Below are 230,686 nucleotides of genomic sequence, written 5' to 3'. Positions count from 1 at the left end.
CCAGATCTCTGGTATCAGTTTCGCGACCAGTACCGAAGGTGGTGCATCGATCTCCGGTGAAATCAGCTACAAACCAGATATGCCACTGCAGTGGAACGCTTTCGAGCTGATTCTGGCGGGTAACGGTGCACCATACAGTCGCCTGTATCAGCAGCGTGCTGAAGAAGCGGGCAATGCCTCGGCTCTGTATGGTGAAATTGCTGAAGGCTACGATCATTTTGATATGTGGCAGGCACAGATGACCTTTATCAAGTTCTTTGACCGTGTACTGGGCGCAGACCGCCTGGCGCTGGTTTCTGAAATTGGTATGACTTACGTTGATGGCTTACCGAATACTGATGACGCACGCTACGGCCGTTCCGGTGCTTATGGTATCGGTAATAACGATGGCGTATGGAATGCGAACGCACTCACTTCTGCCACCAACTTCTGTTCGGCAGACACCTTTAATGGCAACCCTAACAGTGCTAAGAACGTCCAGACTAAAAACTGTACCGATGATGGCTATGTAACCGAGCTCTCCGGCGGTATCCGTCTGCGTGCAGCCATGGACTTTAACAACGCCTTTGCAGGTGTGAACGTAACGCCAACGCTGTCTGTTGCTTATGACAAAGGTAATGGTCCTGAGCCAGGTGCTCAGTTCCTGGATGATCGTCTGACTACTGGTCTGGGTGTGTCTTTTGTTTATCTGAACAGAACATCCGTTGATGTGTCGTACACCAATTTCTCTGGTGGTGACTACAATCAGATGGTTGATCGTGACAACGTCAGTCTGTCTGCAAAATATTCATTCTAATTTACTGGCTCAGACAAGAATTACAGAGGTCTATGAACCATGTTGAAAAAACACTATAAAACCTGGGGCGGCGCCATTGCGCTGTCCCTGATGGTAAGCGCAGCGAATGCGGCTGTATCTCCGGCTGAAGCTGCAAAACTGGGCAAAGAACTGACACCAATGGGTGCAGAGATGGCTGGCAAGGGAGAGATCCCTGCCTGGACCGGTGGTCTGACTACTCCTCCGGCAGGCTATGTTGCTGGTGGTAAGCCGGTGGATCCTTATGCTGCCGACAAGGTGAAGTTTGTTATCACTGCTGCTAACTACAAACAGTACGCTGCTAACCTGACCGAAGGTCAGAAAGCGATGTTTGAAAAGTATCCTGATACTTACAGAATGCCGGTTTACCAGACCCGTCGTTCATCTGCCTACCCTCAGGCGATTTACGACAAGACCAAAGAAAACGCTACCAAAACCAAGCTGCTGGAAGGTGGTAACGGTCTGGAAAACTACGTAGAAGGTGCGCCTTTCCCAGTGCCACAAAATGGTATGGAAGCAATCTGGAACCATATCGTGCGTTACCGTGGTGGTAGTGTGCGTCGTGTGGTTGGTCAGGTAACTCCACAGGTAAACGGTGACTTTACTCTGGTACGTTTCCAGGATGAGTTCACCTTCCGTGACAAGCTGAAAGACTATGATCCTGATGCAGATAAGAACGTACTGTTCTACTTCAAACAGGACGTACTGTCTCCGGCACGTCTGGCTGGTAACGTTCTGCTGGTTCACGAAACTCTGGATCAGGTAAAAGAACCACGTAAAGCCTGGGTATATAACGCTGGTCAGCGTCGTGTACGTCGTGCTCCACAGGTTGCATACGATGGTCCGGGTACTGCAGCGGATGGTCTGCGTACCTCTGATAACTTCGATATGTTCAACGGTGCTCCGGATCGTTACGACTGGAAACTGGAAGGCAAGCAGGAAGTTTATATTCCATATAACTCTTACAAGCTGAAAAGTGCTGATATCAAATACACCGATATCGTTAAGCCGGGCCATATCAACCAGGATTTGGCACGCTATGAACTGCACCGTGTGTGGAAGGTAACCGCAACCCTGAAAGAAGGTAAGCGTCATATCTACGGCAAGCGTGTGTTCTACATCGATGAAGATACCTGGCAGGCAACTGAGATCGATCACTACGACGGTCGCGGTGAACTGTGGCGCGTTGCTGAAGCTCATAACCTGATGTACTACGATACACTGGTACCTTGGTATGCCATCGAAACTCTGTACGATCTGAACTCTGGCCGTTACCTGGCTCTGGGTCTGGATAACGAAGAGCAGGGCTCTTACGAGTTCGGCTTCGAGCGCAGCCAGCAGGATTACACTCCGGCCGCTCTGCGTCGCGAAGGTAAGCGTTAATCCGGGTAACAGCGGATAAATAAAAAAGGGGCTTCGGCCCCTTTTTTATTTTCTTTTTTGAATGCCGCCGGCAACTGCAGCGGCAATATTTCAGCGGAATATCAGAAGTTCAGTACAAAGCTGGCCTGATACACCGACGAAGCGTCTTTATTAATATACTCGCCACGGATATCCAGTTTCGGTGTCAGATGAAAGCCAGCACCGGCACCGAGCAGGATGCCATCATCATCACCGAGGTCCAGACCCAGGCGTGCCAGTGCGAACAGGTTCGGATTGATTTCCGGCAGCTGTTTCTCGACAACCCCCGCAACCCATAAACCCGAGATCTCACTGTGCGGGCCTTTGAAAAAATCATCGGTCTGGCTGTAGCCGATTTCGACGGTTGTTTTTACCTGGTCGATGTCATTATCAAGTTCGTAGCCGGCAAAAATACTCACCCCCATTGCGTCAACATTACCTCCGCCAAAAGGGCTGTCGACAACGTTATGTGACAGGCTGCCACCCAGTTGCAGGCGCTCGGGCTGAAAACCCTGTGCGGTATTTTCGGCAAATGCAGCGGCAGGCAGTGCGCAGAATGCGAGTATTAAAGGCAGATTTTTTTTCATTATCATCATCCTGTTGGTTATAGATTTATGCGTGTCAGGTTCAGAACCGGGGCAGTACCAGCGGACCTTCCTGTAAGGCCGCCAGTTGTTCGCGCAGCAGAATAATATGCTCTGACCAGAAGCGGTGGCTGTCGAGCCATGGAAACGCTGCAGGAAACGCCGGGTCATCCCAGCGAGAACACAGCCAGGCGGCATATTTCATGACCCGCAGGCTGCGCAGCACTTCCATCAGTGCAAGTTCATGTTGCGGAAAAGGCCGGAACATCTCGTAGCCTTCCTTAATGACCAGTAACTGCTGACGTTGTTCCTGTTCGGAGCCGCTGAGCAGCATCCAGATATCCTGCATCGCCGGGCCCTGCACACAATCATCAAAGTCGACCATGTACAGTGTTTCATCGCGCAGCAGCAGATTACCGGGATGCAGATCGCCGTGCAGGCGCAGCGTCTGAATTTCATCCGGACGGTATAGCTTTCCCGCCCAATCGGTCAGCGCCGTAGCCAGGCTTTCATAGCTGGCGTGGTAATCGACCGGCATCAGACCGGAGCGCAGAACCTGCTCACAGGCCAAAGCCATGTCCGCAGCCCCCTGGATTTGTGGCCGGTGTTTGAACGCTGAATTAGCTCCGACCTGATGCAGGCGCCCCAGCCAGCGGCCCAGAAGTTCGAGATCGTCGTCGCTGCTCAGCTCCGGCGCCTGACCGCCACGCCGGGGAAACAGGGCAAAGAAAAACGGATCGCTGAAAAACAGCGTCTGGTCATTAACGGCGATAGGAGCAACAACCGGCAGGTCTTCGGCCTGCAGTTCAAGCAGAAAGTCGTGTTCTTCCTGAATAGCTTCGCGACTCCAGCGCCCGGGGCGGTAGAACTTAGCAATCAGAGGTTGCTGATCTTCGATGCCAACCTGATAGACGCGATTTTCATAGCTGTTGAGCGGGAAGATCCGTGCGTCGCAGATAAATCCCTGCGCCTCGATCGCATCCATCACGCATTCCGGGGTCAGCTGGGTATATGGGTGTGTGGATATCATGGCCGCTCTCCTTAAAGAGGCGGCATTATGCCCGTATCCTGATGACCAACCAATGGCAGTAGCTAATCAGGGAGAGCTGTCTGGAGTTTGGGTGTTGTGCCACTGCGGTGGCGGTGTGCGAGCCAGGGCCCATATGCCAACGATGTCAGCACCTTGCCGCTTCAGTGCTTTGGCTGCTGCACTGGCGGTAGCGCCGGTTGTTATCACATCCTCAATAATCAGGATGTGCATGCCACGCAGATTCTGTTTGCCGGGTTGCAGGGAATCGCGCAGGTTTTTCTGGCGCTGTTGAGCGCTCAGGCCGCGCTGATCATGGCCCGGTGCTTTAAGTAATGCATTACGGATAAGTGGAATACCCAGTTGTTTTGCCAGGCGGCGTGCCATGATTTCCGTGATGTTAAAGCCCCGGCGAAACAGCTTCCGCCGGCTGCTGGGAATAAAGGTTATGGCATCGGCCTGCTGCACTGTGTCGGGTGGCTGAGTCAGCATCAGGCCGCTCAGGCGCGGCAGCCATATGACCTGTTGCTGATCTTTGCAGCGTTTTATCCACAGGCTGACAGGTGGCTGATACAGAAAGCTGCAATAGCTGTAATCAAAGGCAGGCGGTTGCTGCTGGCAGCGCCCGCAGCGTCCCGGGCTGGTCATCGGTTCTGAGCATTGTGAGCAGGCAAATACAGTATGTGGCAGTTCCTGCAGACAGCGTTCACAAAGGAAAAACGGTCCACCTGTGTTCTGCAGGCAGAGCTCACACTCCCCCTGCGGGGTTAACGTTCGTATTGATTTTGACCAGTAGTCCACTGTTTTTTTAGCAATGGTTGACCACATGGCGCCGCCTTCTATGATCGCATCGGTTGCATTGATGTTATCAGTATCCGGGAATACCACTATGAGTCTGTCGGCTGAAAAAGCTCAGGATATCCGTCACAACTGGACGGTAGATGAAGCTCAGGCATTGCTGAGCTTACCTTTTAATGACCTTCTGTTTCGTGCACAGACCATGCACCGGCGCTATTTCAACCCCAATGAAGTTCAGGTCAGCACTTTGCTGTCGATCAAAACCGGCGCCTGCCCGGAAGATTGTGCCTATTGTCCGCAAAGTGCGCGCTACGATACCGGCCTTGAAAAAGAGAAACTGCTGGAAGTTCAGGCGGTTATTGAAAAAGCCAAAGCAGCAAAGGCAGCCGGCTCTGACCGCTTTTGTATGGGAGCTGCCTGGCGTTCGCCGCGTAAGAAAGATATGCCCTATGTATTGGCGATGGTCAAAGGAGTCAAAGAGCTTGGATTGGAAACCTGCATGACCCTGGGCATGCTGGATGAAGAGCAATCACAGCAGCTGGCGGCGGCAGGGCTCGATTACTACAACCATAACCTGGATACCTCGCCGGAGTACTATGGCGAGATCATCACCACCCGTACCTACAGTGATCGTCTCGGTACACTCGCGAACGTGCGTAATGCCGGAATGAAAGTCTGCTCCGGCGGAATTCTGGGAATGGGGGAGAGTACTCAGGACCGTGCCGGATTGCTGGTGCAATTAGCAAATCTGCCAACGCAGCCGGATTCTGTGCCCATCAACCAGCTGGTGAAAGTCGCCGGTACTCCGCTTGAAAGTGAGCAGGATCTCGATCCGCTGGACTTTGTCCGGGTTATCGCCGCAGCACGGATCATGATGCCGGCGTCACACGTCCGTCTCAGTGCGGGCCGCGAACAGATGAGTGAAGAGATGCAGACAATGTGCTTCTTCGCCGGCGCCAATTCAATCTTCTACGGTGAGTGTCTGCTTACTACGCCAAATCCGGCGGCAAATAAAGATCAGGCGTTGTTCCGTAAGCTGGGCATTAACAGCGAACATCGGGTAACTCGTGAGCCGGAGTCTCTTGAAACCTTATTGGCGGTACCTGAAAATGATGAACGATCGTTATTTTATAATGCCGTTCAGGTCTGAATATAACGAATCCGTCTAATGGTCTGGTGCCATCGTGCTGGTAAAAAGCGTGGTTTTTGATTAAATTATGACCAATAGCCCTAAAACCATCGCGAGGTGCTTATGAACATTGGATCAACTACCGGCTCAGCCTTTACATCCGGCGCTTATGCCGTCGATCAGGGTAATGCCCAGGTCAAGCGTGCCGCTCAGGATGTCGTGGATGCAACGACCAGTCGCCCGGTTGAAGGTGTTGGCAATCTGTCCTCCGCGATGACCGACCTGAAGCAGGGCGAACAAGCGGTTGCTGCCGGCAGCAAAGTTCTCGAAGCGGCCGACAAGCAGCTTGGCACCCTGATTGATACTCAGGCCTGAGAACTGAGATCGCGGCTATGCAGGTTTCTCCAGCTTCTTCACCCACACTGAGCAGTGCGCTTCCCAGCGGAGGCGCGGCTGTACAGTTATTGGCGAAAGAAGGAGAGAATGCAGCTTCTGCAGTGTTTGCTCCGGTTGAAGAGGTGTCCCTCAGTGCAGCCGCAACCGATGCGGGAATGCGCAAGCTGCAAACGTCAGCCGAAACATATTCCCGTCCACGCCGCAGCGCAGAAAGTAATACACCTCCGTTAAATCAGGACTCCGCAGAGGACGCAGCACCAGCGGCGGAGGATGCACAACAGCGCCGTTCGGCGGAAGAACAGATTATCGCCAGAAGGGCGCAGCGCAACGAGCAGAACCAGGCGTCGGCCGATGCTGAGTTACAGCAGATCCGTGAGCTGAAGCAGCGTGATCAGGAAGTGCGCGCCCACGAGCAGGCTCATGCCAGTACCGGCGGCAGTTATGCCGGCAGTGCTAACTTCACCTATCAGCAAGGCCCGGATGGCGTACGTTATGCCGTTGGCGGCGAAGTCCCGGTTGATGTCAGTAAAGTGGCCAATGATCCGGCGGCAACGATCAGCAAAATGGAGCAGGTGCAGCGTGCTGCATTGGCGCCGGCTGAGCCTTCTTCTCAGGATCGCCAGGTGGCTGCTCAGGCTGGCCAGCTTGCAGCACAGGCTCTGAATGAGTTGTCTGAGCAGCAGCGTGACCTTCGGGCGGCTGAATTGGAAAAAGTGAAGAATGAGCAGGAACAATCCCGCGCGGAAATGGATGAGGCGCGCAAAGAGCAGGAAAAGGCCGATAAAAAGCTGAACGATGACGAGCAGATTTCAGCAGCAGAGCGCTTTGCTGAGCAAAACGCCCGCCTGCGCAAAATCAATGAAGTGTTGTTGCAGATCAGTCTCCCTCAGCCTGTCAGCGCAGGACAGCTGCTGAACGACGTGGTCTGACCCCTGTTCTGATCGTCAAGCCGGCATCAGCCGGTTTTTTTTCGCCTCGCAGGTGGCCTGACGAACTAAGCTTTTACCTGCCATTTCTTGGGGAAGCGTACCCATGGGGTTGACATTAACCGGTGGCGAACGTATGTTTCAAACACTTGTTTGAATTGGTAGTGTGATACTGCCCTAAACTCAACAGCAGCATTGCTGCAAGAACATAACAGGCTACGAGGTCTTTCCTATGCCAGATTACAAGGCTCCCCTGCGTGAAATTAAGTTCGTTATGGACGAACTGTTGGATATGCCAAGCCACTATGCCAGCCTGCCGGCTTACGCTGAAGTTGCTACTCCTGACATGGTTGATGCCATCATCAGCGAAGGTGCTAAATTCTGCGAACAGGAACTGGCTCCGCTGAACCGCGTTGGTGACCTCGAAGGCTGTACCCGTCATGACGACGGTTCTGTTACTACTCCGACCGGCTTCAAAGAAGCTTACGCCAAGTACGTTGAAGGCGGCTGGCCTTCACTGGCTCATGAAGAAGAGCACGGCGGTCAGGGCCTGCCAGAGTCTCTGGGCATTGTAATGTCTGAGATGGTTGGTTCTTCTAACTGGTCTTGGGGTATGTACCCGGGTCTGTCTCATGGTGCGATGAACACCATCGAACTGCACGGTACTCCTGAACAGAAAGAAACTTACCTGACCAAGCTGGTTTCTGGTGAGTGGACCGGTACCATGTGTCTGACCGAATCCCACTGTGGTTCTGACCTGGGTATCCTGAAAACCAAAGCTGAGCCAAATGCTGACGGTTCTTACGCCATCACTGGTAGCAAGATCTTTATCTCTGCCGGTGAGCACGACATGGCGGGCAATATTGTCCACATCGTTCTGGCTCGTCTGCCAGGTGCACCAGAAGGTACCAAAGGTATCTCTCTGTTCATCGTTCCTAAGTTCCTGCCAAACGCTGACGGTACTCCGGGCGAGCGTAACAGCCTGATCTGTGGTTCTATCGAACACAAAATGGGTATCCACGGTAACGCTACCTGTGTGATGAACTTCGACGGTGCCAAAGGCTGGCTGATCGGACCTGAGAACAAAGGTCTGAACTGCATGTTCACCTTCATGAACACTGCCCGTATCGGTACTGCTCTGCAGGGTTCTACCGCTGCTGAAGCTTCTTTCCAGGGCGCTCTGGCTTATGCCAAAGACCGTCTGGCGATGCGTTCCCTGACTGGTCCTAAAGCACCTGAAAAAGCGGCTGACCCGATCATCGTTCACCCTGACGTTCGCCGCATGCTGCTGACTCAGAAAGCCTTCGCTGAAGGTGGCCGTGCACTGGTATACCTGACTGCACAGCAGAACGACATCGTTAAGAAAGGTGAGAGCGAAGAAGCACGTAAAGCTGCTGATGAGCTGCTGGGCTTCCTGACTCCGATCGCTAAAGCATTCCTGACCGAAGCCGGTTCTGAAGCGGCTAACCTGGGTATGCAGGTATTCGGTGGTCACGGCTTTATCGCTGAGTGGGGCATGGAACAGATCGTTCGTGATACCCGTATCTCTACCATCTATGAAGGTACTACCGGTATTCAGGCTCTGGACCTGCTGGGTCGTAAGGTTCTGATGACTCAGGGTGCTTCTCTGCGTAACTTCACCAAGCAGATTCACAAGTTCTGTCAGGCTGAAGAAGGTAACGCTGAACTGGCGCCGATGGTTGCTGCTCTGACTGAAGTCAACAAAGAGTGGGGCGATCTGACCATGAAGATCGGTATGTCTGCGATGAAGAACCGCGACGAAGTTGGTGCTGCATCCGTTGATTACCTGATGTACTCCGGTTACGCAGTTCTGGGCTTCCTGTGGGCCCGCATGGCGAAAATCGCTCAGGATGCTCTGGCTAACGGCACTTCTGAAGAAGAGTTCTACAAAGCCAAGCTGACTACTGCGCGCTTCTACTTCGCCCGCATTCTGCCACGCACCAAAGCTCACGCAGCTACCATGGTTGCTGGTGCAGACACCCTGATGGATCTGGCTGAAGAACACTTCGCGTTCTGAGTCTGAGCGCCTGTTCGTAAAAGGCACATCAGTAAAAACCGCGCCTCGGCGCGGTTTTTTCGTATTCTGGGCTGGGCAAGCGGGTCAGAGTAAGTACAATAGCGGCATTTTGTTATCCGGTGGCTGGTTGTAAGCGTGGGTAACAGTAAGCCACAGCTAACATGAGGTGAAACATGGCTGATTACAAAGCACCATTGCGCGACATGCGCTTTGTTCTGAATGAAGTTTTTGAAGCAGAAAAACTGTGGGCTTCTCTGGCTGGTCTGCAGGGCGCAGTTGATGCAGAAACGGCTGATGCCATCCTGCAGGAATGCGGCAAGATTGCCAGTGAAGTGCTGGCACCACTGAACCGTAATGGTGATGAAGTCGGTTCTACCTGGAAAGATGGTGCTGTGACTGCGGCCCCTGGCTTTAAAGAAGCGTACCAGACCTACGTTGAAGCCGGCCTGAACGGCTTGGGTGGTAACCCGGATTTCGGCGGCATGGGTATGCCTAAGACTCTGGTTGGTCAGGTAGAAGAAATGGTGCAGGGTGCGAACATGTCGTTCGGCTTAGCGCCAATGCTGACAGCCGGTGCCTGTTTGTCTCTGAATGCTCACGGTTCTCAGGAGCTGAAAGAAAAGTACCTGCCTAACATGTACTCCGGCGTTTGGGCTGGTGCCATGGATCTGACCGAGCCTCACGCCGGTACCGATCTGGGCATTATCCGTACCAAAGCTGAGCCACAGGCTGACGGTTCTTATGCTGTTTCCGGCACCAAGATCTTCATCACCTGGGGTGAGCATGATATGGCCGAAAACATCATCCACCTGGTGCTGGCTAAACTGCCTGACGCGCCGGCTGGCCCTAAGGGTATCTCCCTGTTCCTGGTGCCTAAGTTCCTGGTGAACGAAGATGGTTCTCTGGGTGAGCGCAACACCATGTCCTGTGGTTCTATCGAGCACAAGATGGGTATTAAAGGTTCTGCTACCTGTGTAATGAACTTCGACGGCGCCAAAGGCTGGCTGGTCGGTGAAGAAAACAAAGGTCTGGCCTGTATGTTCACCATGATGAACTACGAGCGTCTGGGGGTGGGTATCCAGGGTATCGGTGCAGCCGAAGCCTCTTATCAGAGCGCTGTTGAATACGCCCGTGACCGTATCCAGAGCCGTGCTCCGACCGGTGCTGTGGCTAAAGACAAAGCCGCTGATCCGATCATCGTTCACCCTGATGTTCGCCGTATGCTGATGACCATGCGTGCTTTCAACGAAGGTGGCCGTGCATTCTCCACCTACGTTGCCAAGTGGCTGGATATTGCCAAGTTCTCTGACAACGCCGAAGAGAAGCAGCACGCTGATGCGATGCTGGCTCTGCTGACTCCGGTTGCCAAAGCTTTCCTGACTGATAACGCACTGGAATCTGCCATTGCTGGTCAGCAGGTATTCGGTGGTCACGGCTTTATCCGTGAATGGGGTCAGGAGCAGTATGTGCGTGATATCCGTATCACTCAGATCTACGAAGGCACCAACGGTATTCAGTCTCTGGACCTGATCGGCCGTAAGATCGCTGCCAACAATGGTGCGTTCTACAAGCTGTTCGAAGCCGACATCAATGCGTTCATCGCCTCTCAGGCTGATAACGAAGCGATGGCCGAGTTCATCGAGCCACTGAAGGCGGCTCTGGAAAACCTGAACGACCTGACTCAGTGGGTTATGGACGCAGCGGCTAACAATCCGAACGAGATTGGTGCGGCTTCTGTTGAATACCTGCACGTGTTTGGTTACACCGCGCTGGCTTACATGTGGGCGAAGATGTCTGCAGTGGCCTTGCCAAAAGCAGATGACGCTTCCGGCTTCTACAAAGCCAAACTGGCAACTTCACGTTTCTACATGAAGCGTCTGCTGCCACGTTACATTGGCCTGAGCGCTGCTGTAAAAGGTGGCTCTGAGCCGCTGTTCGAACTGGACGAAGAACTGTTCGCAACTGCGTAAGTTCTGCTTCCACAAAAAGCCGCCTTCGGGCGGCTTTTTCGTTTTTGCGGTCAGGCCCGGGCGCTGTTAGCATGATCCGCCCCCGGGAGCTGTTTATGACCTTATCCGTTTCTGCTGTTTCTGTTGTTGCTGCTGAATCTCCTACCCGTGCTCAACTGCTGCAGGCATTGTTGACGCTGATGACTGACCAGCCTTTCTCTTCTATTACCGTGCAGCAGATCAGTCGCCATGCAGGGCTGGCGCGGCAGACTTTTTATCAGCATTACCGCAGCCGTGAGGAATTGTTGCTGGACTATGTTGATACGGTGTTCTCTGAATTCTATGAGGATATCGCCGGTATGGTGGGGGAATCGCCGGAACTTAACCGTGACATCAGCCAGCGTCTGTTTGCCCAATGGGACCGTCACCGTGACTTCAGTCGTCTGATCTTTAATGCGGGGCTTGAATCCTTGCTGATCAAGCGCTTTCAGAACTACATCGCCCGGGTTCTGGGTTTATATGTGCGCCAGCATCAGATTGTCGTCAGTGACGCCGAACAGCTGGGATTTATGATTGATTATCTGGCTGGTGCTTCCTGGATGATGCTGGATCGCTGGGTGCGTAATGATTTCCGCTATCCGGCGGATAAGCTGGCGGATCTGTTCAGCGAACTGAGCCGGCCCGGATTCCTGAATGTGATGCTGCAGCGTCAGCCGTGACCGTGTCTGGCACAGATAGACGATTGTCTATAAAATTTAATGGCGTATGCTGAATTACAAATACAATAATAAATCCGGGTAATGGCCTTGCCCGTGGCGACCATATTATGAGTAAAGATCTCGACAAGCGTGTTGAACGTTCACGGCGTTTATTGATGAATACGCTGCTGGAGCTGATGGCGGAAGAGCCTTATAGCAAAATTTCCGTGGCTCATATCTGTGAGCGTTCCGGTGTGGCACGTCCCACTTTTTATCTGCATTACCGTTCGAAAGACGACTTGCTTAAAGGGTATATCGAAAGCATGTTCATGCAGTTCTATGAGCAGATTGACAGCTACCTGACAAAGTCTCCCAATGCCGATCCGATTATTGCCGAAATTATGTTCCGGCAATGGTCTGATAACGCAACCTTTGCAAGGTTGTTGGTTGAAGCTGATATCGAAGCGCTGATGCTGGCAGAGTTCAAACGTTACGTCGGACGTATTATGGAGCGTTATATCGGTGCCCACTCTTTGCCGATAAAAGACACCAGCCTGATGAATTATGTCATCGACTTTCTTGCCGGTGCATCCTTTATGGTCATTGTGCGCTGGGTTAAAGATGGTTTTCCGGTGGAGGCCAGGGATATGGGGGCTTTGTATGCCAATCTGGTAAGGCCGGGATTATTACAGGTTTTACTGAGTGGTAAGCTGTAATTCTGCGATTGAAAAACAGCATAAAAAAAAGAGCCCGCCGGGCTCTTTTTTTTATGCGTTGCTGTTGTTACTTTCAGCGTTTATTCCGCCGGCGCCATGGTGGTGACACGACGGTTTTTGTCACTGCGTTTATCGTGAATCTTTTTCACCTTACGCTGTGCTTTGTCGAACGCATCACTGACCGCAAGATACATATCTTCATGCTCAGGGTTATCGTGATGGTCGCGGGTAATGGCAACGGTCTGGCCGGGCAGGCCTACCTCCAGAGATACGTGGGCAAGCTTACCTTTGCTGCTGTGATTATGGGGCATGGCGACAACTGCGCGGATGCCAATAATATCATCAAATGTGGAGGTTAATTTTCCGGCTTTTTCGCGGATGTGTTGTTCGATGGCGTCAGAATGACCGATGTCGCGGAAGCTGATTTCCAAACCTTTCATAGTCGCTCCTTTTGTTGATTGACTCAGGAACCCAGACGCTTTTCCGTCGGGAAGCTCCTTCAGGATGGTTAATTCAGACTACATCAGCGGCAGGCAACGTCAAACGATTTCGCACAAATTTCGTAACCTTATGGCAGGATCACGCCGGATCCTGACTTAGGGCTATACTGAGGCGTATCGCTATTGTTTTTCGTAACAGGCAGGTGTATGCATCCGATTATTGCGTTCTATTCAGGCCAGGGAACAGACCACCGCGGACGCACGCTGAGCGGCATTCTGGCGTTCTCCAATAACGAGCTGGAAAGCTGTCATGATTATATTCAGTGGCTTTTTCCTCTGCGTGATCCAAGCCCTTACAACCCGGAAGCTCCTGTCATTAATGCAGAAGTGATCGACGCTTTTCACTCATCCCATGAGCTGCAAAGCCGTTTGCACCAGTCGTTATTACGCATGCTGCAGTTTTATGGGATTGTTATGCGTGAAACTCCACAGGGATTTGAATTACTGATTCCTGCCGATGTGGACAATTACCACTGGATGACACCCGACAACCACAATCACAGACGCATCAGCCGTATGCTGGCATCCCTGAAAATACTGGGGTTGGATGCCCATGTGACCGCATTCTGGCAGGGGCTGCAGAAGCTGGCGGTGGCGCATCCTGCTGCAATCTCATCGGCCACGGTCACTCACTGGCGTCTGGCCGCTATGGGGCTGGATAGTCCCTTGTGATAATCTGACGCCAGTTAAGCGCCGAAGCGGAATGCCCCATGCAGGTATACGATGTTCCTGTTGTATTTTTCGATCTGGACGACTCCCTGATCAATAAAGACGCCAACAGTCTGTGGATTAAGTGGCGTTTTCGTCGTGAGCGCTGGGCGGTTGTTGAAGCCATGCTGGCCCTGGCATCTCTGTACCGGGCTTACAAAAAAGGTCGGGTCACCCATTGGCGCCTGTCCAATTACTACCGTACCCGTACCCGCGGTATGAGTCTGGCTGAGTATCAGAACCGGGTGGAGCGCTTTTTTAATGAGCGTGGCCAGTTGCACATCTATCCGCAGGCGGCATCACTGCTGTTTGCTTATCAGCGCAAGGGCGCGCAGCTGGTGATGATTACCGGTTCTGATGATGTGATTGCCCGAGCTTATGGTCAGGCACTGGGGTTTGCCCATGTGATCAGTAACCGCCTGAGTACCGATGGTGAACGAATTACCGGACTGGAACGGCCCATGTGCTATGGTCCGGGAAAAGTCGAGCTGGCACGGCGTTTTCTTACGGAACGAGGCCTGAGTTTCACCGATGCTGCGTTTTACACTGACAGCCATTCCGATATGCCGCTGCTGGAAATGGTTGCGCAACCGGTGGTGCTGAATCCTAATCCGCAGCTGCGTCAGGCTGCACAGCAGCGCGGTTGGCCCTGTCTGGACTGGCGGGCGGAATAGTCCCCCAGCAATGGGCATCTGCTTCTTGCTGCCCGTCCTGCATGTCGTTATAGTTCGTGCTTACCTCTTCTCTGATCATTCAACGGAGCCCAGCGGTGTTTTTTCAATATAACCGCCCCCTGCAACAGGGTCAGCATCTGACCTGTCGATGGTGTTAAGCGCAGCTGCCAACCTTTCCGGCCGCATGGCCATGTATTTTTGCGCTTATTAATCTTGAAGGTTCTTTATGACTCCGCATCAATTTGCTGCTCTGGCTGAGCAGGGTTTTAACCGTATTCCGGTATCACGCCAGGTTTTGGCTGACCTCGACACACCTCTGAGTACTTATCTGAAGCTGGCTGCTGCGCCTTATACCTATCTGCTGGAATCCGTACAGGGCGGCGAAAAGTGGGGCCGTTACTCCATGATTGGCCTGCCTTGCCGTGATGTGCTGATCGTGCGCGGACAACAGGTTGTGCTGCAGCGTGATGGTGAAGTGATCGAAGAGCATGACGTGGCAGATCCGCTGGAGTTTATCAGCGAATTCCAGCAGCGTTTCCGGGTTCCCCAGCTTGATGGCCTGCCTAAGTTTGATGGTGGACTGGTTGGCTATTTCGGTTATGACACCGTGCGCTATATTGAACCGCGCCTGCAGAAATCCTGCCCGGCGGATGAGCTGAATACACCGGATATTCTGCTGATGATTTCTGAAGAGGTTGTGGTATTTGATAACCTCAGCGGTAAACTGCATCTGATCGTCATGGCTGACCCGGCTGTTGATGATGCTCTGGCGAAGGCTGAAGCCCGGCTGGATGAGTTGCGTCAGCAGCTGCGTCAACCATACAGCGGCACGGTTGGCCGGCCACTGGAAAATACCGTCGAAGTAAAAGAAGAAGATTTCCGTTCATTATTCGGCGAACAGGCCTTTATGGATGCGGTTGAAAATATCCGCGAATACATTCTGGCCGGCGATATTATGCAGTGTGTAATTTCCCAGCGCATGCAGGTGCCTTATAACGGCGATCCGGTCAATATCTATCGTGCGCTGCGTACGCTGAATCCATCGCCTTATATGTACTGTATGAACCTTGGCGATTTTCATGTTGTCGGCTCGTCACCGGAAATTCTGGCGCGTCTGGAAGATGGCGAGGTGACCGTACGTCCGATTGCCGGAACCCGTTATCGCGGTGAAACGGTGGAAGAAGATCAGGCACTGGAGCGGGAGTTATTATCCGACCCGAAAGAAATAGCCGAACATTTAATGCTGATTGACCTGGGTCGTAACGATGTTGGCCGGGTTGCCAAAACCGGTGAAGTAAAGGTTACCGATCAGATGGTGGTCGAGCGTTATTCCCACGTGATGCATATCGTTTCCAATGTGACCGGCCAGGTTAAAGATGGTGTAACCGCTATGGATGTTCTGCGCGCGGTACATCCGGCCGGCACACTGAGCGGTGCGCCTAAAATACGTGCGATGGAAATTATCGATGAATATGAATCGACCAAGCGCGGCGTCTATGGTGGTGCGGTGGGTTATTTAAGCTGGAATGGCAATATGGATACGGCAATTGCCATCCGTACCGCAGTGATTAAAGACGGCATGCTGAATATTCAGGCAGGTGCCGGGGTGGTAGCGGACTCTGTTCCGCGACTGGAATGGAAAGAAACCATGAATAAAGGCCGGGCGATGTTCCGTGCCGTTGCCATGGCAGAAGCCGGACTGGACCAGTAACCACAGCATCATTACGGCGTGTAAAAAACGCGTCGCAGGAGTCACAGCAATGTTAGTCATGATTGATAATTACGATTCGTTTACCTACAACGTCGTACAGTATTTTGCCGAACTGGGTGCCGATGTGCGCGTGTTCCGCAACGATGAAATTACCATTGAAGAAATTGAAGCATTAAAGCCGGATCATCTGGTGATTTCTCCAGGGCCGTGTACACCAAACGAAGCCGGTATCTCCATGGAAGCTATCCGCTACTTCGCGGGTAAATTACCGATTCTGGGAATTTGTTTAGGCCATCAGAGTATTGGTCAGGTTTTCGGTGGCAATATCATCCGTGCCGGTCAGGTGATGCACGGAAAAATTTCTCAGATTCATCACGCTGACAGCGGCGTTTTCCGTGGCCTGAAAAATCCGTATAACGCTACCCGTTACCACTCTCTGGTCATTGATAAACAAAATCTTCCGGAATGTCTGGAAATTACCGCCTGGACAGAAAATCCGGACGGCAGCATGGAAGAAATTATGGGGGTGCGTCATCGCGAATTACCGATCGAGGGCGTGCAGTTTCATCCGGAGTCTATTCTCACTGAGCATGGACATGATCTGCTGAAAAACTTCCTGCAGACCACTCTGAACTGACAACGGCAAGTGCCACTGACTGGAGATGAATAATGGATATCCGTACCGCCCTGGCCCGCGTTGTCGAACGTCAGGATTTAACCACCGATGAGATGACCGATGTTATGCGCCAGATTATGACCGGCCAGTGTGATGAAGCACAAATCGGTGGTTTTCTGGTTGCTTTACGCATGAAGAGCGAAAGCATTGATGAAATTGTCGGTGCTGTTACGGTGATGCGCGAACTGGCCAGTGGTGTAAACATCAACGCCAGACACGCAGTTGATATTGTCGGCACCGGTGGTGATGGCGCGAATTTATTTAATGTTTCAACTGCCTCATCTTTTATTGTCGCTGCAGCAGGCGGTACTGTTGCCAAGCATGGTAACCGCGGGGTGTCATCCAAGTCGGGCAGTGCTGATCTGCTGGAAGCTGCAGGTGTTAATCTCAATTTAACGTCTGCACAGGTGGCACGCTGTATTGATGAGCTGGGCGTAGGCTTTATGTTTGCACCTTCTCACCACAGTGCGATGAAGCATGCGATTGGCCCGCGCAAGTCGCTGGGTATGCGTACCATTTTTAATATTCTGGGGCCAATGACCAATCCGGCGGGTGTCGCCAATCAGGTTATTGGTGTGTTTTCCAAAGCACTGGTGCGCCCGGTGGCAGAAGTGCTGCAGCGTATGAATGGTGGCCATGTGCTGGTGGTGCACTCCAAGGATGGGCTGGATGAAATCAGTCTGGCGACGGAAACTTATGCCTGCGAATTGAAAAATGGCGAGCTGCGCGAATTTGTTATCCGCCCCGAAGATTTAGGCATTGAGCCGCAGGTGCTGTCTGGTCTTGATGTCGACAGTCCGGCGGCAAGTCTGGCTTTAATTAAAGATGCACTCGGTAAACGTGAAACTGCAGCCGGTAATAAAGCGGCAGATATTCTTGCATTAAATGCTGGGGCTGCAATTTATGTGGCAGGTCTTTCACAGAGCATGAAAGACGGTGTAGCCATGGCGCAGGATGCTATCTACACCGGCCTGGCGCTGGAAAAATTGAATGAACTGGTCAGCTTCTCCAAGTATCTGGCCGAAGATGAAGCGAAATAAATCATGAATACTCCAACCATTCTGAAAAAAATTCTGGCAACCAAGGCAGAAGAAGTCCGTAGCCGCAGTAAAACATTACCGCTGAATGAACTGAAAGCGCAGGCTCTGGATATGGATGCTGCAGAGTTACGCGGCTTTTATCGCGCTATGCAGGCCAAGGTCGATGCGGGCTTGCCTGCGGTTATTGCCGAAATTAAAAAAACTTCACCGTCTAAAGGCGTGTTGCGGGAGAATTTTATTCCGCAGGCTATTGCTGAGTCCTATGAGCGGGCCGGAGCGGCTTGTTTGTCGGTACTGACCGATCGTGATTATTTTCAGGGACATGAGGATTTTCTTAAAGCAGCGCGCAGTGCCTGTTCTTTACCGGTTATCCGTAAAGATTTTCTGGTCGATCCTTATCAGATTTATGAAGCGCGCAGCATTAATGCTGACTGCGTACTGCTGATCGTGTCAGCGCTGAGCAAAATGCAGTTACAGGATCTGGAAGGCATTGCCCATGAGCTGGGTATGGATGTACTGGTCGAGGTGCATGATGAAGAAGAATTGCAGACGGCTCTTACCATGCAGACTCCGCTGCTGGGTATTAATAACCGCAATCTGCATACCTTTGAGCTGACGCTGGATACGACATTCGGGCTGCTGGACAAGATACCGGACGGTAAATTACTGGTAACCGAAAGCGGCATTCTGACGCCGGATGATGTGGCGCTGATGCGTGCGCGTAATGTGAATGCATTTCTGGTCGGCGAAGCCTTTATGCGCGCTGATGAGCCGGGTGATGCATTGCAGGCTTTGTTTTTCTGACAGTCTTGCTGGCGCTGTAATTAATGAAGATATAAAAAAACCGGCAGTTGCCGGTTTTTTTATATCGTTTCGCAGACATTAATCCGGATGGTTAGCGCGAATTTCCAGAACTTCATCAAGATTGGCCAGCAGCAGCTCAACCAGTTTCGGGTCAAACTGATGCCCTGATTCTTTTGTTATAAGATCGATTATATCTTTATCGTCCCAGGGCTCTTTGTAGCAACGTTTGCTGCCAAGGGCGTCAAATACGTCGGCCAGCGCGGTAATGCGTCCGGCAATATGAATCTGCTCGCCTTTTAAACCGCGCGGGTAGCCGGTACCGTCCCAGCGCTCATGGTGCTGACCAGCAATAATAGCGGCAAGCTGCAGAATGCGGCGGTCGGATTTGCTGAGAATATCAGCGCCGATCTGGGCATGGGTCTGCATGGTGTTCCATTCCGCGGCATCGTGTTTTCCGGGTTTATTCAGAATACTGTCGGGGATGGCAATTTTGCCGACATCGTGCAGTGGTGCCGCCATCTTGATCAGTTCTGCTTCCTGCTCCGGCAGGCCATAAGCAACGGCCAGCAAACGTGAAATCTGAGCAACGCGTTTAACGTGGGCGCCGGTTTCTTTTGAACGTTTCTCAACCGCCTCGCCCAGCATGTATACCAGCTCGCGCTGGGTCTCGATAATTTCGTCGCGCATTAACAGGTTTTCGTAAGTGATGGCGACATTGGTGGCGTAAATTTCCAGCAGCTGTTTATCCAGCTCTGAAGGCTCACGATGATAGGTCACATACAGCAGGCTTTCGCTGCCACGTTCGGAAGCAAAGTAGCCAATATAGTAGTTTTCGTAATACTGGCTTTCACGGCTGTTCATGGCTTTTTCAAAGCCTTCGCGCACATGCTCGGGAATGCTGTCGAAGGATTCCAGATCGGTCAGCTTCTGCATTTCTCCGGTGGCGGCGAGTACGCGGAAGCGGCGCACACCGAGCAGCTGATCCTGATGGTTGCTGCTGGAACAGTACAGGGCGCTTTGTTCCAGACCAAGCAGGTTGGTGACCTGAGATAAAACCGCCGATGCAAACTGGCTGATAGCGCCGGTGCTGAATACCTGAGCGGAGGCTTTGATAACCCGCTCCAGACCGCGGCGGTGTTCATTCAGTGTGCAGATATCACGATAGCTGCGCAGGGTGGCGTACATCAGGGTATTGAGCTTGGTGGTGGTCAGCTCGGTTTTGTCTTTGTAGTCATTGATGTCGTAGGTGCGGATAACTTCGTGTTCCGGAGCCTGACCCGGTTGTCCGGTACGCAGCACAATACGGGTGTAGCGGTTACGCAATTCTTCGCGGATGTAGCGGGCAACGTTAAGACCCGCGTGGTCTTCTTCCATCACCACATCAAGCAGAACCATGGCGATATCATCGTTTTCGGACATGATCTGGCGGGTTTCTTCACCGCTGTAGGCGCTGAGCAGTTCTACCCGACGGCCATCAAACTGAAAGCCGGACAGAACCATGCGGGTAATACGGTGAACGTCCGGTTCATCATCGGCCACCAGTACGCGCCAGGTTTGTTCCGGAGTGCTGACGGTGCTGTCCTCGCTGAAGAGGTCGTCGTCGGCAAAAAGGGAATCGTCGGCCATAACCGGCTCCGTAACATGAGTATTCAACTGAGTTTAGAACAGGGTGGCAGGATTCGCTGCTGTGGGTGGTTTTTTCTTTATCCGCTGGTCAATCAGCGGGTGCCGAACACCACCATGGTTTTACCTTTAACGGAAACCAGTCCCTGCTCTTCAAGATCTTTAAGAACCCGGCCAACCATTTCACGCGAGCAGCCAACAATGCGGCCGATTTCCTGACGGGTGATTTTAATCTGCATGCCATCCGGATGAGTCATGGCGTCCGGTTGTTTGCACAGGTCGAGTAATGTGCCTGCTACCCGGCCGGTAACGTCGAGGAAGGCCAGATCGCCGGCTTTGCGCGTTGTGCGGCTGAGGCGATTGGCCATCTGACGGAAAATATGGAACATCAGTTGTGGGTCCTGTTTGACCAGCTCCTGAAATTTGGCGTAACTGATCTCAGCGACTTCACACTCGGTCTTGGCTTTTACCCAGGCGGTGCGGGGGGGTTGCTGATCGTCAAACAGGCCCATCTCGCCAAAAAAGTCGCCTTCGTTCAGGTAGGCCATGATCATTTCGCGACCGTCACTATCTTCAATAATGACGGTGACAGAGCCTTTCATCAGGTAAAACAGCGTATCGCTCTCTTCCCCGGCATAAATCAGTGTCGAACGGGCAGGGTAACGCCTCTTGTGACAATGCGACAGGAAGTCGAGGAGATGTTGATGTTTTGATTGCGCGTGGGGCAGGCTCATGCTTGGCATCCGATTCCGGGTAATCGACCTCCGATTATCACTCATTAGCCGCCGAAGGTGAACTGTTATACCGCAACAGGATCTTTGGCTGTCTATCCGGCTTTTTTGGCCACTTACGATTTATCCCCGCCCCCCGGGTATGGTAATCTCCGCGTTTTTTCCAGTCAGACCTCAGGGGCCAGAATGAAAGCAACGGTTAAATGGGTTGATAACGCCATGTTTCTCGGTGAATCCGGCAGCGGTCATGCCGTTGTAATGGATGGTCCTGCCGATCATGGTGGCCGCAACATGGGTATCCGCCCGATGGAAATGTTGCTGCTGGGACTGGGTGGCTGTACCAGCTTTGATGTGATGAGCATTCTGACCAAGCAGCGTCTGGCGGTCAGTGATTGTGTGGCGGAAATTGAAGCCGAACGCGCTGATGCTGTGCCCAGTGTGTTCACTAAAATTCATGTGCATTTCAAAGTGACCGGCCGCGCTCTTAAAGAGTCGGCGGTAGAGCGGGCAGTGAAGCTGTCTGCAGAAAAGTATTGCTCGGCTTCCATTATGCTGGAGCAGGGTGGTGTGGAAATTACTCACAGTTTCGCTGTGATTGAATCTGAGTAAAAAAACCGTTCGCGCGGTAGTGTGAGGATGAACTATTGAACAATAAATTGCGGTTGCATGGTTTCAACAATCTGACCAAATCCCTGAGCTTTAATATTTACGATATCTGTTACACCAAAACAGAAAAAGAGCGTCAGGAATATATTGAGTACATCGATGAGTTGTACAGTGCAGATCGTCTGACGAAAATTCTGACAGACGTTGTTGATATCATCGGCGCGAATATCCTTAACATCGCGCGTCAGGATTATGATCCGCAGGGCGCCAGTGTGACCATTCTGGTAGCCGAACATGAAGTACCGCCCAGCGAAGACCTGATGCAGGAAAAACCGGGTCCGCTGCGTGATACTGTCGTCGCTCATCTGGATAAGAGTCATGTAACGGTACACACTTATCCGGAAAGCCATCCGCATGGTGGTATCTCGACTTTCCGTGCCGATATCGACGTTTCTACCTGTGGTCTGATTTCACCGCTGAAAGCGCTGAATTATCTGATTCACAGCTTTGATTCTGACATCGTGACCGTCGACTACCGTGTGCGTGGCTTTACCCGTGATGTTGATGGTGTGAAGCATTATATCGACCACAACATTAACTCTATCCAGAAGTATCTGACCGAAGATACCCGTAACGCCTATCAGATGATTGACGTGAACGTATATCAGGAAAATACCTTCCACACCAAAATGCTGCTGAAGGATTTTGAACTGGATAATTATCTGTTTGGCGAAGGTGTAAAAACCATGGACGCCGACGAGCGCGCCGAGGTGGAAGCCAAGCTGCGCAAAGAAATGCTGGAAATTTTCTACTCCCGCAATATGCCCTAAGGAGGTCGCTGTGCCGGCTTTAATCTGGGGATTGATGCTGGCACAGGCGCTGGCACTGAGTGCCGCCCCGCTGATGGTCTTTGCCGGTGGCATCATCGGCAGTCAGCTACACCCCGACCCGCGTTTTTCCACACTGCCGGTAGCCGCCATGATTATTGGTACGGCTCTGGCCGTGCTGCCCGCGTCACAGCTGGCTGGCCGCTTTGGCCGCCGCCCTCTGTTTTTAACTGCGATGTTGTTTGGTGCTGTCGCGGCTGTTGCTGCGGCCTGGGCGGTGCATGCTCAGTCGTTCTGGGCATTTACCTTCAGTGCTCTCAGCTTCGGGGCGGTTGGCGCTGTCGTACAGCAATTCCGTTTTGTGGCGATGGCAGCAGTACCTGCGGCACAGACACCGCTGGTCGCTGCGCGCCTGCTGTTGGCGGGTATAGCTTCTGCATTTCTCGGCCCTGAGCTTACCCGGCTGGCAACGTGGTTACCTGGATGGGGCTTTGCGGCGTCCTTCTCCGGTCTGGCAGTCTTTTTTGTACTGGCCGGCGTGGTGCTCTGGTGCTTTATGCCGCGCCAGCAGGCAGAAAGCTGTCAGCAACATGACGATGCCCGTCCGTTGCAGGCGTTGCTGCAGCAGCCACTGTTATGGCTGGCAATGCTGTCGGCGGCCTGCGCTTACGGCGTTATGGCTTACATTATGACGGCAACGCCACTGAGTATGACGCAGGGAATGGGCTATGCCCTGAGCGATGCCAAGTGGGTTATTCAGAGTCATATTGCGGCGATGTTTCTGCCGTCGCTGATCTCCGGCCACCTGATCCGCTGGGCAGGTCACTGGTGGATGATTATGACCGGGCTGATGGTGATGGTGGTGTGTCTGCTGGTTGCCTGGTTTGATCAGACCTTACTGCATTACTGGCTGGGACTGGTGTTGCTGGGGCTTGGCTGGAACCTGCTGTTTGTTGCCGGCACCTCGTTGCTGAGTCAGTGTTACCGGCCAGCGGAAGCCACACGGGTACAGGGCATTAATGATCTGGCGGTGTTTGGTGCTCAGGCGGTGGGGGCTCTGGCGTCGGGAGCGGTGGTGCTGCTGATCGGCTGGCAGGGGTTATTGCTGACCACGGTGCCGGCCTTGCTGCTGTTGCTGGTGGTGCTGTTACGGATGCCGCGGACGTCCTTGTCCGCATAGCCAGAAGCTGTTCTGGTCAGTGTCTGCGCTGATGACGTTCTGCCGGATCGATGGCAATTTCCTGTGGGATGGGTGAGCGTCCAATCCGCTGCAGGCAGGCGTACAGTGAACCGGCAAGCAGTAAACCGGCGAGCAGGCTGTATGTGATCATGGCGGTGTCCTCGTGGTGATGGCGTGTGAATAGGTTCGTCGCGAGACAATAGCTTCAGCCTAGTCCTGTGCCACGGATACTGAGCGCCGGATGTTTGCCGGTCGCCGCTCCGTCATCACGTGTTCTTTCTAATACTTTGTTTTCAATAATAAATTTTTTTTGTAACCGGCAAGGCTTCAGCGTGCCGGGTCAGAATTGTCCCTGAATGGTCAGGTACCACAAAGGCTCCAGATCCTGATACTGACGGATACCATCCTGGCGCACAAAAGGGCTGGCGCCCGGAGTAAGGTTCAGGGTTGCAAGTCCGCGCCAACGCCGGTTCCACTGATACTCGGTGTAGATATCGAGATTCTGTGCGGCGCTGGTGCTCTGCGAGGTATAACCATCGGTACTGAGCGGTGCTGGCAGTATCTGCTTACTGCCGCCCTGTACGCGCCAGCAGATACCGTGCCGCCAGGTGTCGTTGATACGTTGTTGCAGGCCGATACGGGCCATGTAATCAGGCTGATTGGGCAGGCGGTGGCGATAGGGCAGTTCGGTGCTGGCCTGTACGTCAGAGCGGTATACGCCTGCGCCCAGTTCGAGACTGAAGCGGCGGTCATCCAGCGGCAGTTCTATATCCAGTTCTGCCCCTCTGAGAATGGCATTACCACTGCTGTTTTGCGGTTGTAATACATTCAGTTCGGTAATGCCGTCAGTATCTTTTTCACGGCGGCTTGTTTGCAGAATGGCCTGATTGATAATGCGCTGGAAGGCACGCAGGTAAAGTCCGCTGTGCCGGTCGGCGCGGCTGCTGCTGCTGGCGCGGAAGTTATGTTCGTAGCCGATATCAATATTGCTTACCAGTTCAGCTTCCAGTTCACCGTTGCCCCGCCAGATGGTATTGCCCTCACGGAACTCATGGGGAATGCGATCGGTAATTTCCGGTTCGCGGGTGTTCTGACTCATGCTCAGTCGCACACGGCGTTTGCTGTCGAGGTGGTGCAGTAAATGAAAGCTGGGCAGCCAGTGGGTGTCGGTGGAAATACCGGAGTCGCCTTCAGCAACATAGGAATCCTGGCTGAGTTCGTAGGTACTCATATGCACGCCAGCCTCAAACAACGTGTTTGGGGTGAGCTGCCAGCGGTCGAGAACAAAGGCACTGAGGCGGTTTTCTTTATAGTCAAAGTTGTAAGGCAGACCGCTGCGGTCGCTGTTGCTGGTCAGGATGGCATTGCTGAGACTGTTATTAATCCGTTTCATCTGTTGCATGCTGAGGCCAATGCTCCAGCGGTGTTCGTTCAGTGTTTCGTTGAGCTGCCAGCCGAGGCGGTAGCGGCTGTCGTCGATCTGATTGGTTTGGGTCGTGGTCAATGGCTGGTCATGGCTCAGGCGGATGTCCTGATCGAACTGCTCGGCAACAAAAAAAGCATCAAGAGACAGATGTTGCCAGTTAAGGCGCAGGTTACCGCCTGAACGCAGGGTAACACGCTCACTGTCACGTTCCGTTCTGCTGTCTGTTAATTGTGGCGTTTGCTGACTGCTTGGGCTGTTCAGCGGATGCAGTCCCTGCAGCTGATCATCGTTATCGGCCTGCAGATACAGTGCGTACAGATGCAGGGGGTGGCGGTTATTAAGCAGAGTATCGAAGCTCAGCAGCAGACTGCGGCTCAGTTCGCGCTTATGCTCGCGCCAGTCGCCGCTATCATCGGCAGTGCGGCTGAATCCGCTGCTGTCCTGACGGGCAAGCCGGCGTTCGGCACTGAGACGTAACGGTGATTCTCCGCTGAGCAGTTGTGCCGATGCAGCCAGCTGTGCATTCAGTGCACCACCACCGCCGCTGAGCTGGAGGCGGTTATCACCATAGGCGTTGTGCAATACGACATTGATGGTGCCGGCTGCACCACCGCCGGCGTCCAGGTCTGCACGGGAGTTGCGGTCAATTTCGATATGGTGAATGAGGCTGGCCGGTATCTGGCGGGTATTCAGACTGCTGTTGCCGGCTCCGCCAAGCAGCGGATGGCCATTAATCAGCAGCGTCAGGTACTGCGATGACAGCCCGTGCAGCTGAATTTCCAGTTCGCCATCTGGCTGCCAGCCCAGACTGACCCCGGGCAGACGCTGCAGCAGATCGAACAGGGTTTGTGGTGCGTAGTAGCGGAAATCCTCGGCCAGATAGACTTCCTGTGGATAGGCAACGCTGTTCAGTGGTTGTGGCAGTGCCTGAATATCAAGACTGCCCAGCAGGCTGCTGATCAGCAACAGCGTTTTCAGGCGCCGGTTTATCGTGCACTTTCCCTGCATTCTGCGCCCTCCCGGTGTCAGCCTAGCCGTTCTGTACGCAGAGCAATTTAAAGCCTTTATCCTGCACCATAATTTCAACCTGGCGGAATTGCTCGGCCGCCCAGTCTTCGTAAGGCAGATGGCGGTTGGCTACTATCCACATCTGACCATCGCGGGTCAGATGCTGGCGGGCTTCGCTGAACAGCCGGCGGGCAAACTCGTAGTCGGTTTCTTTGCCCAGATGAAAGGGTGGGTTGCTGAACAGGTAATCGAACTTACCTTCAATATTACTCAGACCATCGCTGGCCAGAATAGTCGCCGGCAGATTCAGGCGCATGCTGTTCAGCTGGCTGCTGCGGATGGCAAAGGCATCAATATCGGCGAGGGTGATATCCAGTGCCGGTTCAGCAGCTTTCATGCTCAGGCCGATGACACCGGAGCCGCAACCAAGATCCAGCAGCTTACCGTGAGCCGGTGCAGGCACATGTTCAAGCAGCAGCGCGGTGCCGGTATCCAGTTTGCCGTGGCTGAACACACCGGGCAGGGTCATATAGGCCTGTTGCTGCCAGTTAAAAGACTGTGCCAGCTTCAGCCAGTTGAAGTCATTACCGCTTTTCAGCTGTAGTTGCCAGAGGCTGCAATGGCGGGCGGAATCGGTTTTTTCGCTGTTTTCGCTCAGTGCAGCGCAGGCTTTACCTATGCTTTTGCCGCCGGCATCGTTGGCGCCGACGACCCAGCATTCCTGCACCTGAGTGGCGACCAGCTGAATCAGCGCCAGCGCCTGTTGCTTGGCTTTTGGCCACAGCAGGATAACCTGCTTATCTGCTATATCCTGCGGTTGCGGAATGGCAAAACGTACCTGAGGTTCGCTCAGTGGCCGGTGTGCCTGGGCGGTCATCCAATCCCAGGTCAGAATCTGGGCGCCCGTCGTTTTCAGCAGTGTCTGCCAGCCGGCGGGTAAATCGGCTTCAGCCCCCAGAATCAGGGTGTTGGCGGTGATCAGGTCGGGGTGGCGTAACAGTAATTCGTATACAGCGGTGCTCATTCGGGCAGGCTCGTCAGTAAGTCGCGGACAGTCAGGGCTGCCTGGTGGATGTCGTCGTCAAGGGTAATCAGACCGTGGGCGAGCAGGGTGCTTTGCTGGTTGCTGTTATAGCCGGCAACAAAGAGCGGCAGTCCGCCTTCGCGCGCCAGACGCTGAAGCTGGCTGAGCTGCATGTCATTCTGGTCACTGCCGATATGCAGGACGACGGCCTGCCAGTTTCTGGCGGGTAGCAGTTCTGTCAGCTGTTCCGGGGTCAGCATGCCGCTGAACCAGACCGGATGCAGGCCGAGCTGCTTGAGCAATATGGCTGACTGTAACTGTTGGATATCGTCGTCCCAGGTACAGTTGGCCATCAGGATCAGCGGTGCTTCCTCTCCGCTCTGTTCGCTGTCTTCGCTCAGGCGTGCAGCCAGCCGCGCCTGAAGGATGGCGGAATAAAACCGCAATCTGGCCATGCCCAGAGTTTGCCGGCTGTTATCACGCAGGTGGTTGTACAGCGGGATAAAGAGGAAACGCATAGCGACATCAACCGGGAAGAACTGACTGACTTCCTGAAACAGAGCGGCTACCTGCTGATCGTCAAAAGTCTGTACGGACTTATGCAGACGCTCACGGTAATGCTGCCACTGTGATGGTCTGGATGGTGAGATACTGGTTGGTGCCTCAGGCAGCTCTTCGCCATTGTTGATCATGGCCTGAGCCTGAGAGATCGGGATGCCACGATTCAGCAGTGCAACCACCTGACGGACCAGGCGGATATCCTGTTCAGTATAGAGACGGTGGCCTTTGGCGGTGCGTTTCGGTGTAATCAGCCCATAACGCCGCTCCCAGGCCCGCAGGGTGATAGCATTGACGCCGGTTTCACTGGAGACAACCCGGATCGGGAAGTAGGCCATTTGTGGATCGCTTGCGGGGTTTGACATCGCCGGTGGTTCTCCGCTGGCTCTGGTGTTGCTGATCCCGGAGTGAAAAATACCGGGGTTTTACAGGTACCGAAGTATGGCTGTGCAAAGTTGTTCAGATTCTATAAGTAGTTATACACAAAGTAAAAAAGAGTGACGTTATAAATCGGGCATACTTGACCGCAGGCGGCCTGGAAATTACCTTGGGCGAACTAAATAGCGGAGGCAACCATGGTCAATGACCTGAACGACGAGCAAGGCCCTATCAGTCTGGAATTGTTGAAGAAGGCCGTTGATGCGTCTAACGACGGTATTGTGATTGCAGAGCAGGAAGGCGATGACAATATTCTGATTTATGTAAATAAAGCGTTTGAGCGCCTTACCGGCTACCGTGCGGATGAAATTCTTTATCAGGATTGCCGTTTTCTGCAGGCCGGTGACCGTGATCAGGAGGGGCTTACGGCTATCCGCAGCGCAATCAGTGATGGTAAAAGTTCGCGTGTTGTTCTGCGCAACTACCGCAAGGATGGCAGCCTGTTCTGGAACGAGCTGAGTATCTCTCCGGTTTATAACAGCGAAGATCAGCTGACCTATTACATCGGTATTCAGAAAGATGTAACGGCTCAGGTAGAGTTTGAAGAGCGTGCTCTTAAAGCGGAGCAGGCACTTGCTGAGCTGCGTGCCCAGGGCGATTGAGCCGTCAGTACTCAGTAAGACGCGAGCAAAAATATAAAAAAGGGAGCCTTGGCTCCCTTTTTTATGGCTGTGAATAAGTGCAGCAGCGCTTATTTGGCAGCTTCGGCGGCTTTAACGATCATGCCACGGGCTTCTTCAGCATTGCCCCAGCCCTGAACCTTAACCCACTTGCCTTTTTCCAGGTCTTTGTAGTTCTCGAAGAAGTGAGCGATCTGGTCGCGCAGCAGCTGCGGAACATCGTCGATATCGTTTACATCGTTGTAGATCTGGGTCAGCTTCTGGTGTGGAACAGCAACCAGCTTGGCGTCGCCACCGGCTTCGTCTTCCATGTTCAGTACGCCAACCGCACGGGCGCGGATAACAGAACCTGGCTGCACCGGGTAAGGAGTTACCACCAGTACGTCCAGTGGGTCGCCGTCATCGGCCAGAGTGTTCGGGATGTAACCGTAGTTGGCCGGATAAAACATAGGGGTGGCCATAAAACGGTCAACCAGCAGGCAGTCCATGTCTTTGTCGATTTCGTATTTGATCGGCGCGTGGTTGGCCGGAATTTCGATAACAACGTAGAAATCGTTAGGCAGGTCTTTACCAGCCGGAATGGAGTTGTAGCTCATAGGAGTTTCCCAGGGGTTAATGAACAGAATGCGCGGATTATATCGGCTGGGCCTTGCTCTGTCAGTCTGCCATAAGTATAAAGCGCGTCCGACGTTTACCGATGGGGCTCTGGCGCCTAAACTCCCTTACATCATCTGAACTGAGCCGGCGTTTGCGGATAGCGGCTCAGATACGCTGTCCGCAACCGGCCTGATCGCCGGCAGGACCTGCTGATGTATTGATTACCGGGGCTTCTGGTGTGTGGAATGACCAAATTTACCATGTTGAAAATTTCAAAAACTCTCAGTCTGTGTAGTGCTCTGCTGCTGTCGGGTGCGCTCATGGCGGACGAGTATGACGATTTTGAGCTGGATGCGCCTTTTGTCCTGGATGACGATATACCGGTGGTGCTGACCGCATCCCGCCTGAAACAGCCACGTGCCGAAGTTCCGGCCAGTGTGACGGTGATTGAGGCGGCACAGATTGCCGCCTGGGGTGTCCGTACTCTGCCGGAACTGATGCGCTTTGTGCCGGGCATGAGTATGGGCCATGGCGATGACGAGAATAACTCCTCCATTGCCTACCATGCTTCCAACCCCAATATCATGCGCCGTTTGCAGGTGCTGGTGGATGGTCGTTCGGTCTTCAAAGCGGGGATTGCTTCGGTGGTCTGGGATGATATTCCGGTGGCCATGGAGGATATTCTGCGTATTGAGGTCACCCGCGGACCAAATGCCGCTACTTATGGCGCTAATTCTTTCCTTGGTGTGATTAATATCGTTACCAAACATCCCGGCGATACACTGGGAACGCGAATCCGTTACCGCAACGGTAATAACGGCGTGGATGATGCATTCGTCAGTTACTCCGGAGAACATAACCAGAACAGCTACCGTATTTCCGCACAGATTCGTGCTGATGATGGCTTTGACGGCCGTGATGCCCGCAATGGTGATGATGAATATCGTGACAGCAAACGTCACGGTTTTGTTACGGCTTACTTCAGCCGCCCGGTCGACAATGCAACCCAGCTGAATGTTCAGGCGTCACTGAAGCAGGGGCACACCGATATCCGCAGAGAATCTTATGAGCTTGACGCTCCGGATCAGGAAACCCGCCAGGGGTATCTGTGGACCCGGTTGCGCAAAGAATTCAGCACCGATCACAGCTCTCACCTGCAGGCTTACTGGCAGTTCGATAACAGGCAGCAGCTGAGTTCGGCCTGTCTGCCGGTCGTGTCGCTTGACCCCGGATTGTTCGCTCTGTACCAGGAGAATCCGCAATGGGCGAATGCGGTCTACGGAATCTCGACACTGGTTGGCACGACCGAGGGTAACCAGCTGATTGGCGGGATTGCCACGGGTGTTGTTACGCCGGATCAGGTGGAGGCTGCGGTGCTGGCTTCCCGTGGTCTGGTTCTGGATATTACTCAGGAGCAGCTGGACAGCGCGGGAGCCATTTATCAGCGTGCTTTTAATGGCAGCGATTTCTCTCAGCTGCAGGACATGACCTGCGGTGATACCCGGCGGGAAATGCGCGAAGAACGCTACGATATTGAATGGCAGGACACGGTACAGTGGAGTGACACCTTCCGTACCGTTTCCGGCGTCAGTTTCCGCCGCGATCAGGTCGACTCTGAAACCTATTTCAACGGTAAGGTACATAACGATACCTATCGTTTATTTGCCAATGCGGAATGGCGGATGGCCTCATTTCTGTTACTGAATGCCGGCGGCATGTACGAAATAGAAGATACCAATGACAATGCATTTTCGCCGCGAATAGCCCTTAACTGGTTGCTGGCGCCACAGCACAGTATCCGACTGGTGTATTCCGAAGCGGTACGTTCACCTGACCTGCTGGAACAGGACCCGGAATATTCCGTTCGTGTAAGGAATCTGGAGGGTAATTACCTTAACCTGAGTGACAGCAGAATTTTCGTCAATCAGACCCCTGATTCACGCGATCTTGAGCATGAAAAAATTGCCAGCACAGAGTTAGGTTATTACGGAAAATTCTCCGATCTGAACCTTGAACTGGATGTAAAAGTCTATCAGGACAGGCTGACGCAATTAATTTCTGATCATATTGCGCTGAATTCTTTATCGGTTGAATCGGATACTAAGATGAATATCAATGGTGCGGAAATGCAGCTACAATGGCAGGCTGGCAGCCATGACTGGCTCTGGCTGACAGCCGCTTATATTGATGCGGATGTAACCCTTGGTGATACCTCCGAACTGACCGACAAACAGCGCCGTTCGCTGTCGGTGGTTGAGCTGCGTCAGACCGCGAAAGATAATCTGGTGGTAAGCTGGCATCATCAGGGGGAAAGCTGGAGCATTACAGCCTCACATTTCTGGCTGGATGCCTACAACGATTCCAATCGTTACCGGCGGTATGAAATTAATGCCAGAAAAAACTGGAAAATTCAGGGTTATAACCCCTGGGCTGGTTTTTTTGTGCAGCATCTGATCGACGATGACTCACTGGCTTATGCCGATCAGCGTTACTCAACCCGTGACTTGTATTACTTTCAGGTAGGGCTCGATTTTTAATGGATTTCTGTTGCAAGGATGCACACAACCTTTATCGCTGGCTCGCGGTATGTCTTTTGACGTACCTGCTGGCGTTTTCATTTCCTGCGCACAGTGAAAATCCCCGCGTTGTTTTTGCCGTTCATGAAAAACTTCCCTCTGTTGAACAGCTGGCAGAAAAAACAGCGGCATGCCTTGGAAGTGAGACCGAACTGCGACTGGTTGATCAGACATCCTCTCCGGCATGGAGTTCTTATAATGCCGTTGTGCTGGTTGGCCCGCAGGCCCTGAAGGGGTGGACTTTTGCCGAAAAAACACCGGCAGTGGCCGTCTTTGTCAGCCGTGATGCTGCTGCAGAACAGCTTCCGCGTCTGGCATCTGCACTGTATCTTGAACCGCCGCTGAAACGTCAGATCGCTCTGGCAAGAAAGATTATGGGGGAGGATCGCCCGCTGGGCGTTCTGGTGCAGGATAAAGCGCACTGGAAAAACGCTGGTTTATCTTCAGTGCCTTTACAGCCATCGCTTGTGACTCCGTATTTTGTTGATCAGTACGATAATCTTAACCGTGCCTTGCTGGATTTACTGAAAAGTAACCACGCGCTGATTGGTACCTATGATACCGAACTGTACAGCTCGACCAATATTAAAAATATCCTGATTACCGCTTACCGTCAGAATAAGCCATTAATAGGCCCTTCCAGTGCTTATATCAAAGCCGGTGCTCTGGCCACGACGTACAGTGATATTGATGACGTTTCCCGCCGCCTCTGTGAAGTTTTGCTTACCGGTATTAAAGAAAAAGTCTGGCCTGAAGCTGACTATAATCCCTACTTTAAGGTCCGCTATAATCAGCAGGTTGGTCGCTCCCTGAACCTGTTGCTGCCTGATGCTTCAGAGCTGGCAGAACAGCTGGCAAAAGAAGAAGGGGAGTACTGATGAATTTGCGGCAGTGGTCAATCCGGCGGAGAATTCTGCTGGTTGGTACGGTGCCGGCTCTGATTGCAGTCCTGCTGCTGACGACTTACCACATGGTTAACCGCTGGTCTGATATCCGTAAAGAGAATCAGAGCATTGCCCGTATTGTTCTGGAAAATATCGGCGTGTCAGCGGAATACCCTATTATTTCCGGTAACTACGAATTACTTTCTCCTCTTATTAAAGCTGCTTTATCTCAGCCTGCGATTGTTTCTATTCAGATACATGATGCGGCCGGTCGCGTGTTACTGAATGATCAGACTCAGCACTTTGCTGAGGTGCCTGCTAAAGATATCCGTTATCTGCGTTATGACATTATCCGTCAGGTACACAGTCTGGATGAATTTTCCGAATTTGGTGATGGTTCTACGCAGGCGTCGGTGCTGGGCTATATCCGTCTGGGAATGGCTGACACTTTCACCCGCGATCGTGAATTATCCATTCTGCGTCAGTCATTGCTCGTCGGGCTTGGCGTAGTATTGCTGGCTTTTTTTATTGGCCGTGCTGCATCTCTGTCGATTATTCCGTCGCTGGAAAAGCTGGCGCAGTTTATTGCCAGGCTGGCCAATGGTAATACCGGTGAACGCATCAGGGTAGATGATGGAGCGGAGATTGGTCACCTGCAGGTGAATGCTAATCAGCTGGCACAGTCGCTGCAACAGGCGGAAAAAGATCAGCAGAGCTATACCCGGCAGCTGATGAATGAACAGCAGAAAACCCAGCAGGCGAGCCGGGCGAAAAGTGAATTTCTGGCGATGATGAGCCACGAATTACGCACACCGTTAAATGGTGCTATTGGCATGCTGCAGTTGCTTGATCAGGATATCAGTCGGGCAGAGTTCAACGATTATAAACGTACGGCCGATCAGTCGCTGACACATCTGACGCAACTGCTGGAAGATGTTCTGGTTGTGGTTGATACCGAGAAAAATAAATTACCGGTTGTATTTAAAGAGCAGAAATTGCCCGATGTACTGAATAATCTGATTCAGGATTTCTCCCGCCGGGCACTGGATAAAGAATTATCGTTGGTGGTGGATTACGACACCGAGCTGCAGCGCCATGCCATTCGCTTTGATCCTTCACTGGTACGTCAGGTCGTACGCCACCTGGTCGATAATGCTATTAAATTTACCGATAGCGGTATGGTTGTGGTGCAGCTGCAGGTTATTAAACGAGAACATAATGACTGGCTCATTATTGATGTAACGGATACCGGTATTGGTATCCCGGAAAGCCATAAACAGCAGGTTCTGGAGGCTTTCGCTCAGGTGAATTCTTCCTTTAACCGCCGCCATGCAGGGGTTGGTCTGGGCTTAACCATTACCCACCATATCAGCCGGATTCTCGGTGGTTCTATAGAAATCAGTGATGGCATTAACGGTGGCACCCGGGTGCTCGTTGAATTTCCTCTCGGGTCGATGACGGAAAGTGAAATGGCCGCGCCTGTAATGGTGAGTCAGGGGGTGCGTACACTGATCGTGGAAGATAATCCGGTTAATTCCAAAGTGGCGGAAAAAATGCTGCTGAAAGTATGCCCGCAAATGCAGATCAATATTGTCAGCTCCGGAGAAGAGTCGCTGGAACGGGTTAAAGCCCAACAATTTGATCTGATTCTGATGGACTGCCAGATGCCCGGGCTGGATGGTTTTGAAACCACACGGCGCCTGCGTGAATCCGGTCTGACCACGCCGATTGTTGCCTGTACCGCCAATACTACGGATCAGATTCAGGATAAATGCCGGGCGGCGGGAATGGACGATTATCTGGCTAAACCGCTGAAGGTTTCTACGGTGGCCACGATGGTGGATAAATGGCTGCGGCGCGCAAGTCCGGAATGCTGATATCTTCTTTAAGGTATAAAAAAGCCCGCAATCGCGGGCTTTTTTGTTTTTATGCCGTTCAGATTCAGGCGTGGTAGCGAACCACGGTTTCCACTTCGTCGGCGGAACCCATCACCACGGAGACGCGCTGGTGAATGCTGGTTGGTTCAACTGCCGTAATATCTTCGAACGCTGTCGATGCTTTACCGCCGGCCTGTTCAACCAGCATGCTCATCGGATTGCCTTCGTACATCAGACGCAGCTTGCCGGGTTTTTGCGGCTCGCGGTTATCGTAGGGGTACATAAAGATTCCGCCACGGGTCAGGATGCGGTGAATCTCAGCAACCATCGAGGCGATCCAGCGCATATTGTAGCGCTTGCCCAGCGGGCCTTCTTCACCAGCCAGCAGGTCGGCAACATAGTTCTGCATCTGTGGCAGCCAGAAACGCTGGTTGGACATATTGATCGCAAATTCTTTTGTGGTCGCCGGAATGCGCACGTTCTCACGCTGCAGGAAGAACTCACCGACACGCGGGTCCAGGGTAAAGGTATGGGTGCCGTTCCCTGTCGTCAGTACCAGCAGGGTGGATGGGCCGTACAGAACATAGCCTGCAGCAACCTGTTGTTTACCGCTTTGCAGGTAAGTGGCTTCATGGGTCGCGTCATCGTTAGCGGATGCTTTCAGAATAGAGAAAATAGTACCGACGGTGACGTTCACATCGATATTGGATGAACCATCCAGCGGGTCGAACAGCACCAGCAGCTCACCGTCCGGGTTGCAGGCCACCGGGTCGGCTTCTTCTTCACTGGCCATGCCTTTAACTTCCGGCATGCCTTTCAGGCAGAACTTGATCAGATCATTGGAGATAACGTCGAGCTTCTTCTGACACTCACCCTGAACGTTTTCCTGTTCAGCGCTGCCGAGTACACCGGCCAGAGAGCCCATATGTAAACGGTAGGCGATATCTTTACAGGCCACCATCAGTCCGTCGATGACGGCTACCAGAGCCTGATCATCGCAGTGGTGGTCTAAAAAAGTCCGTAAGCGCTGCATCTTGTCTTCCCCAAAGGTCGGAATCTGTTCAAATTGCGGCGCATACTACCTTAATTACCAGCGGATTTCAGCGCTGCTGTCAGGAAAAGCCGGCCAGAGTTGGAGGAACTGCAGGTAAATCATGGCCACTGCCGGATGCTTTAGCGCAGAACAGCCCTTGGTGCTTGGGTACAGAGAGCGTTATCAGTACACTAGCTGCCTGACTGATTGATCTGGACACAACAGAAACTATGCGTCTGCACATTCTCGGTATTTGCGGCACCTTTATGGGCTCTCTGGCACAGCTGGCCAAACAGCTCGGACACGAGGTTTCCGGCAGTGATGCCGGCGTTTACCCGCCGATGAGCGATCAGCTCGAAGCCGCCGGTATTGTGCTGAGTGAAGGCTTTGATCCGGCCAATATTCCCGCCGATATCGATCTGGTGATTATCGGCAACGCCATGTCGCGCGGTAATCCCTCGGTTGAGTATGTGCTGGATCGCGGCTTGCCTTATATGTCCGGCCCGCAATGGTTAGGGCAGTATGTATTGCGCGGCCGCTGGGTCGCGGCGGTGTCCGGTACTCACGGCAAGACCACGACCAGCAGTATGCTGGCCTGGATTCTCGAATACGCCGGGATGAAACCGGGCTTCCTGATCGGCGGTGTGCCGCAGAATTTTTCGGTGTCAGCCCGCCTCGGCGAGTCACCGTTTTTTGTCATCGAAGCCGACGAATACGACACCGCGTTTTTCGATAAACGCTCCAAATTTGTTCATTACCAGCCGCGCACGCTGATTATGAACAACCTCGAATTTGACCACGCCGATATATTCCCGGATCTGGCCGCCATTGAGCGCCAGTTCCATCATCTGGTGCGTACCGTGCCGGCCAATGGCCAGATTGTGCTGCCTGCCGGTGAAGAAGCTCTGGAACGGGTGCTGGCGCAGGGCTGCTGGACGCCGGTAGTACGCTTCAGTGAGCAGGACGACGCCGACTGGCAATGGCGTCTGGATGCGGCGGATGCCTCGGTGTTCAGTCTGCGCAATATTGCTGCTGGGAGCGGAGAGAGCGGGGCCGGCGAGCAGGCGGCTCAGGTGCGCTGGAATCTCACCGGTTTACACAATGTCAGCAATGCCATCGCCGCCATGCTCGCCGCCCGTCATATGGGCGTTACACCGCCAATCGCTGCCGCTGCACTGAGTGAGTTCGCCTCGGTGAAGCGCCGTATGGAGCTGGTGGGCGAGACTGCCGGCATTCAGGTTTACGACGATTTTGCTCACCATCCGACGGCCATAACCACAACGCTCGAAGGCGCCCGTGCGCGTCTGCAGCAGGAGAATCCGCAGGGTCGCATTCTGGCGGTGCTGGAGCCACGTTCCAACACCATGAAACTGGGTGTGCATAAATCCGAGCTGGCTGCGTCGGTTGATGCGGCGGATCTGGCGTTCTGGTTTCAGCCGGACAACATTGACTGGTCACTGGCCGAGGTGGCTGCCGCCAGCCGCATTGCCGGCCAGAATTTTGCCGACCATCAGGCACTGATTGATGCGGTTGTCGCCACGGCCCGTCCCGGTGACCGTATTGTGGTGATGTCGAACGGCAGCTTCGCCGGTATGCCGCGTAAATTACTGGCCGTGCTGCAGCAGCGCGAGGGCAGGGTATGAGTTCACGTATTTGTGTCGCCATTACCGGAGCCTCCGGCAGCCTGTATGCGTTGCGGCTGATTGAGGTCTTGCTGGCTGCGGGTGGGCAGGTGGATGTGATTGTGTCAAAAGCCGCGCAGCTGGTATTCGCCACCGAAACGCCTCTGGCCCTGCCGGGCAATCCCGCTGCACAGGCCACTTTTTTACAGCAGTATTTTCAGGTGGACGATTCGCGGTTGCGGGTGTTTGGCCGCGAAGACTGGATGGCCCCCTGGGCTTCAGGCTCCGGCCAGCCTGGCCCGCTGGTGATCTGTCCGTGCTCCACCGGGACGTTGTCGGCCATTGCTACCGGTGCCAGTAATAACCTGATTGAACGTGCCGCCGATGTGGCGCTGAAGGAACGGCGCAAGCTGATTCTGGTGCCACGCGAGACGCCGTATTCAGAAATTCACCTGCAGAATATGCTGACCCTGACGCGCATGGGTGCGGTAATCCTGCCGGCCAGTCCGGGTTTTTATCATGAGCCACAGAGCATTCAGGATCTGATCGATTTTATTGTCGCGCGTATTCTTAATCAGCTGGGCATCGAACAACAGCTGATGCCGGCCTGGGGCAAGGATAATCTGCCCGGCTGATGGCATGATGGCGTCTGTGGGCACGGCGGCTGGTCGTGAAAAGTACATTGAATAAGCAAACATTGGGGAAACAGCAGTATGAATGAGCAACAACCAGCGGCACAGGATGTGGATTACACGAAATGGATTGGTCTGGGTTTTATCGCCGGTATCATTATTGCGGTGCTGGCTTTGGAATATTACGGTTACATCAAGCATCCGTCCGAGCAGGACAGTTCGGTGGTGGATGAATTCCGCTTACTGGCGATAACGCCGGAAAATGATCTGAAAATCTCCCCGAAAAATTCCGGCAAAACCGCCTTCTGCGTTGGCGGTTATCTGCTCCTGCGTCCGGATAACGGCAAAGAAGTGGCCGGCATTCTGGTGGATCAGAAAAACCGTGGTATTCATTGTCGCCACGATATGAGTATTCAGGCTGACAGCAGCACTGCAAACGACGGTGCGCAACAGCAGTAAAACAATAAAAACAATAATCAGCAGACACATTATGCATTCTCTTTTCTCACCTTCTTTCGTGCGGGCCTGCTCGTCTGTACAGGCCTGTGCCCGTCATATGCTGTACGCATCGTTCATTGCTGGCAGCGTGCTGGTCAGTCACAGCGCTCTGGCAGCACTGAATGATATTGATAATGACGGCATTGCCGATCATCTCGATACCGACCGCGATGGCGATGGCGTATCCAACTTCCTTGAACAGGCCGCCGGTACCAATCCTGACATTGCCGATCAGACCGATGTGGATAATGACGGTATCCCTGACGCCATTGATGATGATTGGGATAACGATGGCGTAGTGAACCGTAAGGATGACTTCCCGCTGGACGGCAGTGAATGGCTCGACACCGACCGCGATGGTGTTGGCGATAATGCCGACCGCGATATAGACAACGATGGCATCCGCAACGACCTCGAAGTGCAGCTGAATTACGATCCGCGCGACAATCGCTCAACTCCGGTTGACCGCGATGGTGATGGCTGGCCGGACCTGCTCGATACCGATATGGATAACGACGGTGTCGATAACGCCGACGATGCCTTTCCGCTGAATGCTGAAGAATGGGCCGATCTTGACGGCGATGGTATCGGTGATAACGCCGACCCCGATCTGGATAACGATGGTGTTAACAATGAGCTGGAATTACAGGCAGGCACCGATCCGCGTGACCGTGCTTCAGTACCGGCGGATCTCGACCGTGATGGCATTCCGGATGCGCTTGACGATGATATGGACGGCGATGGCGTTGCCAATGCGCAGGATCTGTACCCGCGTGATGCGCGCGAATCCGCCGACACCGATGGCGATGGTGTACCGGATAATCAGGACGTAGACGCCGATGGCGACGGCATTCCCAATGTGTTTGAGATGCACCTGGGCACCGATCCACTCGACGCTTCAAGCAAGCCGGCGGATGCCGATAATGACTCCATGCCGGATACCTTCGATACCGACCGCGACGGCGACGGCACCGAAAACCGTTTTGACGCCTTTCCCGATGATAAAAACGAATGGCGCGACACCGATGGCGATGGCATAGGCGATAACGCCGACCCGGATCGCGATAACGATGGTTTCAGTAATGATATTGAACAACAGGCCGGCAGCGACGATCTTGATCCGCTGAACAAACCCGCGGATATGGATCAGGACGGCATCGCCGATGTGGTGGATAACGATATCGACGGCGATGCCATTGCCAATGAGCTGGATGCTTTTCCGCTGGACCGCAGCGAGTGGGCTGACTTTGATGGCGACGGTATCGGCGATAACAGCGATACCGATCAGGATAACGACGGCATTGGCAACGAATACGAACGCACGCTGGGCTTTAACCCGCAGGATGCCGGCAGCGTGCCGCCGGATCTCGATGGTGACGGTATTCCTGATGCCCTCGACAGTGATCTTGACGGCGATACCCTTGGCAATGCAATCGACCGTTTTCCGGCAGATCCGCTGGAATGGAATGACCTCGACAATGACGGCATCGGCGATAACAGTGATCCGGACCGCGATGGCGACGGCATCCGCAACGACCATGAACTGCTGGCCGGCACCGATCCGGCGAATGCCGCCTCAGTCCCCGCCGATCTGGATGGCGATCGCCTGCCGGATGTGATCGATGACGATATCGACGGTGATGGCCATCGGAACGAGGCCGACGCCTTTCCGCGCAATCCGCGCGAGTGGGCCGATCTGGATGGTGATGGTACCGGCGACAACAGCGACCAGGATATCGACGGTGACGGCATCCGTAATGACTGGGAAGTGCAGTTAGGCTTTGATCCGCGTGATGCGCAAAGCAAACCGGCTGATCTGGACGATGATGGTATTCCGGATGTGCTCGACAGCGATATGGATGGCGATGACGTGGCTAACGCCGAGGATGCTTTCCCACGTGATGTCAGCGAGTGGGCCGATATGGACGGTGATGGTATCGGTGATAACAGCGACGACGATATCGACGGCGACGGTATCAGCAACGACTACGAAGTAGCGATGAATACCGACCCGCGTAATGCGCAAAGCACGCCGGCCGATCTTGACCGGGATGGCATTCCCGATGCACTGGATGACGACCGCGATGGTGATGGCCATCTTAACGATGCCGATGTTTTCCCGGATGATCGCCGTGAATGGGCGGATCTGGACGGTGATGGTATTGGTGATAACCGCGATCCGGACCGCGACGGTGATGGCTATGCCAACAGCGTCGAGCAGCAGGAAGGTACAGACGAATGGTCTGCAACCAGCTTCCCTGACCATGAGCCGCCGGTGCTTGACTATGTGCGCTGGTCTGCGGCGGAGCCGACGCTGGCGCAGGGCATGGTGTATGACGACGGCATGGGGCTGGCGCGCATCTGGCTGCAAAGCCCGGCCGGAGATATCTGCGAAGGTGAAGTTATTTACACCGGTCATTTCCGTGTGCCCTGCGCGCAGAAAAACAGCAGTGAGCGCTGGCAGCTGATGGCGGAAGATAAAGCGGGGAACAGCACGCGTTTTGCTATGCCGGCGGAATAAAACTTCCCGCATTACGCGGATTGGCTAACAGAAACGGCTGCTCAGGCAGCCGTTTTTGTTTCTCGCTGTTCACATTGGTCGCCGGTAATGCTTTTCCATAAAACATGTCAATTCTTATACATTGATGTAGTTAAGCAATTAAAGACAGTTTAGTCATAATGTTTGATCGTCAAAAAACTTATACAAAAGATGATTAATGTATAACTTTCAATAAAATAGAGCGCACTATCAAGGAAATTGTTATGTCGCTCAATTGTGTATTTTGCAGTAAGCCGGTATTCGGCCATAGCGGCCTCACGGTTCCGCTCAAAGGGCCGGCTCATCAGCAGTGTTTCCATGCTTATAACGTGCTGAAGCGCACTTTCCGCAAGCTGGATATTACCGAACTGAATGATGATGAATTACGTGATCTGAAGGATCTGGTGCTGGCAGAAGAAAATGATCGTCACCGCCAGAACGAGCCTGGCGGCGAAATCGAGTTGTTCTGATTTACAGGCGGAATTTTAACAGCAGTGAGTTCAGCTGTTCGGCCAGCCGCGCCAGCTCCTGGCTGGATGCATTGGTCTGGTTAGCCCCGGCGGATGTCTGGAAAGACAGATCGCGAATGGCGACCAGATTTTTATCCACTTCACGGGCAACCATTGCCTGTTCTTCGGCAGCACTGGCGATGTTCAGGTTCTGCTCGTTGATATGACCGATCAGACCGGTAATTTCACTCAGTGCAGTACCTGCTTCATTTGCCATTTTCAGAGTGCTCATGGCCCAGCGGTTGCTGTTTTCCATATTAACGACCGCACCATCGGTGGCCGTCTGAACGGTCTGGATCATGCGCTCAATTTCTTTGGTGGACTCCTGGGTACGGTGTGCCAGTGCCCGGACTTCATCGGCGACCACAGCAAAGCCCCGGCCTGACTCTCCGGCACGGGCCGCTTCAATGGCGGCATTCAGTGCCAGCAAATTAGTCTGTTCAGCGATGGCACGGATAACATCAATCACCTGGCCAATGTCTTTTACGTTACCTGCCAGTGCCGAAATGCCATCAGCGGTATTGCTGATCTCACCCGCCAGCTGGTCGATAGTGCGGATGGTTTCGTCCAGTTTATTCTGACCCTGGCGGGCCTTGTCATTGACCTGTTCGGAATTGGATGACGTGGTACTGGCACTGTTGGCCACTTCATCCACGGCGACAGTCAGCTCGTTGACTGCTGTTGCCGCCTGTTCCAGTTGCTCACTTTGCTGATGGACAATTTCACTGGATTCACTGGTTACCACGCTGAGTTCTTCCGAGGTGGTGGACAGTTGCTGTGATGAGTCCGCAATGCGGTTAATGGTTTCGCGCAGCTGCAGCTGCATTGTGTGCAGCGCCGCCATCATATCCGCGGCTTCGTCTTTACCCTGGTCTTCAATTGGCTGGCTGAGATCGCCGGTTGCTACCCGCTGGGCAACGCTAACAGCTTTTTGCAGTGGCATAACAATGCTGCGGCTGAAAATAACAGCGAGGCCGATTACCGCGGCAACGGCTACGACAATAGCAATCACAATACTGATAACCGACTGTTTGCTGGTTGCTTCTGTTTCTGTAACGGTGAGTCTGGCGGCATTGCCTTCATAGGTTGCCAGCTCGTCCAGCTGGCGGGTGATTTTCAGGGCCAGAGGAGAAACTTTCTTATCGCGCAGTGCTTCGGCAGCACTGATATCGTTACGGGCGTAGAGGTTAAGCCATTCACGCATCAGGCGATCATATTCAGACTTCTCCTGGGCAATGTCCTGCAGCAGAGCTTTGGCTTTGGCAGCAACGGCAATCTGCTGCATATGAGTCTGGGATTCACTGTAGGAACGGGTCACTTTTTCCAGTGCGGCTTCAGCGTTATTGCGCCCGGTCTGATCGCTGGCCAGAACATAGCTGAGCGCATACATACGGGTATAAAGAAAATCCCGGTTCATATTGCCAATGGTGGCAACCTGCGGCAGACGCTGGGTTCCGAGTTCGTTTACACGGGTATTCAGGTTGTTCAGCTGACTGATGGCAAATAAACCGAGTAACAGGGTGATCAGGCCGAGCAGCCCGAAAAAGAGTACAGAACGGCGGGCAATGCGGATACTTCGCAGCATTAAAAGGCTTCCTGAGTAATTTAGTCGGATAAGGCGCAGTATAGACGGCGCCTGATAATCGTCTGATTAGAAATGTTTCTTTTTGCAATCCTTTAGTCCGACTGGGTTACACTGCGGGCTCTGCAACGAGGTAGGTTACATGCTGATAGAAAATTCCTCTGATCTGATCACATCTGTTGTGCCCGCACAGCTGAATAATGCTGTTGCTGTGGATGTAATCAGCCTGATTAATGGCGCCGCTCTGGTGATAGCCACGGATTGCCTGAGTTTGTACCGTACGCCGCAGCAGGTCGGTGATGCGCTGGGTAATGGCCTGATTGCCAGCGTGGCGCTGCCATTGAGTTTGCCGTCAGAAGAAGGGCGGTTCGTGCTTGAATACCGTGCCGGTTATGTCGGGCTGGCGGGCGGCTTTGTGCTGTTAATTACCCTGAACGATGTGCAGCTGTTCAGCAGCAAAGAGGATGCTTTGCGTAACCGCAATGAAATCGCCCGTTTATCGCTGGCTCATTGAAAACAGCTGTGAACCTGCCGCCGCTCAGCGGCAGGTTGTGTGCGCTTACGGACGCTGGTACAGCGCTTCCAGCGTGGTCTTGGCCAGCGCATGGCCATTAAGGTAATAACCAACCAGTGCACCGGAGCTGTCCGGGGCCAGATCCAGCTTGTCTGTGTTTAAAGCAAATACGGTAAATTGATAACGGTGAGCTTTATCGCCTTTGGGCGGGCAGGCTCCACCAAAACCAGGGACGCCGTAATCGGTACGGCTTTCGGTGCTGCCTTCTGGCATGGTATTGCCACTGGCACCGGTTTTCAGACTGGTGACATCCGCCGGAATATTAAACGCCAGCCAGTGCCACCAGCCGCTGCCGGTCGGGGCATCCGGATCATAGGCGGTAATGGCAAAACTTTTGGTGCCCTCTGGGGCTCCGCTCCAGCTCAGCTGTGGTGACAGATTGCTGCCTTCACAGCCAAAACCATTGAATTCCTGTGCTTTGGGCATCGGCTTGCCGTTGCTGATGTCGCTGCTCTGTACCCGGAATTCGGCCAGAGCGCCCTGGCTCCAGAGGGTGGCGGCGGACAGCAGTATTAATATCGGCTTCATCGTTATCTCCTTTGAGTCTGTTTGGATGCTTCACAGCTTACGTCAGAGGTGAGGCTGTGGTTCGCCTCAAACGGTCAAGGTTGAGCCTGAAACCGTCGTTTGCCGGATTATAGTGTCAGCCGTCTGGCTGTGGCGCAACTCGGCCGGGCTGGTACCAAAGCGTTCACGGAAACGCTCACTGAAACGCGATGCTGAACGGTAGCCACAGGCGTCAGCGACCTGCTGGACACTGAGGCTGCTGGTTTGCAGCAGATTCAGGCCCTGCACCAGCCGCAGCTGGCTGAGCAGGTCGCGGAAGCTGTGCTGCTCGTCGGACAGCTTACGTCTGAGGGTCGATTCACTGACCGCCAGACGCTGGCACACATCGCTTATTTGCCAGTCGTGGCTCAGGTCTTCACTGACCACCGCCTGTACGCGGCGGCTGAAATGTTGCTGCAGACCACTGCGCAGTTCTGCGCTGTAGCCCAGCTCAAGCAAACGCAGAGTGATTTCACGCCGCCGCGCCTGCAGCAGTTGTTGTGGGTCCGACAGTTGCGGCTGTATCTGCAGCCACTGTTGCATCAGGGTCAGCAGCAGCGGGTCTGAGCTGAAATGCTGCAATTCACGGCGCACCGGGCCGCGTCCCAGTGGCAGTAGGTCATCCGCCGGCAGACTGATCACCCAGGCCAGATACCGGCAATGCTCATCGGGCTGATTGGTAAAGGTAAGCTCACAGCCAGCCGGAATCAGCAGCATTTGTCCGGCAGGCAGATTCAGCGGCTGGCCGGGAGCCGGTTGCAGCTGTTTTTCGCCCTGCAGTATCAGCATCAGACAAGGCTCGGCAAAAGGCACCCGGCGCAGGCTTTGTGGCATGCGGGTGCGGAAGGGCAGGATCAGACCATTGTTATTGGCAACGGGCTGCAGCAGCAGGCTGTGTAACAGAGCAGGGAGTGACATGATGGTTTCGCTGTCGGCGGGTAGTGATGAAGGCTCAGCATAACCAAGGATGGTGTCCGGCCCAAGCGGGTGACGTTCAGGCAGGCATAAAAAACGGGCGCCAGGCGCCCGTTTCAGATTGCAGCAGCTCAGGCTTACAGTGCCCAGCGCAGACCGGCAGCGAAGGAGTTCACTTCGGTTGTGACCTCACCGTGCAGACGGGCACCGGCGGTCAGCAGATCGTTCTGATCAATATCACGCTTCTGCGTCATGGTGTGCTGATAGCCTACATCCAGAGTCATGGCTTCGGTCAGTACGTAGCTCATACCCAGAGAGATGGCTTTGTAGTCGTCAAAGGCAAAGTCGATCTTGGTTTTGTCTTTGTCGATCGGCGTCATGTCCAGAGCAAAACCACCACGCAGTGTCAGCTGTGGGCTCAGTTTGTAGTTCGCCCCCAGAGCAAAGCGCTGGGACTCGCTCCAGTCGTAAACCTGTGGCTCAGCGGCCAGGGCAGCGACGGTGCTGTTATTACTTTCCACCTGCAGCTTGTCAAAGCGCGACCATTTGGTCCAGGAGGCATCCGCCTGCAGCGACAGGTCGCCGAGCTGATGGAAGTAACTGATATTGGCACTTTCCGGCGTGACAAACTGCACACGGCCATCGGCTTTGGTGTTATCAAGACCTGCCAGACCGGTGAATCCTGAAGCGGCGGCCGGGAATTCCACCGTTGCACTACCGGTCAGCTCATGGGCGATACGGGTGCGGTAGTTCAGGCCCAGACGGCTGCTGGGGGTGAACTCAACCAGCGTACCCAGACTGAAACCGAAGGCGGTGTTGTGACCTTCCATCACGAAGCTGCCGTCGTAGGTGTTGTTGCCCAGCTCTGCAGGGTCAATGCCCAGGCCACTGCAGGTGTAAGGACCCAGATCACCGGCTGCTTCAGCACCTAAACACAGTGCTGCCGTATTTATCGCAACCGCGGTTTTGGCATTCATATACTGGGCGATGATGCTGCCGCCAATGCTGACTTTTTCGTGTACCCGGAAAGCCAGTGACAGGCCGGCATCGATACCGGTGATCTCGCTCTCGGTGGTCTGATAACGGGCGATGGAGTCATCACCAAAATCGGTGCCGGTGGCGTACGGCGCGTTAATAAAAGCACCGGCAGAAAAGCCTTCGCTCAGATTACGGACAAAATACAGCGTTGGCAGGAAGTCGAAATTGTCGGCTTCGGCGTCGTCACCGTTGATCGGAACACTGCCATCACCGGTCTCGGCGCTGCCGTTCAGTTCGGAGCGGACAGAGATGGCGGCCAGGTTAATGGCCAGCTCATCACGCACCAGCAGCATCGCCGCCGGGCTGTAGTAAGCGGCAGAAGCATCACTGGCCGAGGCCGCACCACCGGAGAAAGCATCCCCCAGACGCAGGGCAGATTGTTCATCGACATAGTAACCCTGGGCGGATACCGGGCTGTTGATCAGCAGGGCACTCAGGCCGGCGCTGACAGCCGCGATGGTTTTGGCAAGGGGTTGGCGTTTCATGTTGGTCTCCATCCTGTATTTTTATTAACACCTAATATCGGGACTAAGGTACATAAATGAGGAGGGATTGCCAAACTGAAATTGAGTTTAGCGGGTGCAGCAGAAGGAAAAGCCAGACAATTCAGCCGCTTTTGTGCAGGTTGTCGCTGTGTGCGAAACGGAAGGAAAGGCCTGGCTATTCAGCCATTTTTTCCGGTTGTGTTTGTGTGATACTGAAGGAAAGGCCCGCCATTCAGCCATTTTTTTCTGGTTGTGTTTGTGTGATAAGGAAGGAAAGGCCCGCCATTCAGCCATTTTTTTTCTGGTTGTGTTGTCGTGGGAATGGCATGGCGCAGCAGCGGTTCCGGCCTTGCTCTTTGGCCTGATAGAGTGCTGTGTCGGCCAGCTTGTACAGTTCATTTTCCTGATCACGGGCAAAGGGAATCGCTGCACAAAGACCAATACTGACCGTAACACTTAACGACTCACCTTCGTGTTCGATGCTCAGCTGGCGGATCTTCAGGCATATCTGTTCGGCGATCATCATCGCCCCTGCTTCGGCTGTATTGGGCAGCAGAATGGCAAACTCTTCGCCACCATAACGGTAAACACTATCCTGTGGACGTTTTACGGTTGACTGCATGGTTTGGGCGACATTGTGCAGAACGGTATCACCGAGCTGATGGCCATAGTTGTCATTGAATTGTTTGAAGTGATCAATATCCACCAGTAACAGAGCCAGTGGGGTCTGTTGGCGAAAGGCTTCCTGGCAAAGGGTATAAAAGTGCTGATCAAAGCAGCGCCGGTTACGCACCCGGGTCAGGGCGTCGGTGGTGGACTCTTCCCTAAGGCGCTGGTTCAGCAGCTCCAGATCTTCTGTACGTTCACGAACCTTCTGATCCAGCACGGCATTGGCTTCGCGCTGCATATTGATGATGACATCCTGAGCCGCTAACCGTGCCTGACGTTCGCGGTTATGGCGCTCGGCCATACTCAGTGCCAGCAGCACAACCAATATAATGCTGCCCAGTTCGGCGGCATGCTCGGTGACCACATTGACCGGAATCAAGCCAAATTTTTGCATCGCATACAGGAAGAGCCCGACCAGAAGTGAGAAGGCGGCAAGAAAAAACAGAAACACATCCCGTGAACGGGTTTGCCACCAGAGCAGCTGGCCCAGAGCCAGCGCTGACAGGCTCATCAGTACAGCCTGGCCTGTAAGCAGACGGATCATGGTGTGGTACGGCAGATAGAAAGCCAGTACGGCAAAGATAAGGGCACTGACCACGTAGCTGCTGTACAGCATGAAAGCACGGGGATGCAGTTTGCGCAGACGCAGGAATGACACCCCGAACAGTGCAAGAAAAGCCTCAGACAGAGCGAGGCTGAGCAAAATCGCCAGATCATTCAGCTGTGGATACTCTGGCCACAGCAGTGCATAAGTCCAGCCATGCAGAGCGGCCATCATCATCGAAAAGGCACCGATGCTGAGCGAATAAAGGAAGAAAATCAGATCACGGCTCAGTAAAAAAATCAGCAGGTTATAAGCCAGCATACTGAACAGAATTGCGTGAAATGCCGCGTCAAAGGTAACTTCGCCGACCCGTTGCTGCCAGTAGCTCTGTTCAGTAAATGCGCGGATGGGGATCTGCACCGATGATTCTGAATGCACGTACAGATACAGCCATTGTGCCTGACTGAGCGGCGGCACGGGGAAGGCAAATTCAGGAACGGCGAGGGGGCGGGCGGAATAGGGCAGGTTGTTGCCGGCATCGGTGTGCAGCAGCACAACATCACCATGCATAATATAAAGCTCGATATGGTCGAGCAGCGGATATCCCAGCTCCAGAATCCAAGGGTGTTGCTGATAATTAAAGGGCAGCTGATTCAGTGGCATGCGCACCCATATGTGCTCATCGGTGAAACCAAGGTTGATACCGGCAGCCGGCATGTCCTGCCACAGATCGGCGTTTATGCCCGTAACCTGTTGCAGGCTGGAGAATTCTGAGGCCTGGTAAACCTGAGCCATCAGCTGAACCTGAGTGTCAGGCTCATGGAACGAATAGCTGGCTGTGACAGCGGCCGCACAGGAGAGGAGTAGTGTGAGAACAATGAACCGGTAAGATAAAGACATAAGCGCAACAGACAATAATATCCTCTGAGTATAGACAGACTGTGCAAATGCACGTCGTGATTAGCCCGGCTGCAGGGTATTATGCAGGCTGTAATGTCAGCAGAGGCTGGCCAGCACACAGGAGACACGGCATTTTGGCAATCAGCAGTTTTCACAGCTTTATCATTGGCGCTAACCGCCCGGTCGGGCATTTTCTTACCCGTCTTCTGGCCTCTCAGGATCTGATGTACAAAGGTATTGGTCTGGAAAACCGCGAGCGGCTGGCACTGGCAGCCGTTGGCAAGCCGTTCTTTGTTCTGGTGCCATCACTGTTTCATCCCGATGATTACGCCCATATCCCGTTCTGGCTGGAGCAGGCAGAAGAGCAGGATGTTCCGGTGGTATTACTGTCGTCCACGGCGATCTTCCGTGCCCGCCAGGATGTAGCCTTTAAGGAAGATGAAGAGGAGTATGCCGATCATCCGCTGGCGCTGGATTTACTGGCGCTGGAGGCCCTGACCCGCAATAACCGCCGTCATCTGATTCTGCGCATTGGTCAGGGCTTTTCACTGATGGCCGATGACTTCGCCAATCGTTTGCTGACGGCTATCCGTGACGAGCATACCCTCAGTCTTGATATGCAGCGTAAATTCAGCCCGACACCGGCTGATGATATTGCCGACGTGATTCTGGCGATGCTGAAACAGGCGGCTTGCTGCGATGACCTGTGGGGCACTTATCATTTCTGCGGTGTGGAACCGATTTCTTCTTATGCGTTTGCCGAGGCGCTGCTGGCTGAAGCCGGACAGTATGAAGACCTGAGTGGGGTGGAGCTGAAGTCACAGGAAGGCGGTTTAATGCCGGCAGTATGGACGCCGGTATCCGATAATACCCGGCTGTTTCACACCTTTGGCATCAAGCCAAAAGCCTGGCGCAAAGGGCTGAGCCGTTTGATTCGTCGCTACTACCGTGCAGAGGGCTAGCAGGAAGGCTTACAGATAATATTGAGAGTCGGAAGCGGCCTGATTATCAGGCCAGATTCAGGGCTGATGATTCCTGATACAGTTTCATCAGCTTGTCGGTAATGATGGTGCGGATACTTTCGCGCTCAAGGCCTGACAGCGAAGTCAGCTCTTTCAGGCGCAGACGGTTCAGGTGCAGGCAAGGCATCTGATCGTTGAATTCGCGCAGATCGCCTTTCATCAGTACCGGCAGGAACGGATCTTCGGTATTGGAACGGCGCAGAATCTGGCGGATGCCCTCCTGAAAAGGAATCGGTACCGAGCGCACGTTTTTATCTTTATGCGAAATCACCAGATACAGTCCGGTTTTGCCGATCAGATTGCCGGGAATAACATGCAGACCGGTTGATTGCACAGCATCCGGATTCAGATGACTGAAGGTATCGTGAAAGGCGTAAGGGTCGGGCAGAATAACCATCTGACGGTTGGCTTCTTCGGGGAAGAAGATACTGTAGTTGGTGTACAGCTGACGTACGGAGCCGGAAAACACACAAAAGCGGTTTTCAAACTGTTTAACGAAATCCATGGCGCGCCGGTGCTGGTGGATTTTCTCCAGGTCCCAGACCAGATCTGAATTTTGTTGTTGGTTTACGGCGCTCATAATGAACATCCTCTTTAGTCTGCGTACTCAGCTTAGCATCAGGTCATATTATTATATTTTAACGCTTTTACCACCGTACTTAACGTTAAAAGTCATAATGTGACAAAAATTGTCATCTGCTTTCGACAGTTGCCGCCATTACCTCTGCAGTATCTCAGTTAAATGACATTGTTTCTGTGACAGCTGTGGTGCTGAAACTGTTAACCAGTCGTCAGCCTTACACCTGTTAACAGTACAGTTAACTCACTTAACAGAAGCCAGGGGTCATCACCGCTGCCTTTGATGGCAGCATCGATTTTTTCGGCTTTGCGCAGGGCGGCATGGAGTTGTGGGGCGCGCAGATTCTGCAGGGCTTTTTTGTAGGGAGGTTGTTGTTTGGGCCAGATATTCTGTGCCTTAAAGGCTTCACTCAGCTGTTGTCCGCCGAGATCCTGCATGGCAATCAGCTGGCGGATCTTGCGCGTCAGGGCGCCGAGAATCATTAAGGCATCGACGCCTTCACCTTTTAAGTGCGACAGAATGCGGCTGGCTTCGGCCAGATTACCGAGCAGGCAGGTATCGGCCAGACCAAAGGCGTCAAAGCGGGAGCTGTCGCCAATGGCTTCGTTAATCATCTCTTCGTTGATGGTGGTCGTGCCCAGCAGGCGCAGCTTCTCGATCTCCTGCACAGCAGCGAGCAGGTTACCTTCGGTCTGATGCGCCAGAGCGGCGAGGGCGGCCGGCTCAATCTGCAGGCCGGCAATCTGCAGGCGGCGTTTCAGCCAGCCCGGATACTGTGAGCGCTCAATCGGCCAGATTGGCAAAAACACACCGGCTTTATCCACGGCTTTAAACCAGGCGCTGCGCTGAATGGTGCTGTCGAGACGCGGGCAGATTATCAGCAGCAGGTTATCCGGGTTGGGATTATCAAGAATCTGCTGAATAGCCGCGCCTTTATCGGAAGGCTTGCCGTTACCAATCCGTACTTCAAGAATACGGCGGCTGGCAAATAACGACATGGCGTTGGCTTCTTCCAGCAAATGGCGCCAGTCAAAGCCGGCTTCAGCGTGGAACAGTTCGCGATCTTCTACACCGGCCTTACGTGCAGCAGCACGGATCTCGTCGCAGGCTTCCATCACCAGTAAAGGGTCGTCACCTGACACCAGATAGCAGGGTGCCAGTCCTTTGGCCAGCAGGCCGCTGAGCTGGTCCTGGCGGATTTTCACGGCTGGGTGCCTGTTGCTGCGGGAGTACTTTGGGTTGTGGCAGCGCTTTGGCTGCTCTTGCCGAGACTTTGCAGGCGGCGCAGCAGTTTGTTGACCAGTTCGCGCTCCAGTTCAGCCCGTTGCTGGCTTTCGGCGCTGGCAGTACCGACGACGTTGTTCACATCGTTGGTCAGGGTGCGGCGTGCTTTCAGTTCAATTTCGACATCGGTGTCGCGGCCAATATGCAGGATATGAGCGGTCAGACGGCCGTTCAGTTCGAACTCGCCCACCTGGCCACTGCTGCTGACCGACAGCGTACGCCGTTCGATATCCACCGGCTCAATACGCAGAATGGCCGGGGCGTCTTCGGCGCTGGCGGTCAGCACGACATCGTTGAACTCCAGCTGCAGCTTTAACTGTTGGTTAAAGCTGTTGCTGGCCTGACTCTGCAGATACATCACCCGGTATTCTGGCGGCAGCGGCGTGACACCACGCAGATGCCAGCCGCAGGCGCTGAGCAGAATAAGAGAGCAGACAACAAGTGCATGACGCATACGGAGTTCTCAGTTTGTTTAGTCCGGCGTCTGACGTCCGACGCCGGACATGGGGGCATCAGTTAGCGACGATATTAACCAGCTTACCCGGTACCACAATCACCTTGCGTACGGTCACACCTTCGAGCTGCTGGGCAACGGCCTCTTTGGCGGCGGCTTCAAGATCGTCTTTGCTGGCGTTGGCCGCCACTTCGATCTTGGCACGCAGCTTACCGTTTACCTGTACCACCACTTCGATGGAGTCACGCACCAGCGCGCTTTCGTCAACCGCAGGCCATGGCGCATCAATCACCAGACCGTCGTTGCCAAAGGCAATCCACAGAGCCTGGGTAATGTGTGGTGCAATCGGCGACAGCATACGAATCACCGCATCCAGACCTTCTGCCACCACCGCACGGCCACCGGCAGATGCCAGATCAACCTTCTGCAGGGTGTTCATCAGTTCCATAATGGCGGCGATACCGGTGTTGAAGTTGTAGCGGCGACCCACGTCATCGCTCACCTTCTGAATGGTTTCGTGCACCTTACGGCGGGCGTCTTTCTCATCTTTGGACAGGTTCGCCGCATCACCACGATCTGCCTGTTGCAGCAGTTCGTAGCTTAAACGCCAGACGCGCTGCAGGAAGCGCTGGGCACCCTGTACGCCGGAGTCAGACCATTCCAGAGTTTGCTCCGGGGGCGCTGCGAACATGGTGTACAGACGCACGGTATCGGCGCCGTACAGTTCGATGGCTTCCTGCGGATCAACACCGTTGTTTTTCGACTTCGACATTTTGCTCATACCGGAGTACTGCAGTTCTTTGCCGTCGCTCTTGCGTTTGGCAGCGGTCAGGCGGCCTTTGTCGTCACGCTCAACGCTGACTTCGGTCGGATTAACCCATTCTTTGGCGCCGTGTTCGTTGGTGTAATAGAACGCATCGGCCAGCACCATGCCCTGGCACAGCAGGTTTTTGAACGGCTCATCGCTGTTCACCAGACCGGCATCGCGCAGCAGCTTGTGGAAGAAACGTGCATACAGCAGGTGCAGAATGGCGTGCTCGATCCCGCCGATATACTGATCGACCGGCAGCCAGTAATTGGCCTCTTCCGGGTTCAGCATCTGCGTATCGTCGCGCGGTGAGCAGTAACGCGCGTAGTACCAGGACGACTCCATAAAGGTGTCGAAGGTATCGGTTTCGCGGAACGCCGGCTGACCGTTGTATTCGATGTTTTCGAATTCCGGGTTGTTCTTGATCGGTGAGTTCACACCGTCCATCACAACCTCGGTTGGCAGAATCACCGGCTGCAGGCTTTCCGGCGCAGCAATGGAGTCACCATCGGCGGTACGGATCACCGGAATCGGTGCGCCCCAGTAACGCTGACGGCTCACACCCCAGTCGCGCAGGCGGTAGTTCACTTTGATCTCGCCTTTGCCTTCTGCTGCCAGTTTGGCGGCGATGGCGTCGAAGGCGGCGTCAAAACCGAGGCCGTCAAATTCGCCGGAGTTAATCAGAGTGCCTTTTTCGGTATAGGCCGCTTTGCTCAGGTCGCACTCGTCGCCTTCGTTGGCGGCGATGACCTGATGGATTTCAATGCCGTATTTCTGCGCGAATTCCCAGTCGCGCTGATCGTGTGCCGGAACGGCCATGACCGCACCGGTACCGAATTCCATCAGCACAAAATTGGCGACCCACACCGGTACTTCTTTACCGGAGATCGGGTGGATGGCAGTAAAGCCGGTTGCCATGCCTTTTTTCTCGGCGGTGGCCAGATCGGCTTCGGCGGTACCGGATTTGGAGCATTCTTCAAGGAATGCGGCCAGCGCCGGATTGTTGGCAGCGGCTTCTTTCGCCAGTGGGTGACCGGCAGCGACTGCAACATAGCTCACGCCCATCAGGGTATCCGGACGGGTGGTGTAGATTTCCAGTGCGTCTTCACGGTTTTTCAGGCCAAAGCGCATCTGCACGCCACGGGATTTACCAATCCAGTTGCGCTGCATGGCTTTTACCTGATCCGGCCAGCCGTCGAGCTGATCGAGGTCGTTCAGCAGTTCTTCGGCGTAATCAGTGATACGGATAAACCACTGTGGAATTTCTTTACGCTCAACCACAGAGTCACAGCGCCAGCAGCAGCCGTCGATGACCTGTTCGTTGGCCAGAACGGTCTGGTCATTCGGACACCAGTTAACCGCGGATACTTTTTTGTAGGCCAGACCCTTGTCGATCAGCTTGGTGAAGAACCACTGTTCCCAGCGGTAGTATTCCGGGTCGCAGGTCGCCAGTTCACGGTTCCAGTCGTAACCGAAGCCCAGCGATTTCAGCTGACCTTTCATGTAGGCGATGTTTTCTTTGGTCCATTTACCCGGCGCAACCTGATGCTTGATGGCGGCGTTTTCTGCCGGCAGACCGAAGGCGTCCCAGCCCATTGGCTGCATAACGTTTTTGCCCTGCATGCGCTGGTAGCGCGAAACCACGTCACCAATGGTGTAGTTACGCACGTGCCCCATATGTAGCCGGCCGCTTGGATACGGGAACATGGACAGGCAATAGAATTTCTCTTTATTGCTGTCGACAACGGCTTTGAATACCTGATTTTCTTCCCACTGAGTCTGTACGGAAGGTTCGATAATATGGGGCTGATAAGTCTCTTGCATCATGGCGTATGGTCTGAATCTGAGCGCAGTTAGAAAGGCAGGAAGTGTACCTGAATGCGGGTGCAGGGCACAGCCCCATCTCCTCTGGCATTGGTGTGCCGGTGGTGAGCGGTGTTGTCAGTCTGATCATCAGCAGACGCTGGTTTGCGCTTGATACAGGTCAGCCTTTATTTAGAAAAGACTAATACGAAAGGCGATTGGCCCTTGGCCTCAGGGAAACAGGCGCGTATGTTTCACTCCCTGATAACAAGTCGATCAAAGGTTCCCGGGCTCGCTGTTGCTGTTATACAGTGAGCGGTAACTTTTTAAGCAACGCCATAATGGCAAAAAAGAAAGTAATACTATGAACAGATTCAGCAGTACGTTGGCAGGATTGCTTCTCTTACTGGGCAGTCAGGTGCAGGCCGAAAGTGTGGAGTCCATGCTGCAGGAAATGGCCATCATCGAAAAAAACACGCCGTTGTTGCAGGCTGCCATTGAAGATGGTGTTGAGCGTGCGCAGTTGTGTTTCCGCTGTCATGGCGATGACGGTAACAGCAAGCGCGACTATATTCCGAATCTGGCCAGCCAGAATGCGGCCTATCTGTTTACCCAGTTTGAGCATTTTGCCGATGGTGTGCGCAAAGATTATGTGATGAGCAAACTGGCCACCGCACTGAGTAAAGAAGACCGCATTAATATTGCGCTTTATTTTGCTCACAAGCCGGTGGTTAGTCGCGAACAACCTGTACCCACAAGTGCCAAAGGTGAACAGATTTATAAAACCACCTGTTTTGTCTGTCACGGCAACGCCGGTCACGGCAGCAGCCTTTACCCGCGCATCGCCGGTCAGCCGTATGAATATCTGACCAAAACCCTGATGCGTTTCCTGCACAATGATCCGGAGCGTAAAAACTCACCGATGATCGGTGTGGTGCAGAATATGGATGAGCAGCAGCTGCGCGATGTGGCCGCCTATATTGCCCATATGCCATAAGACTAGGTTGCAGCGCTGCCGTTTTTGGCAGGGCTGCCGGGTCTTGCTGGCGGCGACGCTGTTGTCAGCCTGTGCCCGTCTGCCGGATGTTCCGCCACCGGTTACTGAACTGCATTCTCAGGCTTCGCCGCACAGCCTGCTGGCCCGCTGGGCTGAACCCCTTCTGCAGCAACATCCCGATCAGGCCGGGCTGGTATTACTGGCCTCCGGCACCGATGCCTTTCTTGCCCGCCTGTTGCTGGCGGCCAATGCCAGTGACCGTCTTGATCTGCAATATTATCTCTACCATCAGGATCTGACCGGCAAAGTCTTTACCTGGGCTTTGCTGCAGGCGGCTGATCGCGGTGTGCGCGTACGTCTGTTGCTGGACGATATGGCGACCCGTGGGGCAGACAACGAACTGCGCCTGCTGAACCGTCATCCCAATATCGATATCCGCCTGTTTAACCCATTCCTGCGCGATTACCCGCGCGATATGCAGTTTCTTACCCGTTATGGGGTTTCAACCCGGCGCATGCACAACAAAACCATGATTGCCGATAACACTCTGGCGATCAGTGGCGGACGCAATATCGGTGACGAATATTTTGATGCCGCGCGTAATGCCGTGGTATTCGGTGATCTGGATGTACTGACACTGGGACCGGTGGTTGATGATGCTTCAACCGAGTTTGACCGCTACTGGAACAGTGCTCTGGCGGTACCGGTGGAGCAGGTACTGAATGACGGCGATCCGCATGACCAGCAGCCGCTGCACAATTTACGTCAGCAATTACAGGAGTGGTTGCAGGGGAAACGGGAGCATCCTTACGTACAGGCTTTACAGAACCGTAATCAGACCCTGAGCGCTCATTATGAGCAGCGCCTGTTCTGGGGCAAAGCCTATGTGGTGGCCGATGCACCGGATAAAATCCGCAGCCGCACCTACCAGTCACCGTTATTCGGTAATTTAATTACCCTGCTGGATAATGCGCAGCAGGAAGTGCTGCTGATTTCTCCGTATTTTGTGCCGGGCGATGAGGGCGTTGCTTTTCTGGCGGCGCTGGTGGCACGCGGCGTTAAAGTGCAGGTGCTGACCAATTCTCTGGCCAGCACGGATGTTCCGGCGGTGCATTCGGCGTATAAGCATTACCGTGCAGCTTTGCTGCGGGCCGGAGTGGAGCTGTTCGAGCTGCGTCCGGATGCCAGCTCCGGGCGTGAGAACCGCCGCTGGACCGGCTCTTCTTCCGCCAGTCTGCATGCCAAAATGCTGGTGATTGATCAGCGCTACTTTTATGTCGGTTCGATGAATCTTGATCCGCGCTCCATTCGCGAGAATACCGAAATGGGTGTGCTGTTTGAGCAGGCGCAGCTGGGTCAGCAAGCCAGCCGGGATCTGCAGCAAAACCTGCCGTTCGAAAGTTATCAGCTGCAGCTACATCAGGGAGAAGTGCGCTGGCAGGAAATGCGCACCAATGGTGCAGTGCAGTACTACGATAACGAACCCCATGCCAGCCTGTGGCGGCGTCTGCAATCCTGGCTGCTCGGCGTCCTGCCGCTCGAAGCGGAGCTCTGACGGCCGCTACCTGTCGCAGGGATTCAGGAATTCTTCTTATTATTTGTTGATAATCATTCTCAGACTCAGTAGCATTCGCGTCCTTCCAAATTGCTAATTATCAATCCGTATCAGGACATGCCCATGAAAACTGCTGTTTTGGCGATGATTCCAGCACTGCTGGCTCCGGTGGCTTATGCCGCAGACACACAGCTTCCGGCTGACGCTTCTGCGCCAGCGGAAAAAGTAACCCTGGACCGGGTGACGATCTCCGCCGTTCGTGGTGAGCGTGATGTCGCTACCATCCCGCATATGGTGACGGTCATCGAGCGTGAAACCCTGCAGGCCACTCTCGGTGCCAGCGGCGATCTGACCAGCGCACTGAGCCGCCTGCTGCCAAGTTTTGCACCGTCGCGTCAGAAAATGACCGGCTCTTCTGAGAGTTTCCGTGGCCGTTCGCCGCTGATTCTGGTGGATGGTATTCCGCAGACCAATCCGCTGCGCGATGGCTCGCGTGATGGCTTTACCATCGACCCGTCACTGATTGAACGGATTGAAGTGGTACACGGTGCCAACGCTTCCATGGGGCTGGGCGCAACCGGCGGCATCATCAACTTTATTACCCGCAGCGCTGCCGACGGCGATAACGAAATCCGTCTGAATACCGCGCTGACCAGCAGCAACGATTTTGACGGTGACGGTTTTGAATACCGCCTGGGTGGCTCGCTGCAGCGCAAGCAGGGCGCTTACGATGTGCTGGCCTCGGCGCAGTATCAGAACAGCGGCCTGTACTACGATGCCAACGGCGACAAAATTGCCGTTAACGAAACCCACGGCGATCTGATGGATTCTGAATCCCTCGATCTGCTGCTGAAACTGGGGATGGATCTGTCGGCGACCCGCCGTGTGGAGCTGATGCTCAACCGCTACGATCTGGAAAACAGCGGTGATTACCGCAACATTCCCGGTGACCGCGATCAGGGCATTGCTGCCACCACCGAAAAAGGCAAGCAGGTGGGCGACCCGAACCGCAACAAAGCCACCGCCGCCGCGCTGAGCTACAGCGACCGTGATCTGGCCGGTGGTAACTTCAGCGGTAAGTTCTATTACCTCGACCGTACCTCGCTGTACGGCGCAACCCAGACCAAAACCTTTCAGGATCCGGCTTACGGCAGCCAGTACGATGGCAGCGGTGCGCTGACGCAGAGCATCTACGACCAGTCGCAGATTGAAGTGCAGCGCAGTGGTGTGCGCCTGAGCTGGAACCGTGACGATTTCCTGCTGAATGAACTCGACTGGGTGCTGGGCTTTGACTGGGTGCGTGATGAATCGAAACAGACCCTGGCGATGACCGGCCGTACCTGGGTGCCGGAAATGAAGTTCGACAACTACGCGCCTTTTGCCCAGCTCGATTACGCCCTGACCGATCGCCTGCAACTGACCAGTGGTGCGCGTTACGAGACCGCCAAACTGCAGGTGGATGATTTCACCACGCTGTATAACTACGGCTCGCGCGATGTGGCCGGTGGTGATGATGAATTCTCCGAACTGCTGACCAACCTCGGCTTTACCTACCGCATCAGTGATGGCCTGAACGCTTATATCTCCTACAGCGAAGGCTTCAATATGCCGGATGTGGGTCTGGTGCTGCGCGGCATTAATACCGACGGTCAGGATGTCGATGATCTGGTGCGTATCAAGCCGATCATTACTGATAACTACGAAACCGGTTTCAACTATCAGGGCGAAGCGCTGAGTCTGAAAGCCAGTTACTTCCGTTCGACCTCGGCATTTGGTTCGCGTCTGGCCGACACCAATGGCGATGGCAGCTACGAAGTGATCCGCGAGAAAACCCGCACCCACGGTTACGAACTGCAGACCGCCTATCTGTTTGGTTACGATCTGGAAATCGGTGGTTACTACTCGAAGCTGTTTGGCCGCGTCGACTCCGATAAGAACGGCAGTCTCGACAGCGACCTGGGTGCGGCTAATATCAGCCCGGATAAACTCTCGGCCTATGCCCGCTACGAGCTGAATGGCCGCACCAGTGCGCGTCTGGCCAGCACTTACTACTTTGACCGCAGCTTCCACGGCCAGGCCAACGCCAATGCCGAGTCTTTTGCTGGCTATGCGCTGGTGGATATGAGCGTCAGCTACCGTGGCAATAACAGCACTACCAGCCTGTCGCTCGGTAACCTGCTGAACCGCGATTACTTTGATTACTACGCACAGACCTCCGATCTCGGTAATACTGCGCGCTATTACAAAGGTCGTGGCCGCAGTCTGATGCTGGCGTACGAGCACAGCTTCTGACAAAGAGTTTCTGAATGACCGCTTATTACTGGTTTCGCCGCCTGCATCTGTGGCTCAGCCTGGTGCTGGCCCTGCCGCTGCTGATTATTCTGCTCAGCGGACTGCTGCTGTTGCTGGAGCCGGTATTACAAACGGGGTTACGTGCGCCGGAGCCTCTTCGTCCGGAAGCGGCGCAAAGGCTGCAGCAACGCATGGAGGTGTTGCAGGCTGAGCATTCCGGCTGCGCGGTCAGTTATCTCGGGCTTTCTTCACCTCTGATTGCTCAGCCGCGTCTGTATCTGCGCTGCGCCGACGGCTTCCACTCCTATGAGCTGGCCGCCGATGGCAGCGCCAGCGTACTGAGCGACGGGTTTTTCAACTGGGTACTGTCACTGCACCGCACGCTGTTGCTGGGTGAGGGCGGACGTCAGCTGGTGGCGATCAGCAGTGTGTTGCTGGCGCTCAGTTGTCTGCTTGGCCTGTTACTCTGGCTGGTGCGTGGTGACCGGGTTCAGCTCAGCCGCGAGCATTTGCTGCCGCAGCGTTTACTGAGTGGCAAAGCCGATGGCCTGCGCCGCTGGCATGCACTGAGCGGTCTGTATATCACGCCGCTGCTGATTGTGATGGTGATCACCGGTATCTGCTGGCCCTGGCGTGCGCCGCTGTACAGCCTGCTCAGCGCCGGGCAACTCGATCAGCCGGCGCTGAAAACGGTGATGGCCGGTCCGGTGGCAACCGGCATGACGGCGGATGCTGTTGCGGCAGTGCCCGATCTGCTGGCGTTAAAAAGCCGGGCAGAAGCGTTGCTGCCGGGCTATCAGCTGACCGGCATCGTGACGCCACGGCCTCCGGCCTTTAACTATCAGTTGCGTATGGTTGCCCGCGAAGGCCTCAGTCTGGTGCCGCAACACTATCTCTTTCTGCACCCGGCCGATCTGAGCCTGTTGCAACAGGTGGATATCTGGCCGGCGCCCTCGTCAGAGCCGCAGGCATCACAAAGCGCCGGAGAACAGGCGCTGACCAGTCTGCGTTTTCTGCAATACGGTCTGCACACCGGTTTTGTGTTCGGCCTGCCCGGCGTGCTGCTGTGGGCGCTGGCATTGTTACTGACGGGCGGTCTGTTGCTGGTGGGTGGCATTGTTCTGTGGCAGAGGCGGCGCTCATGAGTTTACTGCCGTTACTGATTCTGGCGCTGATGCTGCTGGGTATCTGCCTGTTTGTGTTGTATGGCAGCTGGTCGGTGGTGCTGTTCTGGCAATTACGCCAGCTGTTGCGCCAGCCGCCTGCGGCCGGAGATAAAGCACAAAAACGCCGGCTGGGGCAGGAAAAGGCCCTGCGTCTGTTGTTGCTCAGTGCCCGCCGCTGGTTAGGGCGGGCACTGCTGCTGTTGCTGATTCCGGTGGCGGCAGCGCTGTTCAGTTTCTGAAGAATCCCGCTGTTTGCTGGTATGATCGCTGGCAGTAAATTACGGGTGGAATCATGTCTTCAGTTTCTTCTTTTTCCTCTGTTGATTGCGCAGCTGCGGATTCTGCGCACTCCGGGCAATGGCAATTCTGGGTCGATCGCGGCGGTACCTTTACCGATATTGTGGCGCTGACCCCAGCCGGTGAATTAATTACCCATAAATTACTGTCGGAAAATCCGCAGCATTATGCCGATGCGGCGGTTGAAGGCATCCGTCAGCTGCAGGCCCGTTACCCGCAATACGACAGCGCCATCGCCAGTGTAAAAATGGGCACGACGGTCGCCACCAATGCGTTGCTGGAACGTAAAGGTGCGCGCACTTTACTGTGCATCAGTAAAGGTCTGCGCGATCAGCTGCGCATCGGTTATCAGACCCGCCCGGATATTTTTGCCATTCATATTGCTCAGCCAGAACCGTTATACGAACGCGTGTACGAAGTACCGGAACGTATACTGGCCGACGGCACGGTGGATTATCCGCTGGATGAAGAAACCCTGCTGGTGCAGTTAATTGAAGCGCGCTCACTGGGTTACGACAGCATCGCCGTGGTGCTGATGCACGCTTATAAATATCCGCAGCATGAAATCCGTATCGGTGATATTGCCCGCCAGCTTGGCTTTAAACAGATTTCGTTAAGTCACCGCGTCAGTCCGTTAATTAAACTGGTGCCGCGTGGTGATACCACGGTGGCCGATGCGTATTTGTCGCCGGTATTGCGCCGTTATGTTAATCAGGTGGAGCAGGCTTTGCCACCAACCTCTCTGCAGTTTATGCAATCCAATGGTGGTTTATGTGCGGCGCAGAATTTTCAGGGTAAGGATGCGATTTTATCCGGCCCGGCCGGCGGTGTGGTCGGTATGGTTCGCACTGCCCAGGCCGATGGTTTTAACCGCATTGTCGGTTTTGATATGGGTGGAACCTCGACCGATGTCAGTCATTTTAACGGTACGCTGAATAACGATCTTGAACGTGAAACCCTGACCGAGGTTAACGGCGTAAAATTACGCGTACCGATGATGAATATTCACACAGTGGCCGCCGGTGGCGGTTCGCTGGTGCATTTTTCTGCTGGCCGCTTTCAGGTCGGGCCGGAATCCGCCGGCAGTTATCCCGGCCCTGCCTGTTACCGTAATGGCGGTCCGTTAACCGTTACCGACTGCAATGTGTTGCTGGGTAAATTACAGCCGCAGCATTTCCCTTATGTCTTTGGTCCTGAACAGAACCAGCCACTGGACGCCGGTATTGTGCGGCAGAAATTCAGCGAGCTTGCAATGCAGATCCGCAACGACAGCGGTCAGGAATATTCGCCGGAAGAAATAGCCGCCGGTTTTCTGCGTATTGCCGTGAATAATATGGCGGCGGCGGTGAAAAAAATATCGGTGCAGCGCGGTTATGATATCCGCGATTATGTGCTTAATGCGTTTGGTGGTGCCGGTGCCCAGCATGCCTGTCTGGTGGCGGCCGAGCTGAATATTAAACAGGTGTATCTGCATCCGCTGGCGGGGGTGTTATCGGCCTTTGGGATTGGTCTGGCTGAGCAGCGCTGGCTGGGCGAAGACGCGGTAGAAATACCATTAACCGATGCTGCGGCGCTGACCTGCGCAGAAGAAAAATTCGCGGCGTTAATGCAGCAGGCAGATTTTACACCGGACAAAGAAAAGCCCGTTCAGGAATTACGCCGTGCCTATCTGCGTTATGAGGGGTCCGATACCCAGTTGTTGGTCAGCTTTGCCGATGCCGCCGGTATGCGTGCTGAATTTGAGCAGCATCACCAGCAATTATTTGGTTTTATCAGTGCTCATAAATCCCTGCGCCTGGATGCGGTACAGCTGGAGTTGGTAGCCGCCGGAAACAGTGCTCCGGCAATTCCTTTTGCCAGCGGCGAACAAACCGCACAGGAAAATGCACAACTATATCTGGGCGGGCAATGGCACAGTGTTCCGGTGCTGGCACGTGCGCAACTGGCAGCGGGTTTTGCAGCTACCGGCCCGCTGTTATTAACCGATGCCAACAGCACCATTGTGGTGGAACCCGGCTGGCAGCTTGAGGTATTAACCAGTGGCGCTTTATTGCTGACTGATCAGGGAGAAGAACTTCCGGCGGCTGCCAGTGGTCTGGCCCAGCGTGATCCGGTCACGCTGGAAATATTCAATAATCTGTTTATGTCGGTCGCCGAACAGATGGGCTTTGTGCTGGAGAAAACTGCCAGCAGTGTGAATATTAAAGAGCGGCTGGATTTTTCCTGCGCGCTGTTTGATGGCCATGGTGAGCTGGTCGCCAATGCGCCGCATATTCCGGTGCATTTAGGCTCAATGAGCGAAAGCATTAAAGTGGTGATGCAGGGGCATACGGATATGCGCCCTGACGATGCTTTTGTATTAAATACCCCTTATAACGGCGGCACGCATTTACCGGATGTTACTGTGGTTAAGCCGGTTTTTATCCGGCCATTTACGGCGGGTAATAAAGCCGATTTTTATGTCGCCGCGCGCGGTCATCATGCCGATATCGGCGGTATTACACCGGGCTCAATGCCGGCGGAAAGTACCCATATCGATGAAGAAGGTGTGCTGCTCGATAACCTGATTTTAATGCGCGATGGCCAGCTTAAAGAGCAGGAGATCCGCAAGGTTCTGGCGGCGGCCACATATCCGGCGCGTAATCCGGATCAGAATATTGCCGATTTAATGGCTCAGCTGGCCGCCTGCGAAAAAGGTGCAGTGGAATTACAGCGCTTATGCACGACCTATGGTTTGCCACAGGTGACGGCCTATATGCAGCATGTGATGGATAACGCCGAGCAGACGTTGCGCGAGTGTCTGGCGGATTTACCGTCCGGTGAATTCAGCGCGCAGATGGATGATGGTACCTGCTTTAATGTGCGCATTGAGGTTGACCGCCAGCAGCGCCATGCCACGGTCGATTTTTCCGGTACGCAATACCGTGCAGAACAGAAGCAACATCCCGGCAATTTTAATGCACCGACTTCGGTGGTGATGGCGGCGGTGCTGTACAGCTTCCGCGCACTGGTCGCCAAACCTATGCCGTTGAATGCCGGCTTTTTCCGCGCGTTAACGGTTAAGGTGCCACAGGCTTCCATTATTGCGCCGCAATATCCGGCGGCGGTGGTATCGGGCAATGTCGAGACGGCCCAGTATCTGGTGGATGTGGTGATGGGGGCGCTGGGCTTAATGGCCGGCTGTCAGGGTACCAATAACAATTTCACCTTCGGTAATCAGCAGCTGCAGTATTACGAAACCCTGTGCGGCGGTATCGGTGCCAGTGCGCAGGGTGACGGCGCCAGCGCGGTGCACAGCCATATGACCAATTCGCGCCTGACAGACCCCGAGATTCTGGAACAGCGTTTTCCGGTGGTGCTCGACTGGTTTCACGTGCGGCCGCAATCCGGTGGAGCCGGGAAGTATGCTGGCGGTAATGGCGTAGAGCGGCATATCCGTTTTCTGCAGCCGATGCGCGCCAATATCATCAGTGGCCATCGCCAGATTGCGCCGCACGGCCTGCAGGGCGGCGGTGACGGCAAGCCCGGGGTGAACTTTGTGCTGCGCCATCAGGGGCGGATGCAGCGCTTATCCGGCTGCGCCTGCGTTGAGCTGGAAGCCGGTGATCTGTTCTGTATTCATACGCCGGGTGGGGGTGGTTTTGGTGCGGCCGCTGAGGGGTGATACCCCAGCGGCGCTGTCAGGCTTTCGCTGCTTTGTGTTAGAATCGCCGCAATTTCCATTCAACGTTTGAGAGAGAAGACCTATGGATATCATGCAGGTCATCAAAGACCAGATCGAAAACAACGACATTCTGCTGTACATGAAAGGCTCACCAAACCAGCCAATGTGCGGTTTCTCTGCCCGTACTGTGCAGGCGGTTATGGAATGTGGTCAGAAGTTTGCGTATGTGGATATTCTTTCCAATCCGGAAATCCGCACCAACCTGCCGGTTTACGCTAACTGGCCAACCTTCCCGCAGCTGTGGGTGAAAGGTGAGCTGATCGGTGGTTGCGATATCGTCACCGAGATGCACGCCAAAGGTGAACTCAAGCCTTTGCTGGAAGAAGCGGCGCCACAGGCATAAGCCCTTCCGCAGCATGAAGAAACCAGCCTCCGGGCTGGTTTTTTTATGGCCGCAAGGTAAGTAAGCCCGACAGGCCGTAGGGGTGAAATATAGGGGTAAAAGCAGGCGGTTATCAATGCACTGATTTCACAATTATAAATAACAATAATTAGCGTTTAGATATTGAAGTGATTCCTGTTTATGTTATCTTGCACGCCGATTTTATTGCCATTTATCCCAAAGGATTTAACGCTATGAAAACCCGTGCTCTGCTGCTGGCTGCTGCCATCACTTCATCCAATCTGGCTCTGGCCGATGATAACGCTCAGCTGAAGGCTGAAATTGAAGCGCTGAAAGCGCAGCTGAACAGTCTGGCTGATACCGTTGAACAGCAGGGTGCTGCCAGCCAGAACAGTGGTGTAAATATCGGTGGTTACGGTGAAATGCACCTGAATCTGGCGAATGGTAAAGGCAACGAAATTGATTACCACCGCTTTGTGCTGTTCTTCAGCAAAGAATTCAACGAGCGCACCCGCTTCTTCTCTGAGTTTGAACTGGAGCACAGCCTGGCTGGTGATGGTAAACCGGGTGAAGTGGAGCTGGAGCAGGCCTATATCGAATATGACCTGAACGCCAATACCCGCGCTAAAGCCGGTCTGTTCCTGATTCCTGTTGGTATCCTCAACGAAACCCATGAACCGGATACCTTCTACGGTGTTGAGCGTAACAGCGTTGAGAACAAAATCATTCCGACCACCTGGTGGGAAGGTGGTGCAGGTCTGAGCGGCAAAATCGCCGATGGTCTGAGCTACGATGTGGCCATGCACTCTGGCCTGGAAAGCCTGGATGGCAATCTGCGCAGCGGTCGTCAGAAAGTTGCCGAAGCAAAAGCCAATAAAGCCGCCTACACTGCGCGCGTTAAATACACCGCGGTACCGGGTCTGGAACTGGCTGCAACCCTGCAGTATCAGGACGACCTGCTGCAGGGCAATGGTCCAAAAGAAATCGGCGCGCGCCTGATCGAAACCCATGCGATCTATCAGAACAACGGTTTTGAACTGCGTACACTCTATGCGCAATGGGATCTGGATAAAGATATCAACACCGTCACTTCGGGTGCTTCCAAGCAGACCGGTTTTTATGTTGAGCCTTCTTATCGCATGAACGATGTCGGTGTGTTCTACCGTAACAGCGGCTGGGATACCAATGCCGGTGACCGTACAGACTCCAAGTTCGAGCGTCACGATGTGGGCGTGAATTACTGGCTGGCCGAAACCGTGGTATTCAAAGCCGATTACTACCGCCAGAAAGAAGCGGGTGATCTGGCCGCCACCGGTTATAACCTGGGTGTAGGTTACAGCTTCTGATATGCGGTCTGTGCGCGTTGTTCTGCCTCTGATATTGCTGCTGTCCAGCGCTGTTGCGCTGGGTAAAGGCACTTATCTGACCCTGCCACAGTTGCTGAGCGACTGGTTTCCGGCAGGGCAGGAAGCGCGCACACTGTGGCTCACCACTGAGCAGAAAGATCTGGCCCGTGAGCATATCCGTTACGACCTGCGCCAGGCGCGGGTTAAATACTGGACGCATAACGGCCACAATTTATGGGTGCTGAGTGAAATCGGCAAAGAAAAACCCATCACCTTTGCGGTGCTGACCCACAAGGGTGTGATCGAGCGGATTGACGTTATGGTGTTCCGCGAAATCCGCGGCGATGAGATCCGTTTGCCGGCCTTTACCGCCCAGTTTGCCAGACTGCAGTTAACCGATAATGGTGAGCTGAGTGGCAATATCGACGGTATTTCCGGCGCCACCTACTCGGTGCGCAGCATGGAGAAAGTTGCTAAACTCGCGCTCCTTCTCGATCGCTGGACAGCCACGCCGGATGAAAACCTCCACTAGACGCCAACTCCGATTCTGGCTGCACAAATGGCATCGCCGTGCCGGCCTGCTGGCGGCGCTGATTGTTATTCTGGTCACCCTGACCGGGCTGTTGCTGAATCATATTGCTGCCACCGGCCTCGATCGTCTTTATCCTCAGAACTCACTGATTCTTACGCCTTACCAGCATGCGCTCAGTCGCCCACAGGGCTTTGCCGTAGACGCTCACTGGTTGTGGAGCGCCGATGGCCAGTTACGCCTCGATCAGCAGGTGTTAACCGGGTGTCGCCAGTTACAGGGCTATGCACGCGGCGATGATTCACAGTTTGTCGATTGCAGCAGCCAGTGGCTGTTGCTGGATAACAATCATCAGCTGCTGGAAGTGCTTGAACCCTCGCTGTTCAGTGAAGAGCCGGTCACGGCGGTGGTCTGGCAGGGCGATGCCTATCTGCTGCAGATTGGCCAGAACTGGTTTGCACTGGACCTGCTCAGCTATCAGCTGACGGCGGCTGCGGCACCTGCTGCAAATGCTGAACCCCTGCAGGTTTTACCGCTACAACTGGCAGTGGCCCGTAATGAATCCATCAGCTGGCAGCGGGTGTTGCTCGATCTGCATTCCGGTCGCTGGTTTGGCAGCTGGGGTGTCTGGGTGGTTGATGCTGCCGCACTGATTCTGCTGTTTCTGGCATTATCCGGAGCCTGGATCTGGTTCAGCCGTAAACGCGGGTTCTGAGCGGCGGACCTGCTGCTGATCCGTAAAGAATGGTCATCGCCATCGCTGATGAGTACAGATGCGCCACTTCGTGTAATATGCTGCTTAACTTAGCCGCCGCTATGTCGCCGCAATCAGCCTGTGACGGCGGTTTTTGATCCGTTAGCCGAGTCAGACAGTTTTCATGGTGTTTACAGCAAAGCCCGACAGCTCACAGTCGCCCTGGCTGGAATCCCTCGATCAGAAAGCCGTCGCAGCCTGGGTCGCCCTTAAGTGCCGCCGCCCGGAAGCTTCCGTCCATGCCCTTGATCGTGCGCCACTTCTGCTTAATGCCCTGAAGCAAACCCGGGTTGTCTGGGTTAATGCGCCCGCCGGTTACGGTAAGACAGCTTTGCTGGCCGATGCCGCACGGCAGGCTGAGCGCGATGGTACCTCTGTGATCTGGCTGACCCTCGACAGCCGTGATACCCCTGATGCTTTTTTCCTGCGCCATTTTCTTGAAGCCGCTGAACGCCAGTTGCCCGGCGTCGCTACCGATGCATTAGCGCATTGGTATGAGACCGGCCGCCGCGGGCACGTTGATGTCGAACAGGTGCTTCTGCTCTGGTTGCAGGAGCTGGCCAGCTTCGAACGCCCGCTGCTGTTGTGCTTTGACGATGTTCACAGTCTGCAGGACAGCGACAGCTGGCAGGTGCTGAACCTGATTGTTGAACAGCTGCCTGCTGGCGTCAGTATGGTGCTGGCTTCGCGTTATATCCCTAATCATCTTGGCCGTTTACGGCTGAACCCGGCGCTGGGCTGGCTTGGTATCAGTGAGCTTTCTTTCAGTGATGATGAGACTCAGCAACTGTTGTTACTGCATGGTGTGGATATCAGTCCGCAGCAGGTGCAGCAGCTGATTCAGCGACTGGCCGGCTGGCCCGCTGGTCTGGCGATATGGCTGGCCTGTTACCGCGCTGCCGGGCGGCCGCTGGAGCCGGCAGTCCAGTTGGCGCAGCAGGAACTGAGTGATTATCTGCTGGGTGAAACATTGCATCGTTTACCGGCCGATCTGCAGCAATTTGTGCAGCAGGCGGCGGTGCTGGGCAGTTTTAATGAAGAGCTGCTGCAGCACTGCACCGGCTCGGCGGAATATCACCAGCCACTGCAGCAGGCGCTGCGGCTGAATCTGTTTATTGAGCCACAGCTGAACCGCCCCGGCTGGTTCCGCATGCATCCGGTGATGGCTGAGCTGCTGGCGCGGCAGTTGCCGCAGCAGGAGCGCAGCCGTCTGCATCATCTGGCTTATAACTGGCTGAGTGAACAGCGTCAGCCGGTAACCGCATTACATCATGCCCGTGCGGCGGGTCTCAGTCGTGAGGTTCAGGGCTGGGTAGAGCGTGAGTCCGAGGCGATCCTGGGGAATCTGGATATCGCCGGTCTGCTGTCCTGGTTTGAGTTACTGGGTGACGAGCTGCTGTATTCATCACCGCGTCTGATGGCCATTGCTGCCTGGTCGTGGCTGCTGACCCATCAGCGCGAAAAAGCGGAAGCGATGATTAATCGCCTGCTGCAGCGCCAGTGTCTGGCGGATTTCGAAGAGGCGGCGTTGCAGGGCTATCTGGCGCGTCTGAAAGGGCTGCTGAATCAGGCCGAACCTTTGTGTAAGCAGGCACTGGAAAATCTGCCGTCGGCACGTTTTACCTTGCGCATTCTGATGAGTTCAACACTGGCGCAGCTGCGTCTGGCGCAGAACGATGCCGATGGTGCGCGTATCTGGAACCGTCTGGCGCAGGATCTGGCGCGGCAGAATAATGCTCCGGCGATGGAAGCACTGGCGTTGTTTGATTATGCCCGTATTGAGCTGAACCGGGGGCATATTGCTCACAGCCGCGAAATTGTTGAGCGCGGCCTTGCATTGCTGGGTGACTATAGCGAACACGGAGGCTTGCTGCCGCGTGGCCGCCTGCTGCTGTATCGCGGCGTTTTGCGTTGGCTGGGAGGCGCTGATGATGCCCTTCTGGATGAAACCCTGCAGCAGGGTATCGCCGCCAGCACTCAGGTGCATGATGTTTCTGTGTGTTATGGCTACGCCATTATGGCGTTGCGTTACACCACGGCCGGTGACTATGCGGCGGCACTGAATGCCCTGGCCAGTGCCGAACGCCTGATGCAGCGCTGGCAGGTGGAAGCCGACAGCTATCAGTGGCTGATGGCGGTTAAAGCCAATGTGTGGATCTCGCAGGGCAAGCTCAGCCGGGCTCAGGATTGTCTGGAACAGTTGTTACAGGGGCAGAGCTGTGCGCAGCTGCCCCGTCCGGAACTGTTCCCCATGCTGCCTGCACTGGCCGTTGCGACTCAGGCGCGGTTATATCTGCTGGCCGGTAAGTCTGCGGACTGTCTGAGTGAAATTGATGGCTGGCTGCGCTTACGCAACAGCAACCTGAGTGTCATGCTGCTGCAGTTACTGCGTGGCGCAGCACTGCGTGCCCAGAATCAGCACTCCGAAAGCCAGCAGATTTTTCTGCAGTCCGGACGCGTGCTGCAGCGCGAAGGGATTGGCCTCGATCTATTCAGCTGGGTACCGAATCTCAGTGATTCTCTGCCGCAGCCTCAGGAAAGTGAAGCACCGGAGATCAGCTCGGGCCTCAGTGAGCGTGAGCTGGAAGTGCTGCGCAAGATTGCCCAGGGGTTGTCCAATCAGGAAATTGCCGATCAGCTGTTTATTTCCCTGCATACGGTGAAAACCCACGCCCGTAAAATTAACGTTAAGCTCGCCGCCAAGAGCCGTACTCAGGCCATTCATCGCGCGCAAGAATTACGCCTTATCTGAATCTTCTTTCCGTCTTTATCCGGTGATCAGCCCGGACATGCCGATCCATGTCCGCAGGCTGATTCCGTATCTGCCCGGTTATCAGTCAACACTCCTGTTATGTACCTGATATTGCCTCAGATCAGCCTGATGGCTGGCAGGATAAGCCTTCGTGAACTAAACATTGAGAAGGACTGACTTTGATGGATCTACTATGACAACGCGATATAAGGCCGTGGTACTCAGCAAAACATCTGATGAGCAGTTAGGAGATCTGCTGGATGAAAAGTACCACTTACTGCAGGCGGACAGCCCCGTACAAACATTGCAGCTGGCACAGGAACATGACCTGAAGCTGATTCTGATTGATGGCAACAGCATTGCTGATGATGATGTCATCGGAATTTGCCGGGAGCTGAAAGATAACAGCGAACTGCCGGTGGTTGTGCTGGGACACGAAGAAACGCTGCAGCATAAATTAGACGCTTATGACGCCGGTTGTGATGATTATCTGTCACCGTCCATGATGTTCGAACTGAAGGCCCGTATTGACCGGGTACTGTTCAATAAAATTGCCAATGATCAGCTGAAAATGCAGCTGAAACAGGCCAACGAAATGGCCTTTATTGCGATGTCCGATACCTCCGATCTCGGGGTGAATATTCAGTTTCTGCTCGACGTAAACCGCTGCAACAATATTGATGAGCTGGGCATGCGCTTATTTCAGGCGTTGCAGAGTTACGGTATCAATTGCAGCCTGCAGATGCGCAGCCGCTATGGCGTAAAGAATATGGAAGCCAACGGCATGGCCAAGGATATGGAATCTGTGCTGATGAGCGAATGCAAAGATAAGGGCCGTTATGTCGATTTCGGCCGCCGCTCGATTATGAATTACGGTGGCGTATCGTTGCTGGTTAAAAATATGCCGGTGGATGATGAGAAAAAATACGGCGCCATTAAAGATAATGTGTTTTCGCTGCTGCAGGGCTGTGATGCACGGATTCAGGCGCTGGATAACCTGCAATCGCTGGCTCTGGAGAGCCAGCTGGTAAAGCGCCTCAGTGGCCAGATGAGCTCCATGATGTCGGCGGTGGATGTGTCTTATCAGGGAGTGATGCGGGATATTGCCGATGTGGTTGAAAACATGGCTGACGGTGTGGAGCAGAGTCTGCAGTTTCTGGGCATGGATGAGCGTCAGGAATCAGCGCTGCAAAATATTATGGAAACAGGGATCGTTGAAACCAACCGCGTATTTAATGAAGGTATCCGGGTTGATGAAGGGCTGAAAGTTTTCCTGCAGAAAATTGACCGGGTGTTTGCCGATGATCACGTTGATCCGCAGGAAGTTCAGGCATTGCTGGATATGATGCCGAAAAACAGTTAATTACTCCGGCACCTGCCCGCATTTTGTCGATTCCGGCAAGGGAGGGAACCGGGTTCAGTCCCCTGTACTCACCAATGATATGCCTTTAAGGCATGAGCCATGCGCTGGCCGCTAATCGTCAGTGTACGGCTGGTTTATCCCCGGTAATGTTTTTACCCTTGTCTGTTCTGGGGCAGGCACTATCCAGCAGTTCAACTTCCCAGGGCGGATTCGGACGAATGCTGTCGATCACAAAGTCGACGAAGCTGCGTACTTTGGCAGACAGGTGACGGTTGCTCGGGTACAGGGCATGAATCGGGCTGGCTTCAAACGGCCAGTCACAGAGAACAGGCACCAGATTACCGGCGCGGATGGCCGGCGCGGCAATCAGCATCGGTACCGGGGAAATGCCGGCTCCGGATAATGTCAGGGCATACAGGCTGGCAAAATCATTAACCTGCAATCTTGGCTTAACCTGCACGGTGTATTGTTCTTCCTGCGGGCCGCTCATTGGCCACTGCAGCCATTGTGAGCCGGTCAGCAGGCGGTGCTCATGCAGCTGTTCAGGATGTTCAGGCATGCCATGACGCTCAAGGTATTCCGGGCTTGCGCACAGAATGGCGCGGACATCACCGAGATAGCGGCCAATCAGCGAGGAGTCTTCCAGCTGGCCAATACGGAATGCGACGTCGATCCCTTCCTGCACCAGGTCCAGACGCTGATCAGATAAGACCAGATCAACCATTACCTGTGGGTGCTGCTCCATAAATTCAGCCACCAGGCTCGACAATACGGTCGAGCCGAACAGGACCGGTGCGGTGATACGCAGGGTTCCCGTTGGCGTGCTCTGCATCTGGGTAACGGCGATATTGGCTTCTTCAATTTCGCTGAGAATACGCGCACAGTGGTTGTAGTAAGCGTTGCCGGTATCGGTCAGGCGCAGACTGCGGGTGGTACGCTGAATCAGTCGCACACCGAGGCGCTCTTCCAGCTGGGTAATCTTGCGGCTGACCGTGGACTTGGGCAAACCGAGGTTTTTGGCGGCTCCGGTAAAGCTGCCGGCTTCTACAACATGAACGAAAATAGCCATCTCGTTCAGGTCAAATTCTTCACGCTTACCAATCAACATAGGACATTTCCTCTTGCGAATGGACTCAGTATTGGGGCTTTTCAGGAATTTTAAAGGTATTTTTGGAACAATAGCTATAAATAAAACATGATTGGCTTAAAATCTTACTGTCTTTAGCGGCATCACAGCCCTCTGGACGATCCTGATCGAAAAATGTACCTTGGTACCAGAATAATAAGAGTAAAGGCTGTGGTATGCGTGATCTGAGCTTCCGTCCCTGTGTTGCCAACGATGTCAGCACTGCTGTGCCATTAATTTACAGCTCCGGTCCCGGTGCTTTTGACTATGTATTCTGTAGTCGCCATGCGCGCGAAGCGCAGGATTTTCTGCAGCAGGCGTTTATTAATGGCCGTTCGGAGTTTGGTTTTCAGCAGCATCTGGCTGCCGTTCTGGATGGCGAAGTTGTGGGCGTTGGGGCATTACGAACCCAGCCTGAAAGTGCAGGCTTCATGCTTGCAGCGTTGCGGGATATCGGCAGTTTTTACGCTGCCGCCCAGATACCGGGTGTTATTTACCGCGGACTGCGCACTGAGCGGGTAATCCGTCCGCCACAGGCCAACCGGGGCTTAATTTACCAGTTAGGGGTAAAACCGCAGATGCGTGGTCGTGGTATTGGTGAGCAGCTGGTGCAGCAACTGATTCTGCGGGCGCAGACTCTGGCTCTGACCCATGTTGCTCTGGATGTTGCCGATAATAATCCGCGGGCGCGGGCGTTATATCTGCGTTTGGGCTTTAAGCCGCGGGTCATCCGTCATGGGGGCTTTCAGTCCGCTTTCGGCGGTGTTGGCAGCCATGAATATATGGAAAAGCCCATCGGTTGATGGGCTTTTCTGGTTGTCGTTCTCAGATTTTGGCTTTAATACCGAACGAGATAATGGTCGGTAAATCGGTGACTTCTTCTTTCTCGCTGTAATCCGCGCCTTTGTATTCGTAGCCGGTGACATTGTCGCGTCCATACAGGTTAAGAATTTCAGCATAGAAATCCATCTCCCAGCCACTGAAGCGATAGGTGCGGTCGGCGCGTACATCCAGTTTGTGATAGGCCGGTAAACGTTCGGAATTCAGATTGCCGTAAATCGGATTATACAGGGCCGGATCATCAGCATCCTGAACAGCATCTTCCAATGGCGTAATCAGCTGGCCGCTCTGGTAGCGCCATTTAAAGCCGACCTGCCAGTCTTTATTCAGTTTGTAATTCGCCACACTGTTAATAATAACCGGCTGGTCGTAGTTATAACTGAAGTCATCTCCGGTTAAATTATTGGTACGGAAGGTGCGTGAGTACGCTACCGATACCCAGCCATACCAGTGTTCAGTCAGGTTTTTATTCAGGAAAAATTCCATCCCCCAGGCTTTACCGCTGGCATCGTTGGTATAGAGGGGCAGGTCGCCGTACTCTTCATCGGTAAGACCGCTGTAATAAGTCTTATCCGGACGGCTGATAATAATATTGTCCAGATCCTTATAATAAACCTCGACTTTCCATAGCATGTCATTGGCCAGCTGATTTTCAATGCCCAATTCGTAGTGCGTCGCGGTTGGTTGTTTCAGATCCGGGTTACCGAAGGGTGCTACATAATCACCAAAATTATCCGGCAGAATATGGTGACGGCCGTAGGCGCTGGTAAACCACCAGTTATTAGTGAATTGCCAGCGGCTTTGCAGACGCGGCTCGGTGAAATACTGTTCGGTGTAATCGTCATAGGACAATGCAATACCCGGCGTCAGGGTCCAGTCGGGGGTAATATCCCAGACGTCGGCAAGGTGCGCATCGTAATGATAAATGGTTGGCTTACCATCGCCTTCCAATATTTCTGTGCCATCAACAATGCGGCAATCCGGCGTAAATTCATCACAGGGCGGAGCTTCAAAACGGCCTTTATAGCTGATCTGGCTTTCCGTTAATTCCACACCCCAGCGCAATTCATGCTGGTAATTTAACGGATAGCTGAACTGGCTGCGCAGGTTATAGTCATTTACTTTGACATCAATTTTGTTATCCGGACCGATACGGAAGCCAAGTTTTTGCTCCATTTGCGACAGGCCGATCTTATGGGTCATACCACTGTTATACAGCTTTTCCCAGACCAGCCCCTGACTGTTAAAGAAGGCTTCAAAAGCCAGTCCGCCGGATAAGCCCGGGTCCTGCAGCAGTGTGTCGGAGTCTTCAGCAAAGACCAGTCCGGCTTTGTCGCGGGAACCAATAGCCTGGAATGACAGGGTCTCCGTAGCGCTGATGCGGTACTCATATTTTCCCTGATAATCGTAATATTCCGGTACGGTTGTGAACTCGAAGTCTTCGTCATCGAGAAAGTTCTCGATGTAGTACTGAAACAGACTCTGGCGTGCAGCAATATAAAAACTCTGATTTTCGCTGAGCGGTTGTTCGATAAAAATACCGGCCTTCAGCAGGCTGGCATCAATAATAAACTGGCTGCGGTCATAATAGGGGGAGCGTGATGTGGCATCGATGACGGCGCCGGTTGCATTGTTGTACTGGGGCGGAAATGCAGCGGTTTCCAGCGTAAAATCTTCAACAACGTTATCGCTTAAAATACTCGATGAATCGGTATGAAAAATATAGCCAACGGGAATAAAGTCAATAATATAGGCGTTATCATCCGGTGATGAACCACGCACGGCCGGTGCGGATGTTCTGCCGCCGGCAAAGGTTACACCGGGCAGGCTTTCAATAGCCCGGAGCGGATCATTACCGGAACCGGGAATTTTCAGCAGTTTTTCGGTGGAAATTTCACTCAGCTTTTCTTCCTGGCCACTGATCTGCACGGTGTCCAGCTCAACAGATTCTGTCTCTTCAGCACTGACCTGAACGCTCAGGGCCAGTGCCGGAATAAGTGCAGGAATAAAAGACAGCAGCAGTTTTTTTCGGCCAGCCGAAAGAGGGCTGATGGCCAGGCTCATCGGTGATTTCATCGTACGGGTTCCCTGTTGATAACTCACAGATATAATCAGATTAGCGCAGATTCTAGCAGCTAAATATGAACACAGAGTGAACCATAAGTATTCAACCTGTACATTCAAGTATGACGTCTGTGGATGCTGAAGGCAGATAATATGCGACGTCAGGAACTGCCGGTCGCAGATGACGGGGAGCTCTGGCAGCCGGACGAATAGTCGTAACGTATATCGGCACTGTATGTTTCACCATTAGTATCCATTATGTTACTCAGGCCGCGATAACGCAGGAGATTCCGGCTGTTCCGGTCGTAGGTCAGCTCTATAGGATCCAGTAACCAGGCCAGCAGACGTGATTCTAAACGCATGCTGAGAACCAGTTTCTGGTCATCATCAGCAATTTTTTTCAGGCGGAAACTGATAAGGTCCAGACGCGCAACAGAAGCAAAGCTGAAACTGACCGTCTGGCCGGATAACAGGGACTGCCAGTGACGCCTTACAAATTCGTCAAATCCGGCATCGATGATCAGATTATTCTGTAAATCTTTAACCGGTATTTTCTGGCTTTGACTATCGTTATCTTCTTTCAGAATCAGGGTCAGACTGCCGTCATCGTTATATCTGGCCTGCTCATAATAATTGTGGCGCTTATCGTGAAAGCTGAATTCAGGTGCAGCAGGATTACTGAAGTAGTTGTTCTCTTTTTCGGCAATCAGATTGTTATTGCTATCAAAGTATCTGACTTGCCGTTTGTATGGCTCATCATTAAGGAGCTTCAGCTGATGCTCTTCGCAGTAAAGTAACGTGCGGGAGTCATCCATAGAATAGGCTTTGCCAGAGTAGGTAATCACCTCACTGGCATGAACACTGATCACTGGCCCGGCTATAAATAAAAATACCGATTTAATGACGGTTGCTAACATGGACTATTTCCCCCGGCTATTAACGGATATAAACCCCAGCAATACAGCCCAGGCCACAGCGATGACAGGTAATGCCGGATATGTAAGGGAAACGGCATCAAATAATGATCCTGCGTAATAACTCCATGGGGCCGAAATGGCAGCAAGCACCGATGCTAGCAGTGGCCTCTGCAGTAGCCAGGCCAGCGAGTGGCGAAGTGTCGCAGCGAAAGAACACCACAGAAGAATCAGCCACAAGGGAATAACAACCCCGCCGTGCGAAGGAAATAAAAGAACTCCCAGATGCATCAATATACTGTCAAACAATGTGCCTGTCAGAGTCAGGAGAATAATCAGTTTTAATTCGCCTGGTTTTCTCTGTGTCCAGTGCCACAACATAAACAGGAAAACGCAAAGAAGAGCCCAAATATTTCCACCAATAACACAGGCGGCCCAGCACAGTTGAAAACCGATAATATTGATCAACTGTGCTGTTTTTGTCCCTGCTGAAATATGTTTCTGCAGAGCGTTCATATCAGTTAAGTTTTCCCAGTAATGGCGTACGGCGGTTCAGCGGTTTGGCAAATACCAACTGGACATCACCGATTACCCGTTCGGCAAAGCCACCTTCGCAGTAGGCAAAGTAGAAGTCCCATAACCGGATAAAGGTTTCATCGTAGCCAAGGTTCATAATCTGTTCACGATTACTGAGGAAGCGTTTGCGCCAGGCATCCAGGGTACGGGCATAATGCGGAGTGATATCTTCCATGTGAATCATTTTCATATCACTGGCGCGGCTGACTGCCTGGGATATGGCTGTGACACAGGGAATAAAGCTTCCCGGAAAAATATAGCGTTTAATAAAGTCGACTTCATTCTTCGCCTGCTCATAACGCTGGTCGTCAATGGTGATCGCCTGAATCAGGGCGATGCCATCATCTTTCAGCAAGCGGCTGCAGGTTTCTATATAGGTATTCAGGAACTGGTGCCCAACGGCTTCAATCATCTCAATTGAGACCAGTTTGTCATACTGGCCTTCAAGCGCACGATAGTCCTTTTTCAGCAGGGTAATTTTATCCTCAAGTCCTTCTTCGCGTACACGCCGTTCAGCCCAGGCATACTGCTCTTCAGAAATGGTGGTAGTGGTTACTTTGCAGCCGTAGTGTTTGGCGGCATGAATTGCCATGCTGCCCCAGCCTGTGCCGATTTCGATCAGATGGTCATTTTCAGTTAACTGCAGTTTCTGACAGATACGATCGAGTTTATAAATGGAAGCTTCTTCCATGCTTGCACTTTCTGACGGAAAAATACCGCTTGAGTACATCATGGTAGGGTCAAGGAAGAGTTCAAACATATCATTGCCAAGATCATAGTGAGCAGCAATATTACGGCGAGACCCTTTTTCAGTATTGCGATTGAGGTAATGAAAGCCTTTCAGCAGTAACTTACCGAAATTAGCAAGGCCACTGTCGATGTTGTCCACCACATCTTTATTACGGGCCAGAATACGGATCAGCATCGGTAAGTCATCGCTGATCCAGTCTCCGGTCATATAAGACTCACCGGCTCCAACACTGCCATTCAGGGCGATGTTGCGGTATGCCTCATAATCCAGAATTTCAATAACAGCACTGAAACCGCTGTCATCCGGATTACCAAAAATGTGCTGCTGGTCACCTTCCTTAAGGCGGATGCTACCGGTATGGAGGTTATTAAGTGTGCGCAGCAGTGCATTGCGGCATAAGCGATCCAGCCAGTGCATCTTTTCCGGATTCAGCGTCAGAGATTTCATCGTGTTTTCTCCTGGCCAGATCTGGCCTCAGATTTATTATTAAAAATATCGTCAGGTGAGGTGGTTCCCGGATGATCATAAAATGGTGATCGCCGGATCCACAGCTTAAGTGCATTCCAGTAAATTCCGGTCAAAACCCTGAGTGTCATGAAGGGAAATTTCCACAGAACAGACGACATCATGGCTGTGGAAAAATCATGTCTCGTCAGTTTCATCGTGGCATCAAAGTCTTTGTCGCCCTGGTTCGCCTTATTAAAAGTGTCCATATGAATCAGCAGCTCTTCTCCCGGAGTTTGGATAACCCAGCGGTATTCCATTGACATCGGATTAAAAGGCGATACATGAAAATCTTTATTGAAGCGGTATTCGTAGCCATTGAATCCTGTGGCTGTATGGCTGCTCAGCTGACGCAGTGGTGCAATGGCTTTCTGCTGATAGGGTAAAGACGTATCTGTTGCTGTCGTTGCCGTTGTTAATGTGTAATGAAACCGTTCTCCCCAGGGGGTGTTAGTGATTTCAGCAAGGATTCCGGCAAGACTGCCATCGGCCCGGTAACCAAAATAGAAAGTGACCGGATTAATCAGATAGCCGAAGGTGCGCAGGTTAGTGAGCATGCTGATACGTTCTACGCGCTCACCAGACTCCTGATAAAATGCATTGACCAGAAGGCGTTTAAGGTCAGATGCCTGATCGGATATTTTTTGCTCTGCGGCAAAGTAATCCTCACGGCAGAAGCGAACCAGAGCCGCCCCTTTTTTTCCTGATTTCCACAGAGGGTGAAGATCCATAACCTGATCAATCTCGTCGAGATCGATCATGACCATAAAAACGTTATAGCGCAGCATGTTGTCCACAAAGGTGAAGCGACGATGACGCACCCAGCCGGTATATATGGCGCTGTTCCGGATCATGGCTTTATCCCCCGGACTGATTCTGATGAATCTTCATAAGCTGATTTCACAGGGAGACTCCGAGGGCTTCAGTGACACGCAGAGCACTTTTGACACCATCTTCGTGAAAACCATTGAACCAGTAAGCGCCACAGAAGTGGCTGTTATTATGCCCACTGATTTCCGCATGGCGTTTTTGTGCCGCCATCCCTTCCAGAGTGAATACCGGATGAGCATAGCGGAAGGAGCGCAGTATCTTTTTCGGATCAATATCAGCGGTTTTATTCAGCGTTACACAAAAATCGACCGGAGCATCATCGAAGTTCTGCAGCCGGTTCATGTAATAAGTAACGGCAACGGTATCCTGTGCTTTGTAGCCAATATGGTAATTCCATGCCGCCCAGGCTTTTTTACTTTCAGGCAGGATGCTGCTGTCGGTATGCAGTACCACATCATTCATTTTATAAGGGATGGCTGCGAGAATTTCCTGTTCCTGTGGTGTCGGTGCAGAAAGCATTTTCAGCGCCTGATCGCTGTGGCAGGCAAAAATGACCTGTGAGTAACGCTCTGCACCACGGCAAGAATAAATCGTAGCACCCTGATCATCGCGTTCTACACGGGTAACTTCCGTATTCAGGTAAATCTGGTCGGCGCTGAGATCCTGCTCGATGCGGCGAACATAACTCTGAGAGCCATTACTGATCACTTTCCACTGTGGACGGTCATCAACGCTGAGCATGCCGTGGTTATTGAAAAAGCGCAGGAAGAAATACAGAGGAAAATCCATCATCATCGCTTCGCTGGCGGACCAGATCGCGGCGCCCATGGGGATGATGTAATAACGGCGGAAATAATCGCTGTAGCCTTTTCGCTGCAGGTACTCACCCAGCGTTTCACTATCGCTTATTTCACCGGACGCCAGTTCAGCCCGGGTTTCTTTGTTGAACTTCAGAATATCGCGGATCATCCACAGGAAACGCAGGTTGAAAATATTACTGCGCTGGGCAAACAAAGAATCAAGAGAGTGACCATTATATTCCATGTTCGAGCGCTCACATTTTACACTGAAACTCATATCGGAGTTTTCTGATGCAACTCCCAAGCGGTCCATCAAACGAATGAAGTTGGGATAAGTCCAGTCGTTAAAAACAATAAATCCGCTGTTAACCGGGTATGTTTTACCCTCAACCTCAATATCGTTGGTTTGTGTATGACCACCAAGATAATCACCAGCTTCATAAAGATGAATGTCGTACTTTTCACGTAAAAGCCAGGCACATGTAAGGCCGGAAATTCCGGAGCCAATAACTGCGATACGTTCTTTCATTTCTGCTGATCTCCGGTTTTTTCTGATTTTTCGTTACGTGCCATGGCGCTGGTGACTTTCAGACGCAGGGATGCAGGAAGTGATCCTATAAGTCTGAGCACAAGTGTGAACATAAACGGAAAGCGTATTTCGAGGCTGCGTTTGCGTATCCCTTTAACAATAATGTCAGCCGCTTCGGAAGAATCTATTTTTCCCGGCATAGGGAAATCATTACGGTCAGTCAGTGGTGTCTGGACGAATCCCGGAGAAATGATACTGACATCGATGCCTTTGTGTTTCAGATCAGCCTGCATGCATTCGAGGAAATGACGCACGGCGGCTTTGCTGGCGCCGTACGCCTGGGCGCGGGGCATGGCCAGCCAGGTAACGCTGCTGCTCATGCCGGCAATCAGGCCGCGCTGGCTTTTTTCCAGTAATGGCAATGCTGCCTGAACGGTATTAACCAATCCAAAGAAGTTGGTCTCAAGTACACGCCGGATTAACGCGCTGTCAAAGTTGTCGACGTCGACATATTCACAGGTCCCGGCATTGGCTATTAATGTGTCGATACGGCCAAACTGATCGCCGATGGCTTCAGCAGCTGACAACATTTGTCCGGCATCGGTTATATCTGCAGCCTGGATGCTGACGTTACTGTATTGATCAGCCAGCCGCTGCAACGCTTCAGCATTGCGTGCACTGATAATCAGCTGCTGGCATTGCGCCTGAAGTGCATGCACCAGAGCCTCACCGATACCACTGGATGCGCCGGTCAGCCAGATGATCTGTGCGGACAAGGGCAGTGAATTATCGGCCGCTGAAAGTTTCCTGTTATTCATTACATACGCTCCTTCAGCTTGCGGATCGCCCAGCCAAATAAGGGAATGTTTTCATACAGCATTGCCCCGGCATCGAAGAAATCACGATGGTAAACAATACGGTCATTTTCCCAGCGCAGCTCACTGCAGCCTTCGACACTGATAAGGTCGCCGTGGCGCAAACGCGGATGACGGAAATTCATTGTCCAGCGCAACATGCTGCGTTCTGTCTGATGCCAGCAGTTGGTAAAAATAAAGTCGATATGATTAACATTGCTGTACATCGCCGTGAAATAGTCAGTAAGCGCATCGATACCTTGTATTTCATGAAACGGATCGCAAAACATAATGCTGTCGGCATAACAGGTTTTAAGCAGATCAGCAGAAACGGTATCACGGTTAAGGACGTGATACAGATTCTGAAAGCGTTCAGTCTCACTGCTCTGTAACAGACTTTTCTGGGTGTTCAAGATGATTTCTCCGCAGTCTTGTGCTGAGCAGGAAAACGACCTTCGGCCAGTACATGGGCAGGTACTGGATTCAGATCATGAACAATGCCAACCCAGCTCATCATTTTCAGAATCAGATAGGTAATATCCAGCTCCCACCAATAGAAACCCTGACGGGCTGATACCGCCCAGCGGTGATGATTGTTGTGCCAGCCTTCGCCGAGTGTGAGCAGTGCCAGAAAGGCGTTGTTACGACTTTCATCTTTGGTCTGAAAACGCTTTTTACCCCATATATGTCCCAGCGAATTAATGGTGACGGTAGAGTGAAACAGTAATACTGTGGAGATAAAGAATCCCCAGACAACCAGTTGCAAGCCGTTGGTATTTAATTCCGGAGCCGCAGCAGCCAGCCATTCTCCGGCAATAAACAGCAAGGCAATAAGCAGTAATGGTGCAAAGCTGTCGTATCTGTTCAGCCAGCGCAGTTCCGGAAAACGCGAAAAGTCTTTAATGCGGTGGTGCTGGGTACGGAAAGAAGCGTCACAGGTGAACCAGCCCAGATGACTCCACCAGAACCCGCGTTTAACCGGTGAGTGCAGGTCTTCATCAGTGTCGGCATGCTGATGGTGTGCGCGGTGATGAGCCGCCCACCACAGCGGACCGCGTTGTGCCGCCATATTGCCCAGCAGGGCAAAGATAAACTGCCAGAAGCGGTTGGTTTTGTATGCGCGATGAGAAAAATAGCGATGATAAAATGCGGTAATAGCAAAAAGGCGCAGCCAGTATAAAACAAAGCAGAAAGTAATCGCGGTGGTGCTGACCGGCAGAAAAAATGCCAGCAAACAGAGCAGATGAAGAATGATAAAAGGCATGACACGCAACCAGTTGAATTCTGTACTGCTCATGTCTTCGTTACTGCTGATCTCAGAATCAAACCAGCGAATAATATTCGTGCGCAAGGCACTCCTGTTAGGGAGCTGCTCTGAGCCTGATGCGTCCTTATTCGTCATTGTTATCTCCGGCGTCGGCCGCGGTTAGTGTCTGTTTAAAAGCATCCAGTGCCCGTTGGCGGGCAAATTTATGTTCTACAACAGCTTGCGGATAACCACAGCGTTGACGCTGCAGGCTATCGGGCTGATGGCGTGCCGCTGCAGGAAGAGGTGTCAGCTCCGGCAAATAACGGACAATAAATTGCCCTTCTGCATCAAAGCGTTGTGATTGTGTTGTCGGATTAAAAATGCGGAAATAGGGAACACCATCGGCACCGGTTGATGCGCTCCATTGCCAGCCGCCATTATTGGAGGCCAGGTCTGCATCCAGCAGCCATTTATTGAAAAAGGCCTCACCTTTACGCCAGTCAATAAGCAGATGTTTGGTTAAAAACATCGCGCTGATCATGCGCAGACGGTTATGCATCCAGCCTTCCTGCAGCAGTTGTTTCTGCGCAGCGTCGACAATGGGATAGCCGGTGCGCCCTTCACACCAGGCCTGAAAATCTGCCTCGCTGTCGCGCCAGCAGACCTGCTCAGTTTCGGGTTTAAATGCTTTGTGTTTACACAATTGCGGAAACGCAACCAGCAGGTGGCGATAGAACTCACGCCATATTAATTCGCTGATCCAGCAGTCAAATCCCGGTTTTCCACCGCTGAAAAGGCCATTATTCCGGTCAAGTGCCACATGCAGACATTGGCGTGCAGAAATAAGGCCAAGCGACAGGTACACAGACAGCCGGCTGGTCATATCTTCAGCAGGAAAATCCCGTAGTTTTTTGTAGTCAATACCACGTTCATAAGCAAAGTTATTCAGCCGCAGGTGGGCTTCTTCTTCGCTTACCGGCCAGAGCGGATCGGCGCTGGCGGTTATCGGGTCTGTATTGAGAGACAGGCTGGCCTGAGCGTTAATCAGGGCAATCAGAGGGGCCTGAATATTTTTTTCGCATGGCCCGGGCTGTGGCAGAGGGGCGGCCATGATGTCTTCCGCCTGCTGAATCCAGGCGCGCTTGAATGGTGTGAAAACTTTAAAGGGCTGACCCTGTTTGGTCCGAACTTCTCCCGGAGGAACAACGCACTGGTCATGAAACTTGTACAGTTCAACCTGTTGTTCACGGCACCAGCGGCCGAATTCTATATCGCGGCGACGCTCGTTTACTTCGTATTCAATATTGAAGGAAACGGAACGGATATCGAGCTGAATAATGAGCCGCTGCAGAGTCTGATTGCAATCTGCAAAGGTGTTGGCCGGAAGAATCAGCAAAGGAATATTGAGAGACGCCAGCTCTGACTTTAATGCCAGCATCGCATTTTCCAGCAGCTGTATTTTCCGCTCCCCCAATCCGTGCTGCAGCCATTGCTGACGGGTAACAAAGACCACGCCGACCACGCCTTCTTCAATATGCTTGCAGGCATGCCAGAGCGCAGGGTTATCCCGTGTGCGTAAATCACTGCGGAACCATACTAACTGAGTCAATGGAAACCTCCGCTATGGGTGTTATTTTCTGCGTAAACTCTGCTGCGTGAGGCGCTGTCGGTGATAAAGCGTCTTACCTGACGCGACAGCTGCTCTGGCAGTCTGATTAATGTCTGGGCGTGATTTTCGTTAACGCTGGTATCAGGCATGGCACCCGAAAGAAAATGCGGCAGCTGACAGGCTGCAAGATATTGCTGCCACTGTTTTTGCTGCGCAGGAATTAATGGGTGGAAGTGAATCCAGACGTTATCAGCCGGAGTCATTGTCAGCACCATATCGAGTTCGGCAGGTGTCGGATGCGGGCCAAAATATTCAACCCGGAATTCTGCAGCACCGAGGGCGCAGGCACAGGCAAGGGTTTCAATTTCTGCATGCTCATGGTTTGTGGCAAGCAGTAAAACCGGCCCTCTGTTGTGACGTTGTTGCTGCAGCAGCATGGCTCCGAATTTTCGCTTTAAAAGATGTTCAAATGCGTGGGTAACAACATGGGGGGTGTTACTGCTGCGCATGAAGTGCAGCACCGGAGACAGGCAGCGTTCGTAATACACCGCCAGCGGGTAGCTGGAAAACCCGGCATTCCATAATTCATCCAGATGCTGCGTATTCAGGTGTTGTGCAGCACGGATTATCTGTTGCTGCTGGTTTGACCAGTCGTCGTTATGTTCTGCATGTTCCGGACCTTCTTTCAGCAGCAGCTTTACCTGACGGATCGGATAACCCTGATCGAGCCAGTAAAGAATATGGCGTACATGCTGAATATGCTCATCGGTGTAAAAGCGGTGACCTTTTTCTGTACGTTCCGGGCGAATAATGCCGTAGCGCCGCTCCCATGCACGCAAAGTTACCGGATTAACTCCGGTAAGGCGGGCAAATTCCCGGATAGGATAGGTACCGCGTTCATCCATGCGGCTCATAAAGCATTCCGTAAGCCGAGTTCATAAGGATGAGGATTCAGATACACCTGCTGGCAGGCGTATTTATTGATATCTCCGTGGCGGTTCAGGTGATGCTTAAGTAATGTCAGCGGCACGACCAGCGGAATAATCCCCTGACGGTACTGGTTAATGATCTCACTGAGTTCGGCTTTATCACTGGCAGAAATCAGTTGCTTCAGGTAACCCTGTAAATGCATCAGGGTATTGGTGTGCATTTTACGGCTGGCTGGCTTGGCCAGTGCCGTCATTAACTGCACAAAATAGTCCTGCGCCAGCATATGCAGATTGCCATCGCGTAAATTGGCCAGCAGCCGGCCCATGCTTTTGTAATGCAGCAGGCTGTGAGCCATGACCAGATATTTATAACGCGAGTGGAAATTAATCAGACCTTTGCGGGTAATTCCCGCAGCCTGAAACTGTTGCCAGTCGTGGTAAGCGAAGACGCGGGTCATAAAATTTTCGCGCAGCACTGCATCATTAAGGCGGCCTGCTTCTTCCACTGGCAATAACGGATGTGCTTTGCAGAATGCGTCGGCGTAGATCCCCCGCACACTGCCTTCCGGGTGACCATTGGCCAGATAGCGTTTGACACCAAACAAGCCACAGCTTGGGCTCTTCTGCATAAAGATATAGCCGCACAGATGCTGCTGTTGCTGCGCCTGGCGGGCACCGTATTGCGCCAGTGCATCGGTAACATCGATGCTGCTGTCAGTCACTCCGACGGCGCGGACGTTGCTGTCGGCGGCATGTTCGCTGACCAGACGGATAGGCTCACGGGGTGTGCCCATACCAATGGCGACTTCGGGACAGATGGATACAAAGTCAAAGTACTGACTCAGGGTGTCGGTGCAGAAACGGGAGCGTTTGTGTGAGCCATTAAAGCGTACCGCCTGCCCCATAAGGCAGGCACTGATGCCAACCGGGATGCGGGTGCTGTTATCTGAGATTTTTACCGGATGCTGCTGAGCCATAATGTATAACCTTTGCATCGTTCTGTGTATAGGATGATTCTGGCGCCATCAGGTTCTACAAGTCAATCACCTTTGTATAATATTTTCTTGTTTATGTATAAGATTATGATTTTAAAGAAGTCTTTTATTGTTGCTGCGGACGCAGCTCACTGATAAACGCCGGATATGTCACCATAGCCCAGCGCAGGGAAGCTGAAAGTGAACGGGTCTCTGCGACGATGAAGCAGCTGACAGGCGCAAGGGAGAGGAGAAGAAAAGAAAGGGGCGAGCCAGGGAAGGAGAAGAGGCGGAATAAAGGAAAAGAGTGCCGGAACCGCAAGTACCGGCACTGTTTGCTCAGTGATTACTGCAGCTGTCTTACCACAACCTGACTGATGGCATCGGCCACTTCGGGTTCAAGTCCGACCGGAGGATGCAGCGTAATGCTGATATCTCTGCCTTCCTGTTGCAGCTGGCGTTGCAGGTTGTCCAGCATTGCCGGTACGTCTTTGCGCAGGTGGCGCCCGGCAGCAAAGAACAGCGGTAATACATCAATATGACCATAGCCCTCGTCGGCCAGGCTGCGTACCTGGCTTTGCAGTGAGGGTTCCGCCAGTTCCATATAAGCCAGCTCGGCCCGGGCCTGAGGATTGTCCAGTCGCGTGCGGATACGTTCCAGCAATTGTTCAAACGGTGCCAGCCAGTGCGGATCGCTGCTGCCGTGAGCAAGCAGAATGGATGCATTTTTTACAGTCATAGTGGTTGTTCAGCCATGTCCGGGAGTGTGGTCAGTAATGCCTGTGCCGCCTGTTGGCCGCTGAGCCAGGCGCCTTCAAGGCTAGGGCTGTGGCACCAGTCACCGCAAACGGCGAGTTGCTGCCTGGTATCGGTTAAAGCACCCAGTGTAAGGCTATTTGCCGGTATTGCGTACAGCCAGCGGTGCAGCCACAGCGTATCGGGTTGTTGTGGTGGCTGCTGCAGGGTGGCAAAGAAAGCGTGCAGCAACTCCTGCTGCACCTGTTCACGTGGGGCATCGGCATGTTCGCGGCTCCACTCATGACTGGCCTGAATCACCCAGGCCTCTTTTTTATCCCGTCCGGGCTTGCTGTTATTGCGGGCGATCCAGCCCAGTGGGCCCTGTTTAACAAAAACAGCATCCGGAGCGCTGCTTATTGCTTCCGGCAATGTCAGCAGCAGTGTCCAGCAGGGCAGCATCCCGACCTGTTCACATTGCGCCGCCAGTATTGGCGCCGCGCTCAGCAGTGGTACGGCTTGCTGTGGCGGAGTGCTGATCAGCAGAGCGTCAAAGGGGCCGAAGGTTTTGCCTTCATCGCTGTCCAGCCACCAGTGCCGGCCATTTTCGCGCTGCGCCTTGGTAATGCGGGTGGCGGCACAAAATACGGCGGCCGGGCTTAGCAGAGATCGGCTGAGGCCGGTCATGCGTGGTGTACCGACGAAGCGCAGCACAGTATCCGGCGAAGGGTGCAGACCTTTGGCATCGGCAATCCAGGGGGTGATGTTCCATTGTTCAACCCAGCCATATTGCTGCCATTGCTGCAGCTGGGCGGTAAAGGCAGCGCTGTGGGCACGGATAAACTGCGCCCCCATATCCCAGCTGGCGTCGTCAACCTTTTTCGTGGCCATGCGGCCTCCGGAGCCGCGGCTCTTATCGAATACCGTCACCTCGTGACCCTGTGCGGCAAGAAGTTGCAGTGCGCTCAGGCCGGCGATGCCGGCGCCAATGATTGCGATGCTGGCCATATAAAATCCTTATTGGCGTTGTATAAGTTTTCCATTGTAGCGTTTTTCTATGTGATGTATAACTATTGCATAGCTTTGTGGTTGCTTTGCACAGTTTTTTTGCAACACCCGGCTTGGTGAACGTTAATTGCCGTTATCGGCCAGTGAATGATGAGGAAATCCCATGAGTTATCAGGCTCCCCTGCGTGACATGCAATTTGTGCTGTATGAACTGCTGAAAGGTGATGAAATTTTACCGGCATTGCCAGGTTATGAGGACGCAACCCGCGACATCATGGACGCCATGCTGACCGAGGGTGCGAAGCTGGCGCAGAACGTTATTGCGCCTACCAACACCAACGGCGACCGTCAGGGTTGTCATTACGATCCGGAAAGCAAAAGCGTCACTACACCGGATGGCTTTAAAGAAGCTTACAAGCAGTTTGCTGAAGCAGGCTGGACGGCGTTGTCTGCGCCGGTGGAATACGGCGGTCAGGGTATGCCGCATACGCTGAATACGCTGGCCGAAGAAATGATGTGCTCGGCCAACCTGTCGCTGGGTATGTATCCGGGCCTGACCCACGGTGCGGTGAATGCGCTGATTGGCTATGGCACCAACGAACAGAAAGATTACTTCCTGCCACGCCTGATCAGCGGTGAGTGGACCGGCACCATGTGTCTGACCGAGCCGCATTGTGGTACCGATCTGGGTCTGATCCGCACCAAAGCGGAGCCGCAGGCGGATGGCTCTTATGCGATCTCTGGCACCAAAATCTGGATTACCGGTGGCGAGCATGATCTGGTCGATAACATCATCCATCTGGTGCTGGCCAAATTACCGGATGCGCCGGCGGGCTCTAAGGGTATTTCCCTGTTCCTGGTGCCTAAAGTACTGGAAGACGGCAGCCGTAACCCGGCATTTTGTGGCGGTCTGGAACACAAAATGGGTATTAAGGGTTCGGCAACCTGTGTGATGAACTTCGAAGAAGCCAAAGGCTGGCTGATTGGCGAGCCGCACAAAGGTCTGCAGGCAATGTTCGTGATGATGAACAGTGCGCGTCTGATGGTTGGCCTGCAGGGGCTGGGCATTGCTGAAGCGGCTTATCAGGTATCTCTGGGCTTCGCCAAAGACCGTCTGCAGAGCCGCTCACTGGCGGGTCCGCAGGCACCGGATAAACCAGCCGATCCGATCATCGTGCACCCGGATGTACGCCGTATGCTGCTGCGTCAGAAAGCCACCATTGAAGGCAGCCGTGCGCTGGCATACTTCACCGCACTGAATCTGGATATCGCCCACACCGCAGAAGATCCGGCCGAGCGTGAACACGCCGATGATATGGTGCAGCTGCTGACGCCGGTGGTAAAAGCCTTCCTTACCGATGAAGGATTTTTCTGTGCCAACGATGGTCTGCAGTTAATGGGCGGCTCCGGCTTTACTCAGGACTGGCCGCTGGAGCAGCTGGTGCGTGATGCCCGTATTACCCGTATTTACGAAGGTACCAACGGTATTCAGGCGCTGGATCTGGTGGGCCGTAAAATCGGCATGAATGGCGGACGGGCGCTGAAGCGTTTCTTTGCCATGCTCGACGGTTTTATCAACGATAATCCTGATGCTCCGCATCTGTCCCAACTGAAAGCGGCGATTGGCCGTCTGCAGAAAGCGACGATGTGGCTGATGCAGAATGGCATGAGTGACCGTGAGCAGGCCGGCGCAGCTGCAACGCCATATCTGCGTTTGTTCGCCCTGACCGCCGTTGCGTATTTCTGGAGCCGTATGGCCCAGGTTGCACAGCAGCAGCTGGATGCCGGTTCAACCGAAACCGACTTCTATCAGGCAAAAGTGCACAGTGCCCGTTTCTTTATGGACAAATTGCTGCCACAAACCGAAGCTCTGCTGACAGAAATTGAAGCCGGTAAAGACAGCCTGATGGAAATGGCCGTCGGTCAGTTCTGAGTCGATCAGGCAAACCACCGGTAAGGAGAACACGATGACAGAACAACGCATTCTGATTACCGGTGGTACCGGCTTTATTGGTCAGGCCCTGGTCAGCCGCTGGCTGGCTCAGGGCGCTGACATCACAGTGCTCAGTCGCCGTCCGGCCTGGGTTGCCCGGCGCTGGGGCGGAATGGTGAAAGCCGCAGCAGGTTTTGAACAGCTTGGTGGCCAGTTTGATGTACTGGTAAACCTGGCGGGTGAAGGGATTGCTGATAAACGCTGGAGTCGTGGCCGCAAGCAGGTATTACAGGACAGCCGCATTACTCTTACCCGCAATCTGGCCGCCTGGGCCAGCCGTACCGGTCAGCGCTTTCGAGTGGTGCTGAGTGGTTCAGCCATCGGTTACTACGGCAGTTATCGTGGTGTGGATGACCGACCGCATAACGAACAGGATGCTCAGGGAAAGGATTTTGCGGCACAGCTTTGTGCGGACTGGGAAGCGGCGGCGGAACCCCTGCAACCGCTGACTGAGCGTCTGCTGATCCTGCGTACCGGCGTGGTGCTGGGAACACATGGCGGCATGCTGAAGCGTTTATGGCTGCCGTTCAGTCTGGGGTTTGGCGGCATGATTGGTGATGGCCGTCAGAACCTGTCCTGGATTCATTTACAGGATTATTGCCGGGCTGTTGATTTTTTGCTCAGTCTTGATGCTGATAACACTGTTAATGGCGTCATCAATATGACGGCACCGCAGCCTGTGACCAATCACGACTTTACCCGGGATCTGGCGCGCGAGCTGCAGCGCCCGGCGTTATTACCCATGCCGGAGATGGTGGCAAAGTGGCTGTTTGGAGAAATGAGCGAGTTGTTGCTGAAAGGGCAGGATGTCCGTCCGCAGCGGTTGCAGGAGCTGGGCTTCAGCTATGACTTTGCAGACATTCGTGACGCCTTAAAAGATATTGCCCGCCACTGGTAGCGGCGGCTGATCAGGGTTTTACACTGAAGGTAAATACAGCAAAAAAACAGCTGTTTATCTTCTTTGTAAAATCCTGTTTATATCCTGTAACACAACAAAAGATTGACGCCTGACTTTCCTATCAATGCTCTCCATCTGCAGACAATCTCCCCCGATTTTTAACTGAAAAATGACGCTTACAAAATATCTGTAGATTTGTGTTATTCCGCATTGCGATGGCTCACTGCCGCGACTAAACCTAAGGGTAATCACCGATACAGGTTTATTTATCCATGAGCATCAGCCGCCAAACACTCGATCAATATTTGTACGAATTCGATCAGGCATACCGTGTCACCTATGTGAACTATTCACGCGCTAACGAACTGACCGATGCCCAGCTTATTCTCACACTGGAACGTGGCTGTGAACGTAAGACGTTTGCCTTCTCGCAACCGCATTTTAACGATGTCGATAAGAACCTGATTGCCTGCCATGGTCTGTATATCGCGGCAATCAAAAGCTCTCCGCTGTCGCCTAACCGGGTAGAAGTGGGCGATATCGAAGGTGGGTTCTCTTACTTCACCGCCAAGAATGTAAAAAACATTACCCCGACTGCCTGACAGGCGGTGCGAATACCGTCAGCCAGGAGACGGGCAGAACGTCCTGGCACTAAATCAGCACCCGATGTTCATTGATCACAGCACCCGATCAGACTTCGTTCTCCAAGCAGCCCAGGGCCTGTTTAACTGGTATTAACAGGCCCTGACTGCTCTTTTTTTGCCTGCCATCCGCACAGCTTCTGAGCTGAAGCGACTGCATCCTGATCTGCATCACAGCGTTTTCTTTGTCAGTAATGACAGTTAAACCTCCAGCCTCTAAGCTGTGACCTCGTCTGCTCAGTTCAATTGCCGGAGATGGATAATGTCTGATGAAGTATTCCTGATTGCCGCTTATGGCGTCATTGTTTTGGTCGGCTTGCTGGGGCTGGTGGCGCTGGCGGTTACAGGCTGGATACTGGTGGCCTATGTGGTGGATATAACCCAGACCCGCCATACCGTGCGCCGTAACTTTCCGGTGATTGGCCGCTTCCGCTATTTCTTTGAGCATCTGGGTGAGTTTTTCCGCCAGTACTTTTTTGCGCAGGACCGCGAAGAGCTGCCGTTTAACCGCGCCGAGCGGGCCTGGGTTTACCGCGCCGCGAAAAAAGAAAATACCACCATCGCCTTTGGCTCGACCCGCCGGCTGGATGTTCCCGGCACTATCCTATTTGTAAACAGCGCATTTCCGGCTCTGAAACACGATTTTGCCGATACCGGCCCGATCACTCTGGGTGAGCATTGCCGCACGCCGTACACCACTTCTTCGCTGATTAATATTTCCGGTATGAGTTTCGGGGCTATTTCCCGTCCGGCGGTTTTGGCCTTATCCAAGGGTGCCAGTCTGGCCGGTTGCTGGATGAATACCGGCGAAGGTGGCTTGTCGCCCTATCACCTTGAAGGCGGGGCGGACATCGTCTTCCAGATTGGCACGGCCAAATACGGAGTACGCAATGAGTTCGGTGAGCTGGATGAGGAAAAATTACGTACGATTGCCGCTCATGAACAGGTACGTATGTTTGAAATTAAACTCAGTCAGGGCGCCAAACCCGGTAAAGGCGGGATTTTACCCGGCGAAAAAGTAACGGCTGAAATTGCCGCGATCCGTCATATTAAAGCCGGAGAAGATTCGATCTCACCTAATGGTCATCCGGAAGTCCGCTCGGTAGATGATCTGCTGGATATGATTGCTCAGGTAAGAGCCATCACCGGTAAACCGGTCGGCTTTAAAGCGGTGCTGGGAGACATTGGCTGGATTCGCGATTTATGCCGTGCGATTCATGTGCGTGGCGCAGAGTCGGCACCGGATTTTATTACCCTTGATGGTGCCGAAGGCGGTACCGGTGCTGCACCACAATCGTTAATGGATTACATGGGCCTGCCGCTGGCACAGGCATTGCCGATGCTGGTGGATGTGCTGGATGAATATAAATTACGGCCGCGCATCCGCATTGTCGCTTCGGGCAAATTAATTACCCCCGACCGCGTCGCCTGGGCGCTGTGCGTGGGTGCCGATTTTGTTACCAGTGCGCGTGGTTTTATGTTTGCCCTGGGCTGTATTCAGGCGTTGCAGTGTAATAAAAATACCTGCCCGACCGGCATTACTACCCATAACCCGCGTTTGCAGCGTGGTCTGGTGCCGACGGATAAAGCCGCCCGTGTTGCCCATTTTGTTGAAACCCTGAATCAGGAAGTCGGTATTATTGCCCACTCCTGCGGAGTGGATGAGCCGCGTAAATTAACCCGCCATCATGCGCGTATGGTACAGCCGAATGGTGAGGCAAAATTACTGTCGGAACTGTACGGCAGTGATCAGTTCCATCCGGGAACCGAACCGGTATTTGAAGACGAATAATACTCAGGGCCTGCCGGATAACTGCTGGCAGGCCCGGTAGTCCAATAGCAACGCCGCGTTAATTCATCCCTTTCATTACTGTAAACCTGATTCCGTTTCTGCCCCGCACTGGCTTTAACACGGTTCTGTCATGTGTCACCTTCGTTATCTCAGACAAAGCGGTATGGTAATAATCCTATCGGCTTTTTGGGCTGCAGGTAGGATCTGAAAACAGCACCTGAAAAGAGGGCAAAGATGCCCCAGTGCATAGAATCAGGTATAAACAGCGCTGTTAAATACAACAGCAGCACTGAAGAGGTTCCCGAATGTTCAGACTCCACCGGCATGGCATAGCTTCGCTGGCGTTTATCGGTCTGCTGTTTTTTTCTTTTCTCGTACCGGCACAGGCCATCGCCGGCGAGGTTATGGTGGCGGTGGCTTCCAACTTTACCGCACCGATGAAAGACATCGCCGCACGCTTTCAGCAGCACAGCGGCCATACCCTGATAATGGCCTTTGGCTCATCCGGAAAATTCACCGCCCAGATTCACAATGGCGCGCCCTTTGAGGTATTCCTGTCGGCGGATCAGGTCAAGCCCGAAGCCCTGATCCGTGCCGGTTTTGCCAGCGCCGACAGCCGTTTCACCTATGCTCTGGGGCGTCTGGCCCTGTGGACAACCACACCCGATGTGGATGTGTGCGCGCAGCTGCACAGCGGCCAGTTCCGTAAACTGGCGCTGGCTAATCCGCGCCTGGCGCCTTACGGTACCGCGGCACAGCAGACGCTGGCAGCCCTGGCACTGACCGACAGCGTGGCGACCCGCCAGGTGATGGGGGAAAACATCGCCCAGACCTGGCAGTTTGTTTCCAGCGGCAATGCCCAGCTTGGTTTTGTGGCGCTGTCGCAGGTGATGAGTGGCGGCCATATCAATAACGGCAGTGCCTGGATTGTGCCCGACAATCTGTATCAGCCGATCCGTCAGGATGCAGTACTACTGAAGAAAGGCGAACCGAACCCGGCGGCCAGAGCATTTCTGGCTTTTCTGCAATCGGCGGAAGTAACGGAGCTGATCCGTGGTTATGGTTATCACCGGGAGTAACGCATGTTGTTAACTGCAGCAGACTGGCAGGCGGTCTGGCTGACGCTGAAGCTGGCGACACTGGTCACGATGTTGCTGTTGTTAATCGGCACGCCGCTGGCGTGGTGGCTGGCGCGTACCCGCTCTGTCTGGCGCGGCCCGGTATCGGCACTGGTGGCCTTGCCGCTGGTTCTGCCGCCGACCGTGCTGGGGTTTTATCTGTTGCTGGCGCTGGGACCAAACGGTCCGCTCGGCCAGCTGATGCAGACACTTGGGCTGGGGCTGCTGCCGTTCAGCTTCAGCGGACTGGTGCTGGCCTCGCTGCTGTATTCGCTGCCCTTTGTGGTGCAGCCGGTACAAAACGCCATTGAAGCCATGGGCGAGCGGCCGCTGGAAGTCGCTGCGACACTGGGCGCCGGGCCCTGGGATCGCTTCTTTACCGTGGTTCTGCCGCAGGCCAAACCGGGTCTGCTTACTGCGGCAGTGCTCGGCTTTGCCCATACTGTCGGCGAGTTTGGCGTGGTGCTGATGATTGGCGGCAATATTCCCGGTGAAACGCGGGTGATTTCGGTGCAGATTTACGACCATGTTGAGGCCCTGAGTTACGCTCAGGCGCACAGCCTGTCGCTGATGATGCTGCTGTTTTCGTTTGTGGTGCTGCTGCTGATGTACAGCCTGAACCGCCACAGTCGCCTGAATTTTTCCCTGAGCCGCCCATGACCGATCTGCACCTGAATCTTGATCTCCGCCGTGGCGACTTTCGCCTGCAGCTCAATACGGCACTGGCCGGGCAGGGCGTGACGGCGGTATTTGGCCCCTCCGGTTGTGGTAAAACCACGCTGCTGCGCTGCATTGCCGGACTGGAGCAGGGCGGTGAGATTCGTCTTGGGGATGAAATCTGGAGCAGTGCGCGGCAAAGCCTGCCGGCGCATCGGCGTCCGCTGGCGCTGGTGTTTCAGGATGCCGGTCTGCTGCGTCATCTGAATGTGCAGGGCAATCTTGATTATGGCGTTAAGCGTGCAGGTAAGCGCGGGCTGACACCATTACCCGCAAAGCAGGCCCGGCAGGTGCTGGAACTGCTCGACCTGCTGCCACTGCTGCAGCGTCCGGTGCAGCGTTTGTCAGGTGGCGAGCAGCAGCGCGTGGCGCTGGCGCGGGCACTGCTGATTAATCCACGTTTGTTGCTGCTTGATGAGCCGCTGTCGGCACTGGACAGCGCACGTAAGCAGGAGGTGTTGCCCTATTTGCGCCGCCTGCATCAGGTCTATCAGGGGCCGATACTCTATGTCAGCCATGCGCTGGAAGAGGTGGTGCAACTGGCCGATCAGCTGCTGGTGCTGGAAAAGGGTACGCTGAAAGATCAGGGCAGGCTGGCCGATGTACTGGCAAGGCTCAGTCTGGGCGATGAAACCGGCGTGGTGCTCGAAGGTACCGTGGTTGCCCAGGAGGCGGACGGGCTGGCGCGGCTGGCTCTGACGGCAGACGGAACAGCCGCTGGCAGCGCAGAGCTGTTACTGAGTGCGCCTCAGGCGCTTGTGGGTGATCACTTACGTGCGCGGGTGCTGGCGCGGGATGTGAGTATCAGCCTCAGCCGTGCAGACGACAGCAGTATCCTCAATATTCTGCCGGTCAGGGTTGAAAGCCTCAGTCAGAGTGGCGTCTCGGTACTGCTGAATCTGCGCTTGCCGGACGGTGAATTACTGCGTGCCCGGCTGACGCAGCGTTCGGTGACTCAGCTGGGTTTGCAGGCGGGCATGTCCGTCTGGGCGCAGGTGAAATCGGTGGCGCTGGCCGGTTAAATTGTGCTCCATAAAAAACGCCGCTGCGGCAAACCACAGCGGCGTTTTTATCAGCAGGTGCTGTTATGCGGCTTATTCAGCCAGCAGTTCATACAGGCGCTGCAGGGTATTGCCGTCCAGCAGGGCCAGTAATTGATTGTCGCTGCTCAGCGGTGCGCTCCATTGCTGGTTCCAGCCGTTATGGCAACCATAGGTAATCAGCGTACCGTTATGGCTGGCGTAATCCACACACTGGCCAGTGCCCTGATTTTTCAGCGTGCTCTGAGCGGTGTGCAGCCACAGCTGGTTACTCTGACTATTACGGCAGCTGCTCAGCGTCAGGCGACCACTGGCTGGCGTCAGGCATAACCAGGGCTTCTCGGCCGCATGAATCTTGCCGGTTGCGCTGATCAGCCAGCGGCTGCCTTCTGCCGCACTGTTGACCGCGCTGACGTAGCCGTCGGTATCCATGCCGGCGCTGCTGAAGGTTTTTGGTCCCTGAATCAGATTGCCATTGGCGGGCAGGGCCTCACTGCTGCTCAGCAGGCCGGTGTCATCCAGTAACTGCCGGATAATCCGGCGCTGTTCTGCAGGACTGACCTTGTCAGCATCCAGTTTATTCAGCATAAGTTCCACCTGACTGATATGAAAACGGATGCTGCTCAGGCGTTGATACACAGGCAGGGCGGGCGCGCTCAGGTCATTGCGCAGCTGGCTGTCGCTGTAGCTGTCGAGCATCACCTGCTGCTGGTTGTTCAGCACCGGCAGCGCAACCTCCTGCTGGTCGGCCAATACCGTACTCAGGGTTTCCATTTCCACGGCACGCAGCCTGCTGAATCCTTCTTCCTGACCGACGATAGCGAGTGGTGGTAACTCCGGAATCTGGCCATCGAAGGTGGTACGCGTCAGCTCAGTATCGACACCGGCACGGCGGCAGCTCAGCACGGCGAGGGTCGGGCGGAATTCTGCTTCCAGATTGAAGTGCAGCTGGTTAACGCGGTTGTTGTCATAGCGGCTGGCGGCCAGAGCGATTTTACGTTCGGCACCGGCAGCGTTACTGACGCTGACCCAGCACTGGTCGCGGTTGTCGTTCAGATCCGGGGCTGGCAGATCGAATACATTACCGTAATTGCCGTGGAATACCGGATAAATCAGGGCGCTGCTGCCCTGCGGGTCGTAGCCGCCCAGAATGGTGGCTACGGCCACGCCAACCTGTTGCGGCGGCAGGCGCTTATCGGCTTCCGGGAAGTTGTATTCGGCATAGGCGCCAAGGCTGGTGTCCCATTTTTTATAGCCACTGGCAAAGCGGCTGTCGGGCAGCGGGAACTTTGCCAGATCGTTCTGGATAATACGGGCAGAATAGGCGGTGTAATGGGTATAAGAAGAGAATTGTGAGTTCGGGCTGCCACCGGACATGGAGTCGCGGCCATAGGGAATACGCCCATTCAGATGAAAGCTGCGGGGCTGCTCTTCGGCGGCTTCGCTGTTGTCGTTCAGGCTGTCGCGCAGACGCTTGCGGTAGGCAATATAGCCCCAGCCACTGTCGGCATGATGGCGCTGAAAACGACCGTCTTCGGTCAGATTCTGGCCCGGATAATGGCCCAGACCATAAGCATGACCCCATTCATGACTGGCTTCGTTGCCACGGCTGTCGACCAGTGTGCCGATGCCGTTACCGCCACTCAGGCCATGTGGTTGGCGGCCATTCTTATAATTACCCCAGGCGTGGTGGTTGGTGATCTGTTTAAACAGATGCGGGTAACTCTGGTTCATGTTGTAGCTGGAAATACCATAGTTGGCGAGGTTGATCCCGGTGCTGACCTGAGCTTTGGCTACGTCACCGCGCATATCACCATTGTAGTAACCGCCGTCAGTGGCGCTGACATCGTCATAGATAACGCCGCTGCCGATAATGACTTTATCGAGCTGCATATCGGCATAAGAGCCCATCACAAGACGTGAGACTGGCAGTGTCTGGAAATAATCGGTGGCGGCCAGCAGCGGATTGTTCAGAGTGAAGTGACCGTTGCTGTTATCGAAATGGGTGAGCATCCCCAGACGCAGGCTCTGGAATACAATCTGGCTGGCGTCACCAATATCAATCGCGCTGGCGCTCAGCAGGCCATCACGTTCGCTGGCGGCACCGGCATTGATGATAAAACGCACAGACAGGCCGTTGCGCACCTGCTGCCATGGCAATACGGCATTCCAGGCGCGGCGGGAAAAGGTGACCTCACTGCTACCGTTATAATCTGCGGCGGGAAGGTCGTTGGGGTGGTTCAGTGACAGGCGCTGCTGCACTTCGCCATTGAAGCTGATTTCGGCATCGACAGTGACGATGTCGGCGCTGTTAACGTTGGTTGGGATAAACACCAGTAAGGCATCGCGCAGGGCAATCAGGCGTGGGCTGTAGATGCTGTTGGTTTCATCACCGCTGTCACGTACATAGTTATTGGCCGGGCGTACGCTGTGCGATTGAATAAACTGCACTTCACCCTGCAGATTACCGCTCAGATCGTTACGCAGAGGACGCTCGCCACCGCCAAACTGTTCGGCGTAAAAATCGATGGGGGCCGCTGTTTTGTATTCTGCCCCATGATGTACGGACAGAGTCGCAGGTTGGCTGACGCTGAGGCCGCTGAAGTTCAGGCTGAGGGTAAAGCTAACCGCTGCGCGGGCATCATTCAGGGCGGGCGTTCCGCTGATGACTCCGCTGTTTGTATCCAGACTTGCCCAGGCTGGCAGGTTAGTGGCGCTGTACTGTACCGGGCCAGAGAGGGTATTGCTGATGGCAGGGCTTTCATATGGCAGACCGGTGAAGGCTGTCGGCAGTGCACTGATCAGAGATTGCAGCTGTGCATTCATACTGGCCTGAGTGTTGCTGCCAGGATACTGGTCAGGCTCACCCTGACCGGAACCATTGAGGCCCTTCAAAAATATGTTATCACCGCCACAGGCGCTCAGTAATAACGCCAGGGCCAAAACCGTAATTGTCCGGGTACGGACCATAGTGCTCTCTCTTGTCGTGATGGTGTGGATGGGTATTAATGTTAGAAATGTTAATAATTCTCATGTGTATGGTTACATATAAAAACTGGTACTTTAGGATTAGTTTCAATATTTGTGACAGTGATGTGATTCCGGTCACAGTTTGCCGGCAATAAAAAACGCCGCAGTGGGGAACCATTGCGGCGTTTTCAGTTACATGCCTCTGATTCAGGGCATCAGGGCATCAGGGCATCAGGGCATCAGGGCATCAGGGCAGAGGCCCGGCTACCCGTTGCAGGCGGTTATCGCCACTCAGGGTGCGGTAACTGCGGGCATGGTAAGTGTCGGCAGAACGCTTAAGGATCTGTGGCACGTAGTACCAGTCGGCCTGAACCTGTTCGCGGTCAGCGCTGAGCAGGATAAACCCGTGCTGGCGCAGTTCGGCAAACTTGATGTGCGGGCTGGCATCCATAATGGTCTGTGCTCCGGCTTCGGCAATCACCGGCGGGAAACCCGGAGAGGTGACCGATGGGCAGACAAATTCCACCGCCAGAGAGCCTTCACCGCTGTAGCGGTTGTAGTTATTGCGGTCGTAAGGGTTGTCGCTCAGGTCAGCAGCAAAGGAGCTGTGTACGTCGCCGGTGAGAATCACCACGTTATCAATCTGCTCGTTGCGCAGCAGCGCCAGCAAACGGTCGCGGGTAGCGCTGTAGCCGTCCCAGCTGTCGAGCCAGAGAGAGGCACCACCGCCAAAATGATCTGGCAGGTCAATAAAGTAGCGCTGCGCCATCATTACCTGCTGACCTACGATCTTCCAGCGTGCGCTGCTGCTCTGTAACTGCTGGTGCAGCCAGGCTTCCTGTTCAAAACCAAGCAGGGTGCGGTTTTCGTCTTTGGCTTCGCGCTGCTTGTCGGTGCCGGATGGTGCTTCGTCACGGCCTTCAATACGGGTATCGAGCATCAGCAGGTCGAGCAGATCGCCATAACGCAGATTGCGGCTGATGCTGCCGTTGCTGTTTTCGCGGATCGGCATCCACTCAAAATAAGCCTGTTTGGCCGCTGCTTTGCGTTCGTTCCAGTCACCTTCGCCATCGTTGTGGTTTTCGGCACCGTAGACATTAGCATCGTTGGCAAACTCGTGGTCATCCCAGACGGTGATAAACGGATGACGCTGGTGAGCGGCTTTTAAATCTTCATCCAGTTTGTACATGGCGTGGCGGCGGCGGTAGTCCGACAGGCTGACAATTTCGTGGGCCGGTGCCAGTGCGCGTTTCTCACGCAGCAGCAGTTCGCCGTATTCGTCCTGAGCGTATTCGTAGATGTAGTCACCGAGGTGGATGACGGCATCCAGATCGTTGCGGTTGGCCAGCGCGCGGTACACGTTAAAGTAACCGTGCGGGTAGCTGGAGCAGGACACCACGGCAAAACGGGCGCTGTCGATATCGCCTTCCGGAGCGGTGCGGGTGCGGCCGATTTCGGAATTTTTGCCCAGGGCACTGAACTGGTAGAAATAGGTGGTGCCGGGCTGCAGGCCGTCGGCATCAACTTTAACGGTGAAGTCGCGGCTGGCGTCGGTGCGGAAGTCGCCGCTGCGTACCACCTGAGTCATGCCTTCATCCAGTGCGACTTTCCAGCTGACGGTCAGGGGCATATTCACTTCCGGCAGAAAGTGAGTCCAGAGAATGACGCGGTCGGCGCGCGGGTCGCCACTGGCAACGCCGTAGTTAAAATGGCCGGGATCATTGGCTTCAATTGGCGACGGGCTGCTCATCGCCATGCTCAGACCGGACTGACTCAGGGCACCCATACCGGCAACGCCGGCGCCGGTGCGGGATAGAAATTTACGGCGGCTGATATCCATGTCGGACTCCTTTTTTATAGGTGGATCGGCATACAATCCACGCGACGGGTGAGTGTGGTGCGTGCTAAAGAATGCGCGAGTCTAGGCAGGCTCTGTGTCAGCGCGGTGACAGTTTTTTGAAACTTTGGTACTTACGTTCTATCACCTTGGCCCGATTGTTCGCATGGCTGGCGTAAGTGGTGTAAACAGTCCCTGACGGTGCAACGCAGCGCTGTAATGTCGTAGCGCAACGTAGCGTTGCTATGTCGTGGTGCAGAACGGAGAAAAGAACGTGGCATTAGAGCTGCTGGCAGAAGAGCAGGTTGAGATTTCCGGTTTTGGCGGCATCCGCGAACGGGTGCTGGTAATGGACCCGCGCCAGTTTGGTCATCATGTACGCGAGGAATGCTGGCCCGGTTTTGGCGCCTGTGTTTATTTAGCCAATGCCTGGTTTTTACCCGGAGGTTCGACCGGACTGCACAGCCATGAGCAGATTGATATCGTCAGTGTGATGACCCGTGGTGAGCTGCATCATCAGGGCAGTATCGGCGATGGTGAAGTGCTGCAGGCCGGTCAGGTGCAGTTACAGCGCAGTGGCATCAAAGGCTTTCGCCATAACGAGCAGAATCCGGGCGCGGATTATCCGGCTATGGTGCAGATCTGGCTGGTGCCGCAGAGCCACGAAGGCGAGGCGGGTTATCAGGTTATTGAGCTCAATCCGTCCGGCCTGACCTGTGTGTACGGTGGCGAATTGTTTGCGGCTTCAACCCGGGTGGATGTGCTGCAACTGGCGGCAGGCGATGAGTGGGCGCTTGAAGACGATGCGCTGGGTTATGTATTCCGTGGCGCAGCCATCAGTGCTGATGGGCAGCGTTTACAGCGCGGGGATTTGTTCAGGCTCAGCGGACAGTCACTGAGCCTGATGGCGGAAAGCGGTTTTGCGCTGGTGATGATCCGCGAGGCCTGATTGCGGAATTACCACTCAATACCGGCCTGAGCTTTCACTCCGGCTTTAAAGGCGTGTTTTTCCATTTTCATATCGGTGACGGTATCGGCCAGATCGCGCAGAGCCGTTGGCGCACCACGGCCGGTCAGAATCACATTCTGCTCCGGCGGGCGGTTTTCCAGCGCGGTTTTTAGTTCGTCAAAATCCAGCAGATCGTACGCCAGCATATAGGTGATTTCATCCAGCATCACGGTGCGTAGTTCAGGATCGCTGAGCATGGCTTTGGCCTTTGGCCAGACCGCATCAAAGGCGCGCTGATCCTGCTCTTTATTCTGTGTTTCCCAGGTAAAGCCCGAGCCCATTACTTCATGGGTAAGACCCGGCAGGGTGGCGAGAATTTTGGCTTCGCCGCAGTCCCAGGTGCCTTTAATAAACTGCACCAGCCCAGCCTTATAGCCATGCCCCAGCGTGCGGATAACGGTGCCGAAGCCGGAGCTGCTTTTCCCTTTACCATTTCCGGTGAGCACGATGATAACGCCGCGTTCTTCCTGAGCACGGGCGATGGCGGCATCGACCTTCTCTTTATGCTTCTGCATTTTCTGCTGGTGGCGATCGGTATTGGCTGTTTGCTCGCTGTTACTCATACTTTTTTGTGATTCCTGAAACATGGGATTTCCGCTGGCTAACGGGTGTTCACTGAGTCCTTAACTATACTGGATTACAACCATCGCCTGAACCGGGAATGCACAATGGATGAACGCAAGTTAAATCAGGATGTTACGGTCGATCCTGATCCGCAGGAAACCAAAGAGTGGGTCGATGCCATTCACTCTGTGATCCGTGCCGAAGGGGTCGAACGCGCCCATTTTCTGATCGAACGTATCGCCGAACGTGCCACCCGTGATGGCATGCCGCTGCCTTATGCGCTGAATACGCCTTACCGCAATACCATCGCTCCGGAAAATGAAGCGCCGATGCCTGGTGATCTGTTTATGGAGCGTCGCATCCGCTCGCTGGTGCGCTGGAATGCGCTGGCCATGGTTCTGCGCGCCAACAAAGAAGGCGCGGGCGATTTAGGTGGCCATATCTCCAGTTTTGCTTCCAGTGCCACACTCTATGATGTGGCCTTTAACCATTTTTTCCGTGCGCCTAATGCCAACAGTGACGAATCACCACTGGGCGACCTGATTTATTATCAGGGCCATGTGGCGCCGGGTATTTATGCCCGTTCTTATCTGGAAGGGCGTTTTCAGGAATCTGATCTGGAGCGCTTTCGCCGTGAAGCTTTGGCTCCGGGGTTATCCTCTTACCCTCACCCGAAACTGATGCCGGATTACTGGCAGTTCCCGACGGTGTCTATGGGCCTTGGTCCACTGCAGGCGATTTATCAGGCGCATTTTATGCGTTATATGTCCGCGCGCGGACTGGTGCCGCGCAAAGGCCGTAAGGTCTGGGCTTTCCTCGGTGATGGCGAATGTGACGAGCCGGAAACCCTGGGGGCTATTGGTCTGGCCGGACGGGAAAAATTAGAGAATTTAATCTTCGTGGTTAACTGCAATCTGCAGCGCCTTGATGGTCCTGTGCGGGGTAATGGCAAAATTATTCAGGAGCTTGAAAGTCAGTTCCGGGGTGCCGGCTGGAATGTGATTAAAGTCGTGTGGGGGCGGCACTGGGACCCACTGCTGGCGAAAGACCGTAAAGGCGTGCTGCAGAAGCGCATGGACGAAACCGTTGACGGTGAATACCAGAATTACAAAGCCAAAGGTGGGAAATACACCCGCGAGCATTTCTTTGATAAATATCCGGAGCTGACGGAATTAATTAAAGATTTATCCGATGAAGATATTTTCCGCCTGAACCGTGGCGGCCATGATCCTTATAAAGTTTATGCCGCCTATCACGCGGCGGTAAATCATAAAGGACAGCCAACGGTTATTCTGGCTCATACCATTAAAGGCTACGGCATGGGGGCCGAAGCTGAAGGGCAGAATCAGGCGCATTCGGTTAAAAAACTCGATATAGAAAGCATTAAAGCGTTCCGCGACCGTTTTGATATTCCGGTACGTGATGAAGATCTTCCGCATATGCCCTTTTACCGGCCACCGGCAGACAGTCCGGAGCTGACCTATATGCGTAAACAGCGGGAAAAACTTGGCGGCTATTTACCGCAGCGTACAGAAAACTGGACGGCATTAACCGCACCGGATCTGGAGTTTTTTAAAGCCCAGACCGAAGGCAGCGGTGAACGTGAAATATCCACCACCATGGCCTTTGTGCGCATTATGTCGCAGCTGGTGAAAGATAAAATCATGGGCGACCGCGTGGTACCAATCGTGCCGGATGAAGCGCGTACCTTTGGTATGGAAGGTTTATTCCGCCAGTTGGGTATTTATTCATCCGAAGGTCAGTTATACGAACCGGTTGATCAGGGCCAGGTGATGTATTACCGCGAGGATAAAAAAGGCCGCATTCTGGAAGAAGGTATTAACGAAGCCGGTGCTTTTGCCGCCTGGATGTCAGCGGGCAGTTCGTACAGTACCAACGGTCTGGCGATGATTCCGTTTTATATTTATTACTCGATGTTTGGCTTCCAGCGCATCGGTGATCTGGCCTGGGCAGCTGGCGATATGCAGTGTCAGGGATTTCTGATTGGTGCAACTTCAGGGCGGACAACCCTGAATGGTGAAGGTTTACAGCATCAGGATGGTCACAGTCATATCCTGGCATCCACCATTCCCAACTGTGTCAGCTACGATCCGACTTATGCTTATGAGCTGGCCGTTATTATTCAGGATGGCCTGAAGCGCATGTATGAGAAGAAAGAAAAAGTCTTCTATTACATCACCAGCCTGAATGAAAACTACGTTCATCCGCCGATGCCGGAAGGGGTGGAAGAGGGGATTAAACGCGGGCTGTATCGCCTGAAAAAATCGGCAATTAAAGGCGCGAAAAACAAGAAGCCGGCGCGTATTCAGCTGCTGGGCAGCGGCTCTATTTTACGCCAGGTTGAACAGGCGGCGCAGTGGCTGGAAGGCAAGGGCATTGCTGCCGATGTCTGGAGCGTAACGTCCTTTAATGAATTACGCCGCGATGGTCTGGCCTGTGAGCGGACAGCGTTATTGTCCGCGACTGAGCAGCCTCCGGTTCCCTGGGTTACCCGTCAGCTGGCAGACAGCGAAGGCCCAATCGTTGCCACAACCGACCATATGAAAACCTACGCCGAACAGATACGCGCCTTTATTCCTGAAGGACGGCGTTACCGCACGCTGGGTACCGATGGTTTTGGCCGCAGCGATTCGCGTGAAAATTTACGCCGCTTCTTTGAAGTGGATTGGCAACACGTAGCCTGGGCTGCCGGCACCGAGCTGGTAAAAAGTGGTGCGTTAAAAGCCGCTGATCTCGAACAGTGGCGCAGCGAACTGAATATCGATGCCGCCAAACCTGACCCACTGTACAGCTGAGGATGGATGCATGACGACTTTAAAAATCCCGGATCTCGGTGGTGCCAGTCAGGTTGAAGTGATCGAAATTCTGGTCAGCCCCGGCGATACGGTCGAAATGGAACAGGCATTAATTGTTCTGGAAACCGATAAAGCAACAATGGAAATTCCGGCCGAAGCCGCCGGCGTGATTAAAAACCTGAGTGTTAAAGTGGGCGATAAAGTCAGCAGTGGTGATGTATTCGGTGAACTGGATAGCGATGCTTCAGGTACTGAAGAAAATGCCGCTGAAGAAAAAAACGCTGAAAACGCTCCTGCTGAAGAACAGAAAACGACAGAAGCTCAGGCAAACAATGCTGTAGAAAGTGCTCCGCCACAAACAACTGAACCTGCTGCAGCCGTTGATATTGTGATCCCGGATCTAGGCGGTTCTGAACAGGTGGAAGTGATTGAAGTACAGGTCAGTGCCGGTGATGAGATTGGTGCCGAACAAACCGTGCTGGTGCTGGAATCGGATAAAGCGTCGATGGAAATTCCGGCCGGTCAGGCTGGTACTGTAATCAGTGTCGCCGTTAAAACCGGTGATAAAGTCAGTAACGGTGATGTGATACTTAAATTACAGCCGGCTGCTGGTAATGCTGTATATGCGGGAAAAAACGCTTCTGCATCTGCAGCGGCTGAGGTGGCGCCAACAGAAAAGACAGCAGCACAGGTAACAACGCCAAAAACAACAGTTGCAACTGTGGCTACAACGACTGCTGCTGATGTGCGTTCTTCCACTACTGAAGTTCATGCCGGTCCGGCGGTACGCAAACTGGCGCGCGAATTTGGTGTCGATCTGGCACAGGTCAGCGGCAGCGGGCCAAAACAGCGTATCACCAAAGACGATATCCAGCGCCACGTAAAACAGCGGCTGAGCAGTGTGCCAGCTTCTGTGCCGGGTGGCTCAGGTATTCCTGCGGTGCCTGTGGTGGACTTTGCCAGATTCGGTGAAGTCAGTGAAAGTCCGCTGAATAATATTAAACGGGCAACCGCGCGGGCGATGACAACAGCCTGGCTGAATGTGCCACAAGTCACGCAATTTGATCAGGCCGATATCACTGACCTGGAAAATTATCGCAAACAGCAGAATGAACGTTATGCGCGGCAGGGAATAAAGTTTTCTATTGTTCCCTTCGTGCTGAAAGCCATTGCCAGAGCGCTGGAAGATTTTCCATCTTTTAATGCCTCGCTCAGTGCCGATGGCGAAAAGCTGATTCTGAAGCACTATGTGCATGTTGGTGTGGCGGTTGATACGCCGAAAGGATTACTGGTGCCTGTCATTCGCGACGTGAATCAGAAGTCGGTTACACAAATCACACAAGAGCTTACCGATAAGGCCGAATTGGCCCGATTGGGTAAGCTACCATTAGCAGACATGCAGGGCGGCTGTTTCAGTTTGTCCAGCCTCGGTGGTATTGGAGGTACAGCGTTTACCCCCATTGTGAATCCCCCGGAAGTTGCCATTCTCGGATTATCGAAAGCATCGATGCAACCGGTATGGGATGGTACGGCTTTTGTACCGCGTCTGATGCTGCCTTTATCGCTGTCTTACGATCACCGGGTGATTGATGGCGCTGAGGCTGCACGGTTCAGCCAGCGTCTGGTGATGTACCTGCAGGATTTGCGTGATGTTCTGATGTAGCGATGCGAACAGTCAGGCGTTGCCAGAGTAAGGCGTTGCATACAGGCAATATTGTATAAATTAAGAGTACCCGGAGAGTCACCGGTGAAAGGTTTTCCTGCGCCGAGAGATCTCAGATAACAAGCATAAGTAAGGGTGTGAGGAGTCTATGCTGAAAGCACTAATGTGGCCGGCAATCAAATTTATGGGTCAGCTGAATTATGCTGCCAAGTTCGGCCTGATCAGTTTTTTGTTTATGGTGCCTCTGGTGGTTCTGAGCGGGCAGGTATTTCTTGCTGCATTTGAATCGATGAAGAAAACAGAGCTGGAGCTGAGCGGGCTGCAGAGCACCCAGCAATTATTCAATTTTGCCCACGAGCTTGAAGCATTCCGTGATCTGGCTGCGGTGGTGCCGCATCAGAATAATGAAGAACTCCGCGCCCGTGCAGAACAGCGCATGAACGAAATTCCCCAGCAAATTCAGGCGTTACTGCAAAGCACTGATGATGAAGAGCTGCTTACACTATTAAAAGGCTGGGAGAAAAAGTATGCCCATCGCCTGAAAATGAGCGGTGAGCATCGTCAGCCGACCTTCCGTGATCAGTATAAATATTATCAGATTGTCATTGATGAACTGTATCTGGTTATTCGTCAGTACACCCAGTCTTCCGGTATTTCACTGGATTCGGATGGTGATATTCAGCGCCTTGTCGGCATTGTGATGACATTGCCTGAAGCTCATCTGGTCGGCGGTATGGGGCATGCGGCAGGGGTGTATGCTTTTGTAGAACAGTATCTGCAATCAGCCACCTATGATCTGATGAATGTTGTTTACGACCAGCTGCTGGCCGCCCAACCCAATATGCAGCTGATGGTCAGTAGTGCAGAAGCGGTAGGTGATGCTGACTTGCTGACTGCAGCTCAGGCTGCTGTTAAAGCGATTGACAGTATTCGCATGAAAATAGATGAAGAAATTATTGCGGCAGCCACCATCGAATCCAGCTGGCAGGATTATGATAAGTTCTATCAGAGTCAGCTACAGGTATTAAAAGACATAGAAAATAAAGCTTTTCCGCTGATCGGCCGTAAATTACAGTCGCGTCTCGATGGGCAGCAAAAACGCATCGGAATACTGGCTCTGGTTCTGCTGTCAGCACTGACCATTATTGTCTATCTGTATCTCGCATTTTTTATGTCTATCCGTTACACCATTAAGCGTTTTTCCGGTACGGCCCGTGATATTGCCAATGGTGACCTGACCCATGAAATCAGCTTCAGTGGCCGTGATGAAATGGGACAGTTGCGCGATGCATTCAATGAAATGATCAGCAATATCCGCAATACCCTGGCTGCAGTAAAAGACAGTGCCGGTTCGGTCAGTGTCAATGTGAATGAAGTCGAAAGCATTGCCAACCGCAGCCGTCAGGCCGTGCAGATTCAGCTGGAACAAACCAATCAGGTTTCACAGATTATCAGTGATATGGCCGACCGTGCGGTAACCGTTACCCATCTGGCTGAAGAGGCAGAAGAAGCGGCGCACAGTGGCCATAAAAAATCCGATGAAGCCGGACAGGTTGTTACCCGGGTGATGGATCAGGTGCGCAGTCTGGCCGATGAAATGGCCAACTCAATGGAGGCGGTTAACCGTCTGGCAGAGAATTCTTCCAGCATCAGCAGTATTCTGGCGACTATTAAAGGCATTGCTGAGCAGACCAATTTACTGGCACTGAATGCGGCCATTGAAGCAGCCCGGGCCGGTGAGCAGGGGCGGGGGTTTGCGGTGGTTGCCGACGAAGTACGGACCCTAGCCAGCCGTACACAGGGATCTGCGCAGGAAATTGAAGGCCTGATCAGCGAAGTGCAGAAAAATATTGTCAGTGCAGTGGATACCATGGAAGTGAACCGTAAAATGGTAGAAAGCACGGTCTCTCACTCTGAACAGGTCAGCACCACGCTGAATGAAATTCAGATCAGCATGGGTGATATTCAGAAGAAGACGACGGATATCGTCGTGACTGCCAATGAGCAAAAACGCAGCGCGGCTGATCTTGAACATAATCTGGAAGCAATCCGTGACAGTGGCCAGCAAACCTCCAGTAATGCTGAAGGAACCGTGCAGGCCGTACGTCAGACTCAGGCGATTACCGATTCACTTGCGCAGCGGGTTGAGCAATTTAAGGTCTGATAAATATCAGCGATATGTCATAAAAAACGCCCACGATACAGTGGGCGTTTTTTTATAGTTTATCAGACTGACGGCATCAGGAATTATTGTCGTTGCGCTTATGCCGGCTTTGCCAGATAACCTCCTGACCATTATCGCGCCGGGCGAGAACCCGGGCGAGAATAAACAGCAGGTCGGATAAACGGTTGAGATAACGCAGTGCCAGCGAGCTGACAGTTTCAGTGCGGGCCATTTCAACCAGAGAGCGCTCAGCACGGCGACAAACGGTACGTGCCATATGCGCGCAGGCGGCGCAACGGTTGCCGCCGGGAAGAATAAAATCTTTCAGCGCTGGCAGAGAATCGTTCAGTGCTTCCAGATTATCTTCAATATCCTGCAGCAACTCTTCGCTCAGGGCGTAAAACCCAGGTACCGACAGCTCACCGCCAAGGTCGAACAGATCATGCTGAATCTGGTGCAGCAATGGCTGCAGGTCGTCATCAGCGCTCAGTTCGGCGCGCAGTAATCCCATCCAGGAATTCAGCTCATCCACATCACCAATAGCGTGGATACGTTCGCTGCTTTTGCTGACGCGTGAACCATCACCCAGACCGGTTTCACCACCGTCACCTGTTTTGGTTACGATTTTTGATAAGCGGTTGCCCATAAAGTCACCACGTTAGATGTTGACGTACCAGCGACTTTTCAGAAGTCACCGATGTTCTGTTCAATAGTCAGAAACTCAATCTGAACTGGTTTTAATGCCGTTTCAACAGAACTTAATTGTATTTCGTTCAGTGGCTTCGGTGCCGAAAAATCAGCAGCTGCATTAATACGGATGATCTTGTTCGATGTTCCGGGAAGGCCCAGCCAGAGTACTTCGCCTTTGCTGGCCAGTGCTGAGATATTACCAGATGCAAGTTCGGTGCTGACTTTGCTGGCCGAGTTATCACTATTCAGCTTGTACAGCGTATCGATAGAAGAGCCTTTTTCACTGCTCCAGCCTTCATAGGATGTGAAAAAAATCTTGCCGCTTTCCGTTGCTGTTACACGATTAACAGCATATTCATCAGTTAATACTTCCGTTGAAAAATCATTCAGGTTAACGGCCTCAATACCACCGGAAAGTGGGCCGTAAACGAGTGATCCAAGGTACATTGTATCGCCATAGACTACGCCGCTCTGATGATTGGCAAGGCTAAGCTCAATGGCCTGTGTACCAGGGGTTACTGAATCGGTATCAATTTCTTCCCAGCTGGTAGCATCAAAAACAACCACTTTTTCATTACCGGATGAAACCCATTCGGTCAGATTCTGCAAAGTAATATACACTCTGTTGTTATGGGTAAATACCATATCCATTTCAGGCACAGTATCATCTGCCCCCGTGGTGTGATGGCTTAAATCAAGTTCACGGATAAGAAAATCATCAGAGTTTTTTGCCGCAAGATTGATAACCCAGGCTTTGGCAGAACCGTAGCGTGTGATCACGGCGGTATCATCCGTGATGAAACTGATGTTGTATGGATTGGCAGATGTTGTTTCACCGGCTGAACGCAGTGAGTAGCCTTCACCCGGGTAGTAGCCGAGCTGCGGGTTATCTATGTGATACTTCTGAATGGTATCAATGTTGTAGCGCCCAATATGGTAGATGTATTCGCCTCTTGTTGCGATACCGTAATCGGTTGCTGTTTTTGAATTATAGTTGCTGGCAACATCGGTAATGCCATCAGTGAATTCAATCATGCTTTCGCCAGAGGCTACCGATTGCACAACGGCAATATCGTTGAATGTAATGGCTTCCGCTTTATTATCATTGTCATTACAGCCGCTCAGCAGTAACGCAGAAGAGATACATGCTGTGATGGCAGAGGTTTTAATCGTCATTATTAATATTTACCATTGGTAGTGGGCGCGCAGAAAGAACATGCGGCCAGGTTCAGGATAGTAAGGGTAGTCACGGGCGGAATTGCTGGTTGCATCTGTTACGTTCATGCTGACCCGCCAGCTTTTTTTCTGGTAGCCTGCGGATGCATTCCAGCTGTTTTCAGCATCTTTTTCGAGAAGGTTGGAATTGTTGTAGTAACCATCACTCTGGCGATAGTTTCCGACAGAAAAATCCCAGTGGTTTTTTGTCCAGGACGCACTGAAATAGCCTGAGAACTGACTATACCCGGCGGCCTGATTCCCTTCGTAATAGGGTATTGGGGTGTACTCGATAATTTCGTTTGATTGCAGAGTAATGCTTGCCGAAAGCGATAATGCTGACCAGATATTCCAGCGGATATCCTGCTCAAGTCCGGTGTGGCGTGTTCGCCCAAGGTTGTCAAAATGAATAACGCCCCGGCTGTCACTTTCGGAAATAATAGCGTCGCTGATATTACGCAGATACAAACTGGTCGTCAGCTCTATCTTACTGTTCTGGAAGCGCAGGCCTGTTTCATAGTGCTCAGCCTGTTCGGGCAGAAGGGTTGGGTTTCCCATGCTGGTACCACGATCACCGAATAATTCGTTAGTGGTTGGCAGGCGCACCTGATGGGCAATATTAGCGTAGATAATAATGCCGGATGGCAGGCGCTGGTCGATGCCCACAGACCAGGTATTAACATTATCCTGACGGTTATTTTCCAGACTCTGAAGATCTTTATCGGATAGACGTATATGGCTGAACTGAGCAGTTAACTCGCGGTTATTCAGTGTGTATTGTAAACGACCGCCATTATCCAGCTGTTGCCGCTTATAAGCTGTTTCGCAACCGTTACCATTCAGACATTGCTGTTCTTTCTCGCTTTCATTCAGTAAGCGGAAATCTGTTGCTGTTTCTTCCTGTTGTAACCGGCTGGTAAAAACGGCATTGAAATTGTCGCCACACATATAGTGGTTAATCTGAAATTTCTGGCCATCGGTAATATAGCGATTCAGCTGTGCACCCAGACCGATATTAGAGTCACGATCATCATAAAGCTGATCCTGACGATAAATGTTGCCGGATATTTCTGTTTTTTGCTCTTTGCCCCATGTTTTTTGCCAGTTTAATTGCAGGCTGTCGGAATCTGTTTTTAATTGCGCATGGTTGGCTGGAAAGTTGATGCGTGATGTTAATCCACGTTTTCCCCGGCCAGACTGAACAGCAATGTTCAGGTAGCTGTCTCCCAGAGCCTGTCTTCCTTTAATCAGCCACTGATATTGCTGACTTTCGTTGTTGTAACGTTTTTCATATCCCGGTTGTTGCGGGTTATCGACAGGTTGTGGTTCGAGATAGGTAAAATCATTATCTGCCTGCAGTAAATCACCACTGAGCAGCCACTGAGACTCTGTGCTGCCAAAATTCTGGCTGAGTGCGTACTGTCGGGTTCCGTAACTGCCGTGGGTCGCGTGGACTTCTCCCTGATTTATTATTTCTCCGGCAAGACTGCGACTGCGGATATGGATAATTCCGCCGACGGCCGACGATGAGAGTTCTACCGGGGCAATGCTGCGGTATATATCGACAGTTTCGGCCTGTGATAGCGAGATTTTACTTAAATCAGCACCGCCGCCGTTGAGTGAGTTAATCTGCAGGCCATCCCAGAATACCAGTACCTGCTGTCCACTCGAGCCGCGGATTACCGGGCTGGAATATTGACCTATGCCACCGATGCTCTGAATGTCTATTCCGCTTTGCTGCCCGAGTAGTTCAGGTAACAGAATAAATTTTCGGGTAAATTCTTCTCTTTCTATCCGCTGATGGTGGCCACTGAGAAAATCAGGAGAAAAACCGGAATCGTTGTGTCCGTAGACAGCAACGGTGTTCAGTTCGGTCGTCGAAAAGGCGGGCATAGCAAAGCCACTGAACAGAAAAGTCAGTGTAATCAGGGAATTCAATGTGCAGCGTTGTAATAAAACAGTATTCAGAGTGCTCACCCGCAAACCCAAAACAGGGTTGCAGTGGCGGAGGCGTAAAAAGCAAGGTGCGCTGCAGTAAGGCAACGGTTTGCGATCACCCTCCGTCGCCCACCGCAACGTCAGTATCGTTATTCAGGCCGGTATCCGGGCTTACGACCTGAGCATTAGCTCGCTGACAACACCTTCCCATGCAGAGCACAGTGGCATAACGCTGTCAGTATGGTCGATCACCGTTGCGGGGGCAGCGCTGGATTGGCGGTAACAACACACGACACCAGACTTCCCGTTTAACCCTCGTCAGTAAAAAGGCTGAGGGCACCTGAAAGCGCGAAGGGTATAGACCCCTGTGCGATGGGTCAATAGCGCTGGTACAAAAGGCAGTGAATTATCCACATGGTTGGTTTGAAAATAATTCATTTAGGGTTTGGAGGCTGGCGGTTGCATACCGGATTCAATCACCGGCAGGCAGGGCAATTTCAAAACAGGCACCACCGTATTGCGTGCTTGCCCGATAGCGCAACTGGCCGTGATGGTGGCTGGTAATAATCAGGTAAGACACAAACAGGCCGAGTCCGGTGCCTTCACCGACGTCTTTGGTGGTGTAAAAAGGTTCAAAAATATGCGCGGCACTGGCGGCAGAAATTCCCGGGCCGTTATCTTCCAGCACAATGACCTGCTGTTGGTCGCGCTGTTCGATGCTGAGATGAATATTGGGCTGCCACTGAGCGTCGTCAGGCTGATACTCGCTCAGTGCCTGTACTGAGTTTTTCAGCAAATTCAGCAGCACCTGTTCTATTTCACCGGGCAGACATTCGACCCAGGCGGGTTGCTCGGTTGTGTGAAACTGCAGCTGAATATGACGCAAGCCGAAATCACCCCGGGCAATGCTCAGGGTGTTGTTAATCAGTGCATTAAGGTCGGTACGCTGTTTCTGCTGCTGATCGCTGCGTGAAAATTGCAGCATATTGGCAATAATATTGGCGGCACGTTCGCCGGCCTGCTGGATATTATCCATAAATTGCAGGATATCGCGTTGCTGCAGGTACCGGCCGAGATTCTCCAGCGGCAGTCCGGTTTCTGCTGCTATGCGCTCATTGGCACTCAGGCCTGGCTGCAGGCGACGGCGGATATTCTGCAGGTTCTGCAGAATGGCTCCCAGAGGATTATTAATTTCATGGGCGATGCCGGTCGCCAGTCCGGCAACCGTCATCATCTTTTCGCTGTGCACCATAATTTCTTCCAGCTGCAGGCGCTGTGATACGTCATCAATACGCAGTACCAGTTTGGCCTGTTGTTGCTCTGGCAGCGGATAGATCATGGTGTCGGTCATCAGCGGCTGCATAAAACTGTTAATCGCCAGTCTTTCCAGTTTATGGACGGCACTGTTCTGTTCGGCGGCATTCAGCAGATCGGCATGGGGAGCAAGCTCGGGTATCAGTTGCAGCAAATGGCGACCGGTTAATTGCTGGCGTTGCTTACCCAGCCAGTCTCCGGCCTGCTGATTGCACTGTACGATGCGCAGCTGGGCATCCAGAGTAAATAAAGCAGACGGCATGGCATTAATAATACCGTCGAGCAGGGTCTGGGTATTTTTAAGCTGGGTTTCGATACCGCGCCGCACCGAAATTTCCTGCGCCAGGTTTTCGTTAATCTGACGGGTTTCAGTCGACAGACGTGTCGCCCGCAAGCGGGCGCTTTCGGCCTGCTGATGAGCATTACGTAAATTCAGGGTGCGCTGGTCATATTGCCAGAGCAGGTCGTTCAGAGCGCTGGTCAGCGGCTGAATATCCGGGTCGTCGCTGTGAATGGTGACGGCTTCTTCTTTCTCGCCATCGCGGGTGGCACGGCGCACGTTGTTTAACAGCTGCAGGTAAGGGCGTTTCTGCCAGCGCCGGGTCAGGGCATAGAGTGCAAAAATCAGCAGGGCAGAAATACTGACCACAAACAGCGTGGTGGTTAATGTATCGAGGATAAAAAAGCCTGGCAGGGAACGGTCGCTGATCACTAATAATTGCAGTTCCCCGCGCGGACTGCTGAGCCGGTACTTGTGCAGTTTGTCGATCAGCAAGCTGTCTTCGAGACGTGCCGACAAGAGTGGCGAATTGCGATAACTGTGGCTCAGGCGTTCTCCGTGGTTGTTGTATAAAGCGGCTTCACGGATCTGGAAGTGGCGGGTAAAACGCTCCAGCATTGACTGCAGGGTCGGCAGGTCAGTGATGTTATGGGTCAGCTGAATCTGCAGGATATCGGCAAAGGCATCGCTGATTTCGGGGGCCAGTTGTTCGCGTCCGACACGGTCAGCGGCGGCAATGTAGGCCAGTGTGGTGAGGATAATAATCAGCGCACAGACTGTCACAGTGGCGAGCATGGTTTTTTGCCGTGCTAATAACATGGTGACTGCAACCTCCTGTGCGGATACATCCTATTACTCCTGTTTCAGACCTGCAGCTGTTGCATCAGCCGGTCGGTCAGCGGTAAAGGCAGGCCGAGATTGTGCGCCTGTTGCTGCAGGTAGCCACAAATATAGGGCAGCTCGGTTGTTCTGCCGGCCAGAATATCCTGCAGGGTCGAGGAGCGGTTAGCGGCGGTCGCCAGGGCGACCTGTTCTACCCGGCCGGTCAGATCCTGTGACAACGGCCAGTGCAGCTGCTGATACAGGTTGTCCACTTCTGCTGCCAGTGCCTGTAACTGTGGCAGATAAAGCGGGTTACTGACCAGCTCGCCGTTATGGCAACGCAGAATCGCTGTCAGCGGATTGATCACGGCGTTGACGGCAAGCTTTTCGCGCATTCTGTTGTGGATATCGCTGACGGCTTCTATTTCCGGCGGCAGCTGTGTGTCTTCGCTATCGTCTTCGCTCCAGCGCCCGGCAATGGTTTGTCCGGCTCCGGCATACACCACTTCGCTGCCCTGAGCGTTATCGGCTTCGCGCCGGTAACCTCCGGCGGTGGAGATGCCGGCCCAGAGTCTGACCGGCAGCTGCTGCTGTGCCAGCCAGTCGGCGCATTGCTGCTGCTGGCCCATGCCATTCTGCAGTAACAGCAGATTGTTCACCTGCGGCAAATAACTCAGCCAGGGTTGCAGAGCGTTCAGGGTATCGGCGGCTTTGGTGGTGACTACCAGCCAGTCGAGGGGTTCTCCCTGCCAGCACGGCAGCGCCCATTGCCGCTGTTGTTCTCCCGCTTCGTTGTTGGGGAGATAAAGGTTGAGGGTTACTGCAGACGCCTTATCGCGCGGCAGGGCAAATACCCTGTGCTGGCGCCAGTGGCTGGCCATCAGTGTGCCAACCGCCCCTGTACCCAGCAGACCAATGCTGAGCGGGGATTGCCGGGATATGTTCTGAGCAGAAGGGGATGAAATCGTCATCGCGCGATTATAGGCAGGCCGGGCGCGGAAAGCAGCCTCAGCCTGCAGGTGCGAAGATTAATGCGGCGTGACGCTGGCGGCTTCGGTCTCGGCGGCGTTCAGGTTATCAGGCTCCGGATTTTGCGCTTCTGGCTCTTCCGTGACTGTACTGTCTGTCACCGCTGGCATTGCAGCCAGTCCGGGCGCCGCTGGTGACCACTGGCGGGCCAGTTTGTCACGGATATTGCGGGTATGGTCAGCAGGCAGGTTGCGTAACCAGAGTTGCAGCCGTACTTCGTCTTCGTCGACCAGTTTGGTCATGGCATCCAGATGCACACCGCGTTCACGCAGCAGCCAGATAACCAAAGGCATCAGGTGATGAAAACGGCGACGGTTATGTTTGTCACAAAGCTCGGCGCTGGTTAGATTAAATTGCCGGGCAACCAGCTGGCAGGCATCGTCGAACAGGCGCTGCACATCACTGCGTGAGTAGGCAGATTGAGTTAAAGCTTCTCTTTTCAGGTGCTGATCCACCCACTGATCGCGGGCCAGCGCCTGATACAGCGGGTGGCTGCCGTGGCTCAGATCAAGCTTAGGGCTGAACGGCGCCTTCATTACGTCAATATAATGCTGGGCGCGGTTACGGCGGCCATTTACCAGCAGATTGAGCATGGATTCGGTATCCAGCCAGGCCGGTGGAGTCGGCTCACGGTAATAACGATCACTGCTCCAGGGCCAGAGGCTGGCATCGGCCACTTTGCCATCGTGTACCGGTGAGTGGTGTAACTGCAATATCAGCTCAGTCAGTGCGGCACGCTCATCGACCAGCAGGACCACGCCCTGATCCGATAACACCTGACGGCGCTTGTGCCAGCAGCGTTCGTGCATGCTGTCGAAGGCGGTCTGGATATCGTCCATCACCTCGGTCCAGTCGCGCTGGCAGCGCAGCACAAACTGCATCTGCCGCTCGTCCAGTACGTAGGCAAGCAGGCGGGTTCCGGCCACACTGGACAGAATTCTGAGGCCATATTCATACTCGAATACCGAGTTGAAAATGGGCTGGTCTTTCGCTCCGGTCACTGCGAAGTAATACACTCCGGCGCCGTGCAGGGTCATTTTGGTTTGCATAGCAAAAATTTTAGCTGACTTTTGTATAGTCGCCAGTGAGGACACGCCGCCAGCACTGCGCTGCCGAGACTTTGGCTTTATCGGCGGCGGACGGTATACAATGCCGCTCTTTCGTTATGCCGGTAGCGATATACCGGACACAGATTTTTTAGCGGCCGCCGTCAGGCCATAAGCAGGAGAATTTTCTATGCCTTCATTTGACGTCGTATCTGAAGTCGATAAGCACGAAGCCCAGAATGCGGTCGATCAGGCTAACCGTGAGCTGAGTACCCGTTTCGATTTCCGTGGCGTAAGCGCCAGTTTCGAGCTGAAAGAACTGGTGGTCACCATGACCGCTGACCATGAATTCCAGATTGATCAGATGAAATCCATGCTGACCGGCGCCATGACCAAACGTGGCATTAAAGTCACCTGTCTGGAGTTCGGTAAGCTCGAAGGTGCGGGTAAGCAGGTTAAGGTGAAAGCCACTATGCGCCAGGGCATCGACAGCGATCTGGCGCGTAAGATGGTGAAGATGGTGAAAGACAGCAAAATCAAAGTGCAGGCCTCTGTGCAGGGCGAAACCGTGCGCGTACAGGGCAAGGCCCGCGACGACCTGCAGGCCGTGATGGCCATGTTCCGCAGCGACGAAAGCATTGATATGCCGCTGGCATTCAAGAACTTTAAAGACTGATGCTGATTCACTATTTCTACATCCCGCCGGAGGTCCGGCGCTGGCTGAAAGAGGCCTGGGACATTTACCGGCAGAAGCCGGTTCTGGTCATTGCCTTGCTGGGCTTCAGTGCCGGATTGCCCTATCTGCTGGTGTTTACCACGCTGACGGCCTGGCTGCGGGATGAAGGAATAGAACGTACAACCATCGGTTTCTTTGCCTGGGTCGGTATTACCTATTCGGTCAAAGTGTTCTGGGCGCCGGTGGTCGACCGCCTGCGCCTGCCGTTACTGAACCGGCTGGGGCAGCGCCGCAGCTGGATTTTACTCGGCCAGTGCGGCATCGCCGCCGGCCTGATGCTGATGAGCATCGCCCACCCGCAGAATTCCTTATTACTGATTGCCCTGGCTGCCTTGCTGGTGGCGTTTTCGGCAGCCACGCAGGACGTGGCACTGGATGCACTGCGCATCGAGTCCGCCGCCGATGAACAACAGGGCGCGATGTCGGCTGCCTATGTTTTTGGCTATCGCCTGGCTTTGCTGGTTACCGGGGCCGGGGCCTTGTATCTCGCCGAATTCACCAACTGGCATATCACCTATCTGGTGATGGCGTTGCTGATGGTGGTCGGCATGCTGGCCATTCTCTGGGCCGATGAACCGCCGCATCAGAGTGATGCCGAGCGGATGCGTAACGAACTTCTGCTGGTTGATGACATCATGGGCCGGCCGATGCATCTGCAGCAGCGGCCGCGCTGGCAGCGCTGGCTGCTGAGTGCGGTGATCTGCCCGGTGCTGGAGTTCTTCCAGCGTAACGGCCGTTTTGCGTTGCTGATTCTGGGCTTTATTGCGCTGTACCGTCTCAGTGATATCACCATGGGCATTATGGCCAACCCCTTTTATCTGGATCTGGGTTACAGCAAACCCGAGATCGCCAGTGTGGCCAAGGTGTTCGGCTTCTTTCTGACGATTTTCGGTTCGGTGCTGTGCGGCGTGCTGGTGGTGAAGTACGGTATTTTCCGGCCTTTGTTGCTGGGCGCGGTGATGGTGGCGGTTACCAATCTGCTGTTTGCCACACTGGCCATGGTCGGTGATCTGGGAACGCCGCCACTGCCTGCTCTGGCGCTGGTGATCAGTGCTGACAACCTCAGCGGTGGTATCGCCAGTACGGCCTTTATTGCGTATCTGTCGAGCCTGGCCAATAAAAACTACACCGCCACGCAATATGCGTTATTCAGTTCACTGATGACCTTGCCGGGTAAATTTATCTCCGGCTTTTCCGGCTGGGTGGTGGATGTTGCAGGTTACGCCGAGTTCTTCGTGCTGGCGGCAGCGCTGGGCCTGCCGGCGATTGTGCTGGTACTGGTGCTGATGCGCCATCATAAACGCGAGCAGCAGGATTCTGAATCAATACCGGAAGCGCCCTGACGCTTCCGGCTCTCTTCTTATCAGCTGTCTGAGCTGCTGTTAAACAGCGCGTACATCTCCGCTGCGGTCATGTTTTTGGTGTCGTTGGCGAAGGAGTAATAGTGCGGTTTTTCGTCAATAAACACCTGATGATCGAAGGTCGCTTCCGGGCCGCTGTCGAATAAACCCGCCGGCACAATATATTGCTGATTGTGCTTCAGGCGGTAAAACAGATGGCTGCCGCATTCTTTGCAGAAACCGCGCTCAGCCCAGTCGGATGACTGGTACACGCCAATATGTTCCTGCCCCTGAAATTCAATATCCTGACCGCAGTCGACCGACATAAACGGGCCGCCGCCCCAGCGCCGGCAGGTGGTGCAATGGCAGACGCCGATATGTTCACTGGGATTTCTGGCGCTGAAGGTCACGGCCTTGCACAGGCAATGGCCGTGGTGGGTATTGCTGTGAATGGTATCCGGGCTGGTCATGATGGCTTCCTCCTGAAACGGGTGTATGCCTCAGTTCTATCAGCCCGGCGCTGCCGCGACAAGGTCTACATAGAGTGAGCGGCTGTCCGCCTGCTTGCAGATGCGATTTTCCCGCCTTTGCTGGCAGCCTGTTGCAGCCACTGCTGGCGCTGTTCGGCGCTGGATTTGATCACCGGCCCGAACAGCGTGGTTTTGACCGGTTTGAAACCACAGAATCCCAGGGTGGCATGGTTCAGCTGATACACCGCCGGAGCTTTTTGAAACCAGCGGAAATACCAGGGCGGGGTATCCAGCGTCAGAAAGACTTCGGCACTTTTGCCGCGCAGCAGCTTTTCCTGCAGCGTTTGTCCGGCTTCATAGCGGAAGGCAAAACCGGGCAGTAAGGTGCGGTCAAACAGGCCTTTCAGGCGGGCCGGAACACTGCCCCACCAGACGGGAGCGACCAGCAGCAGATGATCGCAATCACGCAATGCCTGCTGAAAGCTGAGCAGATCGGGCTCCAGCGGAGCTTGTTCGGCATAACCCTGACTGAGGTTGGCATTGAACTGCATGTCGGCCAGATCAAAGCGCTGAATCTCAGCCCTCTCAGCCCCCTTAGCCCCCTTAGCCGCCGCGTTCTGGTAAGCGTCAGCCAGCGCGCCGCACAGGCGGTTACGGTCCGGGTGGCCGTTGAGGATCAGAATGTGTTTAGGCATAAGAAGAAAACTCCGGTGTGTATGGTTGGGTTTTCAAGTATCGGGTCTGCCCCTAAGGGCAGAGTCAAGACCGGGCCGGATTAAGCGGCAGCGTCATATTTTTTCTGCCGGCACCAGCGGACAATCGCTGATGCTGTGCAAACAATGGTCGAGCTGCTGCAGGCGTTGTTGCTGGCGCATCACTTCGGCTTCGACTTCGCCACGGAACTGCAGCAAAAACGTGCGCAGTGTGCTCCAGTCAGGCTGCTGATTCTGATAACGGATGGCGGCTTTCAGCCGTTGCAGCGGAATCCCCAGAGCGCGGGCTTCGCGAATCAGCAGCAACAGATCGATATCGGCCGCCGAAAAGTGGCGGTAACGGCCGATCCGCTGCGGCCGGATCAGGCCCTGCTGTTCGTACAGGCGGATGGCTTTCTGGCTCAGCCCGGTCTGTTTTGATGCCGCGCCGATCAGCATGCCGCCGCTCCCAGCCAGGCAGCACCGCGTACACCGCTGGAATCACCGTGCAGTGCCTGTTTCAGTGGTGTGCTGACGGTATCGGAGAATACATAGTCGGCCCAGAGCGCAGGCACTTCCTGATAAATGCCGGGCAGGTTGGAGACACCACCGCCCAGTACAATCACGTGCGGGTCGATCAGGTTGATGACACCAGCCAGGGCTTTGGCCAGACGGCGGTAGTAGCGTGCAAGCACCGCCTGCGCCTGTGGGTCCTGTTGTTCAGCCAGCGTGTTCCACTCCTGCGCGCTGAGGCTGAGGCCGGTTTCCTGTGCGGCCTGCTGACGCAGTCCGGGGCCGGATAACAGGGTTTCGAGGCAGCCTTTCTGGCCGCAGTAACAGTCGATTTCACTGTCAGAGGCGTCGCGCCACAGCAACGGGTTGTGCCCCCATTCGCCGGCGATGGCATTGGGGCCGCTGAGCAGGCGGCCGTTGATCACCCAGCCGCCGCCACAACCGGTGCCGATAATCACCGCAAACACTGAGGCAAAACCGGCGCCGCTGCCATCGCTGGCTTCGGACAGGGCAAAACAGTCGGCGTCGTTGGCCAGAACCAGTGGGCGTTGCAGCAGAAGCTGGAGTCGCTTTTGCAGATCGCCCTGTAAATCACGGCCGATCAGGCAGGTGGTGTTGGCGTTCTTGATCAGTCCGCTGGCGGGGCTGACCGCGCCGGGAATACCGATACCCAGAGAAAAGTCATGGCAGCCGAGACGACTAGCCGCACTTTCCACCATGGCAGCGATATTGGCGACTATGGCGTCATAACTTTGTGCCGGAGTAGCACTGCGCTCACGCAGCAGGCTGTTACCCTGCGGATCGAGAACAATGATTTCGGTTTTGGTGCCACCCAGGTCGATGCCGAATTGCAGCATGGTGAAGGCTCATCAGAAAGAAACTGGCGGCAGTGTAACAGTCTGCAGGCGCAGGCCAACAGACTGTCAGGAGGAAGAATTAATCGTGCGCGTGGCGGTAGCTTTTCAGCATCATACCGAGAATGTCGTCCTGCTGGCTGATGCGGCAGCCGTTGCCGTAGAGGCTGGGGGTGATTTTGTCGCACCAGACGACTTCAGCGCTGCACTGGCCGGTGCGGCGGGTGTTCACATTAGGGGCGATATCGACCAGATCGAGCAGCAATTGGGTGCCGGGTTGCAGCTGTTCATAAGTTGAAATCATCACCCCCTGTTCAGAGCAATCGACCAGCAGGCCAAGGTATTCCTTACTTTGCCGTTCGAATACACTGACGTTGCTTTTCAGAATCCAGCGTGGATGCATGCGTTGTTCGTGGTCAGAGTTCGTACTCATTGATCTTTCTCTGGTAAGTTTCCATTTTTTTAGTGTAGACCCAAGGTTCGTAAACAACATGAACAGGCTTGAACTGATTCTGGGCGGTGCGCGTTCAGGCAAAAGCCGTTACGGCGAGACCCAGGCTGAGCAGCTGGCCGGAGAGGCTGCGGAGGTGGTGTATATTGCCACCGCACAGGCGCTGGACGGCGAAATGCAGCAACGCATTATCCACCACCGCGAGCAGCGCCCGGCGCACTGGCTGACGCTGGAAGAGCCTTTGCAGCTGGCAGCAGCGCTGCAGCGTGTGCGTAAAGAGCATCCGGCGGCGGTGATTCTGGTCGACTGCCTGACCCTGTGGCTGACCAACTGCCTGCTCAGTGATCAGAACGATTACTGGGAACGGCAGAAAGCGGCGTTAATGGATGAGCTGCAACAGTTACAGCAGCCGCTGCTGCTGGTGTCCAACGAAGTGGGCTATGGCATTGTGCCGATGGGCGAGCTGAGCCGGCGCTTTGTTGATGAAGCCGGACGGCTGCATCAGGACATTGCCCGGCTGGCGCATGATGTAACGCTGGTGGTTGCGGGTATTCCCATGGCGGTTAAGCGCAGTTAAGGTGCACGCCTTTTTACAATGAACGATTTATCAATAAATTAAGACAGGTGTTATGACCGTTGAATTCTGGTGGCAACAGGCCACCGCTCCTCTTTCTGCTGAAACCCAACAACAGGCGCTGGAGCGTCAGTCACAATTAACCAAGCCACCGGGTTCTCTGGGCCAGCTGGAAGACGTTGCTGTGGCTTTTGCCGCCTGGCAGGGGCAGGTTAAACCGCAGATTAATAACCCGCAGTGCGTGGTGTTTGCTGGTGATCATGGCGTGGTCGCGCAGGGTGTATCGGCGTTTCCGCAGGCGGTTACGGTTGAGATGCTGAAAAACTTTGTTGCCGGCGGCGCGGCGATTTCGGTACTGGCACGTTTCCATACCATGGGCCTGTCGGTGGTGAACTGTGGCACGGCGTTTCCGGCCGATCAGCTCAGCGGCGTGATTCAGCGCGCGGTGATGCCGGGCACCAACGATTTTTCACAGCAGGCCGCGATGAGCAACGCTCAGGCGCTGCAGGCTCTACAGATTGGCGCTGAACAGATTGAGCGTCTGCAGGCCGAAGGTTGTGACCTGTTTATGGCCGGTGAAATGGGCATTGGGAACACCTCGGCGGCCAGCTGCCTGAGCGCGCTGTTACTCAAACAGGATGTGAATGCGCTGGTTGGCCCGGGCACCGGTGTTCAGGGCGAAGCCCTCAGCCATAAACAACAGATTCTGGCGCAAAGCTGTGAGCGTGCCCGGGCGCTGGTGGATTCGCCGCTGGCGGCACTGGAGCAGGTGGGCGGACTGGAAATTGCCGCCATGGCCGGCGCTTATCTGCGTGCTGCACAGCTCGGTATACCGGTGCTGGTGGACGGTTTTATTGCCAGCTCTGCAGCCTTGCTGGCGGTGCAGCTGAATGCCGGCGCCCGTGACTGGATGCTGTTTGGTCACAGTTCAGCCGAACCGGGCCACCGCGCCTTACTGACCGCGCTGGATGGCAAGCCGCTGGTGCAGCTGGGTTTACGTCTGGGCGAAGGTTCCGGTGCGGCGGTGGCGGTGGGTCTGGTGCAACAGGCGCTGGCGCTGCATAACCAGATGGCGACCTTTGCTGAAGCCGCGGTACAGTCCGGTAACTGAAATAAGGAAGCCGCTGATGAGCACCACCCGTATCGATCTTATCCGCCATGGCGAACCGGAAGGTGGCAATGTCTTCCGTGGTCGTACCGACCATGCCCTGACAGAGCTTGGCCGCTGGCAGTTTGCCGAACGGGTGCGCCGCTTTGACAGCCGCTGGACACGGATTATCAGCTCGCCGTTAAGCCGCTGCCACAGCGCGGCAGAACAACTGGCCAGCGCCCGTAATTTGCCGCTGGCGTGTGATGAGCGCTGGGCGGAGATTGATTATGGCGACTGGGAAAATCGCGATGTCAGCGAAGTGATGGCTGAATATGCCGATGACTCGCGCCGTTTGTGGGCCGATCCGCTGAATTTCTGTGCGCCGAATGGTGAGCCGGTACCGCAGTTGCAGCAGCGGGTCGGTGCTGCCTGGCAGGAGCTGCTGCAGGATCACCGTGGTGAACATCTGCTGCTGGTCAGCCACGGTGGTGTGATGCGGGTGCTGGCGCAGCAGCTGCTGAGCCTGGCGCCGGAAGCCATGAACCGGCTGGCCATTCCTTACGCCGGTTTGCTGCGGTTTAAAATTGATCACAGCGAATATCAGGGTAAAGAACAGGTCTGGGTCAGCCTCGAAGGTATGGACGGCTCGGTCTTACATCCCGACGACCAGGAGGCTGTGTGAATCTGCACTGGTGGGCATTCTGGTATGCCATGGCTTTTCTGACGCGTCTGCCGACGCCGTATTTAAAACGTGTGGATGAGGCTGTAGCCGCCCGCTCACTGGTGTTTTATCCGCTTATTGGTTGCCTGCTCGGCCTCAGCCTGCTGGCCTTTACTGCCGCCTGCGTTTTTTATAATCCGCAGGTTTCGCTGCTGTTACTGGCGGCATTGTTATTATTTATCTGGGTCGTATTCAGCGGTGCTCTGCATCTGGATGGTCTGGCTGACAGCGCCGACGCCTGGGTGGGCGGACTGGGCAATAAAGAACGCACGCTGGCGATTATGAAAGATCCGCAAAGCGGGCCGATGGGCGTTACTGTTATTGCAGTAATTCTGCTGGTTAAATTCGCCGCCATTTATGCGCTGCTGGATAAAGCCCAGAGCGGCAGTGGCAGCTGGAATATCTGGCTGTTAATCGCCGGTTTTATACTGGTGCCAATGCTGGCCCGTGGCGCGGTGCCGGGATTGCTGGCAACCACCCCTTATGTGCGTAAAAAAGGACTGGCCAGTGCACTGGTAGCGGGGGCGACGCCGTTCGTGGTGGGCATTACCGGAACGCTGCTGGCGTTGCTGGCCGGTTTGTTTTTACAGACCCAGGCGCTGTTTATTCTCGCTCTGTGGCTGACCATTCTGATGATGGCCCGTGCGGCCATGATAAAACGTCTGGGGGGCTGTACCGGCGATACTCTGGGCGCCACCATTGAGATTCAGGAAGCACTGTTGCTGGCGGCGATAGCTCTGTAATACTGCCAGTAACAGCGGTTTTTTCTGGCAGAAAGCAATGTTATTCTGCTGATAATTATAAAAATGATCAGGTATGTGTGTGCGTAATTTATATATTCTTTTATTGGGGCTGTTCTTGTCTGGTTGTGGGCTGGAGGTTTCAGATACTGATCAGCCAGTTAGTACTACTTCGTCGATTGTTATCTATAACAAAGCTTTTACCAGTTTAAATGCCTTTTATATTTCCGATGGTTCTGGCTACGGACCGAACCAGATTGAGGGGAAATTTATTTCTACCGGCCAGAGCTATAAGATCAGTGGCGTCGAGTGTGGAAAGACCTACACGCTGAAAGTGGTTCGTACTGATGCGACAGAGGTTATCCAGAAAGATGTGCCGATTGACTGTGGCTTTGATTATGTATGGAAGGTGGAATAATGAACTATAAACACTGCCTGCCGGCTGCTTTGTTTGCGCTGTTATCCGCTGTTGCTGTTGCCGATGGATATGATGATGTTGTTTCTGAAAGCGACAACGCACTGTCAGACAACAGAGAAAATGCTGCAGACCCGCATAAAGACGAAGTGGACTCTCTGGCATTTGGCAATTATTACCGGATGGAAAAATATTCCTCGGTTGAGGACATTATCCGTAATGTCGGTAAGCCTGTGGGATCTTCCGTTTATATTCCGCGTGATGCGCAAAAGTCTGAGCCTGTGATTGCACCGGAGCAGGGTGAAAAGGAATAAAGGGTAACGGAAGAGGGGCGTGATTATTTAAGTTACTGACGGCTGGCCAGTAACTTAATACCCAGTGCAATCATGGCTCCACCTAAAATACGGTCAATCCAATGACCGAAGCGTTTAAAGTACGCTGACACCGCCGGACGGGACAGCAGTATCACTACCGCCGAAAACCACGCCATCTGAATCAGCATGATCCATACTCCATAAATCGCTAACTGATACAGCGGCATATCGGCGGATAAAACCAGCGTAAATAATGCAACGAAATACACCGGTGCTTTAGGGTTTAACGCATTGCATAAAAAACCGGCCGCGATAATGCGTGCAGCCGTTTTGGGTTTTGTCGCTATTGCTTCTGTGGGAACATTGTCCATGCTGCCGGCTTTGCTTTTCAGCCCCTGAATTCCCAGATACAGCAGATAGCAACCACCGGCGATTTTCAGTATCAACAGTGCGAATACCGAGTTGGCAATCAGCGCTGCCAGGCCAACGGCCGAATATAAAATATGCACAGATAGCCCCAGAGCAATTCCCAGGCTGCAAAGCAATCCGGTTTTACGTCCGTAACGCAGGGTTTGCTGACTGACCAGAACAAAATCAGGGCCGGGCGATGCGGCGGCTAACAGATGGATGGACGTAATCAGTAATAAACCCTGTAATAAATCCATAATTTCTCAGCGCGAAAGTTTTTATCAGGTAATCAGATATCGAGGCGTAAATATGGACGCAGCAGGCCAGAAAGCTTTGTTGTCTGTCAGTGCCGGTTTTTATTGGTCTGACAGACATCAGGCTAACTGTTGATATATCAGTTAATTTTTAGCTGTACCGTTATATTTCTGCCGGAACGCAGTGTTTACTGATCATACATAGTCTGAATAATTTCAATTGCCGGACGCAGTGTGGCGCGCCAGGTCCGTTCCAGTTCTGCATCAAACTGGGGGTCATGCTTACTCAGGGTTTCCATCAGAGCATCCATCCACAGGCTGTAATGCGCTGGATTAATGTTCATGTTTTTACGGCTGTGGCTTTCGCCCAGTGCGCGGATTTTATTGTCAGACATGCCCCGTGCGTACATCACCAGCCACATAATACCGCCGCGTAATAAACCGCGCTGTGCTGCCATATCGGTGTTTATAAACATGGCCCGGATATCGGCGGATTTGTTCATGAAGGCGTTGTAAAAGTCCTCGTAAAAAACAGGGTTATTGCAGCTGCGGCCATAGCTTTGAAAAACCTTATCGGCATCGCCCATGATTCTGTACCTTGTTGATAGCGCTGTTATGGATTGAAAAGGCGGCGCAGAGTACGGATTTTTGTCGCAAATTGCAAAGGCGCTTTAGTCTTAATGTTGTGACACTTTGTTACGTTCTGGCGACGTTAAAGTTATACAGAGTTGTACTTAATTTATGCCAGTCGATGTGTTGTTTTACGCTGAGGGCCAGACGATCGATTTGCTGTTCACGGATGCTGTTAAAATCAATGGTCTTACCGTCGGACAATCCGGCCCAGTGTAATATTTGCTGCAGGGCTTCTGGCGTATCAAATATACCGTGCCAGTAAGTGGCCATTATCTGGCCATCGTTACTGAGCCAGCCGCAGCCGATATCCTGAATATCGTCGTTGCTGAGTGAAATTCCGGCATGAATTTCATAACCCCGAGCCGCAACAACCGGCTGATCCGGCAAGCGTAATTCGCCACTGACGAGGCGTAATGTTTTATCGGCTTTTAATTCACTGATTAATGGCAGATAACCCAAACCCGTGTTGCTGCCGGCTGTTCCTTCAATGCCATGCGGATCACTGATGCTTTCTCCCAGCATCTGTAAGCCACCGCAGATTCCCAGCAGTTTGCCGCCATAACGCAGGTGACGCTGCAGATATTGTGGCCAGTTACCGGGCTGGGTTTGCAGCCAGTTAAGATCGGCGCGGGTATTTTTGGAGCCGGGTAAAATAACAAAATCCGCCGGCGGTGGTGTTTGTTCCGGGCCGACCAGAATTAAATTGACCTGCGGATGTACGCGCAATGCGTCGAAATCGGTGTGGTTGCTGGTGCGCGGGTAAACCGGCACCACCACATTAATGACTTTATTTTTATCCTGCTCTACCTGTTGCTGGCTGACGGCATCTTCGGCATCCAGGTATAAACCGTGCAGGTAAGGCAGAACCCCTAATACCGGTTTACCGGTTTTTTCTTCCAGCCAGTCGAGGCCATCCTGCAGCAGGGCAATATCGCCGCGGAAACGGTTAATCACAAAGCCAACAACACGTGCGCGTTCGCTGTCACTGAGGCAGGCTAATGTTCCCAGTAAATGTGCAAAGACACCGCCGCGATCAATATCGGCAATCAGAATCACCGGGCAATCGACGGCTTCGGCAAACCCCATATTGGCAATATCATTGGCGCGCAGATTAATTTCCGCGGGGCTGCCGGCACCTTCGACCAGCACCCATGAATAGTGTTGCTGCAGACGCTGGTACGAATCCAGTACCGCATTCATGGCGGTTTTTTTATAGGCGTGATAATCCTGCGCGGGCAGATTACCGACCGCTTTGCCCTGAATAATTACCTGAGCGCCGGTGTCGCTGTTGGGCTTAAGTAATACCGGGTTCATATCGGTGGTGGGTGCCAGACGACAGGCCTGTGCCTGTAATGCCTGCGCGCGACCAATCTCTCCGCCGTCGGCCGTTACTGCGCTGTTGAGTGCCATATTCTGCGGTTTAAAGGGTGCGGTGCGGATATGTGCATCGGCCAGAATGCGCCCCAGCGCGCAGACCAGTGTGCTCTTGCCGGCATCGGACGTGGTGCCCTGTACCATCAGGGTCTGGTGTGTGGGCAGCATTGGCATAACAGCGGAGAAGTCGGACATCTGGTACACTTGGCGTCTGAAATTTACCGGCCATTGTATGACATGATTCCCCTGTTCAGTGGATTTTTTCCCGCCGGCGTCAGCCATCTTCCCCCGTTGTTGCTGTTGTTCTTTATGGGCGGGCTTATATTGCTGGCACTGGCGTGCGACCGCCTGTTCGGCGAACCGTCGCGTTTTCATCCTCTGGTGGCATTCGGCCGTTGGGCCGCCTGGCTGGAGCGGCGTTTTAATATTCCTGAAAAAATGACAGAGCCTGCCACTGCTGTACGCGGACTGCTGGCACTCATTATTGTTTTGTCGCCATTGCTGCCGCTGGCAGTATTATTTATCTGGCTGGCGCAGCAATCCCTGCTGCTGTGGGTAATCGTACAGGTGCTGGTGTTATACAGCTGTATCGGCTGGCAAAGTCTGCAGCAACACGTACTGGCCGTGGCCACAGCGCTGGAACAGAACAATATTGCCTCTGCCCGGGAAAAACTGGGCTGGATTGTCAGCCGTGATACCGCGCAGTTATCGGCCGATGAAATTGCTCAGGCCGATATTGAAAGCCTGCTGGAAAATTCATCCGATGCCTTATTCGCCTCATTATTCTGGTTTGCGCTGGGTGGTGCATTACCGGTTCTGCTGCATCGCTGGGTGAATACGCTGGATGCGATGTGGGGCTACCGTAATCCGCGCTTTAATTATTTTGGCCGTGCGGCCGCACGGTTGGATGATGTACTGGCTTACTGGCCAGCGCGTATTACCGCCTTGTGTTTTATTCTCGCCGGGCCGAACAGAAAAGATGCCTGGCGCTGCTGGCGTACACAGGCAAAACACTGTGCCAGCCCGAATGGCGGTGCGGTAATGACCGCCGGTGCCGGCGCATTAAATATCCGCTTAAGCGAGCGAGCCTGTTATCACGGTGAGTGGAAGAATAAACCGCCGATGGGTTGTGGTATCGCCGCAACGCCACAGCATATTGTACCAGCGGTGAAACTGGTTAAGCGCAGTCTGTCTCTGTTTTTCCTGTTCTGGCTGTTTGTCACTCTGCTGCTGAACGCCATTATTCAGCTGGTTTTCGGCGGCTGATATGCAATTAATTAACGTAGCCGAAACCGTTATTCATGGTGCCGATCTGCAGCGCGCGATCAAACAATTTGGCGGTGAGCCACAGCAGTGGCTGGATTTATCCAGTGCGGTCAGCCCTTACTGCTGGTGGTCTGAACAGGGGAAGGAGCTATCCTGCCCAGTGTCTTTTATTCATGATTTGCCCGGCATTCAGCCTGACTTAAACCGTGCAGTCCGCGCCTATTATGGCCATGACGGCATGCTGGTTCCCGGCAGCCAGCGCGCCATTGCGGAATTACCCGGCTGTTTCAGTCGTGGCAAGGTGTGGATTCTGGCCGGTACCTATGGCGAACATGCATCATGCTGGAAAAAAGCCGGGCATTCTGTTTATGAAAAAACTGCAGCCGATATTCGTCAGGTATTCAATGCGGTTACTGATAATGAGCGCGAATTACCCGATATGCTGGTGCTGGTTAATCCGGGGAACCCCGGTGGTGAACGCTTCAGTGCTGCTGAATTGCACGGCTGGGCTGAACAGTTAAAACAGCGTCAGGCTTGGTTGTTGTGCGATGAAGCCTTTATGGATTGCACACCAGACGACAGCCTGTTAACCGGGACGCTGGTGGATAATATGCTGGTATTACGCTCGTTGGGAAAATTTTTTGGTCTGGCGGGGCTGCGTATTGGTGTGGTGTTTGCCGCGGCCGATGTGCTGCAGAATCTGGCCAGCAGACTCGGCCCCTGGTCGGTGGCCGGGCACAGTGTGTGGCTGGCACAGCAGGCGCTGGGTGATCATCAGTGGATTGCACAGCAGCGTGTGCGTCTGAAAAAAAATCATCAATTAATGGCGCAGTGGCTGAACGGATTTTATCTGGCAGGGGAAAGTGATTTATTTTTTACCCTGAAATTTTCCGATGCCGAACAGGTACAGACTTTTTTAGCCGAACGCTGTATATGGAGCCGCTGCTTTAAACAGCAGCAGTTAATCCGCCTGGGATTGGTGGGCGACGATGCCTGTAAACAACAACAGCTACAGCAAGCGCTGAATGAACTGAGAGAATTCCTTTTATGATATTGAATGCATTACGGATACCAGCTGCATTGATCGTGCTGTCTTTCTGCAGCTCTGTGCTGTTTGCTGCGGCAGAAAAAAATCCGGAAAGCCAGTCCGATACAGACAGCAAGGGATTCAGTCTGACCGACGATGCCGGTACGGTGCATCATTTTTCACAACCGGCACAGCGTATTGTCAGCCTGATTCCGCACAGCACCGAGCTGTTGTTTGCGGTGGGCGGCGGCGATGCCATTGTTGGTGCCGTGCAGTATTCCGATTACCCGGAAGCCGCAAAAAATATTCCCCGGGTTGGCGGTTATTCGGCCCTGAATATCGAAGCCATTGTGGCTCTTGAACCTGATCTGATTATCGCCTGGCCGGAAGGCAATCCGACCCGTGATTTGTCGCGCCTGAAACAACTGGGTTATGAAATTTTTGTCAGCGATCCGAACACCTACGAAACCATTGCCCGTAATCTGGAAAACTTTGCCACGGCGTCTGGCCATAAAGCAGAAGGCGAAAAGGTAGCGGCCGATTTCCGCCGTCAGGTGGCGCAGTTACGGGCGGAATATTCTGATAAAAAACCATTAACGGTTTTTTATCAGGTCTGGCATCAGCCATTATTAACCCAGAATGGCGATACCTTTATTTCCCGTGCCATTGAACTCTGCGGTGGCCGTAACGTGTACGCCGATCTGGATATTAAAGCGCCGCAGGTCAGTATCGAGTCGGTGCTGGAAATGAACCCGGATGTGATTGTGGCCAGTGGCATGGGCGAAAGCCGCCCCGACTGGTTAGATGCCTGGGGGCAGTACCAGAATCTGACAGCGGTTAAAACCAGAAGTCTTTATCATATTCATCCGGACTTATTGCACCGGCCGACGCCGCGTTTTTTACTGGGTACCCGCCAGTTGTGCGAGGCCATGGAGCAAACGCGGAAAAAGCAGCAGGCCATGGCTGATTAAGGCTGGCTCTGCATTGTCAGTCTGTTTCGCGCCGCTGCCTGATCCTGATGCCGCAGATCAAGAGGCCGGCAGCACTTTTCCGCTACACTGCGTTTAACGTTACTGGTGTGGTGCTCTGTCGGGCACAGCTTAGCTGACGATAAGCGGAGACTGATATGTTGGAAATCTTCACCCGTCTGGCTGACTGGTTGGTATTCGATTTAGCGGGCTTGTCCGCCCAGAGTAAGTGGGGCGATGCGCTGCATTTCTTTGTTGAAGACGTCAGTAAAATCTTTGCCCTGTTACTGCTGATGATTTATATCATCGCCCTGCTCAGAGCCTCGCTGAATGTTGAGCGGGTGCGCGATTATCTGGCGCGCAAACATACCGGGCTGGGCTTATTACTGGGCTCGGCCTTTGGTGCTATTACGCCGTTTTGCTCCTGCTCCAGTATTCCTGTTTTTCTCGGCTTTACTTCTGCCGGTATTCCGGTGGGTATTACCATGGCATTTCTGCTGACGTCACCGCTGATTAATGAAGTGGCCGTACTGTTGCTGATGAGCCTGCTCGGCTGGAAATTCACGTTGCTGTATATCGTTACTGGCATGGCCGTCGGCGTAGCCGGTGGTCTGGCATTGCATCTGTTAAAAGCCGAACGCTGGCTGCAGCCTTTTGCTGCCCGTGCTTACAATCAGGCGCAACAGGCCGGTCATACCGGAACCGCAAGCACCGGCAGTATGACTCTGAAAGAACGTCATGAATTTGCCAAAGAAGAAATGACCGATATTTTTTCCCGCGTATGGAAGTGGGTCATCTTAGGCGTCGGTCTGGGCGCCGGGCTGCACGGTTTTGTGCCCGATCAGTGGGTGTCTGACACCCTAGGGCAGGGCGAGTGGTGGTCGGTTCCGGCTGCGGTACTGGCGGGTATTCCGCTGTATTCCAACGCCACCGGGGTGATTCCGGTGATGGAGAGTCTGATTACCAAAGGCCTGCCGGTGGGTACTACGCTGGCGTTTTGTATGAGCACGGTTGCCGCCAGTTTTCCCGAATTTATTCTGTTGAAACAGGTCATGAAAATCCGTCTGCTGGCGCTGATTTTTATCATGCTGCTGGTGGCTTTCACCCTGATTGGCTGGGTGTTAAATGCGCTCACTCCCTATCTGTAAAAAGTCATCGTCGTGGCTAAGGAGCAATAATGAAAGTGATTAAAGTGCTGGGCTCAGGATGCAGTAAATGCGAAAAAACAGCGCAATCGATCAGCGCTATTGCCGCAGAAAAACAAACAGAAATTGAATTGATTAAAGAAACCAGCCCGGAAGCCATTATGAATTATGGCGTTATGCGTACACCGGCGGTGGTGGTGGATGAGCAGCTGGTACACAGCGGCTCGATTCCACACCGTGAGGATATTGAAAGCTGGCTGCAATAAAACAGCCAGCCTTATGGGCCTGAGTGGTTATTCTTCCAGCTGGGCGCGCAGCATCCAGGCGGTCTGCTCGTGAATGGCCAGCCGCTGGGTTAATAAATCAGCGGTTGGTTCGTCGGATGCTTCTTCCACCAGTTTAAACAGACTGCGTGCTGTGCGGGCGGTGGCTTCATGACCATCGGCCAGAATGCGGATCATCTCGGTGGCTTTTGGCGGCACTTGTGGTGCATCCGGTAATGATGCCAGCTTGGCAAACTGTGCGTAGGAACCCGGTGCCACATGGCCAAGCGAACGGATGCGTTCGGCAATCGGATCGACGGCGTTCCACAGTTCGGTGTACTGGGTCATAAACATCGCGTGCAGGCTGTTGAACATCGGCCCGGTAATGTTCCAGTGAAAATTATGGGTGGTTAAGTACAGCGTATAGGTATCGGCCAGTAAGCGGCCGAGTCCCTGGCTGATGGCTTCACGGTGTTCGGCACTGATGCCAATGTTTACAGTCGTCATAAGCTGCTCCTGCGGTTGCTTTGATAAAGGTTATCTTTCCTGCATCGCTCTTAACCGAGCGTGGTATCCAAAATCATCATTAAGGCAAAACCGGTCATTAATCCCAGTGTGGCGACGGTCTGGTGGCCGTTGCGGTGTGTTTCCGGAATCACTTCATGGGACACCACAAACAACATAGCACCAGCGGCCAGTCCAAGTCCGATCGGATAAGCGAGTAATAACCCGCCGCCCAGGCTTACGCCCAATAATGCTCCGACCGGTTCCAGCAAACCGCTGCCCGCGGCAACCAATACCGCAAACAGTGGGCTGAAGCCGGCGGCGCGCAGTGTGAGCGCAACCGCCAGACCTTCGGGAATATCCTGCAGGGCGATGGCCGTCGCCAGTGGCAGACCCACGGTTAAATCGCCCTGGGCAAAGCTGACACCTACGGCCATGCCTTCCGGCAGATTGTGCAGAGCAATGGCGAACACAAATAACCAGGCTCTGCCGCAACGTTCATGGCCCGGGCCGCAGGGACCGGTTTTGTCGTGCTCATGCGGGGTAAATTCATCCAGCCCGAGCATCAGCGCCACGCCCATAAACATGCCGAACACCACAATGAGTCCGCCCTGAGTGGCGCTTTGCAATAACTCCGTACCGGCTTCAATGCCGGGTAACAGCAGCGAAAAAGCCGAAGCGGCGAGCATCATTCCGGCGGCAAAGCCGAGCATGGCATCTTCCGCAGCCTGTGGGATTCTTTTCAGCATTAGGGCGGGTAAAGCGCCCAGCGCGGTGGCGATAAAACCGGCACTGCCACCCAGCAAGGCATAACGGCTGAACAGGCTGCTGTCGGTGGTCAGTACATGGATCAGACTCTGCACCAGCAACACGCTGACCAGTGCCAGTGCCGCCGCCAGTGCTGCGGCGATATACGGGTGCTCAATCACATGCTGGCGGAAGATCGCCAGCCATTGGTTGTTGGAGCTTTGGCCTATGTCCATGAAAACCTCACTGAGCCGGGATCTGCTGTTTGAATATATCCATTGTAGAGTGGTTGTTCATAGAAGCTATTTTATTAAGCCGATAAGTTCTTAAGTTTTTAACTATTAATGGGTGCTTTAATCAGAACAGCCTGAGCTGGTCGGGGTTGATGGTTCTTCTGCGGCTACTGGCAGCGGCACGGCGTTTGCGCGAGCCATGTTGATGACCAATGTCGGCGGCATTGCTGAAATATTGCGGTTGCTGGCGTAACTGGCGGATATGCTCGCGTGCCAGCCGGGTGGCCTGCTCAAAATCGACCAGCGGCGCCGGGTAATCGCGGCCAATCGTCACCCCACACTGTGCCTGTAAGCGCTGACTCATGCCCCAGGGCTGATGAATCCAGCTGTCCGGCACCTGTGCCAGTTGCGGCAGCCAGCGGCGGATAAAGACGCCCTGCGGGTCTTGTTTCTGTGCCTGCAGGGTGGGGTTGTACATACGTGGCGGGTTAATGCCGGTGGTGCCTGACTGCATCTGCACCTGCGGGTAATGAATGCCGGGTTCATAGTCGGTAAACCAGCGCGCCAGATGCAGCGCCGGTTGTTGCCAGGGCAGCCACAGCGGGTAGCTGGCCAGTGACATAAGCATCGCGCGCATGCGGAAGTTGAGCCAGCCATAGTGCTGTAAGTACTTCATGCAGGCATCGGCCAGTGGCCAGCCCGTCTGGCCGTTAGCCCAGGCGGCGTACCACGCCGCGTTAAACTGCCGTACTCCGGCCCAGGCCGGATGCAGCGGTTGTTGTTCCTGCAGCGGTTCGTCTTCCAGCTTCTGAATAAAATGGCAGTGCCACCATAAGCGTGATTCGAATGCCGCCAGACTGTTGCGCCAGCGTGTATCCGGTGCCTGTTGTTGGGCGGCGCGCACCGCCTGCAGCACTTCACGCACACTCAGGCAGCCCCAGGCCAGATAAGGACTTAAGCGTGAAGCATGGTGTTCGGCCGTCAGCGGTGAGCCTAATGAGCCACGGTAAAAACGCCCGCGGCTGTGCAGAAAACTGCTGAGTAGGGCCAGTGCAGCACTGCGCCCACCGGGTTGGCGACCGGGGCAGGGTGTCTGATCGTAACCGAGGTTGGTGGGCAGTGCTGTTACCGGCAATGCATCCGGCAGCGGGCAGGGCAGCCACGGACACTCGCTGAGCAACGGCATTGCGTGTTGCGCCTGTTCCATAAACGCGGCCCAGTGGGCAGCCCAGTCATCGCGACTGTGGGGACGGCTGCGGCTGGCACGGCGTACGCCATTCTGGGCGTACTCATGCCAGGTTATTTGGTGTTTCCGGCACCACTGCCTGACGGCCTGATCGCGGCGGTAGCTGAACAGGTTACCGGTTTCTTCATGGCTGTAGAGCGTAAAGGATTGCCCCTGAGGCTCCAGTTGCTGCAGCAGTGCGGAAAGAACATCGGGCATATTACCGGCGACTGACCATAGTGCCGAGTTCTGCGCTAACTGCTGTTGCAGATCGAGCAGCGACTCGCGCACAAACTGCCACTGGCGCAGGCTGCTGTCGGGCTGGCTCCAGACGCCGGGTTCGATGACGTACAGCAAAGCAAGGCGGCCACCCTGCTGGTGTACGGCGCTGATAGCAGCCGTCAGCGCGGCATGGTCGTACAGGCGAAGATCACGTTTTAACCAAACCAGATGCAGCATCAACGGCGCCTCAGGTTGCTGCTGGCAAGGGGAGCGGTGCCGGCCACAAAGGCAGCGTCGGGCCACTGCTCTGATGTTGCTGCACCTGACTCAGGGTGACGCTGCCCAGTTCCGGCAGCCATTGCTGCAGATGCGTGAGGTGCGGGTCGTACCGTTCCAGCTGTTTGTTGAGGTTAAAACAGCGCCCGCCGCGCGGGTCCTGACCGCAACCGGCGATATAGGCCCAGTTGCCCCAGTTGCTGGCGACATCAGCATCGATCAGGTGTTGCTCAAAGAAGCGTGCGCCAAGGCGCCAGTCGAGCTTCAGTTCATGGATAAAAAAGCTCGCCAGCCACTGACGCATACGGTTGGAGCTGAAGCCGGTGTGGATCAGCTCACGCAGGCCTGCATCAATTACCGGATAGCCGGTGCGCGCTTCACACCAGGCCTGCCAGCGTGTGTCAGCGAACGGCTGAGGTGCGGGGTTACGGAACAGCGCAGATCCTTTGAGGCGCAGCGTCCAGTGAAAATACTCGCGCCACAGCAGTTCTTTTTTCAGCCAGCTACTGTGTTCGCTTGCGCCATGCAGACTCTCCCAGTGCACAATATCGGCCCATACCTTACGTACTGATAATGCGCCCCAGGCCAGCCAGGGGCTGAGCTGGCTGGCAAAGCGGCTGCCGGCGTAAGGATTGTCAGCCTGACTGAGCGGCGCCGTGCAGAGCTGATTACGTGTATCACGGTAGTGACGAATGGCATTTTCCCGCCCCAGATAGGCTGCCAGATGGCGTAATCCGGCGTCTTCGCCGCCATGAAAGGTCGTTGCCGGAACGCGCCCGGCCCAGAACGGCACCTGATGCAGCTGATGATCCGGCCACTGTACGGCGGCTTTGAGCGGCGCTTCGAGGGGATCGGCACTGAGTATGGTGGGTGGCAGCGGCGCTGCGACGGGTAAGCCATGCTTATCGAGCCAGCGGCCGAAGGCGCTGTAGCTGTCGGGCCAGTTTTCTGTGCTGAGCAATTCCGCCAGCTGTTGCGGGCTGAACAGGGTCTGGGTGTCGTAGGTGCTGACCGGTGCAAAATCGGCAATGGCATTCAGCCAGTGTTCTTCTTCCGGCGCCTGAGCGGCGCTGGTGTGCAGGTGAAACGGCTGTTGGGCATACCAGTCACGCAGCAGACTGACCGGATCGCCGCCGAGCAGGCTGAGGCGGATATTCTGCTGATACAGACTGCGCTGCACGTCAATCAGGCAGGCGCGCAGGAAGCGTGCTTTGGCCAGTCCCAGCCGGGTCAGGCCCGGATATTCTGTCGTCGGCTGCTGCCAGTGTTGCGGCAGGATAAATACCACCGCCATACCCGGGCATTCACCCTGAGCAACCAGGTACTGAAAAATGGGGTGGTCGTGCAGGCGCAGATCGTTGCGCAGCCACACCAGATTGATGGGGCGGGACGTCATCAGAATTCATCCTCCACGGAAGCGGCGGCGCATATATTGGCCGGTGTTTTTTGTGCCCTGTGTTTGCAGCCTTTGCTGCAGTACTTCACTTCGTCCCAGCTGCGCGCCCATTTGCGCCGCCAGCAGAACGGCCGGCCACAGTGCGCACAGGTTTTTACCGGCAGGTTATGGGGGTTACGGAAACCACTCAGCAGGCCCATGGTTACAGCGTCTCCAGATGAATCAGACAGTGCTCTGCGCGAGCCAGAATTGCCTGCTGTTTGGCTGGCGCCATACGGTCGTAGCTGCGGTACATCATGGCCATGCGCGGATTACGTGCGAAGCTGTCGCGGTGGCGGATTAAAAAGTGCCAGTACAGGCTGTTGAACGGGCAGCTGTCGGGCTGCTCGCTGGTTTTCACGTTGTAGCGGCAATGGCCGCAGTAGTCGGACTGACGGGCAATGTAACTGCCGGAGGCGCAGTAGGGTTTGCTGCCCAAAAGGCCGCCGTCGGCGTGCATCATCATGCCCAGCGTATTCGGTAGCTCCACCCAGTCGTAGGCGTCGGCGTAGACGGCCAGATACCAGTCGCAAATCTCCTGCGGGCGGATTCCGGCGAGCAGGGCGAAATTGCCCGTCACCATTAAGCGCTGAATATGGTGCGCGTAGGCATTAGCGAAGGTGGTGCGGAAGCACTCTCTCATGCAGTGCATCTGCGTTTTTCCGCTCCAGTAAAACCAGGGCAGCGCACGCTCGTTGTGCTGGCTGTTACGCCCGGCGTACTCCGGCATAAAGGCCCAGTAAATACCGCGCACGTATTCGCGCCAGCCGATGATCTGGCGGATAAAGCCTTCCACCGCCGCCAGCGGCGCCTGACCATGGTAATAAGCGGCTTCGGCGGCTTTGCACACTTCCAGCGGGGTCAGCAGGCCGCAGTTGAGGTAAGGCGACAGCAGGCTGTGAAACATAAAATCGGCGCGTTCGCCCAGACTGTTGTGGCTGACCATGGCGTCCTGATAACGGCCGAAGTGCGCCAGCCGGTACTGAATAAAATGCTGCAGCGCAGTAAGTGCCTGCTCACGTGTGGTCGCCCAGCGGAAGGGTTGAAGCTGGCCGGGGTGGCGCTTGTCTGGCCCGGCGAAGCGGGTGCTTACCAGCGTCAGCACCTCTTCATCAATGGCATCGCGAGTAAAACTGAGCGGCGCCGGTACCGGTATTTCGCCCTTGTAGGCCGCGCGGTTATCGGCATCGAAATTCCATTGCCCGCCGACGGGTTTGTCTCCGTCCATCAGCAGGCCGGTTTTGCGCCGCATATCGCGGTAAAAGTATTCCATACGCAGCTGTTTGCGGCCGGCAGCCCAGCGCGCGAAGTCGGCGGGCGGGCAGATAAAACGGTCGTCTTCAAATACGCTTACCGGGACGCCAAGGGTTGCTGACCACTGATTATCCATCGCTGTTTGCAGGCGGTATTCACCGCAGCGGGTCAGCATCAGGCCACTGCATTGCTGTTCCTGCAGGGTTCGGCGAACGACATCGAGCAGGCTGTAGTCATTATCCGGTGCATCCAGCGGACGGTAGATCACGGTCCAGCCGGCACGCCTTAATTCTTCAGCAAAGTGACGCATGGCAGAAAACAGCAGGGCAATTTTCTGCACATGGTGGGCAACGTAGGTGGCTTCTTCAGCGACCTCGGCCATTAACAGCACGTCCCGCTGCGGATTCAGTGTACGCAGGCTGGCCAGTGACGGGGTTAACTGGTCGGCCAGAATAAGGCCCAGATATTTCATTAGTTGTACAAGTCTCTTTTCTTGTATAACTAGTGTATAGTTTTTTGCGGCTATTGCCAGTACTGAGAGAATGCTGAGAGTCAGTTATTTTTTACAGGCTGTGCAGCTGCTTGATGGTGGCTCAACTATGCTTACCGGATGGCAGCATATCGGGGGTTTATATGCTCAATACACGTATTCAACACGGTGATTTTGTGCTCTGCACCAACGGCAATATTCTGGTTGCCCGTATATCAGGCAGCTGGAATGAAGAGGCCGCAAGATCCTTTGACCGGCACTTCCGCGAACATGCCGCCGCGCTGGCTTCAGCGCCCTGGGGGCATATGGTTTTGCTCGATGAGTGGCAGTTAGGCGTACCGGAAATGGGGCCGGTGATTGAGGCGCTGGTGGATTGGTGCATCGGGCATGGTCTGCGGCGCGCAGCCCATGTGTACCAACCATCGTTACTGAAAAAACTGCAGCTTGAGGATATGGTCGCTGAATCGGATCAGGGCTTTCAGCGCCGGGCGTTCAGCAGTGTTGATGCCGCTTTGGCGTGGTTAAAAGAAGAAGGTTTTGAACTGAATGATGAACTGGACCCATTGCTAGGGCCTGTCGACACTAATTAAACAGACCTGTTATCGGCTAAAAATTTCTCAGGCAAGGCGCTGAGAGTGTGGGATGTTCAGCACATCCCTGTGCTTCCCCCCTTCGGGGTTGGCACGCCAATCTGTTCCAGACAGATTGGTAACGGGTTAAGCGAGCGAACAGCAATGCAGGATGAGGGATTTTTAGCCATAACCCTTCGGGCTAAGGCCAGTTTTCCCCATCAACTTCGTCGTTCGTCATTCATTTAGCCCGCTACCCATCTGCAGGAGCAGATGGGCGCGAAGCCCGCAGGGTCAGGAACATGGATGTTCCTGACAATATCACTCCTCTCTCCTTGTTCTGAGAAAAACTGGCTATCAGCAGGCCGGATTTACTTAGTGTCGACAGGCCCTATGAACCGACAGTCATCAGGGCAAATCGTAACTCTGGTGGATAGCCCTGATGACTTCCGGATTTTCGCGCATAAAACGGTCGAAGCGTTCAATCAGGCGGGGGTGGCGGATACTTGAAAGGTGGTATGCATAACGGTAGGGGGCAATGTCTTTCAGTATGGCCAGTTGCAGTGGCTGGTTGTGTTTTGCCGCGGCTTCCTGTGCTACCCGGACATTGAAGTAGATACCGTCAATGCGACCGGATTCGAGCATTTTCAGCAGCTGCTCCATACCCGTGACTTGGGTCAGAGTGATTTCGCCGCGACTCAGGGCAGAGCTGATGCCCGGTGTGGTAAATCCCATGATGGTGCCGACATTGCGCACCGCTCCCTGATGATCGTTGAGTATCATCACGGCTTCACTGATCTGGAATACCGGCTGGCTATAGTGAATGGTCAGGCCGGCTTTCAGGTTTTCTGACCACTGCGGGTTATCAGGGAATTTGAAGTCGAGCTGGTTATGAGTGAACTGCAGAAACAGGCGTGGTACCGGTAACGGGTGATAATCGCCCAGCAGGTGTGCATCGGCCAGAAAAGCATCCAGCAGATCACGCGCCATGCCGCTGTAGCGCTCATCCTGCATATGGTAATAGGGTGCGTAGTCGGTGGTTTCTACGCCAATCAGCAGGGTGTCCGGTACTGCATTTGCCGATACCGGCGCGAACGCCTGATTGCCTGCCAGCGGTTCTGCGGCAGCGGTCAGTGTCAGGCAGCTCAGTATGAGCAGGTACAGATGCAAAACAGTATTCATATATTGGTTATTTGTTAGCCAATGTATCAAAAGATTAGCAGAAATATGTGTCCGGACTCATAACTGAGCATGACTTTAATCCGTTAATCGCCACCGTCTGTACTTACTGACTTTCCTCACCCTGTGCGGCCTTTTATGATGCTGGCCTTTTTCCTGCCGGATACCCTTGCATGAGTTCAATGCCCGACCTGACTTCACAACGCCACTGGCACCTGTTCTGCCGGGTGATTGATAACTTTGGCGATATTGGCGTGTGCTGGCGTCTGGCGCGGCAACTGCTCCAGCAACATGGTCAGCAGGTAACGCTCTGGGTGGATGATCTGAGCAGTTTCCGCGCGTTATGCCCGGCGCTGGATTGCTCTCTGGCAGAGCAGCAACAGCAGGGGATTGTGATCCGGCACTGGGCTGAAGATTTTCCACAGCTCAGCCCGCTGCAGACCGGTGATGTGGTGGTTGAAGCTTTCGCCTGTGAGTTACCGCAAAGTTATATCGCTGCCATGCAGCAGCGTGAACACGCAGCTTGCTGGATTAATCTGGAATACCTGAGCGCCGAAGACTGGGTGCCCGGTTTTCACCTCAGTCAGTCGCCGGTACACGGGCTGAGCAAAACCTTCTTCTTTCCGGGCTTTGTCAGCGGTACCGGCGGTCTGTTGTGTGAACCGGAACTGGCACAGCTGCCGCAGCAGATGGCCGAACCAGCGGCACGCCGGACCTTTCTGAGCAGCTTTGGTCTGGCTCCGGCTCTGGCAGATTGTGCGCTGCAGATCAGCCTGTTTGCCTACGAAAATCCGGCCCTGGCCGGTTTGCTGGATGCGCTGCAGACCTGGCGGCAGACGGTGCACCTGCTGGTTCCGGCAGGAAGGGTATCGGCAGGGCTGGATGACTGGCTGGGCGAAACGACGCAGGCCGGGCACACCTATCAGCGCGGCAGGCTGAGTATTTCGGTGCTGCCATTTATGTCACAGCCACAATACGACCAGCTGCTGGCCATGTGTGATCTGAATCTTGTGCGCGGAGAGGAATCCTTTGTCCGTGCGCAGATGCTGGGCAAGCCTATGTTGTGGCATATCTACCGCCAGGAAGAGGACGCGCATCTGGAGAAACTGGAAGCCTTTCTTGGCCTGTATTGTGACCGGAATAACCTGTCAGACCGCGTGCTGGCGGAGCATCTGGCGGGGGCATTCCGGCACTGGAATCAGGCCCCGGAGAGTGCGTTGGCAGCAGGCGCTGAGGCGCATGAACACTGGCACGGACTGCTGCAACAGCTGCCAGCATGGCAGACCCATGCCGGGGCCTGGCAACAGCAGCTACAGGCACTCGGCGACCTTGCATCAAATCTCGTGCATTACGCCACGGATCGGGTATAGTGCAGCGCATTTTTAACGACTGATATCCGGTAATTCTCTATGAAAACTGCTAACGAATTTCGTGCCGGTCAGGTACTGAGCCTGAATGGTCAGGCATGGGTTGTCCTGAAAGCTGAATTCAACAAATCCGGCCGTAACGCCGCTGTTGTAAAAATGAAACTGAAGAACCTGCTGACCGGTGCGTCGCAGGAGCCGGTTTTCAAGGCTGATGACAAGCTGGAACCCATCATTCTGGAACGCAGCCAGGTAACCTACTCTTACTTCGCAGACCCGCTGTACGTGTTTATGGATGAAGAGTACAACCAGATCGAAGTAGAAAAAGAAAACCTGGGTGACACCCTGAACTTTATGACCGACGGTATGACCGACGTGTGTGAAGCGGTTTTCTACGAAGGCAAAGCCATCAGCATCGAACTGCCTACCACCATCGTCCGTACCGTGTCTTACACCGAGCCTGCGGTTCGTGGTGATACCTCTGGTAAAGTGATGAAAATGGCCACTCTGGAAAACGGTTATGAACTGCAGGTTGCTGCGTTCGTTGAAATCGGTGATGCCATCGAAATCGACACCCGTACCGGTGAATTCAAAGGCCGTGCAAAAAGCTGATTGTTTTTTTGCGTGCATAAAAAAAGCTGCTTCGGCAGCTTTTTTTATATCTGTTTTTTATGCCAGTTTTTTATAGCAGCTACATACTGAGAAATTCAATAGCGATACCGCCGGAGCTTAACTCGCGGTAATAATCGGCCAGATCACTGTTATAGCCGTGACTGATCCAGAACATCAGCGGCATGTTGCCCATGATAAATGAAAACTCGGCACGTACAGTGTTAAAGCGGAAAGTGTTTTCTGTTCCGGTAACATACTGCAGAAATATTTTTTCGCCTCTGAGCAGAGCATTGCCCAAACTTATATTGCGCTTATACGACAGACTGATGCCATCGACTTTTCGCCGGTTTTTTCCATCACGGTCATTTTCCCAGCTGTTGTATTCTTCTGCTGGTCCCTGCAGTAAACCATCATCCAGAAAATAGTGCAGCTTCAGAAATGTCGTCACCCGATGGCCACTGTCTGCTGACCAGTTCTGGCTCCACAGGGCGCCGACATAATCCCAGCCACGGCTGATGTAATCATCCGCGTATTTTAAATCTTCCCCCTGTAGCGCCAGTTCGAGCTTCATTGCCAGATAGCTGTTGTAATCACCGACGTTCTGACCGTTGGATTCGTGACCGTACATCAGATCAAAACTGCTGGCGGGCAGATTGCTTCCGGCTTCCGGTAACAGCCAGTAGCGGCCGATCAGCTCTGGATTAAAGCGTTTGGAAATCACCGGTGATGATTCCCGCGTGCCGATGTACTGACCAAAACGACCACTGAAATCAAAGTAGGGGTGTGGCAGAAAACCAAAAGCAGCGGCTTTGGGTTTGGCATCGTGCCAGATGGGGTATTTCAGCGAGAGTTTGAAGTCCATAAAACCGACATCGTCTTCATCCCAGGTGTAGCCGATGTAAATAGGTTCATGACTTTGCAAACCCGCATAACCACTGTTGTCTTCATTTGCCTGAAGCATCGCCATAGGCAGAAGCAGTAACACCAGTACAACCGGGTGGATACAGCATAAAGACTGCTTCTGCATGGTTGTTTTCCTTTCCCTGTAAATCGTTGCGGCAAGCATAAATAGCTTTGCCGGATTTGAGAAGTTGCCTTTGCCTGTTACAGCATTGGCGGGCCTGTTCACCGGTAGTGCTGAACAGGCAGCTTTAAACCTAAAGATGCAAAGCCGCCAGAGCTGCTTTTATCCTGTTCCGGAACTTCACTTCAGATAATAGGTGCGGATACTCAGATCACCGAAGGTATGATCACAGACTTTGTCATATTCGCGCATCTCGGCCGGCAGGTTCAGATAGGCAGATTCCGTCAGCAGGATTTCCCAGGCGGCTGCGGTGTCTTCACCCAGCTTGCTGGCTTCATTGACCGGGTCGCCGAAGATTTCACGGTCGTGAAAATTAAGTAATTCACCAAAGGCGATACCTGCGGCAATTTCGATATTGTGATGATGGGGAAATTGCTGGTTATCCTGATGTAATAGCCCGCGTATTTCGCGTAATGCATTCAGGGCAGAAGCACTGTCGGCAAATAATACAAAAGCATCGTCGGCCACGTATTTGATCAGGGTGCCGTTAAATTTTTGGGTAACGGCTTCAACGATGTCCTGCATACGCTGAATTAATGCCAGATAATAGACAATACCCTTTTCCTTGGTTATGGCCGAAAAACGGCTCATATCGGTAATCAATACCGCTGCTGTTGTACCATAGGTTTGCCACACCGCCTGCGCTGAATCCGGACAGTTATGATTTAAGTGATGCTGCTGCAGTAATTCTGCCAGCGGTGAATGATCATTAACCCGCATAATACCTTTCCTGATGTTTTATCGTTCATGCTGTCGTTCTGATAATGATGCATGATGGTATTACATAAAAATAATTCTGTCCCTGAGCGAAATAGTCCGGATCTGATGCAACTCTGGTCAGGTTTTTTATGGTACAGGCAGAAGATGAAGAAAGAGAGGGTGTTCAGGTTCAGCGGAAAGGTTGTTAAGGCCGGTGATCTTGTGGGTGATCCTGGGGGGGGCTGAGGGATGGTAACGCTGTATAGCCTGATAGCTGAGAAGTATTAGCGCCACTGCAATGCGCCTCACCTGCGTATTGCAGCGGCCTGATATTCAGCTCAGGCGAAAGCCCTGAATCATGGTTTTTAATTTGTTGGCAATACCGGCCAGTTCCGACGATTTACTGCCGGTAGATTGGGCAGCCTCACGGGTGTAGACCGCAATTTCTTTGGCTTCCTGCAGGTTTTGGTTAATACCGCTGATAACGGTGCTTTGCTCTTCACTGGCGGCAGCAATTTCAGAGTTAAGGTCGTTAACGGTGTTGAGGCTGCCGAATAACCCCAGAATCTGCTCGTTGGCTTTGGCAAAGGATACCGCCATGGATGCGCTGGCCTCGGTGCTGTTGGTCATGGCCTCAATTGAACGACTGGCACTTTGTTTGAGGTTTTCAATCAGCCCCTGAATTTCTCCGGTACTGCTCTGGGTTTTACTGGCCAGGTTGCGTACTTCATCAGCAACTACAGCAAAACCGCGGCCTTGCTCTCCGGCCCGTGCCGCTTCGATGGCGGCGTTAAGGGCCAGCAGATTGGTTTGTTCTGCAATGCCACGGATGGTCTGCAGGATGCCGTAAATACCGTCGACCTGATTGCTCAGCTCGGCGACATCGGAAGAGCTGCTGTTAATAATATTACCCAGCTCTCCGAACTGATTATTCAGCGCTTTAATATCGCTGCTGAGTGCGCGGCCGGTACTGTTGACTTCAGATACCTGAGTGTGGGCCTGATGAACGTTGCGGGTAATCTCGGCAGACGCAGAAATAAGTTCACTCATGGCGCCGGACACGCTGTCCATAATACGTGACATATTCTGCGCATGATGGGTATTTTCGCTGGAGTTTGAATTGAGTACCGCAGAGCTTTGATTCAGTGCCTGCGAAGCTTCGGCCATGCCCGCCACCATATTATCAACACGCTGCATGAAATCGTTCAGGCGTACGGCCAGAGGGCGCAATTCATTCATATCCTGTAGCGGAACACGGTAAGAAAGTGGTGTTTCCGGTCTGGACAGGGTTTCAACGGAGGCGGTCAGATGGGTAAAACCATTGGTGATTCGGCGCACGGTAAGCAGAGCAAAAATAATCAGCACAATGGACATAGCGGTGAGAACGGGAATGGCAATGCTGGCCTGTTGGCTGAAAATCTCCTGCCATTGTTCGGCCATAAAGCGTTGCAGCTCCTGTCTTTCAGGCACACTGCTCTGCTTTGTAAGGTAGAGGGCGGTTTGTTCAATAAGATAATCACGCTGTGTCTGCATATCGGCAATGGCTTTGCCCATTACCAGAATAATAGTGAGGATAGCCGGCAGGGCTGCTGCAATTACCAGCTTGCGTTGTACTGTCATAGCAAAAAGCATCCATTCAGTATTAGAAGATGCTTTTATTGTAGACAAAAGTCTCAGGAGTGCATGGTGCTGTTATCGTTACCTATGGCAGCGATCTCTGTGGTGCGGAAGAAACAAAAAAGCCCTGGCCATTTCTGGTCAGGGCTTTTCTGTTTGTATGGTGGAGATGGCGGGATTTGAACCCGCGTCCGCCAATCCTCCACTAGAGGATCTACATGCTTAGCCGTCTCTATTGATTTAGTTCGTCACGGGCCGAGGGGCAGGCCGTTCAGAACGAGCTCGATTAAGTTTAACCTTTCAGCTCCGAGCGAAGCATCCGGGCGATCCTGTAAGACGTCGCCCTCGTCCCCCGGCTACAGGAACCCGAGTTCGGAGGTAAGCGGGCTTAAGCCGCTAGTGCGTAAGTTTCGTCGTTTGCGACTATAACTATGTATAACGTTTATTTACGAGATCGCTATACACTCTCGGCATGCACCCATAGCTTTGTAATCAACGTCGAATCCTAATCATCCCCGAATTCGTCGCCTGCTACTTGCTCAGGTCTTAGTGTCTTATATGAGGGCAGTCTGGTGTTTTTCAACCCCTGCCTGCCTGCAAACAAGATGAGTCAGCTTACCACAGTTGTCTGACATCTGTCAGCGGGTGGTGTGCTTCATGATCCGTTCTTTCTGCTTGGCCCAGTCACGATCTTTGGAAGCATCGCGTTTATCGTGGCTTTGCTTACCTTTGGCCAGAGCGATTTCTGCTTTGACGTTGGGGCCTTTCCAGTAAATCGCGGTGCAGACGCAGGTGTAACCCTTGGCCTGAATTTTCTGATTCAGACGGTCGATTTCACGGCGGTGCATCAGCAGTTTACGCTCACGCCGCGGTTCGGTAACGATGTGGGTCGACGCCTGTTTCAGCGGTGTGATCAGTGCGCCACTCAGCCAGGCTTCGCCTTTATGCATGACGATATAGGAATCGACCAGCTGACATTTGCCTTCGCGCAGGGCTTTTACTTCCCAACCGGTCAGCACCAGTCCGACTTCCAGTTTGTCTTCCAGGAAGTAATCGTGACGGGCTTTTTTGTTGAGGGCGATCGTGCCGCCATTTGTTTTGGGTTTTTTCTTGGTGCTCATGGCGGCGAGTATAACTGACGAAGTGTAGAAAAGGCAGTAGCTGTCGCGCTGCTTTGGGTTGAGGCGAGGGGGCAAATCCCGGACAATACGCCGAACTGAAGATTGGGTAAAAAGAACGATGAGCGCAGACAAACGCGGAGTGCACGGTATCTGGGGTAGCCGCTGGACATTTATTCTGGCCGCCACCGGATCGGCTGTCGGGTTGGGGAATATCTGGAAGTTTCCATATATTACAGGTGAAAACGGCGGTGGCGCTTTTGTTCTGATGTACCTGGTGTGCATTCTGGTCGCTGGTGTGCCGGTGATGATGGCTGAGGTACTGCTGGGCCGCAAAGGCCGGATGAGTCCGATTCATACCATGCAGGCGATGGCGCGCGAGAATAATGCTCCGCGGCTGTTTTCCGGTATCGGCTGGATGGGGGCGGTATCTGGCTTCTTTATTCTGTCGTTTTACAGCGTGATTGCCGGCTGGACGCTGGCCTATGTCGGCAAAATGGCATCAGGTGAATTTGCCGGAGCAACGGGGGAATTGGCTCAGGCCTCCTTTGGCGCGTTGCTGGGTGACCCATGGATGCTGCTTGGGCTGCACACCTTATTTATGCTGATGACCGGCTTTGTTATTGCCCGTGGCGTTAAGCACGGACTGGAAGACAGTGTCCGCCTGCTCATGCCGATGCTGTTCCTGATGCTGATTCTGTTGCTGGGCTACAGCATCACGACGCCGGGTTTTGTTCAGGGCTGGGATTTCCTCTTTATCTTTGATTTCAGCAAACTGACCACCCATAGCGTGGTTGTTGCTTTGGGTCACGCGTTCTTTACCCTGAGCTTGGGTATGGGCGCGATTATGGCATACGGCGCTTATATGCCGTCTCAGGCGTCACTGGGTAAGACCATTCTGGCGGTTGCCTTTCTGGACACTCTGGTGGCACTGGTTGCCGGCCTGATTATTTTCCCTATCGTGTTTTCGCATGGACTGGAGCCGGCATCTGGCCCAGGTCTGATATTCCAGACACTGCCTATCGCTTTCGGTGCTCTGCCGGGTGGAACCTTAATTGGTACGGCTTTCTTTGTTCTAGTGGTGATTGCGGCCTGGAGTTCGGCCATCTCGATTGCCGAGCCGGCGGTGGCCTGGGCGGTGGAAAATGGCTTCAGCCGGGCGAAGGCAACCTTTGGTGTCTGTTTCCTGGCCTGGTTGCTGGGGATTGGTTCGGTGCTGTCATTCAATGACTGGGGTGATGAGCAATTCTTTGTAACCGAAACCATCGCCACGACTGTGACTGACGCGACTACCGGTGAAGAAACACAGAGCAGTGAGTCTGTCTTCCATCTGTATGCCAACACCACCGCACTGAGTGAAGAGCCACTGGCGGAAGGAACTGAGCGCAGCGTGAAAGGTAAGACCTTCTTTGATCTGCTCGACTTTATCACGGCCAACGTCATGATGCCGCTGGGTGGCGTCTTTATCGCCATCTTCGTCGGCTGGTTTATGTCGCGTGAGTCGGTGGCTGCCGAAGCGCGGGTTAAAAGTCCGCTGCTGTTTAATATCTGGCGGTTTATGGTGCGCTATGTTTCACCGGCTGCGATTTTTATCATCTTTGTTGAAGGTCTTTCCTGAGACGGCGGAGAGCGAGTGTAAATGACCAGTATTACGCGCAGTGCGTTGGTGATGCATACCGCAGAGCAGATGTTTGATCTGGTAAACGATGTGCGCCGTTACCCTGAGTTTCTGCAGGGCTGCCAGGCGACAGAAGTATTGGCTGAGGGTGACGATTTTATCGAAGCCCGGCTGACCATTGCCAAAGCCGGTGTTAATCAGAGCTTCAGTACCCGCAATACACTGCAGCGTCCGGAACGTATGGAAATGCGGCTGGTGGATGGCCCGTTTACGCACTTTCATGGTGTCTGGCGTTTTCATCCGCTGTCCGATGAGGCCTGCAAGGTATCTTTGGATATGGATTTTGATGTCGGCAATAAACTGGCCGGTGTTGCTTTGGGGGCGGTTTTTAAACAGGTCGCCAATATGATGGTGGATGCCTTTGTTAAACGAGCAAAAGAAATTTATGGCTGACATGATCCGTGTTGAAGTGGCGTATGCATTGCCACATAAACAGAAAATTCTCAGTGTTGAGGTTGAAGAAGGTACCAGCATGCTGGAGGCTGTTCGGCAGTCAGGTATCGAAGCCGAGTTTCCGGAGTTGGTATTAGCAGAGGCAAAATTCGGTATTTTTGGCAAAGCATCGCGTGCACCGGAAACGGATGTCGTGCGGGATGGTGATCGTATAGAAATTTATCGCCCGCTGCTGATTGACCCCAAGCAGGCCCGCGCTAACCGGGCGGCAAAAGCGCAGAAGTAAGACGTCTGCGGATATTAATGCAAACATAAAAAAGCCAGGCATTGCCTGGCTTTTTTATGCTCAACAGATTGCATCTCAGATGTCGGTTGGCACAGTGTTAACCGATTTTTCCTCGGTTGGCAGGGTTTTCAGCTGGTCTTCTTCTTTGAAAGCCTGCTCCGGCAATGTACCTGTGTAGTGGGTGTAGTTGCCCTGAGCATCAAAGTAGACACTGATGGTGTAGTTTTTGATGACCTTGTCACGCTGTTCAAGGGTGTACAGATAATCCCAGCGTTGTTGTTCAAAAGGATTGCGAACCACCGGGTTGCCCATGACATATGCTACCTGGCGTGCGTTCATACCGGGCTTCAGCTGTTCCAGCATATCGGCAGTTACAATATTGCCCTGCTGCACGTTCAGTTTGTAGACGCCAGGGAAGACACAGCCGGAAAGGGTTGCAAAACCGAGTAAAAGGGTCAGAATTGGGATTCGCATAATAATTGGTGTTGTCTCTGAGTGCGTTGTAGTTGCATGGTGTTGCGTTGTGACTTAGACCCGCGATAATACCCGATAATTCAAGTTGCTGTGAAATATTCGAGGAAAGCAATGTCCGATCAGAACGTGGAGTTGCGTAAAGCAGGCCTTAAAGTCACTTTGCCGCGGGTGAAAATCCTGAGCATTCTGGAAACCAATATCGATGCACATATGAGTGCGGAAGATGTTTATAAATCTCTGATTGAAGCCGGTGAGGATGTTGGTCTGGCGACTGTGTATCGGGTACTGACTCAGTTTGAAAGTGCTGGTCTGGTGACCCGCCATAACTTTGATGGTGGTCATTCTGTGTTTGAACTGGCGCGTGGCGAGCACCATGATCATATGGTTAACGTTGATGACGGCACAGTGATCGAATTTACCAACGCCCAGATTGAACGCCTGCAGCATGAAATTGCCGAAGAACATGGCTTTGAGCTGGTTGAACACAGTCTGGTGCTGTACGTACGCAAGAAAAAGTAATCCTGCGCGACAGACATAAAAAAAGCAGCCATTGGCTGCTTTTTTTATGTCCGCCTGACGGCTGCGGCTTATCGGACCAGAGCCAGCATTTCCTGTGCATGGGCCAGGGTTTGTTTGGTGATATCGACGCCGCCCAGCATCCGCGCAATTTCCTCTGAGCGCTGTTTCTCACTCAGTTCACGCAGCTGGGTGTGGGTGGCGCTGTCACCACTGATTTTGCTTACCTGATAATGCTGATGTGCCTGGGCTGCGACCTGCGGCTGGTGGGTAACGCAGAGCACCTGGCTGTCTTTGCCCAAAGTCCGTAGCAGGCGGCCAACACGTTCAGCGGTACCGCCACCGATACCGACATCGACCTCATCAAAAATCAGACAAGGTGTTTCGCTGACAGCAGCGGTTACTACCTGAATGGCCAGACTGATACGGGCCAGTTCACCGCCAGAAGCGACTTTGGCCAATGGGCCGCCGGGCATGCCCGGGTTAGTCTGTACAAAAAAGCCGATCTGGTCGATACCGTGTTTGTTGCCACTTTCGGCGCTGCCGCTTTCAACCTGAGTGATAAAGCGGGCGCGACCCAGAGCCAGTGCTTCGAAGTGAGCTTCCACTTCGCTGTCCATCCGTGCTGCTGCGGCCTGACGGGCACTGCTGAGCTGTTGTGCCAGTGTGCTGTATTCCGCCTGCAGCTCCTGCACCTGCTGTTCAAGTTCAGCCAGATCTTCGTCGCTGAGATTCAGGCCGGCGAGCGCTTCTTCCTGCTCCTGCCAGTATGAGTGCAGTTGTTGTGGCTGAATCTGATGCTTGCGCGCCATGCTGTACAGGTCGCTGAGGCGGCTCTCAACCTGTTGCAGCCGGTGCGGATTAATATCGACCAGCTCAAGGTAGTGCTGCAGCGAACGACCGGCTTCTTCCAGCTGGATTTGTGCCTGTTGCAGCAAATCACGGGCTTCGTTCAGCAGCGGATGCTGGTCGTCGATATTATCGAGGCGGGTAATGGCCTGATAGGTCAGCTGGGTTGCGGCCAGCTCGCCGTTGTCATCGCCATAACAGGCGGCCATTGCATACTGGCCGTTAAGCAGCATGTTTTCGGCATTGGCCAGACGTTTATGTTCGGCTTCCAGCTCGTCCAGCTCGGTCTCTCCCGGTGCCAGCTGGCGCAGTTCTTCAACCTGATAGGTCAGCAGCTGGCGCTGGGCCGTTATTTCGGCACTTTCTTCCTGCAGCATGGCAAGGCGTTTGGCGTGTTGCTGCCATTCTGACCAGACCAGTGCTACCTCGGTTGCCTGCAGCTGCAGTCCGCCAAAAGCATCCAGCAGCTGGCGCGGGGTGTCTTTCTGCAGCAGGCGCTGATGGGCATGCTGGGAGTGAATTTCGATCAGATACTGGCCGATGTCTTTCAGGTCGTTGGCGGATGCGGGACGACCATTGATGTAGCCGCGTGAACGGCCTTCGGCGGAAATAATACGGCGCAGAATCACCCAGTCATCATCGGCGGGAATATCCCGCTGTTGCAACCATAGCCGTGCCTGTTCGTTCAGAGTGAACGAGGCGGACACTTCGGCTTTTTCGGCGTTGTTGCGCACGCAGCCGGCATCGGCGCGCTCGCCAAGGGTAAGCCCGAGCGCATCGAGCAGAATCGATTTACCGGCACCGGTTTCGCCGGTAATTACCGACATGCCGGGTTGCAGTTCAAGTTCCAGCTGATCGACTAACGCAAACTGATGAATGGACAGATGAGCCAGCATGGCGATGCTCCGTATCTGAATGGATATACAGTGTTTTTATATACAGTATTCGATTCTGTCAAGAGAATGTTGCAGGCTGGCCCTTGAATCTCATCCGTTCGTCCCCCATATAGCCGACAGTTTCGAAAACAGTGACCGAGGAAAGATAGATGTCGGAAGAGCAGAAGGTTCAAGAAGAACTCCAGGAGCAACTGGAGGCTGAAACTCCGGTGGATGCGGCGGATGCCACTGCCACAGAATCTGCTGATGATCAGCTTGCCAGCGCACTGCAGGAAGTGGCTGAGCTGAAAGAACAGGTATTGCGTGTTCAGGCAGAGATGCAGAACGTACGCCGTCGTGCTGAGCTGGATGTGGAAAAAGCCCATAAGTTTGGCGTTGAGAAGTTTGCCAACGAAATGCTGGCGACCGTCGATAATCTGGAACGCGCGCTGGCTGCGGCTGTTGCCGATGATGAAGCAACAAAAGCGATCCGCGAAGGCGTGGAAATGACCCTGAGCGGCCTGGTTGCCGGTCTGGAAAAATTCAAGGTGGAAAGTGTAGATCCGGTTGGCTCTGCGTTTAATCCGGAATTCCATCAGGCAATGGCCATGGTTGAGAATCCGGATGCCGCACCGAATACCGTTATTGCAGTGATGCAGAAAGGTTACACCCTGCAGGGACGTCTGTTGCGTCCGGCAATGGTGGTGGTGAGTAAAGGCGCACCACAAATCGACGAAAGCGCCTGATTTTATTGTTACCGGGGGCCTTGAAAGCCTGTTTCCCGGACTTATATAGAAAGCAACACAAATACAACGGTTAATAGTTCACGCAGCGTAAGCTGCCATGAATGGAGAATTGAAAAATGGGTAAGATTATCGGTATCGACCTGGGCACCACCAACTCCTGTGTGGCAATCCTGGATGGCGACAAAACCAAAGTGATTGAAAACGCTGAAGGCGATCGCACCACTCCTTCCGTCGTTGCTTATGCTGACGACGAAGTGCTGGTTGGCCAGTCAGCCAAGCGTCAGGCCGTCACCAACCCGAACAACACCCTGTTTGCGGTTAAACGTCTGATCGGTCGTCGTTTCAAAGACGACGTAGTACAGAAAGATATCTCCATGGTTCCTTACAAAATCATGGAAGCGGATAACGGTGATGCCTGGGTAGAAGTAAAAGGCGAAAAATACGCGCCACCACAAATCTCTGCTGAAATTCTGAAGAAAATGAAGAAAACCGCAGAAGATTATCTGGGCGAGAAAGTAACCGAAGCGGTTATTACCGTACCGGCTTACTTTAACGATTCCCAGCGTCAGGCAACCAAAGACGCCGGTAAAATCGCTGGTCTGGAAGTTAAGCGTATCATCAACGAGCCAACCGCAGCGGCTCTGGCTTATGGTATGGATAAAGAAGGCGGTGACCGTACCATCGCAGTCTATGACCTGGGTGGTGGTACCTTCGATATTTCCATTATCGAAGTGGCTGACGTTGACGGTGAAAAACAGTTCGAAGTATTGGCAACCAACGGTGACACGTTCCTTGGTGGTGAAGACTTTGACCTGCGTCTGATCGAATATTTAGCGGCTGAATTCAAGAAAGAAAGCGGCATCGATCTGCACAACGATCCACTGGCTCTGCAGCGTCTGAAAGAAGCTGCAGAAAAAGCCAAGGTTGAGCTGTCTTCTTCTCAGCAGACTGACGTCAACCTGCCGTACATCACGGCCGATGCGACTGGTCCTAAGCACTTAAACGTGAAAGTGACCCGTGCCAAGCTGGAGTCTCTGGTTGAAGAGCTGGTAACCCGCTCGCTGGAGCCTTGCCGTATCGCACTGAAAGATGCCGGCCTGAGCTCTGGTGAAATTGACGAAGTAATTCTGGTGGGCGGTCAGACCCGTATGCCACTGGTACAGAAGAGCGTTGCTGACTTCTTCGGTAAAGAACCACGTAAAGATGTGAACCCGGATGAAGCGGTGGCTGTTGGTGCTGCGATTCAGGGCGCCGTTCTGTCCGGTGATGTAAAAGACGTTCTGCTGCTCGACGTAACGCCGCTGACTCTGGGTATTGAAACCATGGGTGGCGTTGCAACGGCGGTTATTGAGAAAAACACCACGATTCCGACCAAGAAATCTCAGGTGTTCTCAACGGCGGATGACAACCAGACTGCGGTAACCATTCACGTGGTTCAGGGCGAGCGTAAGCAGGCTGCGCAGAATAAATCACTGGGTCGTTTTGACCTGGCCGATATTCCGCCGGCACCACGCGGTATGCCACAGATCGAAGTAACCTTCGATATCGATGCCAACGGTATTCTGAACGTGAGCGCGAAAGACAAGGCTACCGGTAAAGAGCAGTCGATCGTCATTAAGGCTTCTTCTGGTCTGAGCGATGAAGAGATCGAAAAAATGGTTGCTGATGCAGAAGCGAATGCCGATGCTGACCGCCAGTTCGAAGAGCTGGTGCAGGTGCGCAACACCGCCGATGGTCTGATTCACGCAACCAAGAAGACTCTGGAAGACGCGAAAGACAAGGTAACCGATGACGAGAAAACCGCCATCGAAAAAGCCATTGCCGATCTGGAAGCTGTGATCAAAGGCACCGATAAAGAAGAAATCGAAGCCAAGACTCAGGCTCTGACTGAAGCGTCCAGCTCTCTGGCTCAGCGTCTGTATGCCGAGCAGGCTCAGGCCCAGCAGGGTGGTGCAGAAGCTCAGTCCGGCAATCAGGACGATGACGTTGTTGACGCCGAGTTCGAAGAAGTTAAAGACAAGTAATTAACGGCTGCATCAGTCGTTAAGCGGACGCGGCAGTTTTCTTTCGGAAGCTGTCGCGTTTTGCTTTGTTATCACACCTCAGAAACGCCTGTGCGCGTGCTGGGTTTGTTCCTGTCGCCAGCGTTAATCAGCTTGTGGCGGCAGACAAAAAAACAGGTGAAGTATGTCTAAGCGAGATTATTACGAGGTTCTGGGCGTCAGTAAGGACGTCGATGGACCAACACTGAAAAAAGCTTACCGTAAGCTGGCGATGAAATATCACCCGGACCGTAATCCGGACGATAAAGATGCGGATGCCAAATTCAAAGAAGCAACCGAAGCTTACGAAGTGCTGGGCGATGAACAGAAGCGCCGTGCCTATGACCAGTACGGTCATGCCGGGGTGGATGGTCAGGCCGGCGGCGGCTTTGGCGGTGGCGGTGCTAACTTCAGCGATATTTTCGGTGATGTATTTGGCGATATTTTTGGCGGTGGTGGCCGTGGCCCGCGTGGTGGTCCACAGCGTGGTTCCGACCTGCGTTACACCATGGAGCTGACACTGGAAGAAGCGGTGCGTGGTGTAGAGAAGAAGATCCGCATTCCAACCCTGACCGCCTGTACCACCTGTGACGGCAGTGGCGCCAAGCCAGGCACCAAACCAAAAACCTGTAATACCTGTCATGGTGCCGGTCAGGTGCGTATGCAACAGGGCTTCTTCTCGGTGCAGCAGACCTGTCCGAGCTGTCGTGGTCAGGGTACGCAGATCGATGATCCCTGCACCAGCTGTCATGGCCGTGGCGTAAAAGAAGAAACCAAGACACTGTCGGTAAAAATTCCTGCAGGCGTGGATACCGGCGACCGTATCCGTTTATCCGGTGAAGGTGAAGCGGGAGCCATGGGTGGTCCGGCCGGTGATCTGTATGTGCAGGTCAGTGTACTGGAGCATAAGCTGTTCCATCGAGATGGCCGTAACCTGTATTGCGAAGTACCGATCAGTATCGTCGATGCGGCGCTGGGTGCTGAACTGGAAGTGCCAACGCTGGATGGCCGGGTAAAACTGAAAATTCCGGCAGAGACCCAGAGCGGCAAGCAGTTCCGTCTGCGCGGTAAAGGTGTGTTGCCGGTTCGCGGTGGCCCGGCGGGTGATTTGCTCTGCCGTGTGCAGGTCGAAACTCCGGTCAGCCTTAACGCTGAGCAGAAAGATCTGCTGATGAAGTTCCAGGCTTCTCTGACCGGTGAGAAACACTCGCCACAGAAGAAAAGCTGGTTTGAAGGCGTGAAGAAGTTCTTTGAAGAAATCTGAGCGGCTTTAAACCCTGCAGGCGCAGCCTTAGGGCTGCGCCTCGCATCTCCTGCCGAATCGCTATATCCTTAGCGCCATTCTGAAATTCTGTCTGGGTATTTTTACATGACACGCATTGCAATTACCGGTGCTGCCGGACGTATGGGGCGGGTGCTGATCGAAGCAGTCCGTAATGCTGACGACGCAGAACTGGGAGCAGCCATTGTTCTGGCCGATGATCCGCTGGCGGGCGTTGATGCCGGTGCCATTGCTGGTTTGGGCGTTACGCTGAATGTTGTTGCGGCAACCTCTGTTGAAGCTGTGCTGGATCAGTTTGATGTGCTGATCGACTTTACCGCACCAGCGGCTACCATGGCCAATATTGAACTGTGCCGTAAGGCCGGTAAAAGTATTGTGATTGGTACCACCGGCCTGAGTGACGAACAGAAAGCTGAGATGAAAGTTGCAGCCGCTGATATGGGCATTGTGTTCGCGCCGAATTATTCGGTCGGTGTGAATCTGTGTCTGAACCTGCTGCGTATGGCTGCCTCCGTTATGGGTGAAGACAGTGATATCGAAGTGGTGGAAATGCATCACCGTCACAAAGTCGATGCGCCATCCGGTACCGCCTTGCGTATGGGCGAAGTCGTCGCAGAAACCCTCGGCTGGGATTTAAAAGAAGTTGCTGTGTATGGCCGTGAAGGTTACACCGGCGCCCGTCCGCAAAAACAGATTGGTTTTGAAACCATCCGTGGCGGCGATGTGGTCGGTGATCATACCGTGATGTTTGCCACCGAAGGTGAGCGTGTGGAAGTAACGCACAAAGCACAAAGCCGTATGACCTTTGCCAAAGGCGCAGTACGTGCCGCTAAGTGGGTGAGCACTCAGCCAAATGGTCTGTACGATATGCAGGATGTATTGGGGTTCTGATATTTTCCTGAGTACAAAAAAGCCGCTCACTGAGCGGCTTTTTTGTGGCTGCGGGGCAGGCTTCAGGCTTTAACGCCCAGCATATGATCGAAACCGCGTTCGACCATTTTTTCCATGCCGCGCGGTTTGCCGTTCGGATCAAACACCATGGATACCAGCATCTGAGCATTACCAAGCGCCCAGCGGGCACGTTCTTTCGGCGCCAGACCCTGTTCCAGAATGCCTTTCTTGATGCCTTTGTCGATTTGCTTGGCAATCAGCTCCAGTAATTTATTCTGGAATTCCAGATACTGTGGCCAGATTTCATCACGTACCGAAGCGCTCCATTCCAGCCAGACCTTAATGTAATCCGGATTTTCTTCGCAGGCGTTCATAAATGCCTTTACATGCGAACGGATGGCTTCCAGAGGATTGTCCTCTTCTGCGTAAACGGACTCAGCCAGATTCAGCAGAAAGTTTTCTACTTCTTCCAGAACAGCTTCAACCAGAGCTTCGCGGGTTTTAAAGTAATTAAATACTGTTGCTACGGATACTCCACCGATTTCCGCGATTTCTGTATGACCGCCACGACCGATTCCGCGACGTGCGAATACCTGAACGGCATTAGTTAACAGTAAGCGTTTGCGCTCTTCCGGTTGCAGGCGACGACGACCATCTACGGCTACAGGCATGGGGCAGACCTCTTCATTATGGTTTTAATTGTAGTGTCCTTAGTTTCTTGACTTATCAGTCAGATATTTAATTATTTAAAAATATCTTTAACTGTTAATGAGTCAGACAGTAGTTTTCCCTCTCAATAGATAACAATGAAATGATTCATTTGATTCTGAGTGAAGTAATATTAAGTGTATATTTGTATGTTACATAATGTAACTTTGTGTAACTGATGATTTGGTGTGAGGCTTGTCATTTATTTTTCCGCTTCAGTGAGTGGCGTTTTGCCGGATATGGCCACCCAGATATCAGCCGGAAAGCAGTGCAGCTGTCGTGTGAAGACAGGGGGTGATCTGTCAATGCACTGTTAGTGCACAATCGACCACCTTTAATGGACACAAGACCCTGTTTTCAGTATCATTTAGGGTTAGTTTATACACGCACTGCGGTGATCGTTTTTTGTCACCGGAATCCGCTATCAGTCCATAGCGAGTCATAAGCGGGATGGAGTCGATTTGTCGCCATTCCGCTTTTTTACGACTGCAGATTCTGGTTCAGACCTCCTCCGGCCCGGTGCGGTAGTCTGCAAGTTTATTCTTTGTTCGGGGATTTAGCCTTGTCTACGCCAGCCATTCTAGCTCTTGAGGACGGCAGTATCTTCAAAGGTACCAGCATCGGTGCCGAAGGCCTGTCAGTGGGAGAAGTTGTTTTCAACACCTCCATGACCGGTTATCAGGAGATTCTGACCGACCCTTCCTACGCCAACCAGATCGTCACTCTGACCTATCCACATATTGGTAACTACGGTACCAACAGCGAAGATGAAGAATCCAATGGCATTTATGCCAAAGGTCTGGTGATCCGCGACCTGCCGCTGATCGCATCCAACTTCCGCAGTGAACAGGCACTGGATGTTTACCTGAAAGAGCGCAATGTGCTGGGCATTGCCGATATCGATACCCGCCGCCTGACCCGTATTCTGCGTGAAAAAGGCTCCCTTAATGGCGCCATTCTGGCGGCTGCAGATGCGCATTCTGAAGAGAATGTGGCGAAGGCACTGGCCGAAGCCAAAGCTTTCCCGGGCCTGAAAGGTATGGATCTGGCGAAAGAAGTGACTGTTAAAGAAGCTTACCGCTGGACTCAGACTGACTGGACGCTGGGCAAGGGTTATGGCGAGCTGAGCGAACCAAAATTCAAAGTCGTGGCGTACGACTTCGGCGTTAAGCGCAATATCCTGCGTCTGCTGGCTGAGCGTGGTTGTGAGCTGACGGTTGTTCCGGCACAGACTCCGGCTGCTGAAGTGCTGGCGATGAATCCGGACGGTGTTTTCCTGTCCAACGGCCCTGGCGATCCGGAGCCTTGTGATTACGCCATCAAAGCGATTCAGGAGATTCTGGAAACCAATATCCCGGTGTTCGGTATCTGTCTGGGTCACCAGCTGCTGGCTCTGGCCTCCGGTGCCAAAACCATGAAGATGGGTCATGGTCACCACGGTGGTAACCACCCGGTGCAGGATCTTGAATCCGGCAAGGTGATGATTACCTCACAGAACCATGGTTTTGCGGTAGAAGAGAGCACGCTGCCAGCCAACCTGAAGGCGACCCATAAGTCGCTGTTCGATGGCACGCTGCAGGGTATCGCCCGCACTGATAAGCCTGCCTTCAGTTTCCAGGGTCACCCGGAAGCCAGTCCTGGCCCGCGCGATGTCGCGCCGTTGTTCGACCACTTTATTGATTTGATTGTTGCTGCCAAGGCCGCCCAATAACAGGACAGACTGAGTTATGCCAAAACGTACTGACATAAAAAGTATTTTGATCATTGGCGCCGGCCCTATCGTTATCGGCCAGGCCTGTGAATTTGACTACTCCGGCGCTCAGGCCTGTAAGGCTCTGCGTGAAGAGGGCTACCGTGTAATTCTGGTGAACTCTAACCCGGCGACCATCATGACCGATCCGTCGATGGCGGATGCAACCTATATCGAACCGATTACCGTTGAAGCGGTTGCCAAAATCATCGAGAAAGAGCGTCCGGATGCACTGCTGCCAACCATGGGTGGCCAGACTGCACTGAACTGTGCGCTGGGTCTGGAAGCGGCTGGTGTACTGGAAAAATTCGGCGTGGAAATGATCGGTGCCAATGCCGACACCATCGACAAAGCCGAAGACCGTAACCGCTTTGATAAGGCGATGAAAAAAATCGGCCTCGAGTGTCCGCGCGCCGGTATTGCGCACAGCATGGAAGAAGCCCGCGAAGTCCAGAAAACTCTGGGCTTCCCGTGCATCATCCGTCCGTCCTTCACCATGGGCGGCACCGGTGGCGGTATTGCTTACAACAAAGAAGAATTCGAAGAAATCTGTACCCGTGGTCTGGACCTGTCGCCAACCAACGAGCTTTTGATCGACGAATCCCTGATCGGCTGGAAAGAATATGAGATGGAAGTTGTGCGTGATAAAAACGACAACTGCATCATCATCTGTTCCATCGAAAACTTCGACGCTATGGGTGTGCACACCGGTGACTCCATCACCGTTGCTCCGGCACAGACCCTGACCGATAAAGAATATCAGATCATGCGTGACGCCTCTTTGGCGGTGCTGCGTGAAATCGGTGTGGAAACCGGTGGTTCTAACGTGCAGTTCGGTATGGATCCGAAAACCGGCCGTATGGTCGTGATCGAGATGAACCCGCGTGTATCCCGTTCCTCGGCGCTGGCTTCCAAAGCAACCGGTTTCCCGATTGCTAAAGTGGCGGCCAAGCTGGCTGTGGGTTACACCCTGGATGAACTGCAGAACGATATTACCGGTGGTCGCACGCCGGCATCGTTTGAGCCGTCGATCGACTACGTGGTTACCAAAATTCCACGTTTCACCTTCGAGAAATTCCCACAAGCCGATGGTCGTCTGACCACGCAGATGAAATCTGTGGGCGAGGTAATGGCGATTGGCCGTACTCAGCAGGAATCTCTGCAGAAAGCACTGCGCGGTCTGGAAGTCGGTTCTACCGGTTTTGATCCGAAAGTGGATCTGAACGATGCCGGCAGCAAAGACAAAATTATCTCTGAACTGCGTGTACCTGGTGCCGACCGTATCTGGTACGTGGGTGATGCCTTCCGTGCCGGTATGAGCGTTGACGAAATTTACCAGCACTCCGGTATCGATCCGTGGTTCCTGGTGCAGATCGAAGATCTGATCAAAGAAGAAAGCAATGTTGCGCAGAGCAGCCTGACGTCAATGGATGCCGACCGCATCTTCCGTCTGAAGCGTAAAGGTTTCTCCGATGCGCGCCTGTCAGCACTGCTGGGCGTGACCGAAAAAACCTTCCGCAAGCAGCGCCAGAAGCTGGGCATCCGTCCGGTGTACAAGCGTGTGGATACCTGTGCGGCTGAATTCGCCACCGACACGGCTTATATGTACTCCACGTACGAAGAAGAGTGTGAAGCGAATCCGTCTGATCGCGAGAAAATCATCGTTCTCGGTGGTGGCCCGAACCGTATTGGTCAGGGTATCGAATTCGATTACTGCTGTGTGCACGCCGCACTGGCAGCAAAAGAAGAAGGTTACGAAGCCATCATGGTTAACTGTAACCCGGAAACCGTTTCTACCGACTACGACACCTCCGACCGTCTGTACTTTGAGCCTGTGACTCTGGAAGACGTACTGGAAATCGTCGATCGTGAAAAGCCAAAAGGCGTAATCGTACAGTACGGTGGTCAGACGCCGCTGAAACTGGCCGACGAGCTGGAAGCTGCGGGTGTGCCGATCATCGGTACTTCTCCGGAAGCGATCGACCGTGCCGAAGACCGTGAGCGCTTCCAGCAGATGATTCAGCGTCTGGGTCTGAAGCAGCCGGTTAACGCTACTGTTACTTCGGCTGAAGAAGCGGTAATTAAAGCTGCAGAAATCGGTTACCCGCTGGTGGTTCGCCCATCCTATGTTCTGGGTGGCCGGGCGATGGAAATCGTCAACAACGAAGCCTCGCTGCGTCGTTACATGACTGAAGCGGTAAAAGTATCCAACGATTCTCCGGTACTGCTGGATTACTTCCTGGATCGTGCAGTAGAAGTTGATATCGACGCTATCTGTGACGGTGAGCAGGTTGTGATTGGCGGTATCATGCAGCACATCGAACAGGCCGGTATTCACTCCGGTGACTCCGCCTGTTCTCTGCCGCCATACAGCCTGCCGGCTGATGTGCAGGATGAAATGCGCAAGCAGGTTGCCGCGATGGCGCTGGAGCTGGGTGTGGTTGGTCTGATGAATACTCAGCTGGCATGGCAGGATGGCGAGATCTACGTGATCGAAGTTAACCCGCGTGCTTCCCGTACCGTGCCGTTTGTGTCCAAGTGTATTGGCACCTCTCTGGCGGCGGTTGCGGCCAAAGTTATGACCGGCAAGAAGCTGTCTGAGCTGGGCTTTACCAAGGAAATTATTCCACCGTATTTCTCAGTAAAAGAAGCGGTATTCCCGTTCAATAAATTCCAGGGTGTTGACCCGATTCTTGGACCGGAAATGAAATCTACCGGTGAAGTCATGGGTGCCGGTAAAACCTTCGGCGAAGCCTTCTTTAAGGCACAGCTGGGTGCCGGTGCCAAACTGCCGGACAGCGGTGTGGCTTTTGTATCGGTACGTGATGCCGATAAAGCCGGTGTGGTTGCCGTTGCTGAAGGTCTGATTGAGCGCGGCTTTAAACTGGTCTCTACCGAAGGTACCTGCAAAGTGCTGCAGGCTGCTGGTGTGGCCGTTGAGCGCGTGAGCAAGGTGACCGAAGGTCGTCCACATATTGTGGATATGATTAAAAATGACGAGATTTCTCTGATTGTGAATACCACCGATGGCCCGCAGGCCATTGCAGATTCTGCCGACATCCGTCGCAGCGCGCTGCAGCACAAAGTGTATTACACAACGACTCTGGCCGGTGCTGAAGCGGTGGTTGAAGCGCTGCGTTCAGAAGGTCTGAAAGAAGTTCGTCGTCTGCAGGAACTGCATGCGACCATTTAATGGTCGCATTCAATTAGGGAGTCAGAATATATGCAAAAGTATCCAATGACTGTTGAAGGCGAAGCCTCACTGCGTGAAGAGCTTCAGCGTCTGAAAACAGTTGATCGTCCGCGCGTTATTGCGGCGATTGCAGAGGCGCGCGAGCACGGCGACCTGAAAGAAAACGCTGAATATCATGCTGCCCGTGAGCAGCAGGGCTTTATTGAAGGCCGTATTCAGGATATCGAAGGTAAGCTGTCTAATGCTCAGGTTATCGATATTAAAACCATTCCGCATACCGGAAAGGTTTTGTTCGGTACCACGGTGCGCATCATTAATGTGGATACCGATGCTGAAGTGGAATACCGCATTGTTGGTGAAGACGAGGCGGATATTAAAGCGAACCGTATTTCCATTTCTTCACCGATTGCGCGTGCGCTGATCGGTAAAGAAGAAGGGGATGTGGTTACCGTTCAGATTCCCAGTGGTACTGTAGAGTATGAAATTGACGAAGTAAGACACGCCTGATTTCTGCTTTTCAGTCCATAAAAAAACCGCGCAATGCGCGGTTTTTTTATGTCTGATCAGTAACTGCTCAGGGGCAGGGAATCAGCGGTAAATCATCGAAATCATCTGAGCCATCATCCCTCTCAATCGCACGCATCATTGCCTGCAGTTTCTTCTGCGCTTCGCGGCGTTTCAGGGCTTTGTTCCAGCGGCGGATCTGAACTTCGTTTTTTAATTCAAGTTCAGGTACCGGAGTCGGCTTGTTGTCGTCGCCCATGGCGACCATGGTGAAAAAACAGGTATGAGTATGACGTACGGTGCGCTGTTTAATATCTTCGGCAACGACCTTGATGCCGATTTCCATCGACGTTCGGCCGGTATAGTTAATAGTCGCCAGGCAGGTAATTAATTCGCCGATTAATATGGGCTCTTTAAACAGCACATTATCGACGGACAGGGTGACGGCGTAATGACCGCTGTAGCGCATGGCGCAGGTGTAGGCAACCTTATCCAGCAGTTTGAGTAACTCGCCACCGTGCATATTGCCGGAGAAGTTGGCCATGTCCGGAGTAACCAGAACGGTCATCTCGGTTTGTATGATCTGTCCCACAGGGATTCCTCACTGAATGATACTGCCAGTTTAGCGGAAATCGGTGCGGAAAAAATGGGGGAGTGTTGCTGAGCTCAGACTCTGTCAACAATGACAGAGTCTGATTGCGGATGCTTTGGAGAAAGCTCAGTGGTCAGAAGTTTTCGGTGGAGGTAAATAAACCAACACGCAGATCTTTGGCGGTGTAAATCTCACGGCCATCCACTTCCATAGAAGCGTCAGCAATACCCATCACCAGTTTCTGTTCCATCACGCGCTTAATGTCGATACGGTAAGTCACTTTTTTCGCGGTTGGTAAAACCTGGCCACGGAATTTAACTTCGCCACAGCCCAGTGCGCGGCCACGGCCAGGATTGCCGCGCCAGCCAAGGAAGAAACCAACCAGCTGCCACATGGCATCCAGACCCAGACAGCCAGGCATTACCGGGTCGCTTTCAAAGTGGCAGTCAAAAAACCACAGTGATGGATCAATATCCAGTTCGGCAATAATTTCGCCTTTGCCGTAAGCGCCACCTTCACTGCTGATGTGCACGATGCGATCCATCATCAGCATGTTAGGCAGTGGCAGCCGTGCATTGCCTTCACCAAACAATTCACCGTGGCCGCAGGCCAGCAGTTGTTCACGGTTAAAGGAGTTTGGGTGAGTCATGCAGTTTCCTCTTCTGGTCTTTAGGGTCGTTATAAGTATGCCGGTACACTGACATATTTACAGCATGATAGCCAATGAAGGTTTTTTGAATAAAAGGAATTAATGGCCAGTATTTCCGGCGCAGGTTGCGCCGGGAAACCGGTTTCTGATCAGAGTTTTTCGACCAGCAGGCTGCCGATGGAATATCCTGCGCCAAAAGAACAGATCAGGCCTTTGTCGCCAGTCTTAAAATCATCTTTATAGCGGTGGAAAGCAATCACCGAACCGGATGACGCTGTGTTGGCAAATTCGTCCAGTACCACTGGTGCTTCATCGCCTTCGGGCAGACGGCCAAGGAGCTTTTTAACGGCGAATAAATTCATGTTGATATTCGCCTGGTGCAGCCACATACGTTTCAGCGCAGAGGCTTCTACTTTATTGTCTGCCAGTTCGCTTTCAATAAAGTTTGTCACCAGTGGCAGCAGCTCTTTGAATACTTTACGTCCCTGTTGTTTGAAGGCGTAACGGTTGTCCGGCACATTTTCAAAACAATGGTCAGCATAGGATGCATCACAACGGATATTGTCTGAGTACTGGGTGAACTGCCTGGTGCTCAGAATGCGGAAAGCGTGCTTGGATGTGGCTGTTTCTTCAGGTTCCAGAATCGCTGCGGTAGCAACATCACCAAAAATAAAATGGCTGTCGCGATCGCGGAAATCAAGTCCCGGGGTGGTGAATTCCGGGTTTATAAATAACACACATTTTGCTGTGCCGGCTTTCAGTGCAGTGTAGGCATTGATCAGACCGAAGGTTGCGGATGAGCAGGCAATGCCCATGTCGTAAGCAAAGCCTTTGACGCCCAGTTCGCGCTGAATCTCAACCGACATACCCGGATAATCGCGCTGACGGAAAGTGCTGGATACAATGATCATGTCGATATCGTCAGCGGTCTTGCCGGCCTGCTCCATGGCTTCGCGTGCTGCGGCAACGCCCATAGTAACCATTTCCGGAGTAGCGCCTTCCTGTGTCATCGGAAATACAGGATGCATGATGTCCGGATTGACGATGCCGTCTTTGTACATGGCGTAGCGTGCCTTGATGCCGGAAGCCTTCTCAATAAATTCGCTGCTGGATAATGGCAGGGCTTCAGTCTCGCCGCTGGCAATGGCGTCCGCATGTTCTTCGTTAAAGCGGTTTGCATAGGTATTGTAGGCTTCTACCAGTTCATCGTTGGTGATGGTAAAAGGCGGGATGAACAGGCCGGAGCCGGAGATTACGATATCGGACATGAGCATTGAAACCTTACTTTTTTCACTATTATCACCGGAACAGTCCGCTCTTCCAACTCCCCTTTGGTGTAAGCTTGTTAATACTGACTTGAGACAGACAATCAGGCCAGGCGTGCTTCTTTCTGCTTTATCCGCACGGAGTCAGCGTTATGGTTCGGCAGTATCTGATTTTATTCCGCACATTCTGGCTGGGCGGGCTCTGGAGCTGTGCTTATGTTGTGCGCCCTTTGCTGGAGCATCGCGGCTTTTTTCCACAGCATGGTATGGATGTGATGCACGTGATGGTAGGGCTTGGCGTAGTCTGTGGTGGACTTATTCTGCTGCTGGGTTTGCTGTTTCACGCGCTTAGCTGGCGTCAGTTGCCCGTGCAGTTGATATCGATTATGACGTTTCTGTCACTGGTGTATTTCGCATTTATGCCATGGTGGAAGCTACAGATGATGCTGGTGCATTCCATATCCGTGCTGGGTCTGATCTGGTTGCTGATCGCGCCGCTGTCTGTCGTCCGCCGGGATCGCTCACCGGCGGAACGATAAAGCAATCAGCGTTTCAGGTTGGACAGCTTGGGATTCGCTTTTGGGTTGCGACGCAGCAATAACGCGGTGTTGCCAATCTGTTGCGGCATTTCTGCACCGGTGATGCGCAGGATTTCAGCCAGAACTTCTTTTTTAACATCACGGTCACCGACCGATACTTTGATTTTGATCAGTTCGTGATCGTTCAGGGCGCGGTTCAGCTCGTCAATGACGCCTTCAGTCAGGCCATTGGCGGCAACGGTGACAATCGGATTCAGTGTGTGGCCGATGGCACGATAGGCCTTTTTCTGTTCGTTTGATAATGCCATATAGGTTCGGAAGCTCTGTAGTTCGGTAGTAAAGTGGTTCGGTGGTAAACTTACCGTTTTATACGGCGTAGACCCTTGGGCTTGTTTCCACGAGTTAAACAGACCCTAGTATACCTGACCTTGGAGCAAGTACCTGCATGGCGCGTTCAAAAACCAGTGCCGATTGGCTGAAAGAGCATGTTGATGACATTTATGTGCAGAAAGCACAACAGGATGGTTACCGCACGCGTGCCAGTTACAAACTGATTGAACTTGATGAAAAAGACCAGCTCATAAAGCCCGGTATGACCATTATTGATCTGGGATCGGCCCCGGGTGGCTGGTCACAGGTGGTCGGGCGCAAGCTGAATGGCAAAGGCGTTGTCATTGCCTCCGATATTCTGCCGATGGATCCGATTGCCGACGTCGAGTTTATTCAGGGTGACTTCACCGAAGAAGCCGTTTTTAACGAATTGATGGCAATTGTCGATGGTCGTCCGGTTGACCTTGTAATCTCCGATATGGCCCCCAATATGAGTGGAGTAGCCTCCATTGATCAGCCCGGTTCCATGTACTTGGTAGAGCTGGCGCTGGATATGGCGCGGCAGGTGTTGCGTCCTAATGGTCAGTTTGTCGCCAAAGTGTTCCAGGGTGATGGTTTTGATGAGTACGTAAAGGACGTAAGACAATCCTTTACAAAAGTTTTGATTCGTAAGCCCAAAGCGTCGCGTCCGCGCTCGCGCGAGGTTTACGTCGTTGGGAAAGGTTTCCGCGCTTAGCCATTGCTTGCTAAGCTAGACAGTTAAAAGAAGGGAAGTCGGGATATGGCCCGACTCCGCAGCCAATGAGGTGGTGCCGGGTATGGCGAAGAATTTCATATTATGGGCGGTGATTGCAGCCGTTCTTATGATGGTGTTCAACAATTTCCAGAATGTGGGTCGGGGTAAGGAATATTCCTACTCAGAGTTCATTACTGCCGTGGAAAGCGGGCAGGTGGAAAAAGTCACTATCTCAGGTCAGACCATCTCCGGTATTAACAGCAGTGGTGAAGCTTTTGAGACTATCCTGCCTGTCTATGATGACAAGCTGATGGATACCCTGCTGAATAACCACGTTCAGGTGTTGGGTGAAAAACCTGAGAAGCAGGGCTTCTTCACGCAGTTGTTGCTGGCGTCATTGCCAATTCTGATCATTATCGCCGTGTTTATGCTGTTTATGCGCCAGATGCAGGGCGGCGGTGGCGGCAAAGGCGGTCCGATGGCGTTTGGTAAAAGCAAAGCCAAGCTGCTCAGCGAAGATCAGATTAAAACCACGTTTGAAGACGTTGCCGGCTGTGATGAGGCCAAAGAAGACGTAAAAGAACTGGTTGAGTTCCTGCGTGATCCGGGCAAATACCAGCGTCTGGGCGGTAAAATTCCACGTGGCGTACTGATGGTTGGTCAGCCGGGTACCGGTAAAACCCTGCTGGCAAAAGCCATTGCCGGTGAAGCGCGTGTGCCTTTCTTCTCCATTTCCGGTTCGGATTTCGTTGAGATGTTCGTCGGTGTTGGTGCATCACGTGTACGTGACATGTTTGATCAGGCGAAGAAACAGGCGCCTTGTATCATCTTTATTGACGAGATTGATGCGGTTGGCCGTTCCCGTGGTGTGGGCATCGGCGGTGGTAATGATGAGCGCGAACAGACCCTGAACCAGTTGCTGGTAGAGATGGACGGCTTTGAAGTTAACGATGGCATCATTGTTATTGCAGCAACCAACCGTCCGGATGTTCTTGACCCGGCGTTACTGCGTCCAGGTCGTTTTGACCGTCAGGTTGTGGTTGGCTTGCCGGATATCCGTGGTCGTGAGCAGATTCTGAATGTGCATATGCGCAAGGTTCCGGTAGCAGATGATGTGAATGCCTCCATTATTGCCCGTGGCACACCGGGATTTTCCGGTGCTGATCTGGCCAACCTGGTGAATGAGGCGGCGCTGTTTGCGGCCCGTTCAAACCGTAATCTGGTCACCATGGAAGAGTTCGAGAAAGCCAAGGATAAAATCCTGATGGGCGCCGAGCGTAAGACCATGGTGATGTCGGAAAAAGAAAAGACCAACACGGCTTATCACGAAGCAGGTCATGCCATTGTCGGTCGTCTGGTACCGGAGCACGACCCGGTTTATAAGGTGTCGATTATTCCGCGTGGCCGTGCTTTGGGTGTCACCATGTTCCTGCCGGAAGAAGATCGCCATTCCATCAGTAAGCGTGGTATCGAAAGCAATATCTGTTCACTCTACGGTGGTCGTATCGCTGAAGAGATGACTCTGGGCAAAGATGGTGTAACGACCGGTGCTTCCAACGACATTGAGCGAGCTACCAAGTACGCCCGCAACTATGTCACCAAGTGGGGCTTGTCGGAAAAACTGGGTGCGCAGCTGTATACCGAAGAGGAGCAGAATGGCTATCTCGGTTCTTCCGGTGGTGGTCAGATGTCTCATCTGTCGGACGAAACAGCACGTATTATCGATGCAGAAGTGAAGGAATTGCTGGATCGCTGTTATCAGCGTGCCGCTAATATTCTGGAAGAAAACCGCGATAAGCTTGAGCTGATGAAAGATGCATTAATGGAATATGAAACCATTGATGCGGATCAGATCGACGATATCATGGCCGGTAAAAAACCACGTCCGCCCAAGTCATGGAATGATAATGGTTCGGGTCCGGCTGCTCCTGCAGAAGAAAGCCATGATATGGCGCGCGATGCCGATGATGATGCGGTGGGCGATCCGGCCGGCGAGCGCAACTGATTCGCTTGGCTTACGCATAACAAAAAGGCGGCGCAAGCCGCCTTTTTGTTTCTGTTCGTATTTCCATTTGTCTACAGGATCTCTGCGTGAAATTTGTTTGCGGTAATCGCCAGCTTGATCTTTCTGTTCCCCGGGTGATGGGGATTCTTAATGTCACACCTGACTCATTTTCCGACGGCGGCCGTTTTACGGCTCTGGACAGTGCGCTGCGCCATGCCGAGCAGATGTTGAATGAAGGTGCGGCCTTGATTGATATCGGTGGTGAGTCGACCCGTCCAGGGGCTGCTCCTGTGAGTGAAACGCAGGAGCTTGAGCGGGTTGTGCCTGTGGTTGAAGCCATCGCACAGCGTCTGGATGTGGCTATCTCGGTCGACACCAGCAGCGCGGAAGTTATTCGTGCCAGTACTCAGGCTGGCGCACATCTGATTAATGATGTGCGTTCGCTGACCCGGTTCGGAGCGCTGGCGGCTGCCGTGGACTCCGGATTGCCGGTCTGTCTGATGCATATGAATGGTGAGCCGCAGGTGATGCAGGCCAGTCCGCATTATGAACTCCCTGTTGAAGAAGCGGTGGCTGAATATCTGGCGGAGCGTATTGCGGCTTGTGAGGCTGCAGGTATTGGTCGGGATAAATTGCTGCTGGACCCGGGCTTTGGCTTTGGTAAAACCTTTGAACACAACTTCCGGCTGCTCAACCGGCTTGAGCGCCTGCATGAGTTCGGTCTGCCATTACTTACCGGTTTATCACGTAAGCGTATGATCGGTGAAGCCAGTGGCAATGCCGTTGCTGATGAGAGGATTTCCGGAAGTGTGAGCGGTGCCGTGATCTGTGCTTTAAAAGGTGCGAAAATTATCCGCGTACACGACGTAAAACAAACAACAGAAGCATTGCGTGTAGTAATTGCCACTCAGAGGGAAGGGCATGTCTAGAAAGTATTTTGGCACCGATGGTGTCCGTGGTCGGGTGGGTGCCTATCCTATTACGCCGGAATTCGTTATGAAATTAGGCTGGGCGGCCGGCAAAGTTTTCGCTCAGCAGGGAAAAAGCCGTATTTTGATTGGTAAAGATACCCGTATTTCCGGCTATATGTTTGAGTCTGCGCTGGAGGCTGGCTTATCTTCGGCGGGGGTTGATATTGGTTTATTGGGGCCGATTCCTACGCCCGGCATTGCTTATCTCACCCGTACATTCCGCGCTCAGGCCGGTATTGTGATCAGCGCCTCGCATAATCCGTATTACGATAACGGCATTAAATTCTTTTCCGGTAATGGTGAAAAGCTGCCGGATGAAACTGAGCTGGCGATTGAATCCTGGCTCGACAAGCCGATGAGTTGTGTTGACTCGGCCCATCTGGGGAAAGCGGTGCGTATTAACGATGCCGCCGGACGTTATATCGAATTCTGCAAAGGTACGGTCAGCTCGCTGAATCTGCGCGGTCTGAAAATCGTACTTGATTGCGCCCATGGTGCGACCTACCAGATTGCGCCAGCGGTGTTTTCTGAACTGGGCGCGACGGTCATCACTATCGGTGCCCAGCCGGATGGTCTGAATATTAACGAAGGTGTCGGTTCTACCGAACCTGAAGCTTTACAGGCGCGGGTGCTGCAGGAGCAGGCTGATCTTGGCATAGCTTTCGATGGCGACGGCGACCGGGTCATGATGGTTGATCATCGTGGTGAGCTGGTTGATGGTGACCAGCTGCTGTTTATTATTGCCACCCACGCCAAAAATCAGGGCCGTCTGAATGGCGGAGTAGTCGGTACGCTGATGAGCAACCTCGGGCTGGAGCTCGGGCTGAAAGATCTGGGTGTCGATTTCCTGCGTGCTAAAGTCGGTGACCGTTATGTAATGCAGCTTTTGAACGAAAACGGCTGGCGCTTCGGCGGCGAATCATCCGGTCATTTGCTGTGTCTGGATGCCAATACCACCGGCGATGGTATTGTTGCAGCGTTGCAGGTGCTGCAGGCATTAAAAGACAGTGGCACCTCTCTGCATGAATGGCAGAAGCGCATGACGAAAATGCCGCAGGTAATGATCAACGTTAAGCGCAGCCGCGATGCTGATGTCATGAGTTTGCCGGAAATATCGCAGGCGATTGTTGCGACGGAAGAGAAGCTCGCCGGTCGTGGCCGTGTTTTATTGCGTCCGTCAGGTACCGAGCCGGTGGTGCGGGTGATGGTTGAAGGAGAAGACGCTGCTCTGGTGCAAACACTGACCGAAGAGCTGGCGGCCGTGGTTGAGCAGGCGCTGGCATAAGCCTGCTGAATTGCCCGGCAGGCGCGCTGTTGCTTGTCTCGCCGGGGCTTCTTAGATAGTATCTGCGCTCTTTGAATTTAGGGAGACGTCATGCGTCGTTTGTTGGTTGCCGGAAACTGGAAGATGAATGCCTCTGTGGCTATGACCCAGAGTCTGTTGTCGGAACTCCGTGCCGCTCAGATTGACCAGTGTGATGTTGCGGTTTTTCCGCCGTTTCCTTATCTGACACAGGCAGCAGAGCTGTTGTCAGGCAGCGATATCGCTTTGGGGGCGCAGAACTGCGCCACTGAAGAATCCGGAGCTTTTACCGGTGAAGTCGCCGCGCCGATGCTGGCCGATGTGGGTTGTGCTATGGCGCTTGTCGGTCATTCAGAGCGCCGCACCTTATATGGTGAAACTGACGAAACCGTGCTGGCTAAAACCCGGCAACTGCTGGACAACAATATAACGGCGGTTGTCTGTATCGGTGAAACGCTGGCGGAACGTCAGGCGGGTCAGGCCGAGGCGGTGGTTGCTCAGCAGCTGAAATTGTTACTGGAACAGCTGAATACTGCCCAGTGGCAACGCATTATTCTTGCTTATGAGCCGGTATGGGCCATTGGTACGGGTGAAACCGCTACGCCGGAACAGGCGCAGGCAATTCATGCGTTTATCCGTTCGCAGCTGCAGGTGCTGGGCGCGGATGTGGCGCAGGCAACACGAATTTTGTATGGCGGCAGTGTAAAAGCTGCCAATGCTGCGGAGCTTTTTTCGCAGCCTGATATTGATGGTGGTCTGGTCGGCGGTGCATCGCTCGACGCCACTGAATTTCTGGGAATCTGTCGGGCATAAGGTAAATTATGGAATCCATTATTCTGATCGTTCATATCGTGCTGGCTCTTGGCATCATTGGTTTTGTGATGCTGCAGCAGGGTAAAGGTGCCGACGCTGGCGCATCATTTGGCAGTGGAGCCTCCCAGACTGTGTTTGGCAGCAGTGGTTCAGGTAACTTCCTCAGCCGTACAACGGCCATTCTGGCGACTTTATTCTTCGTAACCAGTCTTGGTCTGGCGATTTATGCCAAGCAAAAGGCGCAGGGTGTCACTGATTTGGGAATTCCTAGTCAGGAAGTGATTGAAAAGCTTGAGAAAGATACCCCACTTGTGGAAGAATACGCGCCTTCCTCAGATGCACCCGAACTGGATGCATCAACCACTGATGAACCTGCCGTGGAAACCACTGGCAATTAAGGTAAATCAGTTTTAGTGCGGATGTGGTGGAATTGGTAGACACGCCATCTTGAGGGGGTGGTGAGCCTAGCTCGTGCGAGTTCGAGTCTCGCCATCCGCACCAATTATTCCGGGAAAGCGAACATGGTTCGCTTTTTCTGTTTAAAGCGCCTATAATGCGCGTGCTTTTAGAGAGCACTACTAAAAAGCCCCTCGAGTCAGGGGCTTTTTAGTAGTTGCTTTTCAGAAGCGATTCACGCCGGCAATGCCATGTGTGAGTCTCACAGGAATCTGCGGTAAACGTGGATTCCGGTCTGCATAAAGCAGTAGCGGACTGGGCACAACGTTGCCCAGTTTTTGTTTGTGGTGGGGGTAGTTTTTGGCAAAAGATACGCAATTAGCAGAGCTGTTGGCACCGGTAGTGGAATCCATGGGATTTACCTATTGGGGGCTGGAGTTTATTTCCCAGGGACGTCATTCCCTGTTGCGTGTTTTCATCGACCATGCCGATGGCATTCTTGTCGACCATTGTGCGGAAGTCAGCCGACAGCTGGGCGCCGTACTCGATGTAGAAGATCCGATCGCGCAGGATTACACGCTGGAAGTTTCGTCCCCGGGGATGGATCGTCCGCTATTCACACTCGAACAATTCCAACAATATGCCGGCCACATTATTGATGTGCGTCTGCGTATGCCCTTTGAAGGGCGCCGAAAATACAAAGGCCAGTTAATTGGTGTTGAGCAGGAAGATGTCGTAATCGTCGTTGACGATCACGAATATTTACTGCCGATTGAACTGATTGATAAAGCCAATGTTGTTCCACAATTCAAGGACTAAGGTTGCAGAGCGAGGCTAGAAGATGAGCAAAGAAATTCTCCTGGTCGCGGAAGCGGTATCCAACGAAAAGGGCGTTTCAAAAGAAATTATTTTTGAAGCAATTGAGTCAGCCCTGGCAGCGGCCGCCAAGAAGCGCTACGAAGATGAAGAAGCCACTATCCGTGTGGATATTGACCGTAAAACCGGTGATTACCAGACCTTCCGCAGTTGGTTGGTGGTCAGCAATGATGTGGTTCCGGGGCTGGGCGATGAGCTGACCCTGCAGGAAGCACACGAAATCGATACCAATCTGCAACCTGGCGACACTTACGAAATCGAAATCGACAACCCTGACTTCGGCCGTATCGCCGCTCAGGCTGCGAAGCAGATTATCGTACAGAAAGTCCGCGAAGCAGAACGTGCGCAGATTGTTGATCAGTACCAGCACCGTGTTGGTGAACTGATTAACGGTACTGTTAAAAAAGTGACACGCGATAACGTTATCGTCGATCTGGGTAATAACGCTGAAGGTCTGCTGCCGAAAGATCAGCTGATTGGTCGCGAAATTATGCGTATGGGTGATCGTGTGCGTGCCATTCTGCATGCCGTACGTCCGGAAAACCGTGGTCCGCAGCTGATGCTGAGCCGCACCATTCCGGAAATGCTGATCGAACTGTTCCGCATTGAAGTACCGGAAATTGCCGAAGAAGTTATCGAAATTAAAGGTGCGGCCCGTGATCCGGGTTCCCGTGCAAAAATTGCGGTAAAAACCAACGACAAACGTATCGACCCGGTTGGTGCCTGTGTGGGTATGCGCGGTGCGCGTGTTCAGGCAGTGACCAACGAACTGGGTGGAAACGAGCGTATCGACATCGTGCTGTGGGATGACAATCCGGCACAGCTGGTGATTAACGCCATGGCTCCGGCCGATGTAGCGTCGATCATTATGGATGAAGAAACCAACACTATGGATGTTGCTGTTGCTTCCGACAATCTGGCCCAGGCCATTGGTCGTGGCGGTCAGAACGTACGTCTGGCTTCCGAGCTTACCGGCTGGGAAATCAACGTGATGACTGAAGAAGAAGCATCCGAGAAACAGAATGAAGAAGCCTCCGGCTTTATCGAAGGATTTATGAAATCCCTCGATCTGGACGAAGACTTCGCCACCCTGCTGGTTGAAGAAGGTTTCACCACGCTGGAAGAAGTGGCTTACGTGCCAATGGAAGAGATGCTGAGCATCGACGGTCTGGATGAAGACGTGGTTACCGAACTGCGCAACCGCGCTAAAGACGTACTGCTGACTCAGGCCATTGCTTCCGAAGAAAAACTGGAAAATTCCCAGCCGGCAGATGATCTGCTGAACATGGAAGGAATGGAGAAGCACCTGGCACTGGTTCTGGCAAGTAAAGGCATTTGTACGATGGAAGATCTGGCCGAGCAATCCATCGATGACCTGTTGGACATTGAACAGATGACTGAAGAAAAAGCGGCGGAATTGATTATGACCGCACGCAAGCCCTGGTTTGAGGGCAACGACTAACCACTGCTCGGCATAGGAGAAACGTATGGCAGATGTAACAGTTAAAGAACTCGCCGACGTGGTAGGGACAAGCGTTGAACGCTTATTGTCCCAAATGAAAGAAGCGGGGTTGCCACAAACCGCAGCCAGTCAGTCTGTTTCTGATGATCAGAAACAAACTTTGCTGCTTTTTCTGAAGAAAAGCCATGGTGAAGCAGCGGCAACGCCGAACAAAATTACGCTGAAGCGTAAAGTCACCACGACCCTGAAAACGGGTCAGGGTGGCAAGAAAGCCGTCGCCATTGAAGTTCGTAAAAAACGCACGTATGTAAAACGCGAAGAGCTGGATCTGGAAGCTGAAAAAGCCAAAGAAGAAGCAGCGCGTGCTGAAGCCGCCGCTCAGGCTGCTGAAGCTGTAGCAGCTCCGGCTGCAGAAGAGGCTCCGGCAGCCGTTGTTGCTGAGGCACCTGCCGCAGCCGAAGCGCCGGCCGCAGAAGCTGCTGAAAAGCCAGCCGCTAATGCCAAGCCTGCTGCTAAAGCCAAGCCTGCTACCGTCGAAGAAGACGCAGCACAGAAACGTGCTGAAGCTGAAGCTGCTCAGGCTCGTCAGGAAGAAAACCGTAAAAAGTCGAATAAAACCGTCGACAAAAAACGTGTTGATCTGCGTGAAAACAGCCGCTTCACCGATGGTGGTGAGGATGATCGCAACCGTTCACGTCGTGGCGGCAAGGGCAAGATGAAAGGTGGCCGTGGCCGTCAGCAGTCTGCCAATGAGCACGCGTTTACCCGTCCGACCGCACCAGTAGTTCACGAAGTAGAACTGCCGGAAGCCATTACCGTTGCTGATCTGGCAGCGAAGATGGCGGTTAAAGCCGGTGAAGTGATCAAGACTCTGATGAAAATGGGCGTTATGGCGACCATTAACCAGATTCTGGATCAGGACACAGCCACTCTGGTGGTTGAAGAAATGGGTCACAAAGTGACCAAGCTGATTGCTGATAACGCACTGGAAGTGGCCGTTACCGAATCCGTTTCTTACGATGGTGATGAGCAGCCACGTGCACCGGTAGTTACCGTAATGGGTCACGTTGACCATGGTAAAACCTCGCTGCTCGACTATATCCGTCGTACCCGGGTGGTATCCGGTGAGGCCGGTGGTATTACTCAGCACATTGGTGCTTACCACGTAGAAACCGATCACGGCATGGTGTCCTTCCTGGATACCCCGGGACACGCCGCGTTTACTTCGATGCGTGCCCGTGGTGCTCAGTCCACCGACGTTGTCATCCTGGTGGTGGCTGCGGACGATGGTGTGATGCCGCAAACCGAAGAAGCCGTTCAGCATGCGAAAGCGGCGGGCGTGCCAATCGTTGTTGCCATCAACAAAATGGATAAAGAGTCCGCCGACCCTGAGCGTGTGAAGAGCGAACTGTCCGCCCGTGACGTATTGCCGGAAGACTGGGGCGGTACCGTTCCGTTTATCCCGGTATCTGCGCACACCGGTCAGGGTATTGATGATCTGCTTGAAGCGGTTCTGCTGCAGGCCGAAATTCTGGAGCTTAAAGCGCACTTTACCGGTCCTGGTCAGGGTGTTGTGGTTGAATCCCGTCTGGATAAAGGACGTGGTCCGGTTGCCACTCTGCTGGTGCAGAACGGTACGCTGAAAAAAGGCGACATTGTTCTGGCGGGTACCTGTTACGGTCGCGCCCGTGCACTGCTGGACGAAAATGGTCAGCAGGTTAATGGTGCAGGCCCATCCATTCCGGTTGAGATTCTCGGCCTGAACGGTACTCCGGAAGCCGGTGATAACTTCATGGTTGTTGAAAGCGAGAAGAAAGCCCGTGAAGTGGCTGAATTCCGTGAAAACAAAATGAAAGAACTGGTACAGCAGCGTCAGCAGGCAGCCAAGCTTGATGCCCTGTTCAGTGGTATGGGTGAAGGTCAGGTTGCTAACCTCAACGTGGTTGTTAAAACCGACGTACGTGGTTCGCTGGAAGCCATTGTGGCCTCCCTGCAGAAACTGGCGACCGACGAAGTACGCGTAAACGTCGTATCTTCCGGTGTTGGTGGTATCACCGAAACCGACGCGACCCTGGCGGTTGCTTCTGGTGCGGTTATGTTCGGCTTCAACGTTCGTGCGGATAACGCAGCGAAGAAAGTGGTCGAGAATAACGGCGTGGATATGCGCTACTACAGCGTGATTTACGATCTGCTGGACGACGTTAAACAGGCTATGGCTGGTCTGCTGGCGCCGGAACTGCGTGAAGAAATCACCGGTATTGCTGAAGTCCGTGATGTCTTCAACTCACCGAAATTCGGCCAGATTGCCGGCTGTATGGTGATTGATGGTGTTGTTTACCGTCACAAGAAGATCCGCGTACTGCGCGACAACGTTGTGGTCTATGAAGGCGAGCTGGAATCCCTGCGCCGCTTCAAAGATGACGTTGCCGAAGTACGTCAGGGTATGGAATGTGGTATCGGTGTGAAGAACTATCAGGACGTCCGTCCGGGCGACCAGATCGAAGTGTTCGATGTACGTGAAATTGCCCGTACACTCTGATCTGCACCAGCACCTGTAACGGGCCTTCGGGCCCCGACAGCAAAGCCCGGCTCCGTGTCGGGCTTTGCTGTCTCTGACAGACCAGCGCCAGAGCTGTACACATGCCTGCCGCTGGGTAACAGAGGATTTAAATATGCCAAAAGATTACAGCCGTACCTCGCGCCTGGGTGAACAGATTCAGCGCGATCTGGCTCATATGATTCAGTTTGAGATGAAAGACCCGCGTCTGGGTATGGTCACACTGAACTACGTAAAAGTTGCCAAAGACCTGGGCTATGCCGACATCTACTTCACTGTGATGGGCGCCAAAGGCGAGACTGATGCCGAAATCCGCAAACAGACTTCAGCCATTCTGAACGATGCCGCCGGTTACCTGCGTAACGAACTGGCGCGTATTATGCGCACCCGCATTACGCCGCACCTGCGTTTTCATTACGATGAGAGCATGGATCGTGGTCACCACCTGACCGGCCTGATCAGGAAAGCGCTGGAAGAAGATAAAGCCCATCATCAGGATGATGCCGACTCATCTGACAATCAGGGCTGATACATGGCGCGTGGAAAAAAAGGCCGTGCGGTCAGCGGCATTCTGGTGGTCAATAAGCCGCTGGGACTGTCTTCCAATCAGGTGCTGCAACGGGTGAAATTCCTGTTCGGCGCCCAGAAAGCCGGGCATACCGGTGCTTTGGACCCGCTGGCCACCGGCGTACTGCCGATCTGCCTGGGCGAGGCGACCAAGTTTTCACAGCTGTTGCTGGAGTCTGACAAAGGCTACGACACCACCGCGCTGCTGGGCGAAATCCGCTCCAGCGGTGACGGCGAAGGCGAGGTGATTGCGACCGCCGAAGTGCCGCCGCTGACTAACGCCGAAGTGGAAGCGGTGCTCGATCGTTTCCGTGGCGCTGTCGAGCAGGTGCCGCCGATGTTTTCAGCGCTGAAGCTCGATGGCAAGCCGCTGTATGAGCTGGCGCGTCAGGGTATGAGTGAAGAAGATATCCGTGCGGTCGCTGAGAAAAAGCGCCGCATCATCACCATCTATGAACTGCTGCTGCGCGAACAGCGTGCCACCGAGCTGGATCTGTCGGTGCGTTGCTCAAAAGGCACCTATATCCGCACACTGGTGGAAGATATCGGTCAGGCGATTGGTTGCGGCGCTTATGTCAGTAAGCTGCACCGCACTCTCTGCGGGCCTTACCATGCAGGGCAGATGGTCACGCTGGAGCAGGTGCAGGAAGCGGCTGAACAGGGACATGACGCACTGGATGCGTTACTGCTGCCGACCGAAACCGCTTTGCCCGACTGGCCGGAAGTGGCTCTGACACTGGCGGAAGCGGATAAAATCCTGCATGGACAGCCAGTCAGTACTGGCCTGCCCGCCAGTCCTTCTGTACAATTGTGGGCCGTTGAATCAGGCGTCCGGCAATTGCTTGGCATTGGCCGCATTGAAGAAGGCAAGGTAAAACCACAGCGTTTGCTGCAGGTAACACTGCCTTAACCGGAAGTTTTGCTTTAACCGTCGCCATCAGGCGGCACGCATCTCACTGTTAATGTGCACGGTGACGATGATCATATAATCCCGGACTTCTACAGATGTCCGCGCACATTCATGGAGTAAGTAAAGATGGCATTAACTGCTGCTACTAAAGCTGAGATTGTAAAAGAGTATCAAACTGCTGAAGGCGATACCGGTTCTCCTGAAGTTCAGGTTGCACTGCTGACCCACAACATCGTTGGTCTGCAGAGCCACTTCAAAGAACACGGTAAAGATCACCACTCACGTCGTGGTCTGATCCGCATGGTTAACCAGCGTCGTAAGCTGCTGGACTACCTGAAGCGTAAAGATGCTGCCCGTTACACCGCACTGATCGGTCGTCTGGGTCTGCGTCGCTAAGATCTCAAGCTTGCAGCAAAAGCCCTACGGGGCTTTTGTTGTATCTGGCCAGTCAGGCTATCCTGTTCTGCTTCTGCGGAATAACAACTACCTGCCAAGCTGTGGTGCCAACCCCACTATTCACAGGAATGTGGTGGTGCTTCTAAATATTGGCTTTGCGCACGCATCGTTCTGCTCCGGCAAGACAGCGTCTGTCAGAGCAGAGTTAATATTTAGAAGTACCGGCAGTCAGCAGGTTTATCGGTAAATTTAAGGAAATACGAATACATGAGCACAAAACCTGTTGCTAAGACCAAAACCTTTCAATTCGGTAACGACACCATCACCCTGGAAACCGGCCGTGTAGCCCGTCAGGCCGATGGCGCAGTACTGGCAACTCTGGGTAAAACCCAGGTGCTGGCCACTGTTGTTGCTGCCAAAAGCACTAAACCAGGCCAGGATTTCTTCCCGCTGTCTGTTCACTACCAGGAAAAAATGTACGCCGCTGGCCGTATTCCTGGTGGCTTCCTGAAGCGCGAAAGCCGCCCTTCAGAAAAAGAAACCCTGACTTCCCGTCTGATCGACCGTCCTATCCGTCCGCTGTTCCCGGAAGGTTTCATGAACGAAGTTCAGGTTATCCTGACCGTTATGTCTTCTGAAAAAGAAGTGGACCCGGATATCTGCGCCATGATCGCCACCTCTGCTGCTCTGGCAGTATCCGGTGTGCCGTTCAATGGTCCTATCGGTGGTGCCCGCGTTGGCTTCACTGAAGAAGACGGCTACATGCTGAACCCAACCCAGACCCAGATGCAGGATTCCCTGCTGGACATGGTTGTAGCCGGTACCAAAGACGCTGTGCTGATGGTTGAATCCGAAGCTCAGGAACTGACCGAAGACGAAATGCTGGGTGCGGTATTGTTCGCTCACACCGGTTTCCAGTCTGCGATCACCGCCATCAACGAGTGGGTTGAAGAGCTGGGTGTACAGAAGTGGGACTGGACTGCCGAAGCCAAAAACACCGCGCTGTACGAAGCGGTTAAAGCCGAAGCGGCCGCTGGTATCGGTGAGGCTTACACCATCTCCGATAAAATGGCCCGCTACGCCCGTCTGGACGAAGTGAAAAAAGCCGCCGTTGAAAAACTGGCTGCTGGCGAAGGCGAAGAAGGTTTCTCCGCTGACGAAATCGCCGAAATGGTTGGCGAGCTGAAGTACGAAGTCGTACGTAACCGCGTGATCGATGGCCAGCCACGTATCGACGGTCGTGATAACGACACCGTACGCCCACTGACCATCGAAACCGGTGTACTGAAAACCACCCACGGTTCAGCCATCTTCACCCGTGGTGAAACTCAGGCCATCGTTGTTACCACTCTGGGTTCAACCCGTGATGCACAGATGATCGACTTCCTGCACGGTGCGAAAGACGATCCGTTCCTGTTCCAGTACAACTTCCCTCCATACTCTGTGGGTGAAGCTGGCCGTCTGGGCGCGCCTGGCCGTCGCGAAATCGGTCATGGCCGTTTAGCCCGTCGTGGTATCCAGGCGATGATGCCTAGCCATGATGAATTCCCGTACACCATTCGTGTGGTATCGGAAATTACTGAATCCAATGGTTCTTCTTCCATGGCTTCTGTGTGTGGTGCTTCCCTGTCTCTGATGGACGCCGGTGTACCGATCAAGGCGCCTGTTGCCGGTATCGCTATGGGTCTGATCAAAGAAGGCGACAAGTTTGCCGTTCTGACCGATATCCTGGGTGACGAAGATCACCTCGGCGATATGGACTTTAAAGTGGCCGGTACTGACGAAGGTATCACTGCTCTGCAGATGGATATCAAGATCGAAGGTATCACCGAAGAAATCATGGAGATCGCTCTGGAAAAGGCCAAAGCTGCGCGCTTTACCATCCTTGAGCAGATGAACACCGTGATTGCTGAGCCACGCAAAGAACTGGCGGAAAATGCTCCGACCATGTCGACCATGAAGATCCCGTCTGACAAGATCCGTGACGTGATTGGTAAAGGTGGCGCGACCATCCGTGATATCACCGAGAAGACCGGTGCGTCTATCGACATCAACGACAACGGCGAAATCAAGATCTTCGCTGCTGGCAAAGAAGCGTCTGATGCTGCCCGTCAGATGATTGAAGCCATCACGGCTGAAATCGAAGTAGGTACCACCTACACCGGTAAAGTCAGCAAGATCGTTGATTTCGGTGCCTTCATTACCGTTCTGCCTGGTAAAGATGGTCTGCTGCATATCTCCCAGATCAGCGAAGACCGCGTAGAAAACGTGTCTGACTTCCTGACCGAAGGTCAGATCGTTAACGTACACGTTGCCGATGTCGATCCTAAAGGTCGTATCAAGCTGACCATGAAAGGTATTGAGCAGCCTGCTTAATTCTTTCTGAGTTAAAAAAAACCGCCCCGGTGCAAGCCGCGGCGGTTTTTTTGTGTCTGCACAGCTAAAATGCGCCAAAAACCTCTGCTCTTGGTTTACTTTTGTACAAACGTAAATGTTATAATACACACCGTTTCAAAAAGCATTCTTAAGTTACGATTATGATTCTTGCTTTTTGTTTTTAAGTATGATGATCGTCGTTGCCGGGTGAAGTTGTACTGGTACGAAAGGATTCTGTATCTGGCGGCATCAGATGCTGCACGTTAAATGATTCTAATGGAGATAATATGAATAACTGGAAACAAAAATCGTCCTGGCTGGCCGTTGCGGGTGCTTCTCTGGTACTGGCCGCCTGTGGTGGCGACTCTTCTTCTTCCGATGGTCTGTCTCTTAAGCCACTGGCTTACAACGGTGTTGAGACTCCGGCTAGCATCACCGACAACAATTACGAAGCCATTGCAGAAGAAACCCATAATGTTGTGCTGGCTATGCTGGCGGGTAATGATTTGCAGCAATTTGGTGCTGGTCCAATGGGACCTATGAGCGTTTCTAAAGCGGTCGCGGATATTCAGGCTGCTGCGTTGGCTGCTCCTGCTCCTACTGGAGAAGCATCTGGTGGTGAGGAATGGTCTAGCACTGAACGTGTAGTTCTGGACGGTGAATGTGGCGGTACTGTTGAATCGGAGTTCACCGAAACTGAAAAGTCAACATACTCCGAAGATTTTCGCTCTGAAAGCTCTGGTGTATCAGGTGAAGACTTCAGCGTTGAAATGAGCGCCGTATTCCGCGATTACTGTACCTATATGGATGATGATGTCACCGAAATTGTTATCAATGGTAAGTCTTCCGGTGGCTTCAGCAACTCCGAAAAAGAAGATTATGCTGCTCAAACCCGCACCGCTGATGGGCAGGGCAAGGTTTCTGGCAAGCTGAGTGTGCTGGTTGATGGCGAAAAATTCACCGTTGAAACGGCATCGAGCAGCCGTTATCACGCTGACAGAACCAAGGTTGCTATAGGTGAAGACTCATACCGTTACGAATACAACCCTGACACCTTTATTGATGAGACCTATGCGGTTGTTCAGGTATCTGGTAGCGGTGTTGCCGGTAAGTACACTTACAATGAAACCTGTGAAGTGGACCCTGAAGATCTGAGCGATATCGATTGTACCGACTCTACGGTGATCAATGCCGGTGGCCTGAACTATAAGATCGAAGGGGGTATCTATAGCGGCAGCATCAACGCAACCATCTATCTGCCTGAATACGGTTCTGTCGGTGTTAGCCATGCTGGTTCAGTGCCAGCGCTGTGCGATGATTACTCTGGCTTCGGAAGTGGTGGTCTGAGCATCAACAGCGGCGACGTTACCATCAGCTACTCAGGTTGTGCAGCGGAGCCCGTTGTTACCCGTGGCGGTGTCAGTGAAGTAATGGTGCGCTGATCCGGCATCATTGAAAAAGCGCAGCCTGGCTGCGCTTTTTTTTGCCTGAAACTTTCTGCTGTTCAGTTCAGTTCTGGGCAGAACCTTTGGCAGTGATGCCCGCCGAACGGTTTTAGTATATTTAACAGCATTGTTCTCCACTTAGGCTGTGTAATAAGCAGGTCAGAGATTTTTATCCGGAAATAATAATGAATAGAGTATCAAGCTGGGAAATTACCTCGCCCCTGTCTCTGATGACAGGCTATGCCTTTGGCAGTCGTCATATGACCATGCGTGTCAGCATGCGGATAACAGCGCTTAACCCACAGCAGCTGAACCGAGTCTGTCACTGGTTGCGTGAGTCAGTGGGTATTTCTCCGGATATTCAGCAAAGACAGAACAATGCCGAACAGAGTCTGGATGTATTTCTGAATATTCTGTATCAGTTCCAGCAGGCTCAGGGGTTTCCTTTATGTGAATCCGGTATTCATCAGGCATTACCTTCCGGTGAAGTACGCTTGTTTATTCCTGTGCACCGTGGTGCCTTTGCGTTATTGGCTAACCTTTTCCAGTGTGTAGTGCAGATATTTAATGAGGTTCTGCAGGGAAAAATAAGTGCGCAAATGGCAGGTGAACTTAAAAATATCAGTACGGCAATGCAGCGTTTTGCTCCGGCCACCGGCAATATCCGCAGTTTTATGGCAGCAGCCTTTGCTGAAGGTATTCCTTTGCAGCGTTTGCCGGGAATGGCGATTCTTTATGGTCAGGGTACGCGCGGCCGTTTACTCGACAGTTCGCTTACCGACCGAACGCCGGGAATAGCCTGTCAGCAGGCACGCAATAAACCGGTTGCGTCTGAGATATTGCGTGTATATGGCTTGCCTGTTCAGGCTCATAAAGTTGCTGATAATATCCCGGCGGCATTGGCAGCGGCAGAAACAATCGGTTATCCGGTTGTGGTAAAGCCTGTGGATCTGGATCGCGGCGAAGGGGTGGCCGCTGATCTGAGAACGCCGCAGCAGGTAAAGGAAGCCTGTCAGACGGCGTTATCCTTGTCGAAACATCTGATGATTGAGAAACATTTTTACGGCAGGGATTATCGTATTACGGTGTTGGATGGCCGTGTCATCTGGTGTGTTGAGCGGGTTCCTGGAGGGGTAATGGGTGATGGTGTCAGTACTATTACTCAGCTGACTGATCAGCTTAACCGTGATCCGGAGCGCAGCGACAACAGCTACTCACCGCTGAAAATACTACAGCTGGATGACGAAGCCCTGACGCTGCTGGCTCAGGAAGGTATGACGACGGAATCGGTGCCGTCAGCAGGGCAGTTTATCCGGCTGCGTCGTATCAGCAATATCACCCGGGGTGGGGTTCCGGTTGCTGTAACCGATCAGATTCATCCGGATAACCGCCGTTTAGCGGAACGGGCTGCCGCGGTATTACGCCTTGATTTCGCCGGCGTTGATTTATTAATTCCTGATATCCGCAAGTCCTGGCGCGAAAGCGGAGCGGCCATCTGTGAAGTGAACGCGCAGCCGACCATTGGTAATTACACCGCCGCCCATCTGTACGGAGAAATCCTGCGGCATATGCTGCAGGGGAATGGCCGGATTCCGCTGATACTGGTTGGCGGAAAAAACAGCGGTGAATATGCCCGTGATATTGGCAGGGCACTGGCGGCGGCCGGTTATAGCAGTGGTGTTTATGATGGTCAGGATATAACCATTAATGGTGAACATGCTGAAGCGCTGGCAGCGGATGTATTTACTGCCGGCAGACTGCTGGTTATGGACCCTTCCGTTGGTGCGGTGGTGCTGGCATTAACGGATGCATCGGTGGCGGAGCGTGGTTTGCCTTTCCAGCGCTACGACGTACTGGTGACTGACAGCGCTTTTGCAGCAGAAAATCAGGCGTTGCTTGATATGATTCTGCCGGCCTGTGATGGACGTATTCAGAGCCTTAATGGTCATGAGGATTTTCATGGTCTGGCGGCAGGTGTGGTTGTGTCGGAAGCCTCTGCATTTCATGCAGAAGATGTGGTCGCCTTACTGCAAGACTGTCCTGGCCTGGATGTTTCCTGAGATAGTTTTCAGGCCTGAATATCAATAAAGCGTCCGCGGCGGGATGTGCCGTCGCCTGCTGAGGTATTCAGGAAGGCCTGTATTTCAGGCCGCTGCGAATCACTGACAAGGCTGCGTGCGCTGATGGAGGTGCCCGCATTGTCATCATCGCGCACGGGCAGATATTCAGCTGTCGCGGCGCCTTGAGCAGCGGTGCTGCGTGTATCGCTGTCGGCGCGGGCACGGAAACGCTGACTGTCTTCCCTGTCGTTTATTCTGGCGCTCTTTTCAACTGCTTCGGTTGCAGGGATGTCCGGCTTTTTCAGCGGGGCTGGTGCTGCAACGCCAGCAGGCTTCTGCGGGCTGACAGGGCCGCTGTTATAGCCAGTGAAAGCGGTTGAAGACGGGATGTTCATGCAGGGGATCTCACAGATTCTGAGCGCGTAAGAGCTACTATAGCGACAGATTTATGCGGCGTCAGATGCGTTGTTGATTAAATCAGCGGAATATCCTGTCACGATTCTGTGTAAGCATGACACGATCGGATCGTGACAAAAATATGCCGGATTATTACTCTGCAAAAGCGCCATTAAATCGTTCTTTATCGTTCAGGCGCTGTCACCCGGCAGGCTGAATTCACCTTTCATATAAGCAAAGCAGCGCCCGGCAATCAGTACCCGGTCGTGTTCCAGCTGCAATATGGCATCGCCGCCACGGGCCGAGCATTGCCAGCCCCTGAGCCGGGTTTTGCTCAGTCTGTCGCTCCAGTAGGGGGTCAGTGTGCAGAAGGATGAACCGGTTACCGGATCTTCATCGAGGCCCTGACGCGGGGCAAAAAAGCGGCTGACAAAGTCATAGCTTTCGCTGTCACTGCGGGCGGTTACCATGACGGCGAAAGTATCCAGCTGGCTGAGCAGTGTCAGATTGGGTTGGCAATCATGCAGTGCCTGTTCATTTTCCAGTTCGACCAGCATATCGCGGGCATTGCAGATGGCGACCACCTTCTGGCCCAGAGCCTGCTCCAGCTGTTGCTGCAGTAGCGGATTGTTAATCATCTGACCCGGGCGCGCCGGAAAATCCAGCTGTAATAACGGCGTTTCATGGTCATTGCTGCGCAGGGCGCGTACGGTCAGGTTGCCGGCTTCCTGAGTGGAGAACGGAATAATTTCGCGCAGATCCTGCAGTTCATTACGGATTACCCAGGCGGCGGCCAGCGTTGCGTGACCACAGAGGTCGACTTCGGTTGTCGGAGTGAACCAGCGGATATGATAAATCCCCTCACTGCTTTTCACGAAAAAAGCAGTTTCAGACAGATTGTTTTCTGCGGCGATGGCCTGCATCTGTTCTTCGCTTAACCATTCTCGCAGCGGAACAATGGCCGCAGGATTACCACTGAAGCCGTTAACAGACTGGCGGATAAAAGCATCGATTTTATAAACGGGATAACGCATACGGATTTACCGGCGATGTATGTAATACCGATAGTAACAGGCCTGTCAGTGATGTGGCATCGTTCGTATGGGTGTAAAAGTGCCAAAAAGCAGCCGGCTGACCGGCTGCTGTATCTGATTTTAATCCAGTAAGGCAATATCCAGATATTCGGGCACTTCCACATCCCAGTTAAACTCGTCTTTTAAGTGCCGGCGCATGGCATCGGCTGCACAGGTCTCACCGTGGGTAATAAAGACTTTGCGTGGTTTGCCAGGCATTTTCTTCAGCCAGTCCGATATTTCCACATAATCGCCATGGCTGGATAAGGCCTGAAGATTAGCGATTTCAGCCTGAACCTGACAGTACTGACCATGAATTTTAATATGATCAGCACCTTTGGTCAGGCTGTCACCACGGGTTCCGGCGGCCTGATAGCCAAGAAATAAAATGCTGTTGCGCGGATCGGATACCAGTGCCTTCAGATGATGCAGAACGCGTCCGCCGCTGGCCATACCACTGGCAGAAATAATAATGGCCGGTGTTTTCTTTTCTACCAGAGCGATAGATTCTTCGGTGGTTTTTACATAGATGGTCATATCATCCATTCGGCTGCAGTCATCTTCTGTCAGTTTATGCAGGTCGTGATGACTGAAGAAAATTGAGGTAGCGCGGATAGCCATCGGGCTGTTCAGATAAACCGGCAACGATGGAATTCGTTGCTGATCACGCAGGCGCTGCAGGTAATGTAAAACTAGCTGCGCACGACCAACGGCAAAAGCCGGCATTAACACAATGCCACCACGTTTATAGGTGCGGTTAATGACATCGGCGATGGCTTCTTCGGCATCAATTTCTTCGTGGCGGCGGTCGCCATAGGTTGACTCAACCACCAGATAATCAGTTGCGGGCAGAGGCTGTGGCGGATACATAATGGCATCGTTACTGCGGCCAACATCACCGGTAAACGTAATGCTTTTACCCTGAAATTCCAGCCTGATCGATGTTGCGCCAAGAATATGTCCGGCGGGAATAAACTGTGCGGTCATACCACCGGGCAGAGTCAGGGTTTCTCCCTGAGGAACATCTTTAAATTGCTTCAGAACTTTGCGTGCGTCTTCTTCGGTGTAAAGTGGTTCTGCCGGATCATGCTTTGAAAATTTCTTTTTATTGGCATAACGCGCGTCTTCTTCCTGCAAAAAGCCAGCATCGGGAAGCAGCACTTTGCACAAGGCATGGGTCGCTTCGGATGAATAAACCGGGCCATGAAAGCCGCGTTTCATTAATGCCGGTAAAAAACCGGAGTGGTCGATATGAGCATGGGTCAGTAAGACGGCATCAATCTGGTCGGCAGGAAAAGGCAGTTCGCTCCAGTTGCGGCGGCGTACATTTTTGATTCCCTGAAATAAACCGCAATCAATCAGCAGTTTGTAGCGGTCATATTTGACCAGATATTTTGACCCGGTGACGGTGCCGGTAGCGCCGATAAACTGAACCTGAAACGGACTCTGCATAGGGAATTCCTTGCGAAACACAGGTCATTCTTCAGCAGAGGTTATCTGTTTTTTGCCCCGTTGCTGTATGAATACCCCGGTGCTTCCTTGATCGTGTGTGAAGTGAAAAATCATTCTGTCAGATATAACAAAGTATAGGAAACGCTGTCAGAGCAATCGTTGATTTACCGCAAGGTGGCCGGGTGCCGGCGGGCCTACACTGGACACTGCTAAACAGGGTGGATTTATGGATACTCAGCTCGATTTTCTGCATCTGCGCCGGCTCGGCATTAATACCCATCAGGAGCCGGTGGTTTATATGCGTCAGGATTGTCAGGTGGCAATTTCTGAGGGATTTTACGCGCACAGCCGGGTCGAGGTTCACTGTGGCGAACAGCACGTTATCGCTACGCTGGTACTGGTCTGCAGTGAGCTGTTATCCCATGAAGAAGCTGGCCTGTCAGAAGCGGCCTGGCACCGGCTTGGATGCCCGGCCGATGGCGAGAAGGCGCGTTTTCACCATGCCCGCCCGGTCGAGTCGATGTCCTTTGTGCGCGGTAAGCTCTACGGCCAGCGCTTCAACAATGAGTCTGCAAAAGCCATTATCGAAGATATCAAAGCCGGCCATTACAGCGATATTCAGTTGTCTGCTTTTGTCACCGCCTGCGCCGGCGACCGCCTTGACCTTGATGAAACCATTGCCATTACCCGCGCAATGGTTGGCAGTGGCCAGCGTTTTGACTGGTCATCCGACAAAGTGATGGACAAACATTGTGTCGGCGGTCTGCCGGGCAACCGCACGACGCCAATCGTGGTCGCCATTGTTGCGGCCAATGGTCTGCTGATGCCGAAAACTTCCAGTCGTGCCATTACCTCGCCGGCAGGAACCGCTGACACCATGGAGAGTATGACCAGCGTTGCCCTGACTTTTGAACACATGCGCAACGTAGTGGAACAGGAAGGTGGCTGCCTTGCCTGGGGTGGTTCAGTCAGTCTCAGTCCGACCGACGATATTGTGATCCGCGTTGAGCGTGCGCTGGATCTTGACAGCGAAGGCCAGCTGGTGGCCTCGGTCATTTCGAAAAAAGTCGCCGCCGGCTCGCGTCAGGTATTAATCGATATCCCGGTTGGCCCGACCGCCAAGGTGCGTTCTCAGGCAATGGCTCAGACGCTGAAGCAATTACTGGAAAAAACCGGTGCTGCTCTGGGTATGGATGTACGTACGGTTATTACTGATGGTAATCAGCCTATTGGCCGTGGTATCGGCCCTGCGCTGGAAGCGCGGGATATCCTGCAGGTGCTGCGCAATGACGGCCATGCACCGCAGGACCTGCGGGAAAAATCCCTGCAGCTGGCCGGTATTCTGCTGGAAATGGGTGAAAAAGCCGCACCCGGTCAGGGCTATGCTCTGGCACAACGCACGCTGCTGGACGGCAGTGCAATGAAAAAATTCGAAGCTATCTGTATGGCGCAGGGCGGTTTCAGCGAACCGCCGGTGGCGGAATTTACCCATTGTATCCGCGCCCCGCACAGTGGTGTGGTTGCCTACTTTAATAACCGCTTTATTGCCCGCCTGGCATCCCTTGCCGGGGCGCCGAATGCCAAGGCCGCCGGTATTGAATTACACGTTACGCTCGGCGACGAAGTCGAAGCCGGAGCGCCGTTATTTACCCTGCACGCGGAAGCGCCGGGTGAGCTGGCGTATGCGCTGGATTTTCTTGATGGTCACACCGATGTTATCCGCATCGAAGAACAGATGGTTTAAAACAATGAGGAGTCCGGTGCAGAGGCTGTTTTTCTGCCCACGGATTCCCGTCTGATAAAACGACAGGCAGAAACACTATGACAACACATCTTCTCTGCCTTGACGGGCATGAGTCGCTGGCACAATCGCTGGCACAACAACTCGGCCAGGCAGGTACCGAAACCCGGCTGCTGGCTCTGGAAAGCCGGCATTTTCCCGATGGTGAGTTGTATTTTAATTTACCGGATATTGTTCAGGGCGATGATGTCATTGTGCTTTGTCATCTGCATCAGCCCAGTGATAAAACCCTGGCGCTGTGGTTTATGGCGCGTCATCTGCGGGAATTTGGTGCGCGCTCCATCGGCCTGGTCGCGCCTTACCTTGCGTATATGCGTCAGGATATCCGCTTTAAACCCGGCGAATGCTTAACCTCAAAATATTTTGCCGAACTGATTAATCAGAGCTTTGACTATTTAATTACCATTGATCCGCATCTTCACCGCTATCACAGCCTGAGCGAAATTTATTCCATCCCGGCGCAGGCACTGCATGCTACCGACAGTATCGGCCAGTACCTGAAACAGAATGTGAACAAACCGCTGGTAATAGGCCCGGATGAAGAAAGTGAACAGTGGGCAAAAGACGTGGCTCAGGTAGCCGGTTGTGATTATCTGGTATTGCGCAAAACCCGCAGTGGTGATCGCGATGTTGCCATTCATATACCGGACGTACATGCCTATGCCGATCATCAGCCGGTATTGGTCGACGATATTATTTCTACCGGCCGTACCATGCTGCGTACCGCCGATGAGCTGGTGGCTCAGGGCCTGAATAAGCCGTTGTGCATTGGTGTGCATGCTGTATTTGCACCGGGCGGTCATGGTGTGGCATCTGCCGATGAAGAAATGCGTGCCGGGCCGATTGCCGGTATCGCTACCTGTAACTGTATTCCACATCCAACCAACCGTATTGATATCAGCCCGTTATTGGTACCGGCCATTCAGCAGATGCTGCAAACGATCACCGCTTCGGGAGAGACATTATGAGTCTGAATCTGTATCAGGAACTGAGCGAACGCTATAAAACTCAGGAAATCGAAGCGGAAGCACGCAGTCACCGTGAATACGATAAAGATTTTGCCGCCTGGGCCGCCGGGTGTGGTGTTATTAAACATACCGCAGCCACCCAGCTGCAGGTGTTTGAACTGGCAACCACCTTGCTGGAAGCCGGTCTGATCAGCAGCAAAGCCGAGTGCTACCGCAAACTGACGGCTCTTGATCAGTTGACCAATCAGGCTATGTGGCTGGTCGTGCATATGACCTATGCCAAACATATTTATCTCGATGGCCGTGATTTAACCGCCGATGATTTTAAACGCGATCCGCAGGGGCATACCGGTGGCTCGCTGAATATGGTCCCGGCTTATGCTGCGTTGCTGGCGGTTAACAGCTTAACCGGCCAACACCGCGACTGGCTGATGGGGCAGGGCCACTGCGTGGCGGCCATTGATGCCGTGCAGTTGTTATCCGGTACAGCTTTGCCGGAACGGAAAAAACAATATCCGTTAACCGATGAAGGCTTAAGCCGTTTTGCACAGGATTTTTATAATTACCGTGTACGCGCCGACGGCAAACCGCTGTCACCATTAGGCAGTCACGTTAACGTTCATACTGCCGGGGCAAAAATCGAAGGTGGTTATTTAGGTTTTGCTGGTTTGCAGTATGTGCATCAGCCATTACCGGGCGAGCGTCTGGTCGCTTTTTTAAGTGACGGTGCCTTTGAAGAACAGCGCGGCAGCGACTGGGCAGCACGCTGGTGGCGGGCGGAAGACAGCGGTCTGGTCAGCCCGGTAATGATTGCCAATGGTCGTCGTATTGACCAGCGCACAACGGTGGCACAGCAGGGCGGCAGTGCCTGGTTTATGGAGCATCTGAGCAATCAGGGCTTTGCTCCTTTTGTTATTGATGGCCGCGATCCGGCGGCCTTTGTCTGTGCCATTTATTTTATGGAACAGCATTTAAGCCATGCCGCCGCGACCGTTGCCAGTGGTGCAGCACGTTATCCGATCCCACTGCCTTATTGTATTGCGGAAACTATTAAAGGTTACGGCTTTCCCGGTGCCGGAACCAACGCTGCCCACGGTCTACCATTAGGCAGTAATCCGCGTCGTGATAACGAAGCACTGAACTTTTTCCACCGTGGAGTCAAAGCACTGTGGCAGGAAGAAAATCAATGGCGTGCTGCGGTGGCCGAATTAACTCAGCCAAAAGCACCGCTGCAACCGGTTGCCGTAACGATTAACCGCCATGATCCGCACTGGTTAAAAGAATCACTGGCACCGATGGCAGCGATTGATAATTACTTTGTCGATCTGGTGGAAGTGAATCCGCATTTACGGGTTCGTGTCGGCAATCCCGATGAATTACGCTCTAACCGCATGAACCAGACGCTGGATTTATTAAAGCACCGCGTCACCGACCCGGAAGAAGGCGTTGCCGAAGCGGTTGATGGCAGCGTCATTACCGCACTGAATGAAGAGGCGGTGGTCAGCGCCTGCCTGGCCAACCAGTCGGGTCTGAATATGGTGGTTTCTTACGAAGCCTTTGCCACCAAAATGCTGGGAGCTTTACGCCAGAGTATTATTTTTTCCCGCCATCAGAAAGAAGCCGATGAGCCCGCTTCGTGGCTGGGCATACCGGTAATTTCTACGTCGCACGTCTGGGAAAATGGTAAAAACGAACAAAGCCATCAGGACCCGAGTCTGGCTGAAAGCCTCTTGGGTGAAATGGCCGATATGGCGCGTGTGGTTTTCCCGGCCGACGGCAATTCTGCGATGGCATCTTTAAAAGCCTGTTACGGTGATCTGGGTACAATCTGGAATCTGGTGGTTCCCAAATCCACCATGCCTGCTGTGTTTGATGGCAAACAGGCCGCTGCTCTGGTACAGGACGGAGCCATTTGCGTGCGTGGAAACTGTGCTTCCGATCTGCAGCTGGTGGCCTGCGGTGCATTCCAGTTACAGCAGGCATTAAAAGCATCCGACCGGTTAAAAGAAAAAGGCGTGGCTCACTCGCTGATTTATCTGCTGGAGCCAGGCCGTTTCCGTATTCCGCGTGATGAATTTGAGCAGAATATTCAGGCCGACCCACAGGTGCTGGATTCATTATTCCCGGCACGGGTACAGCAACGGGTATTTATGGTGCATACCCGCCCGGAAGTTATTCTTGGGCATTGTCGTATGCTGGATCTGGGGCCGCGGCGCACTGTGGCACTCGGCTATATTAATCAGGGCGGCACACTGGACAGTGAAGGCCTGCTGTTTGCCAACCGCTGTACCTGGGCTGATGCTCTGGCGGCGCTGGCCAGACTGAGTCAGCGTGATCCGCTGGAATGGTTAAGTGCAGAAGAGTGGGCCGCTATTCGCGGTGAAGGTGATCCGTACGATGTTATTAAGCATCCGTATCCGTAATAAAAAGGGAAGCAATGCTTCCCTTTTTTATTGTAATTATTCTGTTTTTCTCAGACTCTCACCCAGCTCACGCACACTGCGTTTACCGTTAATATGGCGTACGTAGTACAAGGCTTCTCGCGGAATAGTTTTACTGCCCGGCGCAATCTGCCAGTCGCAGCTTAAATGGGCGTTACTCATTACCAGCATTTCCATCAGCTCTTCAACGTCGTCGGCGGCAATATCGACACTGTACTCATCGCTGCGGCGAATCAGCATATTACCTTCACCGATGCCTGACATGCCGCCAATCATCAGCAGACCGTCGTCATTGGTACAGAAGCTGACAAACATATCCAGTGGTGCGGCTTTGCCTACGGGTAATTCAAACAGATAGTGGTATTCGTGATAGCGGGAAAACTCGCTGACGGGTAAATCCCAGACAAAACGGGGTTCTTCGTTGACGGCGGTCGTCGTGGTGCAGGCGCTGAGAGAAAAAACCAGTGCCATAGCGCTGATGTTCAGCAGCGTGGAGCGGGCGCTCATAAAATAATACTCTTGTTAACAATTCGACAGCCGCTACTTTGCCCTGCATGCCTGATGGCTGCAAGCTATGCCTTTGTCGCTGTGTCCTTATTTCGCCCTGTGCTCAGAACGCTTTGGCAAATACCTTCAATACCGGCAAAAAAAAGCGCCGCAAAGCGGCGCAAACAATCTCCGTTATATCTGGAGACGGGGTGAGTGTCGTACTTTTATCCGGTCTTTATACCGCGCTGCTGGCTGCAGTATTGTCCTCGATAATCGGATTCGTATATTCCAGCGACGGATCATCCAGACTGGCCATTTTCAGCAGAGTCATATCCAGGAAGTAGTTCTGATACAGCTTCCACGGACGCTCGTCACCCTGTTGCGGAATCTGATCTTTAACCCGGGAAATATAACCGGACTGCATATCAATAAACGGCAGGCGCTTAATGTTGGCATTGTGGTTGCGAGGAGTAACCTGACGCACGCCTTTATCATCCATATGCTTGAGCAGACGACAAACATAGCTGGAAATCAGGTCGGCTTTTAATGTCCATGATGCGTTGGTGTAACCGAATACCATGCCCATATTCGGCAGGTCTTCGAACATGACGCCGCGGTAACTCATTTTGGTATTTGGCTTCAGCGGTTCGCCGTCAATGGTAACCTGCATATGACCCAGCATCTGCACTTTCAGGCCGGTCGCAGTAATGATGATGTCAGCTTCCAGTTTTTTACCGGACTTCAGCTGAATACCATCTTCAGTAAAGCGCTCAATATGATCGGTCACCACCGAGGCTTTACCCTGTTTAATCACCTTGAACATATCGCCTTCCGGTACGGCACACAGGCGCTCATCCCATGGTGCGTATTTCGGCGTGAAATGCTTCATATCGAAATCAGCAGGCAGCTGCTTTTTCACTGTCCACTGCAGCAGTTTACGTGCGGCATTGGGGAAGCGCTTACAGAAGCGGTACAGACCCAGGGTAATCGAAACGTTACGGCCACGAATAATACGGTAAGCCAGTTTCTGCGGCAGAATTTTGCGCAGCAGGGCCACCATCGCATCCTGTTGCGGCACGCTTAATACATAAGAAGGAGAACGCTGCAGCATGGTGACATGAGCGGCTTTATCGGTCATTGCAGGTACCAGCGTAACCGCGGTGGCACCACTGCCGATAACCACCACGCGCTTGCCGCTGTAATCCAGATCTTCCGGCCATTGCTGTGGATGAATTACCTGGCCTTTAAAATCATCACGGCCTTCGAATTCCGGTGTAAAGCCTTCTTCATAGCTGTAGTAACCGGTACAGCTCAGCAGGAAATTACAGCTGTATTCTTTTTTACTGCCGTCGGCCAGTTCAACGTCCAGAGTCCAGGTCGCGTTAGCACTGTTCCAGCGTGCGGCTTTTACTTTGTGGCCATAACGGATATGTGGCTCAACATTATTTTCAGCAGCGGCTTCACGGATGTAATTACGGATGTCAGCACCGTCGGCGATGCCTTTTTTATTGGTCCAGGGTTTGAATTCATAACCCAGGGTAAACATATCAGAGTCGGAACGGATGCCAGGGTAACGGAACAGATCCCAGGTACCACCGCTGGCGTCACGCCCTTCAAGGATTGCAAAAGATTTGCCCGGACATTCTTTTTTCAGGTGACAGCCGGCGCCGATACCAGACAAGCCAGCGCCAATAATCAATACATCAAAATATTCAGTAGCCATGGTGATTTCCGCTTTTCAGAGGTGATCGTTATTGTTATTCGTTGTTCTGATGATCACTTTCTCTTATCGGCGTGTAAAAAAACAGGTGATCCCCTGTCATGTTTGCGGCTTTTATTTTCATTTATTCAGGGGTGGGCAGCGTTCAGGCGGTAATGTTGCCGTCTGTGGCCTGATCGGAAAGTAACGCTGTCAGGCGCCAGATCACCGCAGGAAACATCAGTTCTGGCGAGGCCGCGACGCCTGCAGGCATGGGCTTTCCGCCGGGGGATGCGCAGGTGGGAACAATCTGCGGGGGGAGAGCGGGTGAAACCCTGCCATTGTGCCTGCGGCGACGCAGATGACAGAAGCGAGGGGGTTAGTTCAGGCCAAAGCGCTTGAAACAGATGCGCCCGCTGGCGCTGAATTCCACGCCTTCGGCAAGTAACAGTGATTGCTGGCGAACAAACGCCGCGCTGTCGGGCGGAAAGCTGATGCGCCCCTGAGCGTTAATAACCCGGTGCCAGGGCAGTTGCGTATCTTTGGGTAATTGCGACAGAACCCGCCCGGCCCAGCGAGCACCGGCGGGACGTCCGGCCAGCGCTGCCAGCTGGCCATAGGTCACAACCTTACCCGGTGGAATGCCGGCCAGTGCGGTATAGAGCTGCTGCAGACTGTTATCTCTGATGTTGGTCATGTTGTCCGTTCTGGTTATACCGGCAGGCCGCCCTGAAGGATGATGTGTTTATATGATCGTAGCGCAGTGTATCAGGCAGCGGCCGGGTTAAATAACGGGGAAATTATCGCGCCATTGCAGACTCTGGCAGCTGTTGCCGGGCGGCAATAAAAAACGGCAGCCAGAGCTGCCGTTTTTTATGTTGCGCAAATATTCCCGAGTATCCGAGGTTGGCGGATTACAGACGCAGACCACCGTCCACTTCAATAATACGGCCCGACATATAGTCGTTTTCCATCAGGAAAGCGACAGCCGAGGCAATTTCATCCGGCTGGCCCATACGCTTGGCCGGAATGCCTGCCGTCATTTTTTCCAGTGCTTCCGGTTTCATGCTGGCGGTCATTTCGGTGGCGATAAAGCCCGGTGCAATGGCGTTGGCACGGATGCCGTAACGCGCCAGTTCTTTACCCCAGACAACGGCCATGCTGGCAACACCGGCTTTGGCGGCAGAGTAGTTGCTCTGGCCCATATTACCGGCGCGGGAAATACTGGAGATATTGATGATGCAGCCGCCTTCGCCGCCGTTAATCATCTGTACCGCGGCTTCGCGTCCGCACAGGAACACGCCGGTCAGGTTCACGTCGATCACGCTCTGCCACTGCGCCAGGCTCATCTTGCTGACTTCGCCGTCTTTCACTTTTACCATCAGGCCGTCGCGCAGAATACCGGCGTTATTCACCAGACCGTGCAGACCGCCCATATCCGCAGCAATGGCGGCGAAGGTGCTTTCTACCTGTTCTTCATTGGCAACGTTACACAGGTAAGTGTTGCCGTTGCTGCCGGCCGCTTCGACCTGGCGTTTTGTTTCATCCATGTGACCCTGATCGAGGTCGATAATGGCAATCCGTGCCCCTTTTGCTGCCAGATAAACCGCCATTGCACGACCCAGACCCTGGCCCGCGCCGGTAATGGCGACCACTTTGTTTTGCAGATCCATACAGAACTCCTGAATTATTGAAAAGGGGTTGTTTGTTCGCCGCGGCCTTGCTGAAAACCAGAACTGCAGCCGGGACAGAGGGTAAACAGACGGTCAGATTATAGTCAGTTTTTGTCCCGTATTGACCTATCAGCGCTGGCGAAACATAAAAATCCGCCCGATTATACGCCGATAGCATGAGGCCGTGTTATCCGCTGATGGTGGGGTTGATGGTGGGCTTGATTCTGGGGCAGATGCTGGGAATCCGTTCAGGCAGTGGTAGACTGCGCGTTTTCACTGTTGCCGATGCACATGAGCGATAACAATTACACCGTTGCCGATCTGGCCGCTGAGTTCGGCATTACCCCCCGTGCCATCCGTCTGTACGAGAGCAAGGGGCTGATTACCTCGCGCCGCGTCGGGCGCACCATGATCTACGATCACCGCCAGCGCGCGCGGCTGAAAATTGTGCTGCGCTCCAAGCGTGTGGGCTTCTCGCTGGAAGACACCAAATCCTACCTCGACCTGTATGACGCCGACCGCTCCAATCCGGAACGTCTGCTGGGCTTAATGCATCAGTGCCGCACCCGCCTGCAGGAGCTGGAAGCCCAGCGCCGCGACCTCGATGCCACCATCGCTGAGCTGCAGAACGTCGAGCAGGCCGCCGGTGCCGATCTCAGCCAGCTCGATATTGCGCCGGAAGAGGCGTATCAGCAGTTTCTGCAACGCCTGCCCCTGTCAGACGACCAGGCAGTGACAGACGACCAGCCTGTGTCAGACGACCAGCCAGGCTGATCTTTTTCGTCACGATTTTTCCTCTCATAAGTGCAAATCTGTCAATCCGCTTGAGCGATTTGCACATTGACCCCTCACGGCTCCCCCCGGTAGTCTGAGTTACGTTAAGGTAACTCAGCGGCTTTTGCCCCTTTCCGGCCCGGCCGGAATACCTTGCAAGCTCACGACGAACGGCGGTTAATGGACAACAGCACCGCCGTAAAACGGGCACAAGCCTGCAGATAACAATAATGAGGGCGCAACATGACTTTACCCCTGTCCGGCATGCTGGTGCTGGATCTGTCGCGTTTATTACCAGGACCCATGTGCTCGATGCATCTGCACGATATGGGCGCGCGCGTTATTAAAGTGGAAGACACCGGCGCCGGCGATTACACCCGCTCACTGGGTATGCCAAAAGGCTTTGTCAGCCCGGCGTTTCATATTCTTAACCGTGGCAAAGAATCCATCAGCCTCGACCTCTCTACTGCAGAAGGTCATGAACTGCTGATGAAGCTGGTGGCAAAGGCCGACATCCTGCTGGAAAGTTTCCGCCCCGGCGTCATGAAAAAACTTGGTCTGGCCTACGAACAACTGAAAGCGGTTAACCCGCGGCTGGTGGTCTGTTCCATTTCCGGCTTTGGCCAGACCGGCCCATGGGCCGACAAAGCCGGCCACGATATGAATTACTGTGCCACCGCCGGTGTGCTCGATCAGGTCGGTGAAGCCGGTGGCGCACCGACCTTAAGTAATTTCCAGATTGCCGATCTGGCCGGTGGCTCACTCAGTGCCGCCATGGCTATTTTAGGTGGTGTGGTTGGCCGCCTGAATTCGCAATTAAATGGCGGCGCCGGTGAAGGCTGTTACCTCGATATTTCCATGACCGACTGCACCTTTGCGCACAATGTGATTCCGCTGGCGACCATGAATTTAATGGGTAAATCATTGCCGCGCGGACAGGACATGCTGACCGGTGCGCGCCCTTGTTATGGCATTTATAAAACCGCCGACGATCTGTATATGGCGGTAGGTTCGCTGGAGCAGAAATTCTGGAATCAGGTCTGTGACGTTCTGGGTCATCCTGAATGGCAAAACCGTTACTGGGATATGGGCGCCAAAGCCGATCAGCTGCGCAGCGAAGTGGCAGCGGTATTTGCCTCTCAGCCACAAAGCCACTGGCGCGAAGTCTTTGCCGATACCGATTGCTGCGTAACGCCGATTTTAAGCCCGCAGCAGGCGTTCGAACATCCGCAATTACTGGCGCGGGAAATGGTGCAGGTATTAACCACCGCTCAGGGGCAGAAAATCCGTTGCCCGGCACCGGCCATTCAGTTTGGCGAACAAAAACACATCACCGATAAACCCGGCCCGGAGCAGGGCGAACACACACTCAGCGTTCTGCAGGAACTGGCATTGGCCGAGGCCGATATTCAGCAATTGCTGAGCCGCGGAGTAATCCGTCAGGCCGGACATGAAATGGCCACATCCACCGAAAACAGTAATAAAAAATCATCGACACCAAGCACCAAGGAGACCACGGTATGATCCCACGCAGTGTATTTACCGAAGAGCACAACATGTTCCGCGACAGCGTGCGCAAATTTATGCAGCGCGAAATTCAGCCACACTGGGAAGAGTGGGAAGCACAGGGTCATATTTCCCGTGAAGCCTGGCTGAAAGCCGGTGAAGCAGGCATTTTGTGCACCCATATTCCGGTGGAATACGGTGGCTCCGGCGTAGATTTCCGTTATTCCGCTATCGCCATTGAAGAGCAGGGTTATGTCTTTGCTTCAGGCCCGGGTTTCTCCCTGCATTCCGATATCGTTGCTCCTTATATCCTGCATTACGGCACCGAAGAGCAGAAGCAAAAATGGCTGCCAAAAATGTGTACCGGTGAAGTCATTACCGCCATTGCCATGACCGAACCGGGCACCGGTTCCGATCTTGCCGGTGTACGTACCACCGCCATTGAAGACGGCGATCATTATGTAATTAATGGCTCCAAAACTTTTATCACCAACGGTCAGATGGCCGACCTTTATATTGTGGTTGCCAAAACCGATACCAATGCCGGCGCCAAAGGCGTTAGCCTGTTTCTGGTAGAAGCTGACCGTGCCGGTTTCAGCCGTGGTCAGAACCTGAAAAAAGTCGGTATGAAAGCGCAGGATACTTCTGAGCTGTTTTTCGACAACGTGCGCATCCCGAAAGAAAACCTGATGGGTCAGAAAAATGCCGGCTTTATTTATCTGATGCAGGAACTGGCGCAGGAACGTCTGAGTGTGGCCATTATTGGTGCTGCAGTTGCACGTGCCTGTTACGACGCCACCGTTACCTACGTGAAAGAGCGTAAAGCCTTTGGTAAGCCGGTTGCCGCTTTCCAGAATACCCGCTTTAAACTGGCCGAAATCCGCACCGAACTGGAAGTAACCCAGTGCTACGTTGACCGCTGTCTGGAACTGCATTGCGAAGGCAAGCTGAGCATCGACGCTGCGGCTTCGGTCAAACTCTGGGCTACCGAAGCACAGTGCCGCATCATCGACGAATGTGTGCAGCTGCACGGCGGTTACGGCTACATGTGGGAATACCCGGTTGCCCGTGCTTACGCCGATTCGCGCGTACAGCGTATTTACGCCGGTACTTCTGAAATTATGAAAGAAATTATTTCGCGTACCATCTGACTATAAAAACGTAAGGGGTCACCTGCTGCTGAGTAATTCAACGCAGGCAGATCCCCGGCGTAAAAATTAAGGAATGTAAAATGACTGATGCCTATATTTTTGACGCGGTACGCACACCGCGCGGTCGTGGTAAAAAAGACGGCGGCCTGCACACCGTAACACCGGTCAGCCTGATGTCGGGTTTATTGCGTGGCCTGCAGGAACGCCATGATCTGGATACTTCTCAGATCGACGACGTGGTACTGGGTTGTGTGGAACCGGTAATGGAACAGGGCGCCGATATTGCCCGTACCGCGGTATTAATGGCCGACTACGCACAAACCTGTGCCGGAACTGTGGTCAGCCGTTTCTGTGCTTCAGGCCTTGAAGCGGTGAATATGGCTGCCGCCAAAGTTAAAGCCGGTGAAGCGCAGATGACCATCGGTGGTGGTGTGGAATGCATGTCACGTATTCCGATGGGTGCCGGTGGTGGCGCTTATTACACCGACCCTGCAGTCACCAATAAATTGTCGTTCGTACCCCAGGGTATTTCCGCCGATTTAATTGCCACCCTGAATGGTTTTTCCCGTGCCGATGTGGACGCCTATGCGGTGGAATCACAGCGTCGTGCCAAACACGCCTGGGACAATGGCTACTTTAAAAATTCCATTATTCCGGTGAAAGATCAGCTCGGTTTAACCCTGCTCGACCGTGACGAACATATGCGCCCGGAAGCGACGGTTGAATCGCTGGCCGGTCTGAAGCCATCGTTCGAAATGCACGGCGGTCTGGGTTTTAACGCCATTGCCCAGCAGGTTTATCCGCAGGTTGAGCGCATTAACCACGTACACCACGCCGGTAACTCCTCCGGTATTGTTGACGGTGCCTCGGCGGTATTAATCGGTACCAAAGAAATGGGTCAGGCGCTGGGATTAAAACCACGTGCACGTATCCGCTCGGCAGCGTCCATTGGTTCTGAGCCAACCATCATGCTGACCGGCCCGGCGCCGTCTGCACGTAAAGCGCTGAAAAACGGCATGATGCAGGCCAGCGATATCGACCTGTGGGAACTGAACGAAGCCTTTGCCTCGGTGGTTCTGCTGTTTATGAAAGATATGAATATTGACCACAGCAAAATCAACGTAAACGGCGGTGCCATTGCCATGGGCCATCCGCTGGGTGCAACCGGCGCCATGATTCTCGGCACTGTGCTGGATGAACTGGAGCGTCGCGACCTGAACACCGCATTAATCAACCTGTGCGTTGGTGGTGGAATGGGGACTGCCACCATCATTGAGCGCGTTTAAAAGCGCAGGCTTTGACAGATTAAAGGATATGTTATGACTACATTTACGCATGAAATCGACGCTCAGGGTATTGCGGTTTTAACCTGGGACGATCAGAACGGGCCGGTAAACTCACTGGCACAGAGTGCAGTAATTGCACTGAACGAAGCACTCGAAGCCCTGCTGGCCAACGATGCGGTAAAAGGCATTGTATTAACTTCAGGTAAATCTGATTTTGTTGTCGGCGCGAATTTAAAAGAAATTCAGACCATGCCGCAAAATGCCGAAACCATTATCGGTTTTGTGCGCAGCCTGCATCAGATTATGCGCCGTATGGAGCAGGGTGGTAAGCCCATCGTTGCTGCCTTAAACGGCACCGCACTGGGTGGCGGTATGGAAATCGCGCTGGCCTGTCATCACCGTATTGCCGCCGACAATCCGAAAGCCGTGTTTGGTTTTCCGGAAGTCAATCTGGGTCTGCTGCCGGGTGGCGGTGGTACTCAGCGTCTGGCGCGTATGCTGGGTATTCAGGCGGCTATGCCGTGGTTGTTGCAGGCGACACAGGCCAAAACTAAAGAAGCCAAAGCTGCCGGTCTGATCAACGACGTGGTTGCCGCAGATGAGCTGATTGCAGCGGCCAAGCAATGGCTGCTGGATAATCCGAAAGCCTGCGTAAAGCCGTGGGATGAGAAGAAATTTAAATTACCGGGCGGCGAAGTACAGTCAGCCAAAGTAGCGCAGGTATTTATGGGCGCAGAAGCCATGCTGCGCAAGAAAACCATGGGTAATTACCTCGCACCACAGCGTATTCTGCAGGCCTTGTTTGAAGGCTGCCAGCTGCCGATTGATCAGGCACTGGATGTTGAAGCGCGTTACTTTACTGAGCTGCTGCTGTCTGATCAGGCAAAAGCCATGATCCGCACCTTCTTTGTCGCGCTGCAGGATGCCAATAAACTGAAAAACCGCCCTCAGGGCGTTGAGAAAAAACAGTTTAACAAAGTCGGTATTTTAGGTGCCGGTATGATGGGTGCCGGTATTGCCTATTCCTCCGCCATGAGCGGTATGGAAGTGGTGCTGCTGGATACCGCGCAGGAATCCGCCGATAAAGGCAAAAGCTATTCTGAAGGCCTGCTGAAAAAGCGCGTATCACGCGGCAAAATGGCGCAGGAAAAAGCCGATGCCACACTGGCACGTATTCTCGCCACCACCGACTATAACGACCTGAAAGGTTGTGATCTGGTGATCGAAGCGGTATTCGAAGACCGCACTATTAAAGCCGACGTTACCGCCAAAGCCGAAGCCGTGCTGGGTGATGATGCTATCTTTGCTTCCAACACCTCGACCCTGCCGATTACCGGCCTGGCCGAAGCCAGCAAACGCCCTGAGCAGTTTATTGGTCTGCACTTTTTCTCACCGGTCGACAAAATGCCGCTGGTGGAAATTATTATGGGCGAAAAAACCTCGCAACATACCCTGGCCTGGGCGCTGGATTATGTACAGCAACTGAAGAAAACCCCGATTACCGTTAACGACAGCCGTGGTTTCTACACCTCGCGTGTATTTAAAACCTACGTGCTCGAAGGTATGGCACTGCTGAAAGAAGGCGTATCACCGGCGCTGATCGAAAACGTAGGCAAGCTGGCCGGTATGCCGGTTGGCCCGCTGGCGCTGAGCGACGAAGTTACGCTGGAACTGATGGACCGCATTGGCCGCCAGACCCAGAAAGACCTGGGTGACGCCTATGTATCGCACCCGGCTGACGAAGTGGTGCAGTACATGGTGCACGAAGCCAAGCGCATTGGTAAAAAAGCCGGTGTTGGTTTCTACGATTATCCGGCCGACCCTCAGGGCAAAAAATCCCTGTGGAGCGGACTGGCAGAACGCTTCCCGCTGGCGGCAGAACAGCCATCGGTGGAATACGTAAAACAGCGTCTGCTGTACGCACAGGCGGTAGAAACCCTGCACTGTGTGGCCGAAGGTGTGATTACCCGCGCCCATGAAGTCGATATCGGCTCCATTTTCGGCTGGGGCTTTGCGCCACAGACCGGCGGCGTCATCTCCTTTGTAGAAACCATGGAAGGCATCGATACCTTTATCGCCAATGCCGACCAGCTGGCCGCTAACGTTGGCGACCGCTACAAAATCCCGGGAATGCTGCGGGAAATGGCGGCTGAAGGAAAATCCTTCTACGCCTGAGATGGTTGAAGTAAGCGTGAAATAAAAAAGCCTGCCGGGAAACCGGCAGGCTTTTTGGTTTTTGGTAATACTCGCATCACGCGACGCCGAAGGCGGTCGCCGTGGATGCGCTTGTTAGCCGCTTTTTAGGCATTGACTGCTCTCTTTGAGTTAGTCACAAAGGCAGTGTTTGAGAGTGGTGACTTATAATAGTCTTCATCAAGGAAGCGTAGCAGTTTTTTGAGATCAGATTTATTATTGGGTAGCTTTATAACTTCATCAGAGCCGTCCATTTCTGTTAAAAATGGTATGTTAAACTCCGTTGCCACCGCTTTCATTTCGTTAATCGGCACATTTTGCAAAATGCCACTTTGATGAATGAGGGAGATTTTTCTTCTTACCCAAGAATCTGACATTTCAATGAGTTTTTCAGTGTTTTCAGATTTTATTATATCGAGATTTGAAAATTCGATCACATCATCATCAGTTGCGACCTTGTAATATTCACTCAAATCAAACATCTGTCGGGTATTATGAAAGTTGAAGAACCTTAGCTTTCCATTCTCTAATGTTGCTGTAAGTTTATGGTCGATAGTCAATCCAATGCCTTCTATTTTCTTATAAACATTAGAAGAATGGAAAATAGAAAGGCCGTTTGTTGAGATTATTCTTCTACGGTCGAAGTTTTGAAGTAGAATTTTTACGTTACCAGTGTCTGTTGTATATCCTGTAAAGAGAGCTTTTATTTCTGTAAAAAATTCTTCTGTTGGATCAACTACCTCTGCACTCAATGGGTTTTCGACCGCTGATGACAAGTTGTCAATATCATCATAATCGTTAATAAAAAGAATCTCTCCGTTGTCAGGTTTATATTTGCCATCAAACTCGATCTCTTCTTCGGCTTGATCGAATGTCGTTTCCTGAGATGTAAGATAAGTTGTTAGTTCAGTTTGTACTTCACTAGATAATTCAAATTTTACAATTCTTTTTGAGGGGTTGCTCGTAAGTGCAAATAGATTTAACGACATTTATTACTCCATTAACATGCTGCTAGAGATTTGTTTTACTTCTTTAATGCTTTGCGGACTTCTTATAACTCTTCTAGCCATAAGTACATAGACCATTCCACTGTCAGACTCTACTTTGTAAAATCTAAATTTGGCTATGTATAAAAGAGGATGAGTTGGAATGTATGAAATAAACCATACGGCCAAAAACAGTATGCCAACAATCAATGCGGTAATCTCAAAATTTATTTCTGCCACTTTCATGATTATTGGGGCGATATAGCTACCCAGAAATACAAGCAGCAAGTAATCTGCAGATTCGACTTTTTTTGCCTTGAAATTGATGGTTTCAGATTGCTTTCTTATGAGGGAAAGAATCAAAAACGGTAAAATCATTCCTATTAATGCAACGAAAGTCAACTGGTAAAATACAGTATCTAAGCCCACTGAATAATACCGAACACCAGCTAAAGCTAATAGTGCTGGTGAAAAGGCTGATACAAATAGTAAAGATTTAAGCCAATTTCTCAATGTTTACTCCTTGGGCGACAACAGCAGCTTGTTAGTTTTTTTTAATCATCCTTACCATCCATATGTGCACACCAACTGCACATGCCGCCGTTGTGATACGCTTCATACATCTCACTCCAAGGGATATCACAACCACCTCTAGTACACTCACTAGTTACATATTCATTCAATACATGATTATCAAAAATCCATTTCTGTTTTGAAGACAATGATTCTACGCCTTCGGCAATAACTTGCTTCGTAATACCTTCAGCGGCACCATCAAGATGTTCATTGTCCACCAAGTCAGAAAGAAACTCATTGAAGCCATCATCTTCATCTAAATGATCATTAAAACCCATTTTCGTTACTCTCTTAGTAGTGAAAACTAACAGTTTCTTAGTAGGCATGCTCATTAACACACCTAAGCCCTTATTCAGATTCCCAGCCTAACCCATTGTCGGGACTGTAAAAATCATCGTTATTTTCTTTCTTGTCAGGATATAAACGCGCATCAAATTCTGCAAACAGTAAAATATACTGGGTGTCTGCACATTATTTTTCTTTGGTGATTTTCAGTGCTTTTCCGGCAGTAAAAATCGCTCAGGTGATGCTTGTATTCCGGACACGCTACCGCCCGTCCTTATAAGCGCGGGGCAGGAATCGCGTGGTTTTCTTATTCGGGGTTGTAAGCGGGGAGGGCGTGTGTCCGGACGGGTGTTCGTACAATGTGGCGGCATCCCTGCTGTGGTTCGAGAGTACTGAAATTCGGGGTTGGGTTCAATCTGTTGATAAATTTGGTTACAAGTGGCAAATGGCGACAGTTGTTGCTTTGGCTCCTCCTGATAATAAAAGCGATGGTCTGGTGGGCAGTGCCCACCCTACCTATCGGCATTTCAGTCTGAACTTATGTTCATCTGATGTCGCGGATAAGATCCGCTCCTACAGTGCGGTGTTTGGTGTTATATCCGGCGTTGCGTTTGAGTTTCTGCGTCTGTAGTTCACGGTATCGCGGCTTAAAGCCGCTCCCACGACAGATAGCTGTTCCTGCAGTCTCGCGGGCATGGCCCGCTCCTACAATTCGGCGTTTGTTTTAGATACGGCTTTGCGTCTGAATGAATGCGCACGTGGCCCGCCGCAGCGAACGATGGTTTTTCTGATTCGCCGGGCATGGATGCCCGGCGAGCGCGCAGCGACAGGGACGTCGCACGGGCGTGTGGTCAGAAAAACCGAGTGAGCAAGGATAAACGGGCCACAAAGCGCGAAGCAGGGGTCCGGGGAGAAGTTCCCCGGATTGGGGCGCAGGGGCTTGCCCCGCATTGGCTTTGAATTAATCGCAAAAGCCAGCCCGCCCAGCGGCTACATCTCAGAGCCCAATCCTTTCCAGAACCAACAAATCGGCAGGCACTACTACGCAGAGCGTAGTAGCGAGTCGTGCCCGCGCAGCGGCTACATCTCAGAGCCCAATTCTTTCCTGAACCAACAAAGCGGCAGGCACTACTACGCAGAGCGTAGTAGCGAGTCGTGCCCGCGCAGCGGCTGCATCTCAGAGCACAGTAGCGAGTTGATCCTTTCCAGCGCCAACACCGCAGCAGGCGCTACTACGCAGAGCGCAGTAGCGAGTCGATCGCGGACAGAAAAAAGCCAGCCGCGCAGCGGCTCCGTTATTGATCCTGTTGCCGGTACGCCAGCGGGCTCACCCCGGTCCAGCCTTTAAACGCGCGTGAAAACGCTCCCGGTTCGGCAAAACCCAGCTGGCTGGATATTTCAGCAATACTGAGGTTTTGCCGGGTCAGCATCACCACGGCCTGATCACGGCGCAGGTTATCTTTAATTTTCTGATAGGCGCTGCCCTCGGCTTTTAATTTGCGGCACAGGGTGTAGGAGGTCATATGCAGTTGCTCGGCCACCCAGTCGAGGTTCGGCAGGCTGCTGGTATCGCCGGCTTCAAGCAGGCGGCGCACCTGGGTAGTGATGCTGTCGTCTTCATCGGTCCAGACAATCAGGTCACGTGGTGAATTATTAATAAATTCATCCAGCTCGGCGGGTGTGCGCACCACCGGCATAGACAGCAGGTTTTTACTGAAAAACAGGCTGTTGCGCTCGCGGCCAAAATAACAGCGGGTGGGAAACACAAAACGGTATTCATCAAAATGCGGCGGCAGGGCATGTTTAAAGGTGGCCTGGCTGAGCACAATTTTACGGTCAATCAGCCAGCCGGTCAGGCGGTGCCAGACCAGTAGTAACCATTCGACCAAAAAAGCATCGGGGTCGAGCTGCGGATTATGATGGGTCAGGCTCAGTTCGGCATCGTCGCCATCAAGGTTCAGGCTTATTTCTATTTCGTCGGAAAATAAACGGTAACAGCGGATGCTTTCGCGCAGTACTTCTTCAAGATTATTGGCGTGTACCGCCAGTGAGCCCATAAGATGAAAATGTCCGACTTTACAGGGCGTGATGGTACGTCCCATAAATTCGTCATCCAGCGCTTTCCAGATCAGGCGGAACAGGCGCACAAACTGATCGGTGGGAATGCGCGCCAGTGGCTCGCGGATCAGGTTGGGGTCGATATTTTTTGCCTGCAGCAGGGCCGAGCAATCGCCTTTTTTCTGTTCCAGCCCGTAGAGGGCGGCGCGGGCATAATGCGAAGAAAAGGTCAGGTTTTGCATAACAATATCGTCTGTCCTGCGTTGTTTTTACCAGTGTCTGGCCCGTGTGTCCGGACTGAGCGGCTGGCCTGGCATCCGTGGTTTGGCTGTGCGCAAAAGTTGTTAAGTTATCTGCTTAATCCTGTCATTCTGTTTGTCGCCTGCCTTGTCTTAGCATGGGTGAATCGCATGTTAATAACACCCGCGCACAACAGACAACAATGATGCGCACAACAAGAACAACAGGGTAAAGCACTATGCACACTATGAGCTACGACGCCTTCGTCAGCGGTTTTTCTGTCGATTCTCTCAAACAGCAGTTCTGTGCTGACTTCGACCAAGGTCTTAATGTCTGCACCGAAATCTGCGATCGCCATGCCGGAGATCCAGCCCGGGTTGCCCTGCGTTACGAGCGCATCGATGGCTCTGCCGGTGAACTAACCTTTGCCGAACTGCAGCAACGTGCAGCGCGCTTTGCCGGTTTTCTTAAAGCTCAGGGCATTGGCCCCGGCGACCGCGTGGCCTGTCTGCTGCCACGGACCCCGGAATTACTCATTTGTGTACTCGGTACTCTGAAAGCCGGTGCAGTATACCAGCCATTGTTTACCGCGTTTGGTTCCGGCGCTATCGAATACCGTCTTGAGCAGGCGCAAAGTAAGCTGATTATTACCAATCCGGAGCAATGGCCCAAGCTGGCCGATGTTAAAGGCTTGCCACCGAGCATGCTGGTCGCGGATTCCGCCGATGTTGTGAAAGGTGTGGATAGTGTGACAGGTAAGCCGGATTTTCTGTTTGAAGCCGAGCTGGCCAAACAGTCAGACAGCTTTGAGCCGGTTTTAATTGGTGCCGGTGATCCGATGCTGCAGATGTTTACCTCCGGCACCACCGGCAAAGCCAAAGGTCTGGTGGTTCCGGCACGGGCATTAATGGCCTTTCATATGTATATGAAATACGCCGTGGGTTTGCGTGCCGACGATAAATTCTGGAACGTCGCCGATCCGGGCTGGGCTTATGGTTTGTATTACGGCATTGTGGCGCCTTTGCAGTTGGGTGCGACCATTCATTTTAATGAAGCCGGTTTTACCGCCGACAATACCTTTGAATTTTTACGTAAATACGCCATTACCAATCTGGCGGCGGCGCCAACGGCGTATCGCTTATTAAAAGCCAATGATGATTTATTAAAAAACTATCCGGAAATAAATCTGCGCGTAGCCAGCAGTGCCGGTGAACCGCTGAATCCGGAAATTGTCAGCTGGGCACAGCGTATGCTGAATTGCCGTGTGTGTGATCAGTATGGCCAAACAGAAACCGGTATGACCTCGGCGAATTTCCACGAGTTTGATCATATGCACCGTGATGCCAGCATGGGCTATCAGATTCCCGGCTATCGCCTGGTTGCGCTTGATCCTTATGGTAAAGAAGTGGCACCTGGCGAAACCGGCGAGCTGGCGGTGGATATGGATAACTCGCCGCTGTTCTTTTTTCAGGGTTATATGGGCGATGCGAAAAAACCATATAAAGGCCAGTATTATCTGACCGGCGATGTGGTGGTCAGCAATGGCGACGGCTCGCATTCTTACACCGGCCGCGACGACGATATTATTGCCTCCGCCGGTTACCGTATCGGCCCGGCCGAAGTTGAAAGTGCGTTGCTCGAACATCCGGCAGTGATTGAAAGCGCGGTGGTGGGTAAACCCGACGCCGAGCGTGGTGCCATTGTGAAAGCCTATGTGGTGTTACGCCCGGAATATTTCAGCGATGAGGCGCTGGCGAAGGAATTACAGCAGCATGTGCGTAAATGCCTGTCGACCCATTCTTTTCCGCGTGAGATTGAATTTGTTGCTGAGCTGCCGAAAACCTCCAGCGGAAAAATTCAGCGTTTTATGCTGCGTAAGCAGGCGGAGGATGAGGCTAAGCAGCCTGTTGCGGGATGAGTTTTTTACAAGCCGTTGTGCGGGCCAGCTTTTGTCCCGCATAGGCTTTTATTAAAAAACAAAAACTAACCCGCGCAGCGGCTACGACTCAGAGCACAATCCTTTCCAGAACTAACAAAGCGGCAGGCACTACTACGCAGAGCGTAGTAGCGAGCCGGCCCCCTCAAAGAGCCAGCCCAAGCAGCGGCTACTATCACTTGCCCTGCGTTTTATCCGCAATATCACAGCCATTAATCGCACAGGCCTCACACCGCTGCTGGCCGGTCAGCCAGCCGGATATGCGGTAACGGTTGCGCGCAAACCACAGATACGCCTGATCGGCGAATAAACGGATAACCGGCCAGCGTAAAGGGGCGATCCAATAGCCCTTGCCAACCAGTTGCCAGGCGCGGTGAGTCACATCGAGGCCGCGCAGCCATTCGCCGTTATCCTGCACGGCCAGCAGGATGCTGCTGGCTTCGGCTTTATTTACCTGTGGCCAATGCTGGCTGAAATCATCACTCTGGATATCGACCAGTTGTATCCGTCTGGCGCTGTCCAGCCGGGTAAGATGCTTCATTTCGCGTACACAGAGCGGGCAGTGGCCGTCGTAAAACAGAGTCAGTCTGGACATAGGGTTCTCCGTTCTTCAGCCTTTAAGTTGAACCGATGTTAATAGAAAAGATCTGTGGCTTCTGCTGTTTTTTGTCAGTAACAGCCTGTACATGAGTGCACCTGATGCCGCCTGTGGGTGTTTTCTGTGGATATGTCCGATAGACTCGACGTTCTTTGTTTTGTCAGGACGATAGAATCACTATGAAAGGAATGGCTCTTCTTATCATGCTTCCGCTTTGGGTATCGCAGGCTATGGCCGAATCCGGCTGCGTTTTCACGGTCTGGGATCAGTTTCAGGAGACGGCATTGTTGCATCATGGTGAGCAGAGTGCTTATCTGTTTACCGGTAATGAGATCAGGGTTGATGCTGATGGTGCGCCCAATGCCTATCACCCGGATGATGTCAGCCTGCAGTGTACGCAGGGCGAAGGCTTTAAAGGACTTGATTGTCCGGCTAATGGGGGTTATCCAAAACACAGCTGGTGGCGTTCGGCCATTGTCGCTGACCCGGATAATCCGGCGCAGGCTTATGTGCAGCCAGAAGGCACTTTTAAAGGCTTTTTAGTTTCGCGTACATCCCTGCAGGATGAACAGAAAGTGATGACCGATCCGCAGCGTTATGTCGATTCCCGATCGGTTCCGTATCTGGTTTTTCCTGGTGATTTTTATAAAAAGAAAGGCACCGGAACATTAGGCGATTTTGGGTATGCGCTGAATCTGAGTAATGGGAAGTCGTCGCCTTTTATTATTGCGGATATCGGCCCGGCCAGAGCTACGCTGGGGGAAATGTCGATTGCGCTCGCCAGTGCTCTGGGCGGCGATAATCCGAATCCAAGAACCGGTGCCGGTACGCCTTCCGGCACCGTGGTTTATATTATTTTCCCGCGCAGTAAAAAAACACCCGACTGGCCTTTGAGTCTGCAGACTATGAACGATACTGTTAATATTCTACTGAACAGTGCCGGCGGCGAAGTGATGTTAAAAACCTGCGCTGGAAGCCTGCAATAAAAGCCTGAAACAGAAGAAGTCAGGCTGTTTATTCTTTACTGTTGCGCCATCAGCCATTGTGGATAAAACACCGGGTTATAACCGCTGCAGGGAATGTATGGCGTAATGCTGATTATGGTCTTTACCTACTGCTATAAAGACCATGGCATTTCATCTAGACCGGTAGGTCAGTACAGGCGTGACAGTTGTCCGCTTTCGCGCATCTGCCGCTCTTCTCGTTTGCGGATGCGTCGGGCTTTTTCTTCGCCAAGTGCTGCACGGCGCATTTCGTAGCGGCGTTGTACTGGGTCGGCAACCGGGTCTAATTCGTGCAGTCCTATGATGCGATTGAGTTCATCCGAGGCATCGTTGCTGAGAGCGCTTAACGGCTGACCATGCTGGCTGGCAAATTGTTGCTGCTGTTGTTCATGCCAGGCTAGGCGATCCTTTAACGGCAGGTTTTTGGCCTGTGTTAAAAAATCCTGAAAGCGCTGATTAAAGCGCATGCCATCTCGTTGGGCGCCGAAGACTTTCCGGCTTATATCCGCACCGTAAAGAGCATCCTGTGTGGCCCAGTATTGTTCAAAAAATTGCAGTGGATTATCGAAGTCACTCAGCGGTGAGCGTTGCTGGAATTGTTTCAGCGGTTGTGGGTTTTCCCGGCTGAGCGAGATAAAGCGGCTGGCCTGCTCCAGGGTTAAGCCCTGATTTTCCGCCAGTGATAACAGCAATTGCTGTTCACAGAGTTGCTGAATGTCGCTGTCGTCAGTGTTGCGTTCAAAGGCACGGCTGAGTTGTTGTTGGCAGCGTTGCTGCAAACGCTCAAGCCCTGCATTGGGGTCGGCCTGCCATTCGCTTTCACGCCAGTGCAGGGTATTCAGTGATTGGGTCAGCTGTTGAGCGGCGGCCTGCTGGGCGCCGCGCAGTAAACTCTGGTGCAGGCGTTCACGCAATGAAGCCGGGGCGTCGGCCAGAGTGTGCTCTGGCGCAGCATCAGACTGTGGGTCAGTAACAAGGGATACAGAATCACCGCCGACCTGAGTCAGCGGTGTCCGCCATTGCAGCAACAGCAGAGTGAAGCCAGTGGCGAGTGCTGCAAGCAGCACCAGCCGGATAATCGTTAAACGCTGCATATTACGGCTGGCAGAAATCGATTTCGGTCAGACTGCCGTAATGATCGCTGTGGGTGTAGTAGGCGAGATAACGCTGGCCATCCTGACCGCGCCATTCCGGTGCCCAAACGCTGGTATTGACACGGCTGACGCCGCAGCCGGTAGCCGGAGCGCCGATGTTCCAGTTGGCTGCATCAAATACCAGGGTGTAATCGAACCAGGCGTAATCGTCGGTTGCCAGACCGTTCGGACCGGTGTCTTCACAGCAGGCATCTTTTGGCCAGTAGGTATATTGCAGGCCATCGCGTACTTCGGTGTTCTGATTGCGTACTAATGCCATCTGATCCCACAGGCTGCCTTGGGTGATGTTCTGTACCGCGGCGGGGTTCTGCAGGTCGGTGTTAAAGTCGCCACCGAAAATAACGGCCGCTGGCGGGAATTGTGCGGCGTTGGCGTCGATCTTACCTTTGATCCAGTTAATGGCTTCATTCATCTGGCCACGGCGGGCGTTGTCGTCGCTGCTGTTGCCGCCCAGATGCTGCGCGCTGCCGTATACCAGATGGGTGTTGAATACATAAATGTACTGGCCATTTTTTTCGACAATGGCACCGATCACGCCTTTGCCTTTTACGCCATCAATACCGCTGGTGGCGTTGTATTTGTGGTAGCCCAGTTTTTTGGCATAACCGTGGCGCGAGAAAATCATCAGGCCCGGACAGTCGTCTTCGATATCACTGCCGTTGCAATAGTTGCTGCCACCGCCGTAGGTGTCTTCAAAACCGCGTGCGGCAAAATCATCCACCGGGCCGTCTTCGTACATATCGTCGTAGTCCCAGGCTTCCTGCAGCATAATAACGTCGGCACATTCAGTGACCTTGCCCAGTGACTGTTCCATTTCATCACCGAAGTCGTAAACAAAGCCCACATTATGGAAAATGTTGTAGGTGACGGCGGTAAAGTCGGCGCTGTTATCACAGGCCGGATTGGTTACCCAGGTGGTGGTGAAGTTGGTATCGAAGTATTCCAGCTCGGAAACTTCGTTGTACCACTGCAGCGGATGGGTAGAGTAGTGGCTGTTCATGCTCGGAGTGGAGGAGCTGGCCTGAACCTGAGTGGTCAGAACCGGGGTCAGCACAAGCAGCGCTAAAGCAACGGCTTTCATGGCGTAATCCTTAATGGTGAGATTTTTTATTGTCCGGCCGATTCTGCACGATGGAACCAGTTTGGCAATTCACTGGCACGCAATGCCGCAGCAATCAGGCATAATCAGCACAGATTGGCGCGCAGGGTGGCAAATGGCGACGGCTCATTTGGCCCGATGGCCTAAGTAACAACAGGACTGAACATGATGTATTCCGATGACAACACGATGAAAGGCCGGTACAGCACAGGCCTGATGTTCCTGCTGCTGAGCCTGCTGTTCGTGCCAGCGGCGGCACAGGCCTGGCAGCCGCAGGGCTATGCCGCACTGGCGCTGGGGCTGAGTACCCAGAGTATTCCGGAAGAGCGTACCGATGATGGTGAGTCTGATACCCTGCTGACCGATCTGGTATATGCCAGAGGCGGCATTGAATGGATTCCGGGAGTCAGCACCGGTCTGGGTTTATGGCTGTGGGGCGATAAAAACATTAACGAGAATGCCGAAAGCCCACAGTTCGACGGTATCAGCGCCGGTTGGGATGTTACCCTGCGTTTACCGCTGGCCAATGGCGTCGGCCCCTGGGTGCGTTATGGTCGCCATTGCTGGAGCACGGCGGTGAACGGTGTGCTGGAGCCCTGGTCTGACGATGGCTGCTCTTCCATGCGCAGCGCTGGTTTTAATTTTCCGCTGCCCAACCAGCACGACGTGGTGTTGTTCGCCGAATATTCCACCACCGAATTCAACGATATTGACGCTGACAGTGTTATTGCCGGCGTACGTGCACATTTTTAACTGATGTTTATGTCTGCATCTGATGAGGTTTTATGTTTGAGTTTTCGTTAATCCAGCTGGCTTTATCGGCGCTGGCGTTATCATCGGCTGCTGCCGCTGTGTCCTGGTTTTATCAGCGGGCACAGATACAGAAAATCCAGCAGCAACTGGAGCAGGAACAACTGCAGTGGCAGCAAAGCGAGCAGCAGTGGTTGCAGCAAGAACAGCAATACCAGCAGCAGAACAGCCAGCTGAAGCAGAGTCTGGATGCGCAGCAACAGAAGCTGGAACAGGTACAGCAGGAGCTGCAGCAGCAGAGTGTTGCCCAGGCGCGCTGGCAGGAGCGCAGCGAAAACCTGCAGCAGCAGGCGCAACAGCTGGAACAGCAACGTCAGGAGCAAAACCTGCAACAACAGCAATTGCAGCAGCAGTTAAACCAGCTGCAACAGCAACTGGCGACCGAGCAGGAAGCGCGGACACAGCAACAACGCAGCGCGGAAGAAAAATTAGCCTTGCTGGAACAGAACAAAGAGCAGCTGCTGAAAGAGTTTGAACACCTGTCGAATAAAATTTTCGAGCAGAAGCAGCAACAGTTCGGCGAGCAGAGTCAGAAAGGTCTGAACTCATTATTAATGCCGTTTAAAGATCAGCTGGAAGGGCTGCGTAAAAAAGTCGACGACGTCTATGTCAACGACGTTAAAGACCGCACCGAGCTGAAAACCCAGATCGAAAATCTGCATAAACTGAACCAGCAGATTACCGCCGAAGCCCATGCATTAACCACCGCATTGCGCGGCGAGAAAAAAATGCAGGGCAACTGGGGCGAAATGGTACTGGAAACCGTACTCGACCGTTCCGGCCTGCGTAAGGGCGAAGAATACCTGCGCGAGCAGAGCCATCAGAATGATGAGGGCAAAACCTATCGTCCGGATGTGATTATTAATTTACCGGAAAAGAAACACATCATTGTCGACTCCAAAGTCTCGCTCAATGCCTATACCGATTATGTTAATGCCGAAAGCGATATTGAGCGCGATGCTGCCGCTCGCCGCCATGTGGATGCTATCCGTAACCATATCCGCAGTTTAAGTGACAAAGCTTATCAGCAGTTGTCGGGGCTTAATTCGCCGGACTTTGTTTTTCTGTTTATGCCGATTGAACCGGCCTTTATGCTGGCCTTTCAGCAGGACGAAGCCTTATTTAACGAAGCCTTTGAACGCCGTATTGTGGTGGTAACCCCCACCACACTGCTGGCGACCTTGCGCACGGTGGCCAGTATCTGGGCCATTGAACGGCGCAGTAAGAGCACCGAAAAACTCGCTGACCAGGCGGCTAAGGTGTATGAGAAACTGGTGATCGTGGTGGAGAAATTTGAAAAAGTCGGTAGCCAGCTGAATACCGTGCAGAAGAGCTACGACGATGCCTGGAACTCGATGAAAAGCGGCCGAGGCAACCTGATTAGCCTGAGTGAGAAGTTTTTACAGCTGGGCGTACGGGCGAAAAAAGAACTGTCGCGTGATCTGGCCGAAGAAGCGCTGGAACAGGATGGCCAGTTATTGCTGGATGAAGTCTCTGAGTCTGATTGACAGGTCAGCGGGTAGCGGCCAGTGCTGGCCGCTCCGGTGTCCATCCGTTAGAATGCGCCCCCTGCACAGAATCTGGTCAGTTTGCCATGTCCGACTTCGATCAACAGCCCGATACCATCTTTAATACCCCGCAGCAGAAGGTCGCCAGTTTTACCTTCGACAGCGCGGTCGCACGTGTCTTTCCGGACATGATCAAACGCTCCGTGCCGGGCTATGCCGAAACCGTGGCAATGTCCGGCATTATTGCCGGCCGTTATGCGCAGCCGGGTTCCAGTCTGTACGATCTGGGCTGTTCGCTGGGGGCGGTTACTCTGGCGATGCGTCATGGTGTACAGGCGGCGGGTGAACGCGCCGCGGGCTGCCGGATTATCGGTCTGGATAATTCGGCCTCGATGATTGAGCGTGCCGAGCATTATGTGGCGCTGGACGAAGGTCAGGTGCCGGTTACCATGGCCTGTGCCGATATTCTTGAATACCCGCTGGAAAATGCTTCGGTCACGGCACTGAATTTTGTGCTGCAGTTTATTGCCCCCGAGCAGCGTCTGACTTTGCTGAGCAGAATTGCCGATGCGACCCTGCCGGGCGGGGCGCTGATTCTGTCGGAGAAACTCTGCTTCAGTGCTGAAGAGCAGTTGCTGCAGGACGAACTGCATCTCGACTTTAAACGCGCCAATGGTTATTCCGATCTGGAAATTGCCCAGAAACGCAGCGCGATTGAAAACGTACTGATTCCGGAAACGGAACAGACGCATATTGAGCGTCTGAAAGCCGCCGGCTTCCGTCAGGTGATCCGCTGGTATCAGTGTTTTAATTTTGTGTCCTTTTTAGCGGTTAAATAATGACAGAGCGTGACGATATTCTGCACTGGTTTGATGATGTGCTGGCCTTTATGCGTGAAGGCAAACTGGCGCCCTGGGAGGAGGTTTTACCGCGTCAGCTGGAACTGGTGCTGCAGGAAAAAGAACACGGCGATCAGCAGCGCTGGTTACATGCCCTGCAACAGCTACCTGTTATTGAGCAGGTTCAGGCCGATCTAAATCGCCATGATATTGCCCTCAGCAGCGATGCCATCACCGCCGCTCAGCAGGAACAATTACAGCAGGCGCTGGAAGGGCTGATTCCCTGGCGTAAAGGGCCGTTTCAGTTTTTTAGCACACACATCGATACCGAATGGCGCTCCGACTGGAAGTGGGAGCGGGTGGCTCCGCATCTGGCGCCGCTGGATGGCCGTGTGGTACTGGATGTTGGCTGTGGTTCCGGTTATCACATCTGGCGCATGCTCGGTGCCGGCGCTTACCGGGTGATTGGTATCGATCCGTCACGTTTATTCCTGATGCAGTTTCAGGCGTATAAACGCTATCTTCAGGCTGCAGGTCACAGTGCCCGCGCCGATTTATTACCGCTGAAAATGGAAGACGTGCCGGGCAATTTAAAAGCCTTTGATACGGTGTTCTCCATGGGCGTGCTGTATCACCGCAAATCGCCGGTGGATCATCTGCAGGAATTAAAAGATGCGCTGCGCCCCGGTGGTGAGCTGGTGCTGGAGACGCTGGTGATTGATGGCGCGCTGGGAGAGGTATTAATGCCGGAAGACCGCTACGCCATGATGCGCAACGTGTGGTTTATTCCCAGCACCGAAACCTTACTGCTCTGGTGTCGCCGTGTTGGCTTTAAAAACGCAAGGGTGGTGGATCTGAATCAGACCTCGCTGGATGAGCAGCGCACCACCGACTGGATGCACTTTAATTCGCTGGCGGATTTTCTCGATCCGCAGGATCGCAATAAAACTGCCGAAGGTTATCCGGCACCATTACGGGCGGTGATTATTGCCGAAGCCTGATCTTTACTGATCAGGCAATAAATAGTGTAATCAGCATTGTTTTGAAAAATCCCGGCAACCGCCGGGATTTTTATATTTTGTACCGTCTTTCTGATGCCGGGCAGGGAATGCAGCGGTCATTCAGCCGCCATGCAGCGGTCATACCGAGACGAGTGCTTATTCTGCCCCATTTTGTCCGTGCAGTTCCTGAGCTGCCGGCGGCACACCGATAAAAGGATTATTTATCATGTTATTGCTATTAAAAGACCTGTTCTGGCGTGACCAATACAGCGGCGAAAAAACCGCTGTTCTTGACGGACGCATTGATCGTGACCGCTATATGCTGGCGTTTTTTATTCTGTTCGCCATACAGGGCGCGTTACATGCCGGCGGTGCTTATGTCTTCCCGGATTCTGGTTATGCGTTTAACGGTCCTTATTCCGACTACGTTGAGCTGATGTGGATTTTCTTCTCCATTAATCTTCTGGTTGATCCGCTGTGGCTGGTGCTGAGTGTCATTCTGGCCTGCCGTATGTTTGGCCGCTGGCTGATGGTGCCGGTTGGCTTGCTGAATTACGGTTTGCTGTCGATGGTGCCTTATATGTCGAATATCAACATGAACAGCTCGCCATCTGAAGTGATGATGTTCTCCATGATGGGTATCAGTGCAGGCTGGTTGCTGTTTCATATTTATGTGCTGTTCCGCCCGGCACTGAGCGTCAGCCAGCCACAGCATCCGTTGCTGCGTATGAATCCGCGCTATGCGGCTGAAGAGCAGCTCAACAGTATTCAGTTTTTCTGGCGCTGTACGGTGCTGGGTGTGGTGGCAGCGCTGCTGCTGATTGCCGGAGCTGTAGCGCTGTTTGGTTACAGCAACGGTTATGGTTATTCGTCGTCACGTCAGGAACAGCTGCTGGTCTGGTTTGCTCTGGTACTGATTGTGAGCGTGATTGTGGCGTTCTGGTTTCTGGTTCAGCGCCTGCGCAATATGGGCTGGAGTCCGCTGAAGACCATCCTTCTGGCCATACTGTTGCCTGGTTTATTCTTTGGTCTGCAGCTGTTTTTCTACATCAACGATTACTACGACAACCCGATACTGCTGGCGGTCTTCTACCTGTTGTTGCCCTGGGTACGCTTGGCGCTGGCGGTTTTCAATGTGACCGTAATTGCCATGCCAGCGACAGAAAGTGTCAGCCCTGTTGATGCTGATCTGGACGCCATGGGTGACGCTGAAGAGCCGCAGCCGGTGGCCGGTTAATGACTCTGTTTCATAAAATTGTCATGGATGAAACGCGCTGCGGGGTTGAAATGTCGGCCTTTCGGCGTAGTATTAAGCGCTATGAATACTGATTCCCGCGTACTGAACATGCTCTCTGCCCATGCTGCTTCTGCAGCAGGCAGCGCTGTGTCTGCTGTTCAGAACGTTAAATATTGGTGGTTTGGTTATGGCTATTTTAGCCAGGAGCCGGGCCGCGCTTAATTTGCATCATGCAGTTAAGGCAGTCCGGTGAGAACCGACTGCCACCGGAAAACCCCGATTGGCAGTCCGCCTTTCGGGGTTTTTTGTTATTGGCTTTGCAGAATTTAAGGAATATGTCATGAAAGCTCAGTCCGCTGTTTGTTTGTTGCATCAGTACCGCCGATTTAGCGGCGGTCGCTATTGGCCGCAATTCTGAGTGTTACAGACAACAAACTTATTGAGGACAGCACCATGAACGTACAAACACAAAGCAAACAACTGACAGAAACACAAACCACCGCTCAGCAGGAAAGCAATGATCCGGCGGTACGGCCGTTGCGCACACCGCGTCAGCTCAAGGCCGATCTGCCGCTTAACGAAGCGCTGGCATTGCAGATTGACCAGCAGCGTCAGCAGATCCGCGATCTGCTCAATGGCAATGATGACCGTCTGCTGATCGTCACCGGTCCCTGTTCCATTCACGATGAAGCGGCAGTACTGGATTACGGTCGCCGTCTGGCGGCGCTGAACGAGCAGCTGAGCGACCGCCTGCTGATTGTGTTGCGCGCCTACGTGGAAAAACCCCGTACCAGCATCGGCTGGAAAGGGCTGGCCTACGATCCGGAGCGTAACGGTAAAGGCGATATGGCGCTGGGGCTGGAACGCTCGCGCGGCATTATGCTGCAACTGGCAGAGCTGAGTTTACCGCTGGCCACCGAAGCACTGAATCCGCTGGTGATGCGCTACCTCGACGATCTGGTGAGCTGGACCGCCATCGGCGCACGCACCGCCGAATCGCAGACTCACCGTGAAATGGTCAGCCATCTGCCAATGCCGGTGGGCATTAAAAACAGCACCGATGGTTCGGCCGCCAATGCCGTAAATGCCATGATTTCTGCGCGCCACAGCCACCATACGCTGGGCGTGGATGTGGATGGTCAGATGGCGATGCTCGACACACCGGGAAACCCGGACACGCATCTGGTACTGCGTGGCGGCCGTGGCATTACCAATTACGATGCCAGCTCAATTGCCTCTGCTCTGGCGGAGCTGGAAAAAGGCAACTGCCACGCCAAAGTGCTGGTGGATTGCAGCCACGATAATGCCTGCAAACAGCACGAACGCCAGGTGGCGATTGCCCAGGAAGTGGTGGCTCAGCGGGCTGCCGGTAATCGCGGTATTCTGGGTTTAATGCTGGAAAGTTTCATTCAGGCCGGACGCCAGAACGATGAAGGCGAGCTGCAGTACGGCCAGTCAATTACCGATGCCTGTATTGGCTGGGATGAAACAGCGCAGTTGCTTAAGGATTTGTACCAGCGTTTGGCCTGAGCCGGTTTTTGGCAGCAGTAACAAAAAAGGGCGGAAATATTTCCGCCCTTTGATGCTTTAGCGCCGTTCCCGGCTGTTTTACAGATTAACCGGCACTTTTTCCTGTTCAGCCGGTTCGTTGTGGCGTAAAGGTTTCGGCTGGTCTTTTACCTGATAAAAGTCCGGGTGCGGTACAAAGCCGAAAGACAAGGCATTACCGATTTTGGCATTTGGATTTCCTTCTGCTTTAAAGCCGGACATGATGTGGTTATCCAGACTGGCAATCTGCCTGGACATATCCGCTTTGGTTTTACCCTGCACCGGAGTAACAGTGCCATCACTCAGATGGAAGCTGATGGCCATCAGTTCCCAGTCCCACCAGGTATCAATCTTCGTGATATAGACGCCTTCTTTTAACGTTACTTTATATTCGGAGCCGTCGTTTGCTTTACCAATGGCTTTACTTGAACCGTCTCTGTACACCAGTTTCAGATAATTGATTTCATCTTTTGCGCGCACAATGACTTCTGCAATGTCACCATGGGTTTCCATTTTGACATCTTCAACGGCGCCATGCTGATTTCCTCCCTTATGTACTAAACCCGTGCAGGGGCCGACCCAGGTCAGGCGATCCAGAGCGACAGGCTGAAGGGTTTCCGGTTTACCCTTTAATAACGACCAGAGACGGGCAGAGTCACCGACGTTCGTCAGCAACGAATTGGTGTAGCTGGCCTGAGCCTGGCGCAGATAATAATTACGGTTAACCACCGAGTTATGGCTGTTACGGTTATAGCCAATAACTTTATCGGCGTAAGCAAAGATCTGACGGCTGACGTGATCACGCAAGTAATGGTTGTAGCCACCTGAGTGCGGAATGGACTCTCTGTCAATATTGTCCATGCGCCATTTGATTTCGGCGGGGATGGCGATGTTCAGAACATGATCCTGATAAGCGCTGATTTTTTCATCCAGAATCTGAATATGACCGTCCCGTTCTTCATCGGGAATACCAAGTTGCTTGGCAAAAATAATACGCTCACGCAGCAGGGCAATGTGCATACTGGCAACCTCGACACCGGCGGCCAGAGTTCCTACGGTATAATTTTCATTGGTGAAAAACGGCATCTTGTCGCCGAAGTGACTGATAACGATAGACAATTTTTCCTGTTTTGCCGCCGGTGTTTTGGCCAGCATATATTCCTGCAGATTGTTGCTTAAGCCGATGGAAAAATTCTTCAGGTTTTCACGTTTTATCATATCAATCTGACCGCGGACCCAGGATTTCATCCGTGCTTCAGATTGTTTGATCAGGCTTTCCATTGTGGGTTTTTGCTCAGCCCAGATCAGACCAACAATGCTGCTGATAATACCTCCGGCCTGCGGGATCTTGCCTAATCCGGCCAGTACAATCATGCGGGCCAGATCATTGGTTTCAGCCGGGCTCATAAACTGAACATTTTTCGTGACGGAGGTTCGGTCAAACATGGCGTGTTCCGGAAAGGCTATACGGAACTTCATATCCGAACCTTTTTCCAGGCTGACATCCCGGTCGGTATCTACAGCAACAGGATGGCTGTGCCATGCGTTAAATACCGTTTCACCATCACGAAAACCAATCTTGGCTGTCTTCAGACCAATTTCTATGTCGATAAAGTCACCCGGAGAAAGCTTATGCAGATGGCCATCTTTGACAAAACTGAAGACAGTTTCATTAGCATTAAAAATCCATGCCCAGGTGGTGTCATTAGTGTTGTTTCTGATACGCCAAAGGTTATCGATTCTCATAGTGAATACTCCCTGTCGGTAGGTGAGGTACAGGTCTGTGCACATGCCACAGCCCTGATGGTAATGGAACCGATATACTCTCGGTCGCCTGCGCGATACAAGACAGAGAGGCTGCTGTAAATCAGCACAATGGTTGAGCGATTTCCGCCTTTTGGCTGGTGCTGTTATGGTGCCGGCAGGAGTCAATACAGAGTTGATGAGCGGGATGCAGGCAGGTCACCATCAGTAACATTGCCGCAGTTGCAGGGGCATGATATTGAACAGAGCGTATCAGTATTGTGCATTATCGGTACGATGTATTCGCGTACACTGATGTCCGCCAGGGCAGCTCTGAATGATGCAGGGCTGCCTCTGGGCCTGTTCAATCAGTGTTAACAGGCCCCGGGCCGCTAACTTACTTATGGCAGAGGATATTTTATGAGCCAATCAACCTACATCCCGCCCAAAGTCTGGCAATGGCAGGCGGGTAATGGCGGTAAATTCGCCAATATTAACCGTCCTGTTGCCGGCCCGACCCACGACAAGGAACTGCCGGTCGGCAAGCATCCGTTGCAGCTGTATTCACTGGCGACGCCGAATGGGGTTAAGGTCAGTATTATGCTGGAGGAATTGCTGGCCGCTGGAATCAGCGATGCCGAATATGACGCCTGGCTGATTAATATTCTTGAAGGTGATCAGTTTGGCTCAGGTTTTGTTGAGGTTAACCCGAACTCCAAAATTCCGGCGCTGATGGATCACAGTGTTAATCCGCCGCAGCGATTATTTGAATCCGGCTCCATCCTGATGTATCTGGCTGAAAAATTTAATGCTTTTATTCCGGCCGATGCCGCAGGTCGCGCCGAGTGTTTTAACTGGTTGTTCTGGCAGATGGGCAGTGCGCCGATTTTAGGCGGTGGCTTTGGTCATTTTTATGCCTACGCGCCAGAAAAATATCAGTATCCGATCGACCGCTACACCATGGAAATCAAGCGCCAGCTTGACGTATTAAACCGCCATCTGGCGGATAAAGAATTTATCTGTGGTGACGAATACAGTATCGCTGACATGGCCATCTGGCCCTGGTATGGCGTGCTGGTACGTGGTGGCTTATACGACGCGGCAGAATTTATTGAAGCGCACACATACACCCATGTACTGCGCTGGGCCAATGCTATTGCTGAGCGTCCAGCAGTGCAGCGTGGCCGTATGGTTAACCGTACCTGGGGAGAGCCGCACGAGCAGCTGCATGAGCGCCATGATGCCAGTGATTTTGAATTTAAAACGGCGGATAAGGTATAAGCCAGCGTCTGGGTTTTGAACGAAAAGGTCCGTCAATGACGGACCTTTTTTATTGTGTATACCTTATTTCTGAACCGGTTGCGGTGCACTGTTGTACGCCTGCGTTCCCCACAGTGGCACGGTTGATAAGCTGTGTTTAAAGCTGCCGGATGTTTCTTTAGTGGCATAAGACAGGTACATCAGGGTCTGGCTTTCGGCATCGTAAATACGGCGAACTTTCATATTTTTAAAGAAAATACTTTTTGATTTTTTAAATACCACGTCGCCGGACTTACTTTTATCGATCTGGGCAATCATGGCGGCGGTAATTTCACCGGTCTGACGGCAGGAAATTGCACTGTCGCTGGGATCGGAAAAACTCAGATCAGCCTCAACAGAGGCAACATGGCAGGTAACGCCCGGAACCAGTGGGTCGGTCATGACATTAAGTTTGATGTCTTTCAGGGTAAATAAACCCAGTGAAACATCGCCAACTTCATCATTGCTGCAGGCGCTGAGCAGGCCAGCCAGACACAGGGCAATGGCAGGCCGGTGGATAAAAGTCAGAACCGGCTTTAAAACGTTCATGGTAATACTCCGGATATCAGGTGGTGGAACATGCATCAGTCCGTTACTCCGCAGAGGGCTATGACCCCGGCTGTTCTGTGCTGAGTGTTTTTCGCAGACTGAAATAACGGATAGCCAGTGCGATGGCTCCGCCCAGATAAAGTGCTGCCAGTGTCCATTTTAATGTGGCACTGAGGCCGGCAATCATAACCCAGGGATCGCTGGGCGTGCTCAGCATATTAAACCAGGGTTCGTGAATGCTGTTTTCAATCACATCCAGAACAGACATCAGCACGGCAGGCCACAATAGCAGGTTCCAGCGTGCGGATAACGCATTCAGGTTAAACAGCCAGCTGGTCAGTGATAGTGCCAGCAGGCCATACCAGACCGGGTGCAGATGATCGTAAGCAAAATGCTGTTGCATGGCATTTAACTGCGCATCACTGATACTGTGCAGCAGCGCATTAAAGGCATCAGCACGGTAGCAGAACTGAAAGCGGAACAGTAAGGCTTCAGCATCTCCTTGCTGCAGGGTTTGCGCAATCAGGCTCTGCGAGATGATATAAATAACCGCCATTGCAATAACAATCAGCGGGTGGGCAAGCCAGCGGCGTACGGCATTCATAGGAACATTCCCTGTGTCATATCAGGCATTCAGCCTGCCACAGTTCTGCGCGCGGTAAAACCCGGAAGCCGTTTAATTTTTCAGCAGAAAAAGTGTACGGTCAGCACGCATTCTGCAGCGCCTGTGTTCTGGTGTGTGATCTGGCTCGCACTGATGATAAGAAAAGCAGATTCTGCGTTGCAGCTTGTTGCTGACTGTCTCATCATACCGGGCATTTAATTATAGAGTCAGGGAATACCTATGCCGACTTCATCGAACATCCGCAGTAAAGGCGGAGAATCCACCGAGAAAAGTAAATCCGGGAAAAGCGTCGGTATGATGCTGTTCGGCTTTATCTTTTTTGCCGCGGGCTTTGCCGTTGCGGCTTTTACCATGGGCAGTAATCTGCTGCGTTATTACGAAACTGCCGACTGGGCACAGGTTCCGGCGACGATTACCAGTCTGGATTTACGCACGCATCATGGTGATGACAGCGTGACCTGGAGTGTCGATGCACGCTATCAATACCAGTTTAATGGCCGTACTTATCACAGCGACCGTGTGGCTTTAACCGGCGGTTCGGACAATATCGGGGATTTCTGGCAAGAGCTTTATTCGCGTCTTAAATCGGAGCAGCAGCGCAATCAGGTTAAGGCTTATGTGAATCCTGCTGAGCCACAGGAAGCCTATCTCGACCGTACCCTGCGTACCGGACTGCTGGTGTTTGGCGGTATTTTCGGCGCGGTATTTATGGCAGTGGGCGGCGGCATTATGTTTATGGGCGGCCGCAGCAGTAATAGCAGTGAGCAGTTGGATAGTGCGCGCGCCGGAATTCCCAGTGATCAGCGGGGCAGTTATAAAATTCTGCTGTTTATTGGCTGTCTGTTTGTTCTGATATCTGCGCCGCTGTTGTTCGTTATTGTGGATGCTCTGCAGGATGGTGAACCGGAAGTTTTGCTCGGGCTTATTTTCCCGTTGGTGGGAAGTGGTGCCATTTATGCCGCACTGCGTATGCGCAAGCGCTATCTGCAGATTGGTCAGACACTTTTTTATCCGGATCCTTTACCCGGACATGCCGGCGGACAGGTGGGTGGATATTTTCATCTGGCCAGCGGTGAGTGGGTCGGGTCGCCACAGGTGCGGTTAACCTGTGTGCATATCTACAGCACCGGCAGTGGCAAAGAGAGTAAGACCCATCACGATGTTATATGGCAGAGCAAAGGCCGTGCGCACTGTGAGACGAATAACGGCGGCTGTAATGTGCATGCCCTGTTTGATGTGCCGGCTGATTTACCGGGCAGTGGCTCAGCGTCCGGTTACCGGGGGCGTATTCAGTGGAATCTGCATTGCGAGGGTATTGTCAGTGTGCCGGTTGCCGCGGCACGTAATCCGCGGGTGGATAACAGCCGGGCGATGCGCGACAGCAACCGTTTGCAGGTTGAGTTTGAACGCAGCTGGAGCATTCCGGTAGAAAAGGGTCAGCAGACATCGTCATTTCAGATGCCGGCAGAAGAGCAGGAAGCCTGGCATCAGCAGCAGCGTGAAGAAGCAAGTGCCAGCGCTGCTGCACAGATTGCCATGACAGCCGCAGGCAGTGGCATGCATCTGGAAAGTGCTGCCGGACGGCATACCGGTATGGCGCTGGGACTTTTGCTGTTTGGCCTGGTGTTTGACGGGGTTGGCGTCTTTCTGCTGTATATGGCGATGCAGGGAGAGCTGATGCTGTGGCTGATGGGACCTGTCTTTTTACTGGTTGGCCTGCTGGTTACCTGGTTTGGCGTATTCTGGTTAGGGCGGGCGCTGGAAACCGATATTGAGCCTGGCCGGGTTCGTATCGTACGGCGATTGTTTGGTGTCGCCCTGTATCAGCGTAGCGCTGCAGTGAGTGCTGCCAGCCCGCTGACTCTGGATATGGGCATGTCTTCGACGAACCAGAACGGTGCTAAAACCGAGTATTTTTCTTTGTCGGTTGAGGCCGATGGTAAAAAAATCAAACTGGCCGAAGGCATTGAAGGACGTGAAGCCGCCGAGGTGTTAAGGGAGAAAGTAAAGGCTGTCCTGACACGGGAACTCGACAGCGAGCTGATCTGAGCGGCAGAAATGTATGATTGGTTTATGCTGAATAACACATAACCGATGCTCAGCGGCAGCGCAGGGAGGCACAGATGACGCAGCAGGATAAAACGGATACCCCTTTGCCAGAGACGGAAGCGTCACTGCAGTTCCGCCTTGTGGTGGCGGTGATACTGGTCACACTGGTCACTGCTGCCGTTGCTCTGGGCCTGCATTATTATTTCAGCCGCGCCATGGCGCTTGATTCGGCCATGGCGCGCTACCAGCAGACCGCAAGCGCTACCCGCGATTACCTCAAAAACCTCGATAACAATGCGGCTCAGACTGCCCGCGTGCTGGCCCAGTATCCCCAGTTGGTGGCAGGGGACTGGGTAAATCCGGCGACCTTGCCATTATTTGCTGAAGTGATGCGCAATAATCCGGTGATGTATGCCGTATATATCGGTTTTAACAATGGCGATGTATTTGAGCTGGTGAACCTTAACAGCAGCGAGGCTGTACGCCGTCATCTGAAAGCCGCTCCGGCCGACCGCTGGGTGGTGATCAGCGTTAGAGGTAAGGGAGATCAGCGGCGCCGCCGTTTTGAGTTTTATGACGGGCAGATGCAACAGACCTTTGCCCGGGAAGAAATCAGCGATTACAACGCCAGTCAGCGGCTGTGGTTCACCAGTGCGCAAAGTGGCACAGTCCACAAAACACAGCCTTATTTATTTCAGCACCTGCAGGCGCCGGGGCAAAGCTACAGCATACGTGTAGCCGGAGGAAAAGCGGTACTGGCTGTTGATATTGCTTTTTCGACACTCGCCGCTCATCTGCGCAGTCAGCCTCTGAGCCTGGATGGAGAAATTTATCTTTATCAGCAAAGCGGTGAAATTATTGCCAGTAATTCCAGTGTATGGAATGAAGACCGCTTACCGGACACCGGGCCTTTTGCACTCAGTGAAGCACAGGAAAACTACATAAAAAGTCTTGGCCGTTTACGGATTTCCAATGAAACCGACTGGCCGCCGATTGATTTTGCTGTATCAGCTGAGCCGCGCGGTTACAGCATTGATTTATTACGTCTTATTGCGCAAATGACCGGCCTGAATATTGAGTTTGTAAACGGTTATGCCTGGCCTGAATTAATGGAGTTATTCCGTCGCAAAGAGCTGGATATTCTGCAACCGGTATTAAGCCGTCAAGCGTTGCCCGGTGTTATGACCCAGGCATTTCTGCAATTACCCTATGCTCTGGCCCAGCGTGCACAGGATGCGGCAATTCAGGACCTGCAACAGTTAAACGGCAAAATACTGGCCATTCCTGCCGGCTGGAGCGTCGCCCAGGTAATCCGCAGTAATTATCCGCAGATAACCCTGCTGAGTACTACCAACACGCGGGAAGCACTGGAAGCGGTAAAACAGGGCAGGGCAGATGCCGCGCTGGATATGGAACTGATTCTGCGTAATACCGCTGATCAGTATTTTATCGGCGATCTGCGTTTCAGTAAGCAGGTTACCGGTACCGGGCTTTTACCGCAGGGACTGAAACTGTTATTACAGGACGAACTTGCCCCTCTGGCCGCGATACTGGATCAGGTGCTCGCCTCAATCACACCTGAGGCACGGGCGTTTTTACAGGAGAAATGGCTGGCGGCTGACGAAAATGAGCGCAAAATTATGCCCGCTGTTGTCCCTTATGAGCAGCTGATTACCATGGCGCATAACAGTACGTCGCAGAACCGGCTGGAAAAAACCCATATTAATGGCCGCGAACACTATATTTTCGCTTCCTCTTTTG

204 protein-coding genes, 1 tRNA gene, 1 other RNA gene and 1 riboswitch (2 of these 207 running past the window's edge) are annotated in these 230,686 nt (G+C 53.3%); of the genes, 117 read left to right on the top strand and 89 right to left on the bottom strand.

Annotated elements, in window-relative coordinates; all coding sequences use genetic code 11:
• Both HUF19_RS14425 and HUF19_RS14420 read left to right on the top strand, forming a co-directional pair.
• Positions 1-796, top strand: partial view of a DUF1302 domain-containing protein gene (locus HUF19_RS14425; protein ID WP_260997272.1) — the 3' end only. It extends 1,133 nt beyond the left edge of the window; 796 of the gene's 1,929 nt are visible here — the last part of the coding sequence; its start codon lies off the left edge, out of view; the stop codon is at positions 794-796.
• A gap of 39 nt (positions 797-835) precedes the next feature.
• Positions 836-2,197 carry a DUF1329 domain-containing protein gene (locus HUF19_RS14420; RefSeq protein WP_260997271.1) on the top strand — a complete coding sequence of 454 codons (1,362 nt, stop codon included), beginning with the start codon at positions 836-838 and terminating at the stop codon, positions 2,195-2,197.
• Positions 2,198-2,298: 101 nt separating this feature from the next.
• On the opposite strand, the gene HUF19_RS14415 is transcribed toward HUF19_RS14420, so the two are convergent.
• The 3 genes from HUF19_RS14415 to HUF19_RS14405 all read right to left on the bottom strand — a co-directional run bounded on the left by HUF19_RS14415 (position 2,299) and on the right by HUF19_RS14405 (position 4,474).
• Complete coding sequence (locus HUF19_RS14415; RefSeq protein WP_260997270.1) at positions 2,299-2,802, bottom strand: outer membrane beta-barrel protein; 504 nt, start codon at positions 2,800-2,802, stop codon at positions 2,299-2,301.
• A gap of 40 nt (positions 2,803-2,842) precedes the next feature.
• Positions 2,843-3,829, bottom strand: a complete 987-nt coding sequence (locus tag HUF19_RS14410; protein WP_260997269.1) for a serine/threonine protein kinase — start codon at positions 3,827-3,829, stop codon at positions 2,843-2,845.
• 66 nt (positions 3,830-3,895) lie between these two features.
• Complete coding sequence (locus tag HUF19_RS14405) at positions 3,896-4,474, bottom strand: ComF family protein (protein WP_260997268.1); 579 nt, start codon at positions 4,472-4,474, stop codon at positions 3,896-3,898.
• A gap of 241 nt (positions 4,475-4,715) precedes the next feature.
• Here HUF19_RS14405 and bioB point away from each other — a divergent pair, with 241 nt between their 5' ends.
• From bioB to HUF19_RS14370, 7 genes are all read left to right on the top strand, one after another.
• The gene (bioB, locus tag HUF19_RS14400; RefSeq protein WP_260997267.1) at positions 4,716-5,774 is read left to right on the top strand and encodes a biotin synthase BioB; all 1,059 of its coding nucleotides are present in this window, start codon (positions 4,716-4,718) and stop codon (positions 5,772-5,774) included.
• 102 nt (positions 5,775-5,876) lie between these two features.
• On the top strand, positions 5,877-6,128 hold the full coding sequence (locus HUF19_RS14395) for a hypothetical protein (protein ID WP_260997266.1): 252 nt from the start codon (positions 5,877-5,879) through the stop codon (positions 6,126-6,128).
• Between the two features lie 17 nt (positions 6,129-6,145).
• Positions 6,146-7,078 (top strand): putative metalloprotease CJM1_0395 family protein, encoded by a 933-nt coding sequence (locus HUF19_RS14390; protein WP_260997265.1) that lies wholly within the window; start codon positions 6,146-6,148, stop codon positions 7,076-7,078.
• Positions 7,079-7,307: 229 nt separating this feature from the next.
• Positions 7,308-9,113, top strand: a complete 1,806-nt coding sequence (locus HUF19_RS14385) for an acyl-CoA dehydrogenase C-terminal domain-containing protein (protein ID WP_260997264.1) — start codon at positions 7,308-7,310, stop codon at positions 9,111-9,113.
• A 173-nt stretch (positions 9,114-9,286) separates the two neighbouring features.
• Positions 9,287-11,083 (top strand): acyl-CoA dehydrogenase C-terminal domain-containing protein, encoded by a 1,797-nt coding sequence (locus tag HUF19_RS14380; RefSeq protein ID WP_260997263.1) that lies wholly within the window; start codon positions 9,287-9,289, stop codon positions 11,081-11,083.
• A 95-nt stretch (positions 11,084-11,178) separates the two neighbouring features.
• Positions 11,179-11,781, top strand: a complete 603-nt coding sequence (locus HUF19_RS14375; protein WP_260997262.1) for a TetR/AcrR family transcriptional regulator — start codon at positions 11,179-11,181, stop codon at positions 11,779-11,781.
• Between the two features lie 107 nt (positions 11,782-11,888).
• Complete coding sequence (locus HUF19_RS14370) at positions 11,889-12,476, top strand: TetR/AcrR family transcriptional regulator (protein WP_260997261.1); 588 nt, start codon at positions 11,889-11,891, stop codon at positions 12,474-12,476.
• Positions 12,477-12,556: 80 nt separating this feature from the next.
• Here HUF19_RS14370 and hpf read toward each other — a convergent pair whose 3' ends face one another.
• Positions 12,557-12,916: a ribosome hibernation-promoting factor, HPF/YfiA family gene (hpf, locus tag HUF19_RS14365; RefSeq protein ID WP_260997260.1), complete on the bottom strand. Its 360-nt coding sequence runs from the start codon at positions 12,914-12,916 to the stop codon at positions 12,557-12,559.
• 207 nt (positions 12,917-13,123) lie between these two features.
• Here hpf and HUF19_RS14360 point away from each other — a divergent pair, with 207 nt between their 5' ends.
• The 6 genes from HUF19_RS14360 (at position 13,124) to trpC (ending at position 18,589) form a co-directional block, all read left to right on the top strand.
• The gene (locus tag HUF19_RS14360; protein WP_260997259.1) at positions 13,124-13,648 is read left to right on the top strand and encodes an opioid growth factor receptor-related protein; all 525 of its coding nucleotides are present in this window, start codon (positions 13,124-13,126) and stop codon (positions 13,646-13,648) included.
• 38 nt (positions 13,649-13,686) lie between these two features.
• The gene (locus HUF19_RS14355; protein ID WP_260997258.1) at positions 13,687-14,358 is read left to right on the top strand and encodes an HAD family hydrolase; all 672 of its coding nucleotides are present in this window, start codon (positions 13,687-13,689) and stop codon (positions 14,356-14,358) included.
• Between the two features lie 226 nt (positions 14,359-14,584).
• Positions 14,585-16,069, top strand: a complete 1,485-nt coding sequence (gene trpE, locus HUF19_RS14350) for an anthranilate synthase component I (protein WP_260997257.1) — start codon at positions 14,585-14,587, stop codon at positions 16,067-16,069.
• A gap of 49 nt (positions 16,070-16,118) precedes the next feature.
• Positions 16,119-16,706 (top strand): anthranilate synthase component II, encoded by a 588-nt coding sequence (locus HUF19_RS14345; RefSeq protein WP_260975099.1) that lies wholly within the window; start codon positions 16,119-16,121, stop codon positions 16,704-16,706.
• Positions 16,707-16,738: 32 nt separating this feature from the next.
• On the top strand, positions 16,739-17,785 hold the full coding sequence (gene trpD / locus HUF19_RS14340; protein ID WP_260997256.1) for an anthranilate phosphoribosyltransferase: 1,047 nt from the start codon (positions 16,739-16,741) through the stop codon (positions 17,783-17,785).
• A 3-nt stretch (positions 17,786-17,788) separates the two neighbouring features.
• The gene (trpC, locus tag HUF19_RS14335) at positions 17,789-18,589 is read left to right on the top strand and encodes an indole-3-glycerol phosphate synthase TrpC (RefSeq protein WP_260997255.1); all 801 of its coding nucleotides are present in this window, start codon (positions 17,789-17,791) and stop codon (positions 18,587-18,589) included.
• 78 nt (positions 18,590-18,667) lie between these two features.
• Here trpC and HUF19_RS14330 read toward each other — a convergent pair whose 3' ends face one another.
• Positions 18,668-20,215: a DUF3369 domain-containing protein gene (locus HUF19_RS14330; RefSeq protein ID WP_260997254.1), complete on the bottom strand. Its 1,548-nt coding sequence runs from the start codon at positions 20,213-20,215 to the stop codon at positions 18,668-18,670.
• A 92-nt stretch (positions 20,216-20,307) separates the two neighbouring features.
• Entirely contained in the window at positions 20,308-20,946 is a 639-nt protein-coding gene (crp, locus tag HUF19_RS14325; protein ID WP_260997253.1) for a cAMP-activated global transcriptional regulator CRP, read from the bottom strand.
• A gap of 183 nt (positions 20,947-21,129) precedes the next feature.
• Here crp and HUF19_RS14320 point away from each other — a divergent pair, with 183 nt between their 5' ends.
• Genes HUF19_RS14320 through HUF19_RS14310 form a run of 3 tightly spaced genes read left to right on the top strand, consistent with a single transcriptional unit; the run spans position 21,130 to position 23,556 of the window.
• Positions 21,130-21,552: an OsmC family protein gene (locus tag HUF19_RS14320; protein ID WP_145466358.1), complete on the top strand. Its 423-nt coding sequence runs from the start codon at positions 21,130-21,132 to the stop codon at positions 21,550-21,552.
• A 35-nt stretch (positions 21,553-21,587) separates the two neighbouring features.
• Positions 21,588-22,379 carry an adenosylmethionine decarboxylase gene (speD, locus tag HUF19_RS14315; RefSeq protein ID WP_145466357.1) on the top strand — a complete coding sequence of 264 codons (792 nt, stop codon included), beginning with the start codon at positions 21,588-21,590 and terminating at the stop codon, positions 22,377-22,379.
• Positions 22,380-22,389: 10 nt separating this feature from the next.
• Positions 22,390-23,556, top strand: coding sequence for an MFS transporter (locus HUF19_RS14310; RefSeq protein ID WP_260997252.1), 1,167 nt, complete (start codon positions 22,390-22,392; stop codon positions 23,554-23,556).
• A gap of 16 nt (positions 23,557-23,572) precedes the next feature.
• Here the strand turns inward: HUF19_RS14310 and HUF19_RS14305 are convergent, their stop codons facing one another.
• The 4 genes from HUF19_RS14305 to HUF19_RS14290 form a co-directional block, all read right to left on the bottom strand.
• Positions 23,573-23,707 (bottom strand): hypothetical protein, encoded by a 135-nt coding sequence (locus HUF19_RS14305; RefSeq protein WP_260997251.1) that lies wholly within the window; start codon positions 23,705-23,707, stop codon positions 23,573-23,575.
• A gap of 189 nt (positions 23,708-23,896) precedes the next feature.
• A complete protein-coding gene (locus tag HUF19_RS14300) occupies positions 23,897-25,990 on the bottom strand; it encodes a TonB-dependent receptor plug domain-containing protein (RefSeq protein ID WP_260997250.1) in 2,094 nt (697 codons plus the stop codon).
• A gap of 22 nt (positions 25,991-26,012) precedes the next feature.
• Positions 26,013-27,014, bottom strand: a complete 1,002-nt coding sequence (locus tag HUF19_RS14295) for a class I SAM-dependent methyltransferase (RefSeq protein ID WP_260997249.1) — start codon at positions 27,012-27,014, stop codon at positions 26,013-26,015.
• Positions 27,011-27,937 (bottom strand): MerR family transcriptional regulator, encoded by a 927-nt coding sequence (locus tag HUF19_RS14290; protein ID WP_260997248.1) that lies wholly within the window; start codon positions 27,935-27,937, stop codon positions 27,011-27,013. Before HUF19_RS14290 ends, HUF19_RS14295 begins: the two co-directional genes overlap by 4 nt.
• A gap of 210 nt (positions 27,938-28,147) precedes the next feature.
• On the opposite strand from HUF19_RS14290, the gene HUF19_RS14285 reads away from it, so the two are divergent.
• Positions 28,148-28,612 carry a PAS domain-containing protein gene (locus HUF19_RS14285; protein ID WP_260997247.1) on the top strand — a complete coding sequence of 155 codons (465 nt, stop codon included), beginning with the start codon at positions 28,148-28,150 and terminating at the stop codon, positions 28,610-28,612.
• Positions 28,613-28,701: 89 nt separating this feature from the next.
• Here the strand turns inward: HUF19_RS14285 and ppa are convergent, their stop codons facing one another.
• Complete coding sequence (gene ppa, locus HUF19_RS14280) at positions 28,702-29,226, bottom strand: inorganic diphosphatase (RefSeq protein ID WP_260997246.1); 525 nt, start codon at positions 29,224-29,226, stop codon at positions 28,702-28,704.
• A gap of 321 nt (positions 29,227-29,547) precedes the next feature.
• On the opposite strand from ppa, the gene HUF19_RS14275 reads away from it, so the two are divergent.
• The 3 genes from HUF19_RS14275 to HUF19_RS14265 are packed head-to-tail and all read left to right on the top strand — an operon-like array spanning position 29,548 to position 34,564.
• Positions 29,548-31,764 (top strand): TonB-dependent receptor plug domain-containing protein, encoded by a 2,217-nt coding sequence (locus HUF19_RS14275; protein WP_260997245.1) that lies wholly within the window; start codon positions 29,548-29,550, stop codon positions 31,762-31,764.
• A gap of 56 nt (positions 31,765-31,820) precedes the next feature.
• Positions 31,821-32,681, top strand: coding sequence for a hypothetical protein (locus HUF19_RS14270; protein ID WP_260997244.1), 861 nt, complete (start codon positions 31,821-31,823; stop codon positions 32,679-32,681).
• Positions 32,681-34,564, top strand: coding sequence for an ATP-binding response regulator (locus HUF19_RS14265; RefSeq protein ID WP_260997243.1), 1,884 nt, complete (start codon positions 32,681-32,683; stop codon positions 34,562-34,564). Before HUF19_RS14270 ends, HUF19_RS14265 begins: the two co-directional genes overlap by 1 nt.
• A gap of 64 nt (positions 34,565-34,628) precedes the next feature.
• On the opposite strand, the gene HUF19_RS14260 is transcribed toward HUF19_RS14265, so the two are convergent.
• Positions 34,629-35,597 (bottom strand): class 1 fructose-bisphosphatase, encoded by a 969-nt coding sequence (locus HUF19_RS14260; protein WP_260997242.1) that lies wholly within the window; start codon positions 35,595-35,597, stop codon positions 34,629-34,631.
• A gap of 230 nt (positions 35,598-35,827) precedes the next feature.
• Between HUF19_RS14260 and mpl the strand changes: the two genes are divergently transcribed.
• From mpl to HUF19_RS14235, 5 genes are all read left to right on the top strand, one after another.
• Positions 35,828-37,240, top strand: coding sequence for a UDP-N-acetylmuramate:L-alanyl-gamma-D-glutamyl-meso-diaminopimelate ligase (gene mpl, locus HUF19_RS14255; protein WP_260997241.1), 1,413 nt, complete (start codon positions 35,828-35,830; stop codon positions 37,238-37,240).
• Positions 37,237-37,854 (top strand): flavin prenyltransferase UbiX, encoded by a 618-nt coding sequence (locus tag HUF19_RS14250; RefSeq protein ID WP_260997240.1) that lies wholly within the window; start codon positions 37,237-37,239, stop codon positions 37,852-37,854. Before mpl ends, HUF19_RS14250 begins: the two co-directional genes overlap by 4 nt.
• Before the next feature lie 78 nt (positions 37,855-37,932).
• Complete coding sequence (locus HUF19_RS14245; protein ID WP_260997239.1) at positions 37,933-38,310, top strand: PA3694 family proteiin; 378 nt, start codon at positions 37,933-37,935, stop codon at positions 38,308-38,310.
• Positions 38,311-38,341: 31 nt separating this feature from the next.
• Entirely contained in the window at positions 38,342-40,870 is a 2,529-nt protein-coding gene (locus HUF19_RS14240; RefSeq protein ID WP_260997238.1) for a thrombospondin type 3 repeat-containing protein, read from the top strand.
• Positions 40,871-41,112: 242 nt separating this feature from the next.
• Entirely contained in the window at positions 41,113-41,358 is a 246-nt protein-coding gene (locus tag HUF19_RS14235) for a DUF2175 domain-containing protein (RefSeq protein WP_260997237.1), read from the top strand.
• Position 41,359: 1 nt separating this feature from the next.
• Here HUF19_RS14235 and HUF19_RS14230 read toward each other — a convergent pair whose 3' ends face one another.
• Positions 41,360-42,982 (bottom strand): methyl-accepting chemotaxis protein, encoded by a 1,623-nt coding sequence (locus HUF19_RS14230; protein ID WP_260997236.1) that lies wholly within the window; start codon positions 42,980-42,982, stop codon positions 41,360-41,362.
• 139 nt (positions 42,983-43,121) lie between these two features.
• On the opposite strand from HUF19_RS14230, the gene HUF19_RS14225 reads away from it, so the two are divergent.
• Positions 43,122-43,493 (top strand): hypothetical protein, encoded by a 372-nt coding sequence (locus HUF19_RS14225; RefSeq protein ID WP_260997235.1) that lies wholly within the window; start codon positions 43,122-43,124, stop codon positions 43,491-43,493.
• A 45-nt stretch (positions 43,494-43,538) separates the two neighbouring features.
• Here the strand turns inward: HUF19_RS14225 and HUF19_RS14220 are convergent, their stop codons facing one another.
• The 4 genes from HUF19_RS14220 to HUF19_RS14205 all read right to left on the bottom strand — a co-directional run bounded on the left by HUF19_RS14220 (position 43,539) and on the right by HUF19_RS14205 (position 48,545).
• Entirely contained in the window at positions 43,539-44,081 is a 543-nt protein-coding gene (locus HUF19_RS14220; protein ID WP_260997234.1) for a YbhB/YbcL family Raf kinase inhibitor-like protein, read from the bottom strand.
• Positions 44,082-44,147: 66 nt separating this feature from the next.
• Positions 44,148-45,017 carry an AraC family transcriptional regulator gene (locus HUF19_RS14215; RefSeq protein ID WP_260997233.1) on the bottom strand — a complete coding sequence of 290 codons (870 nt, stop codon included), beginning with the start codon at positions 45,015-45,017 and terminating at the stop codon, positions 44,148-44,150.
• 134 nt (positions 45,018-45,151) lie between these two features.
• Entirely contained in the window at positions 45,152-46,537 is a 1,386-nt protein-coding gene (locus HUF19_RS14210; RefSeq protein ID WP_260997232.1) for an OmpP1/FadL family transporter, read from the bottom strand.
• 286 nt (positions 46,538-46,823) lie between these two features.
• Complete coding sequence (locus HUF19_RS14205) at positions 46,824-48,545, bottom strand: sensor domain-containing diguanylate cyclase (RefSeq protein WP_260997231.1); 1,722 nt, start codon at positions 48,543-48,545, stop codon at positions 46,824-46,826.
• A gap of 239 nt (positions 48,546-48,784) precedes the next feature.
• On the opposite strand from HUF19_RS14205, the gene HUF19_RS14200 reads away from it, so the two are divergent.
• The gene (locus HUF19_RS14200) at positions 48,785-49,612 is read left to right on the top strand and encodes a sugar nucleotide-binding protein (protein ID WP_260997230.1); all 828 of its coding nucleotides are present in this window, start codon (positions 48,785-48,787) and stop codon (positions 49,610-49,612) included.
• Positions 49,613-49,658: 46 nt separating this feature from the next.
• Here the strand turns inward: HUF19_RS14200 and HUF19_RS14195 are convergent, their stop codons facing one another.
• The 4 genes from HUF19_RS14195 to leuS form a co-directional block, all read right to left on the bottom strand.
• Positions 49,659-50,252, bottom strand: coding sequence for a hypothetical protein (locus HUF19_RS14195; RefSeq protein ID WP_260997229.1), 594 nt, complete (start codon positions 50,250-50,252; stop codon positions 49,659-49,661).
• Positions 50,253-50,452: 200 nt separating this feature from the next.
• On the bottom strand, positions 50,453-51,457 hold the full coding sequence (holA, locus tag HUF19_RS14190; RefSeq protein WP_260997228.1) for a DNA polymerase III subunit delta: 1,005 nt from the start codon (positions 51,455-51,457) through the stop codon (positions 50,453-50,455).
• The gene (locus tag HUF19_RS14185) at positions 51,454-51,990 is read right to left on the bottom strand and encodes an LPS-assembly lipoprotein LptE (RefSeq protein ID WP_260997227.1); all 537 of its coding nucleotides are present in this window, start codon (positions 51,988-51,990) and stop codon (positions 51,454-51,456) included. The genes holA and HUF19_RS14185 overlap by 4 nt, the downstream gene beginning before the upstream one ends.
• A gap of 58 nt (positions 51,991-52,048) precedes the next feature.
• Positions 52,049-54,622 carry a leucine--tRNA ligase gene (gene leuS, locus HUF19_RS14180; RefSeq protein WP_260999513.1) on the bottom strand — a complete coding sequence of 858 codons (2,574 nt, stop codon included), beginning with the start codon at positions 54,620-54,622 and terminating at the stop codon, positions 52,049-52,051.
• A gap of 343 nt (positions 54,623-54,965) precedes the next feature.
• Here leuS and HUF19_RS14175 point away from each other — a divergent pair, with 343 nt between their 5' ends.
• From HUF19_RS14175 to HUF19_RS14115, 12 genes are all read left to right on the top strand, one after another.
• On the top strand, positions 54,966-55,598 hold the full coding sequence (locus HUF19_RS14175) for a c-type cytochrome (protein WP_260997226.1): 633 nt from the start codon (positions 54,966-54,968) through the stop codon (positions 55,596-55,598).
• Between the two features lie 61 nt (positions 55,599-55,659).
• Positions 55,660-57,153, top strand: a complete 1,494-nt coding sequence (locus HUF19_RS14170) for a phospholipase D family protein (protein WP_260997225.1) — start codon at positions 55,660-55,662, stop codon at positions 57,151-57,153.
• Between the two features lie 123 nt (positions 57,154-57,276).
• Positions 57,277-59,445, top strand: a complete 2,169-nt coding sequence (locus tag HUF19_RS14165) for a TonB-dependent receptor (protein ID WP_260997224.1) — start codon at positions 57,277-57,279, stop codon at positions 59,443-59,445.
• 14 nt (positions 59,446-59,459) lie between these two features.
• A complete protein-coding gene (locus tag HUF19_RS14160) occupies positions 59,460-60,590 on the top strand; it encodes a PepSY-associated TM helix domain-containing protein (protein ID WP_260997223.1) in 1,131 nt (376 codons plus the stop codon).
• Positions 60,587-60,850: a hypothetical protein gene (locus HUF19_RS14155; RefSeq protein WP_260997222.1), complete on the top strand. Its 264-nt coding sequence runs from the start codon at positions 60,587-60,589 to the stop codon at positions 60,848-60,850. Before HUF19_RS14160 ends, HUF19_RS14155 begins: the two co-directional genes overlap by 4 nt.
• A gap of 53 nt (positions 60,851-60,903) precedes the next feature.
• Positions 60,904-64,572, top strand: a complete 3,669-nt coding sequence (locus HUF19_RS14150) for a hydantoinase B/oxoprolinase family protein (RefSeq protein ID WP_260997221.1) — start codon at positions 60,904-60,906, stop codon at positions 64,570-64,572.
• A gap of 82 nt (positions 64,573-64,654) precedes the next feature.
• Complete coding sequence (gene grxD, locus HUF19_RS14145; protein ID WP_260997220.1) at positions 64,655-64,975, top strand: Grx4 family monothiol glutaredoxin; 321 nt, start codon at positions 64,655-64,657, stop codon at positions 64,973-64,975.
• Between the two features lie 233 nt (positions 64,976-65,208).
• Positions 65,209-66,321, top strand: coding sequence for a porin family protein (locus HUF19_RS14140; protein ID WP_260997219.1), 1,113 nt, complete (start codon positions 65,209-65,211; stop codon positions 66,319-66,321).
• Between the two features lies 1 nt (position 66,322).
• A complete protein-coding gene (locus HUF19_RS14135; protein ID WP_260997218.1) occupies positions 66,323-66,853 on the top strand; it encodes an FMN-binding protein in 531 nt (176 codons plus the stop codon).
• On the top strand, positions 66,837-67,565 hold the full coding sequence (locus HUF19_RS14130) for a PepSY domain-containing protein (RefSeq protein ID WP_260997217.1): 729 nt from the start codon (positions 66,837-66,839) through the stop codon (positions 67,563-67,565). The genes HUF19_RS14135 and HUF19_RS14130 overlap by 17 nt, the downstream gene beginning before the upstream one ends.
• A 163-nt stretch (positions 67,566-67,728) precedes the next feature.
• Positions 67,729-70,356, top strand: coding sequence for a LuxR C-terminal-related transcriptional regulator (locus HUF19_RS18375; protein ID WP_270049426.1), 2,628 nt, complete (start codon positions 67,729-67,731; stop codon positions 70,354-70,356).
• 193 nt (positions 70,357-70,549) lie between these two features.
• Positions 70,550-71,719 (top strand): response regulator, encoded by a 1,170-nt coding sequence (locus HUF19_RS14115; RefSeq protein WP_260997216.1) that lies wholly within the window; start codon positions 70,550-70,552, stop codon positions 71,717-71,719.
• Positions 71,720-71,837: 118 nt separating this feature from the next.
• On the opposite strand, the gene HUF19_RS14110 is transcribed toward HUF19_RS14115, so the two are convergent.
• Entirely contained in the window at positions 71,838-72,827 is a 990-nt protein-coding gene (locus HUF19_RS14110; RefSeq protein ID WP_260997215.1) for a LysR family transcriptional regulator, read from the bottom strand.
• 194 nt (positions 72,828-73,021) lie between these two features.
• On the opposite strand from HUF19_RS14110, the gene HUF19_RS14105 reads away from it, so the two are divergent.
• Entirely contained in the window at positions 73,022-73,648 is a 627-nt protein-coding gene (locus HUF19_RS14105; protein WP_260997214.1) for a GNAT family N-acetyltransferase, read from the top strand.
• 22 nt (positions 73,649-73,670) lie between these two features.
• On the opposite strand, the gene HUF19_RS14100 is transcribed toward HUF19_RS14105, so the two are convergent.
• From HUF19_RS14100 to HUF19_RS14035, 14 genes are all read right to left on the bottom strand, one after another.
• Positions 73,671-75,761, bottom strand: coding sequence for a TonB-dependent receptor plug domain-containing protein (locus HUF19_RS14100; protein WP_260997213.1), 2,091 nt, complete (start codon positions 75,759-75,761; stop codon positions 73,671-73,673).
• Positions 75,762-75,910: 149 nt separating this feature from the next.
• On the bottom strand, positions 75,911-76,666 hold the full coding sequence (locus HUF19_RS14095) for a hypothetical protein (RefSeq protein ID WP_260997212.1): 756 nt from the start codon (positions 76,664-76,666) through the stop codon (positions 75,911-75,913).
• A 3-nt stretch (positions 76,667-76,669) separates the two neighbouring features.
• On the bottom strand, positions 76,670-77,179 hold the full coding sequence (locus tag HUF19_RS14090) for a DUF2878 domain-containing protein (protein ID WP_260997211.1): 510 nt from the start codon (positions 77,177-77,179) through the stop codon (positions 76,670-76,672).
• Position 77,180: 1 nt separating this feature from the next.
• Positions 77,181-78,437 carry an SAM-dependent methyltransferase gene (locus tag HUF19_RS14085; protein WP_260997210.1) on the bottom strand — a complete coding sequence of 419 codons (1,257 nt, stop codon included), beginning with the start codon at positions 78,435-78,437 and terminating at the stop codon, positions 77,181-77,183.
• Positions 78,434-79,348 (bottom strand): DUF1365 domain-containing protein, encoded by a 915-nt coding sequence (locus HUF19_RS14080; RefSeq protein ID WP_260997209.1) that lies wholly within the window; start codon positions 79,346-79,348, stop codon positions 78,434-78,436. Before HUF19_RS14080 ends, HUF19_RS14085 begins: the two co-directional genes overlap by 4 nt.
• A gap of 46 nt (positions 79,349-79,394) precedes the next feature.
• Positions 79,395-80,654, bottom strand: coding sequence for an NAD(P)/FAD-dependent oxidoreductase (locus tag HUF19_RS14075; RefSeq protein WP_260997208.1), 1,260 nt, complete (start codon positions 80,652-80,654; stop codon positions 79,395-79,397).
• Positions 80,651-81,472 (bottom strand): SDR family NAD(P)-dependent oxidoreductase, encoded by an 822-nt coding sequence (locus HUF19_RS14070; protein WP_260997207.1) that lies wholly within the window; start codon positions 81,470-81,472, stop codon positions 80,651-80,653. The genes HUF19_RS14075 and HUF19_RS14070 overlap by 4 nt, the downstream gene beginning before the upstream one ends.
• Complete coding sequence (locus tag HUF19_RS14065; RefSeq protein ID WP_260997206.1) at positions 81,472-81,921, bottom strand: nuclear transport factor 2 family protein; 450 nt, start codon at positions 81,919-81,921, stop codon at positions 81,472-81,474. Before HUF19_RS14065 ends, HUF19_RS14070 begins: the two co-directional genes overlap by 1 nt.
• Positions 81,918-82,859, bottom strand: a complete 942-nt coding sequence (locus HUF19_RS14060; RefSeq protein ID WP_260997205.1) for an acyl-CoA desaturase — start codon at positions 82,857-82,859, stop codon at positions 81,918-81,920. Before HUF19_RS14060 ends, HUF19_RS14065 begins: the two co-directional genes overlap by 4 nt.
• Positions 82,860-82,899: 40 nt before the next feature.
• On the bottom strand, positions 82,900-84,366 hold the full coding sequence (gene phrB / locus HUF19_RS14055) for a deoxyribodipyrimidine photo-lyase (protein WP_260997204.1): 1,467 nt from the start codon (positions 84,364-84,366) through the stop codon (positions 82,900-82,902).
• The gene (locus tag HUF19_RS14050; RefSeq protein WP_260997203.1) at positions 84,363-85,280 is read right to left on the bottom strand and encodes a MerR family transcriptional regulator; all 918 of its coding nucleotides are present in this window, start codon (positions 85,278-85,280) and stop codon (positions 84,363-84,365) included. Before HUF19_RS14050 ends, phrB begins: the two co-directional genes overlap by 4 nt.
• Positions 85,277-86,272, bottom strand: a complete 996-nt coding sequence (locus HUF19_RS14045) for a YbgA family protein (protein ID WP_260997202.1) — start codon at positions 86,270-86,272, stop codon at positions 85,277-85,279. The genes HUF19_RS14050 and HUF19_RS14045 overlap by 4 nt, the downstream gene beginning before the upstream one ends.
• A gap of 343 nt (positions 86,273-86,615) precedes the next feature.
• A complete protein-coding gene (locus HUF19_RS14040) occupies positions 86,616-87,008 on the bottom strand; it encodes a sirohydrochlorin chelatase (protein WP_260997201.1) in 393 nt (130 codons plus the stop codon).
• Positions 87,005-88,012 (bottom strand): NAD(P)/FAD-dependent oxidoreductase, encoded by a 1,008-nt coding sequence (locus HUF19_RS14035; protein WP_260997200.1) that lies wholly within the window; start codon positions 88,010-88,012, stop codon positions 87,005-87,007. Before HUF19_RS14035 ends, HUF19_RS14040 begins: the two co-directional genes overlap by 4 nt.
• A gap of 163 nt (positions 88,013-88,175) precedes the next feature.
• On the opposite strand from HUF19_RS14035, the gene HUF19_RS14030 reads away from it, so the two are divergent.
• From HUF19_RS14030 to modC, 7 genes are all read left to right on the top strand, one after another.
• On the top strand, positions 88,176-89,945 hold the full coding sequence (locus tag HUF19_RS14030) for an acyl-CoA dehydrogenase C-terminal domain-containing protein (RefSeq protein WP_260997199.1): 1,770 nt from the start codon (positions 88,176-88,178) through the stop codon (positions 89,943-89,945).
• A gap of 34 nt (positions 89,946-89,979) precedes the next feature.
• The gene (locus tag HUF19_RS14025; RefSeq protein ID WP_260997198.1) at positions 89,980-90,903 is read left to right on the top strand and encodes a TIGR01777 family oxidoreductase; all 924 of its coding nucleotides are present in this window, start codon (positions 89,980-89,982) and stop codon (positions 90,901-90,903) included.
• A gap of 272 nt (positions 90,904-91,175) precedes the next feature.
• On the top strand, positions 91,176-91,505 hold the full coding sequence (locus tag HUF19_RS14020; RefSeq protein WP_260997197.1) for a hypothetical protein: 330 nt from the start codon (positions 91,176-91,178) through the stop codon (positions 91,503-91,505).
• 301 nt (positions 91,506-91,806) lie between these two features.
• The gene (locus HUF19_RS14015) at positions 91,807-93,336 is read left to right on the top strand and encodes an FMN-binding glutamate synthase family protein (protein WP_260997196.1); all 1,530 of its coding nucleotides are present in this window, start codon (positions 91,807-91,809) and stop codon (positions 93,334-93,336) included.
• A 305-nt stretch (positions 93,337-93,641) separates the two neighbouring features.
• Positions 93,642-94,415, top strand: coding sequence for a molybdate ABC transporter substrate-binding protein (gene modA / locus HUF19_RS14010; RefSeq protein ID WP_260997195.1), 774 nt, complete (start codon positions 93,642-93,644; stop codon positions 94,413-94,415).
• 3 nt (positions 94,416-94,418) lie between these two features.
• Entirely contained in the window at positions 94,419-95,114 is a 696-nt protein-coding gene (modB, locus tag HUF19_RS14005) for a molybdate ABC transporter permease subunit (RefSeq protein ID WP_260997194.1), read from the top strand.
• On the top strand, positions 95,111-96,193 hold the full coding sequence (modC, locus tag HUF19_RS14000; protein ID WP_260997193.1) for a molybdenum ABC transporter ATP-binding protein: 1,083 nt from the start codon (positions 95,111-95,113) through the stop codon (positions 96,191-96,193). The genes modB and modC overlap by 4 nt, the downstream gene beginning before the upstream one ends.
• A 72-nt stretch (positions 96,194-96,265) precedes the next feature.
• Here modC and HUF19_RS13995 read toward each other — a convergent pair whose 3' ends face one another.
• Both HUF19_RS13995 and HUF19_RS13990 read right to left on the bottom strand, forming a co-directional pair.
• Complete coding sequence (locus tag HUF19_RS13995) at positions 96,266-99,181, bottom strand: M66 family metalloprotease (RefSeq protein WP_260997192.1); 2,916 nt, start codon at positions 99,179-99,181, stop codon at positions 96,266-96,268.
• 247 nt (positions 99,182-99,428) lie between these two features.
• The gene (locus HUF19_RS13990) at positions 99,429-101,021 is read right to left on the bottom strand and encodes an alkaline phosphatase D family protein (protein ID WP_260997191.1); all 1,593 of its coding nucleotides are present in this window, start codon (positions 101,019-101,021) and stop codon (positions 99,429-99,431) included.
• Positions 101,022-101,292: 271 nt separating this feature from the next.
• Between HUF19_RS13990 and HUF19_RS13985 the strand changes: the two genes are divergently transcribed.
• Positions 101,293-101,967, top strand: coding sequence for a pirin family protein (locus tag HUF19_RS13985; RefSeq protein ID WP_260997190.1), 675 nt, complete (start codon positions 101,293-101,295; stop codon positions 101,965-101,967).
• Positions 101,968-101,975: 8 nt separating this feature from the next.
• Here HUF19_RS13985 and cobO read toward each other — a convergent pair whose 3' ends face one another.
• Positions 101,976-102,590: a cob(I)yrinic acid a,c-diamide adenosyltransferase gene (cobO, locus tag HUF19_RS13980; protein ID WP_260997189.1), complete on the bottom strand. Its 615-nt coding sequence runs from the start codon at positions 102,588-102,590 to the stop codon at positions 101,976-101,978.
• Positions 102,591-102,695: 105 nt separating this feature from the next.
• On the opposite strand from cobO, the gene aceE reads away from it, so the two are divergent.
• From aceE to HUF19_RS13965, 3 genes are all read left to right on the top strand, one after another.
• Positions 102,696-105,407 carry a pyruvate dehydrogenase (acetyl-transferring), homodimeric type gene (gene aceE, locus HUF19_RS13975; RefSeq protein WP_260997188.1) on the top strand — a complete coding sequence of 904 codons (2,712 nt, stop codon included), beginning with the start codon at positions 102,696-102,698 and terminating at the stop codon, positions 105,405-105,407.
• A gap of 10 nt (positions 105,408-105,417) precedes the next feature.
• Positions 105,418-107,070 (top strand): dihydrolipoyllysine-residue acetyltransferase, encoded by a 1,653-nt coding sequence (aceF, locus tag HUF19_RS13970; protein ID WP_260997187.1) that lies wholly within the window; start codon positions 105,418-105,420, stop codon positions 107,068-107,070.
• A 148-nt stretch (positions 107,071-107,218) separates the two neighbouring features.
• A complete protein-coding gene (locus HUF19_RS13965; RefSeq protein WP_260997186.1) occupies positions 107,219-109,234 on the top strand; it encodes a methyl-accepting chemotaxis protein in 2,016 nt (671 codons plus the stop codon).
• 76 nt (positions 109,235-109,310) lie between these two features.
• Here the strand turns inward: HUF19_RS13965 and HUF19_RS13960 are convergent, their stop codons facing one another.
• The 6 genes from HUF19_RS13960 to HUF19_RS13935 all read right to left on the bottom strand — a co-directional run bounded on the left by HUF19_RS13960 (position 109,311) and on the right by HUF19_RS13935 (position 117,571).
• Positions 109,311-109,880: a cob(I)yrinic acid a,c-diamide adenosyltransferase gene (locus HUF19_RS13960; protein WP_260997185.1), complete on the bottom strand. Its 570-nt coding sequence runs from the start codon at positions 109,878-109,880 to the stop codon at positions 109,311-109,313.
• 38 nt (positions 109,881-109,918) lie between these two features.
• Entirely contained in the window at positions 109,919-111,100 is a 1,182-nt protein-coding gene (locus HUF19_RS13955) for a hypothetical protein (protein WP_260997184.1), read from the bottom strand.
• 9 nt (positions 111,101-111,109) lie between these two features.
• Positions 111,110-113,032, bottom strand: coding sequence for a TonB-dependent receptor (locus HUF19_RS13950; RefSeq protein WP_260997183.1), 1,923 nt, complete (start codon positions 113,030-113,032; stop codon positions 111,110-111,112).
• Between the two features lie 184 nt (positions 113,033-113,216).
• A riboswitch (cobalamin riboswitch) is annotated at positions 113,217-113,437 on the bottom strand.
• 112 nt (positions 113,438-113,549) lie between these two features.
• Complete coding sequence (locus HUF19_RS13945) at positions 113,550-115,490, bottom strand: two-component system sensor histidine kinase NtrB (RefSeq protein ID WP_260997182.1); 1,941 nt, start codon at positions 115,488-115,490, stop codon at positions 113,550-113,552.
• Between the two features lie 44 nt (positions 115,491-115,534).
• Positions 115,535-116,464, bottom strand: a complete 930-nt coding sequence (locus HUF19_RS13940; protein WP_260997181.1) for a ketopantoate reductase family protein — start codon at positions 116,462-116,464, stop codon at positions 115,535-115,537.
• A 57-nt stretch (positions 116,465-116,521) separates the two neighbouring features.
• Positions 116,522-117,571, bottom strand: a complete 1,050-nt coding sequence (locus tag HUF19_RS13935; protein ID WP_260997180.1) for a hypothetical protein — start codon at positions 117,569-117,571, stop codon at positions 116,522-116,524.
• A 187-nt stretch (positions 117,572-117,758) separates the two neighbouring features.
• On the opposite strand from HUF19_RS13935, the gene HUF19_RS13930 reads away from it, so the two are divergent.
• Positions 117,759-118,244, top strand: coding sequence for a YajQ family cyclic di-GMP-binding protein (locus HUF19_RS13930; protein ID WP_225693200.1), 486 nt, complete (start codon positions 117,759-117,761; stop codon positions 118,242-118,244).
• A complete protein-coding gene (locus tag HUF19_RS13925) occupies positions 118,244-119,647 on the top strand; it encodes an AmpG family muropeptide MFS transporter (protein WP_260997179.1) in 1,404 nt (467 codons plus the stop codon). The genes HUF19_RS13930 and HUF19_RS13925 overlap by 1 nt, the downstream gene beginning before the upstream one ends.
• Before the next feature lie 20 nt (positions 119,648-119,667).
• Here the strand turns inward: HUF19_RS13925 and HUF19_RS13920 are convergent, their stop codons facing one another.
• The 5 genes from HUF19_RS13920 to HUF19_RS13900 form a co-directional block, all read right to left on the bottom strand.
• Positions 119,668-120,114 (bottom strand): GFA family protein, encoded by a 447-nt coding sequence (locus tag HUF19_RS13920; RefSeq protein ID WP_260997178.1) that lies wholly within the window; start codon positions 120,112-120,114, stop codon positions 119,668-119,670.
• Between the two features lie 65 nt (positions 120,115-120,179).
• On the bottom strand, positions 120,180-120,809 hold the full coding sequence (locus HUF19_RS13915; protein WP_260997177.1) for an NAD(P)H-dependent oxidoreductase: 630 nt from the start codon (positions 120,807-120,809) through the stop codon (positions 120,180-120,182).
• A 93-nt stretch (positions 120,810-120,902) separates the two neighbouring features.
• Complete coding sequence (locus HUF19_RS13910) at positions 120,903-121,265, bottom strand: MerR family transcriptional regulator (protein ID WP_260997176.1); 363 nt, start codon at positions 121,263-121,265, stop codon at positions 120,903-120,905.
• Positions 121,259-122,176 (bottom strand): ROK family protein, encoded by a 918-nt coding sequence (locus HUF19_RS13905; protein ID WP_260997175.1) that lies wholly within the window; start codon positions 122,174-122,176, stop codon positions 121,259-121,261. The genes HUF19_RS13910 and HUF19_RS13905 overlap by 7 nt, the downstream gene beginning before the upstream one ends.
• Positions 122,177-122,255: 79 nt before the next feature.
• Positions 122,256-122,606, bottom strand: a complete 351-nt coding sequence (locus HUF19_RS13900) for a PilZ domain-containing protein (RefSeq protein WP_260997174.1) — start codon at positions 122,604-122,606, stop codon at positions 122,256-122,258.
• 58 nt (positions 122,607-122,664) lie between these two features.
• Between HUF19_RS13900 and cobU the strand changes: the two genes are divergently transcribed.
• The 6 genes from cobU to HUF19_RS13870 all read left to right on the top strand — a co-directional run bounded on the left by cobU (position 122,665) and on the right by HUF19_RS13870 (position 126,478).
• Positions 122,665-123,201, top strand: a complete 537-nt coding sequence (gene cobU, locus HUF19_RS13895) for a bifunctional adenosylcobinamide kinase/adenosylcobinamide-phosphate guanylyltransferase (RefSeq protein WP_260997173.1) — start codon at positions 122,665-122,667, stop codon at positions 123,199-123,201.
• Positions 123,202-123,253: 52 nt separating this feature from the next.
• Entirely contained in the window at positions 123,254-124,309 is a 1,056-nt protein-coding gene (cobT, locus tag HUF19_RS13890; protein WP_260997172.1) for a nicotinate-nucleotide--dimethylbenzimidazole phosphoribosyltransferase, read from the top strand.
• Positions 124,310-124,325: 16 nt separating this feature from the next.
• Complete coding sequence (locus HUF19_RS13885; RefSeq protein WP_260997171.1) at positions 124,326-124,970, top strand: histidine phosphatase family protein; 645 nt, start codon at positions 124,326-124,328, stop codon at positions 124,968-124,970.
• Entirely contained in the window at positions 124,967-125,752 is a 786-nt protein-coding gene (locus HUF19_RS13880; protein ID WP_260997170.1) for an adenosylcobinamide-GDP ribazoletransferase, read from the top strand. Before HUF19_RS13885 ends, HUF19_RS13880 begins: the two co-directional genes overlap by 4 nt.
• A 79-nt stretch (positions 125,753-125,831) precedes the next feature.
• Positions 125,832-126,167, top strand: a complete 336-nt coding sequence (locus tag HUF19_RS13875) for a hypothetical protein (protein WP_260997169.1) — start codon at positions 125,832-125,834, stop codon at positions 126,165-126,167.
• On the top strand, positions 126,167-126,478 hold the full coding sequence (locus tag HUF19_RS13870) for a hypothetical protein (RefSeq protein WP_260997168.1): 312 nt from the start codon (positions 126,167-126,169) through the stop codon (positions 126,476-126,478). The genes HUF19_RS13875 and HUF19_RS13870 overlap by 1 nt, the downstream gene beginning before the upstream one ends.
• Before the next feature lie 32 nt (positions 126,479-126,510).
• Here HUF19_RS13870 and HUF19_RS13865 read toward each other — a convergent pair whose 3' ends face one another.
• The 3 genes from HUF19_RS13865 to HUF19_RS13855 all read right to left on the bottom strand — a co-directional run bounded on the left by HUF19_RS13865 (position 126,511) and on the right by HUF19_RS13855 (position 129,342).
• Positions 126,511-127,143, bottom strand: a complete 633-nt coding sequence (locus HUF19_RS13865; RefSeq protein WP_260997167.1) for a LysE family translocator — start codon at positions 127,141-127,143, stop codon at positions 126,511-126,513.
• Between the two features lie 185 nt (positions 127,144-127,328).
• The gene (locus tag HUF19_RS13860) at positions 127,329-127,727 is read right to left on the bottom strand and encodes a globin (protein WP_260997166.1); all 399 of its coding nucleotides are present in this window, start codon (positions 127,725-127,727) and stop codon (positions 127,329-127,331) included.
• A 109-nt stretch (positions 127,728-127,836) separates the two neighbouring features.
• Positions 127,837-129,342 carry a cobyric acid synthase gene (locus tag HUF19_RS13855; protein WP_260997165.1) on the bottom strand — a complete coding sequence of 502 codons (1,506 nt, stop codon included), beginning with the start codon at positions 129,340-129,342 and terminating at the stop codon, positions 127,837-127,839.
• Positions 129,343-129,351: 9 nt separating this feature from the next.
• Between HUF19_RS13855 and cbiB the strand changes: the two genes are divergently transcribed.
• The 5 genes from cbiB to HUF19_RS13830 all read left to right on the top strand — a co-directional run bounded on the left by cbiB (position 129,352) and on the right by HUF19_RS13830 (position 133,819).
• Positions 129,352-130,413 carry an adenosylcobinamide-phosphate synthase CbiB gene (cbiB, locus tag HUF19_RS13850; RefSeq protein WP_260997164.1) on the top strand — a complete coding sequence of 354 codons (1,062 nt, stop codon included), beginning with the start codon at positions 129,352-129,354 and terminating at the stop codon, positions 130,411-130,413.
• A gap of 1 nt (position 130,414) precedes the next feature.
• Entirely contained in the window at positions 130,415-131,464 is a 1,050-nt protein-coding gene (locus HUF19_RS13845; RefSeq protein WP_260997163.1) for an aminotransferase class I/II-fold pyridoxal phosphate-dependent enzyme, read from the top strand.
• Positions 131,461-132,411: a cobalamin-binding protein gene (locus tag HUF19_RS13840; protein ID WP_225693218.1), complete on the top strand. Its 951-nt coding sequence runs from the start codon at positions 131,461-131,463 to the stop codon at positions 132,409-132,411. Before HUF19_RS13845 ends, HUF19_RS13840 begins: the two co-directional genes overlap by 4 nt.
• A gap of 155 nt (positions 132,412-132,566) precedes the next feature.
• Positions 132,567-133,556, top strand: coding sequence for a permease (locus tag HUF19_RS13835; RefSeq protein WP_260997162.1), 990 nt, complete (start codon positions 132,567-132,569; stop codon positions 133,554-133,556).
• Between the two features lie 29 nt (positions 133,557-133,585).
• Entirely contained in the window at positions 133,586-133,819 is a 234-nt protein-coding gene (locus tag HUF19_RS13830) for a thioredoxin family protein (protein ID WP_260997161.1), read from the top strand.
• Between the two features lie 27 nt (positions 133,820-133,846).
• On the opposite strand, the gene HUF19_RS13825 is transcribed toward HUF19_RS13830, so the two are convergent.
• The 6 genes from HUF19_RS13825 to HUF19_RS13800 all read right to left on the bottom strand — a co-directional run bounded on the left by HUF19_RS13825 (position 133,847) and on the right by HUF19_RS13800 (position 140,184).
• Positions 133,847-134,323, bottom strand: coding sequence for a Dps family protein (locus tag HUF19_RS13825; protein ID WP_145466179.1), 477 nt, complete (start codon positions 134,321-134,323; stop codon positions 133,847-133,849).
• 50 nt (positions 134,324-134,373) lie between these two features.
• Positions 134,374-135,303, bottom strand: a complete 930-nt coding sequence (locus tag HUF19_RS13820; protein ID WP_260997160.1) for a ZIP family metal transporter — start codon at positions 135,301-135,303, stop codon at positions 134,374-134,376.
• Between the two features lie 121 nt (positions 135,304-135,424).
• Positions 135,425-136,984: a cryptochrome/deoxyribodipyrimidine photo-lyase family protein gene (locus HUF19_RS13815; RefSeq protein ID WP_260997159.1), complete on the bottom strand. Its 1,560-nt coding sequence runs from the start codon at positions 136,982-136,984 to the stop codon at positions 135,425-135,427.
• A 10-nt stretch (positions 136,985-136,994) separates the two neighbouring features.
• Complete coding sequence (locus tag HUF19_RS13810) at positions 136,995-138,419, bottom strand: FAD-binding domain-containing protein (RefSeq protein WP_260997158.1); 1,425 nt, start codon at positions 138,417-138,419, stop codon at positions 136,995-136,997.
• Entirely contained in the window at positions 138,419-138,619 is a 201-nt protein-coding gene (locus HUF19_RS13805) for a DUF2256 domain-containing protein (RefSeq protein WP_260997157.1), read from the bottom strand. Before HUF19_RS13805 ends, HUF19_RS13810 begins: the two co-directional genes overlap by 1 nt.
• 2 nt (positions 138,620-138,621) lie before the next feature.
• A complete protein-coding gene (locus tag HUF19_RS13800; protein WP_260997156.1) occupies positions 138,622-140,184 on the bottom strand; it encodes a cryptochrome/photolyase family protein in 1,563 nt (520 codons plus the stop codon).
• 161 nt (positions 140,185-140,345) lie between these two features.
• Here HUF19_RS13800 and HUF19_RS13795 point away from each other — a divergent pair, with 161 nt between their 5' ends.
• Entirely contained in the window at positions 140,346-140,792 is a 447-nt protein-coding gene (locus HUF19_RS13795) for a hypothetical protein (RefSeq protein ID WP_260997155.1), read from the top strand.
• A 387-nt stretch (positions 140,793-141,179) separates the two neighbouring features.
• Here HUF19_RS13795 and HUF19_RS13790 read toward each other — a convergent pair whose 3' ends face one another.
• Complete coding sequence (locus HUF19_RS13790; RefSeq protein WP_260997154.1) at positions 141,180-141,953, bottom strand: substrate-binding periplasmic protein; 774 nt, start codon at positions 141,951-141,953, stop codon at positions 141,180-141,182.
• Between the two features lie 170 nt (positions 141,954-142,123).
• Between HUF19_RS13790 and earP the strand changes: the two genes are divergently transcribed.
• Both earP and efp read left to right on the top strand, forming a co-directional pair.
• Positions 142,124-143,320, top strand: a complete 1,197-nt coding sequence (gene earP / locus HUF19_RS13785) for an elongation factor P maturation arginine rhamnosyltransferase EarP (RefSeq protein ID WP_260997153.1) — start codon at positions 142,124-142,126, stop codon at positions 143,318-143,320.
• A gap of 39 nt (positions 143,321-143,359) precedes the next feature.
• A complete protein-coding gene (gene efp / locus HUF19_RS13780; protein ID WP_260997152.1) occupies positions 143,360-143,926 on the top strand; it encodes an elongation factor P in 567 nt (188 codons plus the stop codon).
• 79 nt (positions 143,927-144,005) lie between these two features.
• Here efp and HUF19_RS13775 read toward each other — a convergent pair whose 3' ends face one another.
• The 5 genes from HUF19_RS13775 to smpB form a co-directional block, all read right to left on the bottom strand.
• A complete protein-coding gene (locus HUF19_RS13775) occupies positions 144,006-144,953 on the bottom strand; it encodes a hypothetical protein (protein WP_260997151.1) in 948 nt (315 codons plus the stop codon).
• A gap of 177 nt (positions 144,954-145,130) precedes the next feature.
• Positions 145,131-145,730 carry an adenylate/guanylate cyclase domain-containing protein gene (locus HUF19_RS13770; RefSeq protein WP_260997150.1) on the bottom strand — a complete coding sequence of 200 codons (600 nt, stop codon included), beginning with the start codon at positions 145,728-145,730 and terminating at the stop codon, positions 145,131-145,133.
• Positions 145,731-146,042: 312 nt separating this feature from the next.
• Positions 146,043-147,329 (bottom strand): methyl-accepting chemotaxis protein, encoded by a 1,287-nt coding sequence (locus HUF19_RS13765; protein WP_260997149.1) that lies wholly within the window; start codon positions 147,327-147,329, stop codon positions 146,043-146,045.
• A 158-nt stretch (positions 147,330-147,487) separates the two neighbouring features.
• Positions 147,488-147,843, bottom strand: a transfer-messenger RNA (tmRNA) gene (gene ssrA / locus HUF19_RS13760).
• A gap of 121 nt (positions 147,844-147,964) precedes the next feature.
• Positions 147,965-148,447 (bottom strand): SsrA-binding protein SmpB, encoded by a 483-nt coding sequence (gene smpB / locus HUF19_RS13755; RefSeq protein ID WP_145466151.1) that lies wholly within the window; start codon positions 148,445-148,447, stop codon positions 147,965-147,967.
• 118 nt (positions 148,448-148,565) lie between these two features.
• Here smpB and HUF19_RS13750 point away from each other — a divergent pair, with 118 nt between their 5' ends.
• The 3 genes from HUF19_RS13750 to HUF19_RS13740 are packed head-to-tail and all read left to right on the top strand — an operon-like array spanning position 148,566 to position 150,801.
• Positions 148,566-150,062 carry a sodium-dependent transporter gene (locus HUF19_RS13750; protein ID WP_260997148.1) on the top strand — a complete coding sequence of 499 codons (1,497 nt, stop codon included), beginning with the start codon at positions 148,566-148,568 and terminating at the stop codon, positions 150,060-150,062.
• A 21-nt stretch (positions 150,063-150,083) separates the two neighbouring features.
• Positions 150,084-150,515 (top strand): type II toxin-antitoxin system RatA family toxin, encoded by a 432-nt coding sequence (locus tag HUF19_RS13745; RefSeq protein WP_260997147.1) that lies wholly within the window; start codon positions 150,084-150,086, stop codon positions 150,513-150,515.
• Positions 150,508-150,801 carry an RnfH family protein gene (locus HUF19_RS13740; protein ID WP_260997146.1) on the top strand — a complete coding sequence of 98 codons (294 nt, stop codon included), beginning with the start codon at positions 150,508-150,510 and terminating at the stop codon, positions 150,799-150,801. The genes HUF19_RS13745 and HUF19_RS13740 overlap by 8 nt, the downstream gene beginning before the upstream one ends.
• A gap of 75 nt (positions 150,802-150,876) precedes the next feature.
• On the opposite strand, the gene HUF19_RS13735 is transcribed toward HUF19_RS13740, so the two are convergent.
• A complete protein-coding gene (locus HUF19_RS13735) occupies positions 150,877-151,275 on the bottom strand; it encodes an outer membrane protein assembly factor BamE (RefSeq protein WP_260997145.1) in 399 nt (132 codons plus the stop codon).
• Between the two features lie 111 nt (positions 151,276-151,386).
• Here HUF19_RS13735 and fur point away from each other — a divergent pair, with 111 nt between their 5' ends.
• Positions 151,387-151,794, top strand: coding sequence for a ferric iron uptake transcriptional regulator (gene fur, locus HUF19_RS13730; protein WP_260997144.1), 408 nt, complete (start codon positions 151,387-151,389; stop codon positions 151,792-151,794).
• A 68-nt stretch (positions 151,795-151,862) separates the two neighbouring features.
• On the opposite strand, the gene recN is transcribed toward fur, so the two are convergent.
• The gene (gene recN / locus HUF19_RS13725) at positions 151,863-153,536 is read right to left on the bottom strand and encodes a DNA repair protein RecN (RefSeq protein ID WP_260997143.1); all 1,674 of its coding nucleotides are present in this window, start codon (positions 153,534-153,536) and stop codon (positions 151,863-151,865) included.
• Between the two features lie 149 nt (positions 153,537-153,685).
• Between recN and grpE the strand changes: the two genes are divergently transcribed.
• From grpE to dapB, 4 genes are all read left to right on the top strand, one after another.
• Positions 153,686-154,261: a nucleotide exchange factor GrpE gene (grpE, locus tag HUF19_RS13720; RefSeq protein ID WP_260997142.1), complete on the top strand. Its 576-nt coding sequence runs from the start codon at positions 153,686-153,688 to the stop codon at positions 154,259-154,261.
• 116 nt (positions 154,262-154,377) lie between these two features.
• Positions 154,378-156,285 (top strand): molecular chaperone DnaK, encoded by a 1,908-nt coding sequence (dnaK, locus tag HUF19_RS13715; protein ID WP_260997141.1) that lies wholly within the window; start codon positions 154,378-154,380, stop codon positions 156,283-156,285.
• Positions 156,286-156,448: 163 nt separating this feature from the next.
• A complete protein-coding gene (gene dnaJ, locus HUF19_RS13710; protein ID WP_225693271.1) occupies positions 156,449-157,567 on the top strand; it encodes a molecular chaperone DnaJ in 1,119 nt (372 codons plus the stop codon).
• A gap of 105 nt (positions 157,568-157,672) precedes the next feature.
• The gene (dapB, locus tag HUF19_RS13705; protein WP_260997140.1) at positions 157,673-158,476 is read left to right on the top strand and encodes a 4-hydroxy-tetrahydrodipicolinate reductase; all 804 of its coding nucleotides are present in this window, start codon (positions 157,673-157,675) and stop codon (positions 158,474-158,476) included.
• 62 nt (positions 158,477-158,538) lie between these two features.
• On the opposite strand, the gene HUF19_RS13700 is transcribed toward dapB, so the two are convergent.
• Positions 158,539-159,147 (bottom strand): TetR/AcrR family transcriptional regulator, encoded by a 609-nt coding sequence (locus HUF19_RS13700; protein WP_260997139.1) that lies wholly within the window; start codon positions 159,145-159,147, stop codon positions 158,539-158,541.
• A gap of 599 nt (positions 159,148-159,746) precedes the next feature.
• On the opposite strand from HUF19_RS13700, the gene carA reads away from it, so the two are divergent.
• The 3 genes from carA to greA are packed head-to-tail and all read left to right on the top strand — an operon-like array spanning position 159,747 to position 164,634.
• Complete coding sequence (carA, locus tag HUF19_RS13695) at positions 159,747-160,895, top strand: glutamine-hydrolyzing carbamoyl-phosphate synthase small subunit (RefSeq protein ID WP_260997138.1); 1,149 nt, start codon at positions 159,747-159,749, stop codon at positions 160,893-160,895.
• A 16-nt stretch (positions 160,896-160,911) separates the two neighbouring features.
• Positions 160,912-164,127, top strand: coding sequence for a carbamoyl-phosphate synthase large subunit (gene carB / locus HUF19_RS13690; RefSeq protein ID WP_260997137.1), 3,216 nt, complete (start codon positions 160,912-160,914; stop codon positions 164,125-164,127).
• A gap of 30 nt (positions 164,128-164,157) precedes the next feature.
• The gene (gene greA / locus HUF19_RS13685; RefSeq protein ID WP_260997136.1) at positions 164,158-164,634 is read left to right on the top strand and encodes a transcription elongation factor GreA; all 477 of its coding nucleotides are present in this window, start codon (positions 164,158-164,160) and stop codon (positions 164,632-164,634) included.
• A 67-nt stretch (positions 164,635-164,701) separates the two neighbouring features.
• Here the strand turns inward: greA and HUF19_RS13680 are convergent, their stop codons facing one another.
• The 3 genes from HUF19_RS13680 to HUF19_RS13670 all read right to left on the bottom strand — a co-directional run bounded on the left by HUF19_RS13680 (position 164,702) and on the right by HUF19_RS13670 (position 167,140).
• Positions 164,702-165,223 carry an acyl-CoA thioesterase gene (locus tag HUF19_RS13680; RefSeq protein ID WP_260997135.1) on the bottom strand — a complete coding sequence of 174 codons (522 nt, stop codon included), beginning with the start codon at positions 165,221-165,223 and terminating at the stop codon, positions 164,702-164,704.
• Between the two features lie 133 nt (positions 165,224-165,356).
• Complete coding sequence (gene fabA, locus HUF19_RS13675) at positions 165,357-165,872, bottom strand: 3-hydroxyacyl-[acyl-carrier-protein] dehydratase FabA (protein ID WP_260997134.1); 516 nt, start codon at positions 165,870-165,872, stop codon at positions 165,357-165,359.
• A gap of 149 nt (positions 165,873-166,021) precedes the next feature.
• Entirely contained in the window at positions 166,022-167,140 is a 1,119-nt protein-coding gene (locus HUF19_RS13670; protein ID WP_260997133.1) for a beta-ketoacyl-ACP synthase III, read from the bottom strand.
• A 149-nt stretch (positions 167,141-167,289) separates the two neighbouring features.
• Here HUF19_RS13670 and HUF19_RS13665 point away from each other — a divergent pair, with 149 nt between their 5' ends.
• Entirely contained in the window at positions 167,290-167,676 is a 387-nt protein-coding gene (locus tag HUF19_RS13665; RefSeq protein WP_260997132.1) for a hypothetical protein, read from the top strand.
• 5 nt (positions 167,677-167,681) lie between these two features.
• On the opposite strand, the gene HUF19_RS13660 is transcribed toward HUF19_RS13665, so the two are convergent.
• On the bottom strand, positions 167,682-167,984 hold the full coding sequence (locus tag HUF19_RS13660) for a YhbY family RNA-binding protein (protein WP_145466115.1): 303 nt from the start codon (positions 167,982-167,984) through the stop codon (positions 167,682-167,684).
• Between the two features lie 137 nt (positions 167,985-168,121).
• Here HUF19_RS13660 and rlmE point away from each other — a divergent pair, with 137 nt between their 5' ends.
• The 16 genes from rlmE (at position 168,122) to HUF19_RS13580 (ending at position 186,879) form a co-directional block, all read left to right on the top strand.
• Positions 168,122-168,742, top strand: a complete 621-nt coding sequence (rlmE, locus tag HUF19_RS13655; RefSeq protein ID WP_145466112.1) for a 23S rRNA (uridine(2552)-2'-O)-methyltransferase RlmE — start codon at positions 168,122-168,124, stop codon at positions 168,740-168,742.
• 82 nt (positions 168,743-168,824) lie between these two features.
• Positions 168,825-170,747 (top strand): ATP-dependent zinc metalloprotease FtsH, encoded by a 1,923-nt coding sequence (ftsH, locus tag HUF19_RS13650; protein ID WP_260997131.1) that lies wholly within the window; start codon positions 168,825-168,827, stop codon positions 170,745-170,747.
• A gap of 86 nt (positions 170,748-170,833) precedes the next feature.
• The gene (gene folP / locus HUF19_RS13645) at positions 170,834-171,676 is read left to right on the top strand and encodes a dihydropteroate synthase (RefSeq protein ID WP_260997130.1); all 843 of its coding nucleotides are present in this window, start codon (positions 170,834-170,836) and stop codon (positions 171,674-171,676) included.
• On the top strand, positions 171,669-173,003 hold the full coding sequence (glmM, locus tag HUF19_RS13640; RefSeq protein ID WP_260997129.1) for a phosphoglucosamine mutase: 1,335 nt from the start codon (positions 171,669-171,671) through the stop codon (positions 173,001-173,003). Before folP ends, glmM begins: the two co-directional genes overlap by 8 nt.
• A gap of 90 nt (positions 173,004-173,093) precedes the next feature.
• Positions 173,094-173,834 (top strand): triose-phosphate isomerase, encoded by a 741-nt coding sequence (gene tpiA, locus HUF19_RS13635; RefSeq protein ID WP_260997128.1) that lies wholly within the window; start codon positions 173,094-173,096, stop codon positions 173,832-173,834.
• Positions 173,835-173,842: 8 nt separating this feature from the next.
• On the top strand, positions 173,843-174,232 hold the full coding sequence (gene secG, locus HUF19_RS13630) for a preprotein translocase subunit SecG (RefSeq protein WP_260997127.1): 390 nt from the start codon (positions 173,843-173,845) through the stop codon (positions 174,230-174,232).
• A gap of 17 nt (positions 174,233-174,249) precedes the next feature.
• Positions 174,250-174,335 (top strand) — tRNA-Leu (locus tag HUF19_RS13625).
• 306 nt (positions 174,336-174,641) lie between these two features.
• The gene (gene rimP, locus HUF19_RS13620; RefSeq protein ID WP_260999512.1) at positions 174,642-175,049 is read left to right on the top strand and encodes a ribosome maturation factor RimP; all 408 of its coding nucleotides are present in this window, start codon (positions 174,642-174,644) and stop codon (positions 175,047-175,049) included.
• Between the two features lie 22 nt (positions 175,050-175,071).
• On the top strand, positions 175,072-176,568 hold the full coding sequence (gene nusA, locus HUF19_RS13615) for a transcription termination factor NusA (protein WP_260997126.1): 1,497 nt from the start codon (positions 175,072-175,074) through the stop codon (positions 176,566-176,568).
• A gap of 25 nt (positions 176,569-176,593) precedes the next feature.
• Positions 176,594-179,107, top strand: coding sequence for a translation initiation factor IF-2 (infB, locus tag HUF19_RS13610; RefSeq protein ID WP_260997125.1), 2,514 nt, complete (start codon positions 176,594-176,596; stop codon positions 179,105-179,107).
• Between the two features lie 133 nt (positions 179,108-179,240).
• Positions 179,241-179,654: a 30S ribosome-binding factor RbfA gene (gene rbfA, locus HUF19_RS13605; protein ID WP_260997124.1), complete on the top strand. Its 414-nt coding sequence runs from the start codon at positions 179,241-179,243 to the stop codon at positions 179,652-179,654.
• Positions 179,655-179,657: 3 nt separating this feature from the next.
• Positions 179,658-180,602: a tRNA pseudouridine(55) synthase TruB gene (gene truB, locus HUF19_RS13600; protein ID WP_260997123.1), complete on the top strand. Its 945-nt coding sequence runs from the start codon at positions 179,658-179,660 to the stop codon at positions 180,600-180,602.
• A gap of 126 nt (positions 180,603-180,728) precedes the next feature.
• Complete coding sequence (rpsO, locus tag HUF19_RS13595) at positions 180,729-180,998, top strand: 30S ribosomal protein S15 (RefSeq protein WP_145466093.1); 270 nt, start codon at positions 180,729-180,731, stop codon at positions 180,996-180,998.
• Between the two features lie 267 nt (positions 180,999-181,265).
• On the top strand, positions 181,266-183,374 hold the full coding sequence (gene pnp / locus HUF19_RS13590) for a polyribonucleotide nucleotidyltransferase (protein ID WP_260997122.1): 2,109 nt from the start codon (positions 181,266-181,268) through the stop codon (positions 183,372-183,374).
• A gap of 287 nt (positions 183,375-183,661) precedes the next feature.
• Complete coding sequence (locus HUF19_RS13585; RefSeq protein ID WP_260997121.1) at positions 183,662-184,816, top strand: hypothetical protein; 1,155 nt, start codon at positions 183,662-183,664, stop codon at positions 184,814-184,816.
• Positions 184,817-185,004: 188 nt separating this feature from the next.
• Complete coding sequence (locus tag HUF19_RS13580; RefSeq protein ID WP_260997120.1) at positions 185,005-186,879, top strand: acetate--CoA ligase family protein; 1,875 nt, start codon at positions 185,005-185,007, stop codon at positions 186,877-186,879.
• 8 nt (positions 186,880-186,887) lie between these two features.
• On the opposite strand, the gene HUF19_RS13575 is transcribed toward HUF19_RS13580, so the two are convergent.
• The 3 genes from HUF19_RS13575 to HUF19_RS13565 form a co-directional block, all read right to left on the bottom strand.
• Positions 186,888-187,274, bottom strand: coding sequence for a hypothetical protein (locus HUF19_RS13575; protein ID WP_260997119.1), 387 nt, complete (start codon positions 187,272-187,274; stop codon positions 186,888-186,890).
• Between the two features lie 192 nt (positions 187,275-187,466).
• Positions 187,467-188,309, bottom strand: a complete 843-nt coding sequence (locus tag HUF19_RS13570) for a PhzF family phenazine biosynthesis protein (protein ID WP_260997118.1) — start codon at positions 188,307-188,309, stop codon at positions 187,467-187,469.
• A gap of 120 nt (positions 188,310-188,429) precedes the next feature.
• Complete coding sequence (locus HUF19_RS13565; RefSeq protein WP_260997117.1) at positions 188,430-189,800, bottom strand: MBL fold metallo-hydrolase; 1,371 nt, start codon at positions 189,798-189,800, stop codon at positions 188,430-188,432.
• A 226-nt stretch (positions 189,801-190,026) separates the two neighbouring features.
• Here HUF19_RS13565 and HUF19_RS13560 point away from each other — a divergent pair, with 226 nt between their 5' ends.
• The 3 genes from HUF19_RS13560 (at position 190,027) to HUF19_RS13550 (ending at position 194,992) form a co-directional block, all read left to right on the top strand.
• Complete coding sequence (locus HUF19_RS13560; protein WP_260997116.1) at positions 190,027-191,544, top strand: thymidine phosphorylase family protein; 1,518 nt, start codon at positions 190,027-190,029, stop codon at positions 191,542-191,544.
• Between the two features lie 77 nt (positions 191,545-191,621).
• Positions 191,622-192,569: a ribose-phosphate pyrophosphokinase gene (locus HUF19_RS13555; RefSeq protein ID WP_260997115.1), complete on the top strand. Its 948-nt coding sequence runs from the start codon at positions 191,622-191,624 to the stop codon at positions 192,567-192,569.
• Complete coding sequence (locus HUF19_RS13550) at positions 192,566-194,992, top strand: phosphoketolase family protein (RefSeq protein WP_260997114.1); 2,427 nt, start codon at positions 192,566-192,568, stop codon at positions 194,990-194,992. The genes HUF19_RS13555 and HUF19_RS13550 overlap by 4 nt, the downstream gene beginning before the upstream one ends.
• Before the next feature lie 36 nt (positions 194,993-195,028).
• Here HUF19_RS13550 and HUF19_RS13545 read toward each other — a convergent pair whose 3' ends face one another.
• From HUF19_RS13545 to HUF19_RS13530, 4 genes are all read right to left on the bottom strand, one after another.
• Complete coding sequence (locus HUF19_RS13545) at positions 195,029-195,517, bottom strand: hypothetical protein (RefSeq protein WP_260997113.1); 489 nt, start codon at positions 195,515-195,517, stop codon at positions 195,029-195,031.
• A gap of 217 nt (positions 195,518-195,734) precedes the next feature.
• A complete protein-coding gene (locus HUF19_RS13540) occupies positions 195,735-197,222 on the bottom strand; it encodes a flavin-containing monooxygenase (protein ID WP_260997112.1) in 1,488 nt (495 codons plus the stop codon).
• Between the two features lie 355 nt (positions 197,223-197,577).
• On the bottom strand, positions 197,578-197,895 hold the full coding sequence (locus HUF19_RS13535; protein ID WP_260997111.1) for an MGMT family protein: 318 nt from the start codon (positions 197,893-197,895) through the stop codon (positions 197,578-197,580).
• A gap of 217 nt (positions 197,896-198,112) precedes the next feature.
• Positions 198,113-198,871, bottom strand: coding sequence for an SDR family oxidoreductase (locus tag HUF19_RS13530; protein WP_260997110.1), 759 nt, complete (start codon positions 198,869-198,871; stop codon positions 198,113-198,115).
• Between the two features lie 291 nt (positions 198,872-199,162).
• Here HUF19_RS13530 and HUF19_RS13525 point away from each other — a divergent pair, with 291 nt between their 5' ends.
• The 5 genes from HUF19_RS13525 to HUF19_RS13505 all read left to right on the top strand — a co-directional run bounded on the left by HUF19_RS13525 (position 199,163) and on the right by HUF19_RS13505 (position 205,763).
• Complete coding sequence (locus HUF19_RS13525; protein ID WP_260997109.1) at positions 199,163-199,645, top strand: MerR family transcriptional regulator; 483 nt, start codon at positions 199,163-199,165, stop codon at positions 199,643-199,645.
• Positions 199,646-199,888: 243 nt separating this feature from the next.
• A complete protein-coding gene (locus tag HUF19_RS13520) occupies positions 199,889-201,169 on the top strand; it encodes a CaiB/BaiF CoA transferase family protein (RefSeq protein WP_260997108.1) in 1,281 nt (426 codons plus the stop codon).
• Positions 201,166-202,302, top strand: coding sequence for an acyl-CoA dehydrogenase family protein (locus HUF19_RS13515; RefSeq protein ID WP_260997107.1), 1,137 nt, complete (start codon positions 201,166-201,168; stop codon positions 202,300-202,302). The genes HUF19_RS13520 and HUF19_RS13515 overlap by 4 nt, the downstream gene beginning before the upstream one ends.
• 80 nt (positions 202,303-202,382) lie before the next feature.
• On the top strand, positions 202,383-203,588 hold the full coding sequence (locus HUF19_RS13510) for an acetyl-CoA C-acetyltransferase (protein ID WP_260997106.1): 1,206 nt from the start codon (positions 202,383-202,385) through the stop codon (positions 203,586-203,588).
• A 33-nt stretch (positions 203,589-203,621) separates the two neighbouring features.
• Positions 203,622-205,763 (top strand): 3-hydroxyacyl-CoA dehydrogenase NAD-binding domain-containing protein, encoded by a 2,142-nt coding sequence (locus tag HUF19_RS13505; protein ID WP_260997105.1) that lies wholly within the window; start codon positions 203,622-203,624, stop codon positions 205,761-205,763.
• A 125-nt stretch (positions 205,764-205,888) separates the two neighbouring features.
• Here HUF19_RS13505 and HUF19_RS13500 read toward each other — a convergent pair whose 3' ends face one another.
• Genes HUF19_RS13500 through HUF19_RS13490 form a run of 3 tightly spaced genes read right to left on the bottom strand, consistent with a single transcriptional unit; the run spans position 205,889 to position 207,675 of the window.
• Positions 205,889-206,770, bottom strand: coding sequence for a DUF4868 domain-containing protein (locus HUF19_RS13500; protein ID WP_260997104.1), 882 nt, complete (start codon positions 206,768-206,770; stop codon positions 205,889-205,891).
• 3 nt (positions 206,771-206,773) lie between these two features.
• On the bottom strand, positions 206,774-207,280 hold the full coding sequence (locus HUF19_RS13495) for a KwaA family protein (protein WP_260997103.1): 507 nt from the start codon (positions 207,278-207,280) through the stop codon (positions 206,774-206,776).
• Positions 207,281-207,321: 41 nt separating this feature from the next.
• Positions 207,322-207,675 (bottom strand): hypothetical protein, encoded by a 354-nt coding sequence (locus tag HUF19_RS13490; RefSeq protein WP_260997102.1) that lies wholly within the window; start codon positions 207,673-207,675, stop codon positions 207,322-207,324.
• A gap of 314 nt (positions 207,676-207,989) precedes the next feature.
• Here HUF19_RS13490 and HUF19_RS13485 point away from each other — a divergent pair, with 314 nt between their 5' ends.
• Positions 207,990-208,259 (top strand): hypothetical protein, encoded by a 270-nt coding sequence (locus HUF19_RS13485; protein WP_260997101.1) that lies wholly within the window; start codon positions 207,990-207,992, stop codon positions 208,257-208,259.
• Between the two features lie 664 nt (positions 208,260-208,923).
• Here the strand turns inward: HUF19_RS13485 and HUF19_RS13480 are convergent.
• Positions 208,924-209,928, bottom strand: coding sequence for an AraC family transcriptional regulator (locus HUF19_RS13480; RefSeq protein WP_260997100.1), 1,005 nt, complete (start codon positions 209,926-209,928; stop codon positions 208,924-208,926).
• A gap of 236 nt (positions 209,929-210,164) precedes the next feature.
• On the opposite strand from HUF19_RS13480, the gene HUF19_RS13475 reads away from it, so the two are divergent.
• Positions 210,165-211,844 carry an AMP-binding protein gene (locus HUF19_RS13475; protein ID WP_260997099.1) on the top strand — a complete coding sequence of 560 codons (1,680 nt, stop codon included), beginning with the start codon at positions 210,165-210,167 and terminating at the stop codon, positions 211,842-211,844.
• 193 nt (positions 211,845-212,037) lie between these two features.
• Here the strand turns inward: HUF19_RS13475 and HUF19_RS13470 are convergent, their stop codons facing one another.
• A complete protein-coding gene (locus HUF19_RS13470) occupies positions 212,038-212,457 on the bottom strand; it encodes a thiol-disulfide oxidoreductase DCC family protein (protein WP_260997098.1) in 420 nt (139 codons plus the stop codon).
• 206 nt (positions 212,458-212,663) lie between these two features.
• On the opposite strand from HUF19_RS13470, the gene HUF19_RS13465 reads away from it, so the two are divergent.
• On the top strand, positions 212,664-213,446 hold the full coding sequence (locus tag HUF19_RS13465; RefSeq protein ID WP_260997097.1) for a glycoside hydrolase family 75 protein: 783 nt from the start codon (positions 212,664-212,666) through the stop codon (positions 213,444-213,446).
• Between the two features lie 167 nt (positions 213,447-213,613).
• Here the strand turns inward: HUF19_RS13465 and HUF19_RS13460 are convergent, their stop codons facing one another.
• Positions 213,614-214,558 carry a hypothetical protein gene (locus HUF19_RS13460; protein WP_260997096.1) on the bottom strand — a complete coding sequence of 315 codons (945 nt, stop codon included), beginning with the start codon at positions 214,556-214,558 and terminating at the stop codon, positions 213,614-213,616.
• Between the two features lies 1 nt (position 214,559).
• Positions 214,560-215,699, bottom strand: a complete 1,140-nt coding sequence (locus HUF19_RS13455; protein ID WP_260997095.1) for an exonuclease/endonuclease/phosphatase family protein — start codon at positions 215,697-215,699, stop codon at positions 214,560-214,562.
• 183 nt (positions 215,700-215,882) lie between these two features.
• Between HUF19_RS13455 and HUF19_RS13450 the strand changes: the two genes are divergently transcribed.
• The 6 genes from HUF19_RS13450 to HUF19_RS13425 all read left to right on the top strand — a co-directional run bounded on the left by HUF19_RS13450 (position 215,883) and on the right by HUF19_RS13425 (position 222,642).
• Positions 215,883-216,470, top strand: coding sequence for a porin family protein (locus HUF19_RS13450; protein ID WP_260997094.1), 588 nt, complete (start codon positions 215,883-215,885; stop codon positions 216,468-216,470).
• Between the two features lie 32 nt (positions 216,471-216,502).
• Positions 216,503-218,035, top strand: coding sequence for a DNA recombination protein RmuC (locus HUF19_RS13445; RefSeq protein WP_260997093.1), 1,533 nt, complete (start codon positions 216,503-216,505; stop codon positions 218,033-218,035).
• Positions 218,036-218,121: 86 nt separating this feature from the next.
• Positions 218,122-218,874: a carboxy-S-adenosyl-L-methionine synthase CmoA gene (gene cmoA / locus HUF19_RS13440; protein WP_260997092.1), complete on the top strand. Its 753-nt coding sequence runs from the start codon at positions 218,122-218,124 to the stop codon at positions 218,872-218,874.
• A complete protein-coding gene (gene cmoB / locus HUF19_RS13435; RefSeq protein ID WP_301332380.1) occupies positions 218,874-219,875 on the top strand; it encodes a tRNA 5-methoxyuridine(34)/uridine 5-oxyacetic acid(34) synthase CmoB in 1,002 nt (333 codons plus the stop codon). Before cmoA ends, cmoB begins: the two co-directional genes overlap by 1 nt.
• A gap of 226 nt (positions 219,876-220,101) precedes the next feature.
• Complete coding sequence (locus HUF19_RS13430; protein WP_260997091.1) at positions 220,102-221,112, top strand: DUF4153 domain-containing protein; 1,011 nt, start codon at positions 220,102-220,104, stop codon at positions 221,110-221,112.
• A gap of 453 nt (positions 221,113-221,565) precedes the next feature.
• The gene (locus HUF19_RS13425) at positions 221,566-222,642 is read left to right on the top strand and encodes a 3-deoxy-7-phosphoheptulonate synthase (protein WP_260997090.1); all 1,077 of its coding nucleotides are present in this window, start codon (positions 221,566-221,568) and stop codon (positions 222,640-222,642) included.
• Between the two features lie 78 nt (positions 222,643-222,720).
• Here HUF19_RS13425 and HUF19_RS13420 read toward each other — a convergent pair whose 3' ends face one another.
• Complete coding sequence (locus tag HUF19_RS13420) at positions 222,721-224,406, bottom strand: insecticidal delta-endotoxin domain-containing protein (RefSeq protein WP_260997089.1); 1,686 nt, start codon at positions 224,404-224,406, stop codon at positions 222,721-222,723.
• A 417-nt stretch (positions 224,407-224,823) separates the two neighbouring features.
• Here HUF19_RS13420 and yghU point away from each other — a divergent pair, with 417 nt between their 5' ends.
• Positions 224,824-225,684, top strand: coding sequence for a glutathione-dependent disulfide-bond oxidoreductase (gene yghU, locus HUF19_RS13415; RefSeq protein WP_260997088.1), 861 nt, complete (start codon positions 224,824-224,826; stop codon positions 225,682-225,684).
• 63 nt (positions 225,685-225,747) lie between these two features.
• Here the strand turns inward: yghU and HUF19_RS13410 are convergent, their stop codons facing one another.
• Together HUF19_RS13410 and HUF19_RS13405 are read right to left on the bottom strand one after the other, a co-directional pair.
• The gene (locus HUF19_RS13410) at positions 225,748-226,251 is read right to left on the bottom strand and encodes a CreA family protein (RefSeq protein WP_260997087.1); all 504 of its coding nucleotides are present in this window, start codon (positions 226,249-226,251) and stop codon (positions 225,748-225,750) included.
• Between the two features lie 58 nt (positions 226,252-226,309).
• A complete protein-coding gene (locus HUF19_RS13405; RefSeq protein ID WP_260997086.1) occupies positions 226,310-226,855 on the bottom strand; it encodes a hypothetical protein in 546 nt (181 codons plus the stop codon).
• 240 nt (positions 226,856-227,095) lie between these two features.
• On the opposite strand from HUF19_RS13405, the gene HUF19_RS13400 reads away from it, so the two are divergent.
• Together HUF19_RS13400 and HUF19_RS13395 are read left to right on the top strand one after the other, a co-directional pair.
• Positions 227,096-228,925: a DUF3592 domain-containing protein gene (locus tag HUF19_RS13400; RefSeq protein ID WP_260997085.1), complete on the top strand. Its 1,830-nt coding sequence runs from the start codon at positions 227,096-227,098 to the stop codon at positions 228,923-228,925.
• Positions 228,926-228,999: 74 nt separating this feature from the next.
• A protein-coding gene (locus tag HUF19_RS13395) for a transporter substrate-binding domain-containing protein (protein ID WP_260997084.1) crosses the window boundary here: on the top strand, positions 229,000-230,686 show its 5' portion. The gene runs 203 nt beyond the window's last position; the window shows 1,687 of its 1,890 coding nt (coding positions 1-1,687); it begins with the start codon at positions 229,000-229,002; its stop codon lies beyond the right edge, outside the window.

Origin of the sequence: Thalassolituus hydrocarboniclasticus (genome assembly GCF_025345565.1) — a bacterium.
GTDB classification, from domain to species: Bacteria; Pseudomonadota; Gammaproteobacteria; order Pseudomonadales; family Oceanobacteraceae; genus Venatoribacter; species Venatoribacter hydrocarboniclasticus.
Note: the sequence above shows the minus strand (reverse complement) of the source record. Positions and strands in the feature narration are given on the sequence as shown.

Excerpts from the sequence above, each read along its gene's own strand:
- HUF19_RS14420 (WP_260997271.1), top strand. The coding sequence starts at position 836 with ATGTTGAAAAAACACTATAAAACCTGGGGCGGCGCCATTGCGCTGTCC.
- HUF19_RS14415 (WP_260997270.1), bottom strand. The coding sequence starts at position 2,802 with ATGAAAAAAAATCTGCCTTTAATACTCGCATTCTGCGCACTGCCTGCC.
- HUF19_RS14410 (WP_260997269.1), bottom strand. The coding sequence starts at position 3,829 with ATGATATCCACACACCCATATACCCAGCTGACCCCGGAATGCGTGATG.
- HUF19_RS14405 (WP_260997268.1), bottom strand. The coding sequence starts at position 4,474 with ATGACCAGCCCGGGACGCTGCGGGCGCTGCCAGCAGCAACCGCCTGCC.
- bioB (WP_260997267.1), top strand. The coding sequence starts at position 4,716 with ATGAGTCTGTCGGCTGAAAAAGCTCAGGATATCCGTCACAACTGGACG.
- HUF19_RS14395 (WP_260997266.1), top strand. The coding sequence starts at position 5,877 with ATGAACATTGGATCAACTACCGGCTCAGCCTTTACATCCGGCGCTTAT.
- HUF19_RS14390 (WP_260997265.1), top strand. The coding sequence starts at position 6,146 with ATGCAGGTTTCTCCAGCTTCTTCACCCACACTGAGCAGTGCGCTTCCC.
- HUF19_RS14385 (WP_260997264.1), top strand. The coding sequence starts at position 7,308 with ATGCCAGATTACAAGGCTCCCCTGCGTGAAATTAAGTTCGTTATGGAC.
- HUF19_RS14380 (WP_260997263.1), top strand. The coding sequence starts at position 9,287 with ATGGCTGATTACAAAGCACCATTGCGCGACATGCGCTTTGTTCTGAAT.
- HUF19_RS14375 (WP_260997262.1), top strand. The coding sequence starts at position 11,179 with ATGACCTTATCCGTTTCTGCTGTTTCTGTTGTTGCTGCTGAATCTCCT.
- HUF19_RS14370 (WP_260997261.1), top strand. The coding sequence starts at position 11,889 with ATGAGTAAAGATCTCGACAAGCGTGTTGAACGTTCACGGCGTTTATTG.
- hpf (WP_260997260.1), bottom strand. The coding sequence starts at position 12,916 with ATGAAAGGTTTGGAAATCAGCTTCCGCGACATCGGTCATTCTGACGCC.
- HUF19_RS14360 (WP_260997259.1), top strand. The coding sequence starts at position 13,124 with ATGCATCCGATTATTGCGTTCTATTCAGGCCAGGGAACAGACCACCGC.
- HUF19_RS14355 (WP_260997258.1), top strand. The coding sequence starts at position 13,687 with ATGCAGGTATACGATGTTCCTGTTGTATTTTTCGATCTGGACGACTCC.
- trpE (WP_260997257.1), top strand. The coding sequence starts at position 14,585 with ATGACTCCGCATCAATTTGCTGCTCTGGCTGAGCAGGGTTTTAACCGT.
- HUF19_RS14345 (WP_260975099.1), top strand. The coding sequence starts at position 16,119 with ATGTTAGTCATGATTGATAATTACGATTCGTTTACCTACAACGTCGTA.
- trpD (WP_260997256.1), top strand. The coding sequence starts at position 16,739 with ATGGATATCCGTACCGCCCTGGCCCGCGTTGTCGAACGTCAGGATTTA.
- trpC (WP_260997255.1), top strand. The coding sequence starts at position 17,789 with ATGAATACTCCAACCATTCTGAAAAAAATTCTGGCAACCAAGGCAGAA.
- HUF19_RS14330 (WP_260997254.1), bottom strand. The coding sequence starts at position 20,215 with ATGGCCGACGATTCCCTTTTTGCCGACGACGACCTCTTCAGCGAGGAC.
- crp (WP_260997253.1), bottom strand. The coding sequence starts at position 20,946 with ATGAGCCTGCCCCACGCGCAATCAAAACATCAACATCTCCTCGACTTC.
- HUF19_RS14320 (WP_145466358.1), top strand. The coding sequence starts at position 21,130 with ATGAAAGCAACGGTTAAATGGGTTGATAACGCCATGTTTCTCGGTGAA.
- HUF19_RS14305 (WP_260997251.1), bottom strand. The coding sequence starts at position 23,707 with ATGATCACATACAGCCTGCTCGCCGGTTTACTGCTTGCCGGTTCACTG.
- HUF19_RS14300 (WP_260997250.1), bottom strand. The coding sequence starts at position 25,990 with ATGCAGGGAAAGTGCACGATAAACCGGCGCCTGAAAACGCTGTTGCTG.
- HUF19_RS14295 (WP_260997249.1), bottom strand. The coding sequence starts at position 27,014 with ATGAGCACCGCTGTATACGAATTACTGTTACGCCACCCCGACCTGATC.
- HUF19_RS14290 (WP_260997248.1), bottom strand. The coding sequence starts at position 27,937 with ATGTCAAACCCCGCAAGCGATCCACAAATGGCCTACTTCCCGATCCGG.
- HUF19_RS14285 (WP_260997247.1), top strand. The coding sequence starts at position 28,148 with ATGGTCAATGACCTGAACGACGAGCAAGGCCCTATCAGTCTGGAATTG.
- ppa (WP_260997246.1), bottom strand. The coding sequence starts at position 29,226 with ATGAGCTACAACTCCATTCCGGCTGGTAAAGACCTGCCTAACGATTTC.
- HUF19_RS14275 (WP_260997245.1), top strand. The coding sequence starts at position 29,548 with ATGGCGGACGAGTATGACGATTTTGAGCTGGATGCGCCTTTTGTCCTG.
- HUF19_RS14265 (WP_260997243.1), top strand. The coding sequence starts at position 32,681 with ATGAATTTGCGGCAGTGGTCAATCCGGCGGAGAATTCTGCTGGTTGGT.
- HUF19_RS14260 (WP_260997242.1), bottom strand. The coding sequence starts at position 35,597 with ATGCAGCGCTTACGGACTTTTTTAGACCACCACTGCGATGATCAGGCT.
- mpl (WP_260997241.1), top strand. The coding sequence starts at position 35,828 with ATGCGTCTGCACATTCTCGGTATTTGCGGCACCTTTATGGGCTCTCTG.
- HUF19_RS14250 (WP_260997240.1), top strand. The coding sequence starts at position 37,237 with ATGAGTTCACGTATTTGTGTCGCCATTACCGGAGCCTCCGGCAGCCTG.
- HUF19_RS14245 (WP_260997239.1), top strand. The coding sequence starts at position 37,933 with ATGAATGAGCAACAACCAGCGGCACAGGATGTGGATTACACGAAATGG.
- HUF19_RS14240 (WP_260997238.1), top strand. The coding sequence starts at position 38,342 with ATGCATTCTCTTTTCTCACCTTCTTTCGTGCGGGCCTGCTCGTCTGTA.
- HUF19_RS14235 (WP_260997237.1), top strand. The coding sequence starts at position 41,113 with ATGTCGCTCAATTGTGTATTTTGCAGTAAGCCGGTATTCGGCCATAGC.
- HUF19_RS14230 (WP_260997236.1), bottom strand. The coding sequence starts at position 42,982 with ATGCTGCGAAGTATCCGCATTGCCCGCCGTTCTGTACTCTTTTTCGGG.
- HUF19_RS14225 (WP_260997235.1), top strand. The coding sequence starts at position 43,122 with ATGCTGATAGAAAATTCCTCTGATCTGATCACATCTGTTGTGCCCGCA.
- HUF19_RS14220 (WP_260997234.1), bottom strand. The coding sequence starts at position 44,081 with ATGAAGCCGATATTAATACTGCTGTCCGCCGCCACCCTCTGGAGCCAG.
- HUF19_RS14215 (WP_260997233.1), bottom strand. The coding sequence starts at position 45,017 with ATGTCACTCCCTGCTCTGTTACACAGCCTGCTGCTGCAGCCCGTTGCC.
- HUF19_RS14210 (WP_260997232.1), bottom strand. The coding sequence starts at position 46,537 with ATGAAACGCCAACCCCTTGCCAAAACCATCGCGGCTGTCAGCGCCGGC.
- HUF19_RS14205 (WP_260997231.1), bottom strand. The coding sequence starts at position 48,545 with ATGGCTCAGGTTTACCAGGCCTCAGAATTCTCCAGCCTGCAACAGGTT.
- HUF19_RS14195 (WP_260997229.1), bottom strand. The coding sequence starts at position 50,252 with ATGAGCGCCGTAAACCAACAACAAAATTCAGATCTGGTCTGGGACCTG.
- HUF19_RS14185 (WP_260997227.1), bottom strand. The coding sequence starts at position 51,990 with ATGCGTCATGCACTTGTTGTCTGCTCTCTTATTCTGCTCAGCGCCTGC.
- leuS (WP_260999513.1), bottom strand. The coding sequence starts at position 54,622 with ATGCAAGAGACTTATCAGCCCCATATTATCGAACCTTCCGTACAGACT.
- HUF19_RS14175 (WP_260997226.1), top strand. The coding sequence starts at position 54,966 with ATGAACAGATTCAGCAGTACGTTGGCAGGATTGCTTCTCTTACTGGGC.
- HUF19_RS14165 (WP_260997224.1), top strand. The coding sequence starts at position 57,277 with ATGAAAACTGCTGTTTTGGCGATGATTCCAGCACTGCTGGCTCCGGTG.
- HUF19_RS14160 (WP_260997223.1), top strand. The coding sequence starts at position 59,460 with ATGACCGCTTATTACTGGTTTCGCCGCCTGCATCTGTGGCTCAGCCTG.
- HUF19_RS14155 (WP_260997222.1), top strand. The coding sequence starts at position 60,587 with ATGAGTTTACTGCCGTTACTGATTCTGGCGCTGATGCTGCTGGGTATC.
- HUF19_RS14150 (WP_260997221.1), top strand. The coding sequence starts at position 60,904 with ATGTCTTCAGTTTCTTCTTTTTCCTCTGTTGATTGCGCAGCTGCGGAT.
- grxD (WP_260997220.1), top strand. The coding sequence starts at position 64,655 with ATGGATATCATGCAGGTCATCAAAGACCAGATCGAAAACAACGACATT.
- HUF19_RS14140 (WP_260997219.1), top strand. The coding sequence starts at position 65,209 with ATGAAAACCCGTGCTCTGCTGCTGGCTGCTGCCATCACTTCATCCAAT.
- HUF19_RS14135 (WP_260997218.1), top strand. The coding sequence starts at position 66,323 with ATGCGGTCTGTGCGCGTTGTTCTGCCTCTGATATTGCTGCTGTCCAGC.
- HUF19_RS14130 (WP_260997217.1), top strand. The coding sequence starts at position 66,837 with ATGAAAACCTCCACTAGACGCCAACTCCGATTCTGGCTGCACAAATGG.
- HUF19_RS18375 (WP_270049426.1), top strand. The coding sequence starts at position 67,729 with ATGGTGTTTACAGCAAAGCCCGACAGCTCACAGTCGCCCTGGCTGGAA.
- HUF19_RS14115 (WP_260997216.1), top strand. The coding sequence starts at position 70,550 with ATGACAACGCGATATAAGGCCGTGGTACTCAGCAAAACATCTGATGAG.
- HUF19_RS14110 (WP_260997215.1), bottom strand. The coding sequence starts at position 72,827 with ATGTTGATTGGTAAGCGTGAAGAATTTGACCTGAACGAGATGGCTATT.
- HUF19_RS14105 (WP_260997214.1), top strand. The coding sequence starts at position 73,022 with ATGCGTGATCTGAGCTTCCGTCCCTGTGTTGCCAACGATGTCAGCACT.
- HUF19_RS14100 (WP_260997213.1), bottom strand. The coding sequence starts at position 75,761 with ATGAAATCACCGATGAGCCTGGCCATCAGCCCTCTTTCGGCTGGCCGA.
- HUF19_RS14095 (WP_260997212.1), bottom strand. The coding sequence starts at position 76,666 with ATGTTAGCAACCGTCATTAAATCGGTATTTTTATTTATAGCCGGGCCA.
- HUF19_RS14090 (WP_260997211.1), bottom strand. The coding sequence starts at position 77,179 with ATGAACGCTCTGCAGAAACATATTTCAGCAGGGACAAAAACAGCACAG.
- HUF19_RS14085 (WP_260997210.1), bottom strand. The coding sequence starts at position 78,437 with ATGAAATCTCTGACGCTGAATCCGGAAAAGATGCACTGGCTGGATCGC.
- HUF19_RS14080 (WP_260997209.1), bottom strand. The coding sequence starts at position 79,348 with ATGATCCGGAACAGCGCCATATATACCGGCTGGGTGCGTCATCGTCGC.
- HUF19_RS14075 (WP_260997208.1), bottom strand. The coding sequence starts at position 80,654 with ATGAAAGAACGTATCGCAGTTATTGGCTCCGGAATTTCCGGCCTTACA.
- HUF19_RS14070 (WP_260997207.1), bottom strand. The coding sequence starts at position 81,472 with ATGAATAACAGGAAACTTTCAGCGGCCGATAATTCACTGCCCTTGTCC.
- HUF19_RS14050 (WP_260997203.1), bottom strand. The coding sequence starts at position 85,280 with ATGAGCCGCATGGATGAACGCGGTACCTATCCTATCCGGGAATTTGCC.
- HUF19_RS14045 (WP_260997202.1), bottom strand. The coding sequence starts at position 86,272 with ATGGCTCAGCAGCATCCGGTAAAAATCTCAGATAACAGCACCCGCATC.
- HUF19_RS14040 (WP_260997201.1), bottom strand. The coding sequence starts at position 87,008 with ATGACTGTAAAAAATGCATCCATTCTGCTTGCTCACGGCAGCAGCGAT.
- HUF19_RS14035 (WP_260997200.1), bottom strand. The coding sequence starts at position 88,012 with ATGGCCAGCATCGCAATCATTGGCGCCGGCATCGCCGGCCTGAGCGCA.
- HUF19_RS14030 (WP_260997199.1), top strand. The coding sequence starts at position 88,176 with ATGAGTTATCAGGCTCCCCTGCGTGACATGCAATTTGTGCTGTATGAA.
- HUF19_RS14025 (WP_260997198.1), top strand. The coding sequence starts at position 89,980 with ATGACAGAACAACGCATTCTGATTACCGGTGGTACCGGCTTTATTGGT.
- HUF19_RS14020 (WP_260997197.1), top strand. The coding sequence starts at position 91,176 with ATGAGCATCAGCCGCCAAACACTCGATCAATATTTGTACGAATTCGAT.
- HUF19_RS14015 (WP_260997196.1), top strand. The coding sequence starts at position 91,807 with ATGTCTGATGAAGTATTCCTGATTGCCGCTTATGGCGTCATTGTTTTG.
- modA (WP_260997195.1), top strand. The coding sequence starts at position 93,642 with ATGTTCAGACTCCACCGGCATGGCATAGCTTCGCTGGCGTTTATCGGT.
- modB (WP_260997194.1), top strand. The coding sequence starts at position 94,419 with ATGTTGTTAACTGCAGCAGACTGGCAGGCGGTCTGGCTGACGCTGAAG.
- modC (WP_260997193.1), top strand. The coding sequence starts at position 95,111 with ATGACCGATCTGCACCTGAATCTTGATCTCCGCCGTGGCGACTTTCGC.
- HUF19_RS13995 (WP_260997192.1), bottom strand. The coding sequence starts at position 99,181 with ATGGTCCGTACCCGGACAATTACGGTTTTGGCCCTGGCGTTATTACTG.
- HUF19_RS13990 (WP_260997191.1), bottom strand. The coding sequence starts at position 101,021 with ATGGATATCAGCCGCCGTAAATTTCTATCCCGCACCGGCGCCGGCGTT.
- cobO (WP_260997189.1), bottom strand. The coding sequence starts at position 102,590 with ATGAGTAACAGCGAGCAAACAGCCAATACCGATCGCCACCAGCAGAAA.
- aceE (WP_260997188.1), top strand. The coding sequence starts at position 102,696 with ATGGATGAACGCAAGTTAAATCAGGATGTTACGGTCGATCCTGATCCG.
- aceF (WP_260997187.1), top strand. The coding sequence starts at position 105,418 with ATGACGACTTTAAAAATCCCGGATCTCGGTGGTGCCAGTCAGGTTGAA.
- HUF19_RS13965 (WP_260997186.1), top strand. The coding sequence starts at position 107,219 with ATGCTGAAAGCACTAATGTGGCCGGCAATCAAATTTATGGGTCAGCTG.
- HUF19_RS13960 (WP_260997185.1), bottom strand. The coding sequence starts at position 109,880 with ATGGGCAACCGCTTATCAAAAATCGTAACCAAAACAGGTGACGGTGGT.
- HUF19_RS13955 (WP_260997184.1), bottom strand. The coding sequence starts at position 111,100 with ATGACGATTAAAACCTCTGCCATCACAGCATGTATCTCTTCTGCGTTA.
- HUF19_RS13950 (WP_260997183.1), bottom strand. The coding sequence starts at position 113,032 with ATGCCCGCCTTTTCGACGACCGAACTGAACACCGTTGCTGTCTACGGA.
- HUF19_RS13945 (WP_260997182.1), bottom strand. The coding sequence starts at position 115,490 with ATGTTATTAGCACGGCAAAAAACCATGCTCGCCACTGTGACAGTCTGT.
- HUF19_RS13940 (WP_260997181.1), bottom strand. The coding sequence starts at position 116,464 with ATGACGATTTCATCCCCTTCTGCTCAGAACATATCCCGGCAATCCCCG.
- HUF19_RS13935 (WP_260997180.1), bottom strand. The coding sequence starts at position 117,571 with ATGCAAACCAAAATGACCCTGCACGGCGCCGGAGTGTATTACTTCGCA.
- HUF19_RS13930 (WP_225693200.1), top strand. The coding sequence starts at position 117,759 with ATGCCTTCATTTGACGTCGTATCTGAAGTCGATAAGCACGAAGCCCAG.
- HUF19_RS13925 (WP_260997179.1), top strand. The coding sequence starts at position 118,244 with ATGCTGATTCACTATTTCTACATCCCGCCGGAGGTCCGGCGCTGGCTG.
- HUF19_RS13920 (WP_260997178.1), bottom strand. The coding sequence starts at position 120,114 with ATGACCAGCCCGGATACCATTCACAGCAATACCCACCACGGCCATTGC.
- HUF19_RS13915 (WP_260997177.1), bottom strand. The coding sequence starts at position 120,809 with ATGCCTAAACACATTCTGATCCTCAACGGCCACCCGGACCGTAACCGC.
- HUF19_RS13910 (WP_260997176.1), bottom strand. The coding sequence starts at position 121,265 with ATGCTGATCGGCGCGGCATCAAAACAGACCGGGCTGAGCCAGAAAGCC.
- HUF19_RS13905 (WP_260997175.1), bottom strand. The coding sequence starts at position 122,176 with ATGCTGCAATTCGGCATCGACCTGGGTGGCACCAAAACCGAAATCATT.
- HUF19_RS13900 (WP_260997174.1), bottom strand. The coding sequence starts at position 122,606 with ATGAGTACGAACTCTGACCACGAACAACGCATGCATCCACGCTGGATT.
- cobU (WP_260997173.1), top strand. The coding sequence starts at position 122,665 with ATGAACAGGCTTGAACTGATTCTGGGCGGTGCGCGTTCAGGCAAAAGC.
- cobT (WP_260997172.1), top strand. The coding sequence starts at position 123,254 with ATGACCGTTGAATTCTGGTGGCAACAGGCCACCGCTCCTCTTTCTGCT.
- HUF19_RS13885 (WP_260997171.1), top strand. The coding sequence starts at position 124,326 with ATGAGCACCACCCGTATCGATCTTATCCGCCATGGCGAACCGGAAGGT.
- HUF19_RS13870 (WP_260997168.1), top strand. The coding sequence starts at position 126,167 with ATGAACTATAAACACTGCCTGCCGGCTGCTTTGTTTGCGCTGTTATCC.
- HUF19_RS13865 (WP_260997167.1), bottom strand. The coding sequence starts at position 127,143 with ATGGATTTATTACAGGGTTTATTACTGATTACGTCCATCCATCTGTTA.
- HUF19_RS13860 (WP_260997166.1), bottom strand. The coding sequence starts at position 127,727 with ATGGGCGATGCCGATAAGGTTTTTCAAAGCTATGGCCGCAGCTGCAAT.
- HUF19_RS13855 (WP_260997165.1), bottom strand. The coding sequence starts at position 129,342 with ATGTCCGACTTCTCCGCTGTTATGCCAATGCTGCCCACACACCAGACC.
- HUF19_RS13845 (WP_260997163.1), top strand. The coding sequence starts at position 130,415 with ATGCAATTAATTAACGTAGCCGAAACCGTTATTCATGGTGCCGATCTG.
- HUF19_RS13840 (WP_225693218.1), top strand. The coding sequence starts at position 131,461 with ATGATATTGAATGCATTACGGATACCAGCTGCATTGATCGTGCTGTCT.
- HUF19_RS13835 (WP_260997162.1), top strand. The coding sequence starts at position 132,567 with ATGTTGGAAATCTTCACCCGTCTGGCTGACTGGTTGGTATTCGATTTA.
- HUF19_RS13830 (WP_260997161.1), top strand. The coding sequence starts at position 133,586 with ATGAAAGTGATTAAAGTGCTGGGCTCAGGATGCAGTAAATGCGAAAAA.
- HUF19_RS13825 (WP_145466179.1), bottom strand. The coding sequence starts at position 134,323 with ATGACGACTGTAAACATTGGCATCAGTGCCGAACACCGTGAAGCCATC.
- HUF19_RS13820 (WP_260997160.1), bottom strand. The coding sequence starts at position 135,303 with ATGGACATAGGCCAAAGCTCCAACAACCAATGGCTGGCGATCTTCCGC.
- HUF19_RS13815 (WP_260997159.1), bottom strand. The coding sequence starts at position 136,984 with ATGCTGCATCTGGTTTGGTTAAAACGTGATCTTCGCCTGTACGACCAT.
- HUF19_RS13810 (WP_260997158.1), bottom strand. The coding sequence starts at position 138,419 with ATGACGTCCCGCCCCATCAATCTGGTGTGGCTGCGCAACGATCTGCGC.
- HUF19_RS13805 (WP_260997157.1), bottom strand. The coding sequence starts at position 138,619 with ATGGGCCTGCTGAGTGGTTTCCGTAACCCCCATAACCTGCCGGTAAAA.
- HUF19_RS13800 (WP_260997156.1), bottom strand. The coding sequence starts at position 140,184 with ATGAAATATCTGGGCCTTATTCTGGCCGACCAGTTAACCCCGTCACTG.
- HUF19_RS13795 (WP_260997155.1), top strand. The coding sequence starts at position 140,346 with ATGCTCAATACACGTATTCAACACGGTGATTTTGTGCTCTGCACCAAC.
- HUF19_RS13790 (WP_260997154.1), bottom strand. The coding sequence starts at position 141,953 with ATGAATACTGTTTTGCATCTGTACCTGCTCATACTGAGCTGCCTGACA.
- earP (WP_260997153.1), top strand. The coding sequence starts at position 142,124 with ATGAGTTCAATGCCCGACCTGACTTCACAACGCCACTGGCACCTGTTC.
- efp (WP_260997152.1), top strand. The coding sequence starts at position 143,360 with ATGAAAACTGCTAACGAATTTCGTGCCGGTCAGGTACTGAGCCTGAAT.
- HUF19_RS13775 (WP_260997151.1), bottom strand. The coding sequence starts at position 144,953 with ATGCAGAAGCAGTCTTTATGCTGTATCCACCCGGTTGTACTGGTGTTA.
- HUF19_RS13770 (WP_260997150.1), bottom strand. The coding sequence starts at position 145,730 with ATGCGGGTTAATGATCATTCACCGCTGGCAGAATTACTGCAGCAGCAT.
- HUF19_RS13765 (WP_260997149.1), bottom strand. The coding sequence starts at position 147,329 with ATGACAGTACAACGCAAGCTGGTAATTGCAGCAGCCCTGCCGGCTATC.
- smpB (WP_145466151.1), bottom strand. The coding sequence starts at position 148,447 with ATGAGCACCAAGAAAAAACCCAAAACAAATGGCGGCACGATCGCCCTC.
- HUF19_RS13750 (WP_260997148.1), top strand. The coding sequence starts at position 148,566 with ATGAGCGCAGACAAACGCGGAGTGCACGGTATCTGGGGTAGCCGCTGG.
- HUF19_RS13745 (WP_260997147.1), top strand. The coding sequence starts at position 150,084 with ATGACCAGTATTACGCGCAGTGCGTTGGTGATGCATACCGCAGAGCAG.
- HUF19_RS13740 (WP_260997146.1), top strand. The coding sequence starts at position 150,508 with ATGGCTGACATGATCCGTGTTGAAGTGGCGTATGCATTGCCACATAAA.
- HUF19_RS13735 (WP_260997145.1), bottom strand. The coding sequence starts at position 151,275 with ATGCGAATCCCAATTCTGACCCTTTTACTCGGTTTTGCAACCCTTTCC.
- fur (WP_260997144.1), top strand. The coding sequence starts at position 151,387 with ATGTCCGATCAGAACGTGGAGTTGCGTAAAGCAGGCCTTAAAGTCACT.
- recN (WP_260997143.1), bottom strand. The coding sequence starts at position 153,536 with ATGCTGGCTCATCTGTCCATTCATCAGTTTGCGTTAGTCGATCAGCTG.
- grpE (WP_260997142.1), top strand. The coding sequence starts at position 153,686 with ATGTCGGAAGAGCAGAAGGTTCAAGAAGAACTCCAGGAGCAACTGGAG.
- dnaK (WP_260997141.1), top strand. The coding sequence starts at position 154,378 with ATGGGTAAGATTATCGGTATCGACCTGGGCACCACCAACTCCTGTGTG.
- dnaJ (WP_225693271.1), top strand. The coding sequence starts at position 156,449 with ATGTCTAAGCGAGATTATTACGAGGTTCTGGGCGTCAGTAAGGACGTC.
- dapB (WP_260997140.1), top strand. The coding sequence starts at position 157,673 with ATGACACGCATTGCAATTACCGGTGCTGCCGGACGTATGGGGCGGGTG.
- HUF19_RS13700 (WP_260997139.1), bottom strand. The coding sequence starts at position 159,147 with ATGCCTGTAGCCGTAGATGGTCGTCGTCGCCTGCAACCGGAAGAGCGC.
- carB (WP_260997137.1), top strand. The coding sequence starts at position 160,912 with ATGCCAAAACGTACTGACATAAAAAGTATTTTGATCATTGGCGCCGGC.
- greA (WP_260997136.1), top strand. The coding sequence starts at position 164,158 with ATGCAAAAGTATCCAATGACTGTTGAAGGCGAAGCCTCACTGCGTGAA.
- fabA (WP_260997134.1), bottom strand. The coding sequence starts at position 165,872 with ATGACTCACCCAAACTCCTTTAACCGTGAACAACTGCTGGCCTGCGGC.
- HUF19_RS13670 (WP_260997133.1), bottom strand. The coding sequence starts at position 167,140 with ATGTCCGATATCGTAATCTCCGGCTCCGGCCTGTTCATCCCGCCTTTT.
- HUF19_RS13665 (WP_260997132.1), top strand. The coding sequence starts at position 167,290 with ATGGTTCGGCAGTATCTGATTTTATTCCGCACATTCTGGCTGGGCGGG.
- HUF19_RS13660 (WP_145466115.1), bottom strand. The coding sequence starts at position 167,984 with ATGGCATTATCAAACGAACAGAAAAAGGCCTATCGTGCCATCGGCCAC.
- rlmE (WP_145466112.1), top strand. The coding sequence starts at position 168,122 with ATGGCGCGTTCAAAAACCAGTGCCGATTGGCTGAAAGAGCATGTTGAT.
- ftsH (WP_260997131.1), top strand. The coding sequence starts at position 168,825 with ATGGCGAAGAATTTCATATTATGGGCGGTGATTGCAGCCGTTCTTATG.
- glmM (WP_260997129.1), top strand. The coding sequence starts at position 171,669 with ATGTCTAGAAAGTATTTTGGCACCGATGGTGTCCGTGGTCGGGTGGGT.
- tpiA (WP_260997128.1), top strand. The coding sequence starts at position 173,094 with ATGCGTCGTTTGTTGGTTGCCGGAAACTGGAAGATGAATGCCTCTGTG.
- secG (WP_260997127.1), top strand. The coding sequence starts at position 173,843 with ATGGAATCCATTATTCTGATCGTTCATATCGTGCTGGCTCTTGGCATC.
- rimP (WP_260999512.1), top strand. The coding sequence starts at position 174,642 with ATGGGATTTACCTATTGGGGGCTGGAGTTTATTTCCCAGGGACGTCAT.
- nusA (WP_260997126.1), top strand. The coding sequence starts at position 175,072 with ATGAGCAAAGAAATTCTCCTGGTCGCGGAAGCGGTATCCAACGAAAAG.
- infB (WP_260997125.1), top strand. The coding sequence starts at position 176,594 with ATGGCAGATGTAACAGTTAAAGAACTCGCCGACGTGGTAGGGACAAGC.
- rbfA (WP_260997124.1), top strand. The coding sequence starts at position 179,241 with ATGCCAAAAGATTACAGCCGTACCTCGCGCCTGGGTGAACAGATTCAG.
- truB (WP_260997123.1), top strand. The coding sequence starts at position 179,658 with ATGGCGCGTGGAAAAAAAGGCCGTGCGGTCAGCGGCATTCTGGTGGTC.
- rpsO (WP_145466093.1), top strand. The coding sequence starts at position 180,729 with ATGGCATTAACTGCTGCTACTAAAGCTGAGATTGTAAAAGAGTATCAA.
- pnp (WP_260997122.1), top strand. The coding sequence starts at position 181,266 with ATGAGCACAAAACCTGTTGCTAAGACCAAAACCTTTCAATTCGGTAAC.
- HUF19_RS13585 (WP_260997121.1), top strand. The coding sequence starts at position 183,662 with ATGAATAACTGGAAACAAAAATCGTCCTGGCTGGCCGTTGCGGGTGCT.
- HUF19_RS13580 (WP_260997120.1), top strand. The coding sequence starts at position 185,005 with ATGAATAGAGTATCAAGCTGGGAAATTACCTCGCCCCTGTCTCTGATG.
- HUF19_RS13575 (WP_260997119.1), bottom strand. The coding sequence starts at position 187,274 with ATGAACATCCCGTCTTCAACCGCTTTCACTGGCTATAACAGCGGCCCT.
- HUF19_RS13570 (WP_260997118.1), bottom strand. The coding sequence starts at position 188,309 with ATGCGTTATCCCGTTTATAAAATCGATGCTTTTATCCGCCAGTCTGTT.
- HUF19_RS13565 (WP_260997117.1), bottom strand. The coding sequence starts at position 189,800 with ATGCAGAGTCCGTTTCAGGTTCAGTTTATCGGCGCTACCGGCACCGTC.
- HUF19_RS13560 (WP_260997116.1), top strand. The coding sequence starts at position 190,027 with ATGGATACTCAGCTCGATTTTCTGCATCTGCGCCGGCTCGGCATTAAT.
- HUF19_RS13555 (WP_260997115.1), top strand. The coding sequence starts at position 191,622 with ATGACAACACATCTTCTCTGCCTTGACGGGCATGAGTCGCTGGCACAA.
- HUF19_RS13550 (WP_260997114.1), top strand. The coding sequence starts at position 192,566 with ATGAGTCTGAATCTGTATCAGGAACTGAGCGAACGCTATAAAACTCAG.
- HUF19_RS13545 (WP_260997113.1), bottom strand. The coding sequence starts at position 195,517 with ATGAGCGCCCGCTCCACGCTGCTGAACATCAGCGCTATGGCACTGGTT.
- HUF19_RS13540 (WP_260997112.1), bottom strand. The coding sequence starts at position 197,222 with ATGGCTACTGAATATTTTGATGTATTGATTATTGGCGCTGGCTTGTCT.
- HUF19_RS13535 (WP_260997111.1), bottom strand. The coding sequence starts at position 197,895 with ATGACCAACATCAGAGATAACAGTCTGCAGCAGCTCTATACCGCACTG.
- HUF19_RS13530 (WP_260997110.1), bottom strand. The coding sequence starts at position 198,871 with ATGGATCTGCAAAACAAAGTGGTCGCCATTACCGGCGCGGGCCAGGGT.
- HUF19_RS13525 (WP_260997109.1), top strand. The coding sequence starts at position 199,163 with ATGAGCGATAACAATTACACCGTTGCCGATCTGGCCGCTGAGTTCGGC.
- HUF19_RS13520 (WP_260997108.1), top strand. The coding sequence starts at position 199,889 with ATGACTTTACCCCTGTCCGGCATGCTGGTGCTGGATCTGTCGCGTTTA.
- HUF19_RS13515 (WP_260997107.1), top strand. The coding sequence starts at position 201,166 with ATGATCCCACGCAGTGTATTTACCGAAGAGCACAACATGTTCCGCGAC.
- HUF19_RS13510 (WP_260997106.1), top strand. The coding sequence starts at position 202,383 with ATGACTGATGCCTATATTTTTGACGCGGTACGCACACCGCGCGGTCGT.
- HUF19_RS13505 (WP_260997105.1), top strand. The coding sequence starts at position 203,622 with ATGACTACATTTACGCATGAAATCGACGCTCAGGGTATTGCGGTTTTA.
- HUF19_RS13500 (WP_260997104.1), bottom strand. The coding sequence starts at position 206,770 with ATGTCGTTAAATCTATTTGCACTTACGAGCAACCCCTCAAAAAGAATT.
- HUF19_RS13490 (WP_260997102.1), bottom strand. The coding sequence starts at position 207,675 with ATGAGCATGCCTACTAAGAAACTGTTAGTTTTCACTACTAAGAGAGTA.
- HUF19_RS13480 (WP_260997100.1), bottom strand. The coding sequence starts at position 209,928 with ATGCAAAACCTGACCTTTTCTTCGCATTATGCCCGCGCCGCCCTCTAC.
- HUF19_RS13475 (WP_260997099.1), top strand. The coding sequence starts at position 210,165 with ATGCACACTATGAGCTACGACGCCTTCGTCAGCGGTTTTTCTGTCGAT.
- HUF19_RS13470 (WP_260997098.1), bottom strand. The coding sequence starts at position 212,457 with ATGTCCAGACTGACTCTGTTTTACGACGGCCACTGCCCGCTCTGTGTA.
- HUF19_RS13465 (WP_260997097.1), top strand. The coding sequence starts at position 212,664 with ATGCTTCCGCTTTGGGTATCGCAGGCTATGGCCGAATCCGGCTGCGTT.
- HUF19_RS13460 (WP_260997096.1), bottom strand. The coding sequence starts at position 214,558 with ATGCAGCGTTTAACGATTATCCGGCTGGTGCTGCTTGCAGCACTCGCC.
- HUF19_RS13455 (WP_260997095.1), bottom strand. The coding sequence starts at position 215,699 with ATGAAAGCCGTTGCTTTAGCGCTGCTTGTGCTGACCCCGGTTCTGACC.
- HUF19_RS13450 (WP_260997094.1), top strand. The coding sequence starts at position 215,883 with ATGATGTATTCCGATGACAACACGATGAAAGGCCGGTACAGCACAGGC.
- HUF19_RS13445 (WP_260997093.1), top strand. The coding sequence starts at position 216,503 with ATGTTTGAGTTTTCGTTAATCCAGCTGGCTTTATCGGCGCTGGCGTTA.
- cmoA (WP_260997092.1), top strand. The coding sequence starts at position 218,122 with ATGTCCGACTTCGATCAACAGCCCGATACCATCTTTAATACCCCGCAG.
- cmoB (WP_301332380.1), top strand. The coding sequence starts at position 218,874 with ATGACAGAGCGTGACGATATTCTGCACTGGTTTGATGATGTGCTGGCC.
- HUF19_RS13430 (WP_260997091.1), top strand. The coding sequence starts at position 220,102 with ATGTTATTGCTATTAAAAGACCTGTTCTGGCGTGACCAATACAGCGGC.
- HUF19_RS13425 (WP_260997090.1), top strand. The coding sequence starts at position 221,566 with ATGAACGTACAAACACAAAGCAAACAACTGACAGAAACACAAACCACC.
- HUF19_RS13420 (WP_260997089.1), bottom strand. The coding sequence starts at position 224,406 with ATGAGAATCGATAACCTTTGGCGTATCAGAAACAACACTAATGACACC.
- yghU (WP_260997088.1), top strand. The coding sequence starts at position 224,824 with ATGAGCCAATCAACCTACATCCCGCCCAAAGTCTGGCAATGGCAGGCG.
- HUF19_RS13410 (WP_260997087.1), bottom strand. The coding sequence starts at position 226,251 with ATGAACGTTTTAAAGCCGGTTCTGACTTTTATCCACCGGCCTGCCATT.
- HUF19_RS13405 (WP_260997086.1), bottom strand. The coding sequence starts at position 226,855 with ATGAATGCCGTACGCCGCTGGCTTGCCCACCCGCTGATTGTTATTGCA.
- HUF19_RS13400 (WP_260997085.1), top strand. The coding sequence starts at position 227,096 with ATGCCGACTTCATCGAACATCCGCAGTAAAGGCGGAGAATCCACCGAG.